Origin of the sequence: Bradyrhizobium sp. PSBB068, assembly GCA_016839165.1 — a bacterium.
Taxonomy (GTDB): domain Bacteria; phylum Pseudomonadota; class Alphaproteobacteria; order Rhizobiales; family Xanthobacteraceae; genus Bradyrhizobium.
Window position 1 is genome coordinate 4,120,087 of record CP069300.1, and the last position, 227,919, is coordinate 4,348,005.

At 64.9% G+C, this 227,919-nt stretch carries 211 protein-coding genes, 5 tRNA genes and 3 pseudogenes (1 of these 219 only partly in view); 62 read left to right on the forward strand and 157 right to left on the reverse strand.

All coding sequences use genetic code 11. The features are described 5' to 3' along the window. Positions 1 to 95 carry the start of a hypothetical protein gene (locus JQ507_19130; protein ID QRI67118.1) on the reverse strand. The gene continues 253 nt to the left of window position 1, outside the view, so 95 of the gene's 348 nt are visible here — the first part of the coding sequence; it begins with the start codon at positions 93 to 95; its stop codon lies beyond the left edge, outside the window. A 760-nt stretch (positions 96 to 855) separates the two neighbouring features. After that, positions 856 to 1,302, reverse strand: a complete 447-nt coding sequence (locus tag JQ507_19135; GenBank protein QRI67119.1) for a hypothetical protein — start codon at positions 1,300 to 1,302, stop codon at positions 856 to 858. Positions 1,303 to 1,524: 222 nt separating this feature from the next. On the opposite strand from JQ507_19135, the gene JQ507_19140 reads away from it, so the two are divergent. The 3 genes from JQ507_19140 (at position 1,525) to JQ507_19150 (ending at position 3,014) form a co-directional block, all read left to right on the forward strand. Then, positions 1,525 to 1,806, forward strand: coding sequence for a hypothetical protein (locus JQ507_19140; protein ID QRI67120.1), 282 nt, complete (start codon positions 1,525 to 1,527; stop codon positions 1,804 to 1,806). A gap of 100 nt (positions 1,807 to 1,906) precedes the next feature. After that, positions 1,907 to 1,983: transfer RNA gene (locus JQ507_19145), tRNA-Arg, on the forward strand. Between the two features lie 173 nt (positions 1,984 to 2,156). Continuing rightward, positions 2,157 to 3,014 carry a sterol desaturase family protein gene (locus tag JQ507_19150; protein ID QRI67121.1) on the forward strand — a complete coding sequence of 286 codons (858 nt, stop codon included), beginning with the start codon at positions 2,157 to 2,159 and terminating at the stop codon, positions 3,012 to 3,014. Here the strand turns inward: JQ507_19150 and JQ507_19155 are convergent. Then, positions 3,011 to 4,021 (reverse strand): AraC family transcriptional regulator ligand-binding domain-containing protein, encoded by a 1,011-nt coding sequence (locus JQ507_19155; GenBank protein QRI67122.1) that lies wholly within the window; start codon positions 4,019 to 4,021, stop codon positions 3,011 to 3,013. The genes JQ507_19150 and JQ507_19155 overlap by 4 nt on opposite strands. A gap of 158 nt (positions 4,022 to 4,179) precedes the next feature. Between JQ507_19155 and JQ507_19160 the strand changes: the two genes are divergently transcribed. Next, positions 4,180 to 5,343, forward strand: a complete 1,164-nt coding sequence (locus JQ507_19160; protein QRI67123.1) for an alkane 1-monooxygenase — start codon at positions 4,180 to 4,182, stop codon at positions 5,341 to 5,343. 38 nt (positions 5,344 to 5,381) lie between these two features. Here JQ507_19160 and JQ507_19165 read toward each other — a convergent pair whose 3' ends face one another. The 5 genes from JQ507_19165 to JQ507_19185 all read right to left on the reverse strand — a co-directional run bounded on the left by JQ507_19165 (position 5,382) and on the right by JQ507_19185 (position 8,760). Next, on the reverse strand, positions 5,382 to 6,158 hold the full coding sequence (locus JQ507_19165) for a hypothetical protein (GenBank protein QRI67124.1): 777 nt from the start codon (positions 6,156 to 6,158) through the stop codon (positions 5,382 to 5,384). Positions 6,159 to 6,313: 155 nt separating this feature from the next. Further along, positions 6,314 to 6,685 (reverse strand): hypothetical protein, encoded by a 372-nt coding sequence (locus JQ507_19170; protein QRI67125.1) that lies wholly within the window; start codon positions 6,683 to 6,685, stop codon positions 6,314 to 6,316. A 140-nt stretch (positions 6,686 to 6,825) separates the two neighbouring features. Then, positions 6,826 to 7,119 carry a hypothetical protein gene (locus JQ507_19175; GenBank protein ID QRI67126.1) on the reverse strand — a complete coding sequence of 98 codons (294 nt, stop codon included), beginning with the start codon at positions 7,117 to 7,119 and terminating at the stop codon, positions 6,826 to 6,828. Between the two features lie 178 nt (positions 7,120 to 7,297). Beyond that, complete coding sequence (locus tag JQ507_19180) at positions 7,298 to 7,750, reverse strand: MaoC family dehydratase N-terminal domain-containing protein (GenBank protein QRI67127.1); 453 nt, start codon at positions 7,748 to 7,750, stop codon at positions 7,298 to 7,300. A gap of 146 nt (positions 7,751 to 7,896) precedes the next feature. Further along, on the reverse strand, positions 7,897 to 8,760 hold the full coding sequence (locus JQ507_19185; protein ID QRI67128.1) for a bifunctional 5,10-methylene-tetrahydrofolate dehydrogenase/5,10-methylene-tetrahydrofolate cyclohydrolase: 864 nt from the start codon (positions 8,758 to 8,760) through the stop codon (positions 7,897 to 7,899). A 313-nt stretch (positions 8,761 to 9,073) separates the two neighbouring features. Between JQ507_19185 and JQ507_19190 the strand changes: the two genes are divergently transcribed. After that, positions 9,074 to 9,487, forward strand: a complete 414-nt coding sequence (locus tag JQ507_19190) for a hypothetical protein (protein ID QRI67129.1) — start codon at positions 9,074 to 9,076, stop codon at positions 9,485 to 9,487. 73 nt (positions 9,488 to 9,560) lie between these two features. Here the strand turns inward: JQ507_19190 and JQ507_19195 are convergent, their stop codons facing one another. Together JQ507_19195 and JQ507_19200 are read right to left on the reverse strand one after the other, a co-directional pair. Next, entirely contained in the window at positions 9,561 to 10,094 is a 534-nt protein-coding gene (locus JQ507_19195) for a hypothetical protein (protein QRI67130.1), read from the reverse strand. A 218-nt stretch (positions 10,095 to 10,312) separates the two neighbouring features. After that, positions 10,313 to 10,939, reverse strand: a complete 627-nt coding sequence (locus JQ507_19200) for a hypothetical protein (GenBank protein ID QRI67131.1) — start codon at positions 10,937 to 10,939, stop codon at positions 10,313 to 10,315. 244 nt (positions 10,940 to 11,183) lie between these two features. On the opposite strand from JQ507_19200, the gene JQ507_19205 reads away from it, so the two are divergent. Then, on the forward strand, positions 11,184 to 11,570 hold the full coding sequence (locus tag JQ507_19205) for a VOC family protein (GenBank protein QRI67132.1): 387 nt from the start codon (positions 11,184 to 11,186) through the stop codon (positions 11,568 to 11,570). A gap of 15 nt (positions 11,571 to 11,585) precedes the next feature. On the opposite strand, the gene JQ507_19210 is transcribed toward JQ507_19205, so the two are convergent. Then, complete coding sequence (locus tag JQ507_19210) at positions 11,586 to 11,918, reverse strand: hypothetical protein (GenBank protein ID QRI73415.1); 333 nt, start codon at positions 11,916 to 11,918, stop codon at positions 11,586 to 11,588. 362 nt (positions 11,919 to 12,280) lie between these two features. On the opposite strand from JQ507_19210, the gene JQ507_19215 reads away from it, so the two are divergent. Then, on the forward strand, positions 12,281 to 12,631 hold the full coding sequence (locus tag JQ507_19215) for a hypothetical protein (protein ID QRI67133.1): 351 nt from the start codon (positions 12,281 to 12,283) through the stop codon (positions 12,629 to 12,631). A gap of 114 nt (positions 12,632 to 12,745) precedes the next feature. Then, positions 12,746 to 13,984: pseudogene (locus JQ507_19220) on the forward strand (MFS transporter). Between the two features lie 255 nt (positions 13,985 to 14,239). Here JQ507_19220 and JQ507_19225 read toward each other — a convergent pair. The 10 genes from JQ507_19225 to JQ507_19270 all read right to left on the reverse strand — a co-directional run bounded on the left by JQ507_19225 (position 14,240) and on the right by JQ507_19270 (position 27,616). After that, complete coding sequence (locus JQ507_19225) at positions 14,240 to 14,461, reverse strand: hypothetical protein (GenBank protein ID QRI67134.1); 222 nt, start codon at positions 14,459 to 14,461, stop codon at positions 14,240 to 14,242. Between the two features lie 15 nt (positions 14,462 to 14,476). After that, the gene (locus tag JQ507_19230; GenBank protein QRI67135.1) at positions 14,477 to 17,158 is read right to left on the reverse strand and encodes a PAS domain S-box protein; all 2,682 of its coding nucleotides are present in this window, start codon (positions 17,156 to 17,158) and stop codon (positions 14,477 to 14,479) included. Positions 17,159 to 17,323: 165 nt separating this feature from the next. Further along, positions 17,324 to 18,232, reverse strand: a complete 909-nt coding sequence (locus tag JQ507_19235; GenBank protein QRI67136.1) for an EamA family transporter — start codon at positions 18,230 to 18,232, stop codon at positions 17,324 to 17,326. A 165-nt stretch (positions 18,233 to 18,397) separates the two neighbouring features. Continuing rightward, positions 18,398 to 19,195, reverse strand: a complete 798-nt coding sequence (locus JQ507_19240) for an NUDIX hydrolase (protein QRI67137.1) — start codon at positions 19,193 to 19,195, stop codon at positions 18,398 to 18,400. 3 nt (positions 19,196 to 19,198) lie between these two features. Continuing rightward, positions 19,199 to 20,155 carry a dihydrodipicolinate synthase family protein gene (locus JQ507_19245; GenBank protein QRI67138.1) on the reverse strand — a complete coding sequence of 319 codons (957 nt, stop codon included), beginning with the start codon at positions 20,153 to 20,155 and terminating at the stop codon, positions 19,199 to 19,201. A gap of 135 nt (positions 20,156 to 20,290) precedes the next feature. Next, positions 20,291 to 21,169 (reverse strand): SDR family oxidoreductase, encoded by an 879-nt coding sequence (locus JQ507_19250; protein QRI67139.1) that lies wholly within the window; start codon positions 21,167 to 21,169, stop codon positions 20,291 to 20,293. 78 nt (positions 21,170 to 21,247) lie between these two features. Further along, positions 21,248 to 22,108, reverse strand: coding sequence for a MaoC family dehydratase N-terminal domain-containing protein (locus JQ507_19255; protein ID QRI67140.1), 861 nt, complete (start codon positions 22,106 to 22,108; stop codon positions 21,248 to 21,250). Between the two features lie 203 nt (positions 22,109 to 22,311). After that, positions 22,312 to 22,701 carry a Zn-ribbon domain-containing OB-fold protein gene (locus JQ507_19260; GenBank protein QRI67141.1) on the reverse strand — a complete coding sequence of 130 codons (390 nt, stop codon included), beginning with the start codon at positions 22,699 to 22,701 and terminating at the stop codon, positions 22,312 to 22,314. Further along, positions 22,701 to 23,858 (reverse strand): thiolase domain-containing protein, encoded by a 1,158-nt coding sequence (locus JQ507_19265; GenBank protein QRI67142.1) that lies wholly within the window; start codon positions 23,856 to 23,858, stop codon positions 22,701 to 22,703. The genes JQ507_19260 and JQ507_19265 overlap by 1 nt, the downstream gene beginning before the upstream one ends. Positions 23,859 to 24,121: 263 nt before the next feature. After that, positions 24,122 to 27,616, reverse strand: a complete 3,495-nt coding sequence (locus tag JQ507_19270) for an indolepyruvate ferredoxin oxidoreductase family protein (GenBank protein QRI67143.1) — start codon at positions 27,614 to 27,616, stop codon at positions 24,122 to 24,124. Positions 27,617 to 27,859: 243 nt separating this feature from the next. Here JQ507_19270 and JQ507_19275 point away from each other — a divergent pair, with 243 nt between their 5' ends. Beyond that, positions 27,860 to 29,086, forward strand: a complete 1,227-nt coding sequence (locus JQ507_19275) for a cytochrome c (protein QRI67144.1) — start codon at positions 27,860 to 27,862, stop codon at positions 29,084 to 29,086. Positions 29,087 to 29,110: 24 nt separating this feature from the next. Here the strand turns inward: JQ507_19275 and JQ507_19280 are convergent, their stop codons facing one another. After that, on the reverse strand, positions 29,111 to 29,752 hold the full coding sequence (locus tag JQ507_19280) for a trimeric intracellular cation channel family protein (GenBank protein QRI67145.1): 642 nt from the start codon (positions 29,750 to 29,752) through the stop codon (positions 29,111 to 29,113). A gap of 143 nt (positions 29,753 to 29,895) precedes the next feature. On the opposite strand from JQ507_19280, the gene JQ507_19285 reads away from it, so the two are divergent. Then, positions 29,896 to 30,327, forward strand: coding sequence for a hypothetical protein (locus JQ507_19285; protein ID QRI67146.1), 432 nt, complete (start codon positions 29,896 to 29,898; stop codon positions 30,325 to 30,327). Between the two features lie 65 nt (positions 30,328 to 30,392). On the opposite strand, the gene JQ507_19290 is transcribed toward JQ507_19285, so the two are convergent. From JQ507_19290 to JQ507_19300, 3 genes are read right to left on the reverse strand one after another with little or no spacing between them, the layout of a single operon-like run. After that, positions 30,393 to 31,211: an isocitrate lyase/phosphoenolpyruvate mutase family protein gene (locus JQ507_19290; GenBank protein QRI67147.1), complete on the reverse strand. Its 819-nt coding sequence runs from the start codon at positions 31,209 to 31,211 to the stop codon at positions 30,393 to 30,395. Between the two features lie 56 nt (positions 31,212 to 31,267). Continuing rightward, positions 31,268 to 31,618, reverse strand: coding sequence for an antibiotic biosynthesis monooxygenase (locus tag JQ507_19295; protein QRI67148.1), 351 nt, complete (start codon positions 31,616 to 31,618; stop codon positions 31,268 to 31,270). 32 nt (positions 31,619 to 31,650) lie between these two features. Beyond that, positions 31,651 to 31,959 carry an NIPSNAP family protein gene (locus JQ507_19300; GenBank protein ID QRI67149.1) on the reverse strand — a complete coding sequence of 103 codons (309 nt, stop codon included), beginning with the start codon at positions 31,957 to 31,959 and terminating at the stop codon, positions 31,651 to 31,653. A 101-nt stretch (positions 31,960 to 32,060) separates the two neighbouring features. On the opposite strand from JQ507_19300, the gene JQ507_19305 reads away from it, so the two are divergent. Both JQ507_19305 and JQ507_19310 read left to right on the forward strand, forming a co-directional pair. Further along, the gene (locus JQ507_19305) at positions 32,061 to 32,756 is read left to right on the forward strand and encodes a metalloregulator ArsR/SmtB family transcription factor (protein ID QRI67150.1); all 696 of its coding nucleotides are present in this window, start codon (positions 32,061 to 32,063) and stop codon (positions 32,754 to 32,756) included. A 310-nt stretch (positions 32,757 to 33,066) separates the two neighbouring features. Then, positions 33,067 to 33,315 (forward strand): hypothetical protein, encoded by a 249-nt coding sequence (locus tag JQ507_19310; GenBank protein ID QRI67151.1) that lies wholly within the window; start codon positions 33,067 to 33,069, stop codon positions 33,313 to 33,315. A gap of 91 nt (positions 33,316 to 33,406) precedes the next feature. On the opposite strand, the gene JQ507_19315 is transcribed toward JQ507_19310, so the two are convergent. Beyond that, entirely contained in the window at positions 33,407 to 33,709 is a 303-nt protein-coding gene (locus tag JQ507_19315; protein QRI67152.1) for a twin-arginine translocation signal domain-containing protein, read from the reverse strand. Positions 33,710 to 34,004: 295 nt separating this feature from the next. On the opposite strand from JQ507_19315, the gene JQ507_19320 reads away from it, so the two are divergent. After that, positions 34,005 to 34,355 (forward strand): cupin domain-containing protein, encoded by a 351-nt coding sequence (locus tag JQ507_19320; protein QRI67153.1) that lies wholly within the window; start codon positions 34,005 to 34,007, stop codon positions 34,353 to 34,355. Positions 34,356 to 34,428: 73 nt separating this feature from the next. Here the strand turns inward: JQ507_19320 and JQ507_19325 are convergent. The 4 genes and pseudogenes from JQ507_19325 to JQ507_19340 all read right to left on the reverse strand — a co-directional run bounded on the left by JQ507_19325 (position 34,429) and on the right by JQ507_19340 (position 38,169). Further along, a pseudogene (locus JQ507_19325) lies at positions 34,429 to 35,385 on the reverse strand (IS30 family transposase). 237 nt (positions 35,386 to 35,622) lie between these two features. After that, positions 35,623 to 36,165 carry a GNAT family N-acetyltransferase gene (locus tag JQ507_19330; GenBank protein ID QRI67154.1) on the reverse strand — a complete coding sequence of 181 codons (543 nt, stop codon included), beginning with the start codon at positions 36,163 to 36,165 and terminating at the stop codon, positions 35,623 to 35,625. 17 nt (positions 36,166 to 36,182) lie between these two features. Next, positions 36,183 to 36,530, reverse strand: a complete 348-nt coding sequence (locus JQ507_19335) for a hypothetical protein (protein QRI67155.1) — start codon at positions 36,528 to 36,530, stop codon at positions 36,183 to 36,185. Between the two features lie 106 nt (positions 36,531 to 36,636). Continuing rightward, entirely contained in the window at positions 36,637 to 38,169 is a 1,533-nt protein-coding gene (locus JQ507_19340; protein ID QRI67156.1) for an acyl-CoA carboxylase subunit beta, read from the reverse strand. A gap of 158 nt (positions 38,170 to 38,327) precedes the next feature. On the opposite strand from JQ507_19340, the gene JQ507_19345 reads away from it, so the two are divergent. After that, entirely contained in the window at positions 38,328 to 38,729 is a 402-nt protein-coding gene (locus tag JQ507_19345) for a DUF4260 domain-containing protein (GenBank protein ID QRI67157.1), read from the forward strand. Here JQ507_19345 and JQ507_19350 read toward each other — a convergent pair. Then, positions 38,722 to 39,030, reverse strand: coding sequence for a PilZ domain-containing protein (locus tag JQ507_19350; GenBank protein ID QRI73416.1), 309 nt, complete (start codon positions 39,028 to 39,030; stop codon positions 38,722 to 38,724). The two genes, JQ507_19345 and JQ507_19350, sit on opposite strands and share 8 nt — an antisense overlap. 649 nt (positions 39,031 to 39,679) lie before the next feature. Here JQ507_19350 and JQ507_19355 point away from each other — a divergent pair. After that, complete coding sequence (locus JQ507_19355) at positions 39,680 to 40,684, forward strand: dienelactone hydrolase family protein (protein ID QRI67158.1); 1,005 nt, start codon at positions 39,680 to 39,682, stop codon at positions 40,682 to 40,684. A gap of 97 nt (positions 40,685 to 40,781) precedes the next feature. Here JQ507_19355 and JQ507_19360 read toward each other — a convergent pair whose 3' ends face one another. After that, on the reverse strand, positions 40,782 to 41,630 hold the full coding sequence (locus tag JQ507_19360; GenBank protein ID QRI73417.1) for a DMT family transporter: 849 nt from the start codon (positions 41,628 to 41,630) through the stop codon (positions 40,782 to 40,784). Between the two features lie 217 nt (positions 41,631 to 41,847). Between JQ507_19360 and JQ507_19365 the strand changes: the two genes are divergently transcribed. Further along, positions 41,848 to 43,203, forward strand: a complete 1,356-nt coding sequence (locus JQ507_19365) for a PLP-dependent aminotransferase family protein (protein ID QRI73418.1) — start codon at positions 41,848 to 41,850, stop codon at positions 43,201 to 43,203. 85 nt (positions 43,204 to 43,288) lie between these two features. On the opposite strand, the gene JQ507_19370 is transcribed toward JQ507_19365, so the two are convergent. The 5 genes and pseudogenes from JQ507_19370 to JQ507_19390 form a co-directional block, all read right to left on the reverse strand. Next, positions 43,289 to 43,945: a carboxymuconolactone decarboxylase family protein gene (locus tag JQ507_19370; protein ID QRI67159.1), complete on the reverse strand. Its 657-nt coding sequence runs from the start codon at positions 43,943 to 43,945 to the stop codon at positions 43,289 to 43,291. An 82-nt stretch (positions 43,946 to 44,027) separates the two neighbouring features. Further along, positions 44,028 to 44,840, reverse strand: coding sequence for a class D beta-lactamase (gene blaOXA / locus JQ507_19375; protein QRI67160.1), 813 nt, complete (start codon positions 44,838 to 44,840; stop codon positions 44,028 to 44,030). 84 nt (positions 44,841 to 44,924) lie between these two features. Continuing rightward, on the reverse strand, positions 44,925 to 45,188 hold the full coding sequence (locus JQ507_19380; GenBank protein QRI67161.1) for an EscU/YscU/HrcU family type III secretion system export apparatus switch protein: 264 nt from the start codon (positions 45,186 to 45,188) through the stop codon (positions 44,925 to 44,927). Beyond that, on the reverse strand, positions 45,185 to 46,762 hold the full coding sequence (locus JQ507_19385) for a flagellar hook-length control protein FliK (protein QRI67162.1): 1,578 nt from the start codon (positions 46,760 to 46,762) through the stop codon (positions 45,185 to 45,187). Before JQ507_19385 ends, JQ507_19380 begins: the two co-directional genes overlap by 4 nt. Before the next feature lie 64 nt (positions 46,763 to 46,826). Next, positions 46,827 to 46,993: pseudogene (locus JQ507_19390) on the reverse strand (ATPase). 95 nt (positions 46,994 to 47,088) lie between these two features. Between JQ507_19390 and JQ507_19395 the strand changes: the two are divergent. Further along, positions 47,089 to 49,314 carry a fused MFS/spermidine synthase gene (locus tag JQ507_19395; protein QRI67163.1) on the forward strand — a complete coding sequence of 742 codons (2,226 nt, stop codon included), beginning with the start codon at positions 47,089 to 47,091 and terminating at the stop codon, positions 49,312 to 49,314. A gap of 108 nt (positions 49,315 to 49,422) precedes the next feature. Here the strand turns inward: JQ507_19395 and JQ507_19400 are convergent, their stop codons facing one another. Continuing rightward, positions 49,423 to 50,208, reverse strand: a complete 786-nt coding sequence (locus JQ507_19400; GenBank protein QRI73419.1) for an ATPase — start codon at positions 50,206 to 50,208, stop codon at positions 49,423 to 49,425. A gap of 70 nt (positions 50,209 to 50,278) precedes the next feature. Here JQ507_19400 and JQ507_19405 point away from each other — a divergent pair, with 70 nt between their 5' ends. From JQ507_19405 to JQ507_19420, 4 genes are all read left to right on the forward strand, one after another. Then, complete coding sequence (locus JQ507_19405) at positions 50,279 to 50,728, forward strand: hypothetical protein (protein QRI67164.1); 450 nt, start codon at positions 50,279 to 50,281, stop codon at positions 50,726 to 50,728. 412 nt (positions 50,729 to 51,140) lie between these two features. Then, positions 51,141 to 52,880 (forward strand): multicopper oxidase domain-containing protein, encoded by a 1,740-nt coding sequence (locus tag JQ507_19410; GenBank protein ID QRI67165.1) that lies wholly within the window; start codon positions 51,141 to 51,143, stop codon positions 52,878 to 52,880. Then, a complete protein-coding gene (locus JQ507_19415; GenBank protein QRI67166.1) occupies positions 52,880 to 55,060 on the forward strand; it encodes a phosphoesterase in 2,181 nt (726 codons plus the stop codon). Before JQ507_19410 ends, JQ507_19415 begins: the two co-directional genes overlap by 1 nt. A gap of 141 nt (positions 55,061 to 55,201) precedes the next feature. Beyond that, complete coding sequence (locus tag JQ507_19420; protein QRI67167.1) at positions 55,202 to 55,660, forward strand: GNAT family N-acetyltransferase; 459 nt, start codon at positions 55,202 to 55,204, stop codon at positions 55,658 to 55,660. 12 nt (positions 55,661 to 55,672) lie between these two features. Here JQ507_19420 and JQ507_19425 read toward each other — a convergent pair whose 3' ends face one another. The 5 genes from JQ507_19425 to JQ507_19445 all read right to left on the reverse strand — a co-directional run bounded on the left by JQ507_19425 (position 55,673) and on the right by JQ507_19445 (position 61,815). Next, positions 55,673 to 55,999 (reverse strand): hypothetical protein, encoded by a 327-nt coding sequence (locus JQ507_19425; protein QRI67168.1) that lies wholly within the window; start codon positions 55,997 to 55,999, stop codon positions 55,673 to 55,675. 90 nt (positions 56,000 to 56,089) lie between these two features. Next, a complete protein-coding gene (locus tag JQ507_19430; GenBank protein QRI67169.1) occupies positions 56,090 to 57,304 on the reverse strand; it encodes an amidohydrolase family protein in 1,215 nt (404 codons plus the stop codon). Between the two features lie 120 nt (positions 57,305 to 57,424). Continuing rightward, positions 57,425 to 58,690, reverse strand: coding sequence for an RluA family pseudouridine synthase (locus JQ507_19435; GenBank protein QRI67170.1), 1,266 nt, complete (start codon positions 58,688 to 58,690; stop codon positions 57,425 to 57,427). 421 nt (positions 58,691 to 59,111) lie between these two features. After that, positions 59,112 to 60,446, reverse strand: coding sequence for a replication-associated recombination protein A (locus tag JQ507_19440; GenBank protein QRI67171.1), 1,335 nt, complete (start codon positions 60,444 to 60,446; stop codon positions 59,112 to 59,114). A gap of 10 nt (positions 60,447 to 60,456) precedes the next feature. Further along, positions 60,457 to 61,815, reverse strand: coding sequence for a DegQ family serine endoprotease (locus tag JQ507_19445; GenBank protein ID QRI67172.1), 1,359 nt, complete (start codon positions 61,813 to 61,815; stop codon positions 60,457 to 60,459). A 344-nt stretch (positions 61,816 to 62,159) separates the two neighbouring features. Between JQ507_19445 and JQ507_19450 the strand changes: the two genes are divergently transcribed. Next, the gene (locus JQ507_19450; GenBank protein ID QRI67173.1) at positions 62,160 to 63,758 is read left to right on the forward strand and encodes a porin; all 1,599 of its coding nucleotides are present in this window, start codon (positions 62,160 to 62,162) and stop codon (positions 63,756 to 63,758) included. A gap of 154 nt (positions 63,759 to 63,912) precedes the next feature. On the opposite strand, the gene JQ507_19455 is transcribed toward JQ507_19450, so the two are convergent. Next, positions 63,913 to 64,290, reverse strand: a complete 378-nt coding sequence (locus JQ507_19455) for a helix-turn-helix transcriptional regulator (protein ID QRI67174.1) — start codon at positions 64,288 to 64,290, stop codon at positions 63,913 to 63,915. Between the two features lie 118 nt (positions 64,291 to 64,408). On the opposite strand from JQ507_19455, the gene JQ507_19460 reads away from it, so the two are divergent. The 3 genes from JQ507_19460 to JQ507_19470 all read left to right on the forward strand — a co-directional run bounded on the left by JQ507_19460 (position 64,409) and on the right by JQ507_19470 (position 67,931). Continuing rightward, the gene (locus tag JQ507_19460; protein ID QRI67175.1) at positions 64,409 to 65,422 is read left to right on the forward strand and encodes a zinc-binding alcohol dehydrogenase family protein; all 1,014 of its coding nucleotides are present in this window, start codon (positions 64,409 to 64,411) and stop codon (positions 65,420 to 65,422) included. Between the two features lie 218 nt (positions 65,423 to 65,640). After that, positions 65,641 to 66,720 carry a phosphotransferase gene (locus JQ507_19465; protein ID QRI67176.1) on the forward strand — a complete coding sequence of 360 codons (1,080 nt, stop codon included), beginning with the start codon at positions 65,641 to 65,643 and terminating at the stop codon, positions 66,718 to 66,720. An 83-nt stretch (positions 66,721 to 66,803) separates the two neighbouring features. Continuing rightward, positions 66,804 to 67,931 carry a hypothetical protein gene (locus JQ507_19470; GenBank protein QRI67177.1) on the forward strand — a complete coding sequence of 376 codons (1,128 nt, stop codon included), beginning with the start codon at positions 66,804 to 66,806 and terminating at the stop codon, positions 67,929 to 67,931. A gap of 4 nt (positions 67,932 to 67,935) precedes the next feature. Here JQ507_19470 and JQ507_19475 read toward each other — a convergent pair whose 3' ends face one another. Next, positions 67,936 to 68,232 carry a DUF1330 domain-containing protein gene (locus JQ507_19475; protein ID QRI67178.1) on the reverse strand — a complete coding sequence of 99 codons (297 nt, stop codon included), beginning with the start codon at positions 68,230 to 68,232 and terminating at the stop codon, positions 67,936 to 67,938. A gap of 9 nt (positions 68,233 to 68,241) precedes the next feature. Continuing rightward, positions 68,242 to 69,036 carry an SDR family oxidoreductase gene (locus JQ507_19480; protein ID QRI67179.1) on the reverse strand — a complete coding sequence of 265 codons (795 nt, stop codon included), beginning with the start codon at positions 69,034 to 69,036 and terminating at the stop codon, positions 68,242 to 68,244. Between the two features lie 403 nt (positions 69,037 to 69,439). Here JQ507_19480 and JQ507_19485 point away from each other — a divergent pair, with 403 nt between their 5' ends. Beyond that, positions 69,440 to 71,434: a HAMP domain-containing protein gene (locus tag JQ507_19485; GenBank protein QRI67180.1), complete on the forward strand. Its 1,995-nt coding sequence runs from the start codon at positions 69,440 to 69,442 to the stop codon at positions 71,432 to 71,434. Positions 71,435 to 71,494: 60 nt separating this feature from the next. Here JQ507_19485 and rplQ read toward each other — a convergent pair whose 3' ends face one another. The 31 genes from rplQ to JQ507_19640 form a co-directional block, all read right to left on the reverse strand. Beyond that, positions 71,495 to 71,911 carry a 50S ribosomal protein L17 gene (gene rplQ, locus JQ507_19490; GenBank protein ID QRI67181.1) on the reverse strand — a complete coding sequence of 139 codons (417 nt, stop codon included), beginning with the start codon at positions 71,909 to 71,911 and terminating at the stop codon, positions 71,495 to 71,497. Positions 71,912 to 72,028: 117 nt separating this feature from the next. After that, positions 72,029 to 73,048, reverse strand: coding sequence for a DNA-directed RNA polymerase subunit alpha (locus JQ507_19495; GenBank protein ID QRI67182.1), 1,020 nt, complete (start codon positions 73,046 to 73,048; stop codon positions 72,029 to 72,031). A gap of 129 nt (positions 73,049 to 73,177) precedes the next feature. After that, entirely contained in the window at positions 73,178 to 73,567 is a 390-nt protein-coding gene (rpsK, locus tag JQ507_19500; protein QRI67183.1) for a 30S ribosomal protein S11, read from the reverse strand. Between the two features lie 114 nt (positions 73,568 to 73,681). Beyond that, positions 73,682 to 74,050: a 30S ribosomal protein S13 gene (rpsM, locus tag JQ507_19505; protein QRI67184.1), complete on the reverse strand. Its 369-nt coding sequence runs from the start codon at positions 74,048 to 74,050 to the stop codon at positions 73,682 to 73,684. A 191-nt stretch (positions 74,051 to 74,241) separates the two neighbouring features. Beyond that, on the reverse strand, positions 74,242 to 75,120 hold the full coding sequence (locus tag JQ507_19510; protein QRI67185.1) for an adenylate kinase: 879 nt from the start codon (positions 75,118 to 75,120) through the stop codon (positions 74,242 to 74,244). 71 nt (positions 75,121 to 75,191) lie between these two features. Continuing rightward, entirely contained in the window at positions 75,192 to 76,526 is a 1,335-nt protein-coding gene (secY, locus tag JQ507_19515; protein QRI67186.1) for a preprotein translocase subunit SecY, read from the reverse strand. 157 nt (positions 76,527 to 76,683) lie between these two features. Continuing rightward, a complete protein-coding gene (locus JQ507_19520; protein QRI67187.1) occupies positions 76,684 to 77,169 on the reverse strand; it encodes a 50S ribosomal protein L15 in 486 nt (161 codons plus the stop codon). Positions 77,170 to 77,190: 21 nt separating this feature from the next. Further along, positions 77,191 to 77,382 carry a 50S ribosomal protein L30 gene (gene rpmD / locus JQ507_19525; GenBank protein QRI67188.1) on the reverse strand — a complete coding sequence of 64 codons (192 nt, stop codon included), beginning with the start codon at positions 77,380 to 77,382 and terminating at the stop codon, positions 77,191 to 77,193. A 34-nt stretch (positions 77,383 to 77,416) separates the two neighbouring features. Beyond that, positions 77,417 to 77,992, reverse strand: a complete 576-nt coding sequence (gene rpsE, locus JQ507_19530) for a 30S ribosomal protein S5 (protein ID QRI67189.1) — start codon at positions 77,990 to 77,992, stop codon at positions 77,417 to 77,419. 58 nt (positions 77,993 to 78,050) lie between these two features. Then, positions 78,051 to 78,410: a 50S ribosomal protein L18 gene (rplR, locus tag JQ507_19535; protein ID QRI67190.1), complete on the reverse strand. Its 360-nt coding sequence runs from the start codon at positions 78,408 to 78,410 to the stop codon at positions 78,051 to 78,053. Between the two features lie 11 nt (positions 78,411 to 78,421). Then, the gene (gene rplF, locus JQ507_19540; GenBank protein ID QRI67191.1) at positions 78,422 to 78,955 is read right to left on the reverse strand and encodes a 50S ribosomal protein L6; all 534 of its coding nucleotides are present in this window, start codon (positions 78,953 to 78,955) and stop codon (positions 78,422 to 78,424) included. A 13-nt stretch (positions 78,956 to 78,968) separates the two neighbouring features. Continuing rightward, positions 78,969 to 79,367, reverse strand: coding sequence for a 30S ribosomal protein S8 (gene rpsH / locus JQ507_19545; GenBank protein QRI67192.1), 399 nt, complete (start codon positions 79,365 to 79,367; stop codon positions 78,969 to 78,971). A gap of 16 nt (positions 79,368 to 79,383) precedes the next feature. After that, positions 79,384 to 79,689: a 30S ribosomal protein S14 gene (gene rpsN / locus JQ507_19550; GenBank protein ID QRI67193.1), complete on the reverse strand. Its 306-nt coding sequence runs from the start codon at positions 79,687 to 79,689 to the stop codon at positions 79,384 to 79,386. A 46-nt stretch (positions 79,690 to 79,735) separates the two neighbouring features. Further along, entirely contained in the window at positions 79,736 to 80,293 is a 558-nt protein-coding gene (gene rplE / locus JQ507_19555; protein ID QRI67194.1) for a 50S ribosomal protein L5, read from the reverse strand. Continuing rightward, positions 80,286 to 80,600 (reverse strand): 50S ribosomal protein L24, encoded by a 315-nt coding sequence (rplX, locus tag JQ507_19560; GenBank protein QRI67195.1) that lies wholly within the window; start codon positions 80,598 to 80,600, stop codon positions 80,286 to 80,288. The genes rplE and rplX overlap by 8 nt, the downstream gene beginning before the upstream one ends. Next, complete coding sequence (gene rplN / locus JQ507_19565; GenBank protein ID QRI67196.1) at positions 80,600 to 80,968, reverse strand: 50S ribosomal protein L14; 369 nt, start codon at positions 80,966 to 80,968, stop codon at positions 80,600 to 80,602. The genes rplX and rplN overlap by 1 nt, the downstream gene beginning before the upstream one ends. 75 nt (positions 80,969 to 81,043) lie before the next feature. Beyond that, on the reverse strand, positions 81,044 to 81,292 hold the full coding sequence (gene rpsQ, locus JQ507_19570) for a 30S ribosomal protein S17 (protein QRI67197.1): 249 nt from the start codon (positions 81,290 to 81,292) through the stop codon (positions 81,044 to 81,046). Positions 81,293 to 81,303: 11 nt separating this feature from the next. Continuing rightward, the gene (gene rpmC, locus JQ507_19575; protein QRI67198.1) at positions 81,304 to 81,510 is read right to left on the reverse strand and encodes a 50S ribosomal protein L29; all 207 of its coding nucleotides are present in this window, start codon (positions 81,508 to 81,510) and stop codon (positions 81,304 to 81,306) included. A gap of 5 nt (positions 81,511 to 81,515) precedes the next feature. Continuing rightward, positions 81,516 to 81,929, reverse strand: coding sequence for a 50S ribosomal protein L16 (gene rplP, locus JQ507_19580; protein QRI67199.1), 414 nt, complete (start codon positions 81,927 to 81,929; stop codon positions 81,516 to 81,518). A gap of 30 nt (positions 81,930 to 81,959) precedes the next feature. Further along, positions 81,960 to 82,661 (reverse strand): 30S ribosomal protein S3, encoded by a 702-nt coding sequence (gene rpsC / locus JQ507_19585; protein QRI67200.1) that lies wholly within the window; start codon positions 82,659 to 82,661, stop codon positions 81,960 to 81,962. 20 nt (positions 82,662 to 82,681) lie between these two features. Beyond that, positions 82,682 to 83,068: a 50S ribosomal protein L22 gene (gene rplV, locus JQ507_19590; protein QRI67201.1), complete on the reverse strand. Its 387-nt coding sequence runs from the start codon at positions 83,066 to 83,068 to the stop codon at positions 82,682 to 82,684. Between the two features lie 10 nt (positions 83,069 to 83,078). Then, positions 83,079 to 83,357, reverse strand: a complete 279-nt coding sequence (gene rpsS, locus JQ507_19595; GenBank protein QRI67202.1) for a 30S ribosomal protein S19 — start codon at positions 83,355 to 83,357, stop codon at positions 83,079 to 83,081. A gap of 12 nt (positions 83,358 to 83,369) precedes the next feature. Next, positions 83,370 to 84,203, reverse strand: a complete 834-nt coding sequence (gene rplB / locus JQ507_19600) for a 50S ribosomal protein L2 (GenBank protein ID QRI67203.1) — start codon at positions 84,201 to 84,203, stop codon at positions 83,370 to 83,372. Between the two features lie 12 nt (positions 84,204 to 84,215). Continuing rightward, positions 84,216 to 84,515 carry a 50S ribosomal protein L23 gene (locus JQ507_19605; GenBank protein ID QRI67204.1) on the reverse strand — a complete coding sequence of 100 codons (300 nt, stop codon included), beginning with the start codon at positions 84,513 to 84,515 and terminating at the stop codon, positions 84,216 to 84,218. Next, positions 84,512 to 85,132: a 50S ribosomal protein L4 gene (gene rplD, locus JQ507_19610; protein QRI67205.1), complete on the reverse strand. Its 621-nt coding sequence runs from the start codon at positions 85,130 to 85,132 to the stop codon at positions 84,512 to 84,514. Before rplD ends, JQ507_19605 begins: the two co-directional genes overlap by 4 nt. A gap of 1 nt (position 85,133) precedes the next feature. Beyond that, positions 85,134 to 85,853 carry a 50S ribosomal protein L3 gene (gene rplC / locus JQ507_19615; GenBank protein QRI67206.1) on the reverse strand — a complete coding sequence of 240 codons (720 nt, stop codon included), beginning with the start codon at positions 85,851 to 85,853 and terminating at the stop codon, positions 85,134 to 85,136. A gap of 54 nt (positions 85,854 to 85,907) precedes the next feature. Continuing rightward, positions 85,908 to 86,216, reverse strand: coding sequence for a 30S ribosomal protein S10 (gene rpsJ / locus JQ507_19620; protein ID QRI67207.1), 309 nt, complete (start codon positions 86,214 to 86,216; stop codon positions 85,908 to 85,910). 83 nt (positions 86,217 to 86,299) lie between these two features. Then, the gene (gene tuf / locus JQ507_19625) at positions 86,300 to 87,490 is read right to left on the reverse strand and encodes an elongation factor Tu (GenBank protein ID QRI67208.1); all 1,191 of its coding nucleotides are present in this window, start codon (positions 87,488 to 87,490) and stop codon (positions 86,300 to 86,302) included. 39 nt (positions 87,491 to 87,529) lie between these two features. After that, entirely contained in the window at positions 87,530 to 89,602 is a 2,073-nt protein-coding gene (fusA, locus tag JQ507_19630) for an elongation factor G (GenBank protein ID QRI67209.1), read from the reverse strand. Positions 89,603 to 89,632: 30 nt separating this feature from the next. Further along, positions 89,633 to 90,103 (reverse strand): 30S ribosomal protein S7, encoded by a 471-nt coding sequence (rpsG, locus tag JQ507_19635; protein QRI67210.1) that lies wholly within the window; start codon positions 90,101 to 90,103, stop codon positions 89,633 to 89,635. A gap of 15 nt (positions 90,104 to 90,118) precedes the next feature. After that, entirely contained in the window at positions 90,119 to 90,490 is a 372-nt protein-coding gene (locus tag JQ507_19640) for a 30S ribosomal protein S12 (GenBank protein QRI67211.1), read from the reverse strand. A 701-nt stretch (positions 90,491 to 91,191) separates the two neighbouring features. Between JQ507_19640 and JQ507_19645 the strand changes: the two genes are divergently transcribed. Then, positions 91,192 to 92,400, forward strand: coding sequence for an FAD-dependent monooxygenase (locus JQ507_19645; protein QRI67212.1), 1,209 nt, complete (start codon positions 91,192 to 91,194; stop codon positions 92,398 to 92,400). A 134-nt stretch (positions 92,401 to 92,534) separates the two neighbouring features. On the opposite strand, the gene JQ507_19650 is transcribed toward JQ507_19645, so the two are convergent. From JQ507_19650 to JQ507_19710, 13 genes are all read right to left on the reverse strand, one after another. After that, complete coding sequence (locus JQ507_19650) at positions 92,535 to 94,601, reverse strand: ABC transporter ATP-binding protein (protein ID QRI67213.1); 2,067 nt, start codon at positions 94,599 to 94,601, stop codon at positions 92,535 to 92,537. A 226-nt stretch (positions 94,602 to 94,827) separates the two neighbouring features. Beyond that, a complete protein-coding gene (locus JQ507_19655; protein QRI67214.1) occupies positions 94,828 to 96,888 on the reverse strand; it encodes an FAD-dependent oxidoreductase in 2,061 nt (686 codons plus the stop codon). A gap of 179 nt (positions 96,889 to 97,067) precedes the next feature. Then, positions 97,068 to 101,270 (reverse strand): DNA-directed RNA polymerase subunit beta', encoded by a 4,203-nt coding sequence (gene rpoC / locus JQ507_19660; protein QRI67215.1) that lies wholly within the window; start codon positions 101,268 to 101,270, stop codon positions 97,068 to 97,070. A gap of 128 nt (positions 101,271 to 101,398) precedes the next feature. After that, a complete protein-coding gene (gene rpoB, locus JQ507_19665; protein ID QRI67216.1) occupies positions 101,399 to 105,517 on the reverse strand; it encodes a DNA-directed RNA polymerase subunit beta in 4,119 nt (1,372 codons plus the stop codon). A 441-nt stretch (positions 105,518 to 105,958) separates the two neighbouring features. After that, positions 105,959 to 106,336, reverse strand: coding sequence for a 50S ribosomal protein L7/L12 (gene rplL, locus JQ507_19670; GenBank protein ID QRI67217.1), 378 nt, complete (start codon positions 106,334 to 106,336; stop codon positions 105,959 to 105,961). Between the two features lie 53 nt (positions 106,337 to 106,389). Beyond that, complete coding sequence (gene rplJ, locus JQ507_19675) at positions 106,390 to 106,908, reverse strand: 50S ribosomal protein L10 (protein ID QRI67218.1); 519 nt, start codon at positions 106,906 to 106,908, stop codon at positions 106,390 to 106,392. A 580-nt stretch (positions 106,909 to 107,488) separates the two neighbouring features. Beyond that, positions 107,489 to 108,442 carry a 2-hydroxyacid dehydrogenase gene (locus tag JQ507_19680; GenBank protein ID QRI67219.1) on the reverse strand — a complete coding sequence of 318 codons (954 nt, stop codon included), beginning with the start codon at positions 108,440 to 108,442 and terminating at the stop codon, positions 107,489 to 107,491. A gap of 178 nt (positions 108,443 to 108,620) precedes the next feature. Further along, positions 108,621 to 109,313, reverse strand: a complete 693-nt coding sequence (gene rplA / locus JQ507_19685; GenBank protein QRI67220.1) for a 50S ribosomal protein L1 — start codon at positions 109,311 to 109,313, stop codon at positions 108,621 to 108,623. A 6-nt stretch (positions 109,314 to 109,319) separates the two neighbouring features. Continuing rightward, positions 109,320 to 109,748, reverse strand: coding sequence for a 50S ribosomal protein L11 (gene rplK, locus JQ507_19690; protein ID QRI67221.1), 429 nt, complete (start codon positions 109,746 to 109,748; stop codon positions 109,320 to 109,322). A 128-nt stretch (positions 109,749 to 109,876) separates the two neighbouring features. Next, a complete protein-coding gene (nusG, locus tag JQ507_19695; protein QRI73420.1) occupies positions 109,877 to 110,410 on the reverse strand; it encodes a transcription termination/antitermination protein NusG in 534 nt (177 codons plus the stop codon). Positions 110,411 to 110,424: 14 nt separating this feature from the next. Next, positions 110,425 to 110,616, reverse strand: a complete 192-nt coding sequence (gene secE / locus JQ507_19700) for a preprotein translocase subunit SecE (protein QRI67222.1) — start codon at positions 110,614 to 110,616, stop codon at positions 110,425 to 110,427. 331 nt (positions 110,617 to 110,947) lie between these two features. After that, on the reverse strand, positions 110,948 to 112,561 hold the full coding sequence (locus JQ507_19705) for an acyl-CoA synthetase (GenBank protein QRI67223.1): 1,614 nt from the start codon (positions 112,559 to 112,561) through the stop codon (positions 110,948 to 110,950). Positions 112,562 to 112,615: 54 nt separating this feature from the next. Then, positions 112,616 to 113,380 carry a FadR family transcriptional regulator gene (locus JQ507_19710; protein QRI67224.1) on the reverse strand — a complete coding sequence of 255 codons (765 nt, stop codon included), beginning with the start codon at positions 113,378 to 113,380 and terminating at the stop codon, positions 112,616 to 112,618. 175 nt (positions 113,381 to 113,555) lie between these two features. Here JQ507_19710 and JQ507_19715 point away from each other — a divergent pair, with 175 nt between their 5' ends. Beyond that, positions 113,556 to 114,761, forward strand: coding sequence for an ABC transporter substrate-binding protein (locus tag JQ507_19715; protein QRI67225.1), 1,206 nt, complete (start codon positions 113,556 to 113,558; stop codon positions 114,759 to 114,761). Positions 114,762 to 114,825: 64 nt separating this feature from the next. Here JQ507_19715 and JQ507_19720 read toward each other — a convergent pair. Continuing rightward, a tRNA-Trp gene (locus JQ507_19720) sits at positions 114,826 to 114,901 on the reverse strand. 181 nt (positions 114,902 to 115,082) lie between these two features. Between JQ507_19720 and JQ507_19725 the strand changes: the two genes are divergently transcribed. Next, positions 115,083 to 116,306: a beta-lactamase family protein gene (locus JQ507_19725; GenBank protein QRI67226.1), complete on the forward strand. Its 1,224-nt coding sequence runs from the start codon at positions 115,083 to 115,085 to the stop codon at positions 116,304 to 116,306. A gap of 62 nt (positions 116,307 to 116,368) precedes the next feature. Here JQ507_19725 and JQ507_19730 read toward each other — a convergent pair whose 3' ends face one another. Continuing rightward, entirely contained in the window at positions 116,369 to 117,136 is a 768-nt protein-coding gene (locus tag JQ507_19730) for an SDR family oxidoreductase (GenBank protein ID QRI67227.1), read from the reverse strand. Between the two features lie 74 nt (positions 117,137 to 117,210). Then, the gene (locus tag JQ507_19735) at positions 117,211 to 117,918 is read right to left on the reverse strand and encodes a histidine phosphatase family protein (GenBank protein QRI67228.1); all 708 of its coding nucleotides are present in this window, start codon (positions 117,916 to 117,918) and stop codon (positions 117,211 to 117,213) included. 151 nt (positions 117,919 to 118,069) lie between these two features. Here JQ507_19735 and JQ507_19740 point away from each other — a divergent pair, with 151 nt between their 5' ends. Then, positions 118,070 to 118,855 carry an SDR family oxidoreductase gene (locus JQ507_19740; protein QRI73421.1) on the forward strand — a complete coding sequence of 262 codons (786 nt, stop codon included), beginning with the start codon at positions 118,070 to 118,072 and terminating at the stop codon, positions 118,853 to 118,855. A 414-nt stretch (positions 118,856 to 119,269) separates the two neighbouring features. After that, positions 119,270 to 120,439 carry an acetylornithine deacetylase gene (gene argE, locus JQ507_19745; GenBank protein ID QRI67229.1) on the forward strand — a complete coding sequence of 390 codons (1,170 nt, stop codon included), beginning with the start codon at positions 119,270 to 119,272 and terminating at the stop codon, positions 120,437 to 120,439. A 53-nt stretch (positions 120,440 to 120,492) separates the two neighbouring features. On the opposite strand, the gene JQ507_19750 is transcribed toward argE, so the two are convergent. The 3 genes from JQ507_19750 to JQ507_19760 all read right to left on the reverse strand — a co-directional run bounded on the left by JQ507_19750 (position 120,493) and on the right by JQ507_19760 (position 123,963). Beyond that, a complete protein-coding gene (locus JQ507_19750; protein QRI67230.1) occupies positions 120,493 to 121,407 on the reverse strand; it encodes a DMT family transporter in 915 nt (304 codons plus the stop codon). Positions 121,408 to 121,561: 154 nt separating this feature from the next. Beyond that, positions 121,562 to 122,620: a phosphotransferase family protein gene (locus tag JQ507_19755; GenBank protein QRI67231.1), complete on the reverse strand. Its 1,059-nt coding sequence runs from the start codon at positions 122,618 to 122,620 to the stop codon at positions 121,562 to 121,564. 110 nt (positions 122,621 to 122,730) lie between these two features. Further along, the gene (locus tag JQ507_19760) at positions 122,731 to 123,963 is read right to left on the reverse strand and encodes an acyl-CoA dehydrogenase family protein (protein ID QRI67232.1); all 1,233 of its coding nucleotides are present in this window, start codon (positions 123,961 to 123,963) and stop codon (positions 122,731 to 122,733) included. 231 nt (positions 123,964 to 124,194) lie between these two features. Here JQ507_19760 and JQ507_19765 point away from each other — a divergent pair, with 231 nt between their 5' ends. After that, the gene (locus JQ507_19765) at positions 124,195 to 124,884 is read left to right on the forward strand and encodes a TetR family transcriptional regulator (GenBank protein QRI67233.1); all 690 of its coding nucleotides are present in this window, start codon (positions 124,195 to 124,197) and stop codon (positions 124,882 to 124,884) included. Positions 124,885 to 124,906: 22 nt separating this feature from the next. Here JQ507_19765 and JQ507_19770 read toward each other — a convergent pair whose 3' ends face one another. The 3 genes from JQ507_19770 to JQ507_19780 all read right to left on the reverse strand — a co-directional run bounded on the left by JQ507_19770 (position 124,907) and on the right by JQ507_19780 (position 127,687). After that, entirely contained in the window at positions 124,907 to 125,722 is an 816-nt protein-coding gene (locus tag JQ507_19770; protein ID QRI67234.1) for an acid phosphatase, read from the reverse strand. An 89-nt stretch (positions 125,723 to 125,811) separates the two neighbouring features. After that, on the reverse strand, positions 125,812 to 126,207 hold the full coding sequence (locus tag JQ507_19775; GenBank protein ID QRI67235.1) for a RidA family protein: 396 nt from the start codon (positions 126,205 to 126,207) through the stop codon (positions 125,812 to 125,814). A 253-nt stretch (positions 126,208 to 126,460) separates the two neighbouring features. After that, on the reverse strand, positions 126,461 to 127,687 hold the full coding sequence (locus JQ507_19780) for a CoA transferase (protein ID QRI67236.1): 1,227 nt from the start codon (positions 127,685 to 127,687) through the stop codon (positions 126,461 to 126,463). A 287-nt stretch (positions 127,688 to 127,974) separates the two neighbouring features. Here JQ507_19780 and JQ507_19785 point away from each other — a divergent pair, with 287 nt between their 5' ends. Beyond that, entirely contained in the window at positions 127,975 to 128,223 is a 249-nt protein-coding gene (locus JQ507_19785; GenBank protein ID QRI67237.1) for a hypothetical protein, read from the forward strand. 164 nt (positions 128,224 to 128,387) lie between these two features. On the opposite strand, the gene JQ507_19790 is transcribed toward JQ507_19785, so the two are convergent. The 3 genes from JQ507_19790 to JQ507_19800 form a co-directional block, all read right to left on the reverse strand. Beyond that, positions 128,388 to 128,801: a SiaC family regulatory phosphoprotein gene (locus JQ507_19790; protein ID QRI67238.1), complete on the reverse strand. Its 414-nt coding sequence runs from the start codon at positions 128,799 to 128,801 to the stop codon at positions 128,388 to 128,390. Beyond that, on the reverse strand, positions 128,798 to 129,391 hold the full coding sequence (locus tag JQ507_19795) for a hypothetical protein (GenBank protein QRI67239.1): 594 nt from the start codon (positions 129,389 to 129,391) through the stop codon (positions 128,798 to 128,800). Before JQ507_19795 ends, JQ507_19790 begins: the two co-directional genes overlap by 4 nt. Before the next feature lie 152 nt (positions 129,392 to 129,543). Further along, a complete protein-coding gene (locus JQ507_19800; GenBank protein QRI67240.1) occupies positions 129,544 to 130,632 on the reverse strand; it encodes a SpoIIE family protein phosphatase in 1,089 nt (362 codons plus the stop codon). A 147-nt stretch (positions 130,633 to 130,779) separates the two neighbouring features. Between JQ507_19800 and JQ507_19805 the strand changes: the two genes are divergently transcribed. Beyond that, the gene (locus tag JQ507_19805; protein QRI67241.1) at positions 130,780 to 133,914 is read left to right on the forward strand and encodes an SIR2 family protein; all 3,135 of its coding nucleotides are present in this window, start codon (positions 130,780 to 130,782) and stop codon (positions 133,912 to 133,914) included. A 24-nt stretch (positions 133,915 to 133,938) separates the two neighbouring features. On the opposite strand, the gene JQ507_19810 is transcribed toward JQ507_19805, so the two are convergent. From JQ507_19810 to JQ507_19825, 4 genes are all read right to left on the reverse strand, one after another. Continuing rightward, positions 133,939 to 136,611 (reverse strand): molybdopterin-dependent oxidoreductase, encoded by a 2,673-nt coding sequence (locus JQ507_19810; protein QRI67242.1) that lies wholly within the window; start codon positions 136,609 to 136,611, stop codon positions 133,939 to 133,941. Positions 136,612 to 136,617: 6 nt separating this feature from the next. Beyond that, positions 136,618 to 136,947, reverse strand: coding sequence for a nitrite reductase small subunit NirD (gene nirD / locus JQ507_19815; protein QRI67243.1), 330 nt, complete (start codon positions 136,945 to 136,947; stop codon positions 136,618 to 136,620). After that, complete coding sequence (locus JQ507_19820; protein ID QRI73422.1) at positions 136,944 to 139,388, reverse strand: NAD(P)/FAD-dependent oxidoreductase; 2,445 nt, start codon at positions 139,386 to 139,388, stop codon at positions 136,944 to 136,946. The genes nirD and JQ507_19820 overlap by 4 nt, the downstream gene beginning before the upstream one ends. 298 nt (positions 139,389 to 139,686) lie before the next feature. After that, entirely contained in the window at positions 139,687 to 139,956 is a 270-nt protein-coding gene (locus tag JQ507_19825; GenBank protein ID QRI67244.1) for a hypothetical protein, read from the reverse strand. A gap of 83 nt (positions 139,957 to 140,039) precedes the next feature. On the opposite strand from JQ507_19825, the gene JQ507_19830 reads away from it, so the two are divergent. Together JQ507_19830 and JQ507_19835 are read left to right on the forward strand one after the other, a co-directional pair. Next, positions 140,040 to 141,299, forward strand: coding sequence for a NarK/NasA family nitrate transporter (locus JQ507_19830; GenBank protein QRI67245.1), 1,260 nt, complete (start codon positions 140,040 to 140,042; stop codon positions 141,297 to 141,299). A gap of 239 nt (positions 141,300 to 141,538) precedes the next feature. Next, the gene (locus JQ507_19835; GenBank protein ID QRI67246.1) at positions 141,539 to 143,242 is read left to right on the forward strand and encodes a bifunctional protein-serine/threonine kinase/phosphatase; all 1,704 of its coding nucleotides are present in this window, start codon (positions 141,539 to 141,541) and stop codon (positions 143,240 to 143,242) included. A 105-nt stretch (positions 143,243 to 143,347) separates the two neighbouring features. Here JQ507_19835 and JQ507_19840 read toward each other — a convergent pair whose 3' ends face one another. The 4 genes from JQ507_19840 to JQ507_19855 form a co-directional block, all read right to left on the reverse strand. Beyond that, the gene (locus JQ507_19840) at positions 143,348 to 143,947 is read right to left on the reverse strand and encodes a hypothetical protein (protein ID QRI73423.1); all 600 of its coding nucleotides are present in this window, start codon (positions 143,945 to 143,947) and stop codon (positions 143,348 to 143,350) included. Positions 143,948 to 143,973: 26 nt separating this feature from the next. After that, positions 143,974 to 144,453 (reverse strand): c-type cytochrome, encoded by a 480-nt coding sequence (locus JQ507_19845; protein QRI73424.1) that lies wholly within the window; start codon positions 144,451 to 144,453, stop codon positions 143,974 to 143,976. A 130-nt stretch (positions 144,454 to 144,583) separates the two neighbouring features. Further along, complete coding sequence (locus JQ507_19850) at positions 144,584 to 146,326, reverse strand: PQQ-dependent dehydrogenase, methanol/ethanol family (protein QRI73425.1); 1,743 nt, start codon at positions 146,324 to 146,326, stop codon at positions 144,584 to 144,586. Positions 146,327 to 146,489: 163 nt separating this feature from the next. Beyond that, complete coding sequence (locus JQ507_19855; GenBank protein ID QRI73426.1) at positions 146,490 to 146,870, reverse strand: copper chaperone PCu(A)C; 381 nt, start codon at positions 146,868 to 146,870, stop codon at positions 146,490 to 146,492. A gap of 172 nt (positions 146,871 to 147,042) precedes the next feature. Here JQ507_19855 and JQ507_19860 point away from each other — a divergent pair, with 172 nt between their 5' ends. Further along, entirely contained in the window at positions 147,043 to 147,330 is a 288-nt protein-coding gene (locus JQ507_19860; GenBank protein QRI67247.1) for a hypothetical protein, read from the forward strand. A 30-nt stretch (positions 147,331 to 147,360) separates the two neighbouring features. On the opposite strand, the gene JQ507_19865 is transcribed toward JQ507_19860, so the two are convergent. The 3 genes from JQ507_19865 to JQ507_19875 form a co-directional block, all read right to left on the reverse strand. After that, positions 147,361 to 147,552, reverse strand: a complete 192-nt coding sequence (locus JQ507_19865) for a hypothetical protein (protein QRI67248.1) — start codon at positions 147,550 to 147,552, stop codon at positions 147,361 to 147,363. Between the two features lie 78 nt (positions 147,553 to 147,630). Next, positions 147,631 to 148,086 (reverse strand): cupin domain-containing protein, encoded by a 456-nt coding sequence (locus JQ507_19870; protein ID QRI67249.1) that lies wholly within the window; start codon positions 148,084 to 148,086, stop codon positions 147,631 to 147,633. Between the two features lie 83 nt (positions 148,087 to 148,169). Next, positions 148,170 to 148,685 carry a GNAT family N-acetyltransferase gene (locus JQ507_19875; GenBank protein QRI67250.1) on the reverse strand — a complete coding sequence of 172 codons (516 nt, stop codon included), beginning with the start codon at positions 148,683 to 148,685 and terminating at the stop codon, positions 148,170 to 148,172. Positions 148,686 to 148,876: 191 nt separating this feature from the next. Here JQ507_19875 and JQ507_19880 point away from each other — a divergent pair, with 191 nt between their 5' ends. Further along, on the forward strand, positions 148,877 to 149,599 hold the full coding sequence (locus JQ507_19880) for a glycerol-3-phosphate acyltransferase (GenBank protein ID QRI67251.1): 723 nt from the start codon (positions 148,877 to 148,879) through the stop codon (positions 149,597 to 149,599). Here JQ507_19880 and JQ507_19885 read toward each other — a convergent pair. The 15 genes from JQ507_19885 to JQ507_19955 form a co-directional block, all read right to left on the reverse strand. Next, positions 149,559 to 150,389 carry an isochorismatase family protein gene (locus JQ507_19885; protein ID QRI67252.1) on the reverse strand — a complete coding sequence of 277 codons (831 nt, stop codon included), beginning with the start codon at positions 150,387 to 150,389 and terminating at the stop codon, positions 149,559 to 149,561. The two genes, JQ507_19880 and JQ507_19885, sit on opposite strands and share 41 nt — an antisense overlap. Positions 150,390 to 150,433: 44 nt before the next feature. Then, positions 150,434 to 151,357 carry an ABC transporter permease gene (locus tag JQ507_19890; protein ID QRI67253.1) on the reverse strand — a complete coding sequence of 308 codons (924 nt, stop codon included), beginning with the start codon at positions 151,355 to 151,357 and terminating at the stop codon, positions 150,434 to 150,436. Further along, entirely contained in the window at positions 151,354 to 152,442 is a 1,089-nt protein-coding gene (locus JQ507_19895) for an ABC transporter permease (GenBank protein QRI67254.1), read from the reverse strand. Before JQ507_19895 ends, JQ507_19890 begins: the two co-directional genes overlap by 4 nt. Positions 152,443 to 152,455: 13 nt before the next feature. Further along, entirely contained in the window at positions 152,456 to 154,018 is a 1,563-nt protein-coding gene (locus JQ507_19900) for an ABC transporter ATP-binding protein (protein ID QRI67255.1), read from the reverse strand. Beyond that, positions 154,015 to 154,968 (reverse strand): BMP family protein, encoded by a 954-nt coding sequence (locus JQ507_19905; GenBank protein QRI73427.1) that lies wholly within the window; start codon positions 154,966 to 154,968, stop codon positions 154,015 to 154,017. Before JQ507_19905 ends, JQ507_19900 begins: the two co-directional genes overlap by 4 nt. A 137-nt stretch (positions 154,969 to 155,105) precedes the next feature. Then, positions 155,106 to 156,551: a DUF1116 domain-containing protein gene (locus tag JQ507_19910; GenBank protein QRI67256.1), complete on the reverse strand. Its 1,446-nt coding sequence runs from the start codon at positions 156,549 to 156,551 to the stop codon at positions 155,106 to 155,108. Positions 156,552 to 156,553: 2 nt separating this feature from the next. Next, positions 156,554 to 158,149, reverse strand: coding sequence for an acyl-CoA synthetase FdrA (gene fdrA, locus JQ507_19915; protein QRI67257.1), 1,596 nt, complete (start codon positions 158,147 to 158,149; stop codon positions 156,554 to 156,556). A gap of 159 nt (positions 158,150 to 158,308) precedes the next feature. Then, complete coding sequence (gene arcC / locus JQ507_19920; protein QRI67258.1) at positions 158,309 to 159,268, reverse strand: carbamate kinase; 960 nt, start codon at positions 159,266 to 159,268, stop codon at positions 158,309 to 158,311. A gap of 4 nt (positions 159,269 to 159,272) precedes the next feature. Further along, positions 159,273 to 160,781, reverse strand: a complete 1,509-nt coding sequence (gene fdrA, locus JQ507_19925; protein ID QRI67259.1) for an acyl-CoA synthetase FdrA — start codon at positions 160,779 to 160,781, stop codon at positions 159,273 to 159,275. Beyond that, positions 160,778 to 162,028: a DUF1116 domain-containing protein gene (locus tag JQ507_19930; protein ID QRI67260.1), complete on the reverse strand. Its 1,251-nt coding sequence runs from the start codon at positions 162,026 to 162,028 to the stop codon at positions 160,778 to 160,780. Before JQ507_19930 ends, fdrA (JQ507_19925) begins: the two co-directional genes overlap by 4 nt. A gap of 10 nt (positions 162,029 to 162,038) precedes the next feature. Further along, complete coding sequence (locus JQ507_19935; GenBank protein QRI67261.1) at positions 162,039 to 162,227, reverse strand: hypothetical protein; 189 nt, start codon at positions 162,225 to 162,227, stop codon at positions 162,039 to 162,041. A 182-nt stretch (positions 162,228 to 162,409) separates the two neighbouring features. Continuing rightward, positions 162,410 to 163,303, reverse strand: coding sequence for a DUF2877 domain-containing protein (locus JQ507_19940; GenBank protein QRI73428.1), 894 nt, complete (start codon positions 163,301 to 163,303; stop codon positions 162,410 to 162,412). Between the two features lie 59 nt (positions 163,304 to 163,362). Further along, positions 163,363 to 165,897, reverse strand: coding sequence for an ATP-binding cassette domain-containing protein (locus JQ507_19945; GenBank protein QRI67262.1), 2,535 nt, complete (start codon positions 165,895 to 165,897; stop codon positions 163,363 to 163,365). Further along, entirely contained in the window at positions 165,894 to 166,769 is an 876-nt protein-coding gene (locus tag JQ507_19950; GenBank protein ID QRI67263.1) for a branched-chain amino acid ABC transporter permease, read from the reverse strand. The genes JQ507_19945 and JQ507_19950 overlap by 4 nt, the downstream gene beginning before the upstream one ends. Before the next feature lie 40 nt (positions 166,770 to 166,809). Continuing rightward, on the reverse strand, positions 166,810 to 168,012 hold the full coding sequence (locus JQ507_19955; protein QRI67264.1) for an ABC transporter substrate-binding protein: 1,203 nt from the start codon (positions 168,010 to 168,012) through the stop codon (positions 166,810 to 166,812). 142 nt (positions 168,013 to 168,154) lie between these two features. On the opposite strand from JQ507_19955, the gene JQ507_19960 reads away from it, so the two are divergent. The 3 genes from JQ507_19960 to JQ507_19970 all read left to right on the forward strand — a co-directional run bounded on the left by JQ507_19960 (position 168,155) and on the right by JQ507_19970 (position 171,244). Further along, a complete protein-coding gene (locus JQ507_19960) occupies positions 168,155 to 169,126 on the forward strand; it encodes a polysaccharide deacetylase family protein (GenBank protein QRI67265.1) in 972 nt (323 codons plus the stop codon). A gap of 17 nt (positions 169,127 to 169,143) precedes the next feature. Further along, positions 169,144 to 170,346, forward strand: coding sequence for an amidohydrolase family protein (locus JQ507_19965; protein QRI67266.1), 1,203 nt, complete (start codon positions 169,144 to 169,146; stop codon positions 170,344 to 170,346). Positions 170,347 to 170,506: 160 nt separating this feature from the next. Further along, complete coding sequence (locus JQ507_19970) at positions 170,507 to 171,244, forward strand: TetR family transcriptional regulator (GenBank protein QRI67267.1); 738 nt, start codon at positions 170,507 to 170,509, stop codon at positions 171,242 to 171,244. A gap of 43 nt (positions 171,245 to 171,287) precedes the next feature. On the opposite strand, the gene JQ507_19975 is transcribed toward JQ507_19970, so the two are convergent. From JQ507_19975 to JQ507_19995, 5 genes are all read right to left on the reverse strand, one after another. Then, the gene (locus tag JQ507_19975; protein QRI67268.1) at positions 171,288 to 172,880 is read right to left on the reverse strand and encodes a gamma-glutamyltransferase family protein; all 1,593 of its coding nucleotides are present in this window, start codon (positions 172,878 to 172,880) and stop codon (positions 171,288 to 171,290) included. Between the two features lie 179 nt (positions 172,881 to 173,059). Beyond that, the gene (locus JQ507_19980) at positions 173,060 to 173,947 is read right to left on the reverse strand and encodes a 2-hydroxy-3-oxopropionate reductase (protein ID QRI67269.1); all 888 of its coding nucleotides are present in this window, start codon (positions 173,945 to 173,947) and stop codon (positions 173,060 to 173,062) included. 23 nt (positions 173,948 to 173,970) lie between these two features. Next, positions 173,971 to 174,756: a hydroxypyruvate isomerase gene (gene hyi / locus JQ507_19985; GenBank protein ID QRI67270.1), complete on the reverse strand. Its 786-nt coding sequence runs from the start codon at positions 174,754 to 174,756 to the stop codon at positions 173,971 to 173,973. Between the two features lie 39 nt (positions 174,757 to 174,795). Then, positions 174,796 to 176,583, reverse strand: coding sequence for a glyoxylate carboligase (gene gcl / locus JQ507_19990; protein ID QRI67271.1), 1,788 nt, complete (start codon positions 176,581 to 176,583; stop codon positions 174,796 to 174,798). 181 nt (positions 176,584 to 176,764) lie between these two features. Then, on the reverse strand, positions 176,765 to 177,613 hold the full coding sequence (locus tag JQ507_19995) for a helix-turn-helix domain-containing protein (protein QRI67272.1): 849 nt from the start codon (positions 177,611 to 177,613) through the stop codon (positions 176,765 to 176,767). A 230-nt stretch (positions 177,614 to 177,843) separates the two neighbouring features. Here JQ507_19995 and JQ507_20000 point away from each other — a divergent pair, with 230 nt between their 5' ends. From JQ507_20000 to pyk, 4 genes are all read left to right on the forward strand, one after another. After that, entirely contained in the window at positions 177,844 to 178,257 is a 414-nt protein-coding gene (locus tag JQ507_20000) for a CBS domain-containing protein (GenBank protein QRI67273.1), read from the forward strand. Between the two features lie 77 nt (positions 178,258 to 178,334). After that, positions 178,335 to 179,351, forward strand: a complete 1,017-nt coding sequence (locus JQ507_20005; protein ID QRI67274.1) for a 2-dehydropantoate 2-reductase — start codon at positions 178,335 to 178,337, stop codon at positions 179,349 to 179,351. A gap of 5 nt (positions 179,352 to 179,356) precedes the next feature. Beyond that, positions 179,357 to 180,139, forward strand: coding sequence for a fumarylacetoacetate hydrolase family protein (locus JQ507_20010; protein QRI67275.1), 783 nt, complete (start codon positions 179,357 to 179,359; stop codon positions 180,137 to 180,139). A gap of 318 nt (positions 180,140 to 180,457) precedes the next feature. Beyond that, positions 180,458 to 181,873, forward strand: coding sequence for a pyruvate kinase (pyk, locus tag JQ507_20015; protein ID QRI67276.1), 1,416 nt, complete (start codon positions 180,458 to 180,460; stop codon positions 181,871 to 181,873). Between the two features lie 375 nt (positions 181,874 to 182,248). On the opposite strand, the gene JQ507_20020 is transcribed toward pyk, so the two are convergent. Further along, positions 182,249 to 182,398, reverse strand: coding sequence for a hypothetical protein (locus JQ507_20020; GenBank protein QRI67277.1), 150 nt, complete (start codon positions 182,396 to 182,398; stop codon positions 182,249 to 182,251). Positions 182,399 to 182,819: 421 nt separating this feature from the next. Here JQ507_20020 and JQ507_20025 point away from each other — a divergent pair, with 421 nt between their 5' ends. Next, positions 182,820 to 183,905, forward strand: coding sequence for a hypothetical protein (locus JQ507_20025; protein ID QRI67278.1), 1,086 nt, complete (start codon positions 182,820 to 182,822; stop codon positions 183,903 to 183,905). A gap of 57 nt (positions 183,906 to 183,962) precedes the next feature. Here the strand turns inward: JQ507_20025 and JQ507_20030 are convergent, their stop codons facing one another. Together JQ507_20030 and JQ507_20035 are read right to left on the reverse strand one after the other, a co-directional pair. Further along, a complete protein-coding gene (locus JQ507_20030; GenBank protein QRI67279.1) occupies positions 183,963 to 185,180 on the reverse strand; it encodes a beta-lactamase family protein in 1,218 nt (405 codons plus the stop codon). A gap of 340 nt (positions 185,181 to 185,520) precedes the next feature. Continuing rightward, positions 185,521 to 185,594: transfer RNA gene (locus tag JQ507_20035), tRNA-Gly, on the reverse strand. Between the two features lie 559 nt (positions 185,595 to 186,153). Between JQ507_20035 and JQ507_20040 the strand changes: the two genes are divergently transcribed. Continuing rightward, entirely contained in the window at positions 186,154 to 186,540 is a 387-nt protein-coding gene (locus tag JQ507_20040) for a YciI family protein (protein QRI67280.1), read from the forward strand. A gap of 7 nt (positions 186,541 to 186,547) precedes the next feature. Here JQ507_20040 and JQ507_20045 read toward each other — a convergent pair whose 3' ends face one another. Then, positions 186,548 to 186,955: a hypothetical protein gene (locus JQ507_20045; protein ID QRI67281.1), complete on the reverse strand. Its 408-nt coding sequence runs from the start codon at positions 186,953 to 186,955 to the stop codon at positions 186,548 to 186,550. A gap of 87 nt (positions 186,956 to 187,042) precedes the next feature. After that, entirely contained in the window at positions 187,043 to 187,840 is a 798-nt protein-coding gene (locus JQ507_20050; GenBank protein ID QRI67282.1) for a lytic murein transglycosylase, read from the reverse strand. Between the two features lie 298 nt (positions 187,841 to 188,138). Here JQ507_20050 and JQ507_20055 point away from each other — a divergent pair, with 298 nt between their 5' ends. Both JQ507_20055 and JQ507_20060 read left to right on the forward strand, forming a co-directional pair. Further along, positions 188,139 to 188,498, forward strand: coding sequence for a MerR family transcriptional regulator (locus JQ507_20055; GenBank protein QRI67283.1), 360 nt, complete (start codon positions 188,139 to 188,141; stop codon positions 188,496 to 188,498). A gap of 33 nt (positions 188,499 to 188,531) precedes the next feature. Beyond that, positions 188,532 to 188,918 carry a hypothetical protein gene (locus JQ507_20060; GenBank protein ID QRI67284.1) on the forward strand — a complete coding sequence of 129 codons (387 nt, stop codon included), beginning with the start codon at positions 188,532 to 188,534 and terminating at the stop codon, positions 188,916 to 188,918. 42 nt (positions 188,919 to 188,960) lie between these two features. Here JQ507_20060 and JQ507_20065 read toward each other — a convergent pair whose 3' ends face one another. Further along, complete coding sequence (locus JQ507_20065) at positions 188,961 to 189,188, reverse strand: hypothetical protein (protein ID QRI67285.1); 228 nt, start codon at positions 189,186 to 189,188, stop codon at positions 188,961 to 188,963. 155 nt (positions 189,189 to 189,343) lie between these two features. Further along, a complete protein-coding gene (locus JQ507_20070; GenBank protein ID QRI67286.1) occupies positions 189,344 to 189,640 on the reverse strand; it encodes a hypothetical protein in 297 nt (98 codons plus the stop codon). A gap of 437 nt (positions 189,641 to 190,077) precedes the next feature. On the opposite strand from JQ507_20070, the gene JQ507_20075 reads away from it, so the two are divergent. Together JQ507_20075 and JQ507_20080 are read left to right on the forward strand one after the other, a co-directional pair. Next, positions 190,078 to 190,473, forward strand: a complete 396-nt coding sequence (locus JQ507_20075) for an NUDIX hydrolase (protein ID QRI67287.1) — start codon at positions 190,078 to 190,080, stop codon at positions 190,471 to 190,473. Positions 190,474 to 190,614: 141 nt separating this feature from the next. Further along, complete coding sequence (locus JQ507_20080) at positions 190,615 to 191,928, forward strand: chloride channel protein (GenBank protein ID QRI67288.1); 1,314 nt, start codon at positions 190,615 to 190,617, stop codon at positions 191,926 to 191,928. Positions 191,929 to 191,936: 8 nt separating this feature from the next. Here JQ507_20080 and JQ507_20085 read toward each other — a convergent pair whose 3' ends face one another. From JQ507_20085 to JQ507_20095, 3 genes are all read right to left on the reverse strand, one after another. Next, entirely contained in the window at positions 191,937 to 193,130 is a 1,194-nt protein-coding gene (locus tag JQ507_20085) for an adenylate/guanylate cyclase domain-containing protein (GenBank protein QRI67289.1), read from the reverse strand. A gap of 170 nt (positions 193,131 to 193,300) precedes the next feature. Beyond that, the gene (locus tag JQ507_20090) at positions 193,301 to 194,545 is read right to left on the reverse strand and encodes an amidohydrolase family protein (GenBank protein ID QRI67290.1); all 1,245 of its coding nucleotides are present in this window, start codon (positions 194,543 to 194,545) and stop codon (positions 193,301 to 193,303) included. A gap of 31 nt (positions 194,546 to 194,576) precedes the next feature. Further along, positions 194,577 to 195,932 (reverse strand): MFS transporter, encoded by a 1,356-nt coding sequence (locus JQ507_20095; protein ID QRI67291.1) that lies wholly within the window; start codon positions 195,930 to 195,932, stop codon positions 194,577 to 194,579. Between the two features lie 121 nt (positions 195,933 to 196,053). Here JQ507_20095 and JQ507_20100 point away from each other — a divergent pair, with 121 nt between their 5' ends. Beyond that, positions 196,054 to 196,977, forward strand: a complete 924-nt coding sequence (locus JQ507_20100) for a LysR family transcriptional regulator (GenBank protein QRI67292.1) — start codon at positions 196,054 to 196,056, stop codon at positions 196,975 to 196,977. Positions 196,978 to 196,998: 21 nt separating this feature from the next. On the opposite strand, the gene JQ507_20105 is transcribed toward JQ507_20100, so the two are convergent. Beyond that, on the reverse strand, positions 196,999 to 198,459 hold the full coding sequence (locus JQ507_20105) for a cytosine permease (GenBank protein ID QRI67293.1): 1,461 nt from the start codon (positions 198,457 to 198,459) through the stop codon (positions 196,999 to 197,001). A gap of 298 nt (positions 198,460 to 198,757) precedes the next feature. Here JQ507_20105 and JQ507_20110 point away from each other — a divergent pair, with 298 nt between their 5' ends. Together JQ507_20110 and JQ507_20115 are read left to right on the forward strand one after the other, a co-directional pair. Further along, complete coding sequence (locus JQ507_20110) at positions 198,758 to 199,429, forward strand: NAD(P)H-dependent oxidoreductase (protein QRI67294.1); 672 nt, start codon at positions 198,758 to 198,760, stop codon at positions 199,427 to 199,429. Between the two features lie 36 nt (positions 199,430 to 199,465). Continuing rightward, a complete protein-coding gene (locus JQ507_20115) occupies positions 199,466 to 200,350 on the forward strand; it encodes a polysaccharide deacetylase (protein QRI67295.1) in 885 nt (294 codons plus the stop codon). Here JQ507_20115 and JQ507_20120 read toward each other — a convergent pair. Next, positions 200,331 to 201,260 (reverse strand): LysR family transcriptional regulator, encoded by a 930-nt coding sequence (locus JQ507_20120; GenBank protein QRI67296.1) that lies wholly within the window; start codon positions 201,258 to 201,260, stop codon positions 200,331 to 200,333. The two genes, JQ507_20115 and JQ507_20120, sit on opposite strands and share 20 nt — an antisense overlap. Positions 201,261 to 201,284: 24 nt before the next feature. Beyond that, positions 201,285 to 201,896: an urea carboxylase-associated family protein gene (locus tag JQ507_20125; GenBank protein ID QRI67297.1), complete on the reverse strand. Its 612-nt coding sequence runs from the start codon at positions 201,894 to 201,896 to the stop codon at positions 201,285 to 201,287. 103 nt (positions 201,897 to 201,999) lie between these two features. Here JQ507_20125 and JQ507_20130 point away from each other — a divergent pair, with 103 nt between their 5' ends. Next, entirely contained in the window at positions 202,000 to 202,875 is an 876-nt protein-coding gene (locus JQ507_20130) for a LysR family transcriptional regulator (GenBank protein ID QRI67298.1), read from the forward strand. A 75-nt stretch (positions 202,876 to 202,950) separates the two neighbouring features. Here the strand turns inward: JQ507_20130 and JQ507_20135 are convergent, their stop codons facing one another. The 7 genes from JQ507_20135 to JQ507_20165 all read right to left on the reverse strand — a co-directional run bounded on the left by JQ507_20135 (position 202,951) and on the right by JQ507_20165 (position 220,300). After that, positions 202,951 to 203,340, reverse strand: a complete 390-nt coding sequence (locus JQ507_20135; GenBank protein ID QRI67299.1) for a hypothetical protein — start codon at positions 203,338 to 203,340, stop codon at positions 202,951 to 202,953. A gap of 246 nt (positions 203,341 to 203,586) precedes the next feature. Then, on the reverse strand, positions 203,587 to 216,279 hold the full coding sequence (locus tag JQ507_20140) for a filamentous hemagglutinin family protein (protein ID QRI67300.1): 12,693 nt from the start codon (positions 216,277 to 216,279) through the stop codon (positions 203,587 to 203,589). A gap of 159 nt (positions 216,280 to 216,438) precedes the next feature. After that, complete coding sequence (locus tag JQ507_20145; protein QRI67301.1) at positions 216,439 to 217,413, reverse strand: FecR domain-containing protein; 975 nt, start codon at positions 217,411 to 217,413, stop codon at positions 216,439 to 216,441. A gap of 47 nt (positions 217,414 to 217,460) precedes the next feature. Beyond that, complete coding sequence (locus JQ507_20150; protein QRI67302.1) at positions 217,461 to 218,012, reverse strand: RNA polymerase sigma factor; 552 nt, start codon at positions 218,010 to 218,012, stop codon at positions 217,461 to 217,463. Positions 218,013 to 218,021: 9 nt separating this feature from the next. Then, positions 218,022 to 218,642, reverse strand: coding sequence for an STN domain-containing protein (locus tag JQ507_20155; protein QRI67303.1), 621 nt, complete (start codon positions 218,640 to 218,642; stop codon positions 218,022 to 218,024). 229 nt (positions 218,643 to 218,871) lie between these two features. Further along, on the reverse strand, positions 218,872 to 219,945 hold the full coding sequence (locus tag JQ507_20160; GenBank protein ID QRI67304.1) for an acyltransferase: 1,074 nt from the start codon (positions 219,943 to 219,945) through the stop codon (positions 218,872 to 218,874). Positions 219,946 to 220,214: 269 nt separating this feature from the next. Next, positions 220,215 to 220,300: transfer RNA gene (locus JQ507_20165), tRNA-Tyr, on the reverse strand. 194 nt (positions 220,301 to 220,494) lie between these two features. Between JQ507_20165 and rlmB the strand changes: the two genes are divergently transcribed. Next, positions 220,495 to 221,322: a 23S rRNA (guanosine(2251)-2'-O)-methyltransferase RlmB gene (rlmB, locus tag JQ507_20170; protein ID QRI67305.1), complete on the forward strand. Its 828-nt coding sequence runs from the start codon at positions 220,495 to 220,497 to the stop codon at positions 221,320 to 221,322. A 326-nt stretch (positions 221,323 to 221,648) separates the two neighbouring features. On the opposite strand, the gene JQ507_20175 is transcribed toward rlmB, so the two are convergent. From JQ507_20175 to JQ507_20185, 3 genes are all read right to left on the reverse strand, one after another. Next, positions 221,649 to 222,083, reverse strand: a complete 435-nt coding sequence (locus JQ507_20175) for a hypothetical protein (protein QRI67306.1) — start codon at positions 222,081 to 222,083, stop codon at positions 221,649 to 221,651. An 80-nt stretch (positions 222,084 to 222,163) separates the two neighbouring features. After that, a complete protein-coding gene (locus JQ507_20180) occupies positions 222,164 to 222,637 on the reverse strand; it encodes a hypothetical protein (GenBank protein QRI67307.1) in 474 nt (157 codons plus the stop codon). Between the two features lie 171 nt (positions 222,638 to 222,808). Then, positions 222,809 to 223,501: an urease accessory protein gene (locus JQ507_20185; protein QRI67308.1), complete on the reverse strand. Its 693-nt coding sequence runs from the start codon at positions 223,499 to 223,501 to the stop codon at positions 222,809 to 222,811. Positions 223,502 to 223,879: 378 nt separating this feature from the next. Between JQ507_20185 and JQ507_20190 the strand changes: the two genes are divergently transcribed. The 6 genes from JQ507_20190 (at position 223,880) to JQ507_20215 (ending at position 226,687) form a co-directional block, all read left to right on the forward strand. Then, a tRNA-Thr gene (locus JQ507_20190) sits at positions 223,880 to 223,954 on the forward strand. A gap of 208 nt (positions 223,955 to 224,162) precedes the next feature. Continuing rightward, positions 224,163 to 224,429, forward strand: a complete 267-nt coding sequence (locus tag JQ507_20195) for a hypothetical protein (protein ID QRI73429.1) — start codon at positions 224,163 to 224,165, stop codon at positions 224,427 to 224,429. 203 nt (positions 224,430 to 224,632) lie between these two features. Then, positions 224,633 to 224,815 carry a hypothetical protein gene (locus tag JQ507_20200; protein ID QRI67309.1) on the forward strand — a complete coding sequence of 61 codons (183 nt, stop codon included), beginning with the start codon at positions 224,633 to 224,635 and terminating at the stop codon, positions 224,813 to 224,815. A gap of 624 nt (positions 224,816 to 225,439) precedes the next feature. Beyond that, positions 225,440 to 225,622: a hypothetical protein gene (locus JQ507_20205; GenBank protein QRI67310.1), complete on the forward strand. Its 183-nt coding sequence runs from the start codon at positions 225,440 to 225,442 to the stop codon at positions 225,620 to 225,622. A 53-nt stretch (positions 225,623 to 225,675) separates the two neighbouring features. Next, the gene (locus JQ507_20210; protein QRI67311.1) at positions 225,676 to 225,858 is read left to right on the forward strand and encodes a hypothetical protein; all 183 of its coding nucleotides are present in this window, start codon (positions 225,676 to 225,678) and stop codon (positions 225,856 to 225,858) included. 313 nt (positions 225,859 to 226,171) lie between these two features. Further along, positions 226,172 to 226,687: a hypothetical protein gene (locus JQ507_20215; protein QRI67312.1), complete on the forward strand. Its 516-nt coding sequence runs from the start codon at positions 226,172 to 226,174 to the stop codon at positions 226,685 to 226,687. A 36-nt stretch (positions 226,688 to 226,723) separates the two neighbouring features. Here the strand turns inward: JQ507_20215 and JQ507_20220 are convergent, their stop codons facing one another. Continuing rightward, positions 226,724 to 227,881 carry a DUF2652 domain-containing protein gene (locus JQ507_20220; protein QRI67313.1) on the reverse strand — a complete coding sequence of 386 codons (1,158 nt, stop codon included), beginning with the start codon at positions 227,879 to 227,881 and terminating at the stop codon, positions 226,724 to 226,726. Between the last annotated feature and the right edge of the window lie 38 nt (positions 227,882 to 227,919).

Here is a 227,919-nt window from a genome sequence, read left to right on the forward strand (position 1 = left end):
AAGGTACCGCGGACCAGGTTTCTATCGATCGGACTTGGAGGAAGCAGATAAAGGAATGCACTGGACGCCAGCGCAAACAGCGTCGATCCGATCACAATGCGGGTGTTGGCGGAAATCCTCAACGACGTTCGTCCCGAGCTCTTGCTTGCGAGGCGTCTCTGTAGCGCGCGCCTTTATCGCATACAACCGACGGGCATCCGCCGGTTCGCGGTGACGGCAGCGGGATCGGCGCGGCCGCGCGCCTAAAGCGGCGCCTCGCGAATGCGTGAACGGCACCCCCCCGGTTGCCTTCATTTGGGCACCGATCGGGAACAGGCTTGCCGGACTCTGAGCAAGCCGGCCACCGCAGGGGGTGCCTGCAATTGACCTATCGATCCCATAGCAGCTGGCAGGACGCGGATTTACGGAATCTCGTCCGGGTCATCTCGGCATGCACCCTCGGGCTCTGGGCATTTGCGGCCGGCCTCCTGATCGGCACCTTCCTGCTTTGATAGCTGGCCTCGTGAGACCGGCCTGAAATCGGCTCGATGAAATTGACTGGCAGATTGGACCGGCGGTCGCGCCGACAGCCCTACCCGCCACTCAGGTGATGTGCGGCGGCGAACAAGGCGAGCGCGCTCAGCACCAGCGCCGACGCGGCACCGGCAACGCCGCGGGCGAGTTCAGCCTTCGAAAGATTGGACCTGGTTGCCATCACAGCCTCCTGTGCGCGCGAGCCGAGGCGGAGCCGCTCCGGCGGTCAGGCTCGCTGATGGAGACAATCGCACGATGCAGATGAACGCATCATGAGTGAAACGAACGGCGCGCGCCCAGGTTCCAAAATCCGGCGGCAAGGGATCGCCGGACCGGCGCGCCCTACCACTCTTCCGGGCAGGGATCGACGATCTTCCAGAGATCGACCCCGTTCTTGATCTTCTTCATCTCGGTGGTGAGCCCGCCATTGCGGCGGATCCAGTCCTTCACCGTATCCGGGTAATAGGACATCAGGTCCGAGGTGCCCTCGAGGCTGGTGACCTTGATGCCGAAGGTGAAGGCCTTGTCGTAGTAGGCCTGGTGGAAGCCGATGCTGGCCTTCGGCGTCACGCAGATCTTGTTCAGCGGCACGATGCCGAACACCAGCGTGCAGGCCGAGTTGCAGATGCCGTCGATCACGACACGCTCGCGGCGGTCGCGGATCTGCTTGTACTTGGCCTTGTACTCCTCGACATAGCCGCCATGGTCGCGCGTGATGTGCAGCACGGCCCGCGCCGGCGTGACCGCCAGAACCGAGAGCAGCAGGGCGACAAGGGGCGTGATGCGCATGAAATGTTCTAAACCGAGGGAAAGGCGGCCCGGGCGGACCTGACCGCAAGACTCTGGCCGGACTGTGTTGGCAATCCGTTAAGCATCCGCAAAAAGGCAAAATTTGGCGCGCTGTGGCTGATTTCCCGCAGCTTTCGGCCGGATTCCGGGTTAAATGAAGCGTTAGAGGACCTAGGATCGGCTGGGGAAGCCGATTCCAGCGTGAATGCCCGGAGGCCGCCAATGACCACGACCAAGCTTTTCGCCGCCCTCGCCCTGACCGTTTCCTTGGCCATTCCGGCCTTCACGCCGGCCGCTGCGGCCGACCTCACGGCCACGGCGCACCACCGGCATCACCGGCATGCACAGTGGGGCCTGCCCTACCACGTCAGCTACCTGCACAATTACGGCCCCGGTCCGGCGGCCGGCAGCTTCGGCTATTACGACGGCCCGTCGACCAACAAGTGCTACCAGAGCTCGGCCGCCTATGTCGGCCAGGACCGCCGCCGGCATCCCTGCTTCTGAAGGCTTGCGGTCAACGGCCGGCGCAGCGCGCGGACAGCACCCGCCGTGCCGCGCAAGGGCGCTGGCCCTCCCCTTCCAAGTCTGATAAGCGACCCCCGCGGCGCTCGTAGCTCAGCTGGATAGAGCATCGGATTTCGATTCCGAGGGTCGGGAGTTCGAATCTCTCCGAGCGCGCCACTGGCGCACCATCCAAATTATTGGACTTGTCTGGTTTCCCGCCGCGACCTGCGAGCTGGAACCATACCGATAAGCGCTCCTGCTTAACGCTCGCGCGGTTTGGGCTTTCCTTCCTATTGACGCTGTCGGGAGCCGGGGTGGTAGGCTACCGCCATTTCAGGCGGCTATTTTAGATGCGCGATTTATCGGGATTGAACCAGCTTTTGCTGACGGTTTTGATCTTCGTGCCATTCGAGCGACTGTTCGCTGCGAGGCCCCAGAAGATCTTCAGGCGCGGCCTGCTGACCGATATGGCCTTCCTGTTCATCAACGGGTGGCTGGTGTTGATCGGTGTCATCGTCATCATGACGGGGGCCGCTCTGGTCAATCGGTCGATCCTGCCTGCGGCGGTGACGCAGGCGATCGACGACCTTCCCTATCTGGTGCAAGTGCCCATCGTGATCCTGATCGCGGACCTCGGCATCTACTGGACGCACCGCATCCTGCACGTCGTGCCCGCCATGTGGCAGATCCATTCGGTTCATCACGCGGTCGAGGTGCTGGATTGGCTCGCGGCGATTCACCAGCACCCGCTCGACGTGATCTTCATGAAGGCCGGCGCGCTGTTTCCACTTTACGCGCTCGGCTTCTCCACGGAAGCGATCGCGACTTATCTCCTCGTGTACTACTGGCAGACTTGGCTGGTTCACGCCCATGTCCGCCTGGGCTCTGGGCCGCTGCGCCGCATCCTGGTGTCGCCGGAATTCCACCACTGGCACCACAGCAGCGAAGCCGAAGCCAGGGACAGGAACTTTGCCGGATTGTTCTCGTTCTACGATGTGCTGTTCGGGAGCGCCTACCTTCCAAAGGAGAAGAAACCGAAGACATTCGGCATCGATCATCCGATGCCGTCGAACTATCTGGCGCTGCTCGCCTACCCGTTCATCGCCTGGACCGCAAAGCATCAGCGCAGCGATCCGTCGGCCATCCAGCCCCAAATGTCGAACGGCGGCGAGCCCGCACAGCCACGCCACAGCGCGCCGACAGGCTAGCCGCGCACGCCCTTCGCGCCGAACCAGCGGCGACAGGCGCGGCTGAAGCTCGTTGCATCCGTGTAGCCGAGCGCGGTCGCCATCTCGTCGCGCGACTGCGTGCCTTCCGCGAGCATCGTCCGCGCCCGCTCGCGCAGCACCCTGTCGAGCAGCGGGCGGAAGGCGCAGCCCGCCTCCGCCAGCCGCCGCACCAGCGTCCGCCGCGAGGTGCCGACGAGGCGCGCGGCATCCTCCTCAGCCAGACGATGCGGCAGCCGCGCCGCGATCAGGCTCTCGACCATCCGCACCAGCGCCGCAGCGTCCGAGCGTGGCTTCTCGACCGCTTCGAGCGCTTCGATCGCCTTGGCGTGCAATTCCGGATCGGCAAACGGCGACGGCCGCACGCACAGCGCATTCGGCACGTCGAAGGCGAAAGCGGCCGCGTCGAACTTCACGGCGCAGGAATAATGCTGCATGAGCCGCTCTGCGCCCGCGGGTGGCGGCCACGGAAAGTGCAGCGTCGCCTGGTCGATCGCATCCTCGAGCAGCTGCACATAGACGGCGTGCACGTTGAGGCTCACCGCCAGCGCCACGGCGCGCCACAGCGCGCCGTCCATAGGCACCGCTGGAGCGATCTCAATCTGGATCGAGCGCGCGGTACGGCGCAACCGGTTGCGGATGAAGGGCGCGCGGGTCGATCCGAAGCGCGCGCCGATGTTGAGCGCATCCGCGACGGTCGGCGCCGTCCTGGTCGCGACATCGAGCGCCCCTTGCAGCGATGTCGACCAGACCGCCGCGGCCGACAACGGCCACAGCTCGCCATGCGCCCGGGTGATGTTGGCGGCGAGGAGCACCAGCGACGACACCGGCATGTGTGCGCCGGGCTGGTCGAGCGCGCCCTGCTGGATTCCGGTCCCCTTCAGCAGCTCGTCGCGCTCGCTCCGCGTCCTGCCGAACGCCCGCACCAGCGCCCGCGCGTAGCTCGCGGCCACCGGCGTGCGAAGGGCATCCGCCTCCGATCCCTGCATTGCGTCGGCGCCCTCCCTGGCGAGCGTCCGGCCAAATCGTTTGGCGCAAAATGCCACAAATTTGGCCTATTGGGAACTGGCGGCGCAGGGCCGCCTCGCGGCATCCTTGCTGCAACAATGGCGAACGCCGCCTCGAAAGAGCTGCTGGAGGGAATGCGATGATCTTCACGGGCACCAATGCCGCCGGCGAAACCATCACCTACAAGGACGGCAAGCGCTATTTGTGGATGCTCTCGTTCATCCCGCCGCTGATCCCGCTGTTCTCCTACTGGTGGTTCCTGCAGACGCACAATCCGCTGGTCACGCTGATCCCCTTCGTCTTCATCTTCATCCTGATCCCGCTGCTCGATGTCGTCTTTGGCGAGGACACCCACAATCCGCCGGCGGAAGTCGTCGCCGCAATGGAGGCCGATCCGTATTATCTGCGGCTCGCGCGCTTCAGCGTGGTGTTTCCCTGGGTGAACTACATCGCGCTGATTGCTTTCTTCGGCACCCAGGAACTGCCGTGGTGGTCCTACGTGGCGCTGCTACTCGGCGTCGGCACCATCGACGGCGGCACGCTGCTGGTCGGACATGAACTCGGCCACAAGTCGGACAGGCTCAACATCTTGTTCGGCATGCTCGCCAATTGCGCGGTGGGTTACGCGCATTTCCGCATCGAGCACAATCGCGGCCATCACACCTGGGTCGCAACTCCCGAGGATCCCGCCAGCGCGCGCTTCGGCGAATCGATCTATGCGTTCGCAACGCGCGAGTTGCCGGGTGCCTTCAAGCGCGGCTGGCGCAATGAGGCCGAGCGGCTGACCCGTCGCGGCGAGCCGGTCTGGTCGGTCAACAACGAAATCCTGCAGGGCTTCGCGCTGACGCTCGTCGTGGCAGCCATTCTGATTGCGGTGTTCGGCTGGAAGGTCGCGCCGTTCATCGTCGCGCACCATTTCCTCGGCTGGTACGCGCTGACCCAGGCCAATTATGTCGAGCACTACGGCCTGTTGCGCGAAAAGCTGCCGAACGGCCGCTACCAGGCGGTCGAGCCGCGCCACTCCTGGAACACCAACCACATCGTCTCGAACCTGATGACGTTGCATCTGCAACGTCACTCGGACCACCACGCCAACCCGATGCGCCCCTACCAGTCATTGCGCGATTTCGACGACATTCCGCGGTTGCCGAACGGCTACACCGGCATGTTCGGACTGGCTGCGATCCCGCCGCTCTGGTTCCGCGTGATGGATCCGAAGACCTTGGCCTGGGCCGGCGGCGACAGGAGCAAGCTCAATCTGGGCGAGCGGCCGCACACCGAGCCCGGCATCGCAACGTCGTAGCTGACATCGCCCGGCTTCCGGGCAGGTGGTGGCGGTCCTTACGCGGACCGCCGCTTCATCGCGCCGATGCCGAGGAAGGCGCCGTTGACGGACGGATACTGGCTGGTGAACTCGAACGTGTCGAAGATGGGCGCTTCGAACTGCTTCAGCGCCGTCCACAGCAGCGTCGTATCCGGGCAAGCCTGGGAATGGATGTCGTGATGCGCGATGATCCTGGCGTGTGAGCGCACCAGCAGATGATCCAGCATCGCGCCGCGCAGGCTGTGATCCCCGTCGATGAAGACGAAATCGGGCTTCAGCTGCTCGACATGCGCCGCGACCAGCGGCGAGGTTGAATAGTCCTGCATGTAGACCGGCTCGATGCCGCCCTGCTGCTGCAGCAGATCGAAATAGGTCGAGATGAACGGCGTCGGCGCGATCGGATCGAGCGCGATCACTGTCTTGAGGTCGGCACCGCTGGCCCTCAGCCACTCCGTCACCAGAATGAACATGCCGCCCCAGCGGCAGCCGATTTCCATGTAGGAGGAAATGCCGGTCGCGTTGCGCGCAAGCCAGGCCAGATACGGCGCGAGCTGGTTCGGATACTGCCAGAGGTGCAGACCCCTGCCGAAATACGGCGCAAGCTCCGGCGGCTGCTCACGCAGCAGCTCGTCATTGAGGCCCAGCGCAGGGATGAACTGCCGTTCGAGGAATTCCACGTCCAGGCGTTGAGCCGGGGTCAGTGCTGCGATGATGCCGATCGCCTCGCGAACAAACGGCGCAAGATCGGCGAAACGCTGGTACCGGTCGGCTGGAGCAAACTGGGCGGTGAGCATCGGCGCAATCACACGGACGGCTGGAGTGAGACGCGGAGACCCAAGTCGTCGCGCCTCCGATGATTGAACGGATAGGACATCCGTCTCGGGCGCAAAATCTCGCAATCGGCCTCAAATAATCCGTCCCGCTGGCACGTCCCGTTGCCGGGTTGCCTTCACCCACTCGGGATCTTGGCCCGCACCGCCTCCACGCCGGCGTCGGTGACGCGGTATCGGCGGCCCAGTTCCGGGACGATCCAGCCCTTCTCGATCATTCCGGCAATGGTGCTCGGGCCGACGCCTGCGGGAAACGAACGGCGGTTGCGGATCGCATCGATCGCGACCCGCTCGAGATGGGTCGCAACGTGCGACGGGCGGGCGCGAAACGCCTTGGCCATGATGAGTACGGACAACACCTCGGCGCGCCGCCGCACGGCCGACGCGCTGCGGGTCAGTTCGTTGCTGATCTCGAGTGCATTCTTGCCGGCCCTGGCGAGTTCTCTGAGCCTTTCGTCCTCGTCAGGGCTCCAGCGCCGCACGATCCCCATCTGCCCCTCACCGCCTGAATACCCACCTCGAACCGATGCATACGCAGGCAGCGCTGATTTGCCATGTGACTTTCGGCACCTCTTGAGGTGACGTCGAGACTGTCGCCATCAAGAGGGCCGATCGTCGACGTTTGTCTCACTTAGTGCTTGCTGGGTTCGAGCGTGACGAGCACGCCGGTCGGTTCGGGCTCGTGCGGCCGCAGCGAGGTCAGCTCCGGGTCGCTCCAGTCGGCGAGGCTCACCACCTCGCCGGTCTGCCCCGGCATGCCGGAGCTCTGCGCCGGTTCGAGGACCTTGAGTCCGCTGGTGTCGACGAAGAATGTATGCTCGCCGAATACGCTGTTCAGTTGCGCCACGGCAGAATGATCGTCCGGAAGCACCTGGGCGTTCAATTGCGTCATGGTCTGTTTGACTTGCGTGGCATTCAGCTTCATCCGCTGCTCCTTTGTTGGTTCCGGCCCTGGCTGTTTCCTCGGCTGGTTCCTCCCCGCCCGCGCCCCTCGCCGGAGGCTTCAAGGTCTCGAACCGATCAGGCCACGAAACGTTCCGCACGCGCAACGCATTGACCCGTCCGCGCGGTTCCACACTTGCCGCTGTACGAAGTAGCGGAGACTATGTCCGCGTGCGCTCCGCCGGCCGCATGTGGATCAGCGCATCGAGCACGAGGACGAGCACAGGGCGCTGCTCCTCGTTGACGAGCTCGGTCTTGAAGATCACCACGGCGTCGCGCCGCTCCGGCCTGAGGGTGATCTTCTGGATTTCGGATTGGCCGGTCAGCGTGTCTCCCGGGCGGACCGGGCTCGGAAGACGAATTTCAAAACTCCGCCCGACGATACCCGCCACCTTGCTCCAGATCGCCTCCACGACGAGGCGCTGATAGATCGCCATGGTGTTGAAGCCGCTTGCGATCAGACCACCGAACGGACCCGCCGCCGCCGCGGCGCGATCGGTATGGATCGGCACCGGATCATATTTTGCTGCGAACGCCAGAATCTCCGCTTCCCCGATCGCGTAGGTGCCAAGCTTGAATGTCTGGCCCTCGGTGAGATCTTCCGCATACAGCATCGCGCGCCTCCATCTGCCGCGCGACGATAGCCGAACGCTGCGGGCTTTCCATTACCTCCGGGGTCATGAACTTCGCGCGCGACCGCCCTGCGCGAATCCGAGACGCGAGCAGGACCGGCCGCGCGCCTTTGAGCGCGCATCCCGCGCTATTGCAGCCGCGCCGCCCTCGCCTTGGCGGCCTTCACGGTGTTCTCCATCAGGCAGGCGATCGTCATCGGGCCGACACCGCGCGGCACCGGCGTGATCGCACCGGCGACCTGCAACGCCTCGTCGAACGAGACATCGCCGCACACCGCATAACCGCCGTCCGGCTTCTCGACGCGCGTGGTCCCGACGTCGATCACGATGGCCTGCGGCTTGATCCAGTCGCCGCGCACGAGCCCGGCCTTGCCCACCGCGCTGACCAGGATATCGGCCTGCCGGCAGATGCTGCTGATGCCACGGGTGTGGACGTGGGTCTGCGTCACGGTCGCCTGCTCCTGCAGCAACAGCGCGGCCATCGGCTTGCCGACGATGTTGGAGCTGCCGATCACCACGGCATGCGCGCCGGTGAGATCGGGGCGGATCGATTTGATCAGCCTGAGACAGCCGAGCGGCGTGCACGGCACCAGCGCATCGTCGCCGTGAAAAAGCCGGCCCGCGTTCAGGGCGTGCAGGCCGTCGACATCCTTTGCGGGATCGACCGCGGCCATCACCCGCAGGGCGTCGATATGCGCCGGCAGCGGCAGCTGGATCAGGATGCCGTCGATGTCGTCGCGCCCGTTGAGCGCCACGATCCGGGCAAGCAGATCGGCCTCGCTGGCGTCGTCCGGCAGGCGCTCGACCTCGCCGCGCAGGCCAAGCCGCTCGGCCATCCTGACCTTGCTCTGCACGTAGATCTGGCTCGCCGCGTCACAGCCAACCAGCACGACCGCAAGCCCCGGCGCGCGGGGCAGTCGGTCCAGTTCACTCGCAACCTTGTCGATGACAATTTGGGCATGCGCATGCCCATCAAGAATGTTCGCCGTCATGGCACCTCCGTTTCGAAGCGGTGCCCAGGCGCGCGGCGTTCAGTCTCTGCGCTCCCCGATGGTGGTCCATCCAAGCGCCAGTCGCGCAGATGGCGCCGTCATAGCCGTCCGGCCCGGCAAAGGCAAATCACGCTCGGTTGCGGCCGGACCGGCGACGAATTGCCCCTGTTCTTGCCAGTGGATCGGCGGCGGGCGGGGCGTCCCTGGGGGTAGGATTCGGGCAAAACTTGCGATAAGCCTCGGCGCTTGCCGGGCTTTTCCGATCCCCGGCGCCATCCCTTCCGGTCATCACGCCATTTCGGACATTTTCAACATGAGACATATCATCTTCGCGCTGGCGCTCCTCTGCCCGGCAGCCGCGCTTGCCCAAGGCACCACTCCAGCCACCACGCCACCCGCTGCCGCCGACAAGCCGGCGGGCGCGCAGCCGATGGTGGGCGACAAGCCGCTGGTCCAGGTCGGCAAGAAGTCAGCCGGCAAGAAGGGCGAGAAGGCTGCCACGCCCGGTAAGCCGCAATCGGCCGCGCAGAAGCTTCAGGCCTGCCAGGACATCGACGACGCCACCAAGGAGCGGTTGATGTGCTACGATGAGATCTTCAAGCCGCAGCCCAAGCCGAAGGCCGCCCCCGCCAAGGGCGTCAACGAATGCCGGTTCGTAAAGGAAGAGGACGAGCGGCTGACCTGCTACAACGGCTTCGCCGACAAGATTCCGCGCCTGCCGCGCTAACCCGCCTGATCATGCGGACATGAAAAAGCCGCCGCAAGCATTTGCGACGGCATATCGGTTGCCGGCTGCGGCCCTACCAGGTGCCGAAACCGCCAAAGAAGCCCATGCGCGGCTGCTGCTGTGCAACGCGGTAAGGCTGATACGTGCCGGGCTGCGCCAGCCGCATCGGCTGCTGGGGATGGGCATGGTAACGCGCAACCTTGTGCTTCTTCGCCGCCTGCGGCTGGGCCTGCGCCGGCTGCTCGGCTGGCTTAGCGTCGGCTACGACTGCGCCCTTGCGCGCGTCAGCCTTCTCCGGCGGAATGAACTGGGCGAAGGTGTCGCGGACGCGGGCCTGTGCCGAGGCGTCGCCGGCAGCCGCCGGGCTCGTCGCGGCGACCGCGTTGACCTGCGCCGGAACGATGGTCGGCAGGTTGGTATCGTAGACCACCCGCTCAGGCAGCTTTTGGGTCGACCTGATCCGGACCATGGTCTTGTCGACGCCCGGCGATGAGATGGTCTGGCTTTGGCCGGGAACTACGGCCTCCTGCGGCACAATGGCGTTGACGACGAAGAGCAGCGCGAGCAGCACTCCACCAACGAACAGGAAATAACGCGCCACAGGCATCTTGGTAGCTCCCCCCGCGCCACGGGCGCGGTTCATCTCGGCGCGACGACATCAGTCATCGCGCGGGCGAATTCATCGTCTGCGCATGATTACCCGGACAGTCGCCATCCCGCGCTTCCGGGCCGTTCACTAACGGTCGGCTTACTAGTTAGTTCCTGCCTGGCCGTTACGGTTCACCCGGCAAGTCAATTCCCGGTCACTTTTTCGGGATGCAGGGTTTAGGCGCGGCTGGCGGTCACGACGGAGCATTTCGCCTTGTTTGCGTTAACATTTACGAACCCGATTAACATCTGCGAGTAGGTCTTCCGGCTCTTCATGGCGATGGTGTCCGGGATGAGCCGCTTGCGCTCGGTCATAGGGCTGCCGTCGCGGCGGATGAAGGCGCAGGCGATCTCGATATCCTTGACCGCGAAATCGTTGGCGTTGCGCAGTGTCAGCGTGACCAGCATCTTCGAACCCAGCCCGCCGCGGCGCCACGATTGCGAGGCGATCCGCACCCTGTTCAGCGGCGATCGTTCGGCGCCCGGGCCGGGCTGCCTCAACTCCTCGGCCGGCTGCGGGGCAGCGGCCATGCCGACCGTGGCCGGCTCATCGGCCGGTACGGCCAGCCCCTCTCTTGCGGCCTGGGCGGGCTGCGCCCCGGTCGGCACATCCTGTGCGGTGCGGATGGTGGCTGAAGGCACCGGCCAGATGTCTTGATCTCCGCCGTCGCTCGGCTCGGGGAGCATGAACCAGGCGACAATTCCGGCGATGGCGATCAGCGACAGCAGCATGCTGGCGTAGAAGCGGCCGTCAGCGAGACGTCCGGCCGCAACATGTCGAAACGACGCCAAACCGATCCGCATCGTCGTGCCCTCACCCTCGACGCTCGATCAAGCCGCCCCATCGCCGCAGGCGGCATCCAGGACGGCCGCAGGTCGAGCGGCCACGCGAGAACAATCGCCGCCGGACGGAATGGTTTCATACCGGTACGACAATCTTGCGACGTACTGCACGGAGTGGCATCAGGGCTGGCCGCTCGCTAGATTTGCGCTGCACGGGAGCGAGTGCCGCGCACCCGAGCGGCGCGAGAACAACAAGGAGATCGCAATGCCCGTCGTCGTCACGTGGGACCACGTCCATCTGCGCAGTCCCGATCCCGAAGCCACAGCGACCTGGCTGCGCGACATTCTCGGCGGCGAGATCGTCCGCGGCCCCGGCCGCATCGACGTCCAACTCGGCGGCGCCAGGGTTTTCATTGCGGAGGTGACGCAAGGCGACGGCGTCAATGCCCCGCCGGTGACGCCCTATCAGGGGCTCGATCATTTCGGGCTGTCGGTGAAGGACATCGACGCGGTCGCGGCCGAGATCAAGGCCAAGGGCGTCGAGTTCACCAAGGAGCCGACCACGATCCGCCCCGGCGTACGGATCTGCTTCATCCGCGGCCCGCAGGGCATCTCGATCGAACTGCTCGAGCGCGACAAGAAGTACGTGTGAGCGACGATTGCCTCGCTACGTCATGCTACCCGGCATGAAACAGCGGATCGTCACGCCCATGTAGCTCTTGATCGGCCACACCATCGCGCGGCCGGCCCGGTTGGGCTCGGTGACCACGGCCTCGTCGGGCACGTCAATCCACGTCCCGTCGAGGCGCACGCGATAGTGTCCGTTCTTCGATTCCCAATCGACATCGCTGACCGCACTGCCGTCGGCATCCGAGCAGCACGGCCCCTTGCCGCTACGCAGACCGTCGAACCATTCCTTCAGCGGCGAATTGGCGTAGCGGCCGTCAGGATCACGCGCCTGTGCAAGCTGCGCAGCGGCGACCGACGTAAGCGCGACCAGACCAAGCGACAGAAACACTCTCATGCGGCCGCGACGACGGTCAACCAAGGTTCCGGGCAAGATTCTGGGCTCGTCGTTCCGGCCTGCCAAGCGGCCGCCAGCTTCCAACCTGTCTGTCATGTATGTTGCTCCAGCACTCACCGGCCAGTGCAACCAGAGCCATGCATTTCGCGGGCCAGTTCGATTCGCGCGCACGGTCCGCTGTCATCGCGCCGTCACACCGCCTGGCAGGAACCGAGGGTTCACGGCTTCTCCGGACCCCCCCCCGGAATCAACCTGCCGCATTGCACGAGGTTGCTCGCTTTGGCATAAAAAACCAATCCGGATTGCTGCGGGCGCGGCAGCCGGTCCAATGGAACGTTATGAAGAACGGGCTGTACTCAATCCACGTCACCCTGCTGGACGGACGCGTCGGCAAGGGCAGCGGGGTGATTCTCTTCCGCGACGGGCAGATTCTCGGCGGCGACGGCTATCTCTATTACACCGGCAGCTACACGGTGAAAGGTGACGCGTTCAAGGGCGAGATCCTCGTGCAACGCCACACCACGCCGCGCGACACCGATAATCCGTTGTTCGGCGGACCCGCGCCGGTCGGCATCGGCGTCTCCGGCACCTTCACTGACACCCGCGGCACCATGAGTGGAACCGCGCTGGTCGGCAAGGCGAGCCTGATCTTCGGCGCAACGCTGCACAAGCTCGCGGATATCAATTAGCGGTTCGGCAGTCGCAGCACGGTTCCCGTCATTGCGAGGAGCGAAGCGACGAAGCAATCCATCGCTCGGCATGGGAAAGACAATGGATTGCTTCGCTTCGCTCGCAATGATGCCGGGCGCCAGCAGGCCACGACCCTCAGCGCGCTCGGCTCGGCGCGTGCGGCTGCCGGCGTGCTCGCATTCGTGATCGGCGGAGTGTTTGGAACCTATATCGGCTGGCGGCCTGCGTTCGGAATCCTGATCGCGGTGTCGGCGATCGTCTTCCTGCTGAGCTTTCGCTTGAAGCCGGACCGCGGCCGCCCCGACATCGAGATTGATCTGGTTGGCGTCGCCCTCGCCGCCGGCGCGATCATTCTGATCAGCTTCGGATTCAACAATCTCATCGGCTGGGGGCTGGCGCTCGCCCGTCCCAACGCGCCGTTCGATCTCTTGGGCGTTTCGCCGGCGCCGATCATGATCGTGATCGGCATCGTGCTCGGACAGGCATTTCTAAGCTGGACGCACCGGCAGCAGGCCGCGGGAAAAACTCCGCTGCTGGCACTGGAGGTGATCGACTCGCCTGAGGAGCGCTGCGCGGTCTATGCGCTGTTCACGGTGGTCGCGCTGGAGGCTGCACTGAACTTCACGGTGCCGCTCTACATCCAGATCGTGCAGGGACGCTCGCCGATCGCCACAGCGATCGCGATGATGCCGTTCAACCTCACGGTCTTCTTCTCGGCGATGCTGATCGTCAATCTCTACGACAGATTGACACCGCGTCAGATCGGACGTTTCGGCTTTGCGCTCTGCACCATCGCGCTGCTGTGGCTCGCCTTCGTCGTGCGCAACGACTGGAGCGAGATTCCCGTTCTTTTTGGTCTCGTCCTGTTCGGCATCGGCCAGGGCTCCCTGGTGACGCTGCTGTTCAACGTCCTGGTGACGGCCTCGCCCAAGGTGCTTGCGGGGGACGTCGGGTCCTTGCGCGGAACCACGCAAAACCTCGCGGCCGCGGTAGGTACGGCGGTCGCCGGCGCACTTCTCGTTGGTCTGCTGAGCACCATCGCCCTCGGCAAGATCACGGCCAGCCCGGTGCTGACGAAGGAGCTGCAAAGCCAGGTCGACCTCGACAACATCACTTTCGTCAGCAATGACCGGCTGCGCAGCGTGCTCGAAGCCACGAGCGGCACGCCACAGCAGGTCGAGGAAGCGGTCCGGGTCAACACCGAAGCTCGGCTGCGGGCGCTGAAGATCGGGCTGTTGATCATGGCCGGGCTCGCCCTCCTCGCGGTCATTCCGGCAGGGCAGCTGCCGAACTACCGGCCGGGAGAGATTCCGGATGACAACGCGGCAGGCCACCGCGAACGAACCAGCTGATCCACGCCGGCCTGGCCGGCAAATCCATGCGCATCACCTGCTGGAGCAAGACAACGACGTCCCGGCAACAACGGAAGGAGCAAGCCATGCATGACATCGATCGCCGGACGGCACTGCGGAGCATGCTCGGCGGTGTCGTTGCCGCAGGCCTCGGTACAAGCCTGTTGGCGGAGAGCGCGAAGGCGCTGCCGCTGGCGCTGGAAAAGGACCTCGCCGCCGGGGCAGACGATGCCGGGCCGCCCGTTCATAGGGTTGCTACCAGCCGGCGACCGCGGCCACGGCCGCCACCGCGACCACCGCGCCGCCGCCATTGGCATCGCCGGCGACGCTGGTCCTGCTGGTGGCATCGCGGCCGTCGTCGCTGCGGGTGGCGCTGGTGATCCCAGGCGCGACTCCCTGCTCCGCTCGAACGGCACGGATCGCGGCGCCGGCCAATCCGCCACGCGTTTTCTGGCCGGGAATTGAGGAAGATAACATGGCGACGGCGCCTGCCTACTCCGCGGCCTGCTCCAGCGGGGCGACGCGCGGCAGGATCATCTGGATGCGCGTGCCGTTGCCCGGCGCGGATTCGAGCGAGAGCCGGCCGCCGAGCCGGGTGGTGACGATGCTGTAGACGATGTGCAGCCCGAGCCCGGTGCCACCCTGGTCGCGCCGCGTCGTGAAGAACGGATCGAACGCGCGGCGGCGGACGTCGAGGCTCATGCCGCAGCCATTGTCTGCGAAGATCACCTCGACATTGTCGCCGCCTGCGGCACGAACCTGGATCTCGACCTCGCCGGGCTTGCCGTCCGGGAACGCGTGCGCGACCGCATTGAGGAACAGATTGGTCAGCACCTGGCCATACGGTCCGGGATAGGAATTCATGATCAGGTTGGGCTCGCAATCGACGTTGAGCGTCAGATTGTGCTTGCGCAGGCCGGGCCGCAGGCTCATCACCACCTGCTCGGTGAGATCGCCGAGATCGAAGGTGCGCTGGTCGGAATAGTTGCGGTCGGCGGCGACCTGCTTGAACGACTGGATCAGCTCCGCGGCGCGGTTCAGATTGGCGACGAGCTGCGACGACGCATCCCGCGCCGTGTTCAGGAAATCGTTGAGGCTGGAGCGGCGCAGGTCGCCGCGCTCGACCTGGGCCTCGAAGTTCGCGGTCTTGCGCTCCAGTGCGGATGCCACCGTCAGGCTGATGCCGACGGGATTGTTGACCTCATGTGCGACCCCGGCCACCAGGCGGCCGAGCGCGGCGAGTTTCTCGGCCTCGATCAGCGAGTTCTGGGTTTCCCGCAGGTTGCGCAGCGCCGCCTCGGCGGAATCCCTCGCCTTGCGCATCTCCTGCTCGGACCGCTTGCGCTCGCCGATGTCGAGCGCCACCGTGACGATGTTCTCGATCTCGCCCTGCGCATCGAGGATCGGCAGCTTGTTGACCAGCCATTGCCGCATGTTGCCTGCGGCGTCCTTGTACTCTTCCTCATAGAAGCCGAGCTCGCGCCGCGCCGACAACACGCGCTTGTCGTTCTCGTCGGTCTTGGCGGCGCCGTAGCGCTGCATCAGCTCGGCGGTGGTCTGGCCGATCGCATCCTGCGGCTCGATGCCGAATATCCCCGCCATGTAGCGGTTCATCAGCACGTAGCGAAGATTGCGCTCCTTGACGTTGATGACGGCGGGCACCGTGTCGATCACCATCTGCAGCAGCCGGCGGCCCTCGGCGATGGCATCTTCGGCGCGCTTCTGGTCGGTGATGTCACGCACCGTGCCCTCGTAGCGGACCACCTCGCCCTCGTCGTTGCGCACGACGGTCGCGGAATCGGACAGCCAAAGCACCGTGCCGTCACGCGAGCGCACCTGATATTCGTAGTCACGCACCGTGCCGTCGCGCGCCATCAATTTCTGGTACTGCTCCCGCGCCGCCGGATCGACATAGACCGTGGAGGCGATGTCGCCGATGCCGTTGATCAGGTCCTGCGGCGTGGCATAACCCATCATCCGCGCCAGCGCCGGGTTGGCGTTGAGCAGCGTGCCGCCCGGCGTCGTGACGTAGATCCCGTCGACGGATGCCTCGAACAGCTTGTGATAGCTCTCCTCGGCGAGCCGCTGCTCGGCGAGCGCGCGCAGAGCGGCCTCGCGCGCGCTGTCGGCGTCGACCAGGGTCTGGCGGAACACCTCGGCGGCGCGCGCGATGTCGCCGATCTCGTTGTCGAGGTCGGCGCCGGGAATGAACGCGCTCTTCTCGCCGCCCGCGACCTTGCGGATCGAGCCGGCGATCCGGGCCAGCGGGCGGACGGTGCGGCGCACCACCAGCACCGACGCGAACAGGCCGATCAGCACGCCCGCGGTGCCGAGCACGATGCTCTGCCATTTCGCTTCAGCCAATGTCCGCGCAAAATCGCGCGACAGCACATGGCCGCGGCGCGAGCTGAGCTCCCGCAACAGCTCGGTGACCTTCTGAATCAACACGCCTTCGGCGCCGAGCACTTCGCGGTCGATGTCGGCGATCTGGCCCTCGCGCACCGAGATCGCGCTGATCGCCTCGGCATAGTTGTCGACGGCACTGCGCAGGGCGGGATCGGCGATGGTCATCGCCCGCATGCTTTGCGCAGCCTGCTCGGCGGCCGACGTGTTGTGCGCCAGCAATGCGGTGGCGATGCGGCTCTGAATCTGCGACAGCGTGTTCGCAAGCGTGGCGTCGTTGCTCTCGACGACCGCCTTGTCGAACGCGTCGCGCAGCGGCGGCAGTCCGGCGACGATCTCGGCGCGGCGGCTGAGCAGGGCCGAGATTCGCTCGATCCCGCTGCGATAGGTCGCCAGCCGCTGGGTGACGCCGTCGATCATGTCCTGCTGCTCGGGCGCCAGTTCGATCCGGGTTTTCTTCAGAATCTCGCTCAGCGACTGGGCCGCCTGCGCGACCTGGGCCGACTGGGTGCCGGGCTCGGTGACGAAATCCCGCGCCGCCAGCCGCAGCTCGTTGGTGCGCCGGTCGATGTCCTCGGCGATGTCGCCGACGCTTTGCAGCCGTTGCAGCTCGGCAAAGGTCGTATCGATGTGCCGAATCGCGATCACGCTGGCCGTGGACGTGATGATGATCACAGCCAGGACCAGCAGGAAGCTGCCGAACGTGAGCTGGCCAATCGAGAGGGAGAACGCACGCGGCGCTTGCGAATTCGGCGGCGATTCAGCGGTCATGTCATCAAGGCCGGGGATCCAATGCGCCCCAATATACGGGAAGTTACGGGCTTTGGGGAAACATGCTGAGGGGGCCCGGGCCGGCCGGCGGTGTGACCGGTGTCACCCTGTTAACCACCCGCGGCCGATTCCGGCCCCACCGTCGCGTCAGGTGCGGCGACGGCCTCAGGCCGTGCCGGTCCTTCGCGGTGGAATGGTCATCGCGGCGACGCCGATCACCACGCAGGCGAGCCCGATCCACGCCGTCGGGCCGAGCCGCTCCCCCAAAAATGCAACGCTGAGCGCAACCCCGATCGGCACTCGCAGATAGGCCTGCGCGGTGGTGCCGACCGAGCCGAGGGTCTGGATCAGGCGGAAGTAGATCACGAAGGCGATCGCCGTCGAGAACACCGCAAGCGCCAGCAGGGCGAGCAGCGAACTGGTCGACGGCGCCAGCGTCCAGGGCCGTTCGACGGCGAGGCTGAGCGGGAGAAGGATCGCAGCACCCGCGATCAGCGAGCCCGCCGCCGGCGCCATCGGATCGAGCCCCTTGAAGCCGCGGCTGAAGATCGCCGCGCAGGCGTAGCAGATGGTGGCGGCGACGATCGCGACCTCGGCCACGATGCCCTGCCCGAGATCGCGGAAGGCATCGACGCCGACGATCAGGCAGATGCCGGCCATCCCTGATATCACCCCGAACAGCTTGCGCGGGCTCGCGGCCTCATGGCGGGTGATCGCGACGGTGAACAGGAAGGTGAAGATGGGCGAAGCCGAATTGAGAATGGTGGCGAGCCCGGCATCGACGAAGCGTTCGCCCCAGGCAATCAGCGTCCACGGGATCACGCTGTTGAGGCAGGCCTGGAAGATGAAGCGGCGCCAGGTCGGACCGTCCGTCGACATGGTTACGCCGCGCATCCGCATGATGACGACGAGCAGCAGGCCTGCGATCGCGGTGCGCGCCGCGATCAGTGTGATCGGCGGGATGGTGGCCACGCCGAGCTTGATGAAGGTGTAGGAGCCGCCCCAGAGCGTGGCGAGCGCCAGCAGCAAGGCGAGCTCGAAGGCCATGTTGGGCTGGCGTGGAGTGGTGGTCATCGCCTGAGGATTCCGTCTTGGTGGTGAGACGGAATCTACAGCGCCGGAGGTATTGATACTTCGATACAGGCCGAAATGTGGAGACGCGTTTCTCGATTGTCGTCCCGGCTTTCGCCGAGACGACATCGAATGGGTCTGGCCGTCCGCGATCTCTCGAGCGGGCGCCTACCCCATCGCGCCGACGTCGAACACCTCGCCGTCGTAGCCCGCTTCCTTGGGGATGCGGAGCTGGCGGCCGGTGGCGGTCTTGGTCATGACGGGGGTCACGGTCACGATCGACATTTTCTTGGCGTCATCAAGCGCAGCGTCGACATTCGGCTGCTTGCCGAGCCGGATCAGATTGCGGGTGGTCGGGAACGGCAGCTTGAAGCGGCCGCTCTCGCCACCCTCGAGCGCCTCGCGCGTCGATACCCAGATCGAATCGGTCGATTCCTTGCCGTCATGCGCACCGAGCTGTTCGGGCGGCGCCGCGGCCAGGAAGAACCAGGTGTCGAAACGCTTCGGCATGCCCTCCGGCGTGATCCAATGCGCGTAGGGCACGAGTTCATCGAGCGCGAGCACCATGCCGTTGTCGGTGAGCACCTTGAGGAAGCTGATCTTGCCTTCGTTCAGCGCCGTACGATGCGCGGTCGCGATCTCGTTCGCACGCCTGGCATCGACCAGATCCTTCGACCCCCGCGGCCGCGCCAGCAGGATGCCGCTCTCTTCAAACGTCTCGCGGATCGCAGCGATCCGGAAACCCAGCGCGTCGCCGTCGAGCCCGTCCCCGCCCGAATAGAGCGCGGGGTTGGCGGCGATCTCCTTGTCGTTCTTGTCGACGCTGCCGCCGGGGAACACCAGTGCGCCCGAGTTGAACTCGATCTGGTGATGGCGGACCATCATGAAGACTTCTATGTCGCTGCTGCTGCCGTCACGGAGCAGCAACACGGTCGAGGCAAGGCGCGGGGCAACGATCTCGATCATCACTTAGCCTGCAGCACTGGATTGCGGTTGCAGATTGGCGCGGCGGTCGACGCGTGCCACGCGGGAGAGCAGATAGTCGACCTCGGCCCTCGCCTGCGGCGTGATCACCGCACCCGGCTTGCGCTGGGCGCTGGACGAGATGATGCCGCGCTTCTGCAGCACGTATTTGCGCACGGTGAGACCGACGCCCGGCTGCTGCTCGTAGCGGATCAGCGGCAGATGCGCGTCGAACAGGTCGTGCGCCGCGTCACGCTTGCCCGCCTTCGACAGATTGACGACGTCGATCAACAGTTCGGGGAAAGCGTAGCCCGTCATCGCGCCGTCGGCGCCGCGCTCCATCTCGAAATCGAGGAACAGGCCGCCATTGCCGACCAGGATCGACAGCGGCCGCAGCGAGCCGTCCTTCTGGAAGTTGCGCAGCGTCGAGATCTTCTCCAGGCCCGGCCAGTCCTCGTGCTTGAGCATCACGCAGGATGGCGAGTCCATCACGATCTTGCGGATCACGGCGGGCGTGAATTGGACGGTCAAGGTCAGCGGATAGTCCTGCAGCACCCAGGGAATGTCGTCGCCGACCGCTTCCTGCGCCTGCTTGAAATAGCCAATGATCTGGTCGTCGGTGCGCAGATGCGGCGGCGGCGCGATCATGACGCCAGCGGCGCCCGCATCCATCGACTTCCTGGCCAGCGAGCGCATCGTGGCGAAGCCCGGCGCCGAGACGCCGACGATCACCTGCAGCTTCTTGGCGCGCTTGACGAAGCGCAGCGCGACCTGCTCCGCCTCGGCGGCATCGAGCTTCGGCGCCTCGCCCAGAATGCCCAGCACCGTGACGCCGTCGCAGCCGACCTCGGTGTAGAAATCGGTCAGCCGGTCGATCGATGCCTCGTCGATGCGGCCGTCGTCGTGGAACGGGGTCGGCGCGATCGCAAAGGTTCCTGCGGCCTGGGCGGTGAGCTTGGTCATGGGTGCCTCGTCTGTTTCCCCCCTCTATACAGGGTCATTCCGGGATGCGCCACTTGGCGCAGGCCCGGAATCCATACTCACGATCGTGGTTATGGATTCCGGGCTCACGCTTCGCGTGCCCCGGAATGACGAGGGTCAGAACCGTCGCGCGCCCATCTTGATCTGCTCCTCGGAGAAGAAGATCTCCTTGGCGTGGGTGGCGATATCTTCGGCCTTCCAGCCGGTAAAGGGCGGCTTCCAGCCCTCCATTTCCATCATCCGCATCTCGCGGACGCCGCGCGGGCCGGAGACGCCGAGCACCTTGCCGGTTTGGTCGCCCGACAGATCGCTGACCATGTAGAGCACGGCCGGCGCGATGCCGTCCGGACCGAGCGCCGCGCCAGGGTTCTCCTTGTAGCGGGGCAGGTCCGCGGTCATGCGGGTCAGCGCGCCCGGCGCCAGCGTCCAGATCCGGATGTTGTACTTGCGGCCCTCGATCGCCAGCACGTTTGAGAGGCCCCAGATGCCGCCCTTGGCCGCGCCGTAATTGGTCTGGCCGAAATTGCCGATCAGGCCCGAGGTCGAGGAGGTGTTGACGATGACGCCGCCGCCATTGTCGCGCATCCATTTGAATACCGGCTGGGTGCAGCAGAAGGTGCCCTTCAGATGCACCTTCATCACCCTGTCCCAGTTGGCTTCCTTGGCCTTGTGGAAGGTCTCGTCGAGCAGGATGCCGGCGTTGTTGACCAGGATGTCTGCGCGGCCGAAATGCTTGATGGCATCGTCGAACACCGACTGGCCGCCGGCCATCGTCGAGATGTCGGCACCGTTGGCGACGGCGCGGCCGCCCTCGGCCTTGATCGCGTCGACCACCTTGTCGGCCATCGACTTGTCGGAGCCCGAGCCGTCACGCGGGCCGCCGAGATCGTTGACCACGACGGCCGCGCCCTCGCGCGCGAACAGTTTTGCGTAGGCCTCACCCAGTCCGCCGCCCGCACCTGTGATCAGCGCCACCTTGCCGTCGAGTAATCCCATGGTTGTTTCTCCGTTGTGTTCTTTCTTCTTCACCTCTCCCCGCGAAGAGCGGGGCGAGGGAGACGCCGGCCGTCGCGGCTACGCCAGCACCGTCTTGCCGCTCTTGATCACGGTGACGCCGCGCGATTTCACCTTGGCCTCGAACGACACCACGTTGCCGTCCTTCCACAGCTCCATGGTCACGGTCTCACCGGGAAACACCGGCGAGGAGAACCGGGCCGCGTGCTGCTTGAAGGCCGACGGATCATAGTCCGCATAGGTCTGCAGCACGCCGCGGCAGGTGATGCCGTAGGTGCACATGCCGTGCAGGATCGGCCGCGGGAAGCCGGCCTTCTTGGCGAATTCCGGATCGGAGTGCAGCGGATTGCGGTCGCCGCAGAGCCGGTAGATCAGCGCCTGGTCGGGCCGCGTGGTGATGTCGACCACCTTGTCCGGCGCACGCTCCGGCACCTTGTGCGGCTCGGGCTGGCCGTCCGATGGTCCGCCGAAGCCGCCATCGCCGCGGGCGAAGCGCGAGGCGACCAGCGTTGCGAGTTTGTCGCCCTTCTCATCCCTAAGCACGGTCTGGTGGCGGATCACCGCGCCCTTGTCCTTGCCCTTGTCGAACACGTCGAGCACGGTCGAGTCGGCCGTGATGTGGGCCGCGGTCGCGAACGGCTTGTGGAAGGTGATGTCGCGCTCACCGTCGACCACCATCACGCGGTTGAGGTTCATCTCACCGGGACCGGCGCCCCATGCTGCGACCGACGCGAATGTCGGCACCACCTTGAGCGGACGCGGCGTCAGCACGCCCTCATTGACGAAGGCGAGCTCCTTCTCGTCCATCGGATCGGCGCCGAGGCCGATGCCATAGGCATAGAGCATCACGTCGCGGTCGCCGTAGCTGTATTTCTGGCCGAGATTCTTCAGGGCCATCAGCTGTTCGTACACGATTGGCATTGTTGTTTTCTCCCCGAATCCATTTTTTCAACTGCGCTGCGGGTTGATGCGCCCTCTCCCCGTGCGGGAGAGGGCTACACCGTTGGCGCAACAAACTCTCTTGGGAGAGGGGTCGCCTCCACAGAGAGATTCGATCCGTGGAGAGACACCCCTCTTCCGGCAGCTGCGCTGCCAGCTTCCCCCGCAAGGGGGGAAGGTACTTTCTAGGCCGGCGTGAAGAACGGCAGCGGAGCGCCGTCGGTCGGCTTCCAGACCACCTTGACCTTCTGGCCGATCTTCACCGTCTCCAGATCGCAATCGACGATGTTGGTCTGCAGCGACGGGCCTTCCTTCAGCGTCACATAGGCGATCGCATAGGGACCGGTCGGCGACTTCCGCATCAGGCTGTAGGTGTAGACCGTGGCCTCGCCGCTCGACTCTTCCCACACCGTCTTGTCGGAGAAGCAGAACGGGCAGATCGCGCGCGGGAAGTAATGCGCTTCGCCGCAGGTGGTGCAGCGCTTGATCATGAACTTGCCCGCCTTCGCCGCTTCCCAGAACGGCGCGGTCTCCGGATTGGTCACCGGGGCATTGTACTTCTTGGCTTCAGACATCACGCACGCTCCAGGATACAGGTTGAGGCGGCGTGGCGAACGCCGAGCAGGCCGCCGGTGCCATGGGCGATCGCGAGGTCGCAGTTCTTCACCTGCACCTTCGGATGCGCCTCGCCGCGCAGCTGGCGGACGGCCTCGAGGATCTTGGTCATGCCGCCGCGGTTGACGGGATGGTTGCTGCACAGCCCGCCGCCGTCGGTGTTGAACGGCAGCTTGCCGACACCCGAGATCAGGTTGCCGTCGGCGACGAACTTGCCGCCCTCGCCCTTCTTGCAGAAGCCGAGGTCTTCGAGCTGCATCAGCACCGTGATGGTGAAGCTGTCGTAGATCGAAGCGTATTTAATGTCCTTCGGCGTCACGCCCGCCTCTTCGAAGGCGCGCGGACCGGACCACACGCCGGCCGAATAGGTCAGGTCGAGATCCTTGCCGCCGCGCGGCCCCTTCGCCGCCTCGCCATGACCGATCAGCCGCACCAGCGGCTTCTTCAGGCTCTTGGCGATCTCCGGTGTGGTGACGATCATCGCGCCGCCACCGTCGGTGACCACGCAGCAATCCATCCGGTGCAGCGGATCCGAGATCATCGGCGAGTTCAACACGTCTTCGACGGTGACGACCTCCTTCAGCATCGCATGCGGATTGTATTGCGCGTGATGCGAGGCCGCGACCTTGATCCAGGCGAGCTGCTCGGAGGTGGTGCCGTAGTCGTGCATATGGCGCATGGCACACATGCCATAGGCATTGTGCGTGGTAGCCCCGTAAGCCAATTCGAAATCGGCCTCGGCGCCGGAGGCGCGCGGCGGCATCGGACCGGTGCGCGGCTTGCCCGCCAGCGTGACCAGCGCGACCGAGCACTTGCCCGCGGCGATCGCCTCGGCGGCGTGGCCGAGATGGATCAGATAGGAACAGCCACCGGTCTCGGTGGAATCGACGTGGCGCAGCTTCCTGGTGTTGAGGCCGAGATAGTCGACCATCGGCCAAAGTCCGCCCGGCGCATCGCCGGCGCAGAAATAGCCGTCGATGTCGTCCTTGGTGAGCCCGGCATCCTCGATCGCGCCCTTGGCGACCTCGGCGTGAAGCTGTGCTGTTGATTTATCGGGTGCATGCCGGGTGGGATGCTCGTAGATCCCGGCAATGTAGGCCTTGCCCTTGATGGTCAAATCGCTCTCCGCTGGCGTTTTTCGCTCCAGCGTTTTTCTGAACCGACGACGCGACCTTGGCAAGCGCGGAAATATTCCGTCAGGCGAGACTGCAATTGACGCGCGATATGCGCGCCCCAAGAACAGTCGTCGTCCCGGCGAAAGCCGGGACCCACAGGGATGTAGTGGTTAGAACGCGCTATGGCCCCAGCAGTAGGCAACAACAAACTTCAGTGTTTATGGGTCCCGGCCTTCGCCGGGACGACATCCGATATGCGGCAACACTACTCCGCCGCCATCTGCCGCGGCGCGGGCGGCGGGTTGGCGAGGTCGGCGGCGAGTTGCGCGTAGCGAACCTTTGCCTCCTTGACCGCCTTGTCCTTCACCGGACCGTAGCCGCGGATGCGCTCCGGCAGCGACAGCAACTCGACCGCGATGTCGTGATTGAGCGGCGACAGCAGGTTCAGCACGGTGGCGACATCCTTCTCGTATCCCCCGATCAGATCACGTTCGAGCTTGCGGTCGGCGCTGTAGCCGAAGATGTCGAGCGGCGTTCCGCGCAAGAAGCGGAAGCGGGCCATCACCTTGAAGGCCGACATCATCCACGACCCGAAGGCGCGCTTCTTCGGTCGGCCCTGGGCGTCGAGCCCGCCGCCGAGGATCGGCGGCGCGAGATTGAAGTTGAACTTGAACTCGCCCTCGAACTGATCGCGCAGCTGCTTCTCGAAGCGGCCATCGGTGAACAGCCGCGCCACCTCGTACTCGTCCTTGTAGGCGAGCAGCTTGGCGTAGTTGATCGCAACCGCGCGCGGCAGCGCCTCGCCGTAGCCGCCCTTGACGGCGGCATCGCGCACCTGGTCGACCAGCTTGCGATAGCGCTTGGCCAACCGTCCGTTCTGATAGTCAGTCAGAAGGCTCATGCGATGGGTGATGATCTCGTCGAGCGACATCGCATCCAGCGACTTGACGGGTGCTGCGTCGTCATCCTGCCCCTTCATCATCGCAGCGAGCCGCGCCGGATCGGCGGCAGCGAGCCGCCCGAGCTGGAACGCCTGCGTGTTCATCTTGATCGAGACGCCGTTGACCTCGATCGCCTGCTGGATCGATTCCGCAGACAGCGGCAGCAAGCCGCGCTGATAGGCAAAGCCCATCATCATGATGTTGGTGGCGATGGAGTCGCCGAGCAGCGCTTCGGCCGGCTTGGTGAAGTCGAAGAACGCGGAGTCCTTGCGCAACTCGGTCTCCAGCACGCCGGTGACCTTGCGGGTCTGGAAGTTGAAGTCACGGTTGAGGATGAAGTCCGCGGTCGGGATGATGTGGCTGTTGATGATGCCGACGGTACGGCTCGCCTCGCACAGCGTGATGGTGTCCTTCGACACCGCGACGACCTCGTCGGCCGCGAGCACCAGATCGGCGGTGCCGGTCACGATGCGCGAGCAGGTCACGTCGGCGGTGTGCTCGGAGAGCCGGACATGGCTCAGCACCGCGCCGCCCTTCTGCGCGAGGCCGGACATGTCGAGGATCATCGAGGCCTTGCCCTCGATATGCGCGGCCATGCCGAGCAGCGCGCCGATCGTCAGCACGCCGGTGCCGCCGACACCGCCGACCGCAATGTTGTAGGGCCGGTCGAGCGCGGGCTTCGAGGCCGGCTCCGGCAAGGCGCCGATATCGCCGAGTTCAGTGGGCGCGCGGCGCTTGAGGGTGCCGCCGTCGACCGTGACGAAGGACGGGCAGAAACCCTTCACACAGGAATAGTCCTTGTTGCAGGTCGACTGGTTGATGGTGCGCTTGCGCCCCAGTTCGGTCTCCAGCGGCTCGACCGAGATGCAGTTCGACTGTACCGAGCAGTCGCCGCAGCCTTCGCAGACGGCAGGATTGATCAGCACGCGGCGCGCCGGGTCCTCCATCAGGCCGCGCTTGCGGCGGCGGCGCTTTTCGGCGGCGCAGGTCTGCACGAACACGATCGCCGAGGTGCCCTTGGTGTCGCGGCACATCTTCTGGACATTCTCGAGCTCGTCGCGATGGAACAGCTTGACGCCGGGCGCGATCGTATCGGCCGGATAGGCGTCGGGATTTTCCGAGACCAGATAGATTTCGCGGATGCCTTCGGCGTGGAGCTGGAAGGTGATCTGCTGCGGCGACAAATCGCCATCGTGGCGCTGCCCGCCGGTCATCGCGACGGCATCGTTGTAGAGGATCTTGTAGGTGATGTTGGCCTTGGAGGCGATCGACTGGCGGATCGCGAGAATGCCGGAATGGAAATAGGTGCCGTCGCCGAGATTGGCGAAGATGTGGTTCTCGTTGGTGAAGGGCGCGATGCCGACCCACGGCACGCCCTCGCCGCCCATATGGGTGAAGGTCTCGGTCGAGCGGTTCATCCACAGCGCCATGAAGTGGCAGCCGATGCCGCCGAGCGCGCGGCTGCCTTCCGGCACCTTGGTCGAGGTGTTGTGCGGGCAGCCCGAGCAGAAATATGGCGTGCGGCTGACCGGTGCCGTCGCCTGCATATGGCTCGACTGGCGGCCGTTGAACCAGTCCGCCTTGGCGCGGAGCATCTCGGCGATTTCAGGATTGAGATTAAGTCGAAGCAGCCGTTCGGTGAGCGAGCTCGCCAGCGAGGCGACGCTGAGCTCGGCGGCGAAGGTCAGGAAGCGTTTGTCGTGATCGTCCATTTTGCCGACGATGCGCGGGCGCACGTCGTCGCGCCAGTTAAACAGCTCCTGCTTGACCTGGTTCTCGACGATCTCGCGGCGCTCCTCGACGATGAAGATCTCCTCGAGGCCGACGGCGAAGTTGCGCACGCCTTCCGGCTCCAGCGGCCAGGGCATGCCGATCTTGTAAAGGCGGAGGCCGATCTTGGCCGCGATCTCGGGCGTGATGCCGAGCTCGCGCAACGCCTGGCGGATGTCCTCATAGCTCTTGCCGGAGGCCATGATGCCGTAGCGCGCGTTCGGCGAATCCATCGTGATGCGGTTGACCTTGTTGGCGCGGGCAAAGGCGATCGCGGCAAAGCCCTTGTAGTCCTGCAACCGGCGGTCCTGCTCGAAACGGTCGTCGGGCCAGCGGATGTTGAGCCCACCCGGCGGCAGCTCGAAATCGGTCGGGATGATGAACGGCGTCATCTCGTCGGTGAGGTCGATCTCGGCCGTGGTCTCGACCGTCTCGGTGATCACCTTCATGCCGACCCAGCAGCCCGAGTAGCGCGACATCGCGATCCCCAGGAGGCCCATCTCGATCATTTCATGGATGCTGGAGGGGTAGAGGTAGGGCATCAGCGCTGAGATGAAGGCGTGGTCGGACTGATGCGGGACGGTGGAGGATTTTGCGCCGTGATCGTCGCCGGCGAGACAGAGCACGCCGCCATGCTTGGCGGAGCCTGCCGCGTTGCCGTGGCGGAATACATCGCCGCAGCGGTCGACGCCGGGGCCCTTGCCGTACCAGATGCCGACCGCGCCATCATATTTGGCACCGGCCGACAGCCCGAGCTGCTGCGAACCCCAGATCGCGGTAGCAGCCAAGTCCTCGTTCACGCCGGGCTGGAATTTGATGTTGTACTGCTCGAGATGCTTGCGGGCGGCGAACAACTGCTGGTCATAGCCGCCGAGGGGGGAACCGCGATAGCCGGAGATGAAGCCCGCCGTGTTGAGGCCTGCGGCGCGGTCGCGCCTGATCTGCGCCATCGGCAGGCGGACCAGCGCCTGAATGCCGGTCATGAAGACGTGGCCGGTGCCTTGGGTGTATTTCTGGTCGAGGCTGATAGGCCCTTGGTTGATTCCCATTTAGCCCTCTTTGCGCTGGTCGCGACGGCTGCTTTTTAGCTAGTCATCCGAGCTTGTTAGAACCAGTCTATGTCGGATTTTCCGGCCCGCGCAGCACAATTCTGGGCGACCAACCCCGTCGCCCGAAAATCGCAATATCGTGCCGGGAATATCGCAGCGCCGTTTCGGTTTCTGTCGCAGGACAGGCCCGCGGCGAAATGGCGTAACGCGTCTTGTGGACCGGAAGATGCGGAAGGTGAATGGATGCGGCGACGACATCGAACGGCCGGTGCGATTCTGGTCACAGCGCTGTTGTGCAGTGCGTTCGCGGCCCGCGAATGCGCCGCTGCGCCAACCGATGACATCATTGCCCGCGGCAAGGCGCTCACGATCGCCAGCGACTGCGCAAGCTGCCACACCGCCGATCCGGCAAAGCCGTTCGCCGGCGGCAAGCGGATCGACACGCCGTTCGGTGCGGTGTTTTCGCCAAACCTCACACCCGACCACGATACCGGGATCGGCGGCTGGAGCGAGGACGATTTCCTCCGCGCGCTGCGGATGGGGATCTCGCCAAGCGGGGCGCACTATTATCCGGCCTTCCCTTACCCCTCTTTCACGAAATTGATCCGCGACGACATCCTGGCGATCCGTGCCTATCTCGCGACGCTTCCGCCGGTCAGCAACAGACCGCCGCCGCCGCAGCTGCGCTGGCCGCTGAACTATCGCGTGCTGATGCGCGCCTGGAACGCGCTGTTCTTCACGCCTGGTATCATCCAGCCGGACCAGAGCAAGGGCGCGGACTGGAATCGCGGCCGCTATCTGGTCGAGGCGCTCGGCCATTGCGGCGCCTGCCACACGCCGAAGAATGCCTTCGGTGCCGACAAGCGCGATCACGCCTACGCGGGCAGCATGGTGCAGGGCATGTTCGCGCCGAGGCTCGACGGCGCCGAACGCAGCGGGCTGAAATCATGGAGCGCCGCTGACATCGTCGAATACCTGCAGAGCGGCCGCAACCGGCACAGCCATGCCGGCCCCCTGATGTCGGAGGTGGTGGTCAATTCGACCTCGAAGATGAGCGACGCCGACGTGCGCGCCATTGCGGTCTATCTGAAGAGCCTGCCCGCCGGCGCGCCGGAGCCGCAGGTTAGCACACCCGCGCCGGCGCAAATGAGCAACGGCGAGCGGATCTATCGCGGCGCCTGCGTCGCCTGCCATGAACTCGACGGCTCCGGTAGCCCACGGATCTATCCGCCGCTGCCCGGCAATGCCAATCTGCAATCGGCCAATCCGGCGAGCACGCTGCGCATCATCCTCGATGGCGCGCAGACCCTGACCACGCCGCGCGCGCCCAACGCCGGTTCGATGCCGGCCTACCCGAAACTGACCGACCAGGAGGTCGCCGATGTCGCGACCTATATCCGCAATTCCTGGGGCAATGCGGCGCCGGCCGTGACGGTCGACGAGGTCGCCAAAGCGCGCGCAGCGAAGTGAAGGCACGGGCGGCAAGGTAGCGCCTCACCGCTCCTCGCCAGAGAACACGAATTTCGGCATCTCCCATTTGTAGCGGATCGCGAGCATCCGGAAGCTCAGGCCGAGCACGAAGGTCAGCAGGGTCCAGACCGGAGGATTGAGGTTCAGCCCGAACGCGGTGGCATAGAACAGCCCCGTCACCACCGAGACGCTGGCGTAGAGCTCGCTGCGGAACAGCAGCGGCACCTCGTTGCAGAGGATGTCGCGCAACACGCCGCCGGCGCAGCCGGTGATCATGCCGGAGACGATCACGATCGGCAGCGAGGCGTCGACCTGCCAGGCTACGTCGCAGCCGGCCATGGTGAACACCACGAGCCCGATCGCATCGAGCACCAGGAAGGCGAGATTTAGCCTGACCACCAGTCGCGCCAGCAGGATGGTGGCGAAGGCGCCGGCCGCCGCGACCGCAAGGTAGATCGGGTTCGCGACCCAGAGCAGCGGATAATGCCCGAGCAGCACGTCGCGGATGGTGCCGCCGCCGAGCGCCGTGATCGCGCCCAGCATGCAGACGCCCGCCCAATCCATGCTGCGTCGGCCGGCCGCCAGCGCCGCCGTCATCGATTGCGCCGCAACCGCGATGAACGAGAGCACGTGCAGCACCGAATCGGTGGGCGGCATGGTCCACATTGAAAAGGCCTCATGGAACAGGTTCGGAACCAGGAATCAGCGGTTCCTGCATGAACAGGTTGCAACATTGGCGCGGAACATCCCGACGCACCAGCCATTGTCCCCTGCGTTTAGCTTTGGGGTGCTAACGGAGGAACTTTGCAATGGCCTACAACCCTGACGATCCGTATCACGCCAACCTGACCGATGACGAAATCCGCCGTCAGGCGCGCTTCAACAGCCTGGACAACGAGTTGCAGCCCGATCCGGAACTGCAGGAGGGACCGGCCAGCGGCACCAAGGTCGCGATGTTCGCAGTTGCGGTGGCCGTAGTGCTCGGCGCGCTGTTCTACGGGTTGAACAATACGTCAGTCCACGAGGCGGGCACGACGCCGTCAACGCAGACCGCGCAGCAACAGCCCGCCAATCCGGCCGGGGCGCCCCCGGGCATGCGCGACGTGACGCCGAAGCCGAACAGCCAGCCGGGCGTGACCACGGGCGCGGCGCCGGCGCAGCCGGCCAGCCCGCCGCCGGACATGAACAAGTCTGACATGAACAAGCCCGCCGCCCCGCCGGCCGGGACTTCGAAGCAATAACCGACGACATTGACCAGGCGCGAGCAGCGGGCCCAAACGGCCCGCTGCTTTTTTGTACGCTAGATCTACTTGAACATCTTGTTGAGCTCGCCGCCGGGATAGCCGTTGGCGAACTCCGTGAAGGTGCCCTTCTCCGCCATTTCCTTCGCCGCCTTCATGACGCCGCTCCAGGCCATCCGCGCCAACGCGCCGCCGACGCTGATCCGCCGCACGCCGAGATCGCCGACCGCTTGCAGCGTCAGCTCGGACGCGCCGCCGATCAGGAGGTTGACCGGCTTCGGCGCCACCGCCTTCACGACCGCGGAAATCTCCTCTCTGGTTGAGATGCCGGGCGCGTACAGGACATCCGCCCCGGCTTCCGAATAGGCCTGCAGCCGCTCGATCACCAGATTGAGGTCCTTCTTGCCCCACAGGAACGCCTCGCAACGGCCGGTCAGCAGCGCGCCGCTGTTGTCGGCGTCGATTGCCTTGCGCGCAGCCCTGATGCGTTCGACCGCGAGCTTGTGCTCGAAGAGCACGTTGGCCGCATCGCCGGTGGAGTCCTCGATCGAGAGCCCGGCGACGCCGGTCTTGACGCCGCGCGCGACATTGATCGCAACCTGCTCCGGCTCGACGGCGAAGCCGCCCTCGAAATCCGCGTTGACGGGAATATCGACCGCCGCACAGATCGCGGTCAGGTGATCGCAGACGTCATCGACGGTGACGCGGTTGTCGGCCTTGGCGATGGTCCAGGCGAAGCCCGCGCTGGTCGAGGCCAACGCCTTGAAGCCGAGATGTTGCAGCGCGCGGGCGCTGCCGGCATCAAACGGGTTCGGGATGATGAAGCATCCGCTCTCGTGCAGCTTCTTGAAGGCTGCGCGTTTGTCAGCAGTTGTCAGTGGCATTGGTCGCTCCCTGAAGTCATTGGCCGCGCACACATAGGCGCGCGCGCTCGGAGGCGCTAGTGCGGCTCATGTACCGCGCGACTATCTTTCGGCGCCTGCTCGCGCTCGTTCAGTCCGTAGTCCCGCGTCACATTCGCAACGCGCAGGCGATAATTGTCGAAAATCCGCGCGCGGCCCTTGGCCTGGGTGCGGCGGTGCTCGACGGTGTTGCGCCAGGCTGCTACCGCGGCCTCGTCGCGGAAGAATGACAGCGACACGAACTTGCCCTTCTCGGTGATGCTCTCGAAGCGCTCGACCGAGATGAAGCCGTCGATCTCCTGCAGGATCGGCTTCAGTTCGGCGGTAAGGTCGAAATAGAGTTGCCGCTGCTCCGGCTTCGGCCAGACTTCGAAGATCACGGCGATCATGGGCGCCTCCGCTCATTGTTGTTGTGCGGCGACTATAGCTCGACCTTGCGCAAAAATGTCCGCTCCTCCGCGAGGATGAAGCGGTTTTGTTCCGCGAAGTTGAAGTTGGCCATGCCCTCGCTGTCCTGCCGCAGCCGCGCGCGATAGGCCTCGTAGGCGGCAAGGCTCTCGAACGAGATCAGCGCCGAGGCGATGTTGTTGGTGCCCTCGTGCGGCATCCAGTAGCCGAGCAGATCGCCGCCGCAGCGCGGGATGATCGAGAGCCAGTTCCGCGCATACTCCTCGAACATCGCGCGCTTGAACGGATCGAGCTGGTAGCGGATGAAGACGGTGATGGTCATTGATGGCCTCCTGAATTTTTCCGTCACCGCGGCCCGCGCAATGACGGCACGGTGAAGACTACCGCCTTGCCCAACCTCGATGCTTCGGCTATCATCGAACTATGAAAGCAGGACCCGACATCTCCCGGATCGCCGCTTTGGTCGGCGATCCCGCACGCTGCAACATGCTGACCGCGCTGATGACCGGCCGCGCGCTGACCGCGAGCGAGCTGGCGCAGGAGGCCGGCATCACGCCGCAAACCGCGAGCTCGCATCTCGCCAAGCTCGAGGCCGGCGGGCTGATCGAACCCGAGAAGCAGGGCCGCCACCGCTATTATCGTCTGAGCGACCCCGACGTCGCCGATGTGCTGGAAGGCCTGCAGGGCATCGCCGCCCGCGCCGGCCATATGCGCGTGCGCACCGGGCCGAAGGATCCGGCGCTGCGCCGCGCCCGCATCTGCTACGACCATCTCGCCGGCGATCTCGGCGTGCAGATGCTCGACAGCATGAAGCGGCAGAAGCTGGTTCGCCAGAGCAAGCAGGCGATCGAGCTGACCGGCGAAGGCAAGCGCTTCATGGCCGAGGAGCTGCAGATCGACGCCGACGCGCTGACCCATCCGCGCCGTCCGGTGTGCAAGGCCTGCCTCGACTGGAGCGAGCGGCGGCACCATCTCGCCGGCACGCTCGGCGCTGCGATGATGGACCGCTTCACCGAACTGAAATGGGCCGCGCGCGACGCGACACCGGGCAGCCGCGTGGTCAATTTCTCGCGCAACGGCGAGAAGCGTTTCGTAGCCCTGTTCGGCGCGGGCGAGTAACATCGCGCTTCCAGATCCGCATCGGCGATTTCATGCGCGCCGGTCGGTCACGCTTGTGTGGCGCTCCGATACATTTGCATCCGCATCGCGACGCGCGCTGCTCTCGCGCTTTTCGAAATGTTTCGAATTGATGCTGAGCTCGCTTGCGGCGCACTGACGCAGCCGTGAGCCACAACATTCATATCGCATTCAGTCCGCAACATTATGGTCGGGGACATCGGGCATGGCTTCTGCAATGATCCGGCCGGGCGAATCGGTAGTCTAAAGTTTGTTGCGGTGCCGCAGTGCGGCCCAGATAAAAGGAGACGACATGAAGTATCTTTTTGCAGCAGCAGTTTTGGTGACGACCGCATTCGCCGGCATCAGCGCCGCTGATGCTGCTGGTGGCTGTGGCCCCGGCTGGCATCGCGGCCCCTATGGCGGCTGTGTCAGGAATCGCGGCCCCGTCGTGGTCGCGCCCGGCCCGGTCGTGGTCGAGCGTCCCGTCGTGGTGGTGCCGCGCGTCCGCGCCTGCCCCTACGGCTTCGCCTGGCGTTACGGCCGCTGCCGCCCGATCTGATCGCGGCACGCCTCGCGCAAACAAAACCCCGCCTTGCGCGGGGTTTTTCTTTTGTGATGAGCGCGGCAGGCGCTGATGGCAGACGGTTCGATCACCAGCGGCGCCAGTGATGATGACGGCGCCAATGGCGGCGGCGCCAGCCCCAATGACGGTGGTGGTGCCAGCGTCGGTGATGCCAGTGCCGGTGGCCGTGATGCCAGCGCACCTGCTCCGGCTTCAGGCCGTCGACCTCGTCACCCGTGGTGACGGCCGGATGCGCATCGCTGCCCGCCGGCGCGCGTGCATCCTGGTTCAGGAGAAGCGGCGCGAGCGGCGCCGCCTGGGCGGTCACTGCGAACGTGGCGGCGCCGGCGGCGACACCGAAGGCGATCTTCAGAAAATCCCTGCGTTCCATGAGCATTTCCCTTTGTTGCTGAGTTGGATCAACCGCGCCCGGCAAGTTTTTTCGCCCCGACCTGAACACTCGCTGAACCGCGTGTTCACGTTTCGCGGAACTCGGTGCAACGGCTCACATTCGCGGCGTGTGATGTCACACAACCATCACGGCGTCACACGGAGCAAGGGCGGGTCAGCATCCGCGCAACCCGCGCTACGCACACTGCTCTTGGGCACCATGCCAATTCCGATGATGTCTGAGGCGAAACAACGGGGCTAGCATCGCGCCCCAACAACATCGCCGGGAGGCCGCCGTGAAGTCAGGACAACCGCTCAAGGATGCCAGTCACCTCTACGAAGTCGAACGCCGCGCCCTGCATGCCGCCCGCCCCGGCTTCCGCATCATGGAACTGCAGCTCTCGCCGACCCAGAAAGTGCCGTGGCACACCCACAGCAACATCTCCGACACGTTCTATGTGCTGGAGGGCCAGATGCGGCTGTTCCTGCAGGAGCCGAAGGAGGAAGTGAATTTGAAGGTCGGCGAAGTCTACGCCGTCCGCCCCACCCGGCCGCACCTCGTCACCAATGCCGGCACGAATTCGCTGACCTTCCTGATCCTGCAAGGCGTCGGGGAGTACGACTACGTGCCGCTGGCTTCGAATTAAGTCGCGCGACACTCCGCCGTCGTCCCGGCGAAAGCCGGGAGGTGGATTCACACTCGAAGTGCAACACTTGAGCAGCAAAGACCTCTGCCGGGGTCCTGAAGTCAAGGCATTTGCGCGGGGTGTTGTTGTAGGCGGCGATGGACTTGCGCAGGCGGCGGGTTGGCAGCTTTTCGAGGTCGGTGTTGCGCGGGATGAAGCGGCGCATGCGGCCGATGGCGTTCTCGATGCCCCCTTTTTGCCAGGGGGCGTGGGGATCGCAGAAGTACGTCTTGATCAAGAGGCTTTGCAAGGCAAGGTGAGATGCGAACTCGGTGCCGTTGTCGAAGGTGACGGTCTGGCGGATCGGCTGTGGCAGGACCTCGAACAGGCGTACGAGATGGTGAGCGACGCCGGAGGCGAGCTTGCTTGCGAGGGGGACGCCGAGCAACAGGCGGGAGGTGCGCTCATGCACGGCCAGGATCTGCTGACCGTATTTGGAGAACATCATGAGGTCGGCCTCCCAATGGCCCGGGGTCTTGCGATCGGCGACCTCGACGGGGCGCAGATCCAGCGAAACACGGCCTTCGATGAAGCTTGCGGGACTGCCGCCCCGCTTGCCGCGGCGACCGCGCTTGCTCTTGCCGCGCGGCAGGTAGCGCCGCCAGCTGAAGTCCGAGGTGCGGGTGAGCTGGGCATAAATGAAGCGGTAGATGCTCTCATAGGAGATCACCTTGCGGCCGTGCTCGCGAGCCAGCCGGCCGGCGACCTGCTCGGGCGACCAGCCCCGGCCAAGACGTTCCAACACCGCACGGCGCAGGCCGGCCTCCCGTTCGAGGCGAGAGCCCGTCCAGCGCCGCGCTCGCATCTGTTGCTGGGCATAGCTGGGCTTGTAGCCGACCTGAACGCCAGAATTACGGTTCAGCTCCCGAGAGATCGTTGATGGCGGGCGATCCAAAGCTGCCGCGATTTGCCGGATCGAGCTGCCACCGGCCGAAAGCCTGGCAATCTCGCATCGCTCCTCCAGGGAGAGCTGCTTGTAAGTCCGCCCCATGGCAACACCTCCAGTTGGAAGTGTTGCACTTCGTTTGTGAACTCAGGGGACCCATAACCGCAGGGTCGAGTTGTCGACGCAAGCTGTGGCCACAGCGTTGCAAGCCAACTTGCACTCGTGGTTATGGGTCTCGGGTCGCGCTTCGCTTGCCCGGGACGACGCGGCGGTCGATTCCGCTTCACATCGCAAGCAGCGATGAGAATGGGCGACCGCATCCTCGCGACGTAGATCGCGCGATCAGCCGCGCGGCCATCCCGTCGGCACGACCCAGACCAGCCCGCGCCAAGGCGCGCCGCGCGCCGACAGTGTCGTGAAATCACGCGCGGGATCGCGGACGAGATCGAGCCGCGCCATGACGGCCTGCGAGCGCGCGTTGTCTGCGCTGGTGTAGGACACGATCCCGCGCAGGCCGACGTCATCGATGGCATGCAATAACGCCGCCCTGGCGCTCTCGGTCGCATAGCCATGCCCCCAGGCGTTGCGCGCAAAACGCCAGCCGATCTCGACATGCGCGCCAAGCGGGTGCTCCCGCGACGATCGCGGCATCACGCCAGCATAGCCGAGGAATGCACCATCGATGGTCTCGACCGCCCATCGCGAGATGCCGTGGTCACGCTGCGCGGCAACGTATCGCTCGAATTTCTCGTCGCTATCCGCACGACCGATCGGTCCGCCATAGTCGGCCATGACCTCGGGATCGGCATGCATCGCCGCGAACGCCTCGCGATGGCGGTCGTCCCATCTGTGAAGTCGAAGGCGCGGCGTTTTGATCATGCGCATGCCCTCGCCTGTTCCGGTCACATCAGCTTCAGCGGCGCATCGTGAACCAGCCGCAGGTCGATATTGCCGATCAGCCGCGCCCGGCGCGCCTCGGCGGTGCTGATGGCGGCCTCGGTCTGCCGCAAGGTGCTGACGTTCGATCCGAGCGACACGATGCCGCCGAGCACCAGCGCAATCGACCCGAGCGCCGCGGTCTCACCCGAACCGAACAAGCCAAGCAGTGCGGCAAGCAGCAATGCGAACCCGCCCGCGATTGCCACCTTCGACCCAAGAATGATCCGCCGGGACCGTTCGGCGCTCTCGGCCAGATCCTCGATCTGCGCCTCGATCTCGGAAATCTGGTCGGTCGGCGCGTCGTCGGCCATCGAATTCGAACCTGTAGGCGGGTCAGGTGGAAGCACGCAACCCACCGCGGATCGCGCGGAACGAAGTTGGTGGGTCTCGCTTGCGCTAACCCACCCTACGCTTCCCTCACAACGGCAGATTGTCGTGCTTCTTCGCCGGGATCTCGACCTTCTTGTCCTTCAACATCGCAAGCGCGCGCGCGATCCGCCGCCTCGTCGAATGCGGCATGATGACGTCGTCGATGTAGCCGCGCTCGGCGGCGATGAAGGGGGACAGGAAGCGGTCCTCGTATTCCTTGGTTCGCGCCGCGATCTTGTCGGGGTCGCCGATGTCGGAGCGGAAGATGATCTCCACCGCGCCCTTGGCGCCCATCACGGCGATCTGGGCGGTCGGCCAGGCATAGTTCATGTCGGCGCCGATCTCCTTCGAGGCCATGACGTCGAAGGCGCCGCCATAGGCCTTGCGGGTGATGATGGTGACGAGCGGAACCGTGCACTGCGAATAGGCGAACAGCAGTTTGGCGCCGTGCTTGATCAGGCCGCCATATTCCTGCGCGGTACCCGGCAGGAAGCCCGGCACGTCGACGAAGGTGACGATCGGGATGTTGAAGGCATCGCAGAACCGCACGAAGCGCGCGGCCTTGCGCGAGGCATCGCTGTCGAGCACACCCGCCAGCACCATCGGCTGGTTGGCGACGAAGCCGACGGTACGGCCAGCAATGCGGCCGAAGCCGGTGACGATGTTCCGGGCGAAGGTTTCCGAGATCTCGAAGAAGTCGCCCTCGTCGACGACCTTGAGGATCAGCTCCTTCATGTCGTAGGGCTTGTTCGGATTGTCGGGGATCAGCGTATCGAGCGACATGTCGACCCGGCCGATGTCGTCGAAGCTCGGCCATTCCGGCACGCCGTCGGTGTTGTTCGACGGCAGGAAGTCGATCAGCCGGCGCATCTGCAACAGCGCATCGACGTCGTTCTCGAAGGCGCCGTCGGCGATCGAGGAGCGCGTCGCATGCACCGAGGCACCGCCGAGCTCCTCCGCCGTGACCACCTCGTTGGTGACGGTCTTCACCACGTCGGGGCCGGTAACGAACATGTAGCTGGTGTTCTTCACCATGAAGATGAAGTCGGTCATCGCGGGCGAATAGACATCGCCACCGGCGCAGGGGCCCATGATGACGGAGATCTGCGGGATCACGCCCGAGGCCTGCACGTTGCGGCGGAACACGTAGGAATAGCCCGCCAAGGCAGCTACGCCCTCCTGGATGCGCGCGCCGCCGGCGTCATAGAGGCCGATGATCGGCGCCCTCGCCTTCATCGCCATGTCCTGCAGCTTCGTGATCTTCAGCGCGTGGGTCTCGGACAGCGAGCCGCCGAACACAGTAAAGTCCTTGGCGAAGACAAAGGTCTTGCGGCCGTTGACCGTGCCCCAGCCGGTGACGACGCCGTCGCCGGGAACCTTGGTCTTTTCCATCCCGAACTCGATCGAGCGGTGCTCGACGAACATGTCGAATTCCTCGAACGAGCCTTTGTCCAGCAAAAGCTCGATCCGCTCGCGGGCGGTCAATTTCCCGCGGGCGTGCTGCGCCTCGATGCGCTTTTCGCCGCCGCCCAATTTCGCGCCGGCGCGCCGCTCTTCGAGGGTGTCGAGGATATCTTTCATTTGTTTCCGCCCGTGTTAGCTACAGTCCGCGCCCCGGCCGAGGCCGGGACGCTTCGTTCGGAATGGCTTTAGCACGGCCATTTCGGAACCGGAAAGGCGCTTGTGAACGGGTTCGGGCGCCAAAACGGTAGGATTTTCCGACATCTGGGGAGACGGCAATGACCGACATGACGACTGAAGCGACTGGCGCCGCGACCGGCGGGGTGCGCACCCTGCTCCGGCTGGAGGGGCTGGTGCTGTTCGTCGGGATGACCGTGCTCTACTACAAGTGGGAGGGTTCCTGGCTGGTCTATGCCCTGCTGTTCCTGGTGCCGGACTTAAGCTTTGCCGCCTACCTGATCGGCCCGCGGATCGGCGCCATCGCCTACAACGCCGCCCACACCTATCTGGCGCCGGTGGCGCTGATGACACTGGGCTTTGCCGGTGAAGGACCCTTGGTGCTCTCGATCGCGATGATCTGGCTCGCCCATATCGGGATCGATCGGGCGCTCGGCTATGGGCTGAAATATCCGGCCGGTTTTGGCTTCACCCATCTCGGGCGGATCGGAAAGCTCAGCTGAACTCGACCCCGATCCGGCCTTTCCTGCGCCACACCACGCGACAGCGCCGCTCCATCGCTTCCATCTCCAGCACGAGACGGAAGCTGTCCGGGACTTCGGCGGGATTGCTCACCTCAATAGCGGCGCCCGTCGTGGAGAGGTTGCGGACGATGCAGGTCATGCTGCGCCGGGCAAAGCTCAGCCGCGCCGCGCGTGCGACGTTGCGACGGGACGCCCGGCGCTGGTCGCCGGCGGCCTCGCTGGTCGCGCCGGTCGAGAAACCGGAACGGATCCTGCCCTGCAGCCGCACGTCCGCCTGCATGTCGAAATGCTTGACAATGCGAGGCCTGCTTGCAACCGCCGTTAATTGCAGCGATGCGAGCAGATGCTCGACCTTCGCGCCGCCGCTGCCGAACGGCAGCAGCAGCCGCTCGCAATCGACCTGCTGGTCGTTGGCATCGATGGTGGAGAACACCATGTAGACCGCGCAGCCGCTCGCGGCGCAATCCTTCGCCGGCGTCAGCGTGATGCGCCGGAGCGACATCGGGACCACCTGCTCCATGGTCCTCCCGGCCCAGGCCGAATTGAACGCCTCGGCGACATTCTCGCCCTGATACATCGCGCGAAACTTGCGCAGCCGGCCCTCGCCTTCGACCGCCCATGCGACGAGCTGCCGGGGATCATGGACCGCAGGATCCGGCTTCAGCTCGGCGAGGGCGGGAAATGGCCGGCCGGCGGCCAGTTGATCCCACTGCGCCAGCAGTGCACGCTGGCTTGCCGACCGGATCGCGTCAGGCGCAATGAACCTCATCTGCCCCTCTGATGTCGCGTCAGCGCGCAAGGTGGGCAGCTCGGCTTAAGGATCACTGAAACCTGATCCGCAACAATGCGGGACCGCGCGGCGGACGGGATGAATTAGCACTTGGCATGGTTAGCGCGCGCTTTACACTTCGGCCAGGTCACAGGAGGAAATGATGCTCAGCTACGGTCGCCTGGCCGCATTTGGCGCGGTGCTTCTCAGCGCGCTGCTGTTCGCCTGCATCGAGACCAGCGCGCAGCAGATCCCGAAGGATATCGCGGCGCGCACCGAGATCTACGCCATCCCCTCGCTGACGATCTCCGACCACCAGTTCCTGACCGGCGACAGCAACGGCAAACCGGTCACCGTCGGCGGCGAATTCAAGATCGCGCAGGGAACCGGCCGGCTGCCGGTCGTGGTGCTGATGCACGGCTCGAGCGGGGTCGGCGCCGGCATGGACGGTTGGGTCCGCCACTTCAACGCGATGGGCATCTCGACTTTCGTGATCGACGGCTTCTCCGGCCGCGGCCTGACCGCGACCGGGCCGAACCAGGCCCTGCTCGGCCGGCTCAATTTCATCGTCGACATCTATCATTCGCTGGAGATCCTCGCGAAGCACCCGCGGGTCGATCCCGAGCGCATTGTGCTGATGGGATTCTCGCGCGGCGGCCAGGCCACGCTCTATGCGAGCCTCGATCGCTTCAACAAGTTCTGGAACAAGTCCGGCGTGCAGTTCGCGGCCTATATCCCGTTCTATCCGGATTGCTCGACGAGCTATCTCGCCGACACCGAGGTCGCGGCGCGGCCGATCCGGATCTTCCACGGCACGCCCGATGACTACAACCCGGTCGCAAGCTGCAAGGCCTATGTCACGCGCCTGCAAGAGGCCAAGCGTGACGTGGTGCTGACCGAATATCCCGACTCCGCGCACGGCTTCGACGCCGGCCTGATCGGCAACAACACGGTGGTGGAGGCGACGGGATCGCAGACCGTGCGCCGCTGCACGATCAAGGAAGCCGAAGGCGGCGTGCTGATGAACGCATCGACGCAGGCGCCGTTCAGCTACAAGGATGTCTGCGTCGAGCTCGGTCCGCATGTCGGCGGCAATCCGGCCACCGCGCTCGAGGCCCGCAAGGCGGTCAGCGACTTCCTGCAGGCGCTATTCAAGCTGGGCTAAAGCGCGATGAGATTTGGTTGAATCGTCATCGCGCTTGGTTCTTGTCTTAGCATGATCTTACTCGGAAAACCGCTTCGCACTTTTCCGGATCATGCTCTCAAGCGAAGCGTCGCGCGAACACCACGCAGACCACGACCAGCATGGTCGCCGCGATCATCGACCAGGCGACCGGCTCATGCAGCAAAAGCCCGGCGAGCGCGAGCCCGAAGAACGGCTGCAACAGCTGCAACTGGCCGACGCTGGCGATGCCGCCGAGCGCAAGCCCGCGGTACCAGAACACGAAGCCGACCAGCATGCTGAAGATCGAGACATAGCCGAGCCCGAGCCAGGCCGGCGCGCCGATACCCTGCCAGCTCGGCGGCAACGTCATGATGGTCATCAGCAGCGTCGCCGGCACCGAGAGCACCAGCGCCCAGGAGATCACCTGCCAGCCGCCCAGCCTGCGCGACAGCGCCGCACCCTCGGCGTAGCCGAGACCGCAGATGACGATGGCCGCGACCATCAGGAGGTCGCCGGTCAGCGAGGCCGATCCGTCGTTCGACAACGCAAACCCGGCCACCGTCGCACCGCCGATGCAGGAGAACAGCCAGAACAGCGGCTTCGGCCGCTCGCCGCCGCGCAGCACGCCGAACACCGCGGTCGACAGCGGCAGCAAGCCGATGAACACGATCGAATGCGCCGAGGTGATGTGCTGGAGCGCCAGCGCGGTCAGCAACGGAAAGCCGATCACGACACCGAGCGCGACAATGGTCAGCGACACCAGGTCGCGCCGTTCCGGCCAGGGCTGGCGCAGCACCGCGAGCAGCACGGCGCCGAGCAGCGCCGCGATCGCAGCCCGCGCAGCGGTCAGGAACAATGGCGAGAACCCGGCCACCGCAACGCGCGTCGCCGGCAACGAGCCGCTGAAAATGATCACGCCGAGCAGGCCGCTGCCCCAGCCCTCCAGCGACGCGCCGCCGGCCGCCTCGCCGGTCCAGGACTTCCCCGACAATGTCTTCGAATCGCGCATCGCGCACCTAGTCTTTCGCGAGCGAGGATAGCGGCGGCGGGCTGGCCAAGGCAGCTACGGATCAGTACAATATCGCCAAACTGTATGGGTGAAGGTAGGCATACACTTGCGACAGCCGTCCAATGCGCCGAAGGCGACCCGAACCACCGAGGTGATGAACGCGATTCGCGCCAGGATCGCGAGCCGCGCGCTCGCCGCCGACGACCGCCTGCCCTCGATCCGCAGCTTTGCCGCGACCATGGGCGTCTCGCCCTCGACCGTGGTCGAGGCCTATGACCGGCTCGCCGCCGAGGGCCTGATCCGGGCGCGACCGGGCTCCGGCTTCTATGTCTCGTCGGCGGCGCTGCCGCGGCTTTCGCTGGCCCAGGACCAGCCGCAGCGCGACCGCGCCGTCGATCCGTTCTGGGTGTCGCGGCAATCGCTCGACGCCGCGAGCGGCGCGCTGAAGCCGGGCTGCGGCTGGCTGCCCGCCGACTGGATGCCGACCGAGGCGCTGCGGCGCGCGTTCCGCGGCCTGGCGCGGGCCGAGGACGCCGTGCTCGCCGATTACGGCGCAACGCGCGGCTCACTCGCCCTGCGCCGCACGCTGATGGCGCGGTTCGCCGACGAGGGTCTCGACGCGTCGCCCGACCAGGTGCTGCTGACGATGTCCGGCACCCAGGCGATCGACCTGATCTGTCGCTTCCTGCTGCGGCCCGGCGACACGGTGCTGGTCGACGATCCCTGCTACTTCAATTTCCGGGCGCTGCTGCGAGCCCATCAGGTCAAGCTCGTCAGCGTGCCCTACACCCCGTCGGGGCCCGATGTCGCAAGCTTCGAGGCCGTGCTCGAAGCCGAGCGGCCGCGGCTCTACATCACCGTATCCGGGCTGCACAACCCGACAGGTGCGACGATGTCGCCGCAGACCGCGCACCGCGTGCTGAATGCCGCCACCGCCTGCGATCTCACCATCGTCGAGGACGACATCTTCGCCGATTTCGAGCCGGAGCCGTCGGCGCGGCTCGCGGCGCTCGACGGGCTGAACCGCGTGATCCGGATCGGCAGCTTCTCCAAGACGCTGTCGGCGTCGCTGCGCTGCGGCTTCATCGCGGCGCGCGCCGACTGGATCGAGCAGCTGGTCGACCTGCAGGTCGCGACCGGGTTCGGCGGCCCCTGCGCGGTTGCGACCGAAATCATCGCCAGCGTGCTCGCGACCGGCTTTTACCGCAAGCATGTCGAGGAGCTGCGCCGGCGGCTCGCGCGCGCCCGCCGCGACGTCGGCGAGAAGCTGCAGCGCATCGGCATCGAACCCTGGCTGATGCCGCGCGGCGGCTTCCAGCTCTGGTGCCGCCTGCCCGACGGCTGCGATTCCGCGGACGTGGCGCGCGCCGCGCTCGCCGACAACATCGTGCTGGCGCCGGGCAACGTCTTCAGCACCACGCAATCGGCCAGCGGCTTCATGCGCTTCAACGTCGCGCAATGCCGCGACCCGAAGCTGATGCCGGCATTGCAGCGGGCGCTCGGGCGCTGAGGCGCGAGACGGATCAATGGCGTCCACAACGGCGCTCTACTCCCTCGCCCCGTTCTTACGGGGCGAGGTGAAGTGGGGCAGCGCCCTACTTCTCGCCGACCTTGAACGGCTCCTCCTTGCCCGGCGGCACGGTCTCCTCGGCCATCGCCAGAATCATCGCGACCATCACGTAATTGCCGGCGAGTGCAGTAAGATCGACGATCTGCTGATCGTTGAAGATTGTCTTGGCCCGCGCATAGGTCGCGTCGGAGACCTTCTTGGTCGTGGTGAGCTCGGTGACGAAGTCGTACACGACGGCCTCGTCGTCGGTCATTTTCGACGGCCGGTTGCCGGCCTTCAACTCGGCGATCACGTCGGCAGACAGCCCGGCCTTGGCGGCGAGCGACGCGTGCGCGAACCATTCGACCTGCGAGCGCCACTGCCGGCCGATGATCAGGATCGCGAACTCGTTGAGCCTGGTCGGCACCGAGGTCTGCCAACGCAGATAATAGAACAGATCGTAGAGGCGCTGGCCGAGCACCGGGCTGCGGATGATCGGATTGTAGGGCCCGCCGATGCCGACGCTCGACACTTTCATGATCCGCTCGCCGAGCGGCCGCTGCTGGTCGTTGAGCTGATCCATGGTGAGCTGCGGGAAGCGCGGCTCCTTGCTGGTGGCGGGTGCGGAGAGCACCGTGGCGGCGAGCCAGCCGCCGGCTGCGGCCAGCGTGAGCGACGAAAGCCAGACAGTTGCCGAATGCATGATTTCCTCCGCTTTGGTTTGTCGGAGGATGCTAGTCGAGCTTCGCGGCGCTCACCAGCCGCGGCGCACGCAGGTCAGCTCGTCACAGCGCGACGATATCGGTGAGGCATTGCTGCGTGACGCTCATCCGCGCGTCGATCTGCGCCTGGGTCTTGCAGTCCATGTTCATCGCGAACACGGTGATCTCATTGCCCTTCTCGGACCAGCCGACCAGCCAGCCGAGCGAGCCGTGCTCCTTGTCGGTGAGGCCGGTCTTGGCGCGGATGACGGCGTCGCCGACTTTCGTCACCGGGAGAATATCGCACACCAGCTGCTGGCTGCGCTTGCCGACCGGCAGCACGCCGCGGCGCAGCCGGTCGAGGAAATCGATCTGCTGCACCGGATCGATGCGCAGATTGCCCGTCACCCAGAACTGGTCGATGCCGCCGCCGATGTCGCGATTGCCGTAGTCGATCGCGTCGAGATATTTCTTCATCCGCTCCTCGCCGATCCGGCGGGCGATCTCCTGGAATACCGGAAAAGCCGAGACCGCGATCGCCGAGCGCAGCGTGTGATCCTTGTTCCAGGCCTCGATGCTGCGGGTGACGCCGTCCCACTTGAAGACGTCCTTGTCCGGATCTTGCACCACGCCGGTGTCGAGCGCGATCAGCGCATTCGGGATCTTGAAGGTCGAGGCCGGCAGCCGGCCCTCGCCCGAGCGAACCTTGTCGCTGGCGATGATCAGATAGTCGTCGATCTTGTAGCCGACGAAGGTGCCCTCGGTACCGAGATCGAAGAACCGCTTTTGCAGATCCTCGCGAAACTCGCTGCGTTGGTAGGACACATTTGCAAAACTGCGCGACGGCAGGATGGCGGCGGCAGCAAACAGACCGAGCGCATGGCGGCGATGGATCACGACAGGACCTGAACCGTTTCGGGTTGACGACGATGGATGCCATCGTGGTGAAAGGATGGCAACAGAGTCTTCGGTTGAAAACGCTCAGCGCGCCCGGCCCGACATCCGCAGCACGAACACCAGCACCTCCGCGACGGCCTTGTAGAGCTCGGCCGGGATCTCGTCGCCGAGCTCGACATTGGAGAGCGCACCGGCCAAGACCTCGTTCTCCTCGATCGGGATGTCGTTGGCCTTGGCGACCTCGATGATCTTGGCGCCGATCGCGCCCTTGCCTTTTGCCACGACGCGTGGCGCGCCGGCATGGTCGTAGTGCAGCGCGACCGCGAGCTGGTTCTGCGTCTCGCTCATGATGCGCGGTCCAGGAAATGGCCGGCGCGCGCGGGCGCAGGTTGCGGCGGACTGCCGTCGCGGATCTCGATGTCACCGGGCGTGAGCTCGGCCCTGGTCAGCGCCTGGCTCAGCTCGGCGGCCCCGGCGCGCAGCTGCGCGGCGGTCGAAGACCGCTCGGCCCACATCCGCACCGAGGTCCGCTCGCCGCTCAGCGAGACCAGCGCGTGCACCGGGCCGGCCGGCTCGACGTCGAGCGTGAAGCGCGCCCGCCACACCCGCTTGGCGGCCTCGACTTCGTTGCCGCCGCCGTCCCGCGAAATCTCGAACTGCGCCATCGCCGTGCCCTGCTGGGTCAGGAACGGGATCTCGAAATTCCAGCGCGGCACCATGGCGTCGAGCTGCGCGCGTGCAGCATCGTTGTGGCCCGGCAGCGAGGCGACCTGCAGCAGCGTCTGCCGCGCCAGCGCCGCGTCGGTGTTTTCCAGCAGGCGGTGTGCCGTGGTTGCAAGCGGCGCACCCGGCGCGATCGTAGCCTCGGCGACGGCCTGGGCCGACGGCAGCGCCCCGGGGAACGGCGGCGGCGGGCTGCCGCGCGCGGGCACATCGCCGGGCAGCATCTCCCGCGGTGCGGCGCCCTGCCGTGCGGGGTTGCCGAGCTCATGCAGCGCTTCCTGAATGAGATTGAGCGCGCCGCCCGCTGACGGCCCGGCATCGAGCGCATCCGCGAGCGCGCCGGCGAGCCGCGTGGCGCCACGCGTGAGATCCTCGGTAACCGGCACCCGCGCCTGCGGCAGCAGGATCTCCTGGACGTCGAGGCTGGGCGTGCCTGATGGCACGAGGCTCGGTGCCGCTCCGGCGCTGGGCAACGCCGGTTGCTGCAGCGGCGTGGACGCGGGCCGCGCAGCCTCGCCGGCACCGAGCGCGGTCAGCGCCTGGCGCAGCACGATCAGCGCGGCCTTCAGGTCGGGCGCGCTGCCGCTCGCCGGCGCGACACCCGTCGCCAGCGTTGCCTCCAGCAACAGGCCGGACTTCTGGAAGCCGGCCTTGACGGCATCGCCGCTCAAATTCTCGTCGAGGCCGGTCTGCTGCGCCAGCACCTGCGCGATCGCAGCCTGCAGCCTTGGCGGCAGATTCGCGGAGGCCACCGCGGTGAGGTTGGCAAACAGCGGCGCCTGGCTGCCCTGCACCGCCGCCGCATGCTGGGCCGCAGCAGTGATGGTGATGCGCTCCAGCGGCGTCAGCGCAGCCTTCGGCGCCGTGGCGGCGGGTTGCGGCGCGGCGGTGGCGTTGGCCGCGCCCGGCGACAGTTGCACCGCATCGCCGGTGTCCGCGCCCGATCCAACCAGTTGCAAGCGGATGCCGCCACTGCTCTGCGACACCGCAAGCTGCAGGTTCTGGCCCTGCTGCAGCGGCACCTCGGTCTGGACATCGATCGTCAGGCTCGCGATCGCGATCCGCACCAGGTCGGCGGACAGCACCTTCAGGACCTGGGCATTGACGACGCTGCCGGCCTCGAGCGTGAGGTCCGGCGCAACGCTGTCCGCCTCCTTCGAGGCGATCACCGGCAGCACGGGATTGACGGCAAGTGCCATGTCGGAGGACTCTGCCAGGCGGCGGGAACGTGCCGCAGGCTAGCCCGGCGCCGTAAAGGTCTCGTTAACCCGACCTGAACTCCCCGAGGACGGCGGCGACGGCCTTGAAATCGACCTGCCGGGCGGCACGGCCTCCTCGTCGACGCCCCATTTCCCGATATTCCAGTCCTCGTCGACATGGGCCGCAGCCCGGACCTGGTCATTGTGACGGACGTCATGCGTCAGCGCGAGCAGCGCTCGGATCATCCGTTAACTAGCTGGTACCGAACCCGTTGCCCGCCCCGGAAATGCAATGGTAGCGTTACGCCATTTCAGGACTGATTTTTATGATCAATTTGACCGCCACAGATTCGTGGCTCGCCCGATCGTCGATGGCTATTCCAACGTTCGCCGTCAGCCTGTTTCTCAGCGCCGGCCTGATGTTTTTCGTCGAGCCGATGATCGCCAAGATGGTGTTGCCAAAGCTCGGCGGCGCAGCGGCGGTCTGGAGCACCTGCCTGGTCTTCTTCCAGACTGTACTGCTCCTCGGCTACGGCTACGCGCATCTGCTGACGAGACTATCGTCGCGAGTTGCCCAGGTTGTCGTTCACATCTGCATCCTGATGCCGATGTCGGCCCTGATGCTCCCGCTGTCACTCGGTTCGGATGGACCGTCAGCGGAACAGTCCCCGATCCTTTGGCTCTTGCTGCGCCTCACCTTGGCGTGCGGCGTCCCGCTGTTCGCTATCTCGGCGACGGCCCCTCTTCTGCAGCATTGGTTTTCCGGCGCCGACCACAAGCGGGCACGCGATCCATACTTCCTGTACGCCGTGAGCAACACTGGCAGTCTTCTGGCGCTGCTTGCCTATCCGCTCGTCGTCGAGCCGGAGCTGCCGCTCGACCTGCAGGCGACACTGTGGTCAGCCGGCTTCGCCGCGCTGGCTCTCGGCATCGCCGCGTGTGGCACGATCATGTTGTCCCGCAAGCGGGCGGACGCGCCGGACCCGATCACCGAAGCAACCGCGACGATTGGCCCGCGAGATCGCTTGATATGGATGGCGCTCGCCTTCATCCCGTCATCGCTGCTGCTCGGCGTCACCCAACATATCGCGACGGACATTGCGTCTGCGCCGCTGCTGTGGGTGCTGCCGCTAACCCTGTATCTTTTGACATTCATTCTCGCCTTCGCCCGCCGTCCTCCCCTCCCTCATGCGATGATGTCGCGCGCAATGCCGGTGACGCTGATCGTGGTCGTGGTGACCAGCGGCGGCATCGGCAACCTGCTTCCCCTTACAATCGCACTCGCCCTGCACCTCGGGTGCTTTTTTGTCATCGGCATGGTCTGCCATGGCGAACTGGCGAAACGGCGGCCGCCGACAGCGCGGCTTACCGAGTTCTATTTCTTCGTCTCGTTGAGCGGCGTTGTCGGTGGAATCTTCAACGCGCTGATTGCTCCTGTGGTCTTCACCAGCGTGTGGGAATATCCACTCGCCTTGATCGCGGCATGCCTGGCGAGGCCCCGCATGCCAGCGGACGACCGTTCCAACCTGATGATGGATATCGTGCTGCCGCTGCTGCTCGCTGCCGCCCTGCTGGCCGGTCGAGCAATCCTGATCGAAGGTGCGGTTCCCGGCCCGCTATCGATGGCGCTGCTTTACATGCTGTACCTGCTGCCGGCGCTGGTGCTGGTCAAATTCTCGCAACGACGCTGGCGGTTCGGCATCGCCGTCGCGCTCCTCCTGCTGTTTCAATTGATGCCTCAGAAATCAGGAAAGCAGGTCGCCGCCGAACGAAGCTTTTTCGGCGTACACAAGGTCGAGTTGATCGATGATGCGGAGGCGCCGGCCCTCCTCCTCATGAACGGCACTACGCTGCACGGAGCCAAAAGCTTGCGGCCGAACGAGGCCACCCAACCGCTGACCTATTACAGCAAGGAAGGCCCATTCGGACGCTTCTTCGCCGTTTTATCGCCGGTCAAACTGCGGCAAGTCGCGGTTATCGGATTAGGCACCGGCGCCCTCGCCTGTTACGCCGGCGACGGACAGGATTGGACGTTCTACGAGATCGATGCCGCGGTCGAGCACCTGGCGAGAGAGCATTTCCAGTTCCTGCAAAATTGCGCTCCGCGCGCCCATGTCGTCCTCGGCGACGCGCGAATGACGATCGAGAACGCACCGGATGGGACTTATGACGCGCTCATTGTCGACGCGTTCAGTTCAGACAGCGTTCCGATGCATCTGATCACGCGCGAGGCCTTGGCCATTTACCTGCGGAAACTGGCACCGGGCGGGCACCTCCTGCTCCACATCAGCAGCCGGAGGCTGGATCTCACTCCGGTTGTCGCAGCCTTGACGGCGGATGCAGTCCTGCCGGCACGCATTCTCTTTGACGATCCGACGCCAGGAACCCCGGTCTGGCGACGTTCGCCCGCGCTGGTCGTCATTGTCGTCAGACAGGAAATCGATCTGGACGCTTTCACGAGCCGGGACGGCTGGGCGCCGCTTCCAAAGCCGGAATCCCGGCATCTTTGGACGGATCAGCGCGCCGACCTTCTGCGGGTGATCAGATATTAGTCGCATCCAAGAACGAACTTGGGTCTTGAAACGACAAGAAATCCTCGTATCCCGGCTCGCATCGATACACGCGTCACATGCTTGGACGGTATGCGTGTTACCCCCTCGTTAACCGGCAGCCGGCCTGAACTCCCTCAGGATCCCGGCGGCGGCCTTGAAATCGACCTGGCGGGCGGCGCGGCGCGCCGCGACCTCCTCGTCGACGCCCCACTTCTCGATATTCCAGTCCTCGTCGACATGGGCGGCGGCCCAGACCTGGTCCTCGTCGCGCACCCCGTGCGCCAGCGCCAGCGCCAGCAACGCCGAGCCGGTCAGCGTCGTCACCACATGGAGCGCCGCCACCGACCATGGATCGGTCGGAAACGCGGCGCGCGCCGCCCTGATCGCAGGCTCGGGCTGGCCGACATGCATGACCCCTTCGGCCATCACGAAATGGGCGCCGAGCGCGTCGGCAGCCCAGAACAGGATCGGGTCCCAATGCTCGGCCTCGCGCGCCACCAGCGTCTCGGGATGGCCGGCCCGATAGAACAGCAGATCGCTGCCGAGGAATTTTGCCGCATCGTCCGCGACCTCGCCGACCCGATCGATCACTCCCTCGATCACGCTGTTGGCCAGCCGCGTCAACGGCATGGTCACGGGATCGATGGTCTCGCCCTGTGCATCCCACTCGGCCGCGATCGCATCGGCGATCGTGCGGGTCGGCACCACGATCGGCTTGCCGGACGGCGAGCGGACCTGCTTGCCGTCAAGCGTGATCGAAAATCCGCCCTCGGCAGCGGTGACGCCGGCGCTGGTGTAGAACCGCTTGCGCTGGGGCGTGCGGATGTGGCGCCGCACCGCCTCCTGCGGATCGAGCGGAGATTGGTCAGGGACATCGTCGAAGAGTTCGCGCATTGCGCCGGCCGGCTTTCGTTTCAAGGGATTTCCCTGCAAGATATGCCAGCGGCAACGGCAAATAAAGCTGATGGGACGCGGCACATTCCTCGCGGGTTTCTCGCTCGTTACGGCGGTTTTCGGCGCCGCCGACGCCGGGTTCCGCACGCCGGAATCGCTGATCCGCAACGTCTACGCTCATTACGGCAGGGGTAGCGCCGCGTTTTCCAATGGCCTGCCGCGAGACGAGCAGACCGCCCGGCAGTTCTTCGATGCCGGCCTGCGCGGCGCCTGGACCGCCCTGCACGACGCGCCGTACGATTTTCTGGTGCAGGGCCCGACCTGGCGGATCGGCCCGGTCTCGATCGCAACGCCGCGGCGGCAGTTCGACAAGACCGATGTGACTGTGACCTTCGACAATGAGGGCCGCGCCGTCACGCTCAACTTCATCGTCGTCAACGGACCGGAGGGCTGGGTCATTGCGGATGTCGAGAGTCCGCACGATTCATTGCGGATGTTTCTGGCGCAGTTCAGGCGCTAATCCCAGATGTCGGCACAACGGCAGATGACAGGATCGGCGACACCGAAAAAATATCTGCCGATTACCTGCGCGTCTTGGTATCTCCGCAATTCAATCGCGCAATGGCCATCCGATTGATCGCTCAACAGGTTTGAACGCCGCGCGCACTTTCTGCGTCGAAGTGCCGCAAGTTTCTGTCATCTGCGCGTTAAATAGCTGCCAGATTACCGCAACAACGTGCGGCTAGCCTCGCACCACCAAACGGAAACTTTGTCGACCATTGCGGTCGCAAGACGTAGACCGACGTCATGCAAGACGTCGGTCGTGCGCTTGCGCGCGTGTGGCGGCGTATTGGCGGGGCGGCGTGGCACGACGACTTTCAACCGTTTGTTGTGTCATCGCCGCGGCTTGCCTCGGGCTTGCTGCGAGCGGCATGACGGCTTGGCTCGCCGCAGCAGGCGTGCAGGATGCGCCGCGCACGCAACAGGACGTTTGCGCGCGGCCCGAGCCCGGAAGCGCGATCGAGGAACCCGGCGAACTGCGCAGCCGCGACGGCGTGCTCGAAACCGACCTCACCATCCACGATCAGAAGCTGCCCGACGGAACCAGCCGCTATTGCTATCTGACGCCGAACGGCAAGCCGTCGCCGACCCTGCGGCTGAAGCCGGGCGATCAACTGGTCATCCATTTCAAGAACGACCTCGTCGACCTCGATACGACAACGCCCGCGATCGATCGCCCGCTCGCCGGCGCGCCGATCTGCACGACGAGGAAGCAGGCCGACGTCTGCGAGAGCGGCGCGATGACGCCGATCTCGACCAACCTGCACTTCCACGGCCTGACCGTGCCGCCGGTCTGCCATCAGGACGACGTGCTGAAAACCTCGATCCAGCCCGACGACGCGCCGTTCGACTATCGCCTGCGCATTCCCGACGACGCGGCGCCCGGCCTCTATTGGTATCACCCGCATCTGCACGGCTTCAGCAAGACACAGGTGCTCGGCGGCGCCTCCGGCGCCATCATCATCGAAGGCATCGAGCGCGCCGATCCACAGCTCGCCGGGCTGCCCGAGCGCGTGCTCGTGATCCGCGACCAGGATCTCGTCAATCCCGACGCGCCGCCGTCGAAATTCGAGCCGGTGATGACCAAGAGCCAGCTCGACAGCGACGGCGACGTCGCCAACTCCGGCACCGGCTTCGGCAAGCCGTCGAAGGATCTGTCGATCAACTTCGTGCCGGTGCCGTATCCGAACTATCCGCCGGCCAGGCTGACGATGAAGCCAGGCGAGCGGCAGCTGTGGCGCGTGCTGAACGCGTCCGCGATCACCTATCTCAACCTCGCGCTGCTGATCGGCCGCGCGCCGCAGCAGATCGGCATCGTCGGGCTCGATGGGGTGCCGCTGCAATTCCAGGGCAGCCCGTCGCCATCGGTGCAATGGGTCAACCACATCGGCCTGCCGCCGGGCTCGCGGGCGGAATTCATCGTCGAGGGACCGCCGGCCGGGTCGTCCGCCTTGCTGGTGACCCGGGCGGTCGACACCGGGCCCGCCGGCGAAAACGACCCCAACCGCGCGCTGATGACCGTCACGGCCTCAGCCAATGCGGACGAACCGCAGTCCACCCTGCCCGCGCACGCCGAGCCGTTGCCGAGGCCGGAGCGGCCGTGGGTCGGCAACGTCGCACCGGTGCACGTCAGAAAACTGTTCTTCTCCGAGCAGCCGGAGAACCCGAACGATCCGAACAGCCCGACCAAGTTCTTCATGACCCTCGAGGGCGAGACGCCGAAACCGTTCGATCCGCAATCCGACGTTCCCGACATCACCGTGAGACAGGGCGACGTCGAGGACTGGATCATCGAGAACCGCTCGATGGAGCTGCATGATTTCCACATCCATCAGCTTCACTTCCAGCTGCTCGACTGGTCCGGCGTCGCGGTCAACGAGCCGTTCCTGCGCGATACCGTCAACGTGCCCTACTACAACGGCCGCATGCTGAAATATCCGAGCGTTCGCCTGCGCATGGATTTTCGCGACCCCAACATCGTCGGCACCTTCGTCTACCACTGTCACGTCCTCGAGCATGAGGACGGCGGCATGATGGGACGGATCAAGGTCGTGCCACGCGACACTGCAAGTTCCACCAAGCCGACCAACCACCAAAAAGGAGAACTGTAATGCGCGACAAGCGGAAGTCACGTTGGCTGCAGAGTTGCCGCCTCACCCTCAGCGCACTGGCGCTGGGCCAGTTCACCGCCGGACCTGTCCTTGCACAGGACTGGGACCATCACCACCATGGACATGAGACCCGGACGCCGATCAAGCACGTGATCGTCATCATCGGCGAGAACCGCAGCTTCGACCACGTGTTCGCGACCTACGTGCCCGAGCGCCGCGACCAAAGCGTGTTCAACTTGCTCTCGCAGGGCATCGTCAAGCTCGACGCCAGCAAGAATGCGATCCCCGGGCCGAACTTCGAAAAGGCGCATCAGCAGGCAGCTTTAGATAACGGCCCGAGCGATGCGTTCCTGCTGAGCCCGCCGAAGCAGAATTTCCCCAAGGATCAGCTGCCGTCCCCGCAGGTCGGCGGCCCCAAGGTCTCCTACATCCCGAACAAGTGCGGCAGCTCGCCGATCACCACCTGTGAGGCGTCGCTGGTGCTGGCGCAGCAGTCGGAATCCGGCCTGCCCGCGGAGTACTACCAGTACCTTTTGACCGGCGGTACCGGTCAGACGTCGCACACGCCCGATCAGCGCATCAGCAACGTCAATGCGTTGCCGGCCGGCCCGTTCCAGCTCACCAACGGCGATGCGATGCCCTACGACTCCTATTCGGCGAGCCCGGTGCATCGCTTCTACCAGATGTGGCAGCAGTTGAACTGCAACCACTCGGCAGCCAGCCGCGACAACCCGTCGGGATGCGGCGGCAATCTGTTCGCCTGGGTCGAAGTGACGGTCGGCGCCGGCGCCGACGGCGCGACGCAGCCCTCCAACTTCTCCACGGAATACTCGCCGACGGCGACGACCACGGGCGAGGGTTCGACGGCGCTCGGCTTCTACAACGTGCAGAAGGGTGACGTGCCGTACTTCACCTCGCTGGCGCAGAAATATGCGATGAGCGACAACTTCCACCAATCCGTCAACGGCGGCACCGGTGCCAACCACATCATGCTCGGTCATGCCGACATGATCTACTTCAGCGACACTTACGGCAACGCCGCGGTGCCGCCGAACGGCATTCAGGTTTTCGGCGGCACGCCCGATGCCGGCATCGTGCATGAGATCGAGAATCCGAATCCGGCTGCCGGCACCAACAATTGGTACACCGAGGACGGCTACGGCGCCGGCGGAAACGGCGGCTTCCCGCCGCCCTTCCAAACGAGCCCGGTGTCCGGCGGCGGCTCCTACAGCGACTGCTCGGATGCAAGCCAGCCCGGTGTCAAGCCGATCCTGGACTATCTGAAGGGCATCCGGATCAACGCGAATTGCGAACCGGGCCACTATTATCTCTTGAACAACTACAATCCGGGTTATTTCGGCAACGGCAAGAACGCCTACACCGACACCAATCCGTCCAACACGCCGTTCACGATCCCGCCGTCGACCCGCAAGAGCATCGGCGACAGCCTGAACGACCGGAACATCTCCTGGAAGTACTACGGCGACCAGTGGAACAACTACGTCAACGATCCCTACCAGCTCAATTGGGGCGTGGCCGGTCCGACCGCGGATGAGTATTGCAACATCTGCAATCCGTTCCAGTACGACACCTCGATCATGTCGCACCCGGAGCAGGTCGCCGCCCATATCAAGGACTCGGTTGATCTGTACTCCGACCTCTCCAAGCACTCGCTGCCGGCGGTCTCTTTCGTCAAGCCGAGCGGCTTCACCGACGGTCACCCGTCATCGTCCAAGCTCAACCTGTTCGAAGGCTTCGCCAAGAAGGTCGTCGATCAGGTGCAGGCCTCGGACTACGCCAGGGACACCGCGATCTTCATCACGTTCGACGAAGGTGGCGGCTACTTCGACTCCGGCTACGTGCAGCCGCTCGACTATTTCGGCGACGGCACGCGCATCCCGCTGATCGTCGTGTCGCCATACGCGCGGCACGGCCACATCTCGCATGAATATGCCGATCATGTCTCGATCATCAAATTCATCGAGCGGAACTGGCGCCTGGAGCCGATCACCCATCGCAGCCGCGACAACTTCCCGAACCCGGTTGCGGCGCCCGGCAATCCCTATGTTCCGGTCAACAGCCCGGCGCTCAGCGACCTGTTCGACTTCTTCGATTTCGACGACGGCGGCCATCACCATGGTGGTGACGGCGACGATCGGGGTGACAACTGGAACCACTGACGGCCGCACCTTGCGACACAACGATCCGCCGGCCCGAAAGGCCGGCGGATTTCGTTTGCGTCAGGCCGGATGTCCATCTCCCGCCGGAGCCTGTAACGTGTCCGGCGACACCGACCACGTTTGCAATGGACACCCCGTTCAATGACGTCAATCGCATTCCGCGAGGCTCAGCCCGCCGACCTTCCGGCGATCATCGCGCTCCTCGCCAACGACACGCTGGGGCAGCAGCGGGAGGATTCGAGCTCGCCACCGAACCCGCGATATGTCGATGCGCTCCAAGCCATCCTCGCCGATCCCAACCAGTTGCAGGTGGTTGCGATCCTGCACGGCGAGGTGATCGGCTGCTTGCAGCTCAGCTTCATCCCCGGACTGGCACGCATGGGCGCCTGGCGCGGACAGATCGAAGCGGTCCGAATTGCCGAGATGCACCGGAGTTCAGGCGTCGGACAGCAGATGTTCGAATGGACGATCGGGCAGTGCCGGACGAGAGGCTGCGACCTCGTGCAGCTGACCACCGACAAGGCGCGCCCCGACGCGCACCGCTTCTATGAACGGCTGGGCTTCGTCGCCAGCCACATCGGCTACAAGCTGAAGCTCTGACACCTGCCGGCGTCAGTCACGCGTATTGGCGCAGGATCGCGAATAGGCAGCGCGGTCGCTCTGGTTCAAGCCTGAGGCTGCGGCCTCGTCGAGGCAGCGGCTGACACGGTCGCCGAACGAGCTGCGCGCGGGAGCACGCAGGTTCGGCTGCGTGACCGCGTCCATCTTGGGGATCGGCGGCACCTCGATCTTGGGCGGCGGAGGTGGCGGTGGCGGCGGCGGCAGGGTCGGATTGTAGATCGAGCCACCGGGCCCGAGGATTATTTGCTTTTGTGCAAAGGCGCTCGGCGCGCCGATGACCCAGAGCAAGGTGCAGGCAATAATCAAGGATCGCTTCATGGCCTATATCTCGTGACGGCGCGGCGCTGGTTCAAGTGATTGCCAGCTGCATCAACGCCGCCCTTGATAAGCGAGTTCCCCGGCCGGCCTTCACGGCTTCTGATAGATCACGTGACCGGCGCGGATGGTGGTGCTCACTTTCGCGAGATTGGCGACGTCGCTGAGCGGATCGCCGTCGAGCACCACGAGATCGGCGTCGAAACCCTGCTCGACCTTGCCTTTCCTCGCGGCCTTGAAGAACCGCGCCGGGTTGGTGGTCAGCGAGGCCAGCACCTGGCGTTCCGACAGCGCGCGATGCATCAGCTGAAATTCCTGCGTGGTGTCGTACAACTTCGTGAACCCGACATCGGTGCCGAACAGCACGGGACCGCCGTTCTCCGAGAACTGCTTGAGCTGGTTGACGGTCGCCGCGACCAGCTGTTTGGTGACGTTGGGATCGAGCACGACCGTGGTGAACAGCGACAGCGTCGGGATCAGCGCGGTGTTCTGTGCCTTGAACCGCGCCAGCTGCTCCGGCGTATAGCCGCCTTCGCTCGGGTCGGTGTGCGCCATGATATCGACGCCGGCCGCGATCACCGTCTCGACACCGGTCTTGTTCTGCGGATGGGCAAACGCCGGTTTGCCTTGTGCATGCGCCACGTCGACCGCAGCCTTGGCGATCGCCGGGTCCATGTTCACGACCGGCTTGTTGCCCTTGAAGACACCGGTGAACAGTTTCACGCCATCCAGATTGAGGTCCATGTAGCTGCGCGCCAGTTGCGTGGCCTCGTCAGGGGTCGATGCCTCGGGCAGCTGCATATCGGCGGGCAGATAGGCCGGATGGCCGTCCTTCGGAAAGATGCTGCCGGCGAGGAAGATGTTCGGACCGGCGACCTCTCCGGCGGCGATGCGCTTGCGCAATGGGAGGATGTTTCGCGGATCGGAGCCGAGGTCCCAGACGGTGGTAAATCCCCAGCGCGTCAGCATCTCCTGCATGTGCTGCGTCAGCGGCGCGGCCGGCGCTTCGCCGGCGAGGTGCCAGACGTGCTCGGTGAAATGCACATGGCTGTTCCAGAACCCGGCAACCACGGTCTTGCCGCTGCAATCGATGACCCGCGCATCCGACGGCACCTTGACCTCGCCGGACTTGCCGACCGCGCTGATGACGCCGTCCGAGATCACGATCACCGCATCGGGCAGCGCCGCCGCATCGGCGGATGCGTAGAGCGTACCGCCGCGGAGCACCACGGTCTCGGCTTGCGCCGCTCCAGCGGCGACAGCCGAGCCGATGAGGAAGAGCGCGACGCGTAGCCAGGTCCGGGTCATGGTCAGCCTCTCTGATGATTGCATACCGGCAACGACCGGCGCGCGGCAACATAGAGGCCGTGCGCGGCACGGTTTGATCGTTCTTGCTGTCGCGACGGATATTGCAGGGCGGCCGGCCCGTCACTCCTCGGGCGCGTTCTCGATCGGGTCGAACCGGTCGGCCTCGAGCCCGAGCAGATTCCAGGATTGCAGCATGTGCGGCGGCAGCGGCGCGCTGACATCGATCACGCCGCCGCGCGGATGCGGAATCACGATGCGGCGGGCCAGCAGATGCAGCCGGTTCTGCAGGCCGCCCGGCAGCTGCCAGTTCTCCTTGTTGAAGTATTTCGGGTCACCCACGATCGCGTGATCGATATGCGCCATGTGGGCGCGCAATTGATGGGTACGGCCGGTGACCGGCTTGAGCGAGACCCAGGCGAGCTTGGTCGCGGAGGCCTCGACCACGGCGTAATAGGTCACCGCGTGGCTGGCGCCCTCGTCGCCATGCTCGGCGATCCGCATGATGCTGTCCTCCTCGCTCTCCTCCTTGGCGAGGTAGGTCGAGATCCGGCCCTGCTTCGGCTTCGGCACGCCGGCGACCAGCGCCCAGTAGATCTTGCGCGCGGAGCGATGGCGGAACGCGCCGGTGAGGAACGATGCAGCGAAACGCGTCTTGGCGATCAGCAGGCAGCCGGAGGTCTCGCGGTCGATACGATGCACGAGGCGCGGCTTCTGCCCCTTGGGGTCGCGCATCACCTCCAGCATCTGGTCGACATGGCGCGTCATACCGGAGCCGCCCTGCACGGCGAGGCCGGCCGGCTTGTTCAGCACCAGCACGTCGTCGTCCTCGTACAGCGTCATGTCCTTCAGCGCCTGCAGCGTCTTCGCCTCGGCCTCCGAGAGCGCGCCTGACGTCTTCGGCGTGTCGAGCCGCAGCGGCGGAATCCGCACGCTCTGGCCCTCCTCCAGCCGGTCCTTGGAATCGGCGCGCTTGCCGTTGACCCGAAGCTCGCCCTTCCGGACGATGCGCTGGATATGGGAGAACGACAGGCCGGGAAACCGCGCCTCGAGGAAGCGGTCGACCCGCATACCGTTCTCGTCTGCCGTGACGACGACGGTCTGCACCTTGGTCGGCAATGGCTGCTCGGCCGCCTGCTTCTCGGCGCGAGGCTCGACCCGCTCCTCGCGGTCGCGGCGTGGCTCGGCAAAGCGCGGCGGCTTGGCGGCGGTACGCTGCGAGAACGGGCGATCACCGGACTTGCGCTCGTCGGGCTTGCGGCCGCGAGGCCCGGCCGCGGCCTTACCACGATCCTGATCGCGATCCCTGTCACGCCCCTTCGCGGACCCCTTCGCACCCGCTTTGGTACGGTCGCGCGGCGATATGGTTCTCTTGATACGGCGGCTCATGGTGGTTTTTCGGCTCCAGACCTGCATTGTGCCTAGCGCAAATGCCGCGAATCGTCACGGCGAAATCGGTGTAAATCCGCTGCCGCATCGGCCATGTTCGGCCGCTTCCGGCCATCGGGCAGAGCCTCGGAAGGAGCCCTGGAATGCGACGGACGACATCGGCTTTGGCGGCGGCCCCTGATGCTCACGGGTCCGTCGCAGCGGGCGTTGGAAAAATATCGAAAACAACCCCATGCAAAGCAGCCAGCGGCGGGCGTTCGACCAAACAACTTGACACGTCGGGCAACTCAGGGATATTCTTCTATTATTCCGAAATCGCGAAAGTACCGCCGTCATTGCGAGGAGCGATAGCGACGAAGCAATCCATAGCTCCGCATATTCGGCTAGATGGATTGCTTCGCTTCGCTCGCAATGACGAGCGCTACGGCCCGCCCCGCTCCTTGCGTAGCCGCGCCCAATAGTCGAGCCGCTTGCGGATCTCGCGCTCGAAGCCGCGGTCGGGCGGATCGTAGAAAGTCTGGCGGCCCAGCGCTTCCGGGAAATAGTCCTGGCCGGAGAACGCGTCGGGCTGATCGTGGTCATACTGATAACCGGTGCCGTAGCCTTCCGACTTCATCAGCTTGGTCGGCGAATTCAAAATGTGCTTCGGCGGCAGCAGCGAGCCGCCCTGCTTGGCGGTCTGCATCGCAGCGCCGAACGCAGTGTACACCGCGTTCGATTTCGGCGCGGTGGCGAGATAGACCACGGCCTGCGCGATCGCGAGCTCACCCTCCGGCGAGCCCAGGAAATCATAGGCATCCTTGGCGGCGTTGCAGACCGCCAGCGCCTGCGGATCGGCCAGCCCGATGTCCTCGACCGCCATCCGCACCACACGCCGCGCCAGGAACAGCGGATCCTCGCCGGCATCGAACATCCGCGCCAGATAGTACAGCGCCGCATCCGGATCGGAACCGCGCACCGACTTGTGCAGCGCCGAGATCAAATTGTAATGGCCGTCGGCCGACTTGTCGTAGATCGGCGCGCGGCGCTGCAGGATGGCCTGCAACTGCTCGGCATTGAACACCTCGCCCTTGCGCGCGGCGCGCCAGACCTCTTCGGCCAATGTCAGCGAGGCGCGGCCGTCGCCGTCGGCCATCCGCACCAGCACGGCGCGCGCCTCGGCATCGAGCGGCAGGCTCTTGCCTTCGATCTTCTCGGCATTGGCAAACAGCCGTTCGATCGCAGCGGTATCGAGCGAGTGAAACACCAGCACGCGGGCGCGCGACAGCAACGCCGCATTGAGCTCGAAGGACGGGTTTTCCGTGGTGGCGCCGACCAGCACCACCGTGCCGTCCTCCATCACGGGCAGGAAGGAATCCTGCTGCGCGCGGTTGAACCTGTGCACCTCGTCGACGAACAGCAGCGTGCCCTTGCCCATCTCGCGGCGGGCACGGGCGGCATCGAACGCCTTCTTGAGATCGGCGACACCGGAGAACACCGCGGAGATCTGCTCGAAATGCAGCTCGGTTGCGTCGGCCAAAAGCCGCGCCACGGTGGTCTTGCCGGTGCCGGGCGGGCCCCAGAACACCAGCGAGCCCAAGGTGCGCGTCTCCAGCATGCGGGTCAGCGCGCCGTCGGGGCCGAGGATGTGATCCTGGCCGACGACGTCGGCCAGCGTGCGCGGCCGCAACCGGTCCGGCAGCGGGTGTGGCGCGTCCTGCTCCATCCCCGCCGCGGCGAACAGGTTGCCAGCCTCGCGCGGTTGCTTTGCGCTCATTCCTTGGGGCTCATCCGCCGAGCGTCACGTTGATCTGCTGGCCGCCGCGCACCAGCGTGATGCGCCAGATCCGCGAGCCCGCCTTGGATGCCTTGTCGAGGTCGCTGGTCCGGACGATCTTCTCGTTGTTGACCGCGAGGATGATGTCGCCCTTCTGGAAGCCGACATTGGCGGCGGTGCCGTCATCGGCGAGCTCGGTCACCACCACGCCCTCGGCGCCGGCATCGAGATGCAGCTCGTCGGCCAGCGCCGGCGAGATGTTGGCGACCCGCGCGCCCTGGAACGGCGAGCGCGCGGTCAGCACGATCTCGTCACGGTTGGTGTCGGGCGCGGTCTCCAGCGGCACGGTCAGCTTCACCGGCTTGCCGGCGCGCTGCACCTCGATCTCGGCGTTGCCGCCGAGCGGACGGGTCGCGAAGCGATAGTCGAACGCGTTGGGGTCGTCGATGGACTGCCCGTCGATCCCGACGATCAGGTCGGACAGTTTGAGCCCGGCCTTCGCCGCGGGGCTGTTCGGCGCGACATTGGCGACCAGCGCGCCGGTCGGTAGCTTCAGTCCCAGCGTCTCGGCGATCTCGGGCGTGACCGCCTGCAGCCGCGCGCCGAGCCATGGCCGCTTCACCGCCTTGCCGCCGCTCTTCGCGGAAGCCACCACGACGCGCACCATGTTGGCCGGGATCGCAAAGCCGATGCCTTGCGAACCGCCGGAGCGCGAGAAGATCGCGGTGTTGATGCCGGCGAGCCGTCCGGTCATGTCGACCAGCGCGCCGCCCGAATTGCCGGGATTGATCGCAGCGTCGGTCTGAATGAAGAATTGATAATCCGTGATCCCGACTTGAGTACGCGCCAAGGCCGAGATGATGCCGTGCGTCACGGTTTGGCCGACGCCGAACGGGTTGCCGATCGCGAGCACCACGTCGCCGACCTGCAGCTGATCGGAATTCGCGAAGTCGAGCGTCGTGAATTTTTCCTTGTTGGTGCCCTTCAGGCGCAGCACCGCGAGGTCGGTGCGGCTGTCCTTCAGCACGATCTCGGCCTCGAACTCACGCTTGTCGGAGAGCGAGACCTTCACCTGGTCGGCGCCCTCGATCACGTGATTGTTTGTCACCACGAGGCCGGAGCCGTCGACCATCACGCCGGAGCCGAGCGAGCGCTGCATCTGCTCCGGCTGCTGCCCCGGCACGCCGAAGAAGCGGCGGAAGATCGGGTCGTCCAGGAACGGATTGCGGTTCTGCACGGTTTTGGCGGCGTAGACATTGACCACCGCCGGCTGCACCCGCTGCACGATCGGCGCATAGGACAGCTGGAGCTCGGCCTGGGAGGACGGCACGCGACGGTCCTGGGCCGCCAGCGGGGAGAGATTCCCCATGAAAACCAACGTGCACAGAGCGGATAGGGCAGCCAAGCGGACAGGTCGGAGCATTCTCACCTCTCGTGGAAACGCCGGAATATAGGCGTGTTCGCCGGGCAATTGAAGGGCGCGGCGCCGGATAACTGCCCCCCTGCCGACCGGTGCAAAACCGGCGGCAGCCAAGTTGAAGCGCCCCGCCAAGCTTCTATGATGGCTGTCATCTCACTGCGCCGCTCCGCTTGTTGCCTGCGGACAACAAGCGGAACTGCGAAGCCTGGAAGCGCTGTCGTGCGTCGGTCACGATCAACTCCTAGGACGTTTCAGTGAGTGAGTGGGGAAGTCAAACACAACAGGGGTACACAATGGGTGCGACAAAAGTTGGTGCAATCGCCATCGGGCTTGCGGGGGCGCTCGCCGCCTCGCCGGCCTATTCGCAATCGGCAGGCGGCGGCGGTGATGCCGAGATCGCGCTGCTCAAGCAGCAGCTGAAGATGCTGGAGCAGAAGCTCGACAAGCTGCAGAAGCAGACCAACGCCAATACGGCGACCGCGGCCAGCGCAAATGCCAACGCCAAGGCGGCGGATGCCAAGGCCGCGCGCGTCGCAAGCGCCAATGCCGCGATCCCGGTGAAGGGCCCGGTCGCACCGTCCGGCGTCGTGGTGACGATGCCGAACAACCGGCCGACGATCTGTACCGCCGACGAACAGAATTGCGTCGCGATCACGAGCCGCGTGCACTGGGACGTCGGCGGCTACGACTATCGTCCGAACACCGCAGCCACCTCGCCGCAGAAGCTCGACAGCGGCGAGAACCTGCGCCGCGCCCGCATCGGCATCGTCGGCAAGTTCTTCGGCGACTGGAATTACGCGCTGATCTACGACTTCGGCGGCTCGTCCGACGGCTTCGGTGGCGCGGCACCGGGATCGCTGCCCGGCGGCGGCACCTCCGGCGTCGAGAATGCCTATCTGAGCTACACCGGCTTCAGGCCGTTCGGCGGCAAGATGGCGATCGAAGGCGGCATCATGGACCTGCTGTGGACGATGGATGAGTCCACGAGCTCCAATGATATCCTGTTCATGGAGCGCGCCTCGGCCGGCATCATCGCCCAGAACGTCGCGGCCGGAGACTTCCGTTCGGCCGCCGGCACCCGCTGGTGGAACGACCAGCTCTGGATCGGCGGCTACGTCACCGGACCGACCACGGGCGCGATCCACTCCGCGTCATCAGCCGCGCCGGCCGGAACGTCCGAGCAGTATGGCGGCGTTGTTCGCGTCGCCGGCAATCCGATCAGCGGCAAGGACTACTCGGTGCATATCGGCGCCGATGCGGAATGGCTGGTGCAGCCGCCGCGCAACCAGCTGACGCAGGCGCAGACGCTGACGCTGAGCGACCGGCCTGAGCTGCGCATCGATCCGACGACGCTGATCTCAACCGGTGCGATCGCCAACGTCTCGGGCGCGCAGGTCTACGGCGTCGAGGCGGCGGCGACCTATGGTCCGTTCATCGCACAGGGCGAGTATTACTGGTTCAATGTCGACCGCTCCGCGAATACCGGGCTGCCGCCGTTCGGCGCGCCGAGCCTGAAATTCGATGGCGGCTACGCGCAGGTCGGCTACGTGCTGACCGGCGAGAACCACGCCTACAACACTTCAACCGCCTCCTATGGCGGTATCAAGCCTCACGATCCGTTCTCGCTCGCCGGCGGCGGCATCGGCGCCTGGGAAATCGCCGGCCGCGTCAGCACGATGAACCTCAACGACCAGGTCGGCCAGGCGGTCGGCATCGCCGGTGGGCGGCAGACCGTCTACACCGCCGCGCTGAACTGGTACGTCAACAACAACGTCCGCTTCATGCTGAACTATCTGCACGGCGACGTCGCCAAGCAGGCCTCGGCGACCTCCGCCGCGGATACCGGCTCGAAGTTCGACGCGGTCGCGCTGCGCACGCAGGTGGCGTTCTGACGTAACTTACCTCTCCCTATGGGGAGAGGTCGAATTGCGAAGCAATTCGGGTGAGGGGTGCCGCTTCTTCGGTGCAGCGTGATCCCTCACCCGGATCGCATCATGCGATGCGATCCGACCTCTCCCTCCGGGAGAGGTGAAGCGCGAACACCCATCAGGCCGCGCGCTTCTTCTTCACGACGACCTCCGGCGCCGGTGCGCAGGACAGCCGCTCCTGATGGCCCTCGCCCCAGGCTTTCAGAATATCGATCACCGGACGCAGGCTCTCGCCGAGTTCGGACAGCGTGTATTCGACCCGCGGCGGCACCTCGGCATAGACCTTGCGGATCACGAGGCCGTCGTCCTCGAGCGCGCGCAGCTGCTTGGTCAGCATGCGCTGGGTGATGCCGGGCATCCGCCGCCGCAGCTCGCCGAAGCGCTGGGTGCCGGCCTGCAAATGATACAGGATCACGCCCTTCCATTTGCCGTCTATCAGATCGAGCGCGGCCTCGACCGCGCAGCCCGGCCGGCGGGCAAAATTCTTCCGTTTCATCGGTAATTTCCCAATAGTATACAAACAGGGACTAGTTCCCTGTTTTTACAGTACTTGCCAAAAGGACGCCAGCGCGACAGGTAAGATGGCAGGCAATCGCCCACCACGGAGACCAGGCATGAAGGCCGTCGGATACCAAAAGTCGCTGCCGATCGAGGCGGCGGATTCGCTCGTCGATTTCGAGATCGCCAAGCCTGAGCCGAAAGGACGCGACATCCGCGTCGCGGTGAAGGCCATCTCGGCCAACCCCGTCGACTACAAGGTGCGCAAGCGCGCGGCGCCGACCGATGGCGGCACCAAGATCCTCGGCTTCGATGCGGCCGGCGTGGTCGAGGCCGTCGGGCCCGACGTGTCGCTGTTCAAGCCCGGCGACGAGGTGTTCTACGCGGGCTCGATCCTGCGCCAGGGCACCAACTCGGAATTCCATCTGGTCGACGAACGCATCGTCGGCAACAAGCCGGCGTCGCTGTCTTTCGCGCAGGCCGCCGCCCTGCCCCTGACCTCGATTACCGCATGGGAGCTGCTGTTCGACCGGCTCGGCGCGGTGCCGGGCAAGAGCCTCGATCCGCGCACGCTCCTGATCACCGGTGGTGCCGGCGGCGTCGGCTCGATCCTGATCCAGTTGGCGCGCCGGCTCACGGGCCTGACCGTGGTTGCGACCGCGACCCGGCCGGAGTCGCAGAAGTGGTGCCTCGATCTCGGCGCCCATGCGGTGATCGACCACTCGCAGCCGATGAAGGAGCAGATCGAGAAATTGAAGCTGCCGCCGGTCGGCCTTGTCGCGAGCCTCACCTTCACCGACCAGCACTACAAGTCGATCGCCGACTTCATCGCGCCTCAGGGCAAGTTCGGCCTGATCGACGATCCCGCCGAGTTCAACGTTGCCGCCTTCAAGGGCAAGGCGGTGTCGGTGCACTGGGAATCGATGTTCACGCGCTCGTCGTTCCAGACGCCTGACATGATCGCGCAGCATCATCTGCTCAACGACGTCGCAGATTTGATCGACAAGGGCGTGCTGCGCACCACGCTCGACCAGACTTTCGGCACCATCAACGCAGCGAATCTCAAGCGCGCCCACGCGCTGCTCGAAAGCGGCAAATCACGCGGCAAGATCGTGCTGGAAGGCTGGTAGGCCCTCCCGTTCGTACGGTGGGTCGGCATCAGTGTAACCGACCCTACCCGCCCTGCGCACCTCGCGTTATCCCCACTGGCCGGCGCGTGGCTTTTGCCAAAGCCACGATCGCCTGTATGATTTGCGTAACGATCACCCCGTCCTCAATCCGGCCGCGCAAGACGCGGCCGGAACGGTGGTGACGCCCCAAGAGGATACAAGGGGATGGGAGGACGCCGATGAGTTTGCTCACGGCCGATCCGTCGCGGATCGATCCGGAGTGGATGACGCAGGCGCTGCGCGGAGCCGGCTTGATCGACCAGGCCAGGGTCATCGATCTCGCATGCAAGCCGGTCGGCAACGGCCTCGTCGGCGACAGCTATCGATTTCACCTGACCTATGCCGGCAATGAGCCGAACGCACCCGCGAGCGTCGTCGGAAAATTTCCGGCGGCAGATCCCGACAGCCGCCGCTCCGGTTCCGCGCACACGCTTTACATCCGCGAGGTCGCATTCTATCGCGAGCTGGCGGCGACCGTCGCCATTCACACCCCGCGGCCAATTCTCGCCGAGATTGATCCGGCGACCGACGACTTCACGCTGATCCTGGAAGATCTGGCGCCGGCGCGCCCGGGCGACCAGCTCGCCGGATGCGCGATCGAGGATTGCCTGACGGCGATGCGTGAGGCCGCCGCACTGCATGCGCCGCGATGGAACGACCCGACGCTCGCCGCAGCGCATTGCTTCACGGTTGCCGCGAGCCGGCGCAGAGACCTTCGCGCGGTGCTGCCGGGCATTATCGGTCACTACAAGGAGCGATATCTTGGCGTGATCGAGCCGGAGTTCCTCGATCTGATCGACCGGCTTCCGGACGCGATCCCGCGCTACCAGTCGGAGCAATCGACGCCGCGAACCCTGCAGCATGCGGACTTCAGGTTGGACAACATCCTCTTTGACGTCCGTGGCAATACCCGACCGATGGCGACGCTGGACTGGCAGACATTCACGGTGGGGCCAGGCATCGTCGACGTCGCCTATTTCCTGTCGGCCGGCATCGAGCCGTCCGAGCGGCGATTGCATGAAGCCGATCTGGTGCGGTTCTATCATTCGGAGCTGATCCGCCGCGGCGTGCAGGACTATGGCTGGGACCAGTGCTGGCGGGATTACCGGCGCTACACGCTGCACGGGATCATGATGGGCGTGGTCTCCGCGCTCAGCGTGCAGCGCTCCGAGCGCGGCGACGCGCTGTTCCTAAAAATGACCCGCGGCGCCTGCGCGCAAGCCCTGGATCACGACAGCTTTGCATACTGGCAGGACTGAAGCGTTTTCGAGCGAAGTGGGTACCGGTTCGCGCGAAGAAAACGCGTCAAGAAGAAGTCAAAGGACTATCGAAAGGGGCCCGTGTGCTCAACAAGCTTGACGACTTCCCGATCCACCAGACCCCGGAGCCGATCGCGGTTCCCGTCACCAGCGACCGCAATGTCTATGACCGGACCTGGTTCAACGGCTACACCGCCGACGGCGCGTATTATTTCGGCATCGGGATTGCGATCTACCCGCACCGCAGGATCCTCGATTGCGCGTTCAGCGTGGTGGAGCGCGGCGGACGGCAGCACTGCTTCTACGGGTCGCGGCGGGCGCCGCTCGAGCGCACCGAGATGCAGGTCGGCCCGTTCCGGCTCGAGGTGATCGAGCCGATGCTGCGGACCCGGGTCGTGCTCGACGACAATGCGACGGGCCTTGCCTGTGACCTGACCTTCTCCGCGCGCACGGCCGCGATCCAGGAAGCGCGGCAGACGCTGTGGTCGGGCGACCGCCGCGCGATGGACTCGACCCGGTTCGACCAGTTCGGCCGCTGGCACGGCGTGGTGCGTCACCCCGATGGAGAGATCAAGGTCGACGATCGCACCTGCTACGGCACCAAGGATCGCTCCTGGGGCGTGCGCAATGTCGGCGAGCGCGACGTCGGCGGCGCGCCGATGCCGCTGCCGAGCGTGTTCTTCCTGTGGGCACCGCTGGTCTGGGACGACCACATCTCGCACGCGATCTTCTTCGACGGCACTCAAGGCGAGGCGCTGGTCCGCGAGGGCATCACCGCGCCGCTCTACCGCAGCGAGGCCGAGATCCCCGGCGTCGTCGATGGCCTCGACCGCCGCATGGCGACTGCCCGGCACCGCGTCAAATATGTGCCGAACACCCGGCTGGCGCAGTCGGCCGAAATCGACCTCGTCGACATCGACGGCCATACCACGACCATCGCGCTCGACCCGATCCTGAAATTCCAGATGAAGGGCCTCGGCTACGGCCATCCGCAATGGGGCCAGGGCATGTGGAAGGGCGAGCTCGAAATCGGCGGCGAATCGTTCGATCCCGCGACGCTCGACCCGCTGGCGCGGGAGAACGTGCACGTGCAACAGGTGGTGCGCGCCCGTCAGGGCGACCGGACAGGGATCGGCGTGCTGGAGCAGATATGCTTCGGCCCCTACCGCCCGGCAGGGTTCAGCGAGTTTCTCGACGGCGCCAAGGGATAGCCCGTTAGACTGGCGGCACGCCCTCGACGAAGATCAGCCGGCGGTCCAGCGCGGTCCGCCGATGCTTGAGCGCCTCGGCATATTCCGGCGACGCGTACCATTCGCGCAGCCGCGCCATCGAGGGGAACTCGACGACGATGATGGTCTTCGGCGACGGCCCCCCTTCAGCCACATCGGCCGCACCGCCACGCACGAGATAACGTCCGCCATATAGCGCGATGGTCCTGGCGGCCAAGGTACGATAGGCCTCGAAGCCTGCCGCATCCTTCACGTCGACCTCGGAGATCACGTAGGCTGACATGGCCGCGCCTCACGCGATCGTTTGGACGATACCACCCTCGGCGCGCAGCGCGGCGCCGTTGGTGGCGGAGGCCTGCTTCGAGCAGACATAGACCACGAGATTGGCGATCTCCTCGGTGCTGGCAAAGCGCTGCAGCAGCGAGGTCGGCCGGTGCTGCTTGACGAAATTGGAGGCCGCCTCCTCGACCGACTGGCCGTTCTGCTTGGCGAGATCCTTGACGAAGGTCTCGACGCCCTCGGACATGGTCGGTCCCGGCAGCACGGAGTTGACGGTCACTGCGGTGCCCTTGGTGAGCTCGGCGAGCCCCCGCGCGATCGCAAGCTGCGCGGTCTTGGTGGTGCCGTAATGGATCATCTCGGTCGGGATGTTGAGGCCGGATTCCGAGGAGATGAAGACGATGCGGCCCCAGTTGCGCTTCAGCATGCCCTGCATGTAGCCGCGCGACAGCCGCACGCCCGACATCACATTGACCTCGAAGAAGCGGCTCCAATCCTCATCGGGAATGTCGAAGAAGCCCTTCGGCTCGAAGATGCCGGCATTGTTGACGAGGATGTCGACGTCCGGCAGCGCCGCGAGCAGCGCCTTGCAGCCGGCCGCGGTCGAGACGTCGGCGGCGATGCCGCGCACCTTGGCGCCCGGCACCGCCTTGGCGATCGCAGCAATCGCTGCATCGACCTTGGCCTGACCGCGGCCGTTGACCACGACCTCGGCGCCGGTCGCGGCCAGCCCCTTGGCGATGGCGTTGCCGATGCCCGCGGTCGAGCCGGTCACCAGCGCAGTCTTTCCGGAAAGGTCGATTTTCATTGGGAGGTCTCCTGTCAGTCGTACCTGACATATCTCAATGCGGGTACGCGGATGCAACCAGGGTTTGGGCAGCCGCATGCAAAAGTTCGCGGCCGTGCGGACCGGCATCTCAGCACCGCCCGATGCCGATGACAACCATGTCGTGCGGATGACGCGCGAGGCACGGTGCGCAGTTTCGCCGCGAGTCAAATCGCCGCGCGCAATGTTGGTTGATGCATCGTCACTGCGGCCTTCATCCAATCTTCACATGAAACATCGCGTGCGCGCTGAACGCTTTCACACATTGTCAATTCGCCGCCGCTAAGCGTCGCCGCAAACAGCGCGAGCTGTTGTGTTGGCAACCGGACCCGACTTTTCTTCAACGACGACGTCCGGAGCCCTGCGACTGACAGGAATGCATCAGATGTTCGTTGTGTCCAGGATGAAGCCGTTCGCCGCTGATATCCTGAAGCGATTTCGCCCGAGCCTCAAGAACCAGATCGCGATGCTCGGGATCGGCGGCGTCGCCATCATCAGCGTCACCTGCCTTGCGGGCCTCGACTACGCCGCCAATGTGCAGCGCGAGTCGGACGACAGCATGCGCTTCAGGGCGCAGCTCTCCGAGCTCTCGGACGGCTTCCTTGAGACGCAGCAGATCGCGGCCCGCTTCCTGAAATCGCGCGATGAGGGTTTAGCGAAGAAGCTTTCCGCTCGCGTTGCCGACGAGATCGCCCTGCTCGACAAGCTCGAAGCTTTCGCGATGGCTGCGCCGGACGGTGATCCGATCCGGCAAGTCGCCTCGCTGCGGAGCGGCATCAATCTCTACGCAACGCGCTTCCAGAACATCGTCGGCGCCCAGCGCATCCTCGGCATGACCCCGACAGACGGCCTGCAGGGCAAGCTGCGCAGCGCGGTCCAGCAATTCGAAGCCAGGGTTGCACAGGTCGATCAGCCGCGCCTCACCGTCCTGCTGCTGACAATGCGCCGGCTTGAAAAGGATTTCGCATTGAGTGGCGAAGAGCGGTTCGGCGACCAGCTCAACGAGCGCGAGGACGAGTTCGAGACCGCGCTGGCGGCATCCACCCTCGCCACGAACGTGAAGACTGAACTGCTCGGTCTCGCCCACGCCTACAAGCTTGCTTTCGCCGGCTTCCTGGTTTCGCGCCAGACGCTCGACGACCAGCTCGACGACCTCAGCCAGATTTTCGACCGCACCCGGCCGGCGCTGGTCAAGGTCGCGGACGCCGCCAACGTCCGTGCCGAACTCGCGCAGCGCAGGGCCGACGCGTTCCGGCAGGCCTTCAGCTGGCTGATCGGCATCGTTGCGTTCGTGCTGACGCTGTTTGCGATCTTGTTCGGCCGGCGGGTCGCGGGCCTGATCAGCCGGATGAGTGCGGCGATGCGCCGGCTCGCCGAAGGAGATTTCGACGTCGTGCTGCCCGGCCTCGAGCGCAGCGACGAGATCGGCGGCATGGCGCGCGCCGTGGAAAGCTTCAAGACCCGGGCGCAGGACAAGGCGCGCGCCGAGCTCGACGCGCGGCGCGAGGAAGACCGCCGCGCGGCCGATCGGCACAAGGCCGAGCTGGCGCGGCTCGCGGAAGCGTTCGAGGCGAGCGCCGGCAATGTCATCGCAACCGTCTCGGCGGCATCTGAAGAGCTCGCGGCATCGGCCCGCGATCTGAGCGACACCGCCCATCACACCCAGGACCTGTCCGCCAACGTCGCGGCGGCCTCCGAGGAGGCCTCCGACAATGTCAGGCGGGTCGCGGCGGCGACCGAACAGATGATCGCATCGGCTTCCGAGATCGGACGCCAGGTCAGCGAATCGGCCGACATCGCCAGCGACGCCGTCGCGCAGGCGCAACAGACCGACGCGCGGATGGCGCAGCTCGCATCCGCTGCCGACCGCATCGGCAACGTGGTGCAGCTGATCGCTGCGATCGCGCGGCAGACCAATTTGCTCGCACTCAACGCGACGATCGAGGCGGCGCGCGCAGGCACCGCGGGTTCCGGCTTTGCCGTGGTCGCGCAGGAGGTCAAGACGCTCGCCAGGCAGACCGCGGAGGCGACCGAAGACATCCGCGCACAGATCGCCGATATCCAGGCTGCGACACGGGAGTCCGCCGGTGCGATCAGCGATATCGCCGGCATCATCCAGCGGATCGCGCAGATCGCCTCCGATGTGGCCGACGCCATCGATGCGCAAGGCAGCGCGACGCGGAGCATCGCGGAAAACGTTCAGGTCGCTTCGGAACGAACCTCGCAGGTCGCGGTCAGCATCGGACAGGTCGCCAGCGGCGCCTCCAGGACCGGCAGCGCCTCGTCCCAGGTGCTGAGCTCGTCGCGGCTGCTGTCGGACGGCAACGGCCGCCTGAAGCAGGAACTCGACAATTTCATCGCCACCATCCGCGCGGGCTAGCGCAACAAACAAAAACGGCGCCCGAAGGCGCCGTTTTCAAAACCTGGGCTCGAGATTGGCTTACGCCGCCTCGGCTTCCTTGTCCTGGGCGGGACCGGAGTCCTGGCCCTTGGCGTCGACGTCGCGATCGACGAACTCGATCACGGCCATCGCGGCGTTGTCGCCGTAGCGGAAGCCGGCCTTGATGATGCGGGTGTAGCCGCCTTGGCGGTCCTTGTAGCGGGTCGCCAGCGTGTCGAACAGCTTCTTGACCTGATCCTGGTCGCGCAGCTCCGAGATCGCCTGGCGGCGCAGGGCCAGCCCACCCTTCTTGCCGAGGGTGACGAGCTTCTCGACGATCGGCCGCAGCTCCTTGGCCTTCGGCAGCGTGGTGACGATCTGCTCGTGCTTGATCAGCGCGGCCGCCATGTTGGCGAACATCGCACGCCGGTGCTCGGCGGTGCGGTTGAGCTTCCGATGAACCTTGCCGTGACGCATTGACTTCTTCCTTCTTCAATTCTGTCGCGGTGGTTCAGCGACAAGTGCAGGTGGGCATCCTGCGTTCGCCCGGTAGAATCATGGACGGGACAGCCCGGCCATGATGATTGAATCGGATCAGTAGTGATCCTCGAAGCGCTTGGCGAGCTCGTCGATGTTCTCCGGCGGCCAGCCCGGCACTTCCATGCCGAGGTGCAGACCCATCTGGGCCAGCACTTCCTTGATCTCGTTCAGCGACTTGCGGCCGAAGTTCGGGGTGCGGAGCATTTCCGCTTCCGACTTCTGCACGAGGTCGCCGATGTAGACGATGTTGTCGTTCTTCAGGCAGTTCGCCGAACGCACCGACAGCTCGAGCTCGTCGACCTTCTTGAGGAACGCCGGGTTGAACGCGAGATCGGGGATGATCTCCTGCGTGACTTCCTTGCGCGGCTCTTCGAAGTTGACGAACACGTTGAGCTGATCCTGCAGGATGCGCGCGGCATAGGCCACCGCGTCCTCCGGCGTGATCGCGCCGTTGGTCTCGATCGTCATGGTCAGCTTGTCGTAGTCGAGGATCTGGCCCTCACGGGTGTTCTCGACCTTGTAGGAGACCTTGCGGACCGGCGAGAACAGGCTGTCGACCGGGATCAGGCCGATCGGCGCGTCCTCGGGACGGTTGCGCTCGGCGGCGACGTAGCCCTTGCCGGTCGTGACCGTGAACTCCATGCGGATCTCGGCGCCGTCGTCCAGCGTGCAGAGCTGCAAATCGGGGTTGAGCACGGTGACGTCGCCGACAGTCTGGATGTCGCCGGCAGTGACGGCGCCCGGGCCCTGCTTCTTCACGACCATGCGCTTCGGGCCTTCGCCCTGCATCTTGATCGAGATGTCCTTTATGTTGAGCACGATGTCGGTGACGTCTTCACGGACACCGGCGATCGAGGAGAATTCGTGCAGCACGCCGTCGATGTGCACCGACTGCACCGCCGCGCCCTGCAGCGAGGACAGCAGGATGCGGCGCAGCGCGTTGCCGAGCGTCTGGCCGAAGCCGCGCTCGAGCGGCTCGGCGACCACGGTGGCGAACCGGCTCGCGTCCGAGCCCGGCGTCACCTGCAGCTTGTTCGGTCGAATGAGTTCTTGCCAATTTTTCTGGATCGTCACTTTTTCACCCTTTGCCGGTCATCGGGCCAATCGATCGGCCAAACCTGGCGTTGGAGATCGCGGATCAGTCCGCGCGGTCAATTCCAAAAACCATCGCGGAGCGGCTGGACGCCGCCCGCGACTTACAGATCAAACGCGCCGACGCTTGCGCGGACGGCAGCCATTGTGCGGGATCGTGGTCACGTCGCGGATCGAGGTGACGGTGAAGCCCGCGGCCTGCAGCGCACGAAGCGCCGACTCACGGCCCGAACCCGGGCCGGCCACTTCAACCTCCAGCGTGCGCATGCCGTGTTCCTGCGCCTTCTTGGAGACGTCTTCCGCCGCGACCTGCGCGGCATAGGGGGTCGACTTGCGCGAGCCCTTGAAGCCCATCGTGCCGGCCGACGACCAGGCGATGGTGTTGCCCTGCGCGTCGGTGATGGTAATGGTCGTGTTGTTGAACGACGAATTCACGTGCGCGATGCCGGAGGCGATGTTCTTGCGTTCGCGGCGGCGTACGCGGGTGGCTTCCTTGCCCATTTCAAACCTTTCCTGTGATCTCAACGCCGCCGTAGTGCCAGCGGCTACACCTCAAAACGCAAATGGCGAGTAGCGAATTTCGATTCGCTACTCCCCACCTGCAATTCGCAAAACTTACTTCTTCTTGCCGGCGATCGCCTTGGCCGGCCCCTTGCGCGTGCGCGCGTTGGTATGGGTGCGCTGGCCGCGCACCGGCAGACCGCGGCGATGACGCAGGCCGCGATAGCAGCCGAGGTCCATCAGCCGCTTGATGTTGATGCCGACCTCGCGACGGAGGTCGCCCTCGACCAGATAGTCGCGGTCGATGACTTCGCGGATCTGGAGGACCTCCTGGTCGGTCAACTGGTTGACGCGACGGTCCACGGGGATCTTCACCTTCTCCATGATATCGGCAGCGTTCTTCTGGCCGATGCCATGGATGTACTGAAGCGCGATCAGCACGCGCTTGTTGGTCGGAATGTTCACGCCGGCAATACGGGCCACGGACTTCTCTCCTGTCGCCGCTCCATCACGGATACGGGCTTCTCAAGTTCTTGCTCTCTGCGGGCTTGTGTCCACAAACGCGAACACGACGCCCTTCCCCTCATGTCCTTCGGGGCCCGGCATCGTCATAAAACTATCCAACTTGGATGCGGGGCTTATTAAAGGATTCATGTCGGTTTCGTCAACCGCTCCTAGCGTTTAGCTCGCTTTTTCGTGAGCTTTTTTGCTGCCTTTTTGGGGGCTTTTGCCCCCTTCCGGGCATTCGCGGCGCTGGCGGCCTTCTTTGCAGCCTTCTTGGCGGCTTTCTTCGTCCCCGTGGCCTTGGCGGCCGCCTTGGTGGCCTTCCGGGCCGGTCTGGCGGCCTTCTTGGCCGATTTGGCGGCTTTCTTGGTCGCCCTCTTCGCGGTCTTCTTGGCCGTCTTGGAGGCCTTCGAGGCGCTCTTGGCAGCCCGCTTGGGCTCCTCGTGCTCCTTCGGTTCCAGCGCGCCGAGCGCGGTCAGGATCCGGTTGATCTCGCGGGTGACGTGCTCGATGGTCATCATGCCATCGACGGTCAAAAGCTTCCGCCGCTCCGAGTAATAGTGAATCAGCGGCTCCGTCATCGAACGGTACTGCGCCAGGCGCTTGGTCAGCACTTCCGGCGTGTCGTCGAGGCGGACTTCCTCACCGCGCGCGCGGGTTTCCTCGGCGCGCTTCTCGACGCGGGCCAGCAGCGCGCTCTCATTGACGCGCAATTCGATGACGGCATCGAGCTTGAGGTGCTTCTTGCGGAGCAGCTCGTCGAGCGCCTCCGCCTGCGGCACGGTGCGCGGGAAGCCGTCGAGGATGAAACCCTTCTTGGCATCGGGCTCCTCGATTCGGTCGGCGATGATTCCCACCACGACCTCGTCGGGAACCAGGCCGCCATTGGCCATGACCTCCTTGGCCTGCAGGCCGACCGGGGTGCCCGCGGCAACCGCGGCACGCAGCATCTCGCCGGTCGAGAGCTGGACGATGCCATGCCGGTGCACCAGCCGCTGCGCCTGGGTTCCCTTGCCCGAGCCCGGCGGTCCCAAAAGGATCAATCTCATATCTGCTTCGCCCCCCGGCTAGGTGGGCGAATTCCGCACACCTGTGTTTTGAGTTTGGCGCCGCGCCGCGATCAGCGGCGGCGGCCTCCCCTGAGCTTCGACTTCCTGATCAGCCCCTCATACTGATGGGCGAGCAGATAACCCTGAACTTGCGACACCGTATCCATCGTTACACTGACGACGATCAAAAGAGAGGTGCCACCAAAGTAGAATGGGACCGAGGCGTAGGAAATCAGAATTTCAGGAATCAGGCAGACGATCGCCAGATAGATCGCGCCGAGCACCGTGATGCGCGACAGCACGTAGTCGATATATTCCGCGGTGCGCTCACCGGGCCGGATGCCCGGGATGAAGCCGCCATGCTTCTTCAGATTGTCCGCGGTCTCGGTCGGATTGAACACGATCGCCGTGTAGAAGAAGGCGAAGAACACGATCAGCGCGAGATACATCAGCAGGAACAGCGGACGGCCGTGGCTGAGCTGGGTGGTGAGCCACTGGAACCACTCCGGCCCTTTGCCGGCGTTGAAGTTCGCGACCGTGGTCGGCAGCAGCAGCAGCGACGAGGCGAAGATCGGCGGAATCACGCCGGAGGTGTTGAGCTTGAGCGGCAGATGCGAGGACTGGCCCTCGAACATCTTGTTGCCGACCTGGCGCTTCGGATACTGGATCAGCAGCCGGCGCTGGGCGCGCTCCATGAACACGATGAAGGCGATCACGGCGACCGCCATCACGATGACGATCAGGATCAGGCCGGTCGACATCGCGCCCTGGCGGCCGAGTTCCAGCATGTTGGCGAGCGCCGACGGCAGCTCGGCGACGATGCCGGACAGGATGATCAGCGAGATACCGTTGCCGATGCCGCGCGAGGTGATCTGCTCGCCGAGCCACATCAGGAACATGGTGCCGCCGGTCAGCGTGATCGCGGTCGAGATCCGGAAGAACATGCCGGGGTCGCTGACGACATTACCGGCGCCTTCGAGGCCGATCGCGATGCCGTAGGACTGGAACAGCGCCAGGATCACCGTCAAATAGCGGGTGTACTGGTTTAGCGTCTTGCGGCCCGCCTCGCCTTCCTTCTTCAGCGCCTCGAGCTGCGGCGACACGGTGGTCAGCAGCTGGACGATGATCGATGCCGAGATGTACGGCATGATGTTCAGCGCGAAGATCGCCATGCGGTGGATGCCGCCGCCGGCGAACATGTTGAACATGCCGAGGATGCCGCCGGACTGGCTGCGGAACACCTGCTCCCAGATGTTGGGATCGATGCCCGGCAGCGGGATGTAGGTGCCCAGCCGATAAACAAGCAGCGCACCCAGGGTGAACCAGATGCGCTTCTTCAGCTCGTCGGCTTTCGCCAGCTGTCCGAAATTGAGGTTGGCGGCAAGTTGTTCGGCTGCTGAGACCATGTTCGGCTTTCTCCCGGAGCCCGCTTCGCCGACGCCCCAAGAACTCGTTCTATCGGGGCGATCGGCAGACACCGGACATTATCTGGTGCTCGGCCTCGATAAGTCCATCATTCGATCTGCGGATTGCCCGCGCCGCGCGCGGGCAATGACGCAGATGTTACGCCGCCTCGCCTTCTTCCTTGGCGGGGGCAAAGATCTTGACCGAGCCGCCGGCCTTCTCCACCGCGGCAATGGCCGACTTGGAAGCGCCGTGCGCTTCGATGGTCAGCTTGGTCTTGATCTCGCCGCGGCCGAGCAGCCGCAGGCCGTCCTTGGCGCGGCGCAGCACGCCGGCCTTGACCAGCGTCTCGACGGTCACGGTCTCGCTGGCGTTGACCAGCTTGTTGTCGATCGCTTCCTGCAGACGGTCGAGATTGATCTCGGCGAAGTCGAGCCGGAAGATGTTGTTGAAGCCGCGCTTCGGCAGACGGCGATGCATCGGCATCTGGCCGCCTTCGAAACCCTTGATGCGGACACCCGAACGCGCGGTCTGGCCCTTGCCGCCGCGACCCGAGGTCTTGCCCTTGCCGGAACCGATGCCACGGCCGACACGCATGCGCTTCTTGCGCGAGCCGGCGTTGTCGGCGATATCGCTGAGCTTCATCGCCCTTCTCCTTATCTCTGCTTACTCGCCGACGACGCGGACGAGATGCTGAACCTTGCTGATCATGCCGCGAACTTCAGGGGTGTCCTGCAGCTCGGCAACCCGGCCGATCTTGTTGAGCTTGAGGCCGATCAGCGTCGAACGCTGCGAGTGATGGCGGCGGATTGCGCTGCCGGTCTGCTCGACCTTGATCGTCTTGCTGGCCTTGGCCATCGTCTTGAACTCCAGAAAGCGCTGGTCGCGCGGGTTATTCCGCCACCACTTCGGCATCGCCGCCGACGCGGCGCGACTGCAGGGTGGAGACCTTGATGTTGCGGCGGGCGGCCACCGAGCGCGGCGAATCCTGATGCTTCAGCGCGTCGAAGGTCGCGCGAACCATGTTGTAGGGATTCGACGAGCCGATCGACTTCGCCACCACGTCCTGGATGCCGAGCGTCTCGAACACCGCGCGCATCGGGCCGCCGGCGATGATGCCGGTACCCGCCGGAGCGGTACGCAGATAGACGCGGCCGGCGCCGTGACGACCGGCGACGTCGTGATGCAGCGTGCGGCCTTCGCGCAGCGCGACGCGGGTCAGGTTGCGCTTCGCCGACTCGGTCGCCTTGCGGATCGCCTCGGGCACTTCGCGCGCCTTGCCGTGGCCGAACCCGACCCGGCCCTTCTGATCGCCGATCACGACCAGCGCCGCAAAGCCGAAGCGCTTGCCGCCCTTGACGACCTTCGCCACGCGATTGATGTGGACGAGCTTGTCGACGAACTCGCTGTCGCGCTCCTCGCGCTCCCTGCTCCGTTCGCGTCCGCCGCGTTCGCGTTCACCTGCCATGGTGTTTTCCAATCTCTAGGAGGCCCGAAGCCTCTTTCCTTGTAATCGTTCGATTCGTTTAGAAGCTCAATCCGCCTTCACGCGCCGCATCCGCGAGCGCCTTGACGCGCCCGTGATAGATGTAGGCGCCGCGATCGAACACGACTTCCTTGACACCCTTCTGCGCCGCGCGTTCCGCCAGCAGCTTGCCGACGGCCTTCGCAGCATCGATGTCGGCGCCGGTCTTGCCGGCGTCGCGCATGGTCTTCTCCAGCGACGAGGCGGAGGCGAGCGTCTCGCCCTTCTGGTCGTCGATGACCTGGGCGTAGATGTGCTTGGACGAGCGGAACACCGACAGCCGCGGACGGCCGCCTGCCGAGCGGCGAAGCGCAAGGCGCACGCGCTGCTTGCGCCGGGCATTCGTAACCTTGAGTGACATGACCGGCTCCGTTACTTCTTCTTGCCTTCCTTGCGGAAGATGAATTCGTTGGCGTACTTCACGCCCTTGCCCTTGTAGGGCTCCGGCGGACGGTAGGCGCGGATCTCCGCGGCGACCTGGCCGACGCGCTGCGGATCGTTGCCGGTGATCGTGATCTCGGTCGGCTTCGGCACCGCAATGGTGATGCCTTCCGGGATCGCGTAGACCACGTCGTGGCTGTAGCCGAGCGCGAGCTGCAGGTTCTTGCCCTGCATCGCGGCGCGGTAACCAACGCCGGTGATCTCGAGCTTCTTCTCGAAGCCCTTGGTGACGCCCTCGACGAGGTTGGCGACCTGCGCGCGCGCGGTGCCGTACATCGCCTGCGCGCGGTTGGTCTTGACGCGCGGAGCGACCTTGACCTGGCCGTTCTCGAACTTCACCTCGACGTCGTCATGCACGACGAACTGAAGCGCGCCCTTCGGCCCCTTCACCTTCACCGTCTGGCCCTCGACAGTCGCCGTCACACCCGACGGGATCGTCACCGGCCGCTTGCCGATACGTGACATGCTAAATCCTTCCTCAGAACACCGTGAAGAGAACTTCGCCGCCCACATTGGCGTCGCGCGCCTCGTGGTCAGCCATGATTCCCTTCGGCGTCGACAACACCGAAATGCCGAGACCGTTGTTCACGCGCGGCAGGTTCTTCACCGAGGCGTAAACGCGGCGGCCCGGCTTCGACACCCGCTCGATCTCGCGGATGACGGGCTCGCCGTCGAAATACTTCAGCTCGATCTCAAGCTCGCTGCGGCCCGAGGCATGCTCGACGCTGGCGTAACCGCGGATGTAACCCTCGGACTTCAGCACCTCGAGCACGTTGGCGCGCATCTTCGAGCCGGGGCTCGAGACCTTGGACTTCGAACGCATCTGCGCGTTGCGGATGCGGGTGATGAGATCGCTGATCGGATCGTGCGTAGACATTGTTCCGACCCTCCCCTTACCAGCTCGACTTCACGAGGCCGGGAACCAGGCCCTTGGAGCCGAGTTCACGCAGCGCGATGCGCGAGAGCTTGTTCTTGCGATAGTTCGAGCGCGGACGCCCGGTCAGCTCGCAACGGTTGCGGATGCGCGTCGGCGACGAGTTGCGCGGCATCTCGGCGAGCTTCAGCGTCGCCGCGAAACGCTCTTCCATCGGCTTGGTCTTGTCGGCGATGATCGCCTTCAGCTTCTCGCGGCGCGGGCCGGCGTTCTTCGCCATCCGCTTGCGCCGGTTGTTCTTCTCGACTGAACTCTTCTTTGCCATGCTTGGCTCCTGGGTATCCGCGTTTGAGTGGCTTTGGCTCAGCTACTCACTGCCGGAACGGGAAATTGAAAGCGGTCAACAAGGCACGCGCCTCGTCGTCGGTCTTGGCGGTGGTGCAGACCGTGATGTCCATGCCACGCGCTTCCGAGACCTTGTCGAAGTCGATCTCGGGGAAAATGATGTGCTCCTTGATGCCGAGCGAATAGTTGCCGCGGCCGTCGAAGCTCTTCGGGTTCAGGCCGCGGAAGTCGCGGACGCGAGGCAGCGCCACGTTCACCAGGCGGTCGATGAACTCGTACATATGGGCCTTGCGCAGCGTGACCTTGCAGCCGATCGGCTGGTTCTCACGCAGCTTGAAGGTCGCGATCGCGATCCGCGAATAGGTCACGATCGCCTTCTGGCCGGCGATCTGGCTCAGCTCGGCAGCGGCGGTCTCGGCCTTCTTGCGGTCGTTGACGGAATCGCCCACGCCCATGTTGAGCACGACCTTGTCGAGGCGCGGCACCTGCATCACGTTGGCATAACCGAACTTCTCGGTCATCATGCCGCGGATCTTCTTGTCGTACTCCGCGCGCAGACGCGGCGTGTAAGCTGTATCAGCCATCGATCTCTGCTCCCGAGCTCTTGGCAACACGAACCTTCTTGCCATCGGCCTGAATCTTGAACCCGATGCGGGTCGGCTTTCCGTCCTTGCCGACATACGCGACGTTGGACAGGTCGATCGGCATCTCCTTGGAGATGATGCCGCCTTCCTGGGCCTGGGTCTGCTTCTGGTGACGCTTCACCATGTTGATGCCGCGAACGAGAGCCTTGTTCTCGTCCGGACGCACCTCGAACACCTCGCCGGTGCGACCCTTGTCGCGGCCGGTGAGCACGATCACCTTGTCGCCCTTGCGGATCTTGGCAGCCATCACAGCACCTCCGGCGCGAGCGAAATGATCTTCATGTGGTTCTTGGCGCGCAGCTCGCGCGGCACCGGCCCGAAGATACGGGTGCCGACCGGCTCGGACTGATTGTTGATCAGCACGGCGGCGTTGCGATCGAAGCGGATGACCGAACCGTCGGCGCGGCGGATGTCCTTGCGGACCCGGACCACGACGGCCTTCATCACGTCGCCCTTCTTCACCTTGCCACGCGGAATGGCTTCCTTGATCGACACAACGATAACGTCGCCCACGGTGGCATAGCGGCGCTTGGAACCTCCAAGAACCTTGATGCACATGACACGGCGTGCGCCAGAATTATCGGCCACGTCGAGGTTGGTCTGCATCTGAATCATTGATGCACCTCGTCCTCTTTCTGCGCTTTAGCGCGCTCAAAATTTCCCTGAAGTACTTCGGCCAGGCCGAGGTAATCAGGCCGTTTTCTTGTGTTCGCCCCGGACCACGGTCCAGCGCTTCAGCTTCGAGATCGGCTTCGATTCCTCGATCCAGACCATGTCGCCCGGCTTGAACTGGTTGTTCTCGTCGTGCGCGTGGTAGTTCTTGGAACGGCGGATCGTCTTCTTGTAGATCGGGTGGGTGAAGCGTCGATCGACGCGCACCACGATGGTCTTGGCTTGCTTGTCGCTGACGACCACGCCCTGCAGAGTACGTTTCGGCATAGGCTTGCCCCTTACTTCTTCTTCGCGCGCAGCTGCGCGGCGATGGTCTTGATACGAGCGATGTCGCGGCGGGCTTCCCGCATCCGCGAGGTGTTCTCCAGCTGCCCGGTGGCGCGCTGGAAACGCAGGTTGAAGCGTTCCTTCTTCAGGTTCAGGACCGCGTCTTCCCGCTGGTCGTCGCTCATCGCGCGAATGTCTTCAACTTTCATCTCGGCCATGGCGATTACTCCGCAATGCGCGCAACGAAGCGCGTCTTGATCGGCAGCTTGGCGGCGGCAAGCGACAGCGCCTCCTTGGCGGTCTGCACCGGCACGCCGTCGATTTCGAACATCACGCGGCCTGGCTTGATCCGGACCACCCACAATTCCGGGGCACCCTTGCCGGAGCCCATGCGGACTTCGGCGGGCTTCTTCGACACCGGCACGTCCGGGAACACGCGGATCCAGACGCGGCCGGCGCGCTTCATGTGACGGGTCAGCGCGCGGCGGGCGGCTTCGATCTGACGGGCGGTGACGCGCTCAGGCTCCATCGCCTTCAGGCCGAACTGGCCGAACGCCAACGTCGCGCCAGAGGTCGCAACGCCGTGGATACGGCCCTTATGCGCCTTCCGGAACTTCGTTTTCTTAGGTTGCATCATGGCTTTAAGCCCTCAAATTCCTGCTTTGCCTCAAGCGGCGTCGCGGCGCGAACGCGGCGTGTTGTCGCCTTCCGCCATCTTCTTGTCCTGGGCCATCGGATCGTGCTCGAGGATCTCGCCCTTGAAGATCCAGACCTTGACGCCGCAGGTGCCGAAGGTCGTGAACGCGGTGGCGACGCCGTAGTCGACGTCGGCGCGCAGCGTGTGCAGCGGCACGCGACCTTCGCGATACCACTCCATGCGCGCGATTTCGGCGCCGCCGAGACGGCCCGAGCAGTTGATGCGGATGCCCTCGGCGCCGAGACGCATCGCCGACTGCACGGCGCGCTTCATGGCGCGGCGGAACGCGACGCGGCGCTCGAGCTGCTGGGCGATCGATTCAGCGACCAGGGTCGCGTCGAGCTCCGGCTTGCGGATTTCGACGATGTTGATCACGACGTCCGACGAGGTGATGTCGGCGACCTTCTTGCGCAGCTTGTCGATGTCGGCGCCCTTCTTGCCGATCACGACACCCGGACGGGCCGAGTGGATCGTCACGCGGCACTTCTTGTGCGGACGCTCGATCACGATGCGGGCGACAGCCGCCTGCTTGAGCTCCTTGTGCAGGATCTCGCGGATCTTGACGTCCTCGTGCAGGAGCTTGCCGTATTCCTGCTTGCCGGCGAACCAACGGGAGTCCCAGGTCCGGTTGATGCCGAGACGCAGCCCGATTGGATTGATCTTTTGACCCATCGTCTTCTCCTGCGCCCTTCTTAGGCGCTTGCCTCGGCCTCGACCTGACGAACCACGATGGTCAGGTGCGAGAACGGTTTGAACACACGGCCCGAACGGCCACGGCCGCGCGGAGCAAAACGCTTCATCACGATGCCGTTGCCGACATGCGCCTCGGCAACGACGAGATCGTCGACTTCGAGGTCATGGTTGTTCTCGGCGTTGGCGATCGCCGATTCCAGGCACTTCTTGACGTCGACCGCGATCCGCTTGCGCGAGAACTGCAGGTCGGCGAGCGCAGCGGACGCCTTGCGGCCGCGGATCAGCTGCGCCACCAGGTTGAGCTTCTGCGGGCTGACGCGCAGCATGCGGGCGACGGCCTTGGCCTCATTGTCCGCGAGGCTACGTTCGCGCTTTGGTTTGCTCATGGTCTAATCCTCAAGCCTTCTTGGCTTTCTTGTCGCCCGAATGGCCGTGGAAGGTCCGGGTCGGCGAGAACTCGCCGAACTTGTGGCCCACCATTTCCTCGTTGATCGCCACCGGCACATGCTTCTGGCCGTTGTAGACGCCGAAGGTCAGGCCGACGAACTGCGGCAGGATGGTGGAGCGGCGGCTCCAGATCTTGATGACGTCGTGACGGCCGGACGCGCGGGCGGCATCTGCCTTCTTGAGCAGAGAACCCTCGACGAACGGGCCTTTCCAGACTGAACGAACCATGTCCGGCGTTCCTTACTTCTTCCGCTTGTGGCGGCTGAGGAGAATGAATTTGTTGGTCGACTTGTTGGTGCGGGTCTTCTTGCCCTTGGTCGGCTTGCCCCACGGAGTAACCGGGTGGCGACCGCCGGAGGTACGACCTTCACCACCGCCGTGCGGATGGTCGATCGGGTTCATGACGACGCCGCGGTTGTGCGGACGCCAGCCGAGCCAGCGGGTACGACCGGCCTTGCCGATCGAGATGTTCATGTGATCCGGGTTGGAGACGGCGCCGATCGTGCCTCGGCAACGGCCGTGCACCAGACGCTGCTCGCCCGAGTTCAGACGGACGATCACGTAGTCCTGGTCGCGGCCGACGATCTGGGCGTAGGTGCCGGCGGAGCGCGCCAGCTGGCCGCCCTTGCCGATCTTCAGCTCGATGTTGTGCACGATCGTGCCGACCGGCATGTTGCCGAGCGGCATGACGTTGCCCGGCTTCACGTCGACGTAGTTGCCGGCGACGACGGTGTCGCCCGCCGCCAGACGCTGCGGCGCCAGGATATAGGCGAGCTCGCCGTCCTGGTACTTGATCAGCGCGATGAACGCGGTGCGGTTCGGATCGTACTCGAGCCGCTCCACGACCGCCGGCATGTCCACCTTGTCGCGGCGGAAGTCGACGGTGCGGTAGGCCTTCTTGTGGCCGCCGCCGCGGAAACGCACGGTGATGCGGCCGGTGTTGTTGCGACCGCCATTGCCGAGCTTGCCCTCGGTCAGGGTCTTCACCGGCTTGCCCTTGTAGAGCGCCGAACGATCGACCATGACCAGCTGGCGCTGGCCCGGCGTCGTGGGATTGTAGGTTTTCAATGCCATCGTCGTTGCGCCTTATAGTCCGGTAGTCACGTCGATGCGGTGGCCCTCTTCCAGGGTCACGATCGCGCGCTTGGTGTCCGACTGCGAGCCGAGATTGCCGCGGAACACCTTGGTCTTGCCCTTGCGGACGAGCGTGTTGACGCTCTTCACCTTGACGTCGAACAGCTTCTCGACCGCTTCCTTGATCTGCGGCTTGGTCGCCTTGCCGGCGACCTTGAACAGCACCTTGTTGTGCTCGGAGGCGAGCGTCGCCTTTTCCGTCACGACCGGCGAGATGATGACGTCGTAGTGGCGCGGATCGATGTTCTTCATTTGAAGCGCGCCTCCAGCGCATCAACCGCAGCCTTGGTCAGCACCAGCTTGTGGCGGCGGAGAATGTCGTAGACGTTGATGCCCTGGATCGGCAGCACGTCGATGTTCGGGATGTTGCGGGCCGCAGTCGCGAAACCGTTGTTCAGCTCGGCGCCGTCGATGATCAGCGCATTGGTCAGGCCAAGGCCCGAGAAGTGACCGAGCAGCGCCTTGGTCTTGGCGGCCTCGAGCTGCGCATTGTCGATCACGATCAGCCCGCCGTCCTTGGCCTTGGCCGACAGCGCATGCTTCAGCGCGAGCGCACGCACCTTCTTCGGCAGGTCGGTCGCATGGGAGCGAACCACCGGACCGAACGCACGGCCACCGCCGCGGAACTGCGGCACGCGGGCCGAGCCGTGACGGGCGCCGCCGGTGCCCTTCTGCTTGTACATCTTCTTGCCGGTGCGCCAGACATCGGCGCGGCCCTGGGCCTTGTGGGTGCCGGCCTGACGCTTGTTCAGCTGCCACTGCACGCAGCGCTGGATGATGTCCTTGCGCGGCTCGAGACCGAAGATCTCGTCCGAGAGCTGGACCGAGCCAGCTTCCTTGCCTTCAAGGGTGGTGACTTTCAGTTCCATCTCACACACCCTCCTTCTCGGCCGAAGCCTCGAGAGCCTCACCGCCGGCAACCTTGAACTTGCCGGGCTTCGGGGCTTCCTTCGGCAGCGGCTTCTTGACCGCGTCGCGCACCGAGATCCAGCCGCCCTTGGAGCCGGGAACGGCGCCTTCGACGAGGATCAGGCCGCGCTCAACGTCGGTCTGCACCACGCGCAGATTGAGCGTGGTGATGCGGTCGACACCCATATGACCGGGCATCTTCTTGTTCTTGAACGTCTTGCCGGGATCCTGACGACCGCCGGTCGAACCGATCGAACGGTGCGAGATCGACACACCGTGGGTGGCGCGCAGACCGCCGAAATTCCAGCGCTTCATGCCGCCGGCGAAACCCTTACCGATCGAGGTGCCGGTCACGTCGACGAACTGGCCGACCACGAAATGGTCCGCCTGGATTTCCGCGCCGACCGGGATCAGCGCATCCTCGGACACGCGGAACTCGGCGACCTTGCGCTTCGGCTCGACCTTGGCGACCGCGAACTGGCCGCGTTCGGCCTTGGGCATGTACACGGTCTTGCGGGCGCCCGAGCCGAGCTGAAGCGCGACATAGCCGTTCTTCTCGGTCGTGCGGTGGCCCAGCACCTGGCAGTTGCCCAACTTCAGCACGGTCACAGGGATATGTTCGCCGGTCTCCGTAAAGACCCGCGTCATCCCGACCTTCTGTGCGATCACTCCGGAGCGCATCGGCGTGCTTCCTGTCTTTCTGTCCGCAAGCGGCGGACGTAAAAATCCAAAACCTTAGAGCTTGATCTCGACGTCGACACCGGCGGCCAGGTCGAGCTTCATCAGCGCATCGACGGTCTGCGGGGTCGGGTCGACAATGTCGAGGAGGCGCTTGTGAGTGCGCATCTCGAATTGCTCGCGGCTCTTCTTGTCAACGTGCGGCGAACGGTTGACGGTGAACTTCTCGATGCGGGTCGGCAGCGGAATCGGTCCGCGAACCTGCGCACCGGTGCGCTTCGCCGTGTTCACGATCTCGCGGGTCGACGTATCGAGGATTCGATGGTCGAACGCCTTGAGACGGATGCGAATATTTTGGCCGTTCATTGCCGTATTCTTTCTTTAGTGAGTGGCGAGTAGCGAATAGCGAATGGTGACCCACCCGCTACTCGCCATTCCCTATCGCATACTTACTCGATGATCGCGGCGACGACGCCGGCGCCGACGGTGCGGCCGCCTTCGCGGATCGCGAAGCGCAGCTTCTCTTCCATCGCGATCGGCACGATCAGGTGCACTTCCATCGCGATGTTGTCGCCCGGCATCACCATCTCGGTGCCTTCCGGCAGGTGCACGACACCGGTCACGTCGGTGGTGCGGAAGTAGAACTGCGGACGGTAGTTGGTGAAGAACGGGGTGTGACGACCGCCCTCTTCCTTGGTGAGGATGTAGGCCTCAGCCTTGAACTTGGTGTGCGGCTTGACCGAACCGGGCTTGCACAGCACCTGGCCACGCTCGACTTCCTCGCGCTTGGTGCCGCGGAGCAGCGCACCGATGTTGTCGCCGGCCTGGCCCTGATCGAGCAGCTTGCGGAACATTTCGACGCCGGTGACGATGGTCTTCTGGGTGTCGCGGATACCGACGATTTCGATTTCCTCGCCGACCTTGATCACGCCGCGCTCGACACGGCCGGTGACGACGGTGCCGCGGCCCGAGATCGAGAACACGTCTTCGACCGGCATCAGGAACGGCTGGTCGATCGGACGCTCCGGCTGCGGGATGTACTCGTCGACATTGCGCATCAGCTCGAGGATGGCGTCGTGGCCGAGCTTCTTGTCCTTGTCTTCGAGGGCGGCGAGCGCCGAGCCCTTGATGATCGGAATGTCATCGCCCGGGAATTCGTACTTCGAGAGCAGTTCGCGAACTTCCATCTCGACGAGCTCGAGCAGCTCCGGATCGTCGACCATGTCGCACTTGTTGAGGAACACGACGAGCGCGGGAACGCCGACCTGGCGGGCGAGCAGGATGTGCTCGCGGGTCTGCGGCATCGGGCCGTCGGCAGCCGACACGACCAGGATCGCGCCGTCCATCTGGGCGGCGCCGGTGATCATGTTCTTCACGTAGTCGGCGTGGCCGGGGCAGTCGACGTGAGCGTAGTGGCGGTTCTGCGTCTCGTACTCGACGTGAGCGGTCGAGATCGTGATGCCGCGCGCCTTCTCTTCCGGCGCCTTGTCGATCTGGTCGTAGGCGGTGAACGTCGCGCCGCCGGTTTCTGCGAGCACCTTGGTGATCGCTGCGGTCAGCGAGGTCTTGCCATGGTCGACGTGACCGATGGTGCCGATGTTGCAGTGGGGCTTGTTACGTTCGAATTTAGCTTTGGCCATTTGACTCTCCGTTCAATCGTTGACTGCCGTCAACGACAATCAGGCAAACTTCTTCTGGACTTCAGCCGACACGTTCGCCGGAGCTTCGGCGTAGTGATCGAACTGCATGGTGAAGGTCGCGCGACCCTGGCTCATCGAGCGCAGGTTGTTCACGTAACCGAACATGTTCATGAGCGGCACCATCGCGTTGATGACGTTGGCGTTGCCGCGCATGTCTTGGCCCTGGATCTGGCCGCGCCGGGAATTCAGGTCGCCGATGACCGAACCGGTGTAGTCTTCCGGGGTCACCACCTCGACCTTCATGATCGGCTCGAGCAGAACGGACTTGCCCATCTGCAGCGCCTCGCGGAAGCAGGCGCGCGTGGCGATTTCGAAGGCCAGCGCCGACGAGTCGACGTCGTGATACTTGCCGTCGATCAGCTGCACCTTGACGTCGACGATCGGGAAGCCCGCGACCACGCCGGAGGACAGCACGCTCTCGAGGCCCTTTTCGACGCCTGGGATGTACTCCTTCGGCACCGCGCCGCCGACGATCTTCGATTCGAACTCGTAGCCCTTCCCGGCTTCGTTCGGCTCGACGATGATCGTCACGGCCGCGAACTGGCCGGTACCGCCGGTCTGCTTCTTGTGGGTGTAGCTGTGCTCGACCCGCTTGGTGACACGCTCACGGAACGCCACCTGCGGCGCGCCGATGTTGGCGTCGACCTTGTAGGTGCGCTTGAGGATGTCGACCTTGATGTCGAGATGCAGTTCGCCCATGCCCTTGAGGATGGTCTGGCCGGACTCGTGGTCGGTCGACACGCGGAAGGACGGATCCTCCGCGGCGAGCTTGGCCAGCGCCACGCCCAGCTTTTCCTGGTCTGCCTTCGACTTCGGCTCGATCGCGATCTCGATCACCGGCTCCGGGAATTCCATCTTCTCGAGGATGACCGGCTTGTTGGGATCGCACAGCGTGTCGCCGGTGCGCGCTTCCTTCAGGCCAGCCAGCGCGACGATGTCGCCGGCATAGGCTTCCTTGATGTCTTCGCGGTTGTTCGCATGCATCAGCAGCATGCGGCCGATACGCTCTTTCTTCTCGCGGGTCGAGTTGACGACACCGGTGCCCGACTGCAGCACGCCGGAATAGATGCGGCAGAAGGTGATGGTGCCGACGAAAGGGTCGTCCATGATCTTGAACGCGAGCAGAGCCAGCGGCTCCTTGTCGTCCGCCTTGCGCACGACCTCGTTGCCGTCCTCATCGGTGCCCTTGATCGCGGGCACGTCGATCGGCGACGGGAGGTAGTCGACGACGGCGTCGAGCAGCGGCTGCACGCCCTTGTTCTTGAACGCCGAGCCGCACAGCACCGGATAGAAGGCGCCGGTCAGCACCGCCTTGCGGATCAGGCGCTTCAGGGTCGCCTCGTCCGGCTCCTTGCCGTCGAGGAACGCAGCGAGAGCGTCGTCGTCGAGCTCGACGGCGGCTTCCACCATCTTCTCGCGATATTCCTTGGCCTGCTCGACCAGATCTTCCGGGATGTCGACATAGTCGAACTTGGCGCCGAGCGATTCATCGTTCCAGATGACGCCCTTCATCTTCACGAGGTCGACGAGGCCCTTGAAGTTGTTCTCGGCGCCGATCGGAAGCTGGATCGCGATCGGCTTGGCGCCGAGGCGGTCGACGATGTCGGCCAGACACTTGAAGAAGTCGGCACCGGTCTTGTCCATCTTGTTGGCGAAGACGATGCGCGGAACCTTGTACTTGTCGCCCTGGCGCCAGACGGTCTCGGTCTGCGGCTCGACGCCCTGGTTGGAGTCGAGCACGCAAACGGCGCCGTCGAGCACGCGCAGCGAACGCTCGACTTCGATGGTGAAGTCGACGTGGCCGGGGGTGTCGATGATGTTCAGGCGCTTGCCGTTCCAGAACGCGGTGGTCGCAGCCGAGGTGATCGTGATGCCACGCTCCTGCTCCTGCTCCATCCAGTCCATCGTCGCGGCACCCTCGTGCACTTCGCCGATCTTGTGGCTCTTGCCGGTGTAATACAGGATGCGTTCGGTGGTCGTGGTCTTGCCGGCGTCGATATGCGCCATGATACCGAAGTTGCGGTAGTCCTCGATGGCATGTTGGCGGGGCATGAGACTGTTCCTTAGATTCCGTTGATCGCCTTACCAGCGATAGTGCGAGAAGGCGCGGTTGGCTTCCGCCATCCGGTGTACGTCTTCACGCTTCTTGACCGCGTTGCCGCGGTTGTTCGAGGCGTCGAGCAGCTCCGCCGACAGACGCTCCGTCATGGTCTTCTCGTTGCGCTCACGAGCGGCCGAGATCAGCCAGCGGATGCCCAGCGCCTGACGGCGCACCGAGCGGACTTCCACCGGCACCTGGTAGGTCGCGCCGCCGACGCGGCGGGAGCGAACCTCGATGGTCGGCATCACGTTCTCGAGCGCCTGCTCGAACACGCCGAGCGGGGGCTGCTTGGTCTTGGCCTCGATCATGCCGAGCGCACCGTAAACGATGTTTTCGGCGACCGACTTCTTCCCGGCGTACATCACCGAGTTCATGAACTTCGTAATGATGATGTTCCCGAACTTGGGATCCGGAAGAACTTCACGCTTCTCGGCAGAATGGCGACGCGACATCTGATCGTTTCCTGCTTACTTCGGACGCTTCGCGCCGTACTTCGAACGACGCTGCTTACGGTTCTTGACGCCCTGGGTATCCAGCACGCCGCGGAGGATGTGGTAGCGCACGCCGGGCAAGTCCTTGACGCGACCGCCGCGGATCATGACCACCGAGTGCTCCTGCAGGTTATGGCCCTCACCCGGGATGTAGCCGATCACCTCGAAGCCGTTGGTCAGGCGCACCTTGGCGACCTTACGAAGCGCCGAGTTCGGCTTCTTCGGGGTCGTGGTGTAGACGCGCGTGCACACGCCGCGCTTCTGCGGCGACTGCTGCAGCGCCGGCACCTTCTTACGCGACTTCTGCACTTCACGCGGATTTGCGATCAGCTGGTTGATCGTCGGCATGCAGCCTTCACCCTTTAGTTCACGCGAGAACCTTGAATGGCTCCGCAAATTTCTTCTCGGGACTAGCCGCCCCGCACGGCCCGCTCGACGCGAATCAAATACCCGCGCAAAGCGAAATCGCGCCAACCACTCATCGCTGAGCGGAAAGCGCTTCGACGCCACAGAGGACCGCGATTCCGAGCCGTTCAGCGTTCGCTGTCCGGCCCGCCACCGAGGTCATGCATCCGAATTCACTCTCAAGAGGACGAGCTCAAGAGAACCAAAATCGTCCTGGCATTGCCTAGCTATCATCGACAGCGTTTGAGCGGCATTCGTCGAGGTTGGTGCCCGTCCGGCGCCTGAAAAAGGGCCTTCGGGTGTTCCGTTCCGACGCTGGCGTAGCTCACCGCCTGTCGTTAAGTGGGCGCCTTGTATAATCGAGAGATGATGAAGTCAAGCAAAACGATAAGCGAAGAAACGCCTCTGGCACTTGCGGATTTTGCATTTCGCCGATGCTCTTCGGGCGATGAATTGTGACAACGTTCACGCCTTCCCTCGCTCCAATCCGAATCTCCCGCACATCGTCGCGGCCATATTATATCCGGGTAAAATATGAATAGAAACAATTCTCCACAACTTAGGCCTGAAGGCGAATTTCGAAACTAAGCCTTTATTTGCCATTAGCAGCGCAAAAATCGCGATCTACGGCCACGGAATCTCTCATGCGATACACCGACATCGCGATCATCGGCGGAGGTCTTGCGGGCTCGACCGCAGCCGCCATGCTCGGCCGTGCCGGGGTTCCGACCGTCTTGATCGACCCCCATCAGGTTTATCCGTTCGATTTCCGCGTCGAGAAGATCGGCGGCGACCTCCAGCTCGAGCGATTCGCCAGAACCGGCCTTGCCGAATCCGTGCTCCGCTCGGCGACGCTGGACGGCGAGAACTGGATCGCGCGATTCGGCCATCTGCTCGACCGGCAGCCGAGCCGGCAATACGGCATCATGTATGACGCGCTGATCACCGCGGTTCGGGACGAGATCGCGCGGCCGGCGGAATTCATCTGCGACAAGGTCGTCAATATCGCGACCAGCTCCGAGCGGCAGCGGCTCGTCCTCTCGGGCGGCGAAGAGATCTCGGCGCGCCTCGTGGTGCTCGCCAACGGGCTGAATGTCGGGCTGCGCCGGATGCTCGGCATCGAGCGGCTGGTCACCAGCTTCTGCCACTCGATCTCGCTGGGCTTCGATTTCGTCCCCGTCGGCCGTCCCGCCTTCCCGTTCGCGGCCATGACCTATTTCTCGGAGCGGCCGAGCGACCGTATCCCCTACATCACGCTGTTTCCGATCGGAAACCGGATGCGCGCCAACCTGTTCACCTACCGCCAGGCCGACGATCCGTGGCTGCGCGCGATGCGGCGCAACCCGGTCGAGACGCTGAACGCCGCGCTGCCGCGGCTGCGCCGGCTCACCGGCGAATTCAGCGTCGCCGGCGACATCAAGATCCGGCCCGCCGACATCTATGTCAGCACCGGCTATCGGCAGGCCGGCGTCGTGCTGGTCGGTGATGCCTTCGCCAGCACCTGCCCCGTCAGCGGGACCGGGACCGACAAGGTGTTCACCGACGTGTCCCAGCTCTGCAACGTCCACATCCCGGCCTGGCTTGCGACCGACGGCATGGGCGAGGAGAAGATCACCGCGTTCTACGACGATCCGGTCAAGACGGAATGCGACGCCTGGTCGAACGCCAAGGCCTTCAACTTCCGCGAGGTGTCGATCGGGAGCGGACCCTACTGGCAGGCCCAGCGCTGGGCGCGCTTCCTCAGCTATCTCGGCCGGGGCTCGCTGCGCCGGCTGCAACGCCCGCAGGCGGTCGCGGCGACACGGACGGGCAATCAGTTCCGGCAACGTCCACAGGCGGCGGACCGGGCCTAAAGCATGATCCGGAAAAGTGCGAAGCGGTTTTCCGAAAAGATCATGCTCAGACAACAAGCTAAAGCGCGATGATGATTCAATCTAATCTCATCGCGCTTTAGCGGCCGGACGTCATCGGCGACGAGGTGCCGGCGTCACGCCTCCTCGTCTTCGCCCTCATCCTCATCGTCCTCATCGTCTTCATCATCATCGTCCGTGTCGTCGTCTTCGTCGTCCGCGTCATGATGCACATGTCCCTGGTCGTCCCACAGCTTGCGGTAGACGCCATTCTTGGCCAGCAGTTCCTCGTGCGAGCCGCGCTCGATCGCCCGGCCACCCGAGATCACGATGATCTCGTCCATCTCGACCACCGAGGTCAGGCGGTGCGTCGACCAGATCATGGTGCGGCCCTCGGCGACCTTGAGCAGCGTGCGGTTGATCGCGGCCTCCGTGGTCTGGTCTAGCGCCGAGGTCGCCTCGTCGAGCAGCAGCACGGACGGATTGCGGATGATCGCGCGCGCGATCGCGATGCGCTGGCGCTGGCCGCCCGACAGCGTGTCGCCGCGCTCGCCGACCGGCGTGTCGTAGCGCTGCGGCAGGCTCATGATGTAGCGATGGATCTCGGCCTTCTTCGCGGCGTCCTCGACCTCCGCGTCGGTGGCCCCTTCCTTGCCGAGCCGGATGTTCTCGCGGATCGACATGTTGAACAGCATGTTCTCCTGGAACACGACCGCCATGCTGGCCCGCAGCGACTCGCGCGTCACCCGGCGGATATCGACGCCGTCGATGGCGACGCGGCCCTCGTCCGGCACGTAGAGCCGCAGGATCAGGTTGATCAGCGTGCTCTTGCCGGAGCCGCTCGGACCGACGATCGCGATGCTCTTGCCGGCATTGAGCTTGAGGCTAAGATTGTCCAGCACCGGCGTCTGCGCCCCGTCATACTGGAAGGTCACGCGCTCGAACGAGATGTCGTTGGTGATGCGCGGCAGATCCGGCGCGCCGGGACGGTCGGCGCCGCGGGTCGGCTCATCGAGCAGTTCCTGGATGTGCCGCACCGCCGCCGCAGACGAGATCGACACCGGAATGAAATGCATCAAATGGGCGATGTTGTAGGACACCTCCCAGAATGCGCTCTCGAAGGTCACGAAGGTGCCGACCGTGATCTGCCCCTTGGTGGCGAGATAGGCGCCGATCGCCAGCACCACGAGGTGGAGCAGCAGCACCGCGATGGTGACGGTGCGCTCCACCATGGTCGACAGGAACATGGCCGACGCGGCCTTGGCGCGGACGTCGCGGTTGCGCAGCGTGAACCAGCCCAGCGCCCGGCGCTGCAGATTGAACGCCTTCACCACCGCCTGGGCAGCGACATTCTCCTGCACGGTTCCGAGCAGCGCGGCTTCGTTCTGCTTCTGCTCGTAATTGGCCTGCACCGCCTTCGGCGTCAGGATGCGCGGCCCGATCAGCGTGATCGGAAACACCAGCAGGGCGACCGCGGCCAGTTGCCAGTTCAGGAACAGCATCAGGATGATGCCGGCGATCAACTCGAAGAACGGCAACGCCGCGCTGTTGGCGAAGGTCTTGACCGAGCCCTCGAAGGCCGACAGATCGATCGAGAAGCGCGACAAGATCTCGCCGCGCTTGGTGCGGGCGAAATAGGCTGACGGCAGGTTCTGGACGTGCTCGAAGATTCGGGTCCGGACGTCGGCGATAACGCCGGCGGCAAGCCGCGCATCCCAGCGCTCGTACCAGACCGCGATGATCGAGGTGACGATGCCGGCCACCGCGAGCACACCGAGGATCTTGTAGAGCGCCTGGAAATCCTCCTCGCCGAGCGCGTCGTCGATCAGGAATTTCAGGCTGAGCGGCATGATGACGTTGAACAACGTCTCGACCACCACCCCGAAGGTGACGAAGGCCAGCGGCTTCCGGTAGTTCGCCAGGATCGGCTTGACGAAGCCGAAAATCGTCGACAGCGCGCCGGCGGCTTCCTTGGCGGTGAAGACGACGAGATCCTCGTCATCATCGTCGTCATCGAGCTCGAACTCGTCGTCCTCGTCGTCGTCTTCTTCGTCAGCCGGCGGCGCAGCGGGTTTCGCGGAGGCTGGCGTCGCGGCGGAACCGGCAACGGGCGCGGGCTTCTTCTTCAGCTCGGGATCGTCGGGCGCCGATCTCGTCGGATCGTCTGATCCAGGAGGTCTTGATGCAGGAGGTCTTGGCGCCATGAAACCAACCGATGCTCCACGGCCGGCATGACCGCAAATCGAAACCGCAGCTGACGACGCTGCAGCTGCAATCCTATGCGATCAAGATGAATTCGGCAAAGCGTTTGGAACCGCACGACGCGCGGTCACGCCGCCGAGTGGATTCGGGATCACGGCACGGCCGCCGCTTGACGGCTGGTCGGCGCAAGGCCGATCGCCTTGCGTCAGAAGTCGACTGTTGCCGCCGCTAGTCGTCGAGGTCGGCGTCGACCTTGTCGAAGAAGGAATAACGCAGGCTGTCGGAGTCGGCGTACCACTGCCCCGGCCCCTTGTTGGCGGCGAGCGTCAGCGTCCACAGCGCATCGGTGCAGTCGCGGCGGTGCATGGACAGGTCGAAGCCGTTGCCGAAGAACAGTTCCGACCACTCCCACCAGGTGCCGAGCTTCTTCACGCCGCGCAGCAGGTCGTAGCGATCGATCACCGCCGGCGCCATGTCCGAGGTCACCGACGCGAACACGACGCCGGTCTTGACCACCCGATTGAGCTCGCGCACCCCGCGCACGACCTGCTTCTCGCCGAGATGGCACAGCGAGGTCTCGAACACGAAGTCGAACTCTTCGTCCTTGAACGGCATGTCGGCGATCGAGCCGAGCTTGTTGTACTTCTTGAGTGCCTTCGGCGTCTTGCCGTGGATGTAGCGGTTGTTCTCGATGCCCCAGGCGTCGATGCCGCGCTCGCGCAGCGCCCCGACCAGCTCGCCGCTGGCGGAGCCGGCGATCAGCAGCTTGTAGCCCTTCGCCCTGCCCCAGACCGTCTTGATCAGGTCGGTCAGATAGGCCGGGTCGGTGAAGGTGCGCCAGACTTCGCCGTAGGGGCCGACGCCGCGGTAATTGTCGAAATAGCCACGATCGATCTTGTCCGACAGCGCGCCTTCGTCCTGCGCGCGGGCACGGCGCAGCCGCATCATCTCGGTGACGACGATGTCGGTCGCGGCGTCGGAGGAATCGAGCAGCCCGTTCAGGGTCGAATCGAACAGATAGTCGCCCACCACCACGATGCCGGGATGCTCCTTCGGCTCGGGGCGGTGGTTGGTCATGACGTCACGCACCGGCAGGCCGCCCGGCAGCGCGTTGACCGAGGACAGCCAGCGGTGGATCTTGCCTTCGAGGAAATGCGCGCGGGCATCGCCGAGCGAGGCCGGCAGCGACTTCAGCGCGGCGTCGATCAGCTCCTCGTCGCTGAGATTGGCGTAGGCGAGCGCGTCGGAGCCGGCGATCAGCCAGTTCAACACGCCGTGCTTGCCGACATCGTGGCGCGCGCCCTCATTGTAGACGCAGCAGCCGCCGAACGCCTCCGACATGAACCAGGCACCCGGGATCTTCTCACCCCAGAACGGCTCGTCGAACAGGATCGAGACGCGCAGATAGTGCGCAGGACGATCGAAATAGGCGACGTGCTTGACCATCGACTTGCGCAGCTGCTCGCCGTCCCAGCGCATGGTCGCAAGCCAGGAGTGCGGCAGGCAGACCAGCACGAGGTCGAAATCGCGCGTCTCGGGCCCCTTGCCGTTCATCATGTTGAGCTGGTAGCGGCCTTCGGCGGTCTTGCCGACCTTGAGGACGCGATGGTTGAGCTGGATGTCGGCACTGACTTCCGAGCGCAGGCAATCGATCAGCTGCTCGTTGCCGTTCTGGATCGAATACAGGCCGATATAGCCGTCGACATCCATCACGTAGTTCTTCAGCGCGTTGAGGCCGTTGGTGTTGTGGCTCTCGGTCGCAAGGTCGGAGCGCGCCATCACCTTGAAGAACCGCTTGGCGGTCGCGTCCTCGACCTCCTCGTCGAGGATCTGCTCGGCGGTCTTGTAGGCCCAGGGGTGTTCGTTGTCGTGGGCGCCGACGCCCTCGTAATACTCGATCGGCGACACCAGCTCGGCGCAACGCTTGCGGAACGCCTCGATCGCGGCTGCGGTCTTGGCGCCGTATTTGCGGCGCATGCCGGGAACATCGGCGAGCAACTCGCCGTCGAGTTGCACCTGCTCGGCATCCATCGGGATCGTCTGCAGGCCGAAATGCTGGATCAGCTCGCGCAGCGGGTCGGGTCCGGTCATCGAGTAGTCGTAGATCTCGGCAACGCCGGCCTCGTACATCGCGGGCGCGCTGTCGAATTTGCGCGTGACGATCTTGCCGCCGAGGCGGTTCGACGCCTCGAAGATGGTGACGCGGCAGAGGTCGCCGAGTTTGCGCTTCAAATACCAGGCGCTCATCAGCCCCCCGGGGCCGCCGCCTACGATAGCCAAGTCGAGCATATGAATTCCGTCGTCTCCGGCACTGTCAAACAGCCGGTCTAAGTCACCCTAACAAAGGCACTTTTTTGCCTGAAGGGAAGATGAACAAACTGCGTCCCTGCACCGCAGCAGGAGAAGAAAGCAGCAAAAAGGCCGGCAGAACGCCGGCCTTCTCGTTGTTACCGTAGTCTTGCGGAGGCCTATTCCGCCGGCGGCAGCGCCAGCGGCTCCGCTTCCGGAGCCGTCGGCACGATCGCCGCCTGCTGCTTCTCGCGCTCGTCGAGGATCAGCTTGTCGCGCTTGACCGCGACTTCGCGGATCCGCGCCATCGAGGCGCCGGTGCCGGCCGGGATCAGGCGGCCGACAATGACGTTCTCCTTGAGGCCCTCGAGCGGGTCGATCTTGCCATTGACGGCAGCCTCGGTGAGCACGCGCGTGGTCTCCTGGAACGACGCCGCCGAGAAGAACGAGCGGGTCTGCAAGCTCGCCTTGGTGATGCCGAGCAGAACCGGCGTACCCGTGGCGGGCTTCTTGCCCTCCTCCTTGGCCTTGACGTTGAGCGCGTCGAACTCGATCTTGTCGACCTGCTCGCCCGAGATCATGTCGGTGTCGCCCTGGTCGGTGACCTCGACCTTCTGCAGCATCTGACGGACAATCACCTCGATGTGCTTGTCGTTGATGAGCACGCCCTGCAACCGGTAGACCTCCTGGATTTCGTTGACCAGATAGGCAGCGAGTTCCTCGATGCCCTTGATCGCCAGGATGTCGTGCGGCGCCGGATTGCCTTCGACGATGAAATCGCCCTTTTCGACGATGTCGCCGTCCTGAAGATGGATGTGCTTGCCCTTCGGGATCAGGTACTCGCGCGGCTCCTCGGTCTTGTCCATCGGCTCGATCGAGATGCGGCGCTTGTTCTTGTAGTCGCGGCCGAAGCGGATCGTTCCCGCGGTCTCCGCGATGATCGCCGCATCCTTCGGCTTGCGAGCCTCGAACAGTTCCGCCACCCGCGGCAGACCGCCGGTGATGTCACGCGTCTTGGCGCTCTCGGTCGAGATACGCGCCAGGATGTCGCCGGGCATCACCTTGGCGCCGATGTCGACCGACAGAATGCCGTCGACCGACAGCATGTAGCGGGCATCGCCGCCACGCGCGAGCTTCAGCACCTTGCCGTCCTTGCCCTTGACCACGATGGCCGGACGCAGGTCCGAGCCGCCGCGCGTCGTGCGCCAGTCGATGACCACGCGCTTGGCAATACCGGTCGATTCGTCGAGCGTTTCCGAGATCGACTGGCCTTCGACCAGATCCTCGAACCCGATCGTGCCCTCGACTTCGGTGAGCACCGGGCGGGTATAGGGATCCCACTCCGCGATGCGCTGGCCGCGCTTGACCATGTCGCCGTCGTCGACGTGCATCTTCGAACCGTACTGAATACGGTGGGTTGCGCGCTCGGTGCCGTCGGCATCGACAATCGCAACGACCATGTTGCGCACCATCGCGACCAGATTGCCTTCACTGTTGCGGGCGATGGCCTTGTTCCGGATCACGATCTTGCCGTCGAAGTTCGATTCGACGAACGACTGCTCGTTGAGCTGCGCGGCGCCGCCGATGTGGAACGTGCGCATCGTCAGCTGCGTGCCGGGCTCACCGATCGACTGCGCCGCGATGACGCCGACGGCCTCACCGTGGTTGACCGGGGTGCCGCGGGCCAGATCGCGGCCGTAGCACTTGGCGCAGATGCCGTTGACCAACTCGCAGGTCAGTGCCGAGCGGATCTTCACCTCCTGGATGCCGGCCTGCTGGATCAGGTCGACGTGGCTCTCCTCCATCAAGGTGTCGCGCTTGATGACGACCTCGTTGGTGGCGGGATCACGCACGTCGTCGCAGGCCGTACGGCCCAGGATGCGCGAGCCGAGCGAGGCGACCACGGTGCCGGCGTCGACGATGGCGCGCATCTTGATGCCGAGCTTGGTGCCGCAATCGGTCTGCGTGATGATGCAGTCCTGCGCGACGTCGACCAGGCGACGCGTCAGGTAGCCCGAGTTCGCCGTCTTCAACGCGGTGTCCGCCAGACCCTTGCGGGCGCCGTGCGTCGAGTTGAAGTACTCGAGCACCGACAGACCTTCCTTGAAGTTGGAAATGATCGGCGTCTCGATGATCTCGCCCGACGGCTTGGCCATCAGGCCGCGCATGCCGGCGAGCTGGCGCATCTGGGCCGGCGAACCACGCGCACCGGAGTGCGCCATCATGTAGATCGAGTTGATGTCGGCATCCGCGCCCGCCGCCGTCTTCTTGGTCGACGAGATCTCCTTCATCATCGCCTTGGCGACTTCTTCACCGGCCTTCGACCAGGCGTCGACGACCTTGTTGTACTTCTCGCCATGGGTGATTAGGCCGTCATTGTACTGCTGCTCGAAATCCTTCGCCAGCGTACGGGTCTGGTCCACGATCTTCCACTTCGACGCCGGCACGACCATGTCGTCCTTGCCGAACGAGATGCCCGCCTTGAAGGCGTTGTAGAAGCCGAGTGCCATGATGCGGTCGCAGAAGATCACGGTCTCCTTCTGACCGCAGTGCCGGTAGACCTGGTCGATCACGCCGGAAATCTCGCGCTTGGTCATCAGCTTGTTGATGATGTCGTACGAGATCTTGGTGCTCTTCGGCAGCAGATTGCCGAGCATGACACGGCCGGCGGTGGTCTCGATCCAGCGCTTGGATTGCTTGCCTTCCTCGTCGATGCCTTCCCACCGGTACTTGATCTTGGTGTGGAGGTGGATGACCTTCGAATGCAGCGCGTGCTCGAGCTCGGCCATGTCGCCGAAGATCTTGCCCTCGCCGGGCAGGCCTTCGCGCATGATCGAGACGTAGTAGAGGCCGAGCACGATGTCCTGCGACGGTACGATGATCGGCTGGCCGTTCGCCGGATGCAGGATGTTGTTGGTCGACATCATCAGCACGCGCGCTTCCAGCTGCGCTTCGAGCGACAGCGGAACGTGCACGGCCATCTGGTCGCCGTCGAAGTCGGCGTTGAAGGCGGCGCAGACCAACGGGTGCAGCTGGATCGCCTTGCCCTCGATCAGCACCGGCTCGAACGCCTGGATGCCGAGGCGATGCAGCGTCGGCGCGCGGTTCAGCAGCACCGGATGCTCGCGGATCACCTCGTCGAGGATATCCCAGACCTCCGGACGCTCCTTCTCGACCAGCTTCTTGGCCTGCTTCACCGTGGTGGACAGGCCCTTGGCGTCGAGCCGCGAGTAGATGAACGGCTTGAACAGTTCGAGCGCCATCTTCTTCGGCAGGCCGCACTGATGCAGGCGCAGCTCGGGACCGACCACGATCACCGAACGGCCCGAATAGTCGACGCGCTTGCCGAGCAGGTTCTGGCGGAACCGGCCCTGCTTACCCTTCAGCATGTCGGCGAGCGACTTCAGCGGGCGCTTGTTGGCACCCGTGATGACGCGGCCGCGGCGGCCGTTGTCGAACAGCGCGTCGACGGCCTCCTGCAGCATGCGCTTTTCGTTGCGGATGATGATGTCGGGCGCGCGCAGCTCCATCAGCCGCTTCAGACGGTTGTTGCGGTTGATAACGCGGCGGTAGAGGTCGTTGAGGTCCGAGGTCGCGAACCGGCCGCCGTCGAGCGGCACCAGCGGACGCAGGTCCGGCGGAATCACCGGCACCACCGTCATGATCATCCATTCCGGCTTGTTGCCGGAGACGCGGAAGGCCTCGACGATCTTCAGACGCTTGGCGAGCTTCTTGTGCTTGATGTCGGAGTCGGTCTCCGCCATGTCGGCGCGCAGCGTCGCCTCGAGCTTCTCGAGCTCGAGCCCCTTCAGCAGCTCGCGGATCGCCTCGGCGCCGATCATGGCGGTGAAGCTGTCCTGGCCGTACTCGTCCTGCGCCTTCAGATACTCGTCTTCCGACAGCAGCTGACGGTCCTTCAGCGCGGTCAGACCCGGCTCGAGCACGACGTAGTATTCGAAGTACAGGATCCGCTCGAGATCCTTCAGCGTCATGTCGAGCAGGAGGCCGATGCGCGACGGCAGCGACTTCAGGAACCAGATGTGGGCGACCGGTGCCGCCAGCTCGATATGGCCCATGCGCTCGCGCCGGACGCGCGACAGCGTCACCTCGACCGAGCACTTCTCGCAGATGATGCCCTTGTACTTCATCCGCTTGTACTTGCCGCACAAGCACTCGTAGTCCTTGATCGGCCCGAAGATGCGCGCGCAGAACAGGCCGTCACGCTCCGGCTTGAAGGTACGGTAGTTGATGGTCTCGGGCTTCTTGATCTCGCCGTACGACCAGGACAGAATCTTCTCCGGAGACGCGATCGAAATCCGAATCTGGTCGAAGACCTGAGCCGGCGTCGTCGGATTGAAAAGATTCATAATCTCTTGATTCATGGTCTTCTCCTCGCGTGCCGATCGTCACCGGCAGCAAATTCGAAAGTTTTTGTCAGCGCGCGCCCCGCTCAACGTCCGAGAAGGGTGCGAAGGCCCGGCGCGGTTCGCGCCGGGCATAAATCACAGCGTTACTCGGCCGCTTCCGACGTCGGCGCCGGTCCCACCTTGGAATTGTGCAGATCGACGTTGAGGCCGAGCGAGCGCATTTCCTTGACCAGCACGTTGAACGATTCCGGAATACCGGCCTCGAAGGTGTCGTCGCCGCGCACGATCGCCTCGTACACCTTGGTACGGCCGGCGACGTCGTCCGACTTCACGGTCAGCATCTCCTGCAGCGTGTAGGCGGCGCCGTAGGCTTCCAGCGCCCAGACCTCCATTTCGCCGAAGCGCTGGCCGCCGAACTGCGCCTTGCCGCCCAGCGGCTGCTGGGTGACGAGCGAGTACGGACCGATCGAACGCGCGTGGATCTTGTCGTCCACGAGATGGTGCAGCTTGAGCATGTAGATGTAGCCCATCGTCACCTTGCGATCGAACGCATCGCCGGTTCGGCCGTCATAGACGGTCGACTGGCCGGAGGCGTCGAAGCCCGCGAGCTTCAGCATCTCCTCGATGTCCGCTTCCTTGGCGCCGTCGAACACCGGCGTTGCGATCGGCACGCCGTGGCTGAGGTTGCGGCCAAGCTCGAGCAGCTCGTTGTCGTTCAGCGACTTGATGGTTTCATCCTCGCCGTAGATCTTCTTCAGGGTCTCGCGCAGCGGCTTGAGATCCTGCCTCTGATAATAGGCGTCGATGGTCTGGCCGATGCGCTTGCCGAGGCCGGCGCAGGCCCAACCGAGATGCGTCTCGAGGATCTGGCCGACGTTCATGCGCGAGGGCACGCCGAGCGGGTTGAGCACGATGTCGGCATGCGTACCGTCCTCGAGGAACGGCATGTCCTCGATCGGCACGATCTTCGACACCACGCCCTTGTTGCCGTGACGGCCGGCCATCTTGTCGCCGGGCTGGATCTTGCGCTTCACCGCGACGAAGACCTTGACCATCTTCATCACGCCGGGCGGCAGCTCGTCGCCGCGCTGCAGCTTCTCGACCTTGTCGAGGAAGCGCTGTTCGAGGCCCTTCTTCGACTCGTCGTACTGCTTCCGCATGGCCTCGATCTCGGCCATCAGCTTGTCGTTCGGCGAGGCGAACAGCCACCACTGCGACTTCGGATACTCGTCGAGCACCGCGCGGGTGATCTTGGTATCCTTCTTGAAGCCCTTGGGGCCGGCAATGCCCTGGCGGTTCTCCAGGAGCTCGGCGAGGCGGTTATAGACGTTGCGGTCCAGGATCGCCTGCTCGTCGTCGCGGTCCTTGGCCAGACGCTCGATCTCCTCGCGCTCGATCGCCAGCGCACGCTCGTCCTTGTCGACGCCGTGGCGGTTGAACACGCGGACTTCCACGATGGTGCCCTGCACGCCCGGAGGCACGCGCAGCGAGGTATCGCGGACGTCGGAGGCCTTCTCGCCGAAGATGGCGCGGAGCAGCTTCTCTTCCGGCGTCATCGGGCTCTCGCCCTTCGGCGTGATCTTGCCGACCAGGATGTCGCCGGCGCGGACTTCCGCACCGATGTAGACGATGCCGGCTTCGTCGAGGTTCTTCAGCGCTTCTTCCGAGACGTTCGGAATGTCGCGGGTGATTTCCTCAGGGCCGAGCTTGGTGTCGCGAGCCATCACCTCGAATTCTTCAATATGAATTGAGGTAAACACGTCGTCCTTCACGATCCGCTCGGAGAGCAGGATCGAGTCTTCGAAGTTGTAGCCGTTCCACGGCATGAACGCGACCAGCACGTTGCGGCCGAGCGCGAGCTCGCCGAGATCGGTCGACGGACCGTCAGCGATGATGTCGCCCTTCTTGACGATGTCGCCGACCTTCACCAGCGGACGCTGGTTGATGCAGGTCGACTGGTTCGAGCGCTGGTACTTCATCAGCCGGTAGATATCGACGCCCGACTTGGTCGGATCGAGATCCTCGGTGGCGCGGATCACGACGCGGGTGGCGTCGATCTGGTCGATCACGCCCGAACGGCGGGCTGCGATCGCAGCACCGGAGTCACGGGCGACCACGCCTTCCATGCCGGTGCCGACGAACGGCGCCTCGGCACGAACCAGCGGCACCGCCTGGCGCTGCATGTTCGAGCCCATCAGCGCGCGGTTGGCGTCGTCGTTCTCGAGGAACGGGATCAGCGCCGCGGCGACCGAAACCAGCTGCTTCGGCGACACGTCCATGTAGTCGACCTTGTCCGGCGTCACCGGCAGCACTTCGCCGGCATGACGGCAGACCACCAGATCGTCGGTGAAGCGGCCCTTGGCATCGAGCGGCACGTTGGCCTGCGCGACGCGGTAGCGGCCCTCTTCCATCGCCGACAGATAGACCACCTCATCGGTGACCCGGCCGTCCTTGATCTTGCGATAGGGCGTCTCGACGAAGCCGTATTTGTTGACGCGCGCGAACGTCGCCAGCGAGTTGATCAGGCCGATGTTCGGACCTTCCGGCGTCTCGATCGGGCAGATCCGGCCGTAATGCGTCGGATGCACGTCGCGGACTTCGAAGCCGGCACGCTCGCGGGTCAGACCACCCGGGCCGAGCGCCGACAGGCGCCGCTTGTGGGTGATCTCCGACAGCGGGTTGGTCTGGTCCATGAACTGCGACAGCTGCGAGGAACCGAAGAACTCGCGCACCGCGGCAGCCGCGGGCTTGGCGTTGATCAGATCCTGCGGCATCACGGTGTCGATATCGACGCTCGACATGCGCTCCTTGATGGCGCGCTCCATGCGGAGCAGGCCGATCCGGTACTGGTTCTCCATGAGCTCGCCGACCGAGCGCACCCGGCGGTTGCCGAGGTGGTCGATGTCGTCGATCTCGCCCTTGCCGTCGCGCAGGTCGACCAGCGTCTTGATGACCGCCAGGATGTCTTCCTTGCGCAGCGTGCGATGGGTGTCGGGCGCATCGAGCTCGAGGCGCATGTTCATCTTGACGCGGCCGACCGCGGACAGGTCGTAGCGTTCTGCATCGAAGAACAGCGACTGGAACATCGCCTGCGCCGAATCCAGCGTCGGCGGCTCGCCCGGACGCATCACGCGGTAGATGTCGAACAGCGCGTCCTCACGCGTCATATTCTTGTCGGCCGACAGCGTGTTGCGGATGTAGGCGCCGACATTGACGTGGTCGATGTCGAGCAGCGGCAGGTCCTTGTAGCCCTGCTCGTTCAGCACCTTCATCGACTTCTCGGTGATCTCCTCGCCGGCTTCGGCGTAGATTTCACCGGTCTTCGGGTTGACGAGATCCTCGGCGAGATAGTTGCCGACCAGCTCCTCGTCCGACATGCGCAGGGCCTTGAGGCCCTTCTCCTGCAGCTGGCGCGCCTGGCGCACGGTCAGCTTCTTGCCGGCCTCGAGCACCACCTTGCCGGTGTCGGCGTCGATCAGGTCGTTGACGGTCGAATAGCCGCGGAAACGGTTGGCGTCGAACGGCACGCGCCAGCCTTCCTTGGTCCGCTTGTAGGTGATCTTCTTGTAGAAGGTCGACAGGATCTGCTCGCCGTCGAGACCGAGCGCGTACATCAGCGAGGTCACCGGCAGCTTGCGGCGGCGGTCGATGCGCGCGAACACGATGTCCTTGGCGTCGAACTCGATGTCGAGCCAGGAACCGCGATACGGAATCACGCGCGCGGCAAACAGCAGCTTGCCGGACGAATGGGTCTTGCCCTTGTCGTGGTCGAAGAACACGCCGGGCGAACGGTGCATCTGCGAGACGATGACGCGCTCGGTGCCGTTGACGACGAAGGTGCCGTTCATCGTCATGAGCGGGATGTCGCCCATGTAGACGTCCTGCTCCTTGATGTCCTTCACCGACTTGGCGCCGGTTTCCTCGTCGATATCGAACACGATGAGGCGCAGCGTCACCTTGAGCGGCGCAGCGAAGGTCATGCCGCGCTGGCGGCACTCGTCGACGTCATATTTCGGCTGCTCGAACTCATAGCGGACGAACTCGAGCATCGAGGTGCCGGAGAAATCCGAGATCGGGAACACCGAGCGGAACACCGCCTGCAGGCCCTCGTCGAGGCGACCGCCGGCGGGCTCGTCAACCATCAGGAACTGGTCATAGGACGCCTTCTGAACCTCGATGAGGTTCGGCATCTCGGCGACTTCCTTGATGTGACCGAAAAACTTGCGTACGCGTTTGCGACCGGTGAATGTCTGCTGCGCCATCGTGGCCTCTCATTTTCGTCGCCTTTGTGGGGCGAACCTTCCGGGAACGACTGCCATCGGCCCCGGGTTGAATTTCGAATCGTCTCGAAGGAACGAAGCGCAAAGTCAGGAATTAAATCCCGGTCCCGGCCCCAACCACCTTCAAAACGCAAAACAACGCGCGGGGCGCATCACTGCACCCGCCCGTCCAAACACTCCGCTTTACGGACTGAAAAAGCCCGAAATCTGACTGTCTCCCAACGGCTTCCGCCAGGGACCCTGCCGCCCCCGTCGCCTACCGTGTTTTTCCGCTGCCAACCCGATATGGGATGGCAATAAAGGAGATTCGAGGGTTAAGTCCACGGATCCCCACACTTTTTTGTGTCCAACACGCCACGCGACAACCTGTCGCACGCCGTTTGCATGGCCCGGGAGCGCCCTGCGGCGCTCCCGGATCGCGCATTACTTGAGCTCGACCTTGGCGCCAGCCTTCTCGAGCTGGGCCTTGATCTTGTCTGCTTCTTCCTTGTTGACGCCTTCCTTGACGGGCTTCGGAGCGCCTTCGACGAGGTCCTTGGCTTCCTTCAGGCCCAGGCCGGTGATGGCGCGGACTTCCTTGATGACTTCGATCTTCTTGTCGCCGGCAGCAGCCAGCACGACGGTGAATTCGGTCTTCTCTTCAGCCGGAGCAGCGGCAGCACCACCAGCAGCCGGACCAGCCACCGCAACGGCGGCAGCGGCGGACACGCCCCACTTTTCTTCGAGGAGCTTGGCGAGTTCAGCCGCTTCGAGCACGGTGAGGCTCGAGAGGTCGTCGACGATTTTCTGCAGATCAGCCATTGTTCAGTTCCTTAAACGTTTGGTTCGAACCAGGTTTGAGATTAGCGAAGGGGTCAGGCCGCTTCGCCCTTTGAGGCATGAGCCTGAATGACGCGCGCGAGCTTGGCCGCAGGCGCGTTGGAGAGCTGAGCAAGCTTGGTCGCCGGCGCCACGAGGAGGCCAACGATCTTGCCGCGCAGTTCGTCGAGCGACGGCAGTGAGGCGAGCGCCTTCACGCTGTCGACATTCAGGACGGTTTTACCCATCGAGCCGCCGAGGATGACGAACTTCTCGTTCGCCTTGGCGAATTCGATGGCAACCTTTGGCGCCGCAACCGGATCGTTCGAAGTAGCGATCACGGTCGGCCCCTTCAGCAGGGAGCCGATGGCAGCGACGTCAGTGCCTTCAAGAGCAATTTTGGCGAGACGGTTCTTCGAGACCTTCACCGATGCGCCCGCCTGCTTCATCTGCATGCGCAGCTTCTGCATCTGGGCCACGGTGAGGCCGGAATAGTGAGCAACGATCGCAACCGACGTGGTCTTGAAGACCTCGTTAAGTTGTTCGACCGACTCTTTTTTTGCCGCTCGTTCCACAGCAAGCTCTTTCCGGTTGGCGGCCTTTCCGCGAAGGCAGGACCGCCGGGTTGCACCCATCGTCCCGCCCTAAACCTGATCCGGAGGGTCCAAGACCCTCGGACATGCCGGGCAAGACGACATCTAGAAGCCTGCCCTCCCAGAGCCTTACGGCCATGGGCTGTCGAGGTTCGAACCAAACCAGCCTTCCAGCCGCGAACATGCCGCGACGTGAAGCGCAAAATCCGGTCTTCACCCGTCTATGCAGGCCATGCGATTAAGCCGTTGAAAACATGAAGTTCTCGCGGGCGCCTGCAGTCTTGGACAGGATCGAGGCACTTCAGCACGCTGAAGCCCCCTGCTCTCACTCCGATCCGAGGCGACGGGTCCCCTTCCTTTCGAGCATCCTTGCGGGCATGCGGAAAGGAATGATCTCCTATCAACTCAGGTTTTCGGAATGCGAGCACAGACATGCCAGCAAGTGCCAGCACGCCCGGAAGGCGCTATGTAGCCGGTCCTGCCTGGCTTGCCAAGAGCAAATATTGGACCAGTTTCATATGACGGACGGGGAGCCGGCTCCGGTCACGGAGCCGGTAGCTGCTCAGGTGCCACTCACCTTATAGGGCAGCGGCGTACCGGCAAAGAACGCGTCGAGATTGGCGAGCACGCAGTCCTGCATCGCGACGTGCGATTCCAGAGTGTGGCCGCCGAGATGCGGTGACAGCACCACGTTCGGCAGCGCGGTCAGCGCGTCCGGCGCATGCGGCTCCTGGGCAAACACGTCGAGGCCGGCGCCGGCGATGGTTCCGTCAGTCAGAGCCGCAACCAGCGCCTTCTCGTCGATGACCGAGCCGCGCGAGATGTTGACGACGTGCCCGTCGCCGCCGAGCCGACGCAGGATGTCGGCGTCGATCACATTGACATTGTCGGCGCCGGCGCGGACCGCGATGACAAGCACGCTGCACCAGTCGGCCAGCGCCTCGAGGCTCGGCAGGTACTGATACGGCAGGTCATATTTGGTACGGCTGAAATAGCCGACCTCGGTCTCGAAGGCCGCAACGCGGCTCGCGATCTTGCGGCCGATCTCGCCCATGCCGTAGACGCCGACCTTGCGGCCGCGCATGCCGGCCTGCGGTCGCATCATCGGCGACGGTTTTGCACCGGCCCAGTCGCCGCTGCGGACATAATTGTCGGCGACCGGCAGACGCCGCACCGATGCCAGCATCAAGGTCAGCGCGATGTCGGCGACCGAGGCCGCATTGGCGCCGGGGCTGTGGCCGACAGCGATGCCGCGCCTGGCGGCGGCGGCGAGATCGACGCCGTCATAGCCGGTGCCGTAGCAGACGATCGCGCCGAGCTTCGGCAGCATGTCCATGGCATCGCCCCGGAGCGGCGTGCCGCCCGCGGTGATCATGGCGCTGACGTCGGCGAGCTCGGCCACCGGGAACGCTTCGTCCAGCCGCTTGCCTGCCGCGTTGAGCAGCTCATAGCGCTCGCCGAAGCGGATCAGCTGGGCCTTGGGAAAGCGTGAATAGACCAGGACCTTATCGGGCATTGTTCTTGTTTCCTGCGAGAGGCTTCACCTGGAGCCTTTTCCATTCCAATTGAAGCGGAACGCGGCTCTCGATTCTCGTTCTGACGCGTTTGCTCCGCTCGAAAACGCTCCGGGAAAAACAAAGGGCGGAACCGGTTGCCCGATCCCGCCCCTCTTTATCTCGTCACGGCCAAAGATATCAGCCGAGGATGGTGCCCGGCTCGACCTTCACGCCCGGGCCCATGGTGGAGGAAACCGCCACGCGCTGGATGTAGGTGCCCTTGGAGCCCGCCGGCTTCGCCTTGGAGACCGCGTCGGCGAGCGCCTTGACGTTCTCGACCAGCTTGTCCTCGGAGAACGAGGCCTTGCCGATGCCGGCCTGCACGATGCCGGCCTTCTCGACGCGGAACTCGACCGAGCCACCCTTGGCGCCCTTCACGGCGTTGGTGACGTCCATGGTCACGGTGCCGATCTTCGGGTTCGGCATCATGCCGCGCGGACCGAGCACCTTACCGAGGCGGCCGACCAGCGGCATCATGTCGGGGGTCGCGATACAACGATCAAAGTCGATCGCACCGCCCTGCACCTTCTCGACCAGGTCTTCGGCGCCGACGACGTCGGCGCCGGCAGCCTTGGCTTCCTCAGCCTTGGCGCCGCGCGCGAACACGCCGACGCGCAGCGTGCGGCCGGTGCCGTTCGGCAGGTTGACGACGCCGCGGACCATCTGGTCGGCGTGGCGCGGGTCGACGCCGAGATTGATCGCGATCTCGATCGTCTCGTCGAACTTCGACTTGGCGCGCTCCTTGACCATCTTGATGGCGTCCGCGAGCGGGTAGAGCTTCTCGCGATCAACACCCTCACGGGCCTTCTTCAGACGCTTTCCGATTGTCATGGCCCGTTACCCCGCAACTTCCAGACCCATCGAACGGGCAGAGCCCTCGACCATCTTCATGGCCGATTCAATGGTATCGCAATTCAAGTCCTTCATCTTCTTCTCGGCGATCTCGCGCACCTGCGCCTTGGTCACCTTGCCGGCCTTGTCGCGGCCCGGCGCCTTCGATCCGGACTGGATCTTGGCGGCCTGCTTGAGGAAGTAGGACATCGGAGGGGTCTTCATCTCGAAGGTGAAGGACCGGTCCGCATAGATCGTGATGATCACCGGGATCGGGGTGTTCTTCTCTTCCTTCTGGGTCTGCGCGTTGAACGCCTTGCAGAACTCCATGATGTTCAGGCCGCGCTGACCAAGCGCGGGGCCGATCGGGGGCGAAGGATTCGCCGCACCGGCCGGGACCTGAAGCTTCAGGTATCCGGTCACTTTCTTTGCCATCTATCACTCCTGTTGTGCCGGACGGGGCCGGCGGTTTCAGGTTCCGTGGTTCGGTTGGAGGGGCTGGCGACCGCCTCCTCCCTCCCACGGCCTCAATTGACGCGAGCCATATACCCCGCGCCGTCCGGTCAGACCACCTTTTCGACCTGACCGAATTCCAGTTCCACGGGCGTTGCGCGGCCGAAGATCGACACCGCGACCTTCACGCGCGAACGCGCCTCGTCGATTTCTTCCACCACGCCGGAGAACGAGGCGAACGGGCCGTCGGCCACGCGCACATTCTCGCCGATTTCGAACGACACCGACGCCTTCGGACGCTCCACGCCCTCCTGCACCTGGTGCAGGATCCGCATCGCCTCGGCTTCCGAGATCGGCATCGGCTTGTTTTCCGCGCCGAGGAAGCCGGTGACCTTCGGCGTGTTCTTGATCAGATGGAACGCCTCGTCGGTCAGCTTCATCTTCACCAGCACATAGCCCGGGAAGAACTTGCGTTCGGCGTCGATCTTGCGGCCGCGGCGCACCTCGGTGACCTTCTCGGTCGGCACCAGGATCTGCTCGAACAGCTCTTCGAGCCCGCGCTGCTTGGCCTGCTCGCGGATCGATTCCTGAACCTTCTTCTCGAAGTTCGAATAGGCGTGGACGATGTACCAGCGCTTGTCCATCAATTGGGTGCTCATCAGTGGATGCCCAGTATCAGGGTAATCAGATAGCGGATGATTTGGTCCGCGGCGAAGAAGAAGATCGAGGCCAGCGCCACCATCACGAACACCATGATGGTGGTGATGGTCGTCTCGCGGCGCGTCGGCCAGGTGACCTTGGCGGTCTCCGAGCGCACTTCCTGCAGGAATTTGAACGGGCTGAAAGCCATCGTGAGATCCGCGTCCGTCTCCGGACGATTGCAACGTTTCAAGGAATCCGAACAGCCGACCTTGCGGACCCAGCCCTCGTTTGGAAGGTTGAGCCGATAAACGAGCTCGAATGTTCGGGGAATTAGGCCGCGCCGGATATCCGCCATCAAAGCGGGCCGACTGCGAGTGCCGGGGTATCTACTGCGAGAGGAGCCAAACGTCAAGGTCGGCACCGTCGCGGCCCGCCCCGGCCGCAGCTCGGGGAAACCGGGACTGAGCCCCTCAATTCAAGCACTTAGCGGGGCGACCGGCGGTTCGCCTCCCCGCCGTCGGCGGCGGCGGCCGGGTCGATTACCCGGCAAAGCTCTTCTGAACAGCCTGATCCAGCGTGGCGCCGCCGACATAGCGCTGCCGCAACTCGCGCTTCAGCAGCTTGCCGCTCGGGTTCTTCGGCAGGGCATCCACGAAGATGACCCGCTTCGGCACCTTGAAATGGGCCATCGACGCCGCGCAGTGCTTGATGACGGCGTCGGCATCGAGGTCCTGGCCGGCCTTGACCACGACGATCGCGGTCACGGCCTCGATCCAGCGCGGGTCGGGCAGCCCGACCACCGCAACCTCCGACACCTCGGGCAGCCGGTAGATCATCTCCTCGACCTCGCGGCTTGCGACGTTCTCGCCGCCGCTCTTGATCATGTCCTTCACCCGATCGACCACGGTGATGTAGCCACTGGCATCGACGGTCGCGAGATCGCCGGAATGAAACCAGCCGCCGGCAAACGCCGCCGCGGTCTTGACCGGATCGTTGTAGTAACCGGACAACAGATGCGGCGAGCGGTGCACGATCTCGCCGACCTCCCCCACCCCGACATCGGTCATGTCAGCCTTGACCACCCGCGTCTCGACATTGATCGCGGGCTTGCCGGCCGAGCCGGCCCTCGGCAGCTGGTCCTGCGGTGCGAGCACCGTCGCGAGCGGCGCGATCTCGGTTTGGCCGTAGAAATTCCAGAACTTCACGTCGGGCAGCCGGCGCTGCAATTCGAGCAGCACCTCGACCGGCATGATCGAGGCGCCGTAATAGCCCTTGCGCAGGGTCGAGAGATCGGTGCGGTCGAACGACGGCGAACGCAGCATCGCGATCCAGATCGTCGGCGGCGCGAAGAACGAATTGATCTTGTGCTTCGCGATCAGCGCCAGGACATTGTCGGGCACCGGCTTGCCGGTGATCAGACTGGTGGCGCCGAGATAGATCGCGGGCCCCAGGAAAACGTCGAGCTGTGCGCAATGATAGAGCGGCAGCGCGTGCAGCACGGTGTCGTCGGTCGCCATGCTGCCGTCGATGATGCAGCTGACATATTGCCACATCACGGCTTCATGGGTGAGGATCGCGCCTTTCGGCTGCGACTCCGTGCCGCTGGTGTAGATGATCTGCGCGGGGTCACGGCTGTCCACCGCTACGTCCGGCGCCGACGCGTCGCTGTTCAGCAGGTTGTCGAACGTCGTGATTCCGTCTGGCGCGGTCGCGGGATCTTCACCGGGCAGCCAGATCAGGGTCTCGACGGCCGAGCCCTTGGCGGCGGCGGCGTGCGCCGTGTCCACGAAATCGGGGCCGACCGCGAGCAGCTTGGCGCCGGAATTGGCCAGGATGAAATTGATCTCGTCGGGATTGAGCATGAAGTTGATCGGCACCAGGATCGCGCCGATCCGCGCCACGGCGAAGCGTAGCGCGGCGAAGCCGTGCGAGTTGCGCGACAGCACCGCAACGCGGTCGCCCTTCGCGATGCCGAGGCCGAGCAAGCCGCGTCCGAGCCGATTGCAGATCGCGTCCATCTCCGCAAAGGTCCAGCTCACCTCGCCGCAGATCAGCGCGGTCTTGCCGGGATAGCGCTTCGCGGACCGGCGCAGCAGATCGCCAATGCTGTGCTCGCGGGCGCGCTGGATGGTCGCTGCGATGGTGTCGCTCATGAAGTCCCTCCCGAACGTGTTTTTTGTCGTTGTCTCGTTGTCGCCGCGCCGTCGCTATTGGCGTGCGGCGTAGGCGTGTTCCATGTAGGTGTGCTCGACCGAGCGATCGAGCGAGGCGATCTTCTCGAAGCCGCGCCGCCAGTCCTGCAAATGCCGCCGGGTCCACAGCACGCCGGCCTCCTTATCGCGCCGCCTGATCGCATCGAGGATGTGGCGATGCGCCTCGACGAGCCGCGCGCCGCCCTCGGGCACGCCGCCGACGATCATCTCGGTGGTCGGAAAGAACAGCTGCGCGGCCGGCTCGCGGGCGAGTTGCAGCACGCGGTTCTGCGAGGCCTTGGCCATCAGCACGTGGAATTCCGCATCCAGCTCGGCGAGCTCGGCGGGATTGCCGACGACATCAGAGCTGCGCTCGAGATTGCCGGCGAGCTCGGCGATGTTCTCCTCGGTCGCGCGCTCGACCGCGCCTTCGACGCTCGCGACCTCCAGCGTCATCGACGCCTCGAACAGTTCGCGGAACGTGACCTCGTGCAGGATCAACGCACGCGACAGTCGCGTGGCGAGCTTGTTGTAGCGCGGCAGGCAGGCCTGCAGGCGGCGACTGGAATCGCGGCGGATCAGCCCGCCCTCCTCGAGCACGCGAATGCCTTCGCGCACCGTCGAGCGGTTGACGCCGAACTGCGCGACCAGCTGCTGCTCGGTGCCGATCGGCTCGCCGGGTTTGATCCGGCCGTTGATGATCTCGCGCTCGATCGCGTCGGCGACCTTCTGGTAGGCCGGCGCGACGTCGATGCGTCGGAACAGTGGTGTGGCGGGCACCTTGGGCTCCCGATTGTCGTTTGTCGGACAAAGGATAGGAGAAGGCGCCAAGAGCGTCAAATGGGCCGTTCTAAGCCGGATTGTCGCACCCGGATGGCCAGAATTGACACTGGAACCGGGCAAATCTAGCTTTGTCGGACAAACCGATAAGAACATCCTGGGAGGACGCATCACCATGAAATCCATCGCCACGAGTCTATCCGCCGCCGGCCTGCTCGCCGCAGTGCTGGCGGGGCCCGCGCTCGCACAACAGACGCCGCTCAAGATCGGCGTGCTGACCGATTTCCAGTCGGTCTATTCCGACATCGGCGGCGCCGGGAATGTCGAGGCCACCAAGATGGCGATCGAGGAGTTCGGCGGCTCGATATTCGGCAAGCCGATCGAGCTCGTCACCGCCGACGCCCTCAACAAGGCCAACGTCGCCGCCACCATCACCCGCAAATGGTACGAGGCCGAGAATGTCGACATGATCATCGACATGCCGACCTCGGCGACCGCGCTCGCCGGCATGGAGATGTCGAAGCAGTTTGAGAAGATCATGATCGTGACGGACGCGGCGAGCTCCGACATCACCGGAAAATCCTGCTCGCCCTACACGCTGCACTGGACCTACGACACCTACGCCAACGCCCACACCGTCGGCAGCGCGATCGTGAAGAACGGCGGCGACACCTGGTTCTTCATCACCGCCGACTATGTGTTCGGCCATTCCATCGAGCGCGACACCGGCGACGTGGTCCGCGCGGCCGGCGGCAAGGTGCTCGGCAGCGCGCGGCATCCGCTCAATACGCCGGACTTCTCCTCATTCCTGCTGCAGGCGCAGTCGTCCAAGGCCAAGATCGTCGGCCTCGCCAATGGCGGCGGCGACACCATCAACGCGATCAAGCAGGCCGCCGAATTCGGCATCGTCGCGGGCGGGCAGAATCTCGCCGGCATCGTGATGTTCATCTCCGACATCCACAGCCTCGGGCTGAAGCTCGCGCAGGGCCTGATCATCACCGAGGCCTATTACTGGGACCTCAACGACCGCACCCGCGCCTTCGGCAAGCGCTTCTTCGAGCGCATGAAGCGGATGCCGACCATGAACCAGGCCGCGACCTACAGCGCCACACTGCACTACCTCAACGCGGTCAAGGCCGCCGGCACCAAGGAGACCAAGCCCGTGCTGGCGAAGATGCGCGCCACTCCAGTGCGCGACGCCTTCACCGACAATGGCGTGGTGCGCGAGGACGGCCGCATGGTGCATTCGATGTTCCTGTTCGAGGTCAAGAAACCCGAGGAATCGAAGGCGCCGTGGGATTACTACAAGGTGCTCGCCGAGGTACCCGGCGACCAGGCATTCCGGCCGCTCAAGGACGGTGGCTGCCCGCTGATCAAGTAACTGAAAATGATCATGGCCGGGGTCCAGGACCTCGGCCAAGGCATTCAAATTGTTGGCTAAAAGCTGGCAGGAGTGGCAGGGCTCGAACCTGCGACCCCCGGTTTTGGAGACCGGTGCTCTACCAATTGAGCTACACTCCTGCAGGGAACCGGCGTCGCCGCCGGTTCGCGCCGTTTCAAGCACAGGGCATGGCCGGTTTGCAAGGGCGAAGCGGCGAACCTTCTGTTCATTGCAAAACTTCTGCGCCAGACTTCAGCCATCACTCCAAGATCACCTCATTGCCGGCGCTCCGCCGCAAGAATCAAGAACCAGGGAGAGACCATGAACGCTCAAACCGCCACCAAGCACTCCGCCACCCAGACCACCCCGTCCCTCCCGCTCGCCAAACCCGAATCGATCGGACTGTCGGGCGCGCGGCTGCAGGCATTGTCCGACACCTTCAAGCGCGAGGTCGACAAGGGAACCGCGCCCGGCTTCACGGTGCTGGTGGCGCGGCGCGGCCAGATCGGCTGGTTCGACGCGATCGGCCGGCAGAGCCCGACCGCCGCGGCGCCGATGACGCATGACACGATCTTCCGCATCTTCTCGATGACCAAGCCGATCGTCTCGGTCGGTATCATGCAGCTGCTGGAGGACGGCCACTTCCTGCTCAACGACCCCGTCGCGAAATTCATCCCCGAATTCGCCGAGACCAAGGTCGGCGTCGAGCATAACGGCAAGCTCGAGCTGGTCCCCGTGCAGCGGCAGATGACGATCCAGGACCTGCTGCGCCACACCTCCGGCTTGACGTATGACCACACCGGCAACGGCCCGGTGCAGGAGCTCTACAAGCAGTCGCGGCTGCGCAGCCGCAAGATCACCAATGCCGAGCACGCCACCATGCTCGCCGCCATGCCGCTGGTCTGCCAGCCCGGCGCCGAGTGGAACTACAGCCGCTCCACCGACATCCTCGGCCGCATCATCGAAGTCGTCAGCGGCAAGACGCTCGGCGCGTTCCTCACTGAGCGCATCCTCTCACCGCTGCAGATGAACGAGACCGCCTTCCATACCCCGGAAGCCAATGCCGGCCGGCTGGCCGAGGCGTTTGCCAACGATCCCTGGAGCAACGAGAAGGTGCAGCTGTTCAACATGCTGGAGAAGCCGGCGATGGAATCCGGCGGCGGCGGCCTAGTGTCGACCACGATGGACTATGCCCGCTTCGCGCAGATGCTGCTCAATGGCGGATCGCTCGACGGCACCAGGATCATCGGCCGCAAGACGCTCGAATTCATGGCCTCCGATCACCTTGGTGCCGGCGTCAAGATCCAAGGCACGCTGGTGTCGCCGGGCCACAGTTTCGGCCTCGGCTTCGCCGTGCGTATGCAGCAGGGCATCGCGCCGTTCTCCGGCTCGGTCGGCCAGTACTTCTGGAGCGGCATGGCCGGCACGTTCTTCTGGATCGATCCGCACGAAGACCTGATCGCGGTGTTCATGATGCAGGGCCCGGGCCAGCGCGAATACACCCGCTCGCTGGTGCGCAACGGAGTGTATGCGGCTGTGGAGTGAGGCCATTTGCTGCTCGAGATCCCGGGTTCGCGCTAACGCGCGCCCCGGGATGACGCTTCGCGTCAGCTGATCGTCGCGCCGCCGTCGATCACCACGGTCTGGCCGGTCATGAAGTCACCGGCGCGTGAACCCATGAACACGGCGGCGCCCGCGATCTCGTCCGGCACGCCGATGCGCAGCAGTGGCGAGCGCGCGGTCGAGGCCTTCAGATTGTCCGGATTGTCCCACAGCGCCTTGGCGAAGTCGGTCTTGATCAGGCCCGGCGCGATGCAGTTCACGCGGATATTGTGCTTGCCGTACTCGCAGGCGAGGTTGCGCGCGAGCTGCATGTCGGCGGCCTTCGAGATCGCGTAGGCTCCGAGGATGGTCGAGCCCTTCAGGCCACCGATCGAGGACACGATGATGATGGAGCCATCCTTGCGCTCAATCATCTGCGGCACCACCATCGAGATCAGCCAGTTGTTGGCGACGATGTTGTTGTCGAGGATCTTGCGGAACTGATCGTCGGAGATGCCGGCGAGCGGGCCATAGTAGGGATTGGATGCCGCGTTGCAGACCAGCACATCGATCTTGCCGAAGGCACGGTTGCTCTCGTCCACGAGGTTCTGCAGGTTTTCCTTCGAGGAGATGTTGGCTGCGATCGCGACCGCGGTGCCCTTGCCGTAGCTGGTGTTGATCTCCTTGGCCACCTCTTCGCAGACATCGGCCTTGCGCGAGGAGATCACGACCTTGGCGCCGTGCTCGGCCATCCGCTCGGCGATCGCGCGTCCGATGCCGCGCGTCGAGCCGGTGATGACGGCGACTTTTCCCTTCATGTCGAACAAGGTCATGGTTCTCTCCCTGATGTAAGGCGTTTGAATTCTGCGTTGAGCTTAGGCAGTGGTTGTGTGTTGCGATAGCGCCATCACGCAAGCTTGCTCGCCGGCCTGACTTCCGGTCCGGCCGGCTGATGCATCGCGGCGTGTCGGGGATCGGCAATCCACGGCTGCTGGTTCACCATCGGCAGCCGCCAGGTCGACAGGCCGACGCCTGCGATGTGATCGAGCCGCGTCACCGAGACGTTATCGACGTCGAAGGACAATCCGCGATCCGGCTGGCCGCCGAGTGCAAGGCCGACCGCGGCGCGGATCACGCCGCCATGGCCGACCGCGATGATGTTCCTGCCCGCTTCCGCAGCCGTGATCCGCACGATCGTGCGGCAGACCCGCGTGTAGAGATCCATGAAACTCTCGCCGCCCGGCGCGGGCTCATTGACGTCGGCAAACCAGCTCCTGCCGGGCGGCTGGCTCGCGAGCAGCGCGGCGCGGTTCATGCCCTGCCATCGGCCGAGATGCTGCTCGGCGAAGTCGCGCTCCTGCGTCATGCTGGCCGGCTTCGGATAGCCGGCGGCCCAGATCGCCTCCGCGGTCTTGTGCGTGCGCTTGAGATTGCTCGAATACCAGACAGCATCGCGCGGCAGCATCTTGGCGACCGCCTCGAACACTTCGACATCGCCGGTGTCGCAGTCGATGTCCTCCTGCCCGTAGATGTTGCCGCCGTCGCTGCGTACCGGCGCGTGGCGGACCCACCACCAGCGCGTCACCGTCACGACAGGCCTGTCTGGATTGGACATCGGATGAGCCCTTCAATAGTGTCCCGTCACGCTGTACGTCACGCCGCACATCGTCTCAAGTGCTTCTGACGTTTGAAATTTTGTTTGAATTCCGTCGCGCGGCAGGCGTGCCACGGATCATGTGAACAGGGAGAAAAACGTGACCAAGAACTTGGGCCGCCTCGAAGGCAAATCCGTCATCATCACCGGCGCGGGCAGCGGCATCGGCCGCGCGGCCTCGCTGCTGTTCACCAAGGAAGGCGCCAAGCTGATCGCAGTCGATCGCACCGACGGCGTCAACGAGACCGCCAAGCTGGTGCGCGATGCCGGCGGCACGGTCGAAGCCGTCACTGCGGACGCAGGATCGGAGAGCGACGTGAAGGCGTTCATCGAGAAGGCGGTTTCGAAGTACGGCAAGCTCGATGCGATCTGGGCCAATGCCGGCGTCAGCGGCGGCCTCGTTCCGCTCGCCGACCAGACTCCGGAACATTGGCAGGAGGTGCTGCGCGTCAATCTGATCGGCCCGTTCCTCGCGATCAAGCATTCGATCCCGCACATGACCAAGCAGGGCTTCGGCTCGATCATCCTTACCGCATCGGTTGCGGGCCTGAAGGCCGGCGCCAGCGGACATCCTTACGGCGCAAGCAAGGCCGGCGTCATCAGCCTGGTGCAGACCACCGCCTACTCGCTCTCCGGCACCGGCGTGCGCGTCAACGCGGTGTGCCCGGGCCTGATCGAGACCGGCATGACCAAGCCGGTGTTCGACCGCGCCAAGGAGCGCGGCACCCAGGACAAGATCGGCCAGCTCAATCCGTTGAAGCGCCCCGGCCAGCCGCACGAGCTCGCCGCGATGGGACTGTTTTTGGCGAGCGACGAAGCGTCCTATGTCAACGGCCAGGCCATCCCTGTCGACGGCGGCCTGACGGCGTCGATGCCGTATACGGGCAAGCCGATTTAGCAACGCTGCTCGCCTTTCGCGGAACGGCGAGGTTTGCGTTGGCGCGATGACGCCGCCACATCCACCACTGTCGTCCCGGCGAAGGCCGGGACCCATAAGCCGCGGCAGGTGTGGTGGAAAGGACACGTCGTTCCAGCGTCGTTCAACAATGACCATCGGTGGTTGGGTCCCTGCTTTCGCAGGGACGACGATGAGGATGGGTTCTCGATTCATCGTCTCGCATCGCGCGGTGCCATCACCTCGCGAAAGCGGGTGATCCACCCCGGCGCGCCGAAGCTTCAACGGAGGCGGCAAGCCGGGCGATGACAGCTGAGGATGTAACGGTCCGAATATTGCCTGGCCTCGGCGCGCAAACGAACTGTTATAGTTCCCTGGCAGGATCGCCCCCTCACCCCCCTCGCAAACGAACAGGCCATGCAAAATCAACGACCCGACCGTATCCGCAAGCTGTTGGCCGACCTCGTCGCGTTCGACACCGTCAGCGACCGCAGCAATTTGCCACTGATCGATTACATCGAGCGCTATCTCGCTTCGCTCGGCGTCAGCGGCCAGCGAATCGTGGATGACACCGGGCAGAAATCCTCGCTGTGGGTCACGATCGGCCCGCAAGACAAGGCAGGCCTGGTTCTGTCGGGGCACACCGACGTCGTGCCGGTCGCGGGACAGGACTGGACCCACAACCCGTTTGAATTGGTCGAGCGCGACGGAAAGCTGTACGGCCGCGGCACCACCGACATGAAGGGCTTTGTCGCGGTCTGTCTCGCTATGGTGCCGGAGATGGTCGAGGTCAACCTGAAGACGCCGATCCATCTTGCGATCTCCTATGACGAGGAGGTCGGCTGCGTCGGTGTCCGTCCGATGCTGCGCGAGGTCGCGCGCAAGAGCGTGAAGCCGCTCGGCTGCTTCGTCGGCGAGCCGACCCGGATGCAGGTGATCATCGGCCACAAGGGCAAGCACGGCGTGCGCGCCACGTTCCGCGGGCTCGCCCGCCACTCCTCGATCGCGCCCGACGGCGTCAACGCGATCGAGTATGCGGCCGACCTGATCACCGAGATTCGCCGCCGCGCGGCCTTGCTCGTGGTGGATGCCGAGCGAGACAGCCTCTACGACGTCCCGCACTCGACCCTGCTCACCAGCATCGTCCGCGGCGGCGCCGCGCTGAACATCGTTCCCGACCAATGCGTGGTGGAATTCGAATGCCGCGGCATCGGGATCACCGAGTCCAGAGAGGTGACGGACGCGATCGTCGCCTGGGCCAAGGCCGAGGTCGAGCCGAAGATGCGCGCGCGGTACCCGGACTGCGGCATCGATTTCGAGGAAATCCTCGACTATCCCGCGCTCGATACCGCCGCCGACGCCCCGATCGTCACGCTCGCCAAGCAATTCGCCGGTCGCAACGACCACGCCAAGGTCGCGTTCGGCACCGAGGCCAGCCTGTTCACCAGCATGGCGGACGTGCCGTCGGTGGTGGTCGGCCCCGGCGGGATCGCGCAGGCGCATACGCCGGACGAATTCGTCGAAATGTCGCAGCTCGAGGCGTGCGGGGATTTCGTCGCGCGGCTGATCGCGCATTGCGCGAAGTGAGGCTGCCAATTGTAGGGCGGATTAGCCGAAGTGTAATCCGCCCTACAAGCTATTCACAGCCCATCCGGCGGCAGGCCCGGACCTGTCGCGGCCGGGCGAAGCTTGTCGCGCTTGCGCTCGCGGTAGAAGGCGTAGAGGCCGGAGGCGACGATGATCGTGGCACCCGCGAGCATCGCGCCGTCGGGCTTGTGGCCGAAGGTGAGATAGCCTGTCAGCATCGCCCATAGCAGCGCGGTGTAGCGGAACGGCGCCACCGCCGAGATGTCGCCGGTGCGCAGCGACACGATGATGCACTGATAGCCGATCAGGATCAGCACCGCGGCAAATGTAAGCAGGCCGAGCGCCTGGCCGGACGGCGGCCGCCAGCCGCCGAGCGGCACCAGCACGGCGGCGCCCGCGGTCGTCACCGTCACGGTCGTCAGCAGCGTGATGAACACGGTCGGCAGGTCCTTCGGGATGCGCCGGGTGGCGAGATCGCGCACCGTGCAGAAGCCGACCGACGCCAGCGCCAGCAGCGCGGCCTGGTTGAAGCCTTCCGCGCCGGGCCGGACGATGACCAGCACGCCGATGAAGCCGGCCGCGATCGCCAGCCAGCGCCGCCAGCCGACCGGCTCGCCGAACACCAGCGCAGCGCCCAGCGTGATGACCAGCGGCAGCGCCTGGAAGATCGCCGAGGCGTTGGCGAGCGGGATTTGCGAGATCGCCGACAGATAGGTCAGCGTGCCGCCGATCTCGCCGATCACGCGCAAGCCGACCGGCCAGATCAACAGCGCGCCGAAACTGCGCAGGGCGTCGCGGTACCAGGCTAGTGCCGCGACCAGCACCATCGCGACCACGCCGCGGACCAGCAAGATCTCCCCGATGTTGAGCTCCGCCGACACCGCCTTGGTGATGGTGTCGTTGGCCGTGAAGGTGGCCATGGCAGCAGCCATGAACAGGCTGCCGCGAAGATTCGAGGAAAGGGGCAAGATGAAATTGTCCGATCAGGACCAGGCGGGCGTTGACCGGATGGACTTGCCAAAGCGGCGCTGCGAACTCAAATCACAGATGGCTACAATACGGAAACATGCCGCATCTCGCAGTTGCGGCGCGAGCCCTGTGGGATCGCGCCGCGTTCTCAGATCAGGTTGCGCCGGCCTTCTGCGCGTATTCCCATGACGCCTTCGACAACGGCACGGTGCGCGCGGCTGACTCGAGGGCCTTGGCGTTGGCGGCCGTGCCGTCGCGGACGCGGCCCGCGATGCCCTGCGTGATGCCGGCGAGGCGGAACAGATTGTACGAGAAATACCAGTTGAGATCCGGCACGGCCATGCCGGTGACGTTGCAATAGATCTGCGCGGCCTCATCCTGGCTCGGGATGTTCAATGCCTTGAGGTCAGCATTGGCGAGGCCCGGCATGGTCCACTGCATCAACAGATAGGTGAAGTCGGCCATGGGATCGCCGAGCGTCGACAATTCCCAGTCCAGCACCGCCTGCACCCGCGGCTCGGTGGCGTGGAAGATCATGTTGTCGAGGCGATAGTCGCCATGCACGACCGAGACGCGCTTCTGCTCCGGCACCGTCTTCGGCAGCCACTCAGCGAGCTTCTCGAACTCGGGAATGTGCTGCGTCTCGGACGCGCGGTACTGCTTGGTCCAGCGATCGACCTGCCGCGCAAAATAGTTGCCGGGCTTGCCGAAATCGCCGAGGCCGATCTTTTCCGGATCGAGGATGTGCAGCTTCGCCAGCGTCTCGATCTTGCTGGTGAAGATTTTCCGCCGCGCGTCCGGCTCCTGGCTCGGCAAGGTCGGATCCCAGAACACCCGCCCCTCCTCCATCGACATGATGTAGAAGGCCGAGCCGATCACCGCATCGTCGGTGCACAGCGCATAGGCTTTCGCGACCGGGAAATTCTGCTTGCCGAGCGCCGCAATCACGCGGAACTCTCGATCGACCGCATGGGCCGACGGCAACAGCTTACCAAACGGACGGCGGCGCATCACGTAGTTGCGGCCGGGGGTTTCGAGCTTGTACGTCGGGTTGGACTGGCCGCCCTTGAACTGCAGGACCTTGAGCGGGCCCTGATAGCCCTCGACGTGTTGCTTCATCCAGGCATCGAGGCTCGCCTCGTTGACGCGATGGCGCTCCTCGACTTCCCGTGTTCCGGAAAATTCTTCGTCTTTCCTGACGCCGTCCGCCACGATGACGCTCCCTCAACTCGGTTTTGTTGGGAGCGCCGTCGGACGCTCCCAATTGTCTTTTTCATTCTGAGCACGATGTACGCGGGAACGCCATGCGTTCCGCATCATGCTCAATGCGACGTGTTTGCATACTTCCGAACTTCAAGCCTTGCAATGGCGCGGTTGTGCACCTCGTCCGGACCGTCGGCGAGACGGAGCGTTCGGATGTGGGCATAGGCCTTCGCGAGCCCGGCGTCGTCGGAGACACCGCCGCCGCCAAACGCCTGGATCGCTTGGTCGATGATCTTCAGCGCCATATTGGGCGCTGCGACCTTGATCATCGCGATCTCGGCCTGCGCGGTCTTGTTGCCGACCTTGTCCATCATGTCGGCGGCCTTGAGGCACAGCAGGCGATTCATCTCGATGTCGGTGCGGGCCTCGCCGATGCGCTGCTCCCAGACCGAATGCTCGATGATCTTCTTGCCGAACGCGGTGCGCGAGGCGAGCCGCTTCACCATCTTCTCCAGCGCTTCCTCGGCCTGGCCGATGGTGCGCATGCAGTGATGGATACGGCCCGGGCCGAGACGGCCCTGCGCGATCTCGAAGCCGCGGCCCTCGCCGAGCAGGATGTTCTCCTTCGGCACGCGGACGTTCTCGAGCAGCACCTGGGCATGGCCGTGCGGCGCATCGTCGAAGCCGAACACCGGCAGCATCTTCTCGACCTTGATGCCGGGGGTGTCGAGCGGCACCAGGATCTGCGACTGCTGCTGGTGCTTGGCGGCGTTGAAATCGGTCTTGCCCATCAGGATCGCGACCTTGCAGCGCGGATCGCCGACACCGGACGACCACCATTTGCGGCCGTTGATGACGTAGTGATCGCCATCCTTCTCGATGCGGGTTTCGATGTTGGTGGCGTCAGACGAAGCCACCGCGGGCTCGGTCATCAGGAAGGCGGAGCGGATCTCGCCGTCCATCAGCGGGCGCAGCCATTTGCGCTTCTGCTCCTTGGTGCCGTAGCGGATAAACACTTCCATGTTGCCGGTATCGGGCGCGGAACAGTTGAACACTTCCGACGCCCAGGAGATGTGGCCCATCTCCTCCGACAGCAGCGCGTATTCCAGGTTGGTCAGTCCCGCGCCGTGGAACTCGTCGTCCTCATGCGAGGACGGCGGCATGAACATGTTCCAGAGGCCTTCGGCCTTCGCCTTCTTCTTCAGATCCTCGAGGATCGGGATCACCTTCCAGCGCGGACCTTCCGCGTCCTGCTTCTCGTAGATCGGCACCGCCGGGCGGACATGCGCTTTCATGAAGGCCTGAACGCGCTCAAGCCACTCCTTCTGCCTGGCCGACATCGTGAAATCCATGGGACGCTCCTCGTTTCCTAGACTTTGGGCCGCACTGTCCACCCGGCGCCCGGACGCCGCAAGGGCGTTCGCGGGACCGGCGCGGTGGTGTGCCAGAATGCCGCCCGCGTTGTTGCGGATTGACATTGCCGGCTGTTCAAACGATAGTTTCATACAAATGTTTGAAAATCAACTCCCCGTCGTCTTCGTCATTCCCCGGCACACCGCGGAATAACGGAAAGGCTCTCAGCCATGGCCAGCGACCAGACCCGATCCGCCATTCTCGCCGCCGCCGAGCGGCTCTATGCCGACCGCGGCTTCGGCGACGTCACGCTGCGCGACATCGTCGCGGAGGCGAACGTCAACCTCGCGGCGGTGAACTATCATTTCGGCTCCAAGGACGAATTGATCGCGGAGCTGTTCGTCACCCGCAGCATCCAGACCAACCGCGAACGCCTCAACGAACTGAAGGCCGCCGAGGAAGCCGGCGGCGGCCGCGCCGCGATCGAGGACATCATGCGCGCCCTCGTCGGCCCCACTCTGCGCGGCTGCCTCGGGCCCGATCGCGAGGGCTCGACCGCGGCGCGCTTCATGATCCGCGCCTCGATCGAATCCGTGCCGCCGATCCGCCGCATCAAGAACCGCGAGGTCGATCATCTGCGCAAGTTTGCCGCCGCGATGCGCCGCGCGATGCCCGGCCGCGACGACACCGAGCTGTATTGGGGCCTGCACTTCGCGCTGGCGATGGCGCACCACACCATCCGCGAGAAGGAACGCCTGCTGCGGCTGTCGGAAGGCAAATGCGACCTCGACGACGTCCGTGCCATCATCGATCGCGTGGTCACGGTCTCGGTGATGGCACTGACCATGGGCGACACGCCGAGCAAGCCGGCCGCGCGGCCGGTCCTGGTGCACGGCCGGCTCACGCGGCAGGATCTGTGAGCGGCGGCGCAACGGCGCGGTCTCAATCAATGAAGTAGAACGGATTGGGCACCTTGAAGGTCATCTCGGCATGTCCGCCGACCAGATCGCTGTTCTGGTCGCCGACATTGGCAATGATGACAAATCCCAGCTTGTCCTCGATCTCGGTGCGCGCCGCGGTCTTGTGGATGCTGACCGAGCCGGTCGAAGCCGGATCACGCATGTAGAGATGATCGCGCGCGATGCCGTCGAAGCCCGCGAGTTGAAGATTGCGCAGCGTCCAGACGCTCGCCATCTCGTCGTTGTGCGCCTGCTCGCGCCGCCCGGTGACGAAGAACACATCGACCTTGGTGCATGAGGCAGCCTGCTCGATGCAGCGGGCGAGCTTGTAGAGCGCAAGTGTCGGGCCGATCGCGGCGGCCCGCGCGCTCTGCTGCCAGTCGAGGTCGCCGCAGGGATCGCCGACCTGGACAAAATCGCAGTGACCGCCGGGGACGCTCGGGATGTAGGCGTAGTCGTCCTGGTAGATGCGCGGCCAGTTGAGCAGCGAGGTCTCGTCGATATCCAACACGATGGCCGGACGCTGGACCTCGCCGGCCCGCGCCGCCACCCATTTCCGCGCCTTGCCGAGCACCTCGGCGATATCGTTCTCATAGGCGGTGCAACGATAGGCCAAGAGCCGCCGCTTGAAGAGATCGATATTGTCGGGCTCACGCAGGTCGAGCGGCGGCGCGGTGCCGGCCTTGTCGCAGCCGAGCCTTGGATCGACCGGCGCGCCGGTCTGGGCTGAAGCCGGGTTGCCGGCAAGAGCAATCATCGCAATGAGAGCATAGAGACAACGCAGAGCAATTTGCAGCATCGGATCATCTCCCGGTGAAAACCGGGAGAATACGATCACAAGTTGTACGGATTTACGACAGACGCGGGGCGCGGCCGCCCTCGCCCGCCTCACACCATCGCGATGCAGTCGATCTCGATATCGAACGGCCCGGTCCATTCCGGAATGCAGACGAAGATCCGCGCCGGCAGATCATCCGCGAAATATTTGCGGTAAATTGCGTTGAAGGTGGCGAAGTGCTTCGCCGAGGTGCAGAAGATATTGCACTTCATCACATTGTCGAACGAGGCGCCGGCGGCCTCCAGGCACTCCCGGAGCTGCTCCATGACGAGCTCGCTCTGCCGCTCGATCGAGGCCCCGGCGGCGATCTCGCCGGTCGCGGGATCGAACGGCGGCAGGCCGGAGACGAAGATCATGTTGCCGGCGCGGGTTACCGCCGACGCCGGCGCCTTCCAGCGCTCCAGCCAGCTTGAGATCGGTTCGACGCGGATCACTTCCCGTTTCATGATTGGCACCTTCGATAGGGGGATCGATGGCGCCAATCTAGCAGGCGGGCGTCAATGATGCTTCGATACAGGTCGAAGTGTTGCAGTAAATGCGGAACCCGGCTCAGACCGTCATCCTGAGAGGCCGCAAAGCGGCAGTCTCGAAGGGTCGACGGCCCGGCCGTTGGCCGTCGACCCTTCGAGACGCGCTTCGCGCTCCTCAGCGTGACGGAAAAGAGAGCAGCGGGAAGGCTCTTCGCGTGGCTTCGAGCCCCTACAGAATCCCCTGCGCCTTCAGCCCTTCGACCTTGGCGTCGTCATAGCCGATGGTCGCCAGCACGTCCTTGGTGTCGGCGCCGAGCAGCGGCGGGGCGCGGTAGTCGGTGATCGGGGTGCCCGAGAAGGTCAGCGCGTTGCGGATCAGCGACAGGTTCGGCTCGAAGGGGTGATCGACCTTCACCCGCATGCCGCGCGACTGCACGTGCGGGTCGCTGAACACCTGCTCGAAATTGTTGATCGGGCCTGACGGCACGCCGGCCTCCTCGAGCTTTTCGAGCCAGTACGCGACGGGGTGCTTCAGGAACAGGCCGGCGAAGATCGCCATGATCTCCTTGCCGTGCACGACGCGGTCGTTGTTCTTGACGAAGCGCTTGTCATTGGCGAGCTCGGGTTCGCCGAGCACGGCGCAGGTGCGCTGGAACTGGCCGTCATTGCCGACCACCAGCATCAATTCGCCGTCGGTGCAGCGGAACACGCCGGCCGGCATGCCGCCATTGCCCCAGGTCCCGCGGCGCGGCGGGGTCTTGCCGTTGACGAGGTAGATCTGCAGCCAATGCGACAGCGAGGCGATCACGGTATCGAACAGGCAGACGTCGATATGCTGCCCTTCCCCGTTATTGGCGTCGCGGTGGTAGAGCGCCGCGAGGATCCCGATCGAGGTGTTCATTCCGGTCATGTAGTCGACGATCGAGGGGCCGACCTTCATCGGGCCCTCGCCTGGCTCGCCGTCGATATGGCCGGTGACGCTCATCAATCCGCCCATCGCCTGCAGGATCGCGTCGTAGCCGGCGCGCGGCGCGTAGGGTCCGGTCTGGCCGAAGCCGGTCACCGAGCAATAGATGATGCCGGGGTTGAGCTGCTTGATGGTCTCGTAGTCGAGGCCGTAGCGCTTGAGGTCGCCGACCTTGTAGTTCTCCATCATCACGTCGGCCGATTTGGCGAGCTCGCGGATGATCGCCTGCCCTTCGGGCTTGGCGATATTGACGGTGACCGACTTCTTGTTGCGGTTGGCGCAGAGGTAGAACGAATTGTTGTTGTTCTGCTTGCCTTCGGGGTCGGCGAGGTAGGGCGGGCCAAAGGCGCGGGCATCGTCGCCACCGCCGGGCCGCTCGATCTTGATAACCTCGGCGCCGAGATCCGCCAGCATCTGGGCCGACAGCGGGCCCGCGAGCACCCGCGTCAGGTCGAGAATCTTGATGCCCGAGAGTGGCAGAGCCGACATGAAGCATTCCTCCGATATCTTGCTAAATCTTGATTGTCCGGCGCCGGACCGCGTCCTAACGGTGACCCTGGCGCGCCAGAGCTTGCCGATACACCATTTTGATGCCGCGAGCACTGCATTGTCGGCATGAAGCCATCCCCGGACGGCCTACGTGCGTCGCGCTGGCCGAACCGTGGGGGAACCGGCGGCGAGAACCGCGCCGATTGCCGCCACGCGAAATTGTGAATAGGCCCGACACCGATTTGCCGTAGCGCCTGCGGTATTTTGCCTCCGATGAGGAGAAGACCATGCGGACGATCACGACGGTCGGGGTGGTGCTGACGCTGCTTGCGGCCGCAAGGCCGCCAGCGGATGCGCGCGGCGGCCATGGCCATGGCGGCGGACACGGTCACGGCATGCATGCCGGCGGCGCCATGCGCGGCGGCGGGTTTGCCGCCGACAAGCGCCACAGCGACGATGCCTATACCAAGGCGGCCTCAGACGAAGCTGACCGCCTGCTGAACAGCAAGCTGAAGAGTATCTGCCGCGGCTGTTAGGCTTTGGCCGCCATCAGTGGACGCGACGGCCTCTGCCCCGCACCGCCCGCAAAGGCGGTGCAGCGGACAGCAGCACGATGATGCCCAGCTGAGAGATGCGGCAGGAGGTATTACCGAAGACGGTCGGCGAGAGCGCCGCAATTTTCGTGTCGCTCGACCGTACGCTAGCGCCTCTGAGGCTTCTTGACGTCAACGACCTTGAACGAGAAGCTCGATGTCTCCGGTAACTCCTTCTGGAGGCCGGTCCCGAGACCCCGCATGCTGTCATCGCCCGGCCTGACGTGCCACTCGATCTCGATCGACCGGCGGTCGCTCTTCTCGGCGGCGATGTCGTTGAGGTCCTTCATCAGGTTGAACAGAGGTGTGACGGCCGAGGTGATCACCTGATCGAGCTCGACGATGATCTTCCAGTCGAACGCCTCATCCTGCCGCGCGCGCTTGGCAAGATATTCGGCGGCGCGCCTGAACGACTCGCCCTTCAGGTCGTGCAGGCCGGACGTCCCCCAGATCCGGCCCGTCCTGCCGTCGGCAAACGTCAAATCAACGCCCGGAATCTGGATCTTCCTGTCTTGCTTCATGCCGACGCAGCCTGCACCGTCGAGCGCAACGCGAACGAGGAATGCTCCCTCGCCGCGTTCAATTTGAACCAGAGCGGCTTGCTCGATAGGGCGGCAATGGTGAGCATGCCCACGCCTGCGCCGCGCAGCTTGCTGGGCTCGGACGACGCACGCCTCATCAGCTCGATATTGCGTCGCTCGAGCAGCGGTTCGCGGTGGTCGGGCGGCGTGGCGTATGATCTGATCTCACGAATGATACCGAACAGCCGGTCGACCTCGCTGTTCAGGCCGTAGCCGAACAGCCAGATCTGCACATTCTCGCCGCGCCGGTTCACGACCAGCAATTCCTGCTCGGTGCGCGCGCCGGTGCCGTGAAGCAGGGTATTGCCTGCGAGCTCCATCACGATGTTCTTCACCGCGTAGACGGTGCGATCCTCGACATGCGTGGCGCGCAATGCCTGCTCCAGCATGTCGAGCACCATCTCGAGGCGCTCGCCGTCGATCAAATCCGCCCGGACTGCAGCGATCAGCACGTCCTCGTCCGGATCGAGATCGGAGGCGATGCCGTAGGTCCGCACCATCTCCTGTATTCGCCTGTGATAGATCGTCATCGGGCCTTCCGCGGATTTTCCAGCGATGAAATCGACGAACTTCGCGGGCCTTGCGATGCACCGCCGGCTCCCAGGCCGGCCAAAGGGCACCACTGGCTGCGCGCCGGTCAGGCCGGGGGCAGCTTGGCTGACTTTACTACAGCTTAGGTGATTCACGGTATGCATTTCGTTAAAGCCCCAACGTTCTCCGCAGCCTGTGATGCCCTGCCGGCGCCGATCCGGAGGGCATCCGGGACGGGTACCAGCGCGGCCGCCTCGGCTTCGGTCTCCGCCATTCGCCAGACCGCGCCGAGATCGACAACCACGACCAGCCGATGGTCGTCATCGTAGTCCTTCGGGGGGCCGCCTTCGCGGAACCGCTTTGCCGATTCAGTCAACGCGTCGGCGATGCGTTCCGCAGGACACACGGCGGCCGATCCGGCAGCCGCCGCCTTGTAGCCGCGGCGCAACGCCCGCTTGACTCCGCGAAGGCCAAACGATTCATCCCCCCCCGACTTGCCTCGCCCGCGCCTCGCGGCGCGAACGCGTCGCTTCAAGCCGTGAAAGCCATCGGTGGCGACAACAAGAAAACATGCCTTTCTCGCGGCGATCTCGCCGACCTGGCGCTTGCTCTTGGCCTGCTCGCCAGCCTGGCGGAACTGGACGCGGTTGAACTCGTTGAATGCTCCGTATTCGTCCAGGTCCGGGCCCAGCGCGTAGACCGGCAACCCCGCGCTGGCAAACCTGATACTACTCGGCGCGGCCATGTCGATACGGATCAAAACCAGCTGCGCGCCCCCAAGGTCCTCAGTCGGCGATTGCGTCGCGATCGAAAACCACGCGTCCACTTGCTTCAGTATCTTGGTCGGCGACAGCAGTGTCTTCTCGCGCTCGCACTTCTCGAAGAGGCGAGTCAGCATGGTGGCCATGTACAGTTTCAGGCCGCCGGCATGGGCGTGATGGCCCGTCGCATCGCCGACGACCAGATAGATGCTGTTGTCGATCCGACGCGCGAAGTAGAAGTCGCCCTGCGCGGGCAAGTGCAACAGCTCCGACGATTTGGGAGCGGCGCTGTCGAACCTGGCAACGAGCACATCGCCCGGAAGCCCGGCACTACCGACGATGACCGGAAAGATCACACGATTGAGCTCGGCGAGATGACGCAGATCGTTCTCGAGAGCGGTGATCGCCCGCCCCAGCATCTTCACCTTGGACGATTTCGCGGTACCTCGACCGCGCTTCGGTTTCGCGCTGTTCTTCATGCTCAGGCCTGCATGTCGTGCCGGATGAATTTCTGCCGGATGTGTGCGCGATAATCTCGTACAAGCAAATGACTTCAACGAAAGGTTGCGTGATATTCAGCCCCCCGGTAGACTTGTGTCAAGAGAATTGCACCCCGGGCGTGTATGATGGACGTCGACAGTTACATCGACTCGATCGCCAGAGCGCTGGCGCAACGGGGCGGTCGGGGTGGCGGTCGAGCCACCGCGATGATCGGTGCAGGATTCAGCCGCAACGCGGAGAAGCGGACCGAAGGCGCGCGCAATTTCCCGCTCTGGCGCGACATCGTGCGCCCCCTGATCGACGAGTTGCTGCCGCCTTGCCCAGAATGCGCGGGCGGCGGGAAGTGCCCGACGGGCAGCGGCAACCATCGCGACATTTGCAGGCGGCGCGAGCATCTATTCGCAGACGCCTCCGGAGCGTCGGGGATGATGGCGCTTGGCGACAAGTTCGAGGCCAAGAAAGGGTCAGCTCGCCTGCGTGCGGCGCTGGAGTCAGCGGTACCTGACCGCGACTACGCTCCCGGCCACGCACATCAATTGCTGGTACGCCTGCCATGGGCCGATATTCTCACCACCAACTGGGATTCCCTGCTCGAGCGCGCCGTCGATGCTTACGACCGCTCCTATGACACGGTGATCACCGTCAAGCAGATCGCCTCGGCGATCGCCCCGCGGATCGTCAAGCTGCATGGCTGCGCGCGTTCCGGGACCGATCTCATCTTCACCGAGGAAAGCTTCAGGACCTACCCGAAGGAATACGCACCATTCGTGTCACTGGTGCAGCAGAGCCTGATGGAGAACGTCATCGTACTCTTCGGGTTTTCCGGCGCCGATCCGAATTTCCGAGCATGGCATGGCTGGGTGCGGGACCATTTGGGCAGCAATCTGCAGCCCATCTACATGGTTTCGCTGCGACCGACCGAGCCGGTCGACGTCAACCTGATGGCCGGCCGGTTGATCACGCATATCGACCTGTCCGAGAAATGGCCCAATCTCGACGAGCAACGGAAGATCGAGACGTTTCTCGAGCAGATCCAGAAGCGGCTGCGCAATCTAAACGTCAATCTCGATTGGCCCTCCGACCATCGGGTCTGGCGCGATCGCGAGGCCGTCACACGTACGCCGGATCCGCATGACTGGTGGCAACGCCAGCGCGCCTATCCGGGTTGGCTCGTTGCACCGGCGCAGAATCGGGCCGATCTGATCGAGCATCTCGACGAGGCCATCGTCAACGCCTACGACAGGAATCCGCTAGCGGGCGGCCTTGCTGCGCTTGTCGAGCCCAGCACAGCCGATGATCCCCAGGGCGGTTCCAGTGCTTCCGGCAGCGCGCTCGCCAAGCCCGAGGAAGCAGCTCTCATCGTCGCCAATGCGCTGCGTGTAGCGATGGCGCGCCCTGGCGACAAGCTGTTGATGACCCTGCAGGACATTCTGGCCGGCGCGCTATTGCGCCGATTTGCAATCGTCTTCAGCGAAATTGATCCCGTCGACAGCGCACCCAGCCAGCAGCCCATGGAACAGCTGCTCGGTATCATCGACGAGGGGGTGCTGAAACCGATCGAAGTCGATCGCCTGCTGCTTCGTGACCCGGAGAGGCGGAGCGAGGCCGCGCTGATCGAGGCTATCGATGAAGCGAAAGCCAAGCTGTTGCAGGGTGATCAGGACGGGCGCGTACGCGACCTGGTTTCCTCATTGCTGCCGATCATTGAGGTCGTCGAGCGCGAGGCACGCCTGCGCGGTGACGACTGGACTGCGCTGAAGCTACGTTGCGTACTCTACCTCGGAGACAACAACTCCGCCCGCGAACTCGCCGTGCGTGGCGCGCTGGTCTGCGCACTGGAGACGATCAATCTTCGGGAAATCCAGCTGCTGCTTCGCCTCTGGCCCGACCAGCAATATGACGCCTCGAGCAATCTGCGGCATGCAGCCATCCTGCGGGAGATCGGTAAGGTCCGCGAGGCCTATCGCGAGATATCGAAAACGGTCACCCGGTTGCGCTCGCTCGGCAACGAGCGGCGCAGCGGCGTTGCGGAAGCGTCGCGGGAAGCCTGGGCCTTCTTTGCCTACGCCGACCTTATCGAACGCAATCTGCGCGAGCTCAAGGCCGCGCTGGCGCCGCAGTCCAACAATCTCGGCCTCGACGATGTCCACGATGAATTGCACGAACGGCTCGACGAGCTGGAAACCAATCGCTGCGATCCGCGCAGGGAGATGGCACGCCTGGCCCGCGACCTGGAGGCTGCGACGGAGCAAACACGCCTGATGCGAATGGTGCCGAACACCGCTCAGCCCGCCAGCACCGGCTCTTTCCAGCACGTGCTTGCCGACCCCGCGAACACTTTCATCATCCTGACGGAGACGGTCGGCGTCACCATTCTCCAGGTGAGCCGAGGCCATCAGCTCGGCTTGATGGCTTGCCGCCTGCTCGCGGCGACCAGCCGCAACCTGGCGATCAACCTGCTTCTGCGCGCGGCGACGCCGGATGACCTTCCCTTCCCCGGCCAGTCGGCAGGAAGGACTGGGACAGCGGGCAGCAGCGACTGGTTCACGACCGAGATTGTGTTCGACAAGAGCCACGCCGACGAAGATTTCGGCATGCTGTGCCGGTTGCTTGAGAACCTGGCTGCACCCTCGCCGCAACTGTCCAGCGATTTCATCGAGTCCGTATATCTCGATCGCAAGTTTCGCCTGCTTCAGCACCTCGTTGCAGGGTTCATCACGCGCGAAACTGGAGAGCGGGCCGTGGACCTGGCCAGCCGCGGCTTCGAACTTGCCTGCAAGATCGCTTACTCGCCGGTCGTGGCGACCACCCATGCCGGCTGGTCGACCAGCCTCTCAGTGTACGAGGCGGCGCTTTCCCTGTTTCCGTTCGGCCGACCGGGCTACGAAATCCTCACCAAGTTGCTCGACTTGCCGATCCCAACAGAATCCAATGATGCCGTGACCAACGGATGGCCGGATCCCATCCGCCTGCTAGCCGCGGCCTGGCCTCGCAAGTCCGGCATCCGTCCCGGCGTACGATCGCCACTGGATAGCGAACTGACGCCGCTCGGACAGAAGATGGTTGCCGCGGTGCGGATGGAGATGGCCGGCAACGAGACGCTGCGCTCGGTGTTGCTCGATCACAGCCGCAGATGGCAGGCGATGATGGAAGTCAGCGGCCCGTCCCGCTCGCTGATCGTAGAACGACGGCTTGCGTTGATCCGCGAACTGATGCCAGCGCGGGCCGACGGCAGCACCGCAACGCCGCAGCCGGCCTAGCCTGCCTCGATCGCGCCGATATGCTCACGACACCAGCAACGGCTGCGGCCCAGTCGGCCGTGCAACGGCACCGATCAGCTTGCCGATCTCGGGCTTGCAGCCGCCGCAATTGGTGCCGGCCTTCAGGCAGCGGCCGATCGCCTCGACGCTGGCGGCGCCCTTCCTGATCTCGGCGGTGATCTGGTGTCGCCCGATGCTGAAGCAGGAGCAGACGATCGGCCCGACATCCTCGCCGGCGCCGAACGGCCGCCCCGCCAGCAGCGACATCCGCGCATTGGCCGACAATTGCGTTTCGGCGAACAGCCCGGTCAGCCAGGCCCGCGACGGCAGCGTGTGATCCGGCGCGATGAACACGCAGCCTTCGAGCCGGCCGTCGCGCACCGCCGCGTAGCGGAAGCGGCCGGCCGCCGGATCGCGATAGGCGATCCATTCGATCTCGACGCCGTCGAGGCCGAGCTGCGCCCTCGCCCAGTCGCGCCAGCTCTCCGGGCGGGTATCGAGCGCAAGCTCCAGCCGGGTGCCATCGCCGGCCTTGCCGTAAACCCAATAGCCTGACGCCGGACGCTTGATCGCGTCGCGGCTCAGGATGAACGCGTGCCATTTCGGTGCGTAGGGATCGGCCTTGACCGGCGTGTGTTTGGATTCCGGCTGGCCGGACAGCGGATCGACCGCCGGATTGACCAGTGCGTTGACGCGCCCCTCGCCGGCGAACTGCTCGTTCCAGTGCATCGGCACGAACACACAGCCGCGGCGCTGGTCGGCGCTGACCACGACCCGCGCGATCATCTCGCCCCAGCCAGAGGTCAGCCGCACCAACCCGTCGTTCTGCAAGCCTGCCTGCCGCGCGTCCTCGGGATGAAACTCGGCATAGGGCTCGAAGATATGCGATAGCAGCCGTCCGGTTTTCCCGGTCCGGGTCATGGTGTGCCACTGATCGCGGACGCGGCCCGTGTTCAGCACCAGCGGAAAATCCCGGCTGGTGGCGTTGCGCGCCGCGCGCGGTACGACCGGCACGAAGCGCGCCTTGCGGTCGGGCGTGAAGAATGCCTGGCTCTCGAACATCCGCGGCGTACCGGCCGGATGCTCCGATGTCACCGGCCACTGCACCGGCGCCAACGCGTCATAGGCGCCGTCGTCGAGCGCCGCCAGCGCCGAGATATCGAAATCGCGCCGGCCGTCATTCTCGAAGCCCGATAGCTCGGCATGTTCGCGAAACACTTCCGCCGCCGAGGCGTAGTCGAAGCCGGCATATCCCATGCGGATGGCGACGTCGCAGATGATGCGCCAGTCCGCGCGCGCCTCGCCGGGCGCCGACAGGAACGGCCGCTGCCGCGAGATCCGGCGCTCGGAATTGGTGACGGTGCCGTCCTTCTCGCCCCACGCCAGTGCCGGCAACAGCACGTCGGCATGCCGCGTGGTGTCGGTGTCGCGCATGCAATCCGTCACCACGACGAGCTCGCAGGCGTCGAGCGCGGCCCGTGCGCGATCGGCATCGGGCAGGCTCACCACCGGATTGGTCGAGATGATCCACACCGCCTTGATGCGGCCGTCGGCGATCGCGTCGAACATGTCGACGGCCTTCAGCCCGGCCTTCTCCGCGATCACGGGCGCGCGCCAGAACCGCTGCACCAGTTCGCGATGCGCCGGATTCTCGATCTCCATATGCGCAGCCAGCTGGTTGGCGAGCCCGCCAACCTCGCGGCCGCCCATCGCATTGGGCTGGCCGGTCAGCGAGAACGGCCCCATGCCGGGACGTCCGATGCGTCCGGTCAAGAGATGGCAGTTGATGATGGCGTTGACCTTGTCGACGCCGCTCGATGACTGGTTGATGCCTTGCGAATACAGCGTGACGACGCGTTCGGTCCGGGTAAACCAGTCGAAGAACAGCCCGACGGCGCCTTCAGTAAGACCACAGGTCGCAGCCGTTTGCGCCACGGTCTGGCCGGCCACCTGCTTGAGCGCATCGACCACGCCGGTGGTGCAATTGCCGACGAAGCCGCGGTCGACCGCATTGCTGCCGGCGAGGAATGCGAACAGCCCGTTGAACAGCACGCTATCGCTGCCGGAACGCAGCGGCAGATGCAGATCGGCGCCCTCGCAGGTCGCGGTACGGCGCGGATCGATCACCACGATCTTGCACGCCGGGTTCTTCTCCTTCGCCGCCAGCATGCGTTGGTGCAGGATCGGATGGCACCAGGCGGCGTTGGAGCCGACCAGCACCAGCAGATCCGCCTGCTCGAGGTCTTCGTAGCAGCCCGGCACGGTGTCGCTGCCGAAGGCGCGCTTGTGCCCGGCGACGCTCGAAGCCATGCAGAGCCGCGAATTGGTATCGATATTGGCGGTGCCGACGAAGCCCTTGGCGAGCTTGTTGATGACGTAATAGTCCTCGGTCAGGAGCTGGCCGGAGACATAGAAGGCGACCGCGTCGGGCCCGTGCTCCCTGATGATGCGGTCAAAGCCGCCGGCGACGCGATCGAGCGCGTCGTCCCACGTGGCCGGCGCACCGTCGACAACAGGCTCGAGCAAACGGCCGTCGAGATCGATGGTCTCGGCGAGCGCCGAGCCCTTGCTGCACAGCCGGCCGAAATTGGCCGGATGCTGCTTGTCGCCCTCGACCCGGACGACGCCCGCCGCGTCCCTCGACGCGATGACGCCACAACCGACGCCGCAATAGGGACACGTGGTCTTGATGGACATGCTTGCTCAGCTCACCGCAATCGCCTGCCGCACTGACAGCCAGACCACGCCGTTCTCGACTTTGGCCGGATGGGTATGCGTGCAGCCCTCGTCGGGTGCGACGGCCTCCCCGCTCGAAAGCTCGATGACGAAATTATGCAGCGGACAGGTCACGCGCTTGTTGTGCACGATGCCCTGCGACAGCGGCCCGCCCTTGTGCGGGCAGCGGTCGTCGAGCGCGAACACCTCGTCGCTCTCGGTGCGGAACACCGCGATGTTGCCACGGGGCGTGCGCACGACGCGCGAGCCGAGCCGCGGAATATCGTCGAGCGCACCGATCTCGATCCAGCTGGTCATGCGAGCTCCAATTCGGCGAGAGGCGCGAACTCGTTGCGGTCGACGCCGCGGCTGGCGCGCTCGGCCCAAGGATCGGTCTGGGCGAACTGCTGCGAATGGGCAAAGCGGGCGAACAGCGCCTTGCGGTTCTTGACGTCGTCGACCACCCGTTTCCGGATCTGCTCGAGACCGACGCGGTCGCACCATTTGTACATGCGTTCGAGATACCAACCCTCCTCACGGTAGAGCTGCGTCAGCGCGACGATCACCTCGATCGTCTCGTCCTCGGTCTCGACCTTGGTCAGGAACTCTGTGCCCTTGATGTGCAAGCCCGCGGCGCCGGCGAAATGGATCTCGTAGCCGGAATCGACACAGACCACGCCGACGTCCTTGCAGGTCGCTTCCGCGCAGTTGCGCGGGCAGCCGGAGACGCCGAGCTTGACCTTGGCCGGCGTCCAGGAGCCCCACATGAACTTCTCGAGCTTGACGCCGAGGCCGGTGGAATCCTGAGTGCCGAAGCGGCACCATTCGGAGCCGACGCAGGTCTTCACCGTGCGCAGGCCCTTGGCGTAGGCGTGGCCCGACACCATGCCGGCGTCGTTGAGATCGGCCCACACCGCCGGCAGGTCCTCCTTCTTGACGCCGAGCAGGTCGATGCGCTGGCCGCCGGTGACCTTCACCGTCGGGATGTTGAACTTCTCGGCGACGTCGGCGATGGCGCGCAGCTCGCCCGGCGTGGTGACGCCGCCCCACATCCGCGGCACCACCGAATAGGTGCCGTCCTTCTGGATATTGGCGTGGACGCGCTCGTTGATGAAGCGCGACTGCTGGTCGTCGCGATATTCGCCCGGCCAGGTCGCTAGCAGATAGTAATTCAGCGCCGGACGGCAGGAATGGCAGCCGTTCAGCGTCTTCCACTCCATGAAGCGCATCACGGCCGGAATCGTCTTGAGCTGCTGCTCGACGATGACGCGGCGGACGTCGTCGTGGCTGTGATCGGTGCACTTGCACAGCGGCTTGACCTTCGGCGCCGCCGAATAGTCGCCGCCGAGCGTGAAGGCCAGCACCTGCTCGACGAGCCCGGTGCAGGAGCCGCAGGACGACGACGCCTTGGTATGCGCCCGGACGTCGTCGAGCGTGAACAGCTTCTTGTCCGAGATCGCCTTGACGATCGCGCCCTTGCAGACGCCGTTGCAGCCGCAGATCTCGGTCTCATCGCTCATCGCGGCCACCGAGTTCTGGCCGCTGACGCCGCCATCGCCGAGATTGGCGGCGCCGAACACCAGGCGCTCGCGCATGTGCGAGACGTCGGTGCCGTCACGCAGATGCTGGAAGTACCACGGGCCGTCGATGGTGTCGCCATAGAGCACGGCGCCGACGATCTTCTTGTCCTTCAGGATGATGCGCTTGTAGACGCCGCGGTTGGCGTCCTGCAGCACGATCTCCTCCTTGTCCGGTCCCGGCGCGAAGTCGCCGGCCGAGAACAGGTCGATGCCGGTGACCTTCAGCTTGGTCGAGGTGACCGAGCCGTCATAGGTGGCAAAGCCCTTCATCGCGAGGTGATTGGCGCAGACCTTGGCCTGCTCGAACAGCGGCGCCACCAGGCCATAGACCTGGCGGCGGTGCTGCACGCATTCGCCGACCGCATAGATGCGACCGTCATAGGTCTGCATGGTGTCGGAGACGACGATGCCGCGCTCGCAATAGAGCCCGGCCTTCTTGGCGAGCTCGAAATTCGGGCGGATGCCGACCGCCATCACGACGAGATCGGCCGGCAGCTCGGTGCCGTCGCCGAAGCGCACGCCGGTGACGCGGTCCTCGCCGAGGATCGCCTGGGTCTGCGCCGGCATCTTGAACACCATGCCGCGCTCTTCCAGTGACTTGCGCAGGAGACCGCCGGCCACCGGATCGAGCTGGCGCTCCATCAGGGTGTCGAGCAGATGCACGACCGTGACGTTCATGCCGCGCTTCATCAGCCCGTTGGCGGCTTCGAGGCCGAGCAGGCCGCCGCCGATCACGACTGCGTTGCGATAGTCGGTCGAGGCCTTGATCATGCGATCGACATCATAGATGTCGCGGAAGCCGATCACGCCCGGCAGCTCCTTACCCGGCAGCGGCAGCACGATCGGGTTCGAGCCCGTCGCAATCAACAGACGGTCGTAGGGAACGCGATCGCCGGCATCGGTGACGACCTCGCAGGTGCGACGGTCGATCATGCTGACCGTCTCGCCCTTGCGCAGCGTGATGTTGTTGTCCTCGTACCAGTCGACGGTGTTGAGCATGATGTCGTCGACGGTCTTCTCGCCGGCGAGCACCGGCGACAGCAGGATGCGGTTGTAATTGCCGTAGGGCTCGGAGCCGAACACTGTGATGTCGTAGAGATCGGGCGCGCGTTCGAGCAGCGCCTCCACGGTGCGGATGCCGGCCATCCCGTTGCCGATCACCACGAGCTTCTGCTTGATCACCTTGTCGAGCATGGTCTGCCTTTCAAATCCGACGGCTGTGCTCAGCGACGCGGCGCGCGTCGTCGATCGACACCGATAGAGGTTTGGAGTTGTTAGGAAGCCCAGCCGCGGGCGCAGACCGTCCTCAATGACGATCGATGTTCCGTTACGAACTGATATTCAAAACGCGTGCCAATTCGACGCGGGCCGATTTTGCTGCAAAATCAATTGGTTTTCAGCAACATCGAATCGGCCTGATGGCGCGCCGGCGAGATCGCCGGCCGATTTTTTAGCCACGCCGATGATCTCTTGTGCATCACAGCATCGACGTCAATGATGGCGATCGCGGGTCAGTTAATCGATCCGCCGTCGCATGCCGATGGCGCATCGCACAAGAAAGCATCAGCATGCGCGTTTGCGCGGCGGCGCCTGCTGCGGGCCAGCCAATTCCGATCGCCGAACGCGGATCGAGAACACGCGGCAACGCCTTGCGACTGCACGGCAAAGCGACGCGATCGACTCGATGGCACGCAAATTGCTGACCTCTTCTGTTGCCGGAGTGCGGCTCAACGACGAGCGCGCTCACGCTTTCACCCACATTCGATTTATCTGCGTCTGAGATCGCCGCGCGTCTGCGGCCCTCCGCCGCATCACCGCGAGACGATTGCGATGAAACTTGCCGAGTTCAAGAAAGCCGGTCACTGGCCGACACTGCTCGCCGCGTTCCTGTACTTCGACATCAGTTTCATGGCGTGGGTCGCGCTCGGACCATTGATCGTCTACATCGCGCGCGACATGAATCTCGCCGTGAACGAGAAGTTCACCCTCGTCGCCATACCCGTGCTGGCCGGCGCATTGCTGCGCGTGCCGATGGGCATTCTCGCCGACGTCATCGGCGCCAAGCGCACCGGCATCATTGCCCAGCTCGTGGTGATTTCAGCGACCGCTTCGGTCTGGCATTTCGGGTTGACCAGCAAGCTCGCAATCGAATTGTTCGGGCTTGCGCTCGGCGTCGGCGGCGCCTCGTTCGCCGTCGCCCTGCCCCAGGCGAGCCGCTGGTATCCCCCGCAATATCAGGGCGTGGTGATGGGCATCGCCGGCGCCGGCAACATGGGCGTCGTGCTCGACACGCTGCTTGCCCCGTCCATTGCAGAACATTGGGGCTGGCAGGCCGTTTTCGGATGCCTGCTGATTCCGATGCTGATGGTGCTGGCCTATTACACATTCGCCGCCAAGGACGCGCCGGGGGACCGCAAGCCGATTTCGCTGAAAGCCTATGGCACGCTGTTGAAGGACTCCGATACCCGCTGGTTCATGTTCTTCTACTTCATCACTTTCGGCGGCTTCGTCGGCCTCGCCAACGCGTTGCCGCTCTATTTTACGGTGCAGTATCACGTCTCGGGTGTCGCAGCCGGCATGCTGGTCGCGCTGATCGTCGCCTTCGGCTCCGGATTTCGCCCTGTCGGCGGCATGATCGCCGACCGGATCGGCGGCATCCGTTCGCTGTCGATCCTGTTCGGCGTCGTCGTTGCCGCCTATGTCGTGATCGCCTTCATGCCCGAAGGCCCAGGGGCGGCGACGCCGGGCGGCTGGGCGCTGACCGAGCTGCCGCGCATCGCCTGGATCTCGGTGCTGTTGTTCTCGATCGGCGTGTTGGCGCTCGGCATGGGCAATGGCGCCGTATTCCAGCTGATCCCGCTGCGCTTCCGTCACGAGATCGGCCTGATGACCGGGCTGGTCGGTTGCGCCGGCGGCGTCGGCGGCTTCTTCCTCGCCCAGACACTCGGTTACGCCAAGGGCATGACCGGCGGCTTCGGCGCGGGCTTCCTGTTCTTCGGCGCGCTGGCGTTGCTTGGCTTCATCGGACTTGCCATGGTCAAGGTCCGCTGGCGCACCACCTGGGGCGCCGTGTCGGGAGCGCGCGTCTGACGGCCGGTGTGGGAACTGGACATGAAGTTGGGCCGAGGTGCAGCAGCGTCGGCAGTCCACCTCTCCCCTTGTGGGAGAGGTCGGATCGCACCGACAGATGTGATCCGGGTGAGGGGTTGCGCTCTCTCGTGGGACCTGAACCCCCTCACCCGGCGCTTTGCGCCGACCTCTCCCCGATGGGGAGAGGTGATCTCCGCGGCCAGACTACCTCAACTCGCTAACGGCCGGCCGAGATAGACGTGGCGAATGGCGCACAACCGGACTTGGGCGTTCGCGTCGGCTTCGCCAGCGAGACCGGCAAGCGCGCCGCCAATGAGGACTATGTCGCGGCCTGCCTGGGCCAGCCGAGCACGCTTCACCGCGATATCGTCGCGGCGGTCGCCGACGGCGTCGGCGGCCACAAGGGCGGACGTGAGGCAGCGGAGGTCGCGGTCCGCAGCTTCATCGACGCCTATTATTCGCTGCCCGAGACGCTCGGCGTCCGCCGCCGCGCCGCGCGGGCGCTCGAATCCGCCAACAGCTGGATCTACGGCCAGGGCCGCGTCGACGCCGCGCGCAGCGGCATGGCTTGCGCGTTCTCCTCCATCATCCTGTCGCGGCGGCAATGCCATGTGATCCATATCGGTGACACCCGCGCCTACCGCCTCAGCGAGGGACGGCTGGAGCGCCTGACGCAGGACCATATCGCCGGCCGCGGCGACCTTGCGCATATGCTGAGCCGCGCCATCGGCTTCGAGGAGTTCGCCCGCTTCGACTACACCTCGGTGGGGCTGCGGCAGCATGACCGTCTCCTGATCTGCAGCGACGGCGTTCACGGCGCGCTGGGCGATCCCCGCCTCCGGCAATTGTTGGAAGAACGCACGCCGCCCGACGAGTCGGCACGCAGAATCGTCGAGGCCGGGCTCGCGGCCGGCAGCAGCGACAATACGACCGCGCTGGTGCTCGACATCGTCGACCTGCCGCCGGCGGATCGCGACGATCTTACGCACGCGATTGCGACGCTGCCGATTCTCGATCTGCCCGACAGCGGCGACACCGTCGACGATTTTGCGCTCTCTGACGTGCTGTCCGACGGGCGCTACAGCCGTCTGTTCAAGGCGACCGACAAGCGCGCCGGCCGCGACGTGGTGCTGAAATTCCCGCATCCGCGGGTCGCGAGCGAAGGGTCCTATCGCCTCGCCTTCGTGCGCGAGGCCTGGGTCGCCGCGCGCGTGCGCAGCCTGTGGATCGGCGAGATCATCGAGGTGCCGGCCGAGCGGCAGACCCGGCTCTATTCGGCAATGCCGCTTTACGAGGGCGAAACGCTGGAGCAACGGCTCAAGCGCGCGCCGCGGCTGTCGCTCACCGAGGGCATCGCGATCGCGACCAAGCTGGTGCGCGCGGTCACCGCGCTGCACCGCGCCGGCATCATCCATCGCGACATCAAGCCCGACAATGTGATCCTGCTGAAAGACGGCGGATTGCGCCTCGTCGACCTCGGCGTCGCGCGCGTCCCCCTGCTGGAGGACTTTCCCGCCGAAGACGTTCCGGGCACCGCGAGCTACATGGCGCCAGAACTGTTCGGCGGCAAGGCCGGCGACGAGGCCTCCGACCTGTTCGCGCTCGGCGTCACGGTCTACCGGATGTTCACCGCGAACTATCCGTTCGGCGAGATCGAGCCGTTCTCGCGGCCGCGCTTCGGCAAGCCGGCGCCGCTCTCACGCTATCGGCCGGACCTGCCGGCCTGGCTCGATGCGGTGATCGGCAAGGCGCTCAGCGTCGAGCCCGCGCAGCGCTTCGGCGACGCCATCGAGTTCGCGCACGAACTGGAGAACGGCGCGACATGGGCTGGCCCTGCCGTCGCCACCCGCAAGTCGCTGCACGACCGCGATCCCCTGACGTTCTGGAGAGTGCTGTGCGCGATCCTGGCGCTGATCGTCGTGGTGCTGCTGGCGCGGCATTAAAGCGCGATGCGATTGGGTTGAATAATCATCGCGCTTTGGCTCCTTGTTTGAGCATGAACTTTTCGGAAAACCGCTTCAGATTTTTCCGGATCATGCTCTAGCCGCTCAAGACCCGGCGCGCCGGATCGTGATCCTGCTCTCGTCGGTCATGTCCTTGAGCTCCTTGTTCGGCTCACGATAGAGATGCCGCTCGATCTCGACGGTCCGGCCATCGGTCGTCTTTGTGCACTTCTCGTCGACAAAGACGCCGCCGACCTCCTGCTTGTCGGCGCCCGGCTTTGCCTCCGAGCAGGTCCAGCCATCCTCGCCGTAGCGCGACTTCGCCTGCAGGCCGAGCAGGAACGCCTTCTTGCGCAGATAGAGCCGCGCCTTCGGATCGGTCTCGATGGTCAGCGCGGCAATCCTGGCGTCCTTGTCGATCATCACGGTCAGGATCGCCGGATGGCCGCCGACCATGGTGCCTTCGCGCGCGGTCTCGCGATCATACTCAAAGCGAATGCCGCGCAACTGGTCCGGCCCTTCCGGGCAGTTCGACCACTGCGCCCATTCCGCCAATCTGTGGGCGGTCTTCTCGCCGGCACAGGTCAGGTTGATGTAGCCTGCGTCGGGCACGCTTGATATCGCCATGCCGACATTGATGTCGCGCAGGTCTCCCGCGGTCGCCATCGCCGGCACGGCCGCTCCGACTGACGCGGCGAAGACCAGTGCGCGGATCGTCGTTCTCTGCTTGCTCATGGCTTGGCCTTCTCGTTCTGATCGGACGGCGCGGCGGCGTGGCCGGCCTCCTTGTAAATGTTGCAGACGCGCGAGCCCTCGCCGAAGAAGGCGAGACACTCGTCATAGTTCGGCTCACCCTTGCCCTTGACATGGGCGAGCACATAATCCGCCACGGCCTCGATCTCGTTCGGCCGCAGGAACACGTTCGCCTCCGGCGGCATGCGGTCGGCGACATCCTGCCGGGTCATCTCGTAGCATTTCGTGGTGTCATAGGAGCCGCGCACGAAGAACGGCATGCCGGTGCCCGGCCGCCCGCACGTTACGGTCTCGATGATCTGTTCCTTCGTCAGCTCGGTCTTGCGCAGCGACAGCGCGTCGCCGCCATAGCCGCCGCCGCCATTGCCGTGCCATTTGTGGCAGCCCATGCAATTGCCGCGCTTGAACACCGCCTTGCCTGCATCGGTCGGATCGCTTGCCGACTGTGCATGCGCCATGCCTGCAAATCCCGTCACCAGCGCGCAGCCGAGCCACGCGCCAATCAGCCATGTTTGTTTCATTTGTTCCGTTTCTGTTGGCGAGATCGACGCGGGAGGCCCCTCACTGAGGCCTCCCGCACGTGCGATGTCAGAGCGCGAACACGTAGAGCATCGAGCCCGGCTGCATCCGCTTCAGCTCGGGCGTGGCATCGATGAACCACTTGTCCCAGGCACCGCCGAGGCCCACCAGGACCGCGACATACTGCTTGCCGTCGACCGAGAACGTCATCGGCGGCGCGTTGAGACCGCCGCCGGTGTTGAACTCCCACAGCTTCTGCAACGACTTCGCGTCATAGGCGATCATCTCGCCCGAGGGCTGTCCTGAGAACACCAGGTCAGGCGTTGCCAGGATGCCGCCGAGATTCGGGAATTGCGTCTCCGCCTTCCCTGCCACCTTGCCGGTGGTGACGTCGATCGCGGTCACGCTGCCGGTGATCTTGACGTTCTGGCTCGGTCCGCCGCCCGTCCAGAACTCACGCGCTTTCAGCTTGTCCTGCTGCGACTCCTCGACCTTGATATGGTTGCAGCTCTCGATCACGGGGATGTACCAGAGCTTCAGGTTCGGATTGTACGCAGTCGGCGGCCAGTTCTTGCCGCCCATGTTGCCGGGGCAGATATCCGTTTCCTTGTTGCTGCGGCTCGGCGTGACCGACGCGTTGTACTTCTGCACGCCCTGCTTCGGATCATACTCCACCGGCTTGCCGGACTCCGGATCGAGCCCCTTGGTCCAGGTCACCTTCTTGACGAAGGGCAGACCCCAGACGAACTTGCCGCTGTTGCGATCGACCGCATAGGCAAAGCCGTTGCGGTCGGCCTCGAGCGCGAGCTTCAGCGTCGTGTTGTTCGGACCGGGGACGTCGACCAGCACGTTTTCCGCCACGCTGTCATAGTCGTAGGGATCGTTCGGCGTGTGCTGGTGGTGCCACTTGATCTTGCCGGTGTCGGCATCGAGACCGAGCGAGGAGTCGGTGTAGAGGTTGTCACCGGGCCGGTATTCATTGTCCCAGTCCGGTCCGGGATTGCCGACGCCCCAGACGATGGTGTTGGTCGAGGGGTCGTAGCTTCCGGTGACCCAGGTCGAACCACCGCCGCTCGCCTTGGCGTTCTTGTCATCCTTCCAGGTCTCCGCACCCGGCTCATCCTTGCCCGGGATGGTGTGGGTGCGCCAGACTTCCTTCTGGCTGTTCAGGTCGGTCGCAGCGATCCAGCCGCGAATGCCGTATTCCGCACCGGCGACGCCTGATATCGCCCTATCCTTGACGATCAGCGGTGCGCCGGTGATCACCTCGCCCTTGTCGGGATCGGCGACCTGACGCTGCCAGGCGACCTGCCCGGTCTCCTTGTTGGTCGCGACCAGGCGACCGTCGAGCGTATGCGAGATGACGAGGTTGTTCCACAACGCGACACCGCGATTGTCGACGCCGCAGCAGGCGACCGCGCCGGCCCAGTCATGGTCGGTCTTGGGATCCATCTTCCAGACCAGCACGCCTTTGCCGCCATGCGCATCGATCTTGTAGACCGAGCCCCAGCCGTCGGTGACGTATATGAATCCGTTCTCGACGATCGGAGTTCCCTCCAGGCCGCCATGCGCCCAGATGCCACCGCCCTCGACGCCGCCGAGATGCATGGTCCAGGCGACCTTCAGATTCTTGATGGTGTCCTTGTTGATGTCGGCCAGCGACGAGAAGCGCGTCGCCGAGTAGTTCTTGTGATGATGCAGCCAGTTGCCTGCTTCCTTGTCAGCATTGAGCAGACGGTCCTGGCTGACATCCTCGGCGAGCGCAAACGAGCCCGCAAAGGTCGCAGCGGATGCTACTGCCGCCGCGAGCATGTGAGACTTTACCCAATTCATCCTTGTCATAGATTCATTTCCTCCGGATCTAGCATTCTTCATTGATCGAACCGCCCGTCACATACGGACAAGTCGCGCGAGAAGCCTTGAGTCCCGGCGATCGGCTGTGCCGCCCGCCGCATTCCTGGTCACTTGCTTCTGGTCACTTCTGGACCGTTACCTCCGTCTCGATGGTTCCAGCTTTCTGAAAAACGACCGCGCATTTGAACGTCTCGCCGGGAGCGAGCGCCTGGCGCAACTGCAGCAGCATCACATGATAGCCGTCGCGCTTCAGTTCGAGCGTTCCCTTGGCTGGAACTGGTATATTGGATATCGAGCGCATGGCGGGCGCGCCCTCGCCGCGATCGACGGTGTGCCGCTCGGAAAAATTCGCGACGGGGCAGCGGACACGTAGCAGCGCATCGGCGCTCTCGGCCTCGTTCTTGATCGTCATCGTCAAGGGAAGGTCCCCGCCCGCTGTGTCGACCGCCGGTACGCGAGCATCCAGGATCGCCAGGGATTCGTTCGCGACGGCGCTACGCATCACTCCGAACGTGCCGATCAGGCAGAATAATGGTAACGCGATCCATGCGTTGCGCTTAATGCTTCTGCACGCAACGGCGCGATGCAACTCCCGCACGAACGACATCAAGTTTTCTCCCGACATGATTTTTGCGGCATTGTTTCATGCTTCGTCGTGCGCATCCAGCGATTGAATGCCGGGAACCATGCATCAATGCGACTTCGGCACGCATAACGGTCATGCTAACTTTTTGCGCAAGAGTGCTCTCGACCCACTTCCGCCTGCCGAGCGCGATGCAGCACATGCCGCACTGCGTGAGGTGATCGGCACGGCAACGATCGACGCCGTCACATCCGTCTCGGGTGTTGCCACGGCGGCGCGGCTATTCCGGATCGATGCAGGTCGCGAGACATATTTGCTTCGAATCGGCGCGGAAGCGCAGATCACGGCCGCGGATCGCGAAGGACGGCTGGTGGTGTGAGACCGCCGTGCTCTTCAGCGGCGCAGTTCACTACGGCACTGGATGTAGCCGCGCAAGCTGATCGAGCGACAAACCGGCTTCGCGATCGCTCAGGGGAAAGCGGACAATAATGTCCTGGCGGGCCAGTTGTCCCCACAGCGCGTCCGACGACCACTTCTGCGGCTCGGGTCCGCGCGGCCCATCAATCCAGATGAAATACCATTCCGCCATGGCCGCGACCAAGCTCCCTCTCGGCAAGATTGATCCTTCGCCGGTCAATCCGCAACGCCCGATTTCGCGCCGACGCGGCGGTTCGGAATCCTACTCGTAAGGCCGGCCGTCCTTATGCAGGAAGCGGCCATCGGAGCTCGGGCTCATCATGTCGATGTCGGAGCAGGTGATGACGTCGGCGCGCGAGCGCGAGCCGACCTCGAGATAGGTGGCGGTCATCTGCGACCTGTTGACCATGTGATGCCCGTTGCCGGAATTCTTCGGGAATGCCGCGCAATCGCCGGCGCGCAGCACCGTCTCGCCGCCGTCCTCGATCAGCACCACCTCGCCTGCGAGCACGTAGACGAATTCGTCTTCGTCGGAATGCCAGTGGCGCTGGCTCGACCAATTGCCCGGCGGCAAGCGCATCAGATTGACGCCGAAATCGCCGAGCCCGGCGGCGTCACCAAGGCGCTGCCGCACCCGCTCGGCGCATGGCGCGGCGAACTCGGCCGGATAGCCGGTCCCCTTGCGTTCCGGCACCTTTGTCAGATCGATCTTCGGCATGGCGACGTCCTGGCGATGTGATGAGCGGCTGCCCATTCCTATCGCGATCGCCAGTCGGAAATGTGTCGCACGGCTTGAAGCCGTCAGCTCCGCCCGACCAAATCCTTTGCCATCAGGATGTCGTCATAGTAGCGGCCGTCGATCTTCAGGGCATGCTTCTCCAGCCCGTACTCGACAAACCCCATGCTCTGATAGAGCCGAAGCGCCGGCTCGTTGCCCTTCACTACGACGAGTTGCACCAATTCGACCGATTTCGCGGCGAGCCTGAGCAAGGCATCGACCAGCAGCCGGCCGACGCCGGCGCGCCGCGCCTGCCGCCGCACATACATCCCGACCAGCATACCCTTGTGCTGCCGCTTCGGCCCTTCCGCCGCAATGAAGCCGACAATGCCGGCGAGTTCGCCGCCTCGAAACGCCCCGAGGATCACCGCCCCGCGGTCCAGCCGCTCCGCGAACCAGCCGACGGGATGGATGCTCTCCGTCTCATACGCACTGCCGAACGCCTCGGGGCTCAAGCGCAGCGCTTCCAGTCGGATGTCGCGATAGAGCGACGCGTCCGCCGGCAAGAGGCGTCGAATCTCGATGAGCTGCGTCGTCATTTCGTGTCCTGTCTTCCTCGCGGCAGCATGGCCGATCGATCGGCACGTCGGCATCTGTCGCGCGGCCAGCCCATTCCAAAGCGAATTGGAGTGGGAAAGGGAAGCCATCCCTCGTATCCCGGGTTTCGGCCGCCGTACAGAGGTAGACTCAGCATGACGCTTGCCCGACACTGCGCATCGAGGAGAGGTCTATGGTTTTTTGGATAGCGAGTGCAGTAGGCCTTCTGGCTGCGTATCTGTTCGGCTCGACGCCCGCGGGCTATCTGGCGGGGAAACTGCTCAAGGGCATCGACATCCGCCAGCACGGCTCCAGATCCACCGGCGCAACCAACGTCCTGCGAACCCTCGGGACGTGGCCCGCGTTGGCGGTCCTCCTGGTGGATGTGCTGAAAGGCGCGGCGGCGATCGCATTTGCCCGCTGGTTTTATCCCTGGCTCTACACATTGCCATCGGTCACGCCACCGACGGCCGTTGACCTGCAAACCTTGCTGCCTTGGGCGGTCTGCCTGGCGGGACTTGCCGCGTTGTTGGGGCACGGCCGCTCGATCTGGTTGAATTTTACCGGCGGCAAATCCGCAGCAACGGGGCTCGGCGTGTTGCTGGCAATGTCCTGGCCGGTCGGCCTGGGCGCAGCCCTCGTCTTTGGCGTTGTGCTGGCAATGTCCCGGATTGTGTCGCTGAGTTCGATGTCGGCGGCGCTCGCTGCGATTGCCCTCGTCTGCGCCATGGAGCAGCCGTTGCCTTATCGGCTGTTGGTCATCGCGGGTGGCCTCTACGTGATCGCGCGCCATCGCGCCAACATTCAGCGGCTGCTGGCAGGGACGGAGCCGCGCCTTGGATCAGGCGGACAGGAAGCCACGGCTTGCCCGGATGTCACCGGTGCTGCTGGACGTGCTCCTGAACCGCATCGATGACGTCAGACGAATGCGTCACGAAGCCGAAGCATTTCTTGACGTTGAACAGGGTTGCTTCGACACAGAAGCCAGGTGAGGTCGTCGCGCAGCAGTCCTCGACCAGGACGCAGCCATAGCCCAGGAAGTTTGCGTCGGTCAGCGAATGCAGCACGCATTGATCGGTGTTGACGCCGGCAAACAGGATGGTCTTGGTGCCGAGATTGCGCAGGATGCTGTCCAGCGGCGTGTCCCAGAAGCCGCTGATCCGGTACTTGTCGACGTGAATGTCCTCGGGCTCCTGTTTCAGCTCATCAACGACGGCCGCGGCCCAGCTGTCCTTCTGCAACACGCGCGCGCCGCTGCCCGGCAACGGCTCGCCCAGACCGATGCCTGTGCCCTTCGGCTTGTACAGATGGAGCTGGTTGGGCGCCATGTTCTTGAGATCGGGCCGATTGCCCCAGTTCAGCCAGATGACGTGCACGCCGGCATTCCTCAACACCGGGAGCAGCTTTTGCAGCGGCTCGATCGGCGCCCGATCCGGGGTGTGATCGAGGCCGAGATGGTCGACCCATCCGCCCTTCGCGCAGAAGTCGTTCTGCATGTCGACGACGATGAGGACGGTGCGGTTCAGGTCGATAGTCACCGTCTGAGGCTGCGCGTCGATCGTCACCACCCTGGGCGGCGGCAGCGCCATCGCCATGTTGACGTTGTTGTCGTCGACCAGCCATTTGTAGCCGGGAGCAGACCCAAGAGGATTGGCGGCGCTGGACGCAGCGGACGCCGCTGCCTTCGCTAAATTGGAACTCGTCATCGGATTTTCCTCACCTGCTTTTGCTTTCTTGAAATCGGTTGCGATCAGCCGCCGCGTTCGAACGGAATGGTCAAGGCCGAGGGCTGCCTGCTCTTGCCGACAAAGCCCGCGATGGCGACCAGCGCCAGCAGATACGGCAGCAACAACAGCAGCGCGACCGGCACGTCGAGCTGCAGCGCCGGTACCAGAAATTGCAGCGCGGTCGCAAAGCCGAACAGCAGGCACGCCGCCAGCGTGTACCAGGGATTCCAGCCGCCGAAGATCACCGCCGTGATCGCGAGATAGCCTGCGCCCTTGGTCATGTTCTCGGTGAACGTATTGCTGTCCGCGACCGACATGAAGGCGCCGCCGAGGCCCGCCAGGATGCCGGCATAGAGCACGCCGAGATAGCGCGTCCTCGCCACGCCGATGCCGGCCTTGTCGGCGGCGCGCGGATCCTCGCCGACCGCCCGCACCGCCAGCCCGAACGACGTGTACTTCAGGATCAACCAGGTCACGACGACCATCAGGATGCTGACATAGGCAAGGCCGGTCTGGTTCGCCAATGCCGGCCCGATCACCGGGATATGTGCGAGCCACGGCAGATTGAGCTGCGCGAAGCCGGGGATCGGATCGCGCGACAGCGGCCCGAAGATCTCGCGGTAGAGAAACGTCGTCGTGCCCAGCGCCAGGATGTTGAACCCGATTCCGACCACCAGTTGATTGGCGCGCAACGTCACGCTCAGCACGGCCTGCACCGCGGCCACCGCGGTCGCGACCAATACGCCGGCCGCGACGCCGAGCAGCGGCGAACCGGTCGCCCACGATGCCAGCGCCGCCGTGAAGGCCGACATCAGCATCATGCCGTCGAGGCTGAGATTGAGCACGCCGGCGCGCTCGCTCAGCATCTCGCCGGTTGCGGCGAAAATGATTGGGACCGCGAGGCGAAGTCCGGAGCCGATGAACACGGCCATCTGTTCGTCAATCATCGGGTCACCTTCCGGTTGGTGAGGATCGCAGAGCCCGCAATGACGATGACGATCAGGCCCTGGCAGATCAGCACGACGGCGGACGGGACGTGCGCCGAGATCTCCATGTTGATGGATCCCGATCGCAGGAATCCGAACAGCAGCGCGCCGATCACGACGCCGACGGCCGAGCCACGCGACAACAGGCCGACCACCAGGCCGTCGAATCCGTAACCCGACGAGAAATCGCTCGTCAGATAGAATTGCTGGCCGAGGATCATGATCGCGCCGCCGAGACCGCCGAGGCCGCCGGACACCGTCATGGCCAGGATCACATAGAAACTGGTCCGCATCCCCGCGCGGCGGGAAGCCATCGCGTTCAAGCCGACCGCGCGCAGTCGCAAGCCGAGCGAGCTGTGCCTGAGCACCAGCCACACGACCACTACCGCCACCGCCGCAATCAGCAGTCCGATATGCAGCGGCGATCCATTGTCCGGGAACAGCAGCGGAAGCTTGGTCGAGTCAGGGATCTCCGCCGATTCCGGCAGCGACGACACATCGCTGATCGGCTTGCGCAGCAGGTGGAAGGACTCGACGGACCAGTACACCAGCGGCAGTGCGATGAAGCTCAGCAGCAATGTGCTGATCACCTCGTTGGTGCCGCGTGCCGCCTTGAGAACACCAGCAAGGCCGCCCCAAACGGCTCCGGCGAGGGTTCCGACCGCGAGCGGCACGATGAACGCCAGTCCCAGCGGCAGGCCGCCGGCGCCATGCAGGGCGGCTGCGGTTGCGAACATGCCGCCCATCGCGATCTGCCCCTCGCCGCCCACATTGGTCAGGTTGGCACGGCTGGCAAAGATGAAGCCGAGACCGACCAGCGCGAGGCTGATGGCGCGATTGATCGAGGCTCCGATGTTGAAATCGCTTCCCGCCATACCGTCCCAGAACGCTTCGATCGCCTCGACGACCGACGCACCGGTGGCTGCGATGATGAGCAGGCCGATCCCGAGCGCGATCACGGTCGAGACCACCGGAACCAGCACCTGCAGCGGCACGAGCTCGAGTCTTGTGCCCTGCGCGACCCGCGCCAGCTTCGGATTTTTCATGACCATGGCCAACCTAGACATGCGCGTGCCCCGACATCATCGCCCCGATCGCCTCACGGCTGAACGACCCGGCCGCGAGCTCGCCAACCAACTTTCCGCGGTAGATCACCGCAATCCGATCCGACACCGCCATCAGCTCCTCGAGCTCGCTGGAGATCAGAAGCACCCCAAGGCCGTCATCGCGGGCGGCACGGATGCGGTTGTAGACGGCCTCGATCGCCCCGACGTCGAGGCCTCGCGTCGGCTGCGCCGCGAGCAGGAACACCAGCGGATCGAGCGACAGCTCGCGTGCAAGCACCGCTTTCTGCTGGTTACCGCCCGAGAGAGACGCCATCGAAACATCCGGGCTGCTCGCCCGCACGTCGAAGTCGCGCATCATCGCCTCCGCCGCCTTGCGCCGCGCCGACTTGTCGAGCAGGCCGAAGCGGCTGAATTTTCCGATCGCGCCGAGATAAAGGTTTTCGGCGACCGACAATTCCTTGATGCAGGCCACCGCATGGCGATCCTCGGGCACGATCCCGACACCCGCATCCGTGATCTCCTGCGGCGTGCAGCCGGTGACCCGTGTGCCGCCGACCACGATTGCACCTTCGCTCGGCACGGCGAGCCCGGCCAGGATCAGTCCGAGCTCGGTCTGGCCATTGCCCTCGACGCCCGCGATCCCGACGATCTCGCCGGTGCCAACCCTAAGGCTCAAACCGTCGAGCCGCGGCACGCCATGCGGGTCGCGATAGACGAGGTCCGAGATCTGCAGCACCGCCTCGCCCGGCGATGCCGGGCCAACCGAATCCGCATTGGGTTTTTCCGGCGTGTTGCCCTCGATATCGACCGCTGCGGCGAGCACCGACCCTGCCGACTGGACATCGCGGCCGACCATCGAGCGCACCAGCGAGCGGATGTCGGCGCCCTCCATCGCGACCGTTTCGATGATCCGGCCCTGCCGCAGCACCGTCGTGCGATCGGCCACGCGACTGATCTCGCCGAGCTTGTGCGTCACCAGGATCACGGACTTGCCGCGCAGCGCGACCTGGCGGCAGATCGCCAGCAGCGCGTCGATTTCATCCGGCTGCAGAACGGCAGTCGGCTCGTCGAGCACGAGCAGTTGCGGATCGCCGAGCAGGCACTTGATGATCTCGACCCGCTGCCGCTCGCCGACCGAAAGCTCATCGATCCGCGCCTCGGGATCAATCTCGAGCCCGTACTCCGCGGCGAGCTGCTCCATCCGCACGATGATCTCCTGCGGCTTCAGCACCGCGCTGGCGCGGCCGAGCATCAGGTTCTCGGCCACGCTCATGTTGGGCACCAGGCTGAAATGCTGGTGCACCATCACGACGCCGCGCTGCAGCGCTTCCGCCGGGCCGCGGGGATGGAACGGCTCTCCGCCCAGCGTCATCGTGCCGGCATCCGGCCGGTGCACCCCGAACACCAGATTGCACAATGTCGATTTGCCGGCGCCGTTCTCGCCAAGCAGGCAGTGCACCTCGCCGCGCTCGATCTGCAGCGAAATGTCGTCGAGCGCGGTGAAAGCCCCGAAGCGCTTGGTCAAGCCAGACAGTTCGAGAACAGCCACGGTCAACCCACCTTGACCTTGATCTTGCTCGACAGCAGGTCGTCCTTCAGTTCCTTGATCCTGGCCTGGATCTCGGGCGTCGCCCCCGCGCAAATCTCGATGTCGGCCGAGCGCGGTCCCATGGCGAGGCCGAACTGCTTGTACTCCGGGTGCCATGTTCCGGCGACGGCCTGGTCGATGGCGTATTCGACCATGAACCCGATGCCGCTGACTGTATAGGCGATGTAGAGCGGGTTGTTGTCGGAGCAGTAATTGGTGTAGCTCCCGATCATCTTGGTGCCCTTCTCGCGCGCCGCCTGCTCCATGCCGCGCACGCCGAGATTGAGGATGTTGTAGTGCACGTCGGCGCCCTGCGCGATCGCGGCAAGCGTCGCCTCCTTGGCCTTGGCGACGTCGTCGAAGTCACCGGTGTAGGTCACGAAACATTTGGTATCCGGCTTGACGTGCTTGGCGCCGTTCGCGAACTCCGTTCCGGTGTTGACGATGGCCGGAATTTCAAGCCCGCCGACATAGCTCACCGCGCCGTTCTTCGACATCAGCGCCGCGACGGCGCCGGCAATGAATCCGATCTGGGCCTGCAGCACGTCGTATTGCGCGACGTTGTCGGTCGGCTGTCCGGTCGGGCCGACGATGGAGAACTTCACCTTCGGGAAGCGCTTGGCGACCTTGAGGACCGATGCCTGGGTCTGCCCCGCAGCGCCGATCACCATGTCGTTCTTCGAGGCGAGCGTCACCAGCGCCTGCTCCATGTCGGCGAACTTGACGTTCTCGATCGACGTAATCACGACCTTGCTGCCGTAGCGCTGCTCAGCCGCCTTCATGCCGTTGTAGGCCGACTCCATCCAGCCATGGTCGGCCCGCGACCCCGGAATCAGAATACCGATGCGAAGCGGCTTTGCCGCATCGTCGGCGAAGCCGAGCCGGACTGATGAACCGATAAAGGCTGCCGAGAGCATGCCGGTTTGCAGAAATGCACGACGGGTAGCGCTCATGTGTTTCCTCCTGTTCGTTTCCCGGTGTTGCCGCACTCTTTGTTGCGGCATTCTTGTATCGGCGGCGCGTCAGCGCCGTCAGTTTCAGTATCGAAGCAATCTCACCCCGCGCGGATTGCCGCCAACGCGCTGACGGCATCAACGAAACACTTCATGGGGGCCTGCACGACTCCGGCGCCGATGATCCCCATGCCCGGCTCCTTGTGCGCCGTAGCGGTGTTGATGACCGGCCGCATGCTCTCGTCCACGACCTTGCGGACATCGATGCCGACCGGCGCTCCGATGAAGTCGAGCATCGGCAAGGTGAAGCCGGGATTGCGGCCGATGGTGACGTGCGCCATCTCGCGCGAATAGCGCAGGGCATCCTGCGGCGTACCGCCGACGAACTGGACCATCGCGGGAGCTGCCGCCATCGCGAACGCACCGAGCCCCGCGGTCTCGGTGATCGCGCTGTCGCCGATATCGGGATTGGCATCGGCCACGCTGAAGCCCGGCAGGAACAAGCCGACGGGAATATCGGCCGGACCGACGAACCACTGCCCGTCCAGGCCGCTGACCCTGATCCCAACATTGACGCCGTTGCGCGCCATCGCGGTGACGGTGCTGCTGAACGGAACGCCGTGCGCGGCGTCCATGGTCGCCTTGCACGCCGCCATCGACAGGCTCAGGAAGAACATGTCGTCCGCCCCGATCGTCCGCAGCGTCTCGTGAACGAGGTCGCGCGAGATCGAGGACTTGAGCAGCGCTTCCGTGACGGCGCGATACAGCAGCAGGGTTGCAGCCGTGTTGCGATTGTGGACATCGTCGCCCATGTGCAGCGACTGCGACATCAGCGGCTTCAGCGGCAAGCCTCCGTCGATGCCGGTGACCGCAGCCTTCAGACATGGCGCCAGCACCGTCTCGATCAGCTTGAGGCCCTCGATCACCTCGGGGGCGAATGCGCCGAAACGCAGCGTCTTGGCGCCGCCGGATTCCATCATCGGCGCATAGGCGCGATTGCCTGTGGTCTTGTTCTGCACCACGAAGAGTGGCATCGAGGGCGAGATGATCCCGGTCATCGGCCCGACCGCGCCAAATTCATGGCACGGCGCGAAGCTGATGCCGCCCGACGCCGCGAGTCGCTCGGCCTCTCGCGGGCTGGTCGCCCAGTTCTCATAGAGGATTGCGCCGACCACCGCGCCCTTCATCGGGCCGCACATGTCGTTCCAGGCGATCGGCGGACCAGCATGGAGCAGCGTCCGGCCCATGTCCGGCCAGACCTCCGATGCATGTGCCGCGATATCGACCCAAACCGGCTGCGCGGTCAGGATCCGCTCGAGCACTTCGGCATTGGCGCGATCGATCCGCGATCCCAAGCAATCCGCATCTGCGGTATCGCCAACGAGTTGCGCAAGGCTCCAGGCCACCTCGGGACTTCCATCGCCGATCGGCTGCCACTGCAGACGCACCAGTGGTGCACCGCTGCTTTCGACGCCGCGATCGAGGTCGGAGGCGCCGAGGCTGATGACGGAAGTCTTATGCTGGAGCGCGGAAGGGGCTGCGTTCATCATCATTCTCCACCTTGCATCACGCGGCGCGCTGAGACGTTGTCGTCCGCTGCCATGCGGCTCGCGATGGCTTGCGCGGCATGGGCGGCGCCCGTGCTGCTGCCGAAAATCTCCGCGCCGGCGTCCGCCAACATGGCTTTCTGCGTCTCGAGGGGCTGCGGATCGGCGTCCGTGCCGCAGACGAAACAGATCACGGGAAGCTCCCGCCCTTGCCCGCGCGCTGCGGTCTTCGCGCGGCGGATCGCCGGAGCCAGGACCTTTGCCGGATTGGGGTGGCTGCCGTAGCCGAGCACGACATCCAGCACGACGCAGGCAACGGTCGGATCACCTGCTTCCTTCAACAGCCGTTCGATCCGCACGCCATAGTCGATCATCGGATGCGGCCGTCCCACCGTGAATTCGTCACTGCCGAGATCGATCGCGGTGTGTCCTTGGCTCGCTTCCACATCGGCCAGACGGTCCGCCTCCGCAAGCGGCGCGTTCGACCGGACCCGAAGGCCCGCGGCGCGCCAAATGGTCTGGGCCTCCGAGCAGAACGTTCCGCCGGAATAGAGCCCGCGCAGATTGCGCTGCGAAGGCGCCAGCGACGCACAAACCCGCGTTGCCAATGCTTCGATCGACTGTTCGTCACCCCCGGGTTGGCGCGCTCCCGCAAGCGCGACGGCCTGCCGCGCCGTCTCCTCGAGCGACGACGCGCGATGAACATTGCCGGCCGATGCCGCCGGATCGCCGCCGAGGAAGCAGATCACGACCGGCTTGCCGATCGCGCCGGCGCGCTCGATCACCCGCTTCTGCACATCGGGCGCAGGAGGCTTGGAGACGATGGCGACGACCTTGGTCTGCGCATCGGTGGCCAGCAACTCAAGGCCCTGCAACATGGTGATGCCGCCGACCTCGCTGGAAACATCGTGGCTGCCGGTGCCGATGGCCTGCGATATGCCCTGATCCTGACGATGGATCTGGCACATCACTTCCTGCAGACCGGTGCCCGATGCGCCGACGAGCCCGATCGCGCCGCGCCGAACGACATTGGCAAATCCAAGCGGCACGCCATTGATGATGGCCGTGCCGCAATCCGGCCCCATCACCAGCAGGCCCTTCTGTGCCGCGACGCGCTTGATGGCCTGCTCCTGTTCGATCGGCACGTTGTCGCTGAACAGCAGCACGTTCAGACCCTGCCTCAGCGCCTTCAGCGCTTCCGCCGCCGCATAGGGACCCGGCACCGAGATCAATGCGAGGTCGGCGCGATCGGCGATCACGACGCCGCGGGAGATCGAGCGCGGCGGTGCTTCCGCGGCCGCTTCGGCCGGGCCGCCCTTCGGCTCTTCGCCGACGATCAGGGAGTGAATCTCCTGCTCCGCGGCCGCGCGCTTTTCGGGCGCATCGTCCACCACGACGATCATGATATCGCCGGGCTTGGCGTCCTCGAGCGCCGGACTCATCAGCCCGGCCTGCTGCAGGAATTCCTTGTTGCTGCGCGTTCCCATCAAGAGCGTGACCCGCTGCACGCCGGTCCGCGCCACCGTGACCTGCGAGATCCGCATCAACGACACGGAATCCTTGTACAGGTTCGCCTTAATGCTGGATTGGATGGCCATGGCCCTGTCGTTCCCTTGAATCCCGCAGGCTGCTTGTTGGTCTTGTGCTAGAGCCTCAGCCGGCGGCCAGCTCGATTGCCTAATCAGTTGAGGCGCCGATCCGGCGTCTCAATTGCTTTGGCGCGGGCGGATGTCCCGCCGAAGCGCCAGTCCCGTTGGTTATTGAACGACATGCGTCCCGGTCTCGCCCCGCAGCGCCGCCATCGCGCAATCGAGGTGACTGATGATCGCCCGTTTGCCTCCGCCTTCGAGAAACCGGATGGCGGCATCGACCTTGGGTCCCATGCTTCCAGGAGGAAAGTGTCCCTCACGATGGTAAGCCTTGAGCTCTTCGAGGCTAACCTGATCCAGGTCCCTCTTGTTCGGCTTGCCGAAATTCACCGCGACGCGCGGGACCGCTGTCAGGATCAGCAGCTCCTCGATGCCCAACACATTCGCGATGTGGGCCGATGTCAGGTCCTTGTCGATCACGGCCGGCACGCCGGTGCGCACGCCCTTGGCGTCGCGGACCACGGGAACGCCGCCGCCGCCGCCGGCAATGACAATTGTTCCCCGCTTGACCAATGCGTCGACCAGCGAGATGTCGCAGACATGCTTGGGCTTCGGCGACGGTACGACATGACGCCAGCCGCGCCCCGAATCCTCACGCATCGCCCAGTTGAGCTCGTCGCTGATCTTCTTCGCCTCGTCCTCGGAAAAGAACGGCCCGACGAACTTGGTCGGATTCCTGAACGCGGGATCGTCCTTGTCCACCTCGACCTGGGTCAGCAGGCTTGCCACGTGTCGCTGGTTGCCCTGCTCGCGCAGCGCATTCTCGATCGCCTGCATCAGGAGATAGCCGATGCCGCCTTGGCTGTGCGCGACGCAGATGTCCATGTCCATCGGCGGAATCCGGCTCATCGTCAGCATCTGGCGCATCATGATCTTGCCGACCACCGGGCCGTTGCCGTGGGTGATGACCAGCTCGTTATCGAGCTGCGCCAACGGCAGCAGCGCTTCCGCGGTGATCTGCGCGACCGACTTCTGCTCCTGCGACGTACCCCTGATATCCTCGGGGTGAACCGCATTGCCGCCGATCGCGACCACCAGGCGACGCGGTACGTCATTGAGTGTACGCATTTCCCTATCTCCCCGCATTCTGCACGATGGCGACAGCAAGCTCGCACGCCTGCGCGTTCGACGGCGCAACGACGAATCCTGCCTGCTCGAGTTTCCTGACCTGCGCGGAGCGCCCTTGCGGATCCTGTTCCGTGCCGACGACGGACGCGACCAGGACAGGTGCATCCTGCCCACGATCGGCAACGATCTTGGTCAGATGCTCGGCGGGATCGGCGTGCGCGCCATAGCCGAGCACGAGATCGAGCAGGATCACCGAAAGATCGTGGTTCTTGAGCGCGGCGCGCAACGCATCGTCGCGCACCGACGGGTCGATCATCGGATGCGGCCGGCCACGGGTATATTCGTCGTCGCCAAGGTCGATCAGCCGGTCCCGTCCATCGTTCGGTTCGACGCCGAGCTTCAGCACGCCGGGGATGGCGGCGTTCGACGCCACCTTCCGGCCTGCGGCCGCGAGGATCACCTGGGCTTCGGCACACAACGTACCGCCGGCGAACAAACCTTCGATGCCGCCTCGACCGTTCCGCGGAAGCCGTGACGCAACAGCGTTCGCATCGAAGCCCGCCCCGATCTGCCGGCGTCCCAGTGCCAGCTCCGCGGCGCCCTTCAGCGTCGGCGAGAACCGGGCGTTCGGCGGGAGCTGGACCTCAGACGCACCGATGAAGCACACCGTGTACGACTTCCGGCTTCTGCCGATCCGCTCGAGGACGGCCTTCGCGACATCGGGATGCGGCGGCTTCGAGATCAGCACCACGTGGTCGGTTTCCGGATCGGCATCGAATGCATCGATCGCCATCAGCGTGGTGATGCCGCCGATATCCTTCTTCAGATCGCGCCCGCCGACCCCGATGGCGTGGGAGATTCCCGCGCCGGCTTCCGAGATCAGGCACGAGACCTCCTGCGTTCCGGTCCCCGACGCGCCGATGATGCCGATCCTGCCGCGCCTGATCTTGTTGGCAAACGCCAGCGGCGCGCCGCCGATCACAGCCGTTCCGCAATCAGGTCCCATCATCAGGAGGCCGGCCGCCCGCGCCTGCTGCTTGAGCGACAATTCGTCCCCGAGGGATACGTTGTCGCTGAACATCAGGACATGCAGGCCGCGATTGAGCGCCTTGCGCGCCTCGGCGGCGGCGAATTCGCCGGGAACGGAAATCAGCGCAAGATTGATCTCCGGCCTCGCCTTGACAGCGGCCGCGATCGAGTGCGGCCGCCATGCGGCCTGCGCCTCGCCCTGGGTCTTCGGCTTGTCGAGCGACCTGATCGCAGTGTCGAGCGCTTCGCGGGCGGCGGGCTCGGACTCGGCCTTGACCGCGATCACGAGGTCATTGCCCTTGACCGCAATACCCTCCTCCAGCAGCCCCGCATTGCGCATGATCGCAGCGTTCGACGGCGTTCCCATCATCAACGCAGCCTCGATCACGCCGGGCGAGCCGGCCACCTCACGCGACAGCCGCATCAGCGCGACCGAGTCGAGATAGAATCCCTTGCGTACCTCGTTCAGGACAACGACGTTCATGACACACCCAAATCCTTGGCGATCGCGACGATCGCCTGCTGGAAGCACGCTAGCGGCGCCTTGACCACGCCGGCACCGACCTGGCCGATGCCGGGCTCGCGATGCGCGATGCCGGTGTTGATGACGGGCACCACGCCGGAATCGACGACCAGGCGGATATCGATGCCGGTCGGCACGCCCGCGAAGTCCATCGCGGCGATGGTCCATTCCGGATTCTGCGCGACCGTGATCTCGCCCATCGAGCGGGTGAAGTTGCCGGCCTCGGATGGCGCACCGGCACCGACGAATCCGGCGACGGCCGGCGCCGCCGCCATCGCAAATCCACCGAGACCGATCGTCTCGACGATCGCGGAATCGCCCATGTCCGGATTGGCGTCCTTCTCGGAATAGCCGGCGAAGTACAGGCCTTCCGGCATTTCGACCGGCGCGGTGAACCACTGCTCGCCGAGCCCAGAGACGCGGATGCCGAAATCGGTGCCGTTGCGGCACATGGTGGTGACGATGGTCGAACCGCGAATGCCGTTGGCGGGATCGGTGATCGCCTTGCCCATCGCCATTGCGATGTTGAGGAAGAACTGATCGTTCTGCCCGATGAACGCGAGGCATTCGGCGAGCACGGCGTTGTCCGTCGAGGTGCGCGCCATCCAGGGCGCGATCTCGCGCAGGAAGACGCTCGAGCAGGCGAGATTGCGCTGATGCAATTCGTCGCCCATCGACAAGCCGCGCGCGACGATCGATTTGAGGTCGATGCCGCCGGCGGCACGGATCGCCTTGCCCAGCGTCGGCCCGAACACGTCGCGCAGCCAGGCGAGCCGCTTCAGCACGCTCGCGTCGTTGCCGCCGAAACGCATCACCTTGCCGAGCCCCTCGTTGATCGCGCAATAGGCGCGGTTCGCGAAGCGCGCGTTCTCGACCACGAACAACGGCATCGACATCGTCGTCATGCCGGTCATCGGGCCGACCGCCCCGAAATGGTGGTTCGGGTGAAATTCGATCTCGCCGCTGGCGGCGAGCTTGGTCGCCGCCAGCAGATCCTTTGCCCAGCCCTCGAACACGATGGCGCCGGCGACCGCACCGCGCATCGGGCCGCACATCCGGTCCCAGGAAATCGGTGGTCCGGCGTGGAGGATCATCCGTTCGCGCAGGCCCGGGATCAGTTGACGGGCGGGAACGATGTCGATCAGCCGAGGCTCCCCTTCGAGAATCCGGGTGAGCGCCTGCTGGTTTGCGTCCTCGATCAGCTTCATCGGTGCGCCCTCACACACCGAGCTTCGCGAGCAGGGCCGCCATCTGCGGATCGCCGCCGGCCGAAGGTTTCCAGTCGACGTGAACGACGCTGATGTCGCAGTCGCGAAGGTCCTTCACGAACCCCTCGAGCCCGACATTCACGACCTCGACCTTGCGCGCCAACAATTGCTGATACTGCGGCCTATCCTGATCCGTCATCGTCTCCGCCCTAACAAAGTTCGTTTTCGTTACGTCGAACTAATAAGAAAACACTTACTTAGTCAAGACCGGATTCTCGGGAAATGCGAAATCTTCGATGCGAAGGAAATTCCGCTAAAAAAATGCTCCGAACTTCGTTCGGAGCAGTCTGGGAGAACTCGAAATTCTAATCGGTGACGGCGTCAGCGTCCGCGTAGTTCGTGGCGCAGCACGATCAGACTGCCCGCGAATGCATCCTGGCCGGATGTATGCCCGATCGCCGAGAGCGCCGTGAGCGCGCGACGAAATCCGGCGCGCTCGCCGCTCATCGTTGCATGAATGGCGTCGTGCAGCGCTGCTGCGCCGTACCCCAGCGCCGCCGCACGCAAATGGATTCGGCTGATGTCATTGGTGCCGTCAAGCAGCGCGCGGCATCGGTCCCACAATGCGTCGCGACATTCGGTGCGCCCCAGCGCAGCCAGCGCGATCAGCGCGCCGCCGATCAGATCATCGCCGGACGGTGTCAGCCCCGGCCCGAGACCGATCAAGCTGCCAAGCCCCGACTCGCGATCCGCATCGGGCGCGCCGGACAGGATTTGCTCCAGCGCAGCAAGACCGGGCATCGCAGCGCGAACGAGGAGAGACGCATCGCCTGGAACACGTCCGGAGCCGACCACGGCGAGACCTTCCGCAATCAGTTTACCGCCCCACACCGCATCGACCGCATCAAGCCCGCGTTGCAGGCTGCCGATCGACCAATGGGGTGCGGCGCGCGGCGCCCAGACGGACCGCGAAGCAAGATTCGCCAGCGGCACGCCTGCGATCCACAGCATGGAGTCGGCGACCCGCACGGGATCGCCGACCACAAGTCGCGGCCATCGGAAATCACCGAGGACATGCAATGGACCCGATCCGATGCCGGCCTGTCCGACGCAGATCCAGATCCCGTCGATGACGGCGTAGAACGAACGTTCGAACGCGGCGACGACCTGCCCAGCGGCGCGATCGCGAAGCGCCCGGTCGGCAAGCAGCCCCACCTCCACACGATCGCAGACGGACGGTGCGGGCCCGGGACGCCGCTCGTCTCGTGCTCCCATGCGACCGGCCTGCCTTCCGTCAGCTTCGCGGCCTCCGACCAACATCCGCCCTCGCCTCCTCAGCGTGCCTGCGCCGCGAAGCGCTGCGCTGCGCCGGCCTGGGCCTCGCCGCCCAGATAGGCCGCCTCGAGCAGCGGATCCTCGGCAATGATGTCGGCGGGGCCACTCTTCAGGATCGAGCCGGTCTCCAAGAGATAGGCCCGGTCGGCCAACGCGAGCGCGTGGCCCGCCATCTGATCGACCACCATGATGGTCATGCCCTCGCTGCGCAGCCGCTCAAAGGACGCAAACAATTCGTCGACGACGAGCGGGGCGAGGCCGAGCGACGGCTCGTCCAGCATGAAGATCTTCGGCCCGGTCAGCAGTCCGCGCGCCACCGCGAGCATCTGCTGCTCGCCGCCGGACAACAGGCCGGCGCGCTGGTCGATGCGCTCCTTCAACCGCGGGAAGCGCACGAACATCGCCTCGATCTCAGCATCGAGGTCGAGGCCCTTGCGCGCATAGGCGCCGAGCTCGAGGTTCTGCTTCACCGTCAGTTCCGGAAACACCTGCCGTCCTTCCGGCACCAGCACAACGCCCGAGCGGGCACGCACATGCGCGGGCATCGTGTCGATGCGCGTCTCGGCGAGCCGGACTTCACCGATGGATCGCGGCGGTTCGAGACCGGCGATCGACCGCATCAGGGTGGTCTTGCCGGCGCCGTTGGCGCCGAGCACGGCAACCGCCTCGCCGGGCGCGACCACCAGATCGATCCCGTTCAGGGCGCGCGACAGGCCATAGAACGAATCGAGTGCCTTGACCTCGAGTGCGGTGCCCTGCCGCGCCGGCCGCGGCGCGCGGCTCTGCTCACCCGGCGAGGCATCGCCCAGATAGGCCTTGCGGACCGCCGGATCGTTGCGGATCGCCGTTGCATCGCCGATCGCGATGCGCTTGCCGCCGTCGAGCACGACGATGAGATCGCTGAGCGACATGATCATCGGCATGTCGTGCTCGACGATGATGACGGCGATCCCGAGATCGGCGATCCGCCGCAACAGTGCGGTCAGGCGCTGCTTGTCGCCCTTCGAGAGACCCGCCGCGGGCTCGTCGAGCAGCAGGATGCGGGGCCGCAGCGCCAGCGCACGTGCGATCTCGACCAGCCGCTTCTCGCCATGCGACAGCGAATCCGCAAGCCGGTCGACGTCGCCGTCGACACCGGCAAAGCGCAGCAGGAGCCTGGCGAATCCCTCGGTCTCCGCGTTGCGCAGCGCAGAGACAAGACCGCCAAGACGGCCGACCCGCTCGGCGAGCAGGATGTTCTCCAGGATCGTGAGTGAGCCGAACAATTGCGTGGTCTGGAACGTGCGCGCCACGCCGACCCGCGCCAGCAGATGCGACGTCATGCCCGTGACATCGCGATCGCCGAGCATCACCGTTCCCGCCTGCGGCCGGTAGAAGCCGCAGAGCAGGTTGAGCGCGCTGGTCTTGCCGGCGCCGTTGGGACCGATGATGCTGGTGACGGCGCCGGGCGCCGCCCTAAACGACACACCCTGCACGGCACGCACGCCGCCGAACGAGATCGAGAGATCCGTCACGTCGAGCCCCGCCGCGTTGTGCGTTTCGAGGATCGCCGCATCGACATGCGCCGCCGCGATCGCGGGCTCCGCGACGGGCTTGCGCGCCGGCCGGAATTTTGCCGCGAGCTGCTCCACGAGGCCGACGATGCCGGAGGGGGCGGCGCGCAGCACGACGAACAGCAACACGCCGAAGGCCAGCAGGCGATACTCGGCGAGATCCGACAGCGCTTCCGGCAGCAGCACCACCAACGCGGCGCCGATCACCGGGCCGAGCGCGGAGCCGGCGCCGCCGACCATCACGCCGAACAGCAGCAGCACCGATTGCAGGAACGGAAACGAGCTCGGGCTGATATAGCCCTGCAGCGGCGCGAACAGCGCGCCGGCCAGCGCCATCGCTGCGGCCGAGATCACGAAGGCCACCGCGCGGACCTGCACCAGGTCGATGCCGAGCGAGCGCGTCGCCACCTCGGTGTCGCGGGCGGCGCGCATGGCATAGCCCCAGCCGCTGCGCTTCAACCGCTCGAACAGGAACAGGCCGGCAAACACCAGCACGATGCCCGCGATAGCCAGCGAACGCTCCGACAGCGCATAGCCGAACACGCTCGGCGGCGCGCTCAGCATCAGGCCGTTGCCGCCGCCGGTGAGATCGCGCCACTCGATCGTGACATGTTCGACAATGAAACCAAAAGCAATCGTCACCATCGCCAGATACGGCCCACGCACGCGCAGCGCCGGCAGCGCAAGCAGGCCGCCGACGATGCTGACCAGCACGATGGCGCCCGCCGTCGCGGCGAGGTAGGGCCAGCCGGCCTTCTCCATCAGCAGCACTGTGGTGTAGGCACCGATCGCCATGAAGCCGATATGGCCGAGCGATATCTGGCCTGCGAGGCCGAGCAGGACGTTGAGCCCGATGCAGGCGATCGCGGTCAGCGAAATCGTCGCGATCAGGAACACGGCGTAGCTGTCCGCGACCGCGGCATAGAAGATAGCAATCGCGAATGCCGCGACCGCGACCAGAAGGGAAGCGCGAGAGATCATACCTTCTTAACTCCAGCTCGGCCGAGCAGCCCGTGCGGCATGATGACGAGGATGACGATGACGGACGCGAACGTGATGATCTGGGTGTAGACCGACCCGAGATAGTTGGTCGCGAACACCTCGATCAGGCCAAGGCACAGTCCGGCCAGCATGACGCCCCAGGCGCTGGCGAGACCGCCGATGATCGCGGCGGCGAACGCCTTGATGCCGAACAGCGTGCCCATCTCCGAGGAGACGTTGAGCAGCGGCGCAATCAGCAGCGCGGCGACGCCTGCCAGCATCGCCGACACCGCGTAGCTCGCGGCGATGGCGCCGCTGACATTGATGCCCATCAGCCGTGCGGCATTGGGATTTTGCACCACCGCAAGCATCGCGACGCCATGCCGGGTGCGGCGGCTGATCAGATGCAGGGCCAGGGCGAGCAGCAGGCCGACCACGGGAATCAGGAGCTGCAGCGGGTAGACCCCTGCCCCTTCCACGATCTGGATCGGCTTGGCCGCGAGCACCGACGGGAAGCTGCGCGGCTCCTTGCCGAACACGAACAGCATCACGTTGTCGACGATGATGCCGACCGCAACCGTCGCCATCAACCAGTTGTCCGACCCGCGCTGCACGAACGGACGAACCGCGTAGCGCTCGATCAGAACGCCGTAGACGGCGCAGACCAGCAGCACCGCGGGGATGCCGATCGCGGCCGGCCAGCCCCACACGACGAGGAAGAAGTATCCGGCAACGGCCCCCAGGGTCATCGAGCTGCCCTGCGAAAAGTTGACCGTGCCGGACACGGCGTAAGTGACGTGAAAGCCCAGCGCGAGCAGACCGTACATGCTCCCCAGCGCCATTCCGGTTATTATCGCCGAAAGAAACGACATCGATGATCACCCCGATCTGCTTGCTGGACGACCGCTGCCGTCAGTTCTTGAATGGCAGGATGTGGTTGTCTTCGAAGTGGGCCCAGATGTAGTCCTGCGCCGTCAGCGCATCGTGCTTGTCCTGGGCGAACGGCTTTTCATAGGTCTTGATCAGGCCTTCCAGCCGGTCGATCCCGTAGAAGCCGTCACGAATCGCGGTCGGATCGGTGCTGCCGGCCTTCTGGATCGCACCTGCGATCACCAGCACGCTGTCATAGGCATTGGCGAAGCCGACCGCCGGGGTCACGTCCGCGGGCCCCTTGATGTCGGGATACTTCGCCTGCAGCTCGGCGAGCACGCGCTTGCCGACCGGCGAGAGGTTGCCGAAGAAGCTGTAGGTCTGGACGAACACGACGCTCTCGGCGCTCGGCCCGGCAAGCTCGGTGAAGCGGCCGCCGGCCGGTCCCCAATGCGACACGATCGGCGGCGACCAGCCCATCCGATCGAGCGACTTCACGACCTGCGAGGATGGACCGACATTGCCGACCAGGAACAGGGAATCGGCGCCCGCCTGCTTGAGCCGGGACAATTGCGCGACGACGTCGACATCGTTCGCCTCGAACTTCTCGACGCCGGCCGGTTCGATCCCGGCGGCCTTCAGCGCGGCGCGCAGGCCGTGCTCGTTCGATTCGCCCCAGGGATTGTTGACGAGGATGAGGCCCGGCTTCTTGGCCGCGAAGGTCTTGCCGGCGAACGCGACGATCGCCTTGTCGACCTCGTCGTCCATCGCCGAGACGCGGAACACGTAGTTGGACGCCGCGCCGTTCTGCGTGATGTTGGTTCCGGCGGCCCATGGCACCACGAACGGCATCTTGACGTTGTTGACAAACGGCACGATCGCAAGCTGGACCGGCGTATCGAGACCGCCGAGCAAGACCGCGACCTTCTCGCGCTGGATCAATTCGCGCGCCGCGGTCAGCCCCTTTGCGGGATTGCTTTCGTCGTCACGGCGCACCAGCTCCAGCGGCCGGCCGAGCACGCCGCCCTTCGCGTTGATCTCCTCGATCGCAATCGTGGCGCCGCGGGTCAATGCTTCGCCGGCGCGGGCCGACTGCCCCGACAGCGCCGTGACCAGGCCGATCTTGATCGGGTCGGCCGCCTGCGCGCGCTGGGCAAACGGCAGCGAACCGACGAGAATGGCGAGCGCGCCCTGCAAGACAACGCGGCGGCACAACCCGGTAATGGGGGTACAAGCGTGGTTCATTTCTGCAATTCCTCCCGCTCCGACGGCTCCCTTGCCGCCCCTGGTCCGCGGCCGCCGTTTCCGCGGCCTTGACGGAAGTAAAAACTTTCTTCACAAATTGGCGAATGTCAAGCGGCCGATCGCGCGCCGAATGGAGATTGCGATGCAGCGGGAGATTGGAGCGGAACCGGAACGAGCCGTGCTCGGCGATGCAACATCTGCGCAACCACCTGATCCGGCGCGCGGTCTCGTCTCTCATGACCGCTACCGCTACAGCGCGATCACGCGCCGTCCCGATTTCGTCTGGCCGAACGGCAAGCGGCTGGCGGTCTACATCGCGCTCAACCTCGAGCACTTCGCGTTCGGCGACGGGCTCGGCGCCGAGCTCTGCCCGGGCGGCCCGCACCCGGACGTCCTCAACTACGCCTGGCGCGACTATGGCAACCGGGTCGGCGTGTGGCGGCTCATCGATCTGTTCGACGAACTGAAACTGCCGCTCTCCGTACTCGCAAACAGCAGCATCTATCACTATTGCCCGGAAGTGATGGACGCCTTTCGCGCGCGCGGCGACGAGGTGGTCGGCCATGGCCGGACCAATTCCGAACGCCAGGGTGTGCTCTCCCCGGCCGATGAGCAGCGACTGATCGAGGAGGCGACGGATGTCATCGCGCGCGCCGAGGGACGGCGGCCGCTCGGCTGGCTCGGTCCGTGGATCTCGCAATCCGCCGTGACCCCGGACCTGCTCGCCGAAGCCGGCTACCACTACCTGCTCGACTGGTGCATGGACGATCAGCCGGTGTGGTTCTCGACACGGGGTGGCGGACGCATCCTGTCCGTCCCATATCCGCAGGAACTGAACGACATCCCCTCGATTGTCGGGCGCAAGGACAGCGGCGAGCAGTTCGCGACCATGATCGCGGACAGTTTCGAGGAGATGCTGGCGCAGTCCACCAAGCAGTCACTGGTGATGGGCATCGCGCTGCACCCCTACCTGGTCGGCCAGCCACACCGGCTGCGGCCGCTGCGGCGCGCCCTGCAGGCGATCGTCGCAAGGCGCAACGACATCTGGATCACCACCGCGGGCGAGATCGCGGCATTCTCTCGCGCCCTGCCCGACGGCATCGTGCCGACATAAGAAACTGGAGACCTCAATTGACCGCCATCGACACACTGTTCCAGAACGCGCGGCTGACTGATGGCCAGCTGGTCGAAATCGCCGTCAGCGGCGGCAAGATCGTTGCGATCTCGCCGTCCCGGCAAAGTTACGGCGCAGTCGGCGACACCCATGATCTTGGCCGGCGCCTGGTGCTTCCCGGCATGGTCGAAGGTCATATCCACCTCGACAAATGCTTCATCGGCGACGACTGGAAGCCGCATCGGCCCTGCACCGCGGGCTTCAGCGTGCGCGAGCGCGTCAAATTCGAGAAGGAAGCGCTCGCCGGCGCCAAGCCGATTTCCGTTCGGGCAGCAGCCCTGATCGATCTTTGCGTCTCGCAAGGCACGACGCACATGCGCAGCCACGTCGATGTCGACGCCGCGGTCGGCCTGCAGCATTTCGAAGCGATCGCAGCGGCACGGGAGGCGCATCGCGAGAAGGTTTCAATCCAGATCGTCGCGTTTCCCCAGAGCGGCATCCTGACCTCGCCCGGAACAGCCGCATTGCTCGAAGACGCAGTTCGCGCCGGCGCCGACCTGATCGGCGGACTTGATCCCGCAGGCCACGATGGAGACGCCGCCGGCCATCTCGACGTCGTCTTTGGCATCGCGGAGCGGCATGGCGTCGGCATCGATATTCACCTGCATGACGGCGGTCTGCAGGGCATCGCGGAGATTGAGGAAATCGCGCGACGGACCAAAGCGTCGGGGCTTGGCGGCAAGGTCGCGATCAGTCATGCCTACGCGCTCGGCGAAGTGGCCGCTGACGTCGCTCAACGGACCGCGCAACAGCTCGCCGAATCCGGCGTCGCCATCTTCACCAATGCGCCGGGCTCGCACGCATTTCCGCCCGTGCTGCTGCTTCGCGATGCCGGCGTCAATGTGTTCTCCGGCAACGACAACATCCGCGATTCCTGGTGGCCCTACGGCGACGGCGACCTGCTCGAACGCGCAATGATGGTCGGCTATCGCTCCGGGTTCAACACCGACGATCAATTGGTCGCGGCCTTCGACATGGTGACGGCCAACGCGGCGCGTGCGCTCTGCCTCCGGGATTACGGCCTCACGGTCGGCGCGGCGGCGGATTTCGTCGTGCTGGATGCACGGCACGTCCAGGAAGCGGTGGTCGCGCGTCCGAAGCCGCGCGACGTCTACAAGGCCGGCCGGCTCATCGCCCGTGGCGGCGTGGTGGTGATCTAAGGCGCCCGGAAGCAGTGAACAGGGAGGAATCGCCCTTGACGAACAGCCGCAATGCCGATCTCAATCCGGGCTGCTTGCGCCGGGAACCGGACCGCTGCCCTTTGTGGCCTGATGCGGCCGTGCCTTGCGTGACTACCCGAGCCCAGGCAAGGTTGACGCCGTGACAGAGACGACAGCACAGACCAGCCCCACCCGCAGCACGACCCGCGGAAAACGTCCGCGCGACTCCGCGCTCACCAAGGAGGCGATCCTGCGCGCGGCGACCTTCGAGTTCTGCCACAATGGCCTCGGGGGTGCACGCGTGGAGGCCATTGCGCAGCGCGCCAAGGCCAACATGCGCCTGCTGTACGCCTATTTCGGCGACAAGAACGGGCTCTACATCGCGGTCCTCGAGGACGTCTACACCGAGATCCGCGCCGCCGAACAGCAGCTCAAGCTGGATGATCTCGAGCCGATCGCCGCGATGAGCGAGCTGATCGATTTCACCTTCACGTTCTTCGGGCAGCACCAGAACTACATCGCCCTGATCAACACCGAGAACCTTCAACGCGGGCGCAACATGCGCAAGTCGCGCAAGATCGCCGATCTCACTCTGCCCCTGGTCGCAAGCATCGAAAGCATCCTGCGGCGCGGTGTGGCGGCGGGCCTGTTTCGCAGCGACGTCGATCCGATCCAGCTCTACGTCTCGATCACGGCGATGAGCTATTTCCACGTGTCCAACCGCTACACGCTGTCGGCGATGTTCGACCGGGACCTCGGCGATCCGGACTGGCTTGCGCTGCGGCGCGAGCATGCGCAGGACATGATCCTGACCTGGCTGACGGCGCCCGTTGGGGAACGCAAGTCAAGGTCTGCGGGATCGAAGGTGACCGCGCAACCCCGCAAGCCGTCGCGCTAGCGGGCGCGGCGCACGATACGGCATCGTGCGCCGGGAATGCGGCTCAGCGGGTCGCAACGACACCGTCGCTGCGCGGATCGCTGGCCCCTTCCATCAGGCCATCCGGATGCCAGACGATCGCGCCGGCGTGTCCCATGAACTCCTCGAACGGGCCGGTCACCTGAATGTCGTGGCCGAGCGCGCGTAGCCGCTCGATGATCGCCGGGTCGAAGCGGGATTCGATCTTCAGATTGTTGTTTTCCTCGCCCCAGGTGCGACCGAGCAGCCACCGCGGCGCGGTGATCGCTGATTGCAGCTCCTGGCCGTGCATGGCGTAGCGGCTGAAGATCGCGGCCTGGGTCTGCGGCTGCCCCTCTCCGCCCATCGTGCCATACGAGATCAACCGCCCATCGCCGAGTTCGGCCATCGCCGGCTGGATCGTGTGGAATGGCAAGCGCCCCGGGTCGAGCCTGTTGGTATCGCTCTCGCCGAGCCCAAAGCTCGTCCCGCGGTTTTGCCAGGTGACGCCGGTCTCGGGCAGGATGACGCCCGAACCGAACTCCCAGTACACGCTTTGAATGAAGCTGACGCTGAGCCCATTGCGATCGGTCGCAGCAAGCCACACCGTGTCGCCCTGCTTGGACGGATCGGGCCACGGCGCAGCGCGGCTATTCGATACTGTTTGATGCAGCGCGGCCAGCGACTGCTCGGACAGGAATTCAGCGGCCGCGCGCTTCATGTAGTCGGGATCGGTGACATGGCCGTTGCGAATCCGGAACGCGGCCTTGGTGCATTCGACGAGCCGGTGCAGATGATCGACGCCGTCGGCCTCATCAGCGATGCGCCGGGCATAGAGCGCCAGGATCAGCAACGAGGCCAGCCCCTGCGTCGGCGGCGGCATGTTGTAGATCTTGTGTCCGGACACCTCGACCGAGAGCGGCGTCACCAGCGACGCCTGATGCCGTTCCAGATCGGCCAGCCGCAGCGGGCTGCCCGCCCGTTCGAGGTCGGCCGCCATCGAGCGCGCCAGTTCGCCGTGATAGAAATCAAAGAGGCCCGCTTTGGCCAGCCGCCGCAACGTCTCGGCGACGCGAGGCTGGCGCAGCCGCGCACCGACCGCAAGCGGCGCGCCTTGCGGCAGATAGACCTCGGCATAGCCGGGCACGTTTTCGAGCTCGTGCCGCTTCTTGCCGATGTTTTCATGCAGCGTGCTGGTGACGGCGACGCCGTCCTCAGCATGGCGGATCGCGGGCTCGAGCAGCCGCGCCAGCGGCAACCGGCCGTCATGACGATCGCGGCTGAGTTCATAGGCCTTCTGCCAGCCGTCGACGGTGCCGGCGACGGTGAGCGCAGCGAGCGGGCCGCGGCCGGGAATGCTGCTGCAACCGCGCGCGCGATACCAGTCGCGATCGGCGGCCATCGCGGAGCGTCCGCAAGCCTGGATCCCGACCGGCGGAGAGCCGGCGCGACCGACGAGCCAGAAGCTGTCGCCGCCGAGTCCGTTCATGTGGGGATAGACCACGGCAATCGTCGCCGCCGAGGCGATCATCGCCTCGATGGCATTGCCGCCTTCCGACAACACCGCGAGTCCAGCCTGCGCCGCGAGGTGGTGCGGCGCGGTCACCATGCCGCCATAGCTTCGCTTTGTCTGCAACATCAGCCCGTTTCTCCAAGGCCGGTATGTAATAATATTTTTACTTACCGTGTCAAGGAGCTAAAGATCCTTCCCTCGGATGCAGGGGTTCGTCGCCTGGCGCGACGCCCCCTCACCCGCCGGACCAGCATGGCATCGCCGGAGGCTGGCCGTTGAAGTTCATCCATTGCCCCGGGTGAGGCTCAGGCAGCCGCGACCTCGTGGCCCGCCATGACTTCCAGCGCCTTCAAGATCGCCGAATGGTCCCAGGCTTTGCCGCCGAGCGCGGTACAGGTGTTGAACAGCTGCTGGGCAGCTGCCGTACCTGGCAGCGACAACCCGAGTGCCCGCGCGCCTTCGAGCGCAAGGTTGAGATCCTTCTGATGCAGCTCGATGCGGAAGCCTGGATCGAAGTTGCGCTTGATCATGCGGTCGCCATGCACCTCGAGGATCCGGGACGAGGCGAAGCCGCCCATCAGCGCCTTGCGCACCAGCGCGGGATCGGCGCCCGCCTTGGAGGCGAACAGCAGGGCCTCGCTCACCGCCTCGATGGTCAAAGCCACGATGATCTGGTTCGCAACCTTGGTGGTCTGGCCGTCGCCATTGCCGCCGACATGGGTGACGTTCTTGCCCATCGTCTCGAACACCGGCTTCATCGCATTGAACGCCCGCTCGCGCCCGCCGACCATGATGGTCAGGCTTGCCCCCTTGGCACCGACCTCGCCACCGGAGACCGGTGCGTCGAGATAGTCGGCGCCGAGCGCATCGATCTTGCGGGCGAACTCCTTGGTCGCCAGCGGCGAGATCGAGCTCATATCGACCACGATCATGCCCTTGGAGACGCCCTCCGCGACGCCGCCCTCGCCGAACAGCACGGCTTCGACATGCGGCGTATCCGGCACCATGATAATGACGGCGTCCGCCTCCTGCGCGACTTGCTTGCCGGACTCGCAGGCGATGCCGCCGGCAGCAATCAGCTCCGGCGCGAGCGGCGTGACGTCGTGCAGGAACAGGCGATAGCCCGCTGCCAGGAGGTGGCTCGCCATCGGACGTCCCATGGTGCCGAGCCCGATGAATCCTATGTCCTTCATTGTCGTCGCTCCTGTCCGCCGGATTAAGTCACGAGAGTGTGTGCGGCGTGCCAGGCAAGGCTCTCGAGCGTGGTCGACCGCGGCTTGTATTCGCATCCGATCCAGCCCCGATATCCGATGCTGTCGAGATGCTTGAACAGATAGGGATAGTTGATCTCGCCGGTGCCCGGTTCGAAACGGCCCGGATTGTCGGCGAGCTGGACATGCGCGATCCGGCCGAGATGCTTCTGCAGCGTTCGTGACAGATCACCTTCCATGATCTGCATGTGATAGATGTCGTACTGGATGAACAAATTGGGTGAGCCCACGTCGGCAATGAGCTGCACCGCCTGTTCCGTCCCGCTCAGGAAGAAGCCGGGAATATCGAGCGTGTTGATCGGTTCGATGAGAAGCTTGATGCCATGCTGCGCGAGCGCGCCGGCAGCGAAGCGCAGATTGGGCACCAGGACTTCGCGCAGCTCCGCCGCGTCCGCGCCAGTGGGAGCGATGCCGACCAGGCAGTTCAGCTGCCGGCAGTCCAGTGCCTTCGCGTAGTCGATCGCGCGCACCACGCCGTCGCGGAATTCATCGACCCGGTCGCGCAGGATCGCAATGCCCCGCTCGCCGGCAGCCCAATTGCCGGCCGGCAGATTGTGCAGCACCTGGGTCAGCCCAGAGCGCGCCAATTCCTCGCGCAACGCGCCTTTCTCGAACTCGTAGGGAAACAGATACTCGACAGCATTGAAGCCGGCGGCCTTGGCGGCTGCGAACCGGTCGAGGAACGGCAGCTCGTTGAACAGCATGGTGAGATTGGCGGCAAATTGAGGCACGGGTCGGATCTCCGCTTGGGGCAGCGCTGGATGATGTCGTCAGGCCGGCAACAGCGTGCCGGTTCGTTGTGCGCTCGGCACGTCATCGAGCGGAAGATCGAGCACCTCCTCGAATTCGACGATGTTGTCGATCTCCGTTCCCATCGCGATGTTGGTGACCCGCTCGAGGATGAACTCGACCACCACGGGCACGCGGTGCTTCACCATCAGCTCGCGCGCTGTCGCGAATGCGGCCTGCGCGTCGTTCGGATCGGTCACGCGGATCGCCTTGCAGCCCAGCCCTTCCGCGACGGCCACATGGTCGACGCCGTAGGCGCCGATCTCGGGCGCGTTGATGTTCTCGAACGAGAGCTGGACGTGATAGTCCATGTCGAAGCCGCGCTGCGCCTGCCGGATCAGCCCGAGATACGAATTGTTCACGACCACGTGGATGTAGGGCAGATTGAACTGCGCCCCGACCGCGAGCTCCTCGATCAGGAACTGGAAATCGTAGTCGCCCGACAGCGCGACGATGTCGCGGTCGGGATCGGCGGCGCGCACGCCGAGCGCGGCCGGCAGCGTCCAGCCGAGCGGACCGGCCTGCCCGGCGTTGATCCAGTTGCGCGGACGATAGACGTTGAGGAACTGGGCGCCCGCGATCTGCGACAATCCGATCACAGTCACGTAGCAGGTGTCGCGGCCGAACGCCTTGTTCATTTCCTCGTAGACGCGCTGCGGCTTGATCGGGATGTTGTCGAAATGGCTCTTGCGCAGCATCGAACGCTTGCGGTCGCGACAGGCTGCGGGCCAAGCCTGCCGGTCGCGCAGTCTGCCGGACTTCCGCCACTCGCGGGCGACGCTAACGAACAGTTCCAGCGCGGCCTTGGCGTCCGACACGATACCGAGGTCCGGATTGAAGACCCGCCCGATCTGCGTCGGCTCGATGTCGACATGGACGAATTTGCGACCCTTCGTATAGGTCTCGATCGAACCGGTATGCCGGTTGGCCCAGCGGTTTCCGATGCCGAGCACGAAATCGGATTCGAGCATCGTGGCGTTGGCGTAGCGATGGCTGGTCTGCAGGCCGACCATGCCGGCCATCAGCGCGTGATCATCGGGAATCGCGCCCCACGCCATCAGCGTCGGGACCACCGGCACGTTGACAGCTTCGGCGAAGGAAACCAGGAGCTCGGATGCATCAGCGTTGATCACGCCGCCGCCGGCGACGATCAGCGGCCGCTCCGCGGCGTTGAGCATCTCGAGCGCCTTCTCGACCTGCTTGCGCGTCGCCGTCGGCTTGTAGACCGGCAGCGGCGAATAGGTCTCATCGTCGAACTCGATCTCGGCCAATTGAACATCGAGCGGCAGATCGATCAGCACCGGTCCCGGCCGCCCCGAGCGCATGACATGGAAGGCCTGGCTGAACACCCGCGGCACCAGCGCCGGCTCGCGCACCGTGACGGCCCATTTCGTCACCGGCTTTGCGATCGCCTCGATGTCGACGGCCTGGAAATCTTCCTTGTAGAGCCGCGCTCGCGGCGCCTGGCCGGTGATGCAGAGGATCGGAATCGAATCCGCGATCGCCGAATAGAGGCCGGTGATCATGTCGGTTCCGGCGGGGCCCGACGTGCCGATGCAAACGCCGATGTTGCCCGCGTTCGCCCTGGTATAGCCCTCCGCCATATGCGAGGCACCTTCGACGTGCCGCGCCAGAACATGCCGGATCGAGCCGTTGCGCTTCAATGCGGAGTAAAGCGGGTTGATCGCGGCGCCGGGAACGCCAAAAGCGCAAGTGATCCCCTCGCGTTCCAGTATGCGGACTGCCGCATCCACCGCTCGCATCTTCATCTGATGATCCCGCTTCGCTTGAGTTGGCCTGAGCAGGATCATCAGCGCCACGACCATCGATCTCAACGCAATCGACGGGATTTTCCGCGCTGTGGCAGCGCTCGCGATTTCTTGCCTGTCTCCAAGCGATTAGCACCGGCGACGCAATGGAAACCGGCAACGACGGGAAAGCCGGCGGGCTTCACGCCTGCGGCTGCGCAGGGCTGCTGCCGCGCAGCTCCGCCGTGAGCTCGGCTGCGATCTTGTGCACGGTGGCTCCGATCTCCGGCAGGCGGTCGTCCGTCATCCGATCCGCCATGCCCGACACCGAGACCGCAGCGAACGGCTCGCTGCAATCGTTGAAGACGACCGCGGCCACGCAGCGCAGGCCGAGCCGGGCCTCTTCATCGTCCACCGCATAGCCCTGGCGCCGCACGATCTCCAATTCCCTGAACAGCTCACCCGGTCGAATGATCGATTTTTCGGTCAGGCGCGGCATGCCGCGACGGCGGATGATCGCAGTGACATCGGCATCGGAATAGGCGGCCAGCACCGCCTTCCCTACTCCCGAGGCGATCAAGGCGACGCGTCCGCCGACCTTGGTCAGCGAGCGCATGATCTCCCGGCTTTCGATACGGGATACGACGATGATGGATTCATCATCGACCACCGCAAGATTGGCGGTCTCCCTGGTCTGGTCGCGCAGCTTGCGCAGATAGGGCAAGGCCCGCGCGGAAAAATTGCGCCGGCGCATGAAGGTCGAGCCGACCACGAAGCTCTGCGCACCGATATGCCATTTCGACTCCTCGCGGTCGAACTGCACGAACCTGCGGTTCTCCAGCGTGGTCAGCAGCCGATGCGCCGTCGACGGCGGCAAGCCGATGCGGATCGCAAGATCGGTCAGCCGATAGCCTTCGTCGTCCTCGGCAAGCGCTTCCATGATTTGCAGCGCGCGATCGACGGATTGCACGCCGCCGTCTCGCGCGTCCGGATCCGGCTGTGCACGAACATCGGGATCGGACGGCTTGCGGCGGATCGGCTCTCTTTTCATGACGACCTGCCCCCAACCGGTTGTGGTTCAGAACGAAATCGCTCGCCGGAAACGAGCGTCAGAGTTGGCATATGGCATGCCAAACGACGTCGGAGTCAAGGCGACAATACTGGCAAGTAGGTCAGCATTTTTGCCGTTCTTATCGAAGTAGGCTTCAATTCTTCTATTTGACTTCTGGAATAATGTATACCAAGATTGTTCCTTAACAACCCAACCGGGAGGACCATATCATGTTCGTTGGGGACATCCTTCGCACCAACCGTGCGCCCGCGGTGACGATCGGCTCAAGCGAAACCGTGAGCATCGCGGCCAACCTGATGTACGCCAGCAATGTCGGCGCACTCGTGGTCAGGAACGTCTCGCGCAGCGTCGACGCCGCCGTCGTCGGAATGTTCAGCGAGCGCGACGTGGTCGCCGTGATCGCCGAGCGCGGCACTGGTGGCCTTGCCGCAAAAGTCGCGCAGTTCATTTCGCCGCGGCCGTTGGTGTCCTGCACGTCGCAACACAGCCTCACCGAGGTCGAGCATATGATGGGCCGTCACGACGTCCGCCATATCCCGGTCATCGACAACGGCCGGCTCGTCGGCGTCGTGAGCATGCGGGACATCAGCCTCGCGTTCGAGGAGGCCGACTGCGCGGCCTGACCGACATCTAAGGCATTGCCACCCGTTTCGAGCCGTTGCGGCTCGAGCCGTGTCCCCATTCTGCTCGCGAGGATTTCATGAAGATCTGCATCTACGGCGCCGGTGCCATCGGCGGCTATCTCGGTGTCGAATTGATGCGCGCTGGCGCCGATGTCAGCTTGGTCGCACGCGGCGCGCACCTCGCCGCGATGCGACAGAACGGCTTGAAGCTGCTGATCGGCGACGAGGAGCGCGTGGTGCATCCTCGTTGCACCGATAACCCCGCCGAACTCGGCGAGCAGGATTTCGTCATCATCTGCCTCAAGGCGCATTCGATCACCGGCGTCATCGAACCGATGCGGCCCCTGCTGGGTGAGCGGACTCGCATCGTCACCGCCGTCAACGGCATTCCCTACTGGTATTTTTACAGGCATGGCGGCCGGCACGAAGGATCGACGCTCGAGAGCATCGATCCCGGCGGACGGCAGTGGAGCGAACTTGGCGCTGCCCGCGCCATCGGTTGCGTGGTGTACCCGGCCACCGAAATCGAGGCGCCCGGCGTGATCCGCCACGTCTACGGCAACAACTTTCCGCTCGGCGAGCCTTCCGGCGAGATCACGCCCGACGTCCAGCGGCTGTCCGATCTGTTCACCTCGGCGGGCATGAAGGCGCCGGTGCTCGACCGCATCCGCGACGAGATCTGGCTCAAGCTGTGGGGCAATGTCTGCTTCAACCCGATCAGCGCCCTCACCCACGCGACCCTCGACGTGATCTGCAGCAATCCCGGCACCCGCGCGCTGTCCCGGGCGATCATGCTGGAAGCGCAGGCGATCGCGGAAAGCCTCGGCGTCAAGTTCCGGGTCGATGTCGAACGCCGCATCGAGGGCGCACGCAAGGTCGGCGCACACAAGACCTCGATGCTGCAGGATCTCGAGCGTGGACGTCCCGTCGAGATCGATCCGCTGATCACCGTGGTGCAGGAGATGGGCCGGATGACCGACATTGCGACGCCCGCCCTCGACGCGGTGCTGGCGCTGGTGGCGCAGCGCACCAGGCTGGCCGGCCTCTATGACGGGGCGGCCGGCGCCGAAGCACAATCGCTTGCGGTGGCGTGATCGTGATGGCCAATGTGACGCGCTGGGTCCGCTTTCGCCACGATGCCGAAATCGGCTACGGACAACTCACTTCGTCCGGCATCGCCGTGCACGCAGGGGAGATGTTCGGCGACACCCGACCGACCGGACAGACGTTGACGCTCGACGAGGTCGAACTGCTGGCGCCGGCTCAACCAAGCAAGGTCATCGCGCTCTGGAACAATTTTCACGCTCTTGCGGCGAAGCTGAAATCACCTGAGCCGCCCGAACCGCTGTACCTGCTGAAAGCGGTGACAAGCGTGACCGAGCCCGGCGCCGTGATCACGCGCCCGGTCGGCTACGACGGCAAGACCACCTACGAAGGCGAGCTCGGCATCGTCATCGGCAAGCGCTGCACGGCAGTCGCCCCCGAACAGGCCGACGCCTTCATCTTCGGTTACACCTGCACCAACGACGTCACCGCCGCGGATATCCTCAATCGCGATCCGACGTTCCCGCAATGGGCGCGGGCCAAGAGCTTCGACGGATACGGCCCCTTCGGTCCCGTCATCGCCTCGGGCCTCGATCCCGCGCGCCTCGTGGTTCGCACCATCCTCAACGGCGTCGAGCGCCAGAACTACCCGATCGCGGACATGATCTTCAGCGCGCAGGCGCTGGTCAGCAAGATCTCGCACGACATGACGCTGTTGCCGGGCGACCTCATCTGCTGCGGGACTTCGATCGGCGTCGGCGTGATGAAGGAGCCGGTCAATACGGTCACCGTCGCGATCGACGGGATCGGCGAACTGACCAACGAATTTCGTCAGTAGGCGGCGGCAGGACGACGGCCTGACGCCGGACCAAACGACCAACAGCTGCTTTGGGAGCGCACATGATCTCCAGCACGAAACCGGCAACGTCGCCAGGCGGGCCTGGGTGCTGAACGCATTCGCCGCGTCTGTCGTCATGCTTTATGCCGCGGCCATTGTCGCGGGCATCGGCGCCGGCGCTCGCGCAAAGCTGGTCCTCGGCGGAATACCGGAGGCATCGGCGTCTTACGATAGTCTCAAGAAGACGCCATAATACGAGACCTATCGGCCGGCGCCTCACGATTGATTGCAGCCGGCAAGCCAGCAATGAGGTGACCCATGCGTCGTCATCGACGGGCCAAGATCGTCGCAACCGTCGGCCCCGCGAGCAGTTCTCCCGAGATGCTCAAGGCACTGCTGCTGGCGGGCGTCGATACATTCCGCCTGAATTTCAGTCACGGAACCCAGAGCGACCACGCGACCGTCCACGCCGCGATCCGGAGACTGGAACAGGACGTCGGCCGTCCGATCGGCATTCTGATGGATCTTCAGGGCCCGAAGATCCGCGTCGGCACCTTGCGCGACGGCAAGATCAGCGCGGCGGCCGGAGAGACCATCCGGTTCGTGCTGTCCGGGTCGGATGGCGACCGATCGGCGATTCCGCTGCCGCATCGGGAAATCTTTGCGGCGGTGGCTCCCGGCCACGACCTTCTGATCGACGATGGCCGGGTGCGCGTTCGCGTCATTGGTCTCGGTGACGATTTCATCGAAGCCAAGGTGATTGTCGGTGGCACGATCTCGAACCACAAGGGCGTCAATCTGCCGGGGACGGTGCTCGATCTTTCGCCGCTCACCACCAAGGACCGCCTCGATCTGGAGTTCGGCCTGAAGCTGGGCGTCGACTGGGTCGCCTTGTCGTTCGTGCAAAAGCCCTCCGACATCATCGAGGCGAGAAGCCTCGTCGGCGACCGCGCCGGCCTGATGGCCAAGATCGAGAAGCCGGCGGCGCTCGAGCGGATCGACGACATCATCCAGCTGTGCGACGCCATCATGGTTGCGCGCGGAGACCTCGGCGTCGAAATTCCGGATGAGGACGTGCCGGGGCGTCAGAAAGAGCTGGTACGGGCGTGCCGTCTCGCGGTGAAGCCCGTGATCGTCGCCACGCAAATGCTGGACTCGATGGTCGCCGCGCCGACTCCGACGCGCGCGGAGGTCTCCGACGTTGCGACCGCGATCTACGACGGCGCAGACGCAGTGATGCTGTCGGCGGAATCCGCGACGGGCCGCTATCCGCGCGAGGCCGTCGAGATGATGGATCGCATCATCCGCAGCACCGAACAACACAAGATGTATCGCTCGATCGTCGAGGCGACCCAGCCCGGCGAGGAGCAGACGCCGCCGCATGCCGTCGCGACGGCCGCTGCGGACCTCGCCTCCGTGGTTCACGCCGCGGCCATCGTGGCCTACACGTCGAGCGGCACCACCGCCGCGCGCGTCGCACGCAAGCGGCCGAGCCTGCCGATCCTCGCCATCACTCCAAGCCGCGAAGTGTCCCGCCGCCTGTGCCTGCTGTGGGGGGCTCACAGCGTCCTTTCCGACGATGTCGGGAGCTATGAGGAGATGGTCGAGCGCGCGACGGCCCTCGCGCGTGCAGAGCAGTTTGCATCAAGCCGCGACCTGCTGGTCGTCGTCGCCGGCATTCCCTTTGGACAAGCGGGAAGCACCAACAATCTGCGGGTCGTTTCGCTCCCCTGATCGAGCGGCGCCCGAAACTCAGGGCATGGCGCCAAACCAAATCACGAGCGCGAACATCACCAGCAGGGCGACGGTGATGATCGCTTCGCTCGTGGGTATTCGCTTCATGGGCAGCCTCCGCGCGCGGGAGCGGGATGCTGCGACGGGGCGGTGGTTCACATCAGCAAACACCGCCCGCTTAAAATGCATGCGGACGGCGTCGGCTCTAGCCCCAGGAAGGAAATGCAAAATCCCGGTAGCGACTAGGTCTACACATCGGGGCCGAAAGTTCACGTGACGATCGGGATACTCCAAAGGGTGTAGGGATCGCCGACCGCAAAGGACGTCATTGAACCTATTCTCGGCGCCGTCAGCGCCTCTCGCCCGGTACCGCCGTTAGCGCCAAGACCCGTCCGGGCCAAGGGGCAAAGTCGGATGGTCGCGGTTGTTCTCGTCGGGCTTAATGCTGAACCCCTGTCGAAACGCGAACCAGATGAAGCCGCCGAGTGCGACCATACAGATCGGCGCAAGAATCCAGTCGGGCATGGCGTGGTCCTCCAGTCTACCGACAGTTTGGTCGCCGCTATCCTGGGCCAAGTTCAATACGGATGTCGCGCGCCGTGACAGCGCGCCCAGACCGGCACCAAAAAGCGCCGCGCGGCGCGAACCAAAGCCCAGATTTTATCCGAGGGAGCAGCAGCGCCTTCGCCCAAATGGAGCCGGCACCGTGCCGCAAGCGATTGAAAACACTGGAGCGGGTGAAGGGAATCGAACCCTCGTATTCAGCTTGGAAGTCGCCGCATTCTGCAATGTTATCAAGAGCCATTCTGACATTTCTCAGCTTCTTGGGCGATTGAGATCGCTCCAGAGTTTCGCTTTGTCGGAATGGCGACGGGTTTAGCCCTTCGCCCGATTGGTCTAACCATGTACCGTCAATCGAAGGACAAGACATTCAAAGGAGCAAGACATGCGGGCTGTCCACTCGGGCCAAAATGGTCTCACTCGTTTGCTCGCTGGCGTCACCGTTGGTTTCGGGATCTATTCCGGTTCTGCGCTGGCTCAGGACGTGCTGCGGACCGCTCCGTATCCCGTTGGGGTGACGCAGCTCGAATATGTCGATCCGTCCGAGGGCGGCCGGCCTCTGAACTTGATGCTGATCTATCCGGCGGTCCCGGCTACAACCGCCGTTCCTTTCAAGATTTTCCTGGCCACCAATCTGAACCTTTACAAGGACGCGCCCGTCGTGTCCGATGGCGTGAAGCGTCCACTTGTCATGTTCTCGCACGGGGCGGGCGGCAACGGTTCGGGTTATGCCTGGTTCGGCGAATACCTCGCCTCTCACGGCTATCTCGTGGCGATGCTGTATCACTTCCGGGCCAACACCTTCGACTCCAGCGCGCTCTACGTGCGCAGCAGGATCTGGCAGCGCCCGCGCGATCTCAGTCTGGATATCTCCCATCTTCTTCAGGACAAGGTTTGGGGACCGCATATCGAGCCAAGCCAGATCGGCGTGGCGGGACATTCACAGGGAGGATTCACTTCGCTCTGGATCGGGGGCGCCAAGGTCAATCCGGAACTTTTCCTGAAGTTTCAGCGCAGCTGGAAGGACAATGAGGCGGTGCCGGCCTATATCCGCGAGCAGATGAAGCTTGATGCCGAACCCGCCCGCGACCTGCGCGACGATCGGGTCCGGGCGGCCTTCGCGATGGCGCCGGGCGATATCCGGGGGTTCGGCATGGACGAGGCCGGGCTACGGCAAATGGCGATCCCGACCTATCTCATCGTCGGAGCCGGCGACACGACAACACCATCTGATGAAAACGCAGCCTTTGCGGCGAAATACATCCCGCATGCTCACTTGGACGTGCTGCCCGGTCCGGTCAGCCATGAGATCTTCGGCAATGAGTGCGACCAGGTGGGACGCGATAACTTTCCCGAAACCTGCAACGATACTCCCGGCGTGGACCGGGTCAAGCTGCACGAATACATCGGCAACGCCGCGTTGCAGTTCTTCGATTCGAACCTCCGCGTGCGGAGAGAGAGCCCGAAATGACGTGCCCGATCGCCGCTCTTGCGGCCTGATAGCCGGAAGAAGCCTGTTCGCCGACGCCTATTTCGCGTCACCCCGCACGATGTCATAGATGACACCCACGAGGTCGTGGAGCTTGTCCGCTTCGGCCGCCGGCTGCGAGTTCGTCTGGAGCGTAATCATCAGTTCTTCCTTTTCGAACCACACATAGAGCGTTCGGTAGCCGAGCGTCTCGCCCTGATAAAACCAGTGTGCGCCAAACGATCCGAGAACTGCCTTGCCGAGACCGAGCGAGAATCCGCGCGGATCGTCTGCCGTTACGTCTGCGATCGGCTCACCCGTCCTGATCGACACGAGTGCCATCCATTCCGCCTGCTGCTTCGGCGGCACCACGCGTCCTTTGAGCACGGCGCGCATCCAGCGGTCCACATCGCGCGCGTCGGCGATCGCGCCACCTGCCGCCTGAGCCCATGAGGTGCTCATCCCGCGAACGTCACCACCCATCAGCGCGTGATTCCAGGACTGGGTGCATTTGGGTTGATAATCGGCGCAGGCAGGGTTGTCGAAATAGCCGTGCGCCAGGCGATCGGTCACCGGGTCCGGATATGTCCCGTTTTCGTAGAACGTGCTGTGCAACCCGAACGCTTCGATAATCATGTGGTGCACGAGATCACGATAAGACTGGCCGGCTGCCTTTGCCGCGATCATGCCGGCGAGGATGTAGTTGGTGTTCGAATAATGGTAGCCTTTGCTCTTAGGCAGGTCGCCGCTTCCGGCAGGATAGACGAGGTCTATCAGGTTTTCGGCACTCAGCTCGCGCGTGGGATCGTTGATCCATATGCGGGACATGGCTTCGGTCTCGGAGTAGTTCGGGATGCCGCTCGTCATGTTGAGGAGACGCTGGATCGTCACATCCTTCCACGCCGGATATTGCGGAAGCCATTTGCCAAGCGCGTCGTCGATGGACAGCTTGCCCGCAGCCTCGAGCTTCAGGATCAAGGCCGCCGTGAAGGACTTCGACGTGCTGCCCATCTGGAACAGCGTGCCCTGCCGGACCGGAGCATCCTGCGGACCGCTGCCGATCTTTCCGGCGAACGCCTCGATAGCCGGGCCGGTGTCCCCGAAGCTGACGTAGGCGGCAACTCCCGTCACCTTCTCAGCTGAGCTGCGGTCGGCCAGCCATGCGTCCAAGGCCGCCTGGATTTTGGCGATGTGGGTTGAATCCGCTTGTGCGCCCGAAGCCGCGAGGATCATCAGGCCTGCCGCGACCATCGCCGCCGCCCATTTGCCTCCCAACATGGTGCCTCCTTCGGCATACCCCGCAGCAATGTATCGCCACATCAACGTCGCCGCTACGCCGTGGGCGTAAACCGGCGCCGAAGCATGGGTCGCACCTCGCCCGAAGCTCGCATCTCATCCGAGAGTCGCGATCATCTCTGTTCGAGCGTACCGGCCATCGTCGTCAGACGGCCACTAGCTACCCTTATTGGAGACGATCATCATAAATAAGAACCACTTTGAGTAGAGATTGAAAACGCCCACAAATCTGCGTCAGCCTTCAGCCGTGATGTTTCAAAATTGTCGGAATGGAATCAGAATGGAAGTTTAAAATTTCTGGCTAAGCCATTGAAATCGTTTTTGGAGCGGGTGAAGGGAATCGAACCCTCGTATTCAGCTTGGAAGGCTGCTGCTCTACCATTGAGCTACACCCGCATCGAACGATCCCCTAACACGACCCGACGGCCGCCTCAACTGCCTCGACGGGCGTGATTATACGCCGGTCCACGGCAACATGCCGGCGCATTGCGCCCGGTTCCTGGCCCGGATCGGACGGACGGCGGCCTTAACAGCGGCGGATTCGCCACCTATATTGCTGGTCCCATCAACAAAGAAAGGAGGTGATCTAGTGTCTTGTCTCAAGCGCTGTCACCTCGCTGGGATCGCCCGCTAGGCGCTGAGCAATCAGCCTGGCATCGGGGCGCTCTCAGCCCTGGACCAGCGAGACATCAACATCGGGGGCGCGGCGGAAGTGATTCCGCCGCGCCTTTCTGCTGTTCGGGCGTCGCGAATCGGCGCCGCCACACGACCTGCGGGCTACGTCGTAGCAGCACAAAAGTGGCCTGATCCGCTACAGATGAGATGTCGGACTGGGTGGCCGCGAGCCGTCCTAGAACATGACCCGGAAAAGCGCGAAGCGGTTTTCCGGGAATATCATGCTCGAACAATCATCGCGCGCCAGCGCCTGCCGCATCGGAAATGAGGAGTTCGCTACATGCTTTATGCCATCCTGGCCTATCACGTCGAGGCCGAGGTCAAGTCGTGGAATGCCGATGAGGACGCAGCCGTGATGGCGGGCCTGCGCGAGGTCCATCAACGGCTGAAGGGCCGGCTCGGCCCGGCTGCACGGCTCGGCGAGACCCGCAAGGCCAGCACCCTGCGCGGGCCCGGCCATGGCGTCGTGATCGACGGCCCGTTCGCGGAGACCAAGGAGCAGTTGCTCGGCTTCTACGTGATCAATTGCGCCGATGAGGCGGAGGCGATCGCCGCGGCGCGCGACCTGCGCAGCGTCAACCCGTCGGCCGTCTACGAGATCCGCCCGCTGAAGCTCTACATCCCCGGCGCCCCTTTTCCGGAGACCGCGGGCCCGAGCGACGTGTAGAAGTTGCTCAGCGACTCGAGCGTTTCGGCAATTTCGGCAGCCGGCTCGGATCGAACTTCGGCAGCGGCAAATCCGGCGGCGGCTCGGGCGCCACCTCTTGGCTCGGCATCAGCGTCACCTCGAAGGCAAGGTCGGGCACCGCATCGGCCCTGCCCGTGGCGGTCGCGATCGGGCCGCTCGCGACTCCCTCGAGCCGCACCACGAGGTCGTCGGTGCCGAACACGGTCTGATGACCTTCGGAGTGCCGCCTGGCGGTGAGGACGGCGGAGAAGCGCTCGCCGTCGACCTCATAGGTGCCGCTGTAGAGCATGATGGCATCGCTGCCCCACAGCCTGCCATCGGCCATGTGCACGATGCCGGTGCCGTCGGCGAGCGACGTTCGAAACCACGCCGCATAAGTGCCGTTCTTGAGCATGGAGCCTGTCTCCACTCGCTCCGTTTTCACAGCAAACGATCTGGGCACCGTTGCGTTAACAGGAAGTGAAGGAACCCGGGCCTGCGCTCATTGGCCGTCGATCTGCCGTCCCATAATGGCGATCGCCTTCTGATAGACCCCCGCCGCGTTCCATGCCTCGATCGCCGCGAAGTTGGGTTCCCCGGGCTGATAGCCGGCGCCGGCGCGCCAGCCATTGGCGCGCAGGAAGTTCGCCGTCGAGGCCAGCGCATTGGCGGCGACGTCGAGATTGCCGGTGCCGTAGGCGAGGACATTCTTCGGCATGAACTGGGTCTGGCCGATTTCTCCGTGCATCGAACCACGCGTGCTCCCGGACAAACTGCCGCGGTCGATCAGCTTCAGCGCGGCATAGAGCTGCTCGGTGAAGAACTCCGGCCGGCGGCAGTCGTAGGCAAGCGTCGCGATCGACGACAGCATGTTCTGGTTGCCGCGCTGGCTGCCGAAACCGCTTTCCATGCCCCAGATCGCGATCAGCGGTCCCGGCGGCACGCCGTAGCGCTGCTGGATCGAGGCGAACATCGCCGCCTGCGACTGCTTCAGCGATCGGCCGCGCGCCACGATGGTCGCCGATCCCCGCTTGGCCATGAACTGCTCGAGCGACAGGCCGAAGCTGCGCTGGCCGCGATCGGCGGCAATCGTCGCGCTGGCATAATGCGCCTGCATCAACGCGTCGATCGCGGTGGCGCCGACGCCCTTGGCCCTCGCCTCACCGGCAAACTGCTCCTTCCAGGCTTCGAACCCGCCGGGCCCGTTGCCGCACTGCGCCGCGTTGGCCTCTGCGCCCAGCGTTGCAACCATCGCGACGATGGCGAGCGCCGACGCCGCAAGCTGCCAGCCCCTGATCATCCGAAACCTCCTCCGAAAATATGCCGCCGCCCCCGCGGGCGCGGCGCTGACGATGGCCGGATTTACATGACCCGGCGATGAACGATCCGCCTCAGATTCGGCCGCAAGCGACACGATAGGTCGCCGGGCGCGGATTGGCCATCCCGGGCTACGCCAGCCGGCCGGGACATTTGGCCCTCCACGGCTCCGGCGGAGCGGCGGAGTTCGGCGTCCGCGTCCGGTGCAGACTTGCGCAACCCGGCGCTTGACATTGACATTAACGACAAGGTGCTAGGCCGGCCCTCGACAGGAGATCGCGATGAAGATTCAGGAGGCGGCCCGTCATCTCGGCGTCAGCGCGCGGACGCTTCGGCACTATGAAGCGGCCGGCCTGATCGTGCCGCGCCGGACGTCGAACGGCTATCGAAGCTATTCCGCGCCGGAGATCGAACGAGCTGCGTGGGTGCGGGACCTGATCGCCTCGGGTTTCTCGACCCGCGAGCTTCGCAATCTCCTGAGCGCGCTCGAAGACGGTCGGCGTGCAGCGCGTGTCAGCTGCGCCGCCGTGATGCAGGACAAGCTCGACCAGATCGACCGCGCGATCGCGGCGCTCCGCAAGCGGCGCCTTGCCTTGTCGCGACGGCTGACCGGATCGGATCGCGACCACCGCAACGCATGAGGGCATGATGAGGACCCCGATGAGGACTTGGCAATGAAGATACTCAACATCCTGGTGAGGCGCTATTTGCCACTGGAGGACCTCGATCAAGCGGTCGCCTTCCACGAAAAACTGATCGGCCAGACGGCGCGGCTTCGCTTCGACTATCCGGAACACGACCTGAGGCTCGCACAGGTCGCCTCGATCCTGTTCGTTGCTGGCACCGAACAGAGCCTGAAGCCGTTCACGGCGACGCATCTGACGTTTATGGTCGATGACATCGACGCGTTCGCCGCGCATCTGCCCAGCGTCGGCGCCACGATATTGGACGGCCCCAAACCGGTCCCGACCGGCCGCAACATGCTGGTGCAGCATCCGGACCAGACCCGCGCCGAGTATGTCGAGCATCGCAACAAGCATCCGGCCGACCGGCTGCCTTGAGCATGGCATCCACAAAGCGGCGTGACCGACAGCAGGCGTCCGCTAAGGCACCTCGCCGCGCCGCAACGGGCCAACGGTCTGCGGGCGGTTGAGGAAGAACTCGCGGTTGCCGAGCGCGGCCTCCGCATACTGGTCGATTGCCACGATGATCGCCTGCACGTGGTGAAAGCACCAGCCTTCCCGCGTTGCCATGTGCCGGACCTCGGCCAGCGCCTTGATCCAGGGCGCGTGATCATCGCTGTCGTGGAAATACCGAAGCGGCTCTCTCATCTTTCCTCCGGCAGATCACGTCCTCCAGCTCGGCGCGCTTGCGCGACAGCAGAAGCTGCGCCGATGCACTATCGCGTCCGGCCTGCCTGAGCCGGTTCAAGGATGCATCGAGCTCGCGCAACTCGGCGCGCAGCCGCCGCATCCTGGGTGCGTCATCAGGCACGCGCTTCGCCGGCGACAAGCTCCCGCTTCGCCGCGCGAAGAAAGACCGGGGTCGCGGCACGGCGGCGTGGAGCGACGCCCGCGTGCACGATGATCGGATCGCGGTCTCCGAGCATGGCCCGCTCTTCGACCAGGCGGCTCATCACCAGGCGCATCTTCAGGAGGTCCCCGGCAACGAAGGCGCAGTCCTCGTCCCGGTTGATCTGCTCTCGCATGATCGCCTCGGCCTCGAGCATGCTGACGCGCAGCGCCCTGATCTGCCTGCGAATTTCGCTGATACGGTTGTCCATGGCGGCCTCCTATTCACGGTGGAAGACAACTAGAACAAAACAAGAACAAGAAGTCAAGGGACGTCGACGCGGCGGAGCCGTCCATCATGGACTTTTTCATCCCCACGCGATCGGACGAGTTCCTGCCGCAGGAACCGCTGGATCACAATTTCACGAAGGCGATGTGAGGGTGTGGAGTCACGGGCAAGCCCGCCAGCGCAATCACAGCGAACGTGAAGCAGAGTGACAACGACGTCGCGACAGTCCGTCGCAGCCATTCGGCCTTCTTGCCGCCTCCTCCGAATCGCATCAGCGCATCGTCAGAGTCCGCGTGCTCCGGCTGTCCATCTGAGACAAACAGCCGACACACTGCTGTGGAACAACAGGTCAATAGAACTTGTCTACCCAAATAGACAAGTTTAAATGAGACAGATTCTGTTTCGATCATTGCGCAGTACATGACCAAGTCCTCCAAACTGGTGGCCGCGAAGCGCGGCAAAGTTCTCCTGGTTCGACGCCGATCTGACGGGTTGTGGATGTTCCCCGGCGGGCGCAGACGCGCGCGCGAAACCGGCAAGGATTGCCTCAAGCGCGAAATCAAGGAAGAGCTGCCGAAGCTCAAGCTCGGCCGGCTCAGCCTCTGGAAGGAAGTGACGGCCAAGAACAAGCGTTCCGGCCGCAGGATGAGCGATGCGATCTTCATCGCCAAGAACGCCAAGGGACGGCTGTCGATCGGCGACAAGAAGGAGATCGACCGCGCTGCCTGGCAGAAGCCCCGCGGGATTCGCCTGACCGCGACCTCCCGCTACATCCGCGACCGGCTGTTTCCGAGAAAGCAGCAGCGGCGCCGATAGACGGCGGGTGTAGACTTCGGCTCTGCGCGATTGCCCGGCGTATCCTGCTGATTTCTTGAGCTTCGCGCACCCTCGACGCATGCTAAGGATGACGTGATCCGTTTCGTATCGGACCACGATATTAGCCAAAATGCCGGTCGAATGAGCTTTCCTTCCAACCGCCAGCGGCGGCTGTTCAGAATCGTCTCCGCGCGTTGGCGACGCCGCGCCATCTTCCTGCTGGGCGGCATTGCAGTCGGTGCGGCGGCCGTCGCGCTCGCGCAGCTCGCGGATTGGGCACAGATCGCCTTTGCCGCGCTGGTGTCGCATTTCCGTTATGCCTCGCTGCTGTTGACGCCTGTCGGCTTCGCGCTGTCGGTGTTCCTGACCAATCGCTTCTTTCAGAACGCGCAGGGCAGCGGCATCCCGCAGGCCATCGCCGCGCGCCATCTCACCGACCAGACCGCGCGCGAAAGCCTGGTTTCGCTGCGCATTGCGGCCGGCAAGGTCCTGCTGACGCTGTTAGGCCTGCTGTGCGGCGCATCGGTCGGGCGCGAGGGACCGACGGTGCAGATCGGCGCGTCGATCATGTTTGCGCTCGGCCGCTTCTCGCCGCGCCGTCAGCCCGGCCTGATCCTGGCCGGTGCGGCCGCGGGCGTCGCGGCGGCCTTCAACACCCCGCTCGCGGGAATCGTGTTCGGCATCGAGGAGATGAGCCGCGCCTTCGAGACGCGAACCTCCAGCCTGATCATCGGCGCGGTGATCGCCGCCGGCCTGACCTCGCTCGCGCTGATGGGCAACTACACCTATTTCGGCACCAGCGCGACCGGCTTGCGCAACGGCGCCGACTGGCTCGCGGTCCCGCTCTGCGGCGTGGCCGGAGGCCTGGCGGGCGGCCTGTTCAGCCGCATCCTGATCGCCATGGCCCGCGGATTTGCCAATCCCGTTGGACGCGCGATCAAGCGCTACCCGGTCGGCTTTGCCGCGATCTGCGGACTGGCGGCGGCGATCTGCGGGATTGCGTCCGACGGCGCGATCTACGGCACGGGATATCAGCAGGTCAAATCCGCGCTCGAAACCGGCTCACAATTGCCCGCGAGCTTCAGCGTCTGGAAGTTCCTCGCGACGACGTTCGCCTCGATCAGCGGCATACCGGGCGGCATCTTCGCGCCCTCGCTCGCGGTCGGCGCCGGGCTCGGCTCCAACATCGCGCCGCTGTTTCATGGCGCGCCGCTGCCGGCCATCATGCTGCTCGGCATGGTGTCGTACTTCGCAGGCGTGGTGCAGGCGCCGATTACCGCCTTCGTGATCGTCACCGAGATGACCGACAATCACGCGATGGTGGTGCCGCTGATGGCCGCAGCCCTGATCGCACACGCGAGCTCGCGCCTGATCTGCAAGGAAGGCGTCTATCACGCCCTCGCCAAGGGGTTCATCGACCGGGCTGCGCCGGCGCAGAAGACGACGCCGGCCTGAAGACTCCATCAGCCGTTATAGGCAAACAACTCGATCGGCTCGCTGAATCCGCGCACCGCATGTTCGCCGACATGTTCGAGTGCGAAATCGCGCTCCACGAGGTCGGCGAATGCGCGCGACAGCAGCACCTTTTTTCCCAGCTGCTTTGTCAAGGCTTCCAGCCGCGAGGCCATGTTGACGGCGGGACCAATGACGGTGAAGTCGAGCCGGGTGCGCGATCCGATATTGCCGTACATGACGTCACCGACATGGACGCCGATGCCGTAATTCATCGGCGCACGACCCATCATGCTGTTCTTTTCGCTCAGCGCGGCCATCGCCTGCCGCGCCTCGGCCACCGCATGCAGCAGGTTGGCACAAGCCTTGGGGTCGCTGAGCGGGAAAATGGCGAGCAGTCCGTCGCCGATGAATTTCAGGATTTCTCCGCCATGCCGCGCGATCGGCTCCGACATCGCGTCGAAATAGTCGTTCAAGAGATCGATGACGTCGTCGCGCGGCCAGGAGTCCGAGATCCGGGTGAAATCCCGCAAGTCGCAGATCATGATCGCGGCGCGCACCGTGGTCCCGCTGCCGCGCCGCGTCGCACCGGCCAGGATCATCTCGCCGGCATGGGTGCCGACATAGGTCTCGAGCAGCGTCCGCGCCAGGCGGTTCTTCATCCGGATCTCGCTGACCAGCGCCAGCACCGGCAGTACCTTCTTCAGGCTGGCGACGTGGGCGTCATCGAAGCCCCCCGCGCGGTCGGTTGCGAACGTCACGACATGCCGCTTGCCGAGCGTATGCAGCAGCGGCCATGCCACATAGTCGGTCAGGCCTTGCGCGCGCATGTCGTCATAGAGCGCGTGCTTGCGGCCGGGCGCTCCTTCGAGCCGCTCGCGCACTTCAGCGGCGCCCTCCTGGATTTCGTAGACGGAGCTGCCGATATATTCCGAGCGCTCCCTGACCTCGTAGTCGACCCGCGAGATCTCCGCCTCTTGCTTCCCGTCCGCCCACATGATCCGGGCGCCGAGCCATTGCGGATGCTGGATCAGTAGATTCATCGTCGCCCGCTTGATCGGGATGCCCGCGCCCTGCAGCCGGATGCACAGCTCGGCAAAGATGTTGTCGATGAAACGCTGGTCGCGCGTCTCGTTGGTCAGCCAGCTCACCACATCGCCGTCGGACTGCGGCGTAACGGAATCGATGTTGGGCGGCGCGTTCATGGCTGGCTCCGGGGCGGGGAGTTGAGTCGGGCAGCCGATATGTCGTGCTTCCGCCCGGCCACGTCAACGCTGCCAGCGCTATCGTGATCGTATGGTGCCGGGTGGCCGCGAGGCGCTGCCGGCCGCCGCGTGACGCGAGGATGACAGGAACGCTGGGCCGGCGAGTGTGCCTACCCGCCCAGCCGATCCACCTCGGCCTTGCCGGCCTTCATCACCATCGGAATATGCTCGCCCTGGCCGAGCAGGCACGACACGTCGCGCAGCGGATTGCCCTCGACCACCAGCAGGTCGGCGAAGGCCTCCGGTGCGATGCGGCCGAGCCTGCCTTCCATGCCGAGCACCTCGGCGCCGACAATAGTTGCGCTGGCGATCACCGCCTGCGGGCCCAACAATTCGGCGCGGATCCGGAACTCGTCGCTCTGCAAGCGCTGCGACGGTCCGAGCAGATCGGAGCCGTAGCCCATCTTGACGCCGGCCTCGCGGTAGATCGCGAGCGAGCGCAAGCCGGCGTCGCGCACGTCGGCGACCTTGGCGACGCTCGCCGCCGGCAGGCCGTATTTCGCCCCCTCATTGGCCAGCGCCTCATAGGTGACCAGGGTCGGCACCACATAGGCGCCCTTCTCGGCCATCAGCCGCGCGGTCGGCAGATCGATCAGATTGCCGTGCTCGATGGTGCGCACGCCGCAGCGCACCGCGCGCTCGATCGCCTCCGCGGTGTAGGCGTGGGCCAGCACGTAAGTGTGCCGTGCTTTCGCCTCGGCGACGATGGCGCGGATCTCGTCCTCGGAATAGCCGTAAGCGCCGATCGGATCGGTCGGCGACGCGACGCCGCCGGACGCCATGATCTTGATCTGGTCGGCGCCCATCTGCAGCTCTTCGCGAACCGCCTTGCGCACCGCATCGACGCCGTCGACGACGCGCGCGATGGCACCGACGCGCACGCAGCAGGAGCAGGTCGGATCGGCAAGATAGTCGGAGCGGGCCCGCCCGTCGCCATGGCCGCCGGTCTGGCTCAGCGCCCGGCCGGAGACGAACAGCCGCGGACCATCGGTCAGGCCGGTGTCGATCGCCTGCTTCAGCGCATAGCCTGCACCGCCGGCATCGCGCACGGTGGTGAAGCCGCGCTTCAGCATGCCGCGCAACAGCATGGTCGAGCGCAAGGTCACCAGCACGTTCGCCATGCGCGCCTGCTGCGACAGATCGAGCTCAACCGCGACCGCGTGCACATGCAGGTCGATCAGGCCGGGCATCAGGGTCTTGCCCTTGAGATCGATGACCCGATCGACTGAGGCCTCGATCGGCCGATCGGAGACCTCCTTGATCAGGCGATCCTCGACCAGCACATGGTGTCCTTCGAGCAGATCGGATCGCAGCGGATCGAGCAGCGCGGCATTCTTGAAGAGGATGGTGGACATGATTGGATCTCCTGTCAGGACGCCGCCGTGGTCACGCGGTCTTGCTTGCAATTTCTTCCAGCGATCGGCCGCGCGTCGGCACGCCCATCAGCACGACGGTGAGCGCGCCGATCAAGAGGACCGACGTGGTGACGCCAAATACGCCGGCAAAGCCGAAATTCGGATAGAGGTAGCCGACCAGGATCGGCGCTGCGATCGCGCCGATGCGGCCGATCGCGGACGCGAGGCCTGCACCTGTCGTGCGGATCGATGTCGGGAACACCTCGGCCGTGTAGGCATAAACGCCCGCATAGGTTCCGTTCATGAAGAACGAGAGCAGCAGGCCGGCCGTCATGATCTCCGCGTCACTCTTGGCGAAGGCGAGCCCGAGCGCGGCGACGCCGCCGAGCAGCATGTAGGTCGCAATCGTCGCCTGCCGTCCGATCCGTTCATTGAAGAAGGCGGCGGTGAAATAACCCGGCACCTGCGCGCAATACATCGCCAGCGAATAGCCGAAGCTCTTGGTGATGCTCATGCCGTTCTGCACCAGCAGGCCGGGAATCCAGACGAAGAAGGAATAATAGCTGAAGGTGATCGACAGCCACATGATCCAGGTCATGGTGGTGATGCGGGCCTGGCGGCCGGCCAGCAGCGCGGCGAAATTACTCAGCAGCGTTCCCGACGATACGGCAGGTAGCGCCGGCTCGGGGACCGGAGCCGGCAGCACCCGGCCCTCGCGCGCGAAGACAGCCTCGATCCTGTCGAGCACCGCCTCGGCCTCGTTCGCCCTGCCGCGGCTCTCCAGCCAGCGCGGCGATTCCGGCAGCGACCTCCGCCACCACAGCAGCATCACGACCGGCACCGCGGTGATGACGAGCACGATACGCCAGCCGTTCTCGTAGGCCGGCACGATGAAATAGCCGAGCAGCGCCGCGGCGACGAAGCCGAACGAGAAGAAGCCGGCGAGCGCGCCGGTGAAGGCGCCGCGGTAGCGCCGCGCCACGAATTCCGCGAGGTATGGCGCGATGATCGCGCTCTCCGCGCCGGTGCCCATGCCGGCGACGACGCGGGCGGCGAAGAACGACGGCCAGCTGTCCACCGCCGCGCTCAGCAGCGAGGCCGCGCTGTAGAGCGCCAGCGCCGACATCATCACCGCGCGGCGGCCGATCAGGTCGCCAAGCGTCCCCGCCAGCAGCGCGCCGAACAGATAACCGACGAAGGTGCTGCTGCCGAGCACCCCGGTCTCGACATTGGTCAGCCCCCAGGCGGTGCGCAGCACGGGCAGGATGAACGCCAGCACCGCGGCATCCATCGCGTCGAACAGATAGCCCAGGCCGCCCATCAGCAGCAGGTGTACGTGGAATCGCGCGAACGGCAGGCGCTCGATGCGCGCCGAGATCATTGACATGAAGACGCCCCCCTCCGCCCCGCGGTCGGCACGCGCCGCAGAGTCAGCCGGGGAATGATAGACAAATCAACATTATGGGAATAATTTATATTTATTATCTGGTACATCACCATCGTGAATATTGCCCGTGTCGTTCCGCACGCTCGACCTCAACCTGCTGAAAGTCTTCGAGGCCCTGATGACCGAGGGCAGCGTCACGCGCGCCGCGAGCGCGCTGACGATGACCCAGCCCGCGGTCAGCAACGCGCTCGCGAGGATCCGCGACGCGCTCGGCGATCCCTTGTTCGTCCGATCCGGCACGGGAATCCGCCCGACCCAGCGGGCCGTGGCGTTGTGGGACCCGATCAGTGGCGCGCTGGAAAGCATCCGTGGCGCGCTCGACGAAAAGGTGTTCGATTCGCGCAGTGCGCAGATCGAGTTCAGCCTGTCGATGTCGGACTACGTGGCGTCGCTGGTGATGCCGGCTCTGTTGAACCACTTTGCCGAGATGGCACCGAGCGCGCGCCTGCGCACCGCGCCGAACACCATCATCGGCATCGCCGACCAGCTCGAGGACAACCGGGTCGATTGCGTGCTGAGCGTTTATGTCAACGAGGCGCAGCATCCGGGGCTGATCCGCTCGCGTTCGCTGTGGACGGTCGACTATGCCTGCTTCATGCGGCGGGATCACCCGCTCGCGAACCGGAAGCGGCTGAATGTACGCAGCTTCCTCAACGCCAAGCATGTCGACGTGAGCCTGGCAGGCCGCACGGCACCGACCTACGACCAGTTTCTCGCCTCGCGCGGGCTGTCGCGCAACCTCGTTGCCATCGTCAATCACTACAACGCCGCCTACGAGATCGTGCGGCAGTCCGATCTGATCGCGGTATTGCCGCGCGATCTCAGCGCGCAGTCGCGCCAGGCGCCCCACCTCCACGCCGTGCCGGTGCCGTTGCCGGCGCCGCCGCGCATCGTCAGCCTGTTCTGGCACCAGCGCAACGACACCGTCCCCGCGCAGCGCTGGCTGCGCGACACGCTGGTGGGGCTGTTCGCGCGGATGGAGTGAACTGGCACAAGATGTGCCCCATCAGGTCGATGTCGGCGCGGGCTCGATCGATGCCTCGCCCGCGGCCGGCAACGCGTCGCTTCGCGCCAGCGAACGTCCAAAGAGCCGATGCAGCGCCAGATAACTCAGCGCTGCCACACCGATCCCCGTGAGCCAGGACAGATCGACCCCACCGGTGGCGAGCGCCAGCGGACCTTGCATCGCCTTGATCGTGCCCATCTGGAACGCCCACGCCGCTGCGAACCCGGCGGCAAAGGCGATCAGCCCGGCCCAGTTGAAATCACGACCCCTGCCCGGCTCCTCGTACAGCGATGGGAGATCGATCCGACCGCGTCGCACGAAGTAGAAGTCGGCGAGCGTGACCCCCGCCCATGGGCTGATCCAGACGATCAAGGCGACCATGAAATTGTCGAAGGCATGGGCGAAGTCGCCCGACTGCAGGAAGCCGTAAAGGATCGCGGAGGCGATCAGGCCGGAGGCCACTGAAATTACCCAGCGCGGCCGCCGCAGATCGAGTGCGAGCGACGACAGCGCCGCTGAATAGATCACGACGATGTTGGTTGCGATCGGGCCATGGAGCAGCACCAGCAGCACCGGCAACGCTATCGTGCCGAATGCTGCGATGATCAGCTTCGACGGGTCGGAGCCGGCACCGGCAGACGCAATCGCAGCGCCCAGGAAAGCGAGCCAGACCGTCGGGGCGAACATGCCGAGGAATGTCGCCCGGAACACCTTGGCAGCACCGAGCGAGGGCCTGGTGAAGCGCGTATAGTCGGACGCATAGGTGAGCCACGAAATGCCCCAGCCGATGCCGATCGCGGTCATCAGCTGCGTCGCCGCGGCGAACGCCGGCATGCCGGTGACGGCGGCGGACTGCCACTTGATGTCGACGCGCAGGAAAGCCAATGCGGTCATGACGGCCATGATCAACAGAATGACCGGCATGGTGTAGCGCTCGAATACCTTGATGGCATTGAAGCCCCAGGCCGCGATGCCGACCTGAAACAGCATCACCAGCACCGCGATCGCGTATTTGAGCTCGACGCCGCCGCCGATTCCCATCCGCTCGAGCGCGGCCATGCAGAGGTCGAGCACGATCCAGGTGTTGATCGCGACCCATCCCATCGGCATCAGCACCTGTGCGAGCGCCGGCAGATAGGCGCCGCGCCGGCCGAACGCCAGCCGGCCGAGCACCATCTGCGGCACGCCGGTGCGGTGTCCCATCAGGCAGAAGGCGGCAAACAGCGCTGCGCCGAACAGATTGCCGACAACGATGACGGCAAGCGTTTGCAGCAGGCTCAGGCCGAGCTGGATGCCGAGCGCGCCCAGCACCCAGTTGATCGGCGCGATGTTCGCGCCGGTCCAGATCCAGAATTGATCTGATGGTGACGACGTGCGGTGCGCCACCGGCACCGGCTCAATTCCGTGAGCATCGAAGCCCGCCTCATCCTGCGCCGGAAGCTGTGTCTGCTTGAGCAACATGTTTCCCCCCGTTTGTCCGGCGCATTGGTCTGGGCCGGGATGGGGCATCTGAGCAGCAGGCGGCGATGAGGCGATAATGAGAATTCCTCAAGCCGGGTTGAGAGCATGTCGAGAGTGAAGCTTGCATACCGGATATGGACAAATCGGGCTGCGACAAGGCCAGCACACCGCGCCACACTGGCGCGCCGCATCACTGTTGAGATTTTCTCAACTCGCCTGCCGGATTCATCAATCACGCCGCCCCGGGCGCTCGGTCATTGTAGCGCCGACGCAAAGCGCCAATCAGCCGAGGTCAGGGATGACGACACTTCTGCATATCGATGCCAGCCCACGCGGCGACCGTTCGGTCAGCCGAAAGCTCTCCAAATCGTTTGTCGAGCATTGGCTCACGCACGAGCCCGGTGCCACGATCATCTCGCGCGACGTCGGCCGCAATCCGCCGCCCCTCATCACCGAGACGTGGGTGGCCGCGGCCTTCACCGCGCCCGCCGACCGCACCGCCGAGCAGCGCGACGAGCTTCGTCTCTCCGACGAATTGATCGACGAGCTCGACCGCGCCAACGTGATCGTGATCGGGGCGCCGATGCACAATTACGGCATGCCGGCGGCGCTGAAATCATGGTTCGACAAGGTGATCCGGATCGACAAGACCTTCAGCTTCGATCTCGCACGCGGCGACTTTCCGCTCGAGCCGATCATGCGCGGCAAGACGCTTGTGGTGCTGAGCTCGCGCGGCGAGTTCGGTTTTGGCCCTGGCGGGGTGCGGGAGACCATGAACCATCTGGAAACCCATATCTTCACCTGCGCGCATTATCTCGGGGTGCAGGAGAGCCATCTGATCGCGGTCGATTACCAGGAGTTCAACGACGAACGCTACCGCCGGTCACTCGCCGATGCCCTTGCCGCAATCCCGGTGCTGGTCCGGCAGTGTCTTGGAATCGACGGGACTGTTAATGTCGCGGCGGAATGATGCGCCGTTGTCCGCCGGCTGTGCGAGGATGAACCGATGATAAAGAATCCCATCCCCTGGCCGAACGGCGCGCGCTGTGCCTGCACGATCACGTTCGACGTCGACGCCGACAGTCTGATTCACATCGCCCGGCCGAAGGATTCGTTCGACCGGCTTTATCCGATCACGATGGGACGCTACGGGCCGACCGTCGGCGTGCCGCGCATCCTTGAGACCTATCGCCGCCTCGGCCTGAAACAGTCGTTCTTCATGCCGGCCTGGACCATGCAGCGCTATCCGGATGCGGTGGAGGCGATCCTTAAGGCGGGCCACGAGATCGGCCATCACGGCTACATCCATGAGGATCCGACGGAGATTTCCTCGGCGCAGCAGCGCGAAGCCTTCGAACGCGCGCTCGCCATTCATGTCGCGATGACCGGACGCAAGCCGCGCGGCTACCGCGCGCCGGTCTACAACGCCAACCAGACCACGATCGATCTCCTGATCGAGCATGGCTTTGTCTACGATTCGTCGCTGATGGCCGACGACATCCCGTATCAGATGCGCACCGCACGCGGATCGCTCTACGAGATGCCGCCGCACTGGGGATCGGACGATTGGCCGCCTTTCGCCCATTACGCGGAGATCGGCTACATGATGCCGGTCAAATCGCCAAGTGAAGGCCTTGCGGCCTCGTTTGAGGAGTTCGAGGCCGCCTATGAGGCTGGTGGATTCTGGATGGGGATATGGCACCCGTTCCTGACCGGCCGGCTTGCCCGCTGGCGCGTGGTGGAGCGCTGGCTCGAGCGGATCGTCGCCGAGCGCAAGGTCTGGTTCGCATCGCTTGAGGACATCGCCGCGCATCTCGACGGCTTGGTCAAGGCGGGCACCTACCAGGTCCGCGTCGAGACCCTGCCCTACTTCACGCAGCCCGTGTCATAACCAGTTCGTGGGGTGCACGAAATGCGGCAGCCTCTGCACGCAGCCAGTCGATGAATGCCGTCACTGATTTGCGCCGGGCAGCAGTCGGCGCATTCACGAGGCGATAGGCGAAGCCCGCAAGCGCGGGGCCGTCGAGCCGGCGCAGCGTGCCCTCGCGCAATTGCTCGTCGACCAGCGCGTCGCTGCACAACAGCGGTCCGAGCCCGCGCTCGGCGGCATGCAACGCCAGCGGCTCCTCGCTGTACCAGGAGATGCGGAAGTCGCGGCCGGGATCGTGATCGGCCCCCGCAAGCCACGCCGACCACGCCGGCGAATCCAGCGCGGCATTCTTCCAGCGGAACGCCAGCAGCGAGCGCGAACGGAGGTCGTCAATGGCCGGACGAGCACCAGGCGGACAGATCGCGCTTGCCGCAACCGCAATGTAGCGATCGCTGAACAGCACCGACGGCTCGCCGGCGCGATCGACGCGACCGTAACGAATGGCCAGATCGACGCCCTCGGCGCCCGGCGCCCGCAGCTCTTCGGTCGCATCGATGTGGACGACGAGTTGAGGAAATGCCGCATTGAAGCGCGCGAGCCGCGGCATCAGCCAGCGCTCGGCGAAGGCGCGCGTGGTCGATATCGTGATCGCATCGCCGTCGGCCGGCGGCCGGATCGCGGCAAACGCGCTCGCCATCCGGTCGAAGCCGTCGCGCAGCAACGGAAACACTGCGTGTCCATCCGCGGTCAGCACGACCGCGCGGCCGGAGCGTTCGAACAGCTTGTGTCCGAGGATCGCTTCGAGTTGCCGGACCTGATGGCTGATCGCCGTCACCGTGACGCAGAGCTCATTGGCTGCGGCGGTGAAGCTTTCGTGGCGCGCGGCGGCCTCAAACGCGCGGACGGCATTGAGCGGCGGCAGTTTGCGCATGATCGGTTCTCCGCGTGTCCCGTGTCAGGCGATGAGAAAATGCGCGTCGGTCGGCCGCATGTCGTTCACCGGCACCATGTCCTGCGGACAGGCGGAGAACACGATGACCAGGTCCATCTCGGCACGCAGCGACACATACTGCCCGGCCTCGCTGACCGGCGACTTGAAGTCCAATTCTCCATTGTCCGTGACGGGCACGTTCATGAACAGGTTCAGCGGAGCCGGCGTCACCGCAGCCGACAGCCCGACAGTCTCGAGCGCGTGCGCCAGATTGTGCGTGCAATTGTCATGATGGCCGGTAGCGCCGAGCTGACGATAGCGGTGAATGTCGCAGGCCGCGATCAGCGTGTCATGGATACCTGGGCTGGTGTCGGCGACGAATGTGAGGATCGGGCGGCGCCGGTTGGTCGTCAACGTATCGCCGACGCGGGGAATGAGCCGCAGCATCGACGCGCGGCTGTGCTCCATCGACATGAACTCGCTGGTGTCGCCGGCATTGAAGGCCCAGGTGTCGACCACCTGCTTGCCATGGGTGTTGACCACGGTGACGGTTTCTCCCGCTTTCAGACGGGCCGCCACGCCGTTGCGGGCTGGGATCAGGCGGGGACGGGTGAGGTCGGTGGTTGCTGCGGGCACGTGATGTCTCCTCAAGGCTCTGTCGCGCCATTGCAGCACCGTCGGACATGTAATTCTAATAATATTAATTGTATCCATTATAACAAAATCGTATAGTTGTGGCATGCGACTCCGACAGCTTGAATGCTTCCGCGCCCTGATGCTCCACGGCACCATGACGAGAGCGGCCGAACTGCTCGGCATGTCACAGCCCGGGATCAGCACGATGATCGCCGGCCTCGAGCACGAGACGGGCCTTAACCTGTTCGTACGGCGCGGCGGCCGCCTGCAACCGACCCCGGAAGCCAAGCTGTTCTATGTCGAGGCGGCACGCGCGCTCGAAGCCACCGAGAACGCCTCTCGCGTCGCGGCCGAGATCAGGTCCGGCCGGCGCGGTCATCTCGCGATCGCCGCCTATCCGAGCATTTCCATCAATCTGCTGCCGCGGCTGCTGTCGCAATTCGCCAAGAACAAGCCCGAGCTGCAGATCAAGATCATCTCGCGGAATTCGGCGACCGTCCGCGAGTTGATGTCGACGCAGCAATTCGATCTCGCGGTTGCCGAACTGCCGCTCGATTATCCGACCTCGCACATGGAGGTGTTCTCATATGACTGCATGTGCATGCTGCCGCGCGCGCATCCACTTGCGAAGCTGAAGCAGATCACACCTGATGACCTCGACGGCGTCCCGTTCGTGACGCTGTTCCGCGGCGACCCGATCTACCAGCAGCTGGCGTCAGCCTTCTCCGAACATGGCGCACGCTGGAACGTCGTCGCGGAGACGGAATTCTTTTCGACCGCGTGCCAGCTCGTCACTGAGGGCCAAGGCGTCGGGATTGTCGATCCGGTGGTGAGCAAGCCGTTCACCGAGGGCCTTGTCGTTCGTCCTTTCAAGCCGAGGATCCAGTACCAGATCGCGATCCTCTCCCCCACGCATGAAGCGCTGTCCCAGGTTGCGCAGGACTTCGCCGGACTGCTCCGGCGCACGTTGAAGGCATGAGGATCGGATGGCACCGGCAAGGCAAGTCCAGCAACAAAGGCTGCCGTTCACGCTCCGACTGCCGGCCGAGGCAGGTCATTGCTTGGTGTCGCTATCGCTGGTCTTCAGTTCGTATTTGGCCGTTCCGGTGATCGAAAAGCTGGGAGGGCCGTCTTTCGTCACGGCCTGGGATCTGAATATGTTGACGGAAGTCACCCGACAGGTCGCTTCATACACCTTCGACAAGATCGGGCACTGCGCCTTCGCTTCCTCGTAGAGATCTTGCCTTATGGCATTCAGGGCGATCTCGCGGTCGCTACCCTGCACTGATGAAGGAGGCACGGCAACGCTCGCAAGCGCAACCGTGATTTCCATGAAGCCGCGAGGAGGCGAAGGCGGAACAGTATTGAATATGACTTGAGCCTGCGCCGACGTGATGGCCAGCCATAACAGGGCCGAATATGCAATCGCTGTGACAAGGCGCATTGCCGGGCTCCCCATGAAATCGTGCGACTGCCTCCCACATCGTGAAGAACGCAGATGCCTCAACCAAGGATTGTTACAAGTCCCGAGCAGTTAGACCAGACGCTGCAGCCCCATGCAGACTGACGATCGCGTGATGTCGTGTTATCACGCGGCCTCGCTTGGTTGAGCCGCAAGTTGGCGCGACGGGTGTGCGGCCGACTCCGGGGAGCAACACTGCCGGCCGCACATCGGCTCGATCAGCCGCCTCTATTGCTGTTGCATCTGACGGCGACGATCTGCAATCAGCTGCTTCGCCTCCTCGATCGTGATCTCCCCGGCCCCCAGCACCTGATAGGCGCTGTCAGGATTTTGGCTCTGCTGATCGCGCTGGTCCCGCTTCTGATCCCGCTCCGGGCCCGGCGCCGAAGAGCCTTCTCCACCGCCATAACCGAGCACCTCGACGATGATCACCGAAGGCTGGTTGTTGTTCGATGGCGGCGGCGCGGCGGCTTGCTGCGAGGCGGCTGCCGTATTCGATGCGGCCGTCAGCGCGCCGACCGGCGGCCCCTGCACCGTCGGAACTCCACTCGAGGTGCCCTGCACCTGGATGTTCGCGGCATTGACGACCTGCAGCGCCGCAAGGTTGACGTTACCGGAGACGCGAATGCCGGCTTCACCGGCATCGATGGTGCCGAGCGGCGCAATCAGGTCGACGTTGCCGGGCCGCACTTCCGGGATCGGATTGAGCGTCGCGATGCCGGCGCCGGTCGTGGGAACGCTGGGCGACAACGTCACCTGTCCGTAATTGTCATAGACGCGCTTCGGCGGCGTATAGACCTGCGTCGTCTTGGAGCCGCGGCCGGCGTTGATGTCGCCCTCCGCCGACCAGGCGAGGATGTCGCCGCCAAAGGTGGTCATGATGCGCGACAGGCCGAGCAGCAGGCTGCCCTTCGAGTAGGTCTCGATATCGCCCTTGCCCTGGGTGATCAGGCCCGCCGAGGCCGGCGGCACGACACCCTCGACGCCGAGCAGGATTCGGCCGCCGGGCGCGAGTAACTGGATATTGCCGCCCTCGAGGGTTCGAACGCCCGCCCCGCCGAACATCGTGATGTCGCCCTGATACGCGATGGGGGCGCCTGAGGGATCACGATCCGGGAACAGTGCCGCGATCACCTGCCTGCCGCGCAGGTAGGATTTCGCTCGCGGACCGTTGGCGTCGTTGTATTCGCGGCCGCTGTCGCGCAGCTCATTGTAGTAGACCTGCCGCAGGAAGACCGCCTGCTGCTCCGGCGGCAACGATGCGAACCGCGCGCGCGCTTCCGCATCCGATCCCTTGAAACCGTAGTGCTCCGAGAGCCAGTCAACCAGATCCTTCTCGTAGGTCTTCACGACCTTGCCGGGCTGATCGGCGAGCGGCACGCCTGCCTTCGCCAGATTGGCGGGATCGAGATAGAGCAGCAGCCCACCGTAATTTGCCGCGTCCGCGCCGGCCATCATCAGCACCGAGGCACCCGGCCGATGATCGCCCGGCACCACCGCGCCGAGGCTCGTCACGGCGCCCTGGTCGGCCTGGTAGATGTTGCGCCCCGCCGTCATCATCAGCGTGCCCGGACCTGCGATCTGCTGGTTGGCGTAGATGATGTCGCGGCCGGCCGAGATCACCGAGACATCGTTATCACCGGTGTGGAAGATCAGGTTGCTGGTCAGCATCCCGTTGTATGGCAAGTCCGGCGCGCCGATCGGGGTGCCGAGGCTGACAATGTCGCGCCCCGCCATCAGTTGCATCGGCTTTGCCGCGACGTACCAGGTTCCCGCCGGCTGCGGCGTTGCGCCCCTGCCGCTGAAGACCTCGCCGCTCTTGAAGCCGACGATATCGCCGACCGCGGCATAGATCAGCGCTGGGTTCGGATCGGCGGCATGCAGATTGCTCGCGGTGTTCGGACCGAACGCGAACAGCTCGACACCACGGGGAGACAGCGAACCAAACTGCGGGAAGATCGTTCCGGTACCATTGACGTTGGTCGTCGTGGTGTCATTGCGCTGCCAGCCGACAAAGGCGGGATGGAACGGCGTCGTCAGCCCACTCAGATCGGCGCCCGAGATGTCGATCGCATAGCCGTTGGCATAGATCGAGCGGCCGGCCAGCAGTTCGAGCTGCCCAATCGGCGACGGCGCCAGCGTGAGCGGCGGCGGGATGTTGGTCGGCTGCGTGTCGTAAGCGCCATAGTAGATGCTGCCTCTGGCTGCGAGCGCCGTCAGCGTCGGCGGGTAGAGATATGTGCCGTCGGTGGGGCCATCGATGGTGTTGTTGACCGACAGATTGTTCTGGGTGGTGGGAACGAGGTTGCCACCGGCCGAGACCAGGTTGATCGCCGTCTCGTTGCGCCACAGCGAGAACCAGGTGGTGCCGCCGCCGACGTGCGGAACGCCGCCGACCGAATAGCTCGTGGTGTTCTGCTGCAGCACCCGGCCCGCATCTGCGGCGCCGGCCAGGACCAAATCGCCGCGCGCCGACAAATCGACCACGGCATCGCCGGGGATGATCAGCAGTCCGCCGAAGCCGAGTCCCTTGTTGGCGGTCGACGGCTCTGGCCAACGCGGGTCGGCGGCGAGCTTCGCGCCATAGGTCAGGTTGATCCCGCCGATGGTTCCGGCCTGCACGTCGATCAGACCACGCAGGTTGGTCAGCACGCCGCTGGTTTCGCTCGTGACCCTCGTGGTCATCAGCGTCGGTTGCAGCGGGTTGAGCCGGCCGCCGATCTTGACCTGCATGTCGCCGCCGCCGGTCAGGATCAGCTGTCCGTCCGGCGTGATGCGCCCGGTCGAGCCAACCGTGATGTTCAACGCAGTCGAGCTCGTCGCCTGGTTGGTGGCGGTTTGCGTCGCCAGGACACCGGCATCGCCGCCTGCCAGGACGGTGACGTTACCGCCGCCGAGCGTGCCGAAGCCGGTGAAACCGACCAGCGCCAAAGGTGTCGCATCGGGATCGCGCGGCTGTGGAAGTGCAACGGTGCCGAAATTGATCCACCACGCGGTTTGCTGGCCGGTGATGTTGCCGCCTTGGCGCCAGAGCCAGTTGCCCGGGTTGCCGTCCTGAATGCCGCCAGGATTGCCGGACGTGCCGGTCAGGTTGCCCTGCGCCGCCACCAGCAGATTGCCGCCGCCTTCGGGATACCAGGCGTGATAGACGCTGCCGGCTTGACCGTTGACCTGTCCCTCATACGAGGCACCGGTGTTTCCGAGCACGGAGCTGCCGATCGGTCGGCCCCGCGGCAGATCATATGGATTGGAGCCGTCCGCCGCCAGGAGCGCCGGCGACTGCGCGCCGGCCGTGTAGATGCCGAACGATGTTCGCATCTTGAGATCGGAGCTGCTTAGCAGTTCAAGATCACCGGTGCCTGTCCGCACCACGCTCGGCAGCGGGAACTGCGTCACGGCGGATGCACCCCCGGCGCTCCAGGCGCAGTAATCCGGGAGATTTTCACAAATGTACGGATCGTCGGCCGTTTTCCCCGGCGTTCCGAACGGATTGGTGCCATCGCCCATGTTTGCCCAGACCCAGCCGGCGGGCTGAATCGAGACGACAGCCATGACCGAGGTGTCTGCAAGCACCAGGCTCCCCGCCTTGGCGCTGCGCGGCCGCAGTGCACGGCTGTCGGCAGCGGTGACGTCCGCGCCGGCCACGAGGCGCAGCGACCATGATTGTGATCCCTGCGGCAGCAGCGGCGCCGCGGCCCAGATCCCGCTCGGGGTCGGGTCGTCGCGCAGTTTCACGAACGGTGCGTCATTCGGCAGCTTGACGACCGTCGCCGCTGGAATGACGGCGCCGATCTGCAGCGTAAGCGCGCCGTTCAGCGTCATTGCGATGGGCAGCGGTACGTCCTTCGGCCAAAGCATCGGGCCGACGCTGATGCTGGACGCGAACCGGTTGCCGGCGCCGATGATCGTGCCGACGGGCAGCCGGGTGCTCTGCTGCAGCAACGTGCCGCGTGGATAGATCACCGCGCCGGACGCATTGCGCACATCTGCGCGCAGCACCGTGCCTGCGGGCAGCGTCAACACGCCACGTAGCGGCGCGTCGGCGGGAAGCACGGTGTTTGCCGGCAATGAGAATCCCTGGACCGGCAGGTCGTAGTTCAGCACGCTGAACCGCGGGAAAAGCGTTCCGCTCGCCAGCACCACGCCGGCCTTCGGAATCACGACATCGCTGCCATATGGCTGCGCACCCTTGATCAGGAGCCGGGCGACCTCCGGCGTATTGGTGCCGTCGGTGCCCGCAACCGGCGGCGCGCCGAAGCCGTCGCTGACATTGCCGAACACATTCAGATTGCCGCCGGCGCGGATCACCAGGCGGCCCGGCTCGCCGGAGCCGTAGACGGCCGTCTTCGCGGAATTGGGGTTGAGGCTGTCATAACGGTAGCGGGACAGGTCGATGTCACCTGAGATCGTCAGGTCGCCGTTCGGTGTCGCGCTCGTGATCTCGACGCCCGGCCGCAGGTGAAAGGCATCGGCATAGGCGCGCAGCCCGCCGAGACGGCCCTGCAAGTCGCCGTTCTGCAACGCCGCCGCGACGAACGCCGCACTGGAGGCATGCACGGTGTCCATCAGGCCCTGGTTGATGATGCCGCCGGCGGGCTTGTAAGTACGGAAGCCATTCACCGCGATGCTGCGTGCACCCGCGATGGTCACCGGCCCTGCCGCATCGATCGCCACGTCGTTGGCGCCGTCGCCGCTGCCGCCCGCGCCGCCGAGCCGCGGCGCGCTCAACTCGATCGTGCCGCGCGCGACATTGTCCGCCGAGCGCACGTCGATCCGCGCGCCGGGAGAGAGAGCGAGCCGGCCCTGCGTCGTGGTCAGTTCCACCACCGCCCGGTTCGGCGCATCGATCGGCTGGCCATAGCTGTCGACGCGAAGCACCGTGCCGTGGGCATCGAGCACCGAGCCGCTGCCCAACGTCAGTCCGTCGCGTGCAGCGAGCCGGATGGTGCCGACGCGCTCGCCGCTGGCATCGATGCGGCCATTGACGGTCAGGCGGCCGCCATCCACCGACACGCTGATGCTGCTGGCCACCAGTTCGTCACCGATGGCGAGGTCGCCCTGCTTGAGCTGGAAGTTGCGCGCCCCGGTCACGCCGGCGAGCGTGAGCCGCTGGTTCAGCCCGGCGAAATCGTCGATCGTCTGCGCGCGCACGTCGATGCTGCCGGCAAGGAACGGCACCATCGTGCCACCGGCGTCGTAGTGCCCCGAGGCGCTGCCGCGGAGCGAGCCGCCCAGCACCACGTGCCCGGCTGCGGCATCGAGCGCCGTCGCCGACAATGATCCGGCGCGATTGTTCACCGCCGAGACGTCGATGACCGATCCGGCCGCCTGGGTGATGTTGCCATGCGCGCTTTCCAACGCGACGTCGCCGCCCCAGCTGTAGCGCACCGCGTCGAGCAGGCTGACGGTTCGCCCTGCCATGTCGATGCGCGCCGCATCGCTCAGCGCGATGTCGCCGTTCGCGGAGACGGTCAGCTTGCCGCTCGGCAGCACGACGGCGCTGGAGATCGCCACTGAGCTGCCGGTCAGGCCGATCTCGGCGCCGAACGCCGCCGGGCCTGCTGCGGCCGGCCCGCCGGTGCCGGTCAGGTTGAGCGCACCGCCGGCGGTGATGCGGTTGATCGAGCCGGAGTCGCCGGTCAGCACCGGAGTGATCAGATTGAGGTTGCCACCGCTGTAGCTGTATCCCACGCCGGTCTGGTACGCGCCCTGACTCTCATACACAGACAATGTATTGCGGTTGTTCGCGGTGATCCGGCCGCGCGCCGTCACGTTGACCGTGGAGAAGCCGAGCGCCAGGCGGTCGAGCGTCACCTGGGTGTCCGGCCTCGCCTCGCTGGGATAACCGAACACCACTTCATCGGCGACGATATTGAGTGTGCCGTGGCCGGTGCCGGCGCCGCGCGTGATCACCGCGCCGGGCGGCAGGCTGCGCGGTTCGTTTCTGCCGGTGCGCAGGACGCAATCGCTGATGCCGTTCCAGACCAGTTGCCCGGTGGTGAGCGTGGCGCGGTCGCCGGCCGTCCCGAGGCCGTAGATCGCCGGTGTGTTGAGCACGAGCGAACGCAGGCTGGACTGGCCAGTCACCGGATCAATGGTCGAGAGATTCAGCGAGCCGTAGAAATTGATCGACGACTGCGCCGTCAGGATCAGGCTCTCCAGCTTGGGAGCACCGATCACGGCGTTGCCGGCCAGCAGGCGGCCGAACACGTCCTGGTTCAGCACCAGACCGTCGGGCAGCACACCGGCGCTCCGCGCCGCGGCGATCGCCGTCGCGTCGCCGATATTCACATTCGGCGTGATCAGCGAAAGATAGCGCGCGCCGTAACGCATGCCATCGGCGATCGACAGCGCTCCCTTCTGGACACCAAAGGCAAGCATGCCTTCGGTCGCGATGGTGGCGGCGCCGATCGTGATGCCGCCGGCGCCACTACCGGGCGGATACGCCGGCAGGTCGATCCAGCCGTTCGAGACGATCATCATGTTCCCGGATCCGCCAATGCTGTAGGCGAAGCCGTCGCTCGACGGCATCACCGTCGCAGGGCCAGTCCCTGTCGTGTCGATCCGCGCGCCGTCCTCGATCCGGATGCCGCCGGCGCCGGCCGTGATGAACACCTCCGGCGCCCGCAGCACGGCGCCGCCACGCACCGCAACCGTGGTGGCGAAACCGGTGGTCCCCACGTAGCCAAGGTCGAGATAGAGCTGTTGGCCGCCGCCGATCGAAATCCTGGCGGCGCCGATCGCATCGAGGTCCGCCGCACGCACCGAGGCGAAGCCGGCTGTCGGCGTCGCGTTGGGTCCAAGAATTTCGAGACGCCCATTGTACGGCGTATCGATGCTGACCGTGCCGCCATAGCCGCCGCTGCCCGGCGTCAACAAAGCCTGCCCGGCAAATGAGAACGACGGGCTGCCTGCCGGCGGCGCCGAAAGAATGAGCTGCAAGACGGCAGCATCGGCAGGCAGACTCGGGCGCGGCTGTCCGGTACGCGCGGCGGTCGCGAGCATGAAGCTCGTGTAGTCCTGCTCATTGTACTGCGAATAGCTGCGCACCGTCGTGCCGGGTGTGATCACCGCCAGATTGGGCTGGCTGGCCTGGATCGAGGTGTTGGCGACGCTGCCATAGGCAGTCGTCACGTAGGAGCCGTTCGGCAGTGCGACCGTACGGCCTCCGGTCTGGGTCTGCGCACCGAGTTCGACGCGGAACGCGCCGGGCAGCAGCGCATACGAGGCCGGCATCAGCGTGTAGGTTCCCGCCGCAAGGCCGGGCACGCCGCCACCGACCGTGATGCGCTGCCCGATCGACGGCGCCGCACCCTGGCTTGCCGGCACGATCGGCGCATAATCCGGATTCGCGCTCGGGACGATCGCGAACACCTGGTTCTTCAGGTTGCTGTAGCTGTTGCCCGGATTGGCGGCGGCCAGCGGATTGAGCAGCACATCGACCGAGCCGCCGCGGCCGCTGATGAAGCCGGCGCCGAGCAGCTGGCCACCGCCGGAGAGATCGAGCAGCGCACCGCTGGCCACCGTCACTGCGGGACCGGACAGGCTGATGCCGCCGACCGTCTCGCCGTACACGCTGACGCCATTGATGGCTTGCGTCACCGCGGCCCCGTTGTAATTGTACACGATGCCGTCGACGGTGCCGCCATAGGGCATCGCAAGGCCCGCGGCACTCACCGACGTGATGCTGCCCGGCAGCAGATCGATTTGCTGCGCGCCCGTCAGCTTCCTTCCTACGGCCGGGCTGCCGAGAATGAGCGTGCCAAACGGCGCGCGCACGATCCCGCCCTGCTCGATCGTCTTGCCGTAGACGGCAAGCCGGCCAAACACCGAGAACGGCGGCGCCGGCGCATAGGACGTGGTGCGGCCGAACCGCACAAGCTCACTGGCCTCGACGATCACCTTGGCGTTGCTGACCGGATAGATCTGCGCCGCGTCGAGCTCGAGCGTGCGGGAGCCATAGGTGTCGCCGGTGACACGGATGTCGCCTCGGCTGACCACACGGACCTGATCGATGCCGGCGATGCTGGTCAGCGCCGACGTCGAATTGTCCGCCTGCATGATTGCGGTGTTGAGCGGTTCGAAAGAGCCGGCGAGATCGACGAGATCGGCGTTGACGGTCAGCTGCGCGGTGCCCGTCTTGGCTGGTTGGGTGCCCAGCGAGGTGCCGAAACCGGGTTGCCTGGCACCGGTCACGCTGCCCGGACGCGGCTCGAGCGCGCCTTCGCTCGACGAGAACGAGACGCTCCCGAACGAGACATAAGGCGCCGCAAGGTCGATCCGTTCGTTGCCTCCCTTGGCGACGAGGTTGCCGAATATCCTGAGGCTCTGCGGCAATTTGAGCTGAACGTCGCCGTCGAATGCAATGGTCTCCGAGTAGAGGCGAAGGTTGGCGAAGCCGCCAGCCGCGACCTGGTCGGCGCCGACGCGCCCGTGCCCGAACTGCAGAGCCGGATCACGCGCCCCCCACGCCAGATCCGGCGCAAGGCCGCTCGCGCCGGCCTGCGCCGCGACCTCCAGAATGCGGAACTTGCGCACCTCGTTCGGAGCCGGCCGATCGGGCGAGTTACCGTAGCTCGGCGTCACCAGCGCCAGCGACAGCGTGCCACCGGCAGCACCCTCGCCGCCGGCCCGTGCCGTCATGGTGCCATCGAGATAGAAGCCGCTCAGCGCGCTGATGGCGATGCTGCCGCCCGCGCCCGCCAGCGTGAGCGGATGCACGGAGTTCGCAGCATCCACCACGTCGATGACCGCACTGGCGCCGGATGCGTCGAGACGCGCGCCGGGCCGCACGATGACAAAGCCTAGGCCGGCCGGTGCGATCGCGCCCGGAGCCTCGCTGTCGTCACCCAGCGTGATCCTGCCGCCGGCGTCCGCAAAGCCATAGCGGCGACCGGCGCGATCGATCGCCACGGCGCTTTGGCCCGCGACGTCGAGCACCGCATTGCCGTCGAGCCAGATCGACCGCGGCCCGATGAAGGGATCACCGGGATTGCCGTTCTGAAGGACATCGATCCGGCCACCGGCAGCCGTCAGGCGGCCATCGACATTGATCTGACCCGGGCTGCGCAGCGTGATCGCATGTCCCGGATCGACCGTCACGCGCGCCTGCGTGCCGATCGTCAGCGATCCCCTGGACTGATCAAGGTTCGATTGCAACGTCAGGTCGGCGCCGCCGCGGCGGATCATGCGCGCCCCAACCGGATCCTCCGAATAGAGCGGCGGCAGCCAAAGCGTCAGCGCCGACGACGGATCGCTACCGCTTGCCACGTTCGACGCGGTTTCGGTGAAACGATAGACCGGCATCACCGCGTCGAGAGTAGCGTGGCTCGCCACCATCAGGCCGAGATGGCCGTTCACGTCGTAGCTCGCAAACCCGGTACGGAACAGCGCCGTGTCGATTTCGGTCAGCGGCGCGACGGCATAGCTGCGCGATGCGACCGTGCCGGTCGGGATCATGGTGCCGACGGTGAAATGCAGCGGCACCGGCGCAGCATCCCCTGCGTTGAAGGTCACCCGCGTGCCGACCAGTGCGATACCGTTCGGAAAGACGCCGGCGTCGACCTTGAAACCGAGGGGGAGCTTTGACGACGGATCGGTCATGACCCAGGTGCCGGGTGGGATCTGCGTGCCGGGCCAATAGGTGTGACCGGCGAGATCCGAGAAGTTGAGGCCGCTGGGAACGGTCCATCCGCTCGGTCCGATCAAGAGCGGCTTGCTCTGTGTCGCATTCACGGCGACGGATGCCGGCGCGGTGTCGCCGGGCGCAAGATAGGTGATCGACTCATCATAGTTGAACGGCACGGCCGCGCCAGCCGGAATGAACAGCTCCTCTGCGAGCCGCAGATTGACTTGCGCCTTCTCGCCGGCTCCCAGCACGCCATCGGTCGCCAGCGCCTTGCCGCCGATCACGATCGCCGGACCGCTGCCGATCACGAGCTTGCCGCCGCCGTTCACGCCGAAGCCGTCGATCTGCCCGTCAAGCACCAGGCGACCGCCGACCGAGGGACCGCCGACCGAACGATCGTCGGCGATCAGGGTCACATCGCCACCCTTGCCGCCTCGTGTCTTGCCGTTCTGCAGGACCGCCGCCCCCGACGACACGTCGATGCTGCTGCCGCTCGCCAGCGTGACGCCCTGCGTCGAGTTGAAGCTGACGCTGCCGCCGTTGATGAAGGCAAGCCCGGAGAGATCGTCCGGCGAGCCGAGCGCGTTGGTCCACAGCCCGCGCGCATCGATGGTTGCATCGGCGCGCACGGTCAGTTGCGCAAGCCCGTCCGCCGTCGTCAGCACAATCGGCGAGAGCGCGGCCAGATCCGGCCTGAGAATGTTGGTGACGCTGATGCTGCCCGAGCGGGCGGTGATGTCGGCCTTGATATCGACAATCGGCGCGATGAGCTCGACCTGCGCGCCGCGCGCGAAACTCAGCGGCGCCTCGGTCGAGATCGACCGCTTCGCGGCCACGCCGAGCCCGCCCAGTCCGAAGCCGTTGATCGTTCCGGCGTCGAACCAGCCGGTATTGACCCGGTCGAGTGGAATCGCCGCAGCCGGATCGAGCCCCGCCGAGATCGACGCCACGCTGCCGAACCTGACGTCCGTCGTGGACGCATTGACCAGCCCGCGCGCATCGTAGAGGCCGAGCTGCAGCGCACCGGCCAGCGGCGCGGTGTTCTGCGTCAGCTTGTAGCCGTCGGTGACACCGGCGGGACGCGCGGCGATTTGCCGTCGTCCATTGATCACGTCGGCAAGGATCGCTCCCTCGAACACCGAGGTCGGCGTCGACAAGATCAGCCGGCCGGCATCCCGGCCAACGGTGTAACCGTTCTCCCAGCGCATGGCCGATCTGCCGAACGGGCTGAGATAGACCTCGACGACATTCCAGTGCGCGTGATTGACCACGAAGCCGTTCGCAACCGTCGCATAGCCGAGGTCGGAGGGCGCGTCGTTGACGTTGTAGACACGGCCGTCGCGGCCGAGCAGATAGGTTTGCGGCAGGTATCCGCCCTGGAACTGGACCGATCCGCCGGACAGGTTGAAGATGGATCCGCGCTGCGCGACCACCTCCGGCGCCGACAAGGTGATGTCGCCGCCGACCGCGGCCCACTCGCCGATCTTGTGGCTGGTGTTGTTGAGATAGCCGCCGACCTCGAGCAGACCGCCCGCGGTGTAATAGCGATCCGACGCGTAGCCGCCGGTGCCGGCGGGAACCAGCGTGAGATCGCGGGCGTCGATCCAGACGTTCTTGTTGATCAGCACCGAGCCGTCGCGGTTCTGCGGCGAGTCGCGCAGCTCATTGCCCTGGACGTTGACCTTGATGGCGTTGGCCGACATCGGCAGCATCACGTCCCGGGCACCCGACACGTCGATAACGGCGCCGGTCGCGGCGAACACCCGCTTGCCCGCCGAGACCGCCACCTGACCGCCCGACGCCAGCGTCAGCGAGCCGTTCTGGAAGTTGACGAGGCCACCGCTCACGATCTCGACGCGGGACCGGTCCTCGCGATCGGCAAGCCGGGACAGGTTGTCGAACTGGCCAAGGTTCTGCGTGGCGCGGATGGCATTTTGCGTGGCGGAGTCGGCGATCAGCGCATCGCGCTGCGAGTTCAGCGCGGTCTCCGCGGAATCGAGCTCGGGCAGCACCGTGGTGAGGCTGCCGGCCGCGAGCGTGACCGTGCCGCCGGCATCTGCGGCCGAGTTCAACAAATGGATCGTGCCGCGCTGATTGACCGAGGTGGTCGAGACCAGCACGCCGTTTTGGGTGATCGCATGTCCGGCGAGCGTGATGTCGCCCTGCTGGGCGAAGATCAGCCCGCTATTGCCGACCCCGCCGCTGCCGCTTCCGGCGCGGATGATTGGCACCACTTCGCTGCCGCGGGTGGTCGAGACCTGGTTGGCGGTGGTGCCGAGCCCGAACCGCAGGATGAAGTCGTCGCCCGCCGCCAGCAGCGCCTGCCCCTTCGGGGTCGCGATCGATCCGGCATTGTCGACGGCGCTGCCAAGCAACGCAACGAAGCCGCCGCCCGACTTCACCGAAGCCGGCGCGCTGGTGGTGATCAACGCACCGGCCTCGACCACGATCCTGCCGCTGGCTCCGCTGAAGCTCGGCAGATAGTTCGGACCGCTCTGCGGCGAATAGATTCCGCTTGCGAGAAATTGCTGGTCGGTGATACCGGCCGTGGATGCGATCAGCGAGCCGACATTGATCTGGCTCGCGCCGCCGAAGATGATGCCGTTCTGGTTGATGACCAGCACCTGCCCCGGCGCGTTGATGCGTCCGAGGATCTGGCTCGGGCCGGTGTTGCCGACGACGCGGTTGAGCGCGGTCCAGCTGGCGGCCTGCTGGTTGAAATTGACCGTGGTCTGGCTGCCGACGTTGAAGCTCTGCCAGTTCAGGATCGCCTGCGGCGCGGTCTGATTGACGGTGACGGTGGTCTGGCCGCCGCCTGCCGCCTGCAACGGCAGATCGGCGCCCTTCCACAGATTGGAGCCCGGCACCGCGCCGGGCGCGACCTGGAGCCCGCCCGGCGCAAGGCCGTTCGGCACCGCAAGCTGCGGCAGCGTGGTCGAGCCCTGCCGTACAGCGGCGGCGCCCCGCGCGGCGGCCTGCGCAGCCTGCAATGCCTGGATCGCCTGCGAGGCTCGCGTCAGCGCGCCCTGGCTCTGCCTTGCAGCCTCGGTGGCCTGCTGGGCCGCAGCGGTTGCCGCATCGCTGGCGATCGTCGGCGCCGACATCGTTCCCGCGTTGATCCCGAACGGCCGTGCAAGTGCGCCCTGCTGCCCGGTCAACATCAGCGCGAACGCGCTTGCGCCGGCCAGAAGCAGACGACGCGTCGACAGCTGCTGCACCCCGCCTTGCGTCACGGAAGCTTTGCCGACCATCCCGGTGCGGCTGGTCTGTGGAGCATGCGGCTTGGCGGACATCGGACTTCTCTCATCGAGCACAGGCGGGACAGCGGCCGCGGCCATCTCGTTGGCGTTGCGGTCTTCCCTGAGAGTCCCGAGACCGGTCACAACCGAAAAAATAACTCGTCCCTTTGTCGCCGGATGCGGCAACGCCTGGGCGCGCAAGGCCACGCCCGATCATCCCAGCAGGACGATTCCGCCAGGCAGATTGGTGATCGTCGCACCGAAAACCTGTTGAATCTGCCCAACGACACCATCGACATTGGCGATCAGAAAGCGGGCATTGAACAGCCTGCGTCCCAGCGCCGCATTGGTCACGATGATCCGTCCCGGGCGATAGCGGTTGATCTCCTCGACCGCCTCCGACAACGGCGTGCCGTGGAACACCAGCACCCCCGCCTGCCACGCCGTCACCGCGGCCGGATCGATCGAGGTCACCGCCCCGAGGTCTCCCGCGGCATAGATGATCTGCTGTTGCGGGCGCAGCCGAACCGCGCGCGCCGCCGATGCGACCTCCACTTCACCGGCAATGCAGGTGGTGGAGACCGCACCTCCAACAAGATGGATATTGAAGGTCGCTCCCTCCGCCACCGCGCGCGCATCCCCGGCGAGCACTTCGACGCGATGCGAGCCGAGAGCCGTGACCGCGGCCTCGCCGGACAGGAGTTCGATACGCTCGGTTCCAGCTTGCGCAGTCCGCAACGCGATACTGGTTCGCGTGTTCATTTCGATCGACGAGCCGCCGGGGAGCGCGATGTTGCGCTGCTCGCCGATTGCCGTCCGGTAATCGGCAGCAAGCTCCGAGACCGAGGGCCACAAGCCGAGCGGAGGACGGACGGCGAGATAGGCTGCCGCCGCCGTCGAGGCGGCCAGCGCCCCGCCGATGAAGGCGCGCCGCGCCATATGCGGCCTTGGTGCGATACGCGCGTGGTCGCGCCAAGCCGCTGACCCGGCCGCTGCGGGTCCGATCGTGTCCCAGACCCGGCACGCCCGGGCAAATGCATCTGCACGCACCGGATCGACGGCCGCCCACTGCTTGAACGCCTCGATATCGGCCCCATTGGCCTTGCCCGCGGCGAAGCGAAGCAACCAGTCCTGTGCCTCGCGGTCGAGCGCGTCGAGCAATGCCGCCGGATGGTCCGTGCTCCTCATCGTACCGTTGCTTCCCCGCGACTGGCCCGCAGTCGATCCATGGCCTCTCAATCCTCAGAGTCTTTTCGCGTCCTCGGACCGAATCTTTGAACGACATCCCGCCCAAGCCGGAGCGCGCAATGCGCCAGCGCATGTTTCAACTCGAGCTCAACCAGCCGCTGCGAGATCCCGAGACGAGCGGCGATGTCGCGCAGCACGATGCCGTCCAGCCGCGACAACAGCAAGATCTGGCGCCGGCGCGGCGTCAATTCCGCCAGCGCCCGCCTCAGCGCCTCCACTTCGGACCTCGCGTTCGCGGCACGTTCCGGATCGGGAGCTTCGTCGACGAGGCCGATCGCGGCCTTGGCGTCCGACAAGGTCACCAGGCGCTTCTCGCCCCTCCAGTGCGACAGCGCGGCATGGAAAGCCATCTGGATCAGATAGCTTCTCGGGCTGCGCAGCTCGCCCGGCGGAGCCGCACGATCGAGCCGCAACCAGGTGTCGTGCAGCACGTCGTTGGCAAGCTCGGCCGAGCCCAGCCGCCGTGTCAGCCTGGCGCGCAGGTCATCGTAACCGAGAACGAAGAGTTGCCGCAGCAGATCGCGATTGGAGTGGTTCATGCGCGGCCGTTACCTCGGCCCGCTCGCGGCACGGCCACACCCGACCGGCTCGCCTGGCGCCTGCGCGAGAATCGCGATCGTGACCGGCTGCGGCATATCCGCCGGCGGCGCTCCGAGCGACAACCTTTGCAGCGTGCCGACAACATCGACGCTCCGCTGCGTGCCCGTCGAGATATCGAACAGCTGGGCGCGCTCGATCAGGCCGGACGCCGCAATCCAGACCTTGAGCAGCACATCGACGTCGCGCGGCCGGGTCTCGGCGTGGGCGCACAGGGCACGAGAGACCTCCTTCTGGAGCGTCGCGAAATATGATTGATCGGTCGCGCCGGCGACCCGGATCGACGCCGACGAGACAAGCGTGAAGCTGCGCATGCCGGTGCTGCGCGCAGTCAGTCCGCTTCCTGCGAGAAGTTCGCGCAACGCCGCTTTTGGTTCCAGCACGCCGTGAATGGCGCGAGAGCGCTGCCCGGCCACGAGTGCGCCGTCGTAAAACACCTCAAGCCCCGTGGCGGCGCTGTAGGCGTCGAGCGCGCTGGCCAACGGCTGGGCTGCAATCTCGAAACGAACCTGCTCGTCCTGCGCAGCATCGGCGCTATCGGCAAGAAAAAACAAGCTCAGTCCGACAAACACGGTCCGCCACAACACCACGCCTGCGGGTCGCGGCAGATGAAGAGCCGCGAACATGGGCGGAATCCCAGCTTCATACAATCGTCACGTGTCAGTCACTCTAGTCAGCGTTCGTTACAGTTCATTGACACACCTTGGATGTGCAATGCCCCGGACATGCAGACCTATCCGCGCATGCGATGACCGATCGAGGCCTGCGACCTCTGTCGCCTTGCGCCGGCTGATTGGCCTTTCAAGTACCCGCCTGAACCCGTCGCAAGCGCCGCAGGCCGCGGATCGCATCGCGCGCCGGCACCTCGAGCACGACATGCGCGCCGATCGACACCGCGACGGTCGTTCCGGCCAGCAGGCCGAAAATCGCCGGGGACCAGGTGTCGAGCGGGCCGAACGTCGTCATGAACGTGGTCAGGATGATGAAATGCGTCATATAGATCGAGTAGGAGATGACGCCGAGGAAGTGCATCGGCTTCGACCCAAGCAGCCGCGAACTGAGCGAATCCTCGCCGGTTCCAGCGAGCACCACGAACGGCCACACGAACACCAGCATCTGCGGGTTGGTCGGCCCGCGATAGGCCAGCAGCACAATGAGCGCGACGCCGCACCAGATCGCGCCGGAAAATCGCGTGCACGCGGCATGAAGCCCGTCGCGGCGCTGGAAGCTTGCGAAGGCGAGCCAGCCCGACACGAATCCGCAGGTTGCCCGCCCCAACGGGACCCAGTAGCTCACCTGGCTTTCCGGGACGCTGCCGATGCTGCCTTCAAAAAAGTAGCGAGCGAACAGCCAATAGCCGACGGCGGAGCAAAGCACGATGCCGAGAAACCTGGCGGCAGCCGTGGGCGGCGCGTTCCGGAACAGCAGCAGCGGGAACAGCGCAACGTAGCAAAACCACTCGGCCGAGAGCGACCAGGCCGGCGCGTCCCAGTGCATGCCGGTGCCGATCACGGGCCATCCATTCAGCATGACGAGCTGCAGCGCGAAGTCCAAGGCAGCGCGGCTGGCGGGATAGGTGACTGGATCGATCAGGCGCGGCCACACATAGAGCGCGCCGGCAGAGATCAGGCAGACCAGATAGAGCGGATAGACGCGGGCAATGCGCGCCGTCAGATAGTCCGAGAAGCGGAACGTGTCGCGGCTGTAGACATAGGACAGCGTGAATCCGCTGAGGCAGAAGAACAGGTCGACGGCGTTGTGCCACATGAATGCGGCGCCGGCATTGGCAGGAAAGGCATTCTTGAAATGCGCGAGAGCAACGGCCATGGCGGCTGCCCCTCGCAGACCGGTCAACGCCCGCAGCTCCTGCCGCATTCCCGCGCCCCCGCCTCGCGGGATTTTTCCCGCGCAAGGGCGAGTGCTACCACTCCCGGGAGCGCAGACACAATTGGAGCGGTTGGATTGCCCACTTAAACCGCAGCGGCAGCCGGTCTCCTCGGTTCATCCCTGCCGGCAGCGCCACGCTTCGACGTCGGCCTCGGTGCGGGTCGCGAGGAAGACACCCGATGCGGCGAATCAAGATCGGTCGTGAGCTGGATAGCTGGATCAAAAACCGCAACCGCAGCGGTGCTGCAATGTCGGGCTGGTGGGGGAGGCAGGACTCGAACCTGCGAAGCCATGAGGCGGCTGATTTACAGTCAGCTCCCTTTGCCACTCGGGACACTCCCCCGTCCAACAGCGTCGAACCGGCCGCGCGAGTGGCGGCGGACCGGGTCATCGAAATGACGCTGATAACCGGCCGACCCGAAGCGGGTGCGCGGTCGGGCGCGTTTATGGGGGAAGGCGGTCCCCAAAGTCAACCAAGCGGGCGCGCAATTTGCCGGTTAAATTGCCATTCTGCGACACCCGTGACACAAGCCTCACATGAGCGACCGCGACCGCAGACCTAATTTCCGAGGCAAGGGCGGTAAACCCTTCCAAAAAGGGCCGAAATTCGGCCGCCCGCAAGGCCGGCGGGACCGCGAATCCGGTTCCGACGGGCCGGTGATTCTGTATGGCTGGCACACGGTGGCGGCCGCGCTCGCAAACCCGGACCGGCAGATCCGCAAGCTTTACCTCACCGAGAACGCCGCCAAGCGCCTCGCCGAGGAGAACATCGCGACCCGCGTCACCCCGGAGATCGTCCGGCCCGGCGATATCGACCGCCGCCTCACCCCCGATGCCGTGCATCAGGGCCTCTTGGCGGAGGCCGATCCCCTGCCCTCGCCCGATATCGACACGCTGGCGCAGGAAGGCATCGTGCTGGTGCTCGACCAGATCACCGACCCGCACAATGTCGGCGCCATCCTGCGCTCGGCGGCGGCATTCGCCGTGAAGGCGATCGTCACCACCGCCCGCCACAGCCCGGAGGCAACCGGCGTGCTGGCGAAGTCGGCCTCCGGCGCGCTCGAGCTGGTGCCTGTCGTCACGGTGCAGAACCTGGCGCGCGCGCTGAACGAGCTGAACGAGCACGGCTTCCAGACCGTCGGGCTCGACAGCGAGGGCACCGAGGATCTCGGCAAGGTTCAATTGCAACAGCCGCTCGCGCTGGTGCTCGGCGCCGAAGGCAAGGGCCTGCGGCAATTGACGCGCGAGACCTGCCGCGTGGTCGCCCGCCTCGACATGCCCGGCGCGATCAAGAGCCTGAACGTGTCGAACGCCGCCGCGCTCGCGCTCTATATCGGCGCCAGCCGGCTTGGGCTGATGGGTTAGCTTGATATCCGGATCGGCCGCGGCACTTGATGGGCTGCGGAGCCTGCGGTCCGGGGCGCTTGTGAGACGGCGCTCGCACGAATTTCTGAATATTCGAAATCCACCCCTGATTTGCCCGACGTGTCAAGTCGCCCCGTCGACAGTCGCCCCGTCGAAGGCCGATCGCCGCCGGCCCCTTTGCATGGGGTTGTTTTCGATATTTTGGCCGCGCGCATCTGCAGCTGATGCGGCGCCGGCTACCGAAGCGACCCGACTTCAATGATCAAACGAACAGCGCCCGCTCGCGTCATGCGAACGGGCGCTGATGTCTTCGACAGATCGCCGGATCAGTAGTAGCGGCGCAGCACGCGGTGGCCATAGTGATAGGCCGGCGCGCGATGCGCGTAGCCATAGCGGTAGCCGTAGTGCGGACGGTACGGCCGATAGTGATGGCGATAGCCATAGTGGCGATATCCGTAGTACGGACGGCCATAGCCTTCGCGGTAGTACGGACGCGGCGCCCAGTTGCCCGGGCCGGTGTAGGTCGGTCCCTGGTTGACGTAGTAGTACTGCTGCGCCGTGTCGGGATAGGCCGCCTCCGGGTCGGGCAGGCGTTCGACCGCGCCGTAACCGCCATAACCGTAGCCGTAGCCACCGCAACCGCCGCAGCCGTAATTCACGACAGGCGCGGAATAGCCGCAAGGGTTGAAGCCGCATGCCATTGCGGGTGCGGTCACCATGACGGCCACCGCCGCAATCAGTCCTTTGATCATTTGACGCATTACTCTCTCCTGTAGGTCTCTCTGTTCGTCGCGTAGCTCTTGGTGGCTATGTAAGGACCCCGGTTCACGGGGCTCTTGATTTAGGGGCCCCGGGGGCGCGGTGGCCGCGGGACCGGCCCCGGCAGCGGCTGCGGCCCGTTGAATTGCGGTGCGTAGATCACCGCCGGCGGATCGACCGGCACGGAGGATTGCGCCGGCAGCGGCGCCGATCGCGCCGACCATGATTCATGATAGCTCTCGGCGGGCTTGGGCAGTTGGCGGTTGGCCGGCGGCTCGATCTCGAGGCGGCCGTAACCCGGCATGTGGCCGAGGCTCGGATAATAGTGGCCGACATTCGGCACCGGATCGATCGGGCGGCCGCCATAGATGGTCGGCACCATCGACTCGTTGCGCGCGAGCCCCATCGCGCTTTCGACCACCGCGTAGGAGGCGTCGACGCCATTGATGATGATGGGCACGCCGGGACGGTTGGGCACGACGATGTCGAAGCCGCCGCCGGCCAGCGCCGTCGAGGTCATCGCAGCCAATATCGCCAGCGCAAGAGTTGCGCGCATGATCACCCAGCGTCCCGAATTGTTCCAGGAGCAGCCTAGTCCAACAGCTCGGCGGAAGGGTTAAGGACGCGGGCCAAACTGGCGGTAAGCCTAACGCGTAAGCATCGGCAACCGGTCAATGCGGCCGAGCGGGATCAGAAATCGTTAACGGCGGTCCTGGGCGAGCCCGTGTCAGGTGAAGGCGTTCTCGACGATCGAGTGGATGCCGATCGCAATCGTGACCGCGCCGACCGCCATCTGCAGGCCGCGATTGGCCCAGGTCAGCCAGCGCGCGGAGGCTGCGAGCGGCACCGCGATCACGCTGGACAGCACGCCCATGCCGATCATCGAGCCGACCCCGAACAGCGCGACATAGCCTAGCCCGATCACCGGGCTCGGCGCCTGCGACACCGTCAATACCAGCAGCGCCGCCGACCCGGCCATGCCGTGCATCAGGCCGACCAGCAGCGTGCGCCAGCGGAAGCCGTGCCCGTGGCTGTGCGCGGCGCGGGCGTGCGGCCCGGTCTCGCCCGCGTGGCTATGGGCGTGGAAATGCGTGGTGTCGCCATGCGAATGGCTGTGGAAATGCACGCGGTCGCGCCACAGCCGCCACCACACATGCGCACCGAGCCCGACCAGCATGACGCCGACCGCGGTCTCGATCGGCTGCGACACCGTTTCGGGAATCGCCCGTCCGAGCAGGATCGCGACGCCGGCAAAAATGAACAGCGTCAGCGTATGACCGAGGCCCCAGGTCAGGCCATGCTTGACGATGTCACCGACATGGGTCCGGCGCGCCGCGATGCTTGATACGGCTGCGATGTGATCCGGCTCCAGCGCATGCTGCATGCCGAGCAGAAAGCCAAGACTCAAGATTCCGAACATCAATTCCCCGCGCCGACGCCAGATCGAACACTGCTGTACACGCAATTCTCGTTAAAGCCCGCATGGTCCGGAACGCATCATGCGCCGGCTACCGGAACTTCACAGTGGTTTGAACGCGGGGCAAGGCGGCAGAACGGCTTTGTCTGCACCCCCGGTACCTGGTTCCGCGGCAGCGACGGCCGACAGCCCCCCTGCCAGCCAGTAGCTCCGGCCGAGACGACGATACGCAAAGGGCGGCCTTCGGGCCGCCTTTTTGCTGCCCGGCCGGAGGCGAAGCGGTCGATCAGGGCCTTCCGGGCTCTGGCCCTGGTCGGGCCGTCGGGTTCTGGCCCTGGCGCGCCAAGTCTGCTATGCGAGCGCGCAAATCATTCCGATGTTGCCGGCTTAGCTCAGCGGTAGAGCAGCAGTTTTGTAAACTGAAGGTCGGGGGTTCAATCCCCTCAGCCGGCACCAGCTCTCCACGCTGGCTCATCGCACCCGCCGAACGCCGGTTTGCCGCGCGGTCTGCCAAGACTTGGCGTTGGACAACCGGGTCGTGGAACTTGCACTCACCGAAAATAGTCCGCAAACTTGTGCAACAGGGAAGCCACACGCGAATTCGGGCACTCACCGGATGACGGAAAAGCAGCTGCGGGCGAGGACATCTCTGCTGAAGGCAATGCTGCTCGTCTCTGCCCTGCTGATGGGCTACTCGGATCTCATCACCACCAACGAGATATTGCAGCGCGGAATGGGCGAACTGAACCCGTTCATGCGGTTCACCCAGGAGTGGCTGGGCGAATGGTGGCTGATTGCCAAGCTGGGTCTGACCTATCTCGTGATGTGGATGCTTTGGCGCGGCAAAAGCGAACGCCAGATGGCCTATGTGGTCGCCTTCATTGCGACGCCCGTGTACAACAATCTGATCATTCTCGCGGGCTCCAATTGAGCTGACCTGCGCTCGTGCCGGCCAGCCGCCGGCAACGCCGCCTCGCATCGTTGGTCAGACCTCTCCGTGTTGCGGCTGTTGCATCCGATTGATATTTCGAACCATGTCCGGCAGACGGGACTGAGGATAGCGTTGGACAAGGTGCCCGCACCGGCCCTACCGCTTGGTTGCGGCAATAGAGGTTATCAGACGCGGTTCTGACGATGGACTGGTCCTACTATCTCGTCGGCGTTGCCGTCGTCCTGCTTCTCCTCGCCTATCGCCTGCATGGCGGGCTGTTCAGGAAGGATACACTGCAGGACGAGAGGCTGAATCGACTGATCGATGAGCGCATCGATCGCATGGACCTGAGGCGCGAGAAGAAGCACAGCCCGTCCCAGCCGTAAGGACCGGGCAGCCAACGGCTCCTCGCTTGGCTCGTCAGTCTACCGAGATGGATCGCCGACCGCAGCAGCCCCGCCAGCTCGCAGGTGAATACGGCAGTTCCGCGGACGGAGACGAAAGCTTTGACGCCGGTGCGCTGGCCGCAGCAAGGTTCTTCGATCCAGCTGCCGACGCGGTCCGCGCCTGCAAGTCTCTTGATGATCCCGTGAACGCAGACCGTCCTGCTGCGGATGTCACTTTCAAACCGAAGTGCCTGGGCATCGAGTCCTCCATCCAGATTTTTTTGCGGCTCACGCCGGGTGTTCGTCCCCAGGAGCAATCCGAACACGTGCGTGCGATTCAATCAAAGCGCTTGGCTCGATTCCCCACAAGCACGGAGAGAACCGTATGACTCCGGTCTTCAGCTTCGCATCATCGATTGCGCTGCCCGGCGCGCGCCGCAGGCTGCGCATCTGCATGTCGTCCGAACCGCGCTGCGATCCGGGACCGGTTGGTAAACCGCAACCGACCACGCCTGCTCTTGGCAGGAATCGTGGGATCATCCCCGTAGGATCACCCACCCCTCGCCTTGCTTCTGTCCTTGCGGCCCGAAACGGGGTATGCAGAATGCGGATGGGACTCAGCCAATGACCTATTTGATCCTTGCCCGGGACGGCACCAGCCAAATCGTGCTGAAGCGCGACAGCGAAGACGCGGCCGAGAAGAAGGCACGCGAACTGAAGGAGATGGGCTGGTTCGAGGTCGAGGTCCGCGAGGACAAGGCGGGGCACGCGACCGCGCTGACTGATCGCCCGCCGACCCTTCAATGACGCCTTGATGAACCTTTGCCCGGTGGCCCTTACACATGTGTGAGGAGCCCACCATGTCCGACACAGCACATTACCGCTTCCAGTCCGATCAAGCGCGACGGCTCGCCCGCCAGGTTACCGACGCCGCGGTGCGCGAAAAGCTGCTCGAAATGGCCGAGGAGTATGGCCGCTACGCCGACCTGATCGAGGCCCGCGGCGCCGAATCGGCCCCCGTCGAGGCGGTGACCGCCCACTAAGGCTGCCCACTCCGCTCCCGCCCCGTCGCGAATATCGTCCCCCGTACAAGATCAGCGGCATTGCCGCCGCGCCCGCCGCACCTCGGCCGGTCCCGAATCAAGCGCCGCTACATTGTCAGCCGCCGGTCCGGATCGCCGGTACCCCGTTCGTCTCGAACGCCAATGCCCGCCTGTGCTGACGGTGCCCACGCCCGGCGATTGTCACAATTATGTCACCGCACCCGTGAAACAGGCGTCTTCGTCAACCATCATGATGACCGGTGCTTGATTCCGCGCGGTTGCTTTGCTGGAATCCGCGCGCTCAAGGTGCGCCATGAAATGGATGAAAGAACGCGATCTCCTGATCGCGCAGACAATGGCCTTCGTACAGTCGGTGAAGGGCAAGCTGCCCGACGCCGAGGTGGCGGCGCCTGCCCAGCGGACCGCCGCAACGCCAGCCGCGACCGAACCGGCCTTGGAGACAAGGGCCGCCTTGGAGACCAAGGTTACACCGGAGCTCAAGCCTGCGGCCGAGGCCCAAACGGAGGCCCCGAGGGTGGTCATGCCGCCCCCGCTTCCAGTGCCTACCGTGCTTGAGGGCCTGCCCCCCGCTCCGTCGCCCCTAGCGGTGACGGTCGTCGAAGTCCCGCCGCCACCGGCGCAGCCGCCGCACTTCCCGAAGCTCGACATCCGTGGTGACTTTGGGTCCGAGGTCCGGGAACGGGTTGCCAACTTCCGCGCACAGCAACAGCGCTTCCTCAGAGAGCGTGAGGAGTACTGCACCACGACCATGGCCAAGGTCCGCGCCGCGATCCGCGACAACAGCGAGCTGCCGCGCTCCGGCAAGTAACCGGCGCGCTTTAATCTCCGAACCGACGACTGGACTTCAGCCCCGCGCGCCGGTTTTCACCGGCTCGGTCAGGAAGCGCCCGCTCGAGGGCGCCGGCGCCGGCTCTGCCATGGCGTCGAGGCCGGGCTGCCCGCCTTCGACCATAGACCGCAGGCCAGCCATAGCCTGGGTCATGCGTTCGGCGAATTTGGCCGCGGCGCCATCGAGGAATGCCTTGTCCTTCGGCTTCGGCTTGGCGATCCGCAGTTCGAAACGGGACGTTCCGTCCGGACCGTCCAGAACTGCCCGGGTCATGATGATGCGCGGCGCGCCGGGCACCGGCAGCGTGATGCCGACCGTGAAGTAATCGACCGGACGCCAGTCGAGCGTCTCCTCGACATTGGTATGGTTGCCGTGCGCGCAATGATTTTTGGTGCCGACACCGCGTCGCCCCTTGCCCGACTCCTCGACGATGTCGTCGGCGTCCCACCATTTCCGCCATTGCCCGGGCACGGTGATGAACTCCCACACCGTCTGCCGCGGCGCGGCGATGTCGAACTCGAGGATGGCGTAGGCGTCTTCGCGCGTCACCTCCATCCGAAGCTGCGCGTCGTCCTGTTGCCACGCCGCTTCGAGATCGCGGACCCATAGCGTCACATCGCCGATGATGTCGATGGTCTCGTGATGCGGGATGAGCCCCTGCGCCACCGGATCGACGCCCATGGCGCGGATCGCCGCGTCGCTGTAGAGCGCGTAGGCACGGCCGCCAAGCTTTTCGCCAACGCTGTTCTTGAGCAGCCGGTGGACCAGGATGACATCGCGCCCGGCGAGTTCTTCCCTGCCGCCCATCTTCTGCTTCACCATCTCGCCGTGATGGATCACGAATTTGAAATCGAGATCGCCCATCGCGACGCAGGCCCGGCACTCGCATGTCGAGGCCTGGCGGATGTCGCGCAGGCGCCGGCGGAATTTGAAATAGGCCCCCTCGATCGCGTCCTGCAGCAGCGAGCCGTCGATCGTCGCGGTCGAGTAGACGAATGCGGCGTCGCCCTCGAACTTGGCGAGGCGAAATGGCGGGCGCAGCCCCTTCACCACAACATCCATGAAATCGGCGATGATATCCTGCGCGTGGTCGAGTTCGACCGCCGCCAGGAAGTTGGTGTAGCCGGAGATGTCGGCAATCGCGAAATATGCCGCTTCAGCTTTCGGAAGCATCGAGACCTCCCGCGCAACCGGTTCACGCCGTCCACGTG

Bases quoted from the DNA above. Each gene is read 5' to 3' on its own strand.
- JQ507_19135 (QRI67119.1), bottom strand. From the start codon at position 1,302: ATGCGCATCACGCCCCTTGTCGCCCTGCTGCTCTCGGTTCTGGCGGTC.
- JQ507_19140 (QRI67120.1), top strand. From the start codon at position 1,525: ATGACCACGACCAAGCTTTTCGCCGCCCTCGCCCTGACCGTTTCCTTG.
- JQ507_19150 (QRI67121.1), top strand. From the start codon at position 2,157: ATGCGCGATTTATCGGGATTGAACCAGCTTTTGCTGACGGTTTTGATC.
- JQ507_19155 (QRI67122.1), bottom strand. From the start codon at position 4,021: ATGCAGGGATCGGAGGCGGATGCCCTTCGCACGCCGGTGGCCGCGAGC.
- JQ507_19160 (QRI67123.1), top strand. From the start codon at position 4,180: ATGATCTTCACGGGCACCAATGCCGCCGGCGAAACCATCACCTACAAG.
- JQ507_19165 (QRI67124.1), bottom strand. From the start codon at position 6,158: ATGCTCACCGCCCAGTTTGCTCCAGCCGACCGGTACCAGCGTTTCGCC.
- JQ507_19170 (QRI67125.1), bottom strand. From the start codon at position 6,685: ATGGGGATCGTGCGGCGCTGGAGCCCTGACGAGGACGAAAGGCTCAGA.
- JQ507_19175 (QRI67126.1), bottom strand. From the start codon at position 7,119: ATGAAGCTGAATGCCACGCAAGTCAAACAGACCATGACGCAATTGAAC.
- JQ507_19180 (QRI67127.1), bottom strand. From the start codon at position 7,750: ATGCTGTATGCGGAAGATCTCACCGAGGGCCAGACATTCAAGCTTGGC.
- JQ507_19185 (QRI67128.1), bottom strand. From the start codon at position 8,760: ATGACGGCGAACATTCTTGATGGGCATGCGCATGCCCAAATTGTCATC.
- JQ507_19190 (QRI67129.1), top strand. From the start codon at position 9,074: ATGAGACATATCATCTTCGCGCTGGCGCTCCTCTGCCCGGCAGCCGCG.
- JQ507_19195 (QRI67130.1), bottom strand. From the start codon at position 10,094: ATGCCTGTGGCGCGTTATTTCCTGTTCGTTGGTGGAGTGCTGCTCGCG.
- JQ507_19200 (QRI67131.1), bottom strand. From the start codon at position 10,939: ATGCGGATCGGTTTGGCGTCGTTTCGACATGTTGCGGCCGGACGTCTC.
- JQ507_19205 (QRI67132.1), top strand. From the start codon at position 11,184: ATGCCCGTCGTCGTCACGTGGGACCACGTCCATCTGCGCAGTCCCGAT.
- JQ507_19215 (QRI67133.1), top strand. From the start codon at position 12,281: ATGAAGAACGGGCTGTACTCAATCCACGTCACCCTGCTGGACGGACGC.
- JQ507_19225 (QRI67134.1), bottom strand. From the start codon at position 14,461: ATGTTATCTTCCTCAATTCCCGGCCAGAAAACGCGTGGCGGATTGGCC.
- JQ507_19230 (QRI67135.1), bottom strand. From the start codon at position 17,158: ATGACCGCTGAATCGCCGCCGAATTCGCAAGCGCCGCGTGCGTTCTCC.
- JQ507_19235 (QRI67136.1), bottom strand. From the start codon at position 18,232: ATGACCACCACTCCACGCCAGCCCAACATGGCCTTCGAGCTCGCCTTG.
- JQ507_19240 (QRI67137.1), bottom strand. From the start codon at position 19,195: ATGATCGAGATCGTTGCCCCGCGCCTTGCCTCGACCGTGTTGCTGCTC.
- JQ507_19245 (QRI67138.1), bottom strand. From the start codon at position 20,155: ATGACCAAGCTCACCGCCCAGGCCGCAGGAACCTTTGCGATCGCGCCG.
- JQ507_19250 (QRI67139.1), bottom strand. From the start codon at position 21,169: ATGGGATTACTCGACGGCAAGGTGGCGCTGATCACAGGTGCGGGCGGC.
- JQ507_19255 (QRI67140.1), bottom strand. From the start codon at position 22,108: ATGCCAATCGTGTACGAACAGCTGATGGCCCTGAAGAATCTCGGCCAG.
- JQ507_19260 (QRI67141.1), bottom strand. From the start codon at position 22,701: ATGTCTGAAGCCAAGAAGTACAATGCCCCGGTGACCAATCCGGAGACC.
- JQ507_19270 (QRI67143.1), bottom strand. From the start codon at position 27,616: ATGGGAATCAACCAAGGGCCTATCAGCCTCGACCAGAAATACACCCAA.
- JQ507_19275 (QRI67144.1), top strand. From the start codon at position 27,860: ATGCGGCGACGACATCGAACGGCCGGTGCGATTCTGGTCACAGCGCTG.
- JQ507_19280 (QRI67145.1), bottom strand. From the start codon at position 29,752: ATGTGGACCATGCCGCCCACCGATTCGGTGCTGCACGTGCTCTCGTTC.
- JQ507_19285 (QRI67146.1), top strand. From the start codon at position 29,896: ATGGCCTACAACCCTGACGATCCGTATCACGCCAACCTGACCGATGAC.
- JQ507_19290 (QRI67147.1), bottom strand. From the start codon at position 31,211: ATGCCACTGACAACTGCTGACAAACGCGCAGCCTTCAAGAAGCTGCAC.
- JQ507_19295 (QRI67148.1), bottom strand. From the start codon at position 31,618: ATGATCGCCGTGATCTTCGAAGTCTGGCCGAAGCCGGAGCAGCGGCAA.
- JQ507_19300 (QRI67149.1), bottom strand. From the start codon at position 31,959: ATGACCATCACCGTCTTCATCCGCTACCAGCTCGATCCGTTCAAGCGC.
- JQ507_19305 (QRI67150.1), top strand. From the start codon at position 32,061: ATGAAAGCAGGACCCGACATCTCCCGGATCGCCGCTTTGGTCGGCGAT.
- JQ507_19310 (QRI67151.1), top strand. From the start codon at position 33,067: ATGAAGTATCTTTTTGCAGCAGCAGTTTTGGTGACGACCGCATTCGCC.
- JQ507_19315 (QRI67152.1), bottom strand. From the start codon at position 33,709: ATGGAACGCAGGGATTTTCTGAAGATCGCCTTCGGTGTCGCCGCCGGC.
- JQ507_19330 (QRI67154.1), bottom strand. From the start codon at position 36,165: ATGCGCATGATCAAAACGCCGCGCCTTCGACTTCACAGATGGGACGAC.
- JQ507_19335 (QRI67155.1), bottom strand. From the start codon at position 36,530: ATGGCCGACGACGCGCCGACCGACCAGATTTCCGAGATCGAGGCGCAG.
- JQ507_19340 (QRI67156.1), bottom strand. From the start codon at position 38,169: ATGAAAGATATCCTCGACACCCTCGAAGAGCGGCGCGCCGGCGCGAAA.
- JQ507_19345 (QRI67157.1), top strand. From the start codon at position 38,328: ATGACCGACATGACGACTGAAGCGACTGGCGCCGCGACCGGCGGGGTG.
- JQ507_19350 (QRI73416.1), bottom strand. From the start codon at position 39,030: ATGCAGGCGGACGTGCGGCTGCAGGGCAGGATCCGTTCCGGTTTCTCG.
- JQ507_19355 (QRI67158.1), top strand. From the start codon at position 39,680: ATGATGCTCAGCTACGGTCGCCTGGCCGCATTTGGCGCGGTGCTTCTC.
- JQ507_19365 (QRI73418.1), top strand. From the start codon at position 41,848: ATGAACGCGATTCGCGCCAGGATCGCGAGCCGCGCGCTCGCCGCCGAC.
- JQ507_19370 (QRI67159.1), bottom strand. From the start codon at position 43,945: ATGCATTCGGCAACTGTCTGGCTTTCGTCGCTCACGCTGGCCGCAGCC.
- JQ507_19380 (QRI67161.1), bottom strand. From the start codon at position 45,188: ATGAGCGAGACGCAGAACCAGCTCGCGGTCGCGCTGCACTACGACCAT.
- JQ507_19385 (QRI67162.1), bottom strand. From the start codon at position 46,762: ATGGCACTTGCCGTCAATCCCGTGCTGCCGGTGATCGCCTCGAAGGAG.
- JQ507_19395 (QRI67163.1), top strand. From the start codon at position 47,089: ATGATCAATTTGACCGCCACAGATTCGTGGCTCGCCCGATCGTCGATG.
- JQ507_19400 (QRI73419.1), bottom strand. From the start codon at position 50,208: ATGCGCGAACTCTTCGACGATGTCCCTGACCAATCTCCGCTCGATCCG.
- JQ507_19405 (QRI67164.1), top strand. From the start codon at position 50,279: ATGGGACGCGGCACATTCCTCGCGGGTTTCTCGCTCGTTACGGCGGTT.
- JQ507_19410 (QRI67165.1), top strand. From the start codon at position 51,141: ATGACGGCTTGGCTCGCCGCAGCAGGCGTGCAGGATGCGCCGCGCACG.
- JQ507_19415 (QRI67166.1), top strand. From the start codon at position 52,880: ATGCGCGACAAGCGGAAGTCACGTTGGCTGCAGAGTTGCCGCCTCACC.
- JQ507_19420 (QRI67167.1), top strand. From the start codon at position 55,202: ATGACGTCAATCGCATTCCGCGAGGCTCAGCCCGCCGACCTTCCGGCG.
- JQ507_19425 (QRI67168.1), bottom strand. From the start codon at position 55,999: ATGAAGCGATCCTTGATTATTGCCTGCACCTTGCTCTGGGTCATCGGC.
- JQ507_19430 (QRI67169.1), bottom strand. From the start codon at position 57,304: ATGACCCGGACCTGGCTACGCGTCGCGCTCTTCCTCATCGGCTCGGCT.
- JQ507_19435 (QRI67170.1), bottom strand. From the start codon at position 58,690: ATGAGCCGCCGTATCAAGAGAACCATATCGCCGCGCGACCGTACCAAA.
- JQ507_19440 (QRI67171.1), bottom strand. From the start codon at position 60,446: ATGAGCGCAAAGCAACCGCGCGAGGCTGGCAACCTGTTCGCCGCGGCG.
- JQ507_19445 (QRI67172.1), bottom strand. From the start codon at position 61,815: ATGGGGAATCTCTCCCCGCTGGCGGCCCAGGACCGTCGCGTGCCGTCC.
- JQ507_19450 (QRI67173.1), top strand. From the start codon at position 62,160: ATGGGTGCGACAAAAGTTGGTGCAATCGCCATCGGGCTTGCGGGGGCG.
- JQ507_19455 (QRI67174.1), bottom strand. From the start codon at position 64,290: ATGAAACGGAAGAATTTTGCCCGCCGGCCGGGCTGCGCGGTCGAGGCC.
- JQ507_19460 (QRI67175.1), top strand. From the start codon at position 64,409: ATGAAGGCCGTCGGATACCAAAAGTCGCTGCCGATCGAGGCGGCGGAT.
- JQ507_19465 (QRI67176.1), top strand. From the start codon at position 65,641: ATGAGTTTGCTCACGGCCGATCCGTCGCGGATCGATCCGGAGTGGATG.
- JQ507_19475 (QRI67178.1), bottom strand. From the start codon at position 68,232: ATGTCAGCCTACGTGATCTCCGAGGTCGACGTGAAGGATGCGGCAGGC.
- JQ507_19480 (QRI67179.1), bottom strand. From the start codon at position 69,036: ATGAAAATCGACCTTTCCGGAAAGACTGCGCTGGTGACCGGCTCGACC.
- JQ507_19485 (QRI67180.1), top strand. From the start codon at position 69,440: ATGTTCGTTGTGTCCAGGATGAAGCCGTTCGCCGCTGATATCCTGAAG.
- rplQ (QRI67181.1), bottom strand. From the start codon at position 71,911: ATGCGTCACGGCAAGGTTCATCGGAAGCTCAACCGCACCGCCGAGCAC.
- rpsK (QRI67183.1), bottom strand. From the start codon at position 73,567: ATGGGCAAGGAAGCCACCCGCGTACGCCGCCGCGAACGCAAGAACATC.
- JQ507_19510 (QRI67185.1), bottom strand. From the start codon at position 75,120: ATGAGATTGATCCTTTTGGGACCGCCGGGCTCGGGCAAGGGAACCCAG.
- secY (QRI67186.1), bottom strand. From the start codon at position 76,526: ATGGTCTCAGCAGCCGAACAACTTGCCGCCAACCTCAATTTCGGACAG.
- JQ507_19520 (QRI67187.1), bottom strand. From the start codon at position 77,169: ATGAAGCTCAGCGATATCGCCGACAACGCCGGCTCGCGCAAGAAGCGC.
- rpmD (QRI67188.1), bottom strand. From the start codon at position 77,382: ATGGCCAAGGCCAGCAAGACGATCAAGGTCGAGCAGACCGGCAGCGCA.
- rpsE (QRI67189.1), bottom strand. From the start codon at position 77,992: ATGGCAGGTGAACGCGAACGCGGCGGACGCGAACGGAGCAGGGAGCGC.
- rplR (QRI67190.1), bottom strand. From the start codon at position 78,410: ATGTCACTCAAGGTTACGAATGCCCGGCGCAAGCAGCGCGTGCGCCTT.
- rplF (QRI67191.1), bottom strand. From the start codon at position 78,955: ATGTCACGTATCGGCAAGCGGCCGGTGACGATCCCGTCGGGTGTGACG.
- rpsH (QRI67192.1), bottom strand. From the start codon at position 79,367: ATGTCTACGCACGATCCGATCAGCGATCTCATCACCCGCATCCGCAAC.
- rpsN (QRI67193.1), bottom strand. From the start codon at position 79,689: ATGGCAAAGAAGAGTTCAGTCGAGAAGAACAACCGGCGCAAGCGGATG.
- rplE (QRI67194.1), bottom strand. From the start codon at position 80,293: ATGGCTGATACAGCTTACACGCCGCGTCTGCGCGCGGAGTACGACAAG.
- rplX (QRI67195.1), bottom strand. From the start codon at position 80,600: ATGGCTGCCAAGATCCGCAAGGGCGACAAGGTGATCGTGCTCACCGGC.
- rplN (QRI67196.1), bottom strand. From the start codon at position 80,968: ATGATTCAGATGCAGACCAACCTCGACGTGGCCGATAATTCTGGCGCA.
- rpsQ (QRI67197.1), bottom strand. From the start codon at position 81,292: ATGCCGAAACGTACTCTGCAGGGCGTGGTCGTCAGCGACAAGCAAGCC.
- rpmC (QRI67198.1), bottom strand. From the start codon at position 81,510: ATGGCCGAGATGAAAGTTGAAGACATTCGCGCGATGAGCGACGACCAG.
- rplP (QRI67199.1), bottom strand. From the start codon at position 81,929: ATGATGCAACCTAAGAAAACGAAGTTCCGGAAGGCGCATAAGGGCCGT.
- rpsC (QRI67200.1), bottom strand. From the start codon at position 82,661: ATGGGTCAAAAGATCAATCCAATCGGGCTGCGTCTCGGCATCAACCGG.
- rplV (QRI67201.1), bottom strand. From the start codon at position 83,068: ATGAGCAAACCAAAGCGCGAACGTAGCCTCGCGGACAATGAGGCCAAG.
- rpsS (QRI67202.1), bottom strand. From the start codon at position 83,357: ATGGTTCGTTCAGTCTGGAAAGGCCCGTTCGTCGAGGGTTCTCTGCTC.
- rplB (QRI67203.1), bottom strand. From the start codon at position 84,203: ATGGCATTGAAAACCTACAATCCCACGACGCCGGGCCAGCGCCAGCTG.
- JQ507_19605 (QRI67204.1), bottom strand. From the start codon at position 84,515: ATGAAGAACATCGATCCGCGCCACTACGACGTCATCATCTCGCCGGTC.
- rplD (QRI67205.1), bottom strand. From the start codon at position 85,132: ATGGAACTGAAAGTCACCACCCTTGAAGGCAAGGAAGCTGGCTCGGTC.
- rplC (QRI67206.1), bottom strand. From the start codon at position 85,853: ATGCGCTCCGGAGTGATCGCACAGAAGGTCGGGATGACGCGGGTCTTT.
- rpsJ (QRI67207.1), bottom strand. From the start codon at position 86,216: ATGAACGGCCAAAATATTCGCATCCGTCTCAAGGCGTTCGACCATCGA.
- tuf (QRI67208.1), bottom strand. From the start codon at position 87,490: ATGGCCAAAGCTAAATTCGAACGTAACAAGCCCCACTGCAACATCGGC.
- fusA (QRI67209.1), bottom strand. From the start codon at position 89,602: ATGCCCCGCCAACATGCCATCGAGGACTACCGCAACTTCGGTATCATG.
- rpsG (QRI67210.1), bottom strand. From the start codon at position 90,103: ATGTCGCGTCGCCATTCTGCCGAGAAGCGTGAAGTTCTTCCGGATCCC.
- JQ507_19640 (QRI67211.1), bottom strand. From the start codon at position 90,490: ATGCCGACGATCAACCAGCTGATCGCAAATCCGCGTGAAGTGCAGAAG.
- JQ507_19645 (QRI67212.1), top strand. From the start codon at position 91,192: ATGCGATACACCGACATCGCGATCATCGGCGGAGGTCTTGCGGGCTCG.
- JQ507_19650 (QRI67213.1), bottom strand. From the start codon at position 94,601: ATGGCGCCAAGACCTCCTGCATCAAGACCTCCTGGATCAGACGATCCG.
- JQ507_19655 (QRI67214.1), bottom strand. From the start codon at position 96,888: ATGCTCGACTTGGCTATCGTAGGCGGCGGCCCCGGGGGGCTGATGAGC.
- rpoC (QRI67215.1), bottom strand. From the start codon at position 101,270: ATGAATCAAGAGATTATGAATCTTTTCAATCCGACGACGCCGGCTCAG.
- rpoB (QRI67216.1), bottom strand. From the start codon at position 105,517: ATGGCGCAGCAGACATTCACCGGTCGCAAACGCGTACGCAAGTTTTTC.
- rplL (QRI67217.1), bottom strand. From the start codon at position 106,336: ATGGCTGATCTGCAGAAAATCGTCGACGACCTCTCGAGCCTCACCGTG.
- JQ507_19680 (QRI67219.1), bottom strand. From the start codon at position 108,442: ATGCCCGATAAGGTCCTGGTCTATTCACGCTTTCCCAAGGCCCAGCTG.
- rplA (QRI67220.1), bottom strand. From the start codon at position 109,313: ATGACAATCGGAAAGCGTCTGAAGAAGGCCCGTGAGGGTGTTGATCGC.
- rplK (QRI67221.1), bottom strand. From the start codon at position 109,748: ATGGCAAAGAAAGTGACCGGATACCTGAAGCTTCAGGTCCCGGCCGGT.
- nusG (QRI73420.1), bottom strand. From the start codon at position 110,410: ATGGACAAGCGCTGGTACATCGTCCACGCCTATTCGAACTTCGAGAAG.
- secE (QRI67222.1), bottom strand. From the start codon at position 110,616: ATGGCTTTCAGCCCGTTCAAATTCCTGCAGGAAGTGCGCTCGGAGACC.
- JQ507_19705 (QRI67223.1), bottom strand. From the start codon at position 112,561: ATGAGCGACACCATCGCAGCGACCATCCAGCGCGCCCGCGAGCACAGC.
- JQ507_19715 (QRI67225.1), top strand. From the start codon at position 113,556: ATGAAATCCATCGCCACGAGTCTATCCGCCGCCGGCCTGCTCGCCGCA.
- JQ507_19725 (QRI67226.1), top strand. From the start codon at position 115,083: ATGAACGCTCAAACCGCCACCAAGCACTCCGCCACCCAGACCACCCCG.
- JQ507_19730 (QRI67227.1), bottom strand. From the start codon at position 117,136: ATGACCTTGTTCGACATGAAGGGAAAAGTCGCCGTCATCACCGGCTCG.
- JQ507_19735 (QRI67228.1), bottom strand. From the start codon at position 117,918: ATGTCCAATCCAGACAGGCCTGTCGTGACGGTGACGCGCTGGTGGTGG.
- argE (QRI67229.1), top strand. From the start codon at position 119,270: ATGCAAAATCAACGACCCGACCGTATCCGCAAGCTGTTGGCCGACCTC.
- JQ507_19760 (QRI67232.1), bottom strand. From the start codon at position 123,963: ATGGATTTCACGATGTCGGCCAGGCAGAAGGAGTGGCTTGAGCGCGTT.
- JQ507_19765 (QRI67233.1), top strand. From the start codon at position 124,195: ATGGCCAGCGACCAGACCCGATCCGCCATTCTCGCCGCCGCCGAGCGG.
- JQ507_19770 (QRI67234.1), bottom strand. From the start codon at position 125,722: ATGCTGCAAATTGCTCTGCGTTGTCTCTATGCTCTCATTGCGATGATT.
- JQ507_19775 (QRI67235.1), bottom strand. From the start codon at position 126,207: ATGAAACGGGAAGTGATCCGCGTCGAACCGATCTCAAGCTGGCTGGAG.
- JQ507_19780 (QRI67236.1), bottom strand. From the start codon at position 127,687: ATGTCGGCTCTGCCACTCTCGGGCATCAAGATTCTCGACCTGACGCGG.
- JQ507_19785 (QRI67237.1), top strand. From the start codon at position 127,975: ATGCGGACGATCACGACGGTCGGGGTGGTGCTGACGCTGCTTGCGGCC.
- JQ507_19790 (QRI67238.1), bottom strand. From the start codon at position 128,801: ATGAAGCAAGACAGGAAGATCCAGATTCCGGGCGTTGATTTGACGTTT.
- JQ507_19795 (QRI67239.1), bottom strand. From the start codon at position 129,391: ATGACGATCTATCACAGGCGAATACAGGAGATGGTGCGGACCTACGGC.
- JQ507_19800 (QRI67240.1), bottom strand. From the start codon at position 130,632: ATGAAGAACAGCGCGAAACCGAAGCGCGGTCGAGGTACCGCGAAATCG.
- JQ507_19805 (QRI67241.1), top strand. From the start codon at position 130,780: ATGGACGTCGACAGTTACATCGACTCGATCGCCAGAGCGCTGGCGCAA.
- JQ507_19810 (QRI67242.1), bottom strand. From the start codon at position 136,611: ATGTCCATCAAGACCACGTGTCCCTATTGCGGCGTCGGTTGTGGCGTC.
- nirD (QRI67243.1), bottom strand. From the start codon at position 136,947: ATGACCAGCTGGATCGAGATCGGTGCGCTCGACGATATTCCGCGGCTC.
- JQ507_19830 (QRI67245.1), top strand. From the start codon at position 140,040: ATGAAACTTGCCGAGTTCAAGAAAGCCGGTCACTGGCCGACACTGCTC.
- JQ507_19845 (QRI73424.1), bottom strand. From the start codon at position 144,453: ATGGCGCATGCACAGTCGGCAAGCGATCCGACCGATGCAGGCAAGGCG.
- JQ507_19850 (QRI73425.1), bottom strand. From the start codon at position 146,326: ATGCTCGCGGCGGCAGTAGCATCCGCTGCGACCTTTGCGGGCTCGTTT.
- JQ507_19855 (QRI73426.1), bottom strand. From the start codon at position 146,870: ATGCGTAGCGCCGTCGCGAACGAATCCCTGGCGATCCTGGATGCTCGC.
- JQ507_19860 (QRI67247.1), top strand. From the start codon at position 147,043: ATGCCGGGAACCATGCATCAATGCGACTTCGGCACGCATAACGGTCAT.
- JQ507_19870 (QRI67249.1), bottom strand. From the start codon at position 148,086: ATGCCGAAGATCGATCTGACAAAGGTGCCGGAACGCAAGGGGACCGGC.
- JQ507_19875 (QRI67250.1), bottom strand. From the start codon at position 148,685: ATGACGACGCAGCTCATCGAGATTCGACGCCTCTTGCCGGCGGACGCG.
- JQ507_19880 (QRI67251.1), top strand. From the start codon at position 148,877: ATGGTTTTTTGGATAGCGAGTGCAGTAGGCCTTCTGGCTGCGTATCTG.
- JQ507_19885 (QRI67252.1), bottom strand. From the start codon at position 150,389: ATGACGAGTTCCAATTTAGCGAAGGCAGCGGCGTCCGCTGCGTCCAGC.
- JQ507_19890 (QRI67253.1), bottom strand. From the start codon at position 151,357: ATGATTGACGAACAGATGGCCGTGTTCATCGGCTCCGGACTTCGCCTC.
- JQ507_19895 (QRI67254.1), bottom strand. From the start codon at position 152,442: ATGAAAAATCCGAAGCTGGCGCGGGTCGCGCAGGGCACAAGACTCGAG.
- JQ507_19905 (QRI73427.1), bottom strand. From the start codon at position 154,968: ATGCTCTCGGCAGCCTTTATCGGTTCATCAGTCCGGCTCGGCTTCGCC.
- JQ507_19910 (QRI67256.1), bottom strand. From the start codon at position 156,551: ATGAACGCAGCCCCTTCCGCGCTCCAGCATAAGACTTCCGTCATCAGC.
- fdrA (QRI67257.1), bottom strand. From the start codon at position 158,149: ATGGCCATCCAATCCAGCATTAAGGCGAACCTGTACAAGGATTCCGTG.
- arcC (QRI67258.1), bottom strand. From the start codon at position 159,268: ATGCGTACACTCAATGACGTACCGCGTCGCCTGGTGGTCGCGATCGGC.
- fdrA (QRI67259.1), bottom strand. From the start codon at position 160,781: ATGAACGTCGTTGTCCTGAACGAGGTACGCAAGGGATTCTATCTCGAC.
- JQ507_19930 (QRI67260.1), bottom strand. From the start codon at position 162,028: ATGAAGCTGATCGAGGACGCAAACCAGCAGGCGCTCACCCGGATTCTC.
- JQ507_19935 (QRI67261.1), bottom strand. From the start codon at position 162,227: ATGACGGATCAGGATAGGCCGCAGTATCAGCAATTGTTGGCGCGCAAG.
- JQ507_19940 (QRI73428.1), bottom strand. From the start codon at position 163,303: ATGGGAGCACGAGACGAGCGGCGTCCCGGGCCCGCACCGTCCGTCTGC.
- JQ507_19945 (QRI67262.1), bottom strand. From the start codon at position 165,897: ATGATCTCTCGCGCTTCCCTTCTGGTCGCGGTCGCGGCATTCGCGATT.
- JQ507_19950 (QRI67263.1), bottom strand. From the start codon at position 166,769: ATGTCGTTTCTTTCGGCGATAATAACCGGAATGGCGCTGGGGAGCATG.
- JQ507_19955 (QRI67264.1), bottom strand. From the start codon at position 168,012: ATGAACCACGCTTGTACCCCCATTACCGGGTTGTGCCGCCGCGTTGTC.
- JQ507_19960 (QRI67265.1), top strand. From the start codon at position 168,155: ATGCAGCGGGAGATTGGAGCGGAACCGGAACGAGCCGTGCTCGGCGAT.
- JQ507_19975 (QRI67268.1), bottom strand. From the start codon at position 172,880: ATGTTGCAGACAAAGCGAAGCTATGGCGGCATGGTGACCGCGCCGCAC.
- JQ507_19980 (QRI67269.1), bottom strand. From the start codon at position 173,947: ATGAAGGACATAGGATTCATCGGGCTCGGCACCATGGGACGTCCGATG.
- gcl (QRI67271.1), bottom strand. From the start codon at position 176,583: ATGAAGATGCGAGCGGTGGATGCGGCAGTCCGCATACTGGAACGCGAG.
- JQ507_19995 (QRI67272.1), bottom strand. From the start codon at position 177,613: ATGAAAAGAGAGCCGATCCGCCGCAAGCCGTCCGATCCCGATGTTCGT.
- JQ507_20000 (QRI67273.1), top strand. From the start codon at position 177,844: ATGTTCGTTGGGGACATCCTTCGCACCAACCGTGCGCCCGCGGTGACG.
- JQ507_20005 (QRI67274.1), top strand. From the start codon at position 178,335: ATGAAGATCTGCATCTACGGCGCCGGTGCCATCGGCGGCTATCTCGGT.
- JQ507_20010 (QRI67275.1), top strand. From the start codon at position 179,357: ATGGCCAATGTGACGCGCTGGGTCCGCTTTCGCCACGATGCCGAAATC.
- pyk (QRI67276.1), top strand. From the start codon at position 180,458: ATGCGTCGTCATCGACGGGCCAAGATCGTCGCAACCGTCGGCCCCGCG.
- JQ507_20020 (QRI67277.1), bottom strand. From the start codon at position 182,398: ATGCCCGACTGGATTCTTGCGCCGATCTGTATGGTCGCACTCGGCGGC.
- JQ507_20025 (QRI67278.1), top strand. From the start codon at position 182,820: ATGCGGGCTGTCCACTCGGGCCAAAATGGTCTCACTCGTTTGCTCGCT.
- JQ507_20030 (QRI67279.1), bottom strand. From the start codon at position 185,180: ATGTTGGGAGGCAAATGGGCGGCGGCGATGGTCGCGGCAGGCCTGATG.
- JQ507_20040 (QRI67280.1), top strand. From the start codon at position 186,154: ATGCTTTATGCCATCCTGGCCTATCACGTCGAGGCCGAGGTCAAGTCG.
- JQ507_20045 (QRI67281.1), bottom strand. From the start codon at position 186,955: ATGCTCAAGAACGGCACTTATGCGGCGTGGTTTCGAACGTCGCTCGCC.
- JQ507_20050 (QRI67282.1), bottom strand. From the start codon at position 187,840: ATGATCAGGGGCTGGCAGCTTGCGGCGTCGGCGCTCGCCATCGTCGCG.
- JQ507_20055 (QRI67283.1), top strand. From the start codon at position 188,139: ATGAAGATTCAGGAGGCGGCCCGTCATCTCGGCGTCAGCGCGCGGACG.
- JQ507_20060 (QRI67284.1), top strand. From the start codon at position 188,532: ATGAAGATACTCAACATCCTGGTGAGGCGCTATTTGCCACTGGAGGAC.
- JQ507_20065 (QRI67285.1), bottom strand. From the start codon at position 189,188: ATGAGAGAGCCGCTTCGGTATTTCCACGACAGCGATGATCACGCGCCC.
- JQ507_20070 (QRI67286.1), bottom strand. From the start codon at position 189,640: ATGGACAACCGTATCAGCGAAATTCGCAGGCAGATCAGGGCGCTGCGC.
- JQ507_20075 (QRI67287.1), top strand. From the start codon at position 190,078: ATGACCAAGTCCTCCAAACTGGTGGCCGCGAAGCGCGGCAAAGTTCTC.
- JQ507_20080 (QRI67288.1), top strand. From the start codon at position 190,615: ATGAGCTTTCCTTCCAACCGCCAGCGGCGGCTGTTCAGAATCGTCTCC.
- JQ507_20085 (QRI67289.1), bottom strand. From the start codon at position 193,130: ATGAACGCGCCGCCCAACATCGATTCCGTTACGCCGCAGTCCGACGGC.
- JQ507_20090 (QRI67290.1), bottom strand. From the start codon at position 194,545: ATGTCCACCATCCTCTTCAAGAATGCCGCGCTGCTCGATCCGCTGCGA.
- JQ507_20095 (QRI67291.1), bottom strand. From the start codon at position 195,932: ATGTCAATGATCTCGGCGCGCATCGAGCGCCTGCCGTTCGCGCGATTC.
- JQ507_20105 (QRI67293.1), bottom strand. From the start codon at position 198,459: ATGTTGCTCAAGCAGACACAGCTTCCGGCGCAGGATGAGGCGGGCTTC.
- JQ507_20110 (QRI67294.1), top strand. From the start codon at position 198,758: ATGACGACACTTCTGCATATCGATGCCAGCCCACGCGGCGACCGTTCG.
- JQ507_20115 (QRI67295.1), top strand. From the start codon at position 199,466: ATGATAAAGAATCCCATCCCCTGGCCGAACGGCGCGCGCTGTGCCTGC.
- JQ507_20120 (QRI67296.1), bottom strand. From the start codon at position 201,260: ATGCGCAAACTGCCGCCGCTCAATGCCGTCCGCGCGTTTGAGGCCGCC.
- JQ507_20130 (QRI67298.1), top strand. From the start codon at position 202,000: ATGCGACTCCGACAGCTTGAATGCTTCCGCGCCCTGATGCTCCACGGC.
- JQ507_20135 (QRI67299.1), bottom strand. From the start codon at position 203,340: ATGCGCCTTGTCACAGCGATTGCATATTCGGCCCTGTTATGGCTGGCC.
- JQ507_20140 (QRI67300.1), bottom strand. From the start codon at position 216,279: ATGTCCGCCAAGCCGCATGCTCCACAGACCAGCCGCACCGGGATGGTC.
- JQ507_20145 (QRI67301.1), bottom strand. From the start codon at position 217,413: ATGAGGAGCACGGACCATCCGGCGGCATTGCTCGACGCGCTCGACCGC.
- JQ507_20150 (QRI67302.1), bottom strand. From the start codon at position 218,012: ATGAACCACTCCAATCGCGATCTGCTGCGGCAACTCTTCGTTCTCGGT.
- JQ507_20160 (QRI67304.1), bottom strand. From the start codon at position 219,945: ATGCGGCAGGAGCTGCGGGCGTTGACCGGTCTGCGAGGGGCAGCCGCC.
- rlmB (QRI67305.1), top strand. From the start codon at position 220,495: ATGAGCGACCGCGACCGCAGACCTAATTTCCGAGGCAAGGGCGGTAAA.
- JQ507_20175 (QRI67306.1), bottom strand. From the start codon at position 222,083: ATGCGTCAAATGATCAAAGGACTGATTGCGGCGGTGGCCGTCATGGTG.
- JQ507_20180 (QRI67307.1), bottom strand. From the start codon at position 222,637: ATGCGCGCAACTCTTGCGCTGGCGATATTGGCTGCGATGACCTCGACG.
- JQ507_20185 (QRI67308.1), bottom strand. From the start codon at position 223,501: ATGTTCGGAATCTTGAGTCTTGGCTTTCTGCTCGGCATGCAGCATGCG.
- JQ507_20200 (QRI67309.1), top strand. From the start codon at position 224,633: ATGGACTGGTCCTACTATCTCGTCGGCGTTGCCGTCGTCCTGCTTCTC.
- JQ507_20205 (QRI67310.1), top strand. From the start codon at position 225,440: ATGACCTATTTGATCCTTGCCCGGGACGGCACCAGCCAAATCGTGCTG.
- JQ507_20210 (QRI67311.1), top strand. From the start codon at position 225,676: ATGTCCGACACAGCACATTACCGCTTCCAGTCCGATCAAGCGCGACGG.
- JQ507_20215 (QRI67312.1), top strand. From the start codon at position 226,172: ATGAAATGGATGAAAGAACGCGATCTCCTGATCGCGCAGACAATGGCC.
- JQ507_20220 (QRI67313.1), bottom strand. From the start codon at position 227,881: ATGCTTCCGAAAGCTGAAGCGGCATATTTCGCGATTGCCGACATCTCC.